This window comes from Amphritea sp. (assembly GCF_048266285.1).
GTDB lineage: Bacteria > Pseudomonadota > Gammaproteobacteria > Pseudomonadales > Balneatricaceae > Amphritea.
Genome location: NZ_JBLWZV010000001.1, coordinates 1 through 230686 on the forward strand (window position 1 = coordinate 1; position 230686 = coordinate 230686).

A 230686-nucleotide genomic window follows, 5' to 3' on the forward strand; every position below is an offset into this window, starting at 1 on the left:
TGATGATGCGGTGTTCGGCGTTGACGTGACCGGCGCGGCGGCCGGATCGACCCTGACCCTGAGTCTGACGGACGGCACGGCGATGGATGCGGATTACTTCAGCGATCCAGCGGCGGGTAACTTCCAGTACAGCACCGACGGCGGCACCACCTGGACCGATGTGAACGGCCCGATCAGCCTGAGCGAAGGCGATAGCAGCCTGCAGGTACGGACCGATACCATTGATGACCTGTTCGACGAAGTGGATGAGACCTTCAATCTGAACGGCACGTTGACCAGTAACGGGCAGGGTTACAGCGCTAGCGCGGTGGCCACCATTGAAGATAATGATGAAACCCCTGTAATAACGTTACCCGCTGCGGTTTCTGTATCGGAGGAAGGGTTATCGGGTGGCTTAGCCGATAATACTGGCGACCCAGTAGATACAACAGATGCGACATTTGACAGTGGTACGTTACGCTTTAGTGACACTGATAGTACGGTGTTTGATATCTCACTGACAGGACCATTAACCGCGCTTAAGAGTGGTGGTGCCGATGTCGATAACTGGGATTGGGATGCGGCTAGTAGCACCTTGACGGGTAGCACATCGACCGGTGTAGATGTTATGACTATTTCGCTGAGCAGTGTGACGACTGATACAACAGGACATAGTGTTGATTACAGCGTGAACTTACTGGCACCACTTGATCATCCCGTCAACAGTACTGAAGATATTATGGATCTTCAGTTTGGCGTCTCTATTTCAGATGGCGTTAACAGTGACGATAGTATCCTAACTGTCAGCGTTGAGGATGATAGCCCGGTTAATGGAGATTTGAGTAATTCCCTTGAAGTACCGTTGGCTTTATCTAATGTCATGCTGATATTGGATTTCTCCGGCAGTATGGATGGCAATAATCTTATCGAAATGAAAGCTGCTGTTATCAGTATGCTGGATTCTTATGATAATACCGGTTATACCGCGGTTCAGATCGTTAATTTCAGCAGCAGTGCTAGCGTGCCAGGTGACGGCGGTTGGATTAGCGTGGCGGATGCGAAAGCTTATGTTAATGCCTTAACCGATGCTGATATGAACGGTAGTACAAACTATGATGCCGCATTAGCTGCAGCTCAAACGGCATTCGTAGAAACCAATGGTTATATTAGCGGTGGCAAAAATATTTCATATTTCTTATCTGATGGTCAGCCAACGACGGGTGATGGTACGACCGGTATCGATGCGACGGAAGAAACTGAATGGGAAACTTTTGTCACGGCTAATCAGATCGATTCCTTTGCGGTTGGTTTTGGTGCGCCATCGATCACAGCCCTTGAGCCGATTGCTTTCAATGGTGCTAGTGGTGTCGAACGTGATGCCATCGACTCAACTCTTGCGGGTACCTCATTGGTTGATGAGCTATTAGCGACAGTGCCTGTTTCAACGCAGGGTAATCTATTTGGCTCACTGTCTAGCGGTGGGTTTGGTGCTGATGGTAACGGGCATATACGTACGGTAAGTATTGACTCGGTCACCTATAGTTACGATGCTGATACAAACAGGATTACTAATACCGCTAATGGTACTGTGGTAAATGGTAACGCCATTACGATTAACACGGCGCAAGAAGGTGTTCTGACTCTCAATATGTCCACGGGCGTATATGAATATGTCACCGACGCAGGTTTTGTGACTGATTATGACGAAGTGATTGGTTTTACCATTCAAGATGCTGACGGCGATGTTAGCTCTGGTACGGTAACCCTCGATGTCAGCCGAGAAGCTCGGCCTGTGCCTACGCTGAATGCCAATGCCGATGACGTGTTCGAAGCCGATATGGCGAGTGGTACGAACAGTATCGGTACGGGTGAAACTGCTACCGGGAATATTCTCTCAGACGATACCATTCCGACAGGCATCTCTCTCAGTAATGTGACAATTGCTGGCGGTACCACAGTGGTTAATGGCAATTTGGTGACCGTTACCACGGCTGAAGGTAATACGCTCGTGGTTGATAGCGCTACCGGGGATTACACTTATACCCTCAATAATGCGATTGATCATGTTCAATACACAGCAACCGGCGCCACTGTTACTTTGGCTAGTGATACATTCACTAATTCTGTCGATGGTTGGGGTGGTAGTAACGCGGTTGAAAGCGGCGATAGACTACTCATTGATGGTAATAATGATACAGCCACTAAGCTGTTTGATTTTGGTAATGCCTATGCCAATCAAACAGTCACAGTTTCTTTCGATTTTGAAGCGACGAGTGATTGGGATGGTGGCAATGATAATTTTGTTGTGACAGTTAATGGTACTGAAGTCGTGAATGACTCCCATTCAGGAGGCTCTCAGTCTTACTCCTTTGATATCACGCTGGATGATCAGGGCCAGGCTGACTTTGAACTGTTGGCAAGTAGTAGTCGGGGTGATGAAGACGCCTATATCGATAACTTTACGATCACTGGACCTGAGATGTCGGCAACACTGACGGATACCGTTGTTGATAGCTTTATCTATGAAACAACAGATCTTGGTGGAGCAGCATTTACTTCAACATTGGATATCACTATTCATGATGATGTGCCAGCCGTGAGTAATAATACGATTGATATTTCCGTGAATGTACCTGAATCGGTGAAAACTAATGTTCTCTTAGTTTTAGATTTCTCTGGAAGTATGAGAGGTAGTAACCTCACCAATATGAAGGCTGCAGTACTCACCATGCTCGATGCTTATGATAATGCTGGCGATACCGCAGTGCAGATTGTTAGCTTTAGTTCTAGTGCAAGCACTTATGCAGATGGAGGTTGGGTGAGTGTGGCGGATGCTAAGGCATACGTTAATGGCTTAACCGATTCCAATATGAATGGTAATACCAATTATGATGCTGGACTCGCGGCGGCACAAACCGCGTTTGCTGAAACAAGTGGTTATATCGCTGGTGCTAATAATGTCTCTTACTTCTTGTCGGATGGTGAGCCTAATACGGGTGGCGGGATCGATGCTGCTGAAGAAGCTGACTGGGAAAATTTTGTCACTGATAATGACATAGATTCTTATGCCGTTGGTTTTGGTGGAGCCGCAGTTACTCAGCTTGAGCCGATTGCTTTTAACGGTCGAGATGGGGTTGAGCGAGATGCGATTGATGCGACCGTTGCGGGTACCTCGCTGGCCGATGAGTTATTGGCTACAGTCGACTCGGTTCAAGGAACCCTGTTTGCGAGTGATGGTAGTTCTGGTGTGGTGTTTGGTGCTGATGGCGGTCATATTTTAGAGCTCACCTATGATGGTGTGACTTATAGCTATGATGCTGCTAACCCAATCAAAACGATAAGTTTGACCGAAGGTGAGATGGATCTGGACTTTACCACCGGAAACTTTACCTATGTCTCTACTGTCCATAATGACGCTGATGTGACGGAAAACTTCATTATTAGTGTTATGGATAATGATGGTGATAAGTCGTTAGATCAGCCGCTTACGCTGTTGATAGAAAAGTATCAAACCACGGCAACTTCAGGTGATGATCGTTTACTTGGCACTGATGGCAATGACATTATTGATGGCCTAGGTGGCAATGATATTCTGATCGGTGGTGAGGGCGATGATCTGCTGATGGGCGGTGTTGGTGCTGATACATTCAAGTGGAACAGTGGTGATCAGGGCAGTGCAACAACTCCTGCAAGTGATCATATTCAAGACTTTAGCGTTGCTGAGGATAAGCTTGACCTGTCTGATCTGCTTGACTCTTTGGGCCTAGCAACTTCGGGTGGTGTGATTGAATCCTACCTGAGCTTGACAGAAAACAGTGGTGACACTGTGTTGAATGTCAAAGACAGCGCCGCTGGCGATGTTGTGCAGGAAATTGTTCTCGATAATGTGAGTCTTGATAGCCTGAGAAGTGATTTGAGTTTGGATTCATCGGCGACTAATAATGATCTTCTGACGCAATTGATTGATCAATCTAAACTGATCGTTTGACCGTTAATGGGTGGCTCTTGGGAGCTGCCCATTTTTTTGTTTATCAATCAATATCGAACAACTGTTTGGTATTTTGTTTGGTGGGAATGTCTTCATCTGCTAATTGCAAACCAATGGGCATGTGAGGTCGTTAGTTTTCCAAAGAGGCAATAAAAAATAGTGGAAGAATCACAGTCAGATTGGGTATTTGGCACTAGCCGAGAGCAGTTTGTTGATCCTTTGCTGGATGCATTGGTTCTCTTGAGTAAATACTACGGGACGCCTGCATCAGAAGACTCTCTGAGTAGTGGGCTACCGCTCGTTGATAACCGATTAACTTTGGAGTTATTTCCCCGTGCAGCGGAACGTGCGGGGTTGTCAGCTCGGTTAGCAGACCAATCGTTGTCAGAGATACATGAGTTACTGCTGCCCTGTGTATTGTTATTACAGAATCATAACAGCTGCATCTTAATGTCTATCGATCAAGATGCGGGCACGGCGCGGATTTTACAATCAGAGAGCGGTGATGGTGAGGTTGAACTGTCACTTGAAGCGCTGCAAGAAATCTATTCCGGCCACCTTTTTTATATACGTAAAAAATATCGTTTTGATCAGCGTAGTCCAGATGTATTAGATACACAGGAAGGACACTGGTTTTGGGCGACATTTCGCAGTGCTGCACCGATCTATCGTGATGTCATGATCGCTTCGTTGTTGATTAACTTATTTGCCATTGCTTCACCTTTATTTGTCATGAATGTGTACGACAGGATTGTACCGAACCTTGCGTTTGACTCACTCTGGGTTTTAGCTATTGGTGTGGCTATCGTGTTTGTTTTTGATCTCATTTTGAAACATCTGCGATCCTATTTTATTGATGTCGCAGGTAAAAAACTCGATCTACAGTTGTCAGCCAAAATATTTGCCAGAGTGATGGGCATCCGTTTGGAAGCACGACCTTTATCCGTCGGTGCCTTTGCAAACAATTTGCAATCGTTTGAAATGATTCGTGAATTCATTACCTCGGCAACTCTAGGGGCACTAATTGATCTACCGTTTGCGCTGTTGTTCCTCTTGGTGATATGGGCCGTCGGTGGACCTTTGGTGCTTGTGCCACTGGTGGTGATGATCATCTTAATCGGCTATAGCCTATATATTCAAAAACCATTAGCGAAGCAGATAGAGTTAACGTCAAAAATTGCATCGCAGAAACAGGCCACGCTGGTTGAAGGTTTAACCGGCATAGAGGCTGTTAAAATCAATGGTGCCCAAAGTCAGTATCAAGTTGTTTGGGAACAGGCTGTTAGTAAAATGGGACAGCACGATATTCAAACTCGTAAATTGGCTAATGGTGCATCTACTTTATCCGGCTTTCTGCAACAGATGATGACCGTGGGAACGGTTGTTATGGGGGTCTACTTAGTTGCTGCGGGTGATTTGAGTATGGGGGGGATTATTGCTGCTGTGATGCTCGGAGGACGTGCTGTTCAGCCGTTGGCACAACTGTCTTTATTGGCGACGCGCTATAATCAAGCCAAGGCTTCCATGAGCCTAATTAATCAGGTGATGGAGATGCCTGTCGAAGAGGAAGAGGGTAAAAGTTATGTGAGTCGCCCTACGCTAAAAGGAAAAATAGAGTTTGATAAAGTTTGTTTTTCCTACCCAGGGCAGCAAAATTACGCCCTGCATGAAGTTAGTTTTACGATTCAACCGGGAGAGCGTGTCGCTTTAATTGGCGGCATTGGTGCTGGTAAAAGTTCATTAGAGAAGTTGATTCTCGGATTATATCAATGCACTAAGGGTGATGTACGTATTGATGGTGTCAATATTGGCCAGTTACACCCGGCAGATCTGCGGCGTAATATTGGTGCGATTATGCAGGAAAACCATCTGTTCTTTGGCAGTATTAGGGACAATATTGTGATGGGAGCCCCTTTTACCAGTGATGAGAACCTGTTACGCGCTGCGCAGTGGGGCGGCGTAACGGCTTTCACTGATCAAGACCCAGAGGGTTTGGAGCGTCAAGTGGGGGAAGGTGGTCGGCAGTTGTCAGGTGGCCAACGTCAATCCGTCGCTGCGGCAAGGGCAATTGTTATGGATCCGCCTATTATGCTTCTGGATGAACCGAGCAGTCATCTTGATCGTAAATCAGAAGTTAGGCTGATGAATCAACTTAAAGCATTGGATCGAAGTAAAACGGTGATTCTGAGTACCCATAAATCAAGTTTGTTAGATGTTGTCGATCGTATTATCGTGCTTGAAAATGGTCGTTTGATTGCAGACGGACCTAAAGCTGAAGTGGTCAATTGGTTGCGTGAAGGGGTCAATCAACAAAAGGCCAAACAAGGGGCGAAATCCTGATGGGTGATTTCAAAACCGATAACGTACCGGCGGCTGTCGAAAAAGAACCATCAAAGGTAAAACGCGCTCTTGGGTTGATGACTCAATCGAAACAGGATAAACATGCGGTCGATGATGGCTTGCATGATTTTATTGATAATGCGGCAGCCAGTGTATTGCTTGATACGCCACGAAGTTCCCAGATTTTGCTATGGGGTGTTGTTTGTTTTGTCTTTGTGGCGATTACTTGGGCTTATTTTGCTGAGTTAGATGAAATTACCCGAGGCGAAGGCAGTGTAATTCCATCGCAACAGATACAGGTTGTGCAATATCTGGAAGGCGGCATACTCAAAGAGTTATATGTTAAAGAGGGCGATAAGGTTGAAGCTGGAGAGCCTTTACTCCGGTTAGATGAAACACGGTTTTTATCCGACTTTAGAGGCCAGGCACAGGAGAAAGCCTATCTTGAGGTTTCGATTGCTCGGCATCGGGCTGAACTCGAAAGCATTATTATCAATGATGTAGAGCCTAAGAGTGGCTGGAAGGAGCAGGTAAAGATTGACCCGCAGCCTATTGCACTCGATGCTGACTGGCAGGCAAAGAACCCCGATTTACTCGACCGAGAGCAATCCCAGTTGAGTGAATATCTGAGAAACCTAAATAATCAGCTAGATATTATTGGCCGTCAGATTGAGCAGGGTGATCAGGAAGCAAAAGAGCTGGAGTCTAAAATTAGCCATCTTTACCGTTCTTATAAACTTGGCCTGCGTGAACTGGATATGACTAAACCGTTAGCAGATGATGGCGTGATTCCAGAAATTGAGCTAATTAAGTTACAACGGGAGCTCAATCGCTATAAGCAGGATCTTGAAGGGGCGAAGCTGCTGTTGCCGAAAGTCCGGCTAAGTATCGAGGAATCGGTTGCGAAACGTCGGGAAATCGCGTTAAATGCCCGAAGTGAAAGTCAGCAAAAGTTGAACGAAAGTCTGGCTCAGTTGAAACAAAAAACTGAAGCGCAGGTTAACTTACGTGATCGGGTTGATCGAACCACCGTTGTATCACCAGTACATGGGACGATTAAAACCATCTCTGTTAATACGATCGGCGGTGTTATACAGCCGGGTATGGATTTGATTGAGATTGTACCGACAGAAGATCATTTGCTCATCGAAGCGAAGATTTCACCTAAGGATATTGCTTTTCTGCGACCTGGGTTAAATGCGGTAGTTCGGCTTACAGCGTATGATTTCTCCATCTATGGTGGATTGAAGGGTACACTAGAGCATATTAGTGCGGATACGATTGAAGATGAAAAGGGTAATCTTTATTACTTGATTCGTGTACGTACAGAGAATACAGATCTTGGGCGGGGGGTTACATCTCTACCCATTATACCTGGCATGACGGCGACAGTTGATATCATGACAGGTAAGAAAAGTGTACTTGATTATCTGCTTAAGCCTATATTTAAGGCACAGCAGCAAGCATTAAGAGAACGATAACGTTTAAATGGACTTTATCCGGGGGGAACGGTTCAATGGGTCATAAAAATAAATTGAGTGCTGGCGCACTGGCACTAATGATGTGGTCGGGTACCGTCTCGTCACAAACATTGGTGGAAGCAACGTCTTTTGCCATTGGAAACTCACCTGATGTGGCAATTGTCAAAAATCAGTATCTGAGTCGTGTCGAGCAGGTTGGCGCATCCAAAGCGGGTTATAAGCCAAAAGTGGATGTGGCATTTGGTTGGGGTGGAGAGTGGACCAATAGCCCAACAACGCGTGCAGCGACTGGCAGTTCTAACTATGTTGATCTCGAACGTGGTGAAGCATCGCTGACCGTGAGTCAGTTATTGTACGATGGCCGACGCACTCGAAATGATAATGATCGGACGACTGCTGAAGCTGAAGCGCATCGCTACCAACTTTGGAATGTGGCAGAAAATACCACCCTTGAAGTGGCCGATGCATACATGTCGGTGATTCATGCGCAAGAAGAGTCCGTATTGGCGGCGGCTAACCTCGAAGCTCATATCGAAATTCTGAATGGTATTCGTAAGCGTTCAGAGCATGGTCTGGGGTCAGCGTCAGATCTTTCTCAGGTTAAAGGTCGACTGAGTCGTGCCCATACTAATTATCTGGCAACTGATAATAATGTGCTTGATGCGAAAGCCCGCTATTACAAAATTGTTGGTCAGGAAGCCGTTGGTTTGGTTAAGCCTGAAGCGGTGGATGAGCATATGCCGGTTGCTTATGAGCAGGCTTTAGAGCGAGCTGGTCGGATTCACCCAACGTTATTGTCGGCTCAGTTAGATGTGGATGCCGCAGTTGCGCAGTTGAAAACCCGTGATTCTGATTTCCATCCTGATGTGCGTTTAGAGCTTGGCGGAACATGGAATAATAATCTAGATGGTACCGAGGGTTATAATAATGACCTTACGGCCATGATTCGGATGCGTTATAACCTATTCAATGGTAATGGCGACGCTTATCGTAAGAAAGCGGCTTACTATCAATTGATGGAAGCGAGTGCTATTCGTGATCGTGCACAACGTGAAGTCGCTGAGGGTATGAGTCTGTCATGGAATGCCTATCAGTTGCTGGAACGTCAGATGGAGTTTCTTGAAGCGCATGTGATCGAATCTGAGAAAACGTTAGACGCTTATCAGCAGCAGTTTAGTTTGGGTCGTCGTACATTGGTCGATTTGCTTGATGCCGAAAATGAGCTCTTTGAAGCGCGTCGTGAACTGCTTAAAGCAGATAAAGATCGTGTCTTGACTCAATTCCGGGTACTTAATGCGATGGGTGAGCTGTTAACAGTTCTTAATCTTGATCGGGAGTCGGTACTGACCGTAGCTGATCAGGCTGAAGTTTCCGCCCAGCGTGACTAAACATCTTTAATCTCTGTGACTTAGTGGTAGCCTGCCCGGGGTGCCACTGATTTGCAGGCTGATTCTTCTATTACAATCCGCTATAATCCCCGCCTTTTTTAACAGCCTGAATGTGTATATGAGCGAAGAACTGGCAAAACAACAGAAAACTCGACTGAATAAATTGCAGAAACGTCTGCGTCGAGAAACTGGCCGCGCGATCGAAGACTTTAATATGATCGAAGATGGCGACAAAATAATGGTGTGCTTATCCGGTGGCAAAGATTCATTTGCTATGTTGGATATTCTGATGAATTTACAGAAGAGTGCGCCAATCCGTTTTGATATCATTGCCGTCAATTTAGACCAAAAGCAGCCAGGCTTTCCTGAGCATGTCTTGCCTGAGTACTTAGCTAAAATTGATGTGCGGTTTCACATTATTGAAAGAGACACTTATTCGGTTGTGAAAGAGTTGGTGCCGGAGGGCAAAACGACCTGTTCGCTCTGCTCTCGTTTACGACGTGGTACCTTGTATGGTTTTGCTGAAGAGATCGGTGCCAATAAGATTGCACTAGGGCATCACCGTGATGATATCCTTGAAACCTTTTTCTTGAATATGTTTTATGGTGGCAAGCTTAAATCGATGCCTCCTAAGCTCGTGAGTGACGATGGCAAAAACATGGTGATCCGACCGCTAGCCTATGCGCGGGAAAAAGATATTGCTGCCTATGCGGAGTTGCGGGCGTTTCCGATAATCCCTTGTAACCTGTGTGGGTCGCAGGATGGATTACAGCGTCAGGTTGTTAAAGAGATGCTGCAGGATTGGGATAAGCATCATCCTGGCCGTATTGAAATTATGTTCCGCTCGTTACGCAACGTCGTACCCTCTCATTTGGCCGATACTGAGCTATTTGACTTTAAAGGATTGCAACGGGGTTATTCCCAAGGTGTTGTCGAGCCTAGCGGGTCGGCTCGTTCGAATTCGGGGCCACTTCCTGAAATGATAGATATCCTTTCACTCTGATTAGCTGGAGTCTACGTTATGAATATCTGGGTTGATGCTGATGCCTGTCCTAACGTGGTTAAAGAGATTCTTTTTCGGGCTGCGCAGCGCACCAAAGTAAATACGGTACTGGTTGCTAATCAGTTTTTGCAGATACCGCCATCCGCTTTTATTAGTGCGGTGCAGGTGCCTGCTGGCTTTGATGTGGCGGATAACTATATCGTGCAGAAGAGCGCTGTTGAGGATTTAGTGATTACTGCGGATATTCCGCTGGCATCTGAGGTGCTTGAAAAGGGGGCTCATGCGCTCAATCCTAGAGGAGAGTTTTATACCCCTGAAAATATTCGGCAACGACTGAATATGCGTGATTTTATGGATCAGTTGCGCGGTTCTGGTATTGATACCGGTGGTCCTGCCAAGCTGAATCAGCAGGATCGACAACAGTTTGCCAATCAATTAGATCGTTTTTTAGTTAAACACCTTTCTGCTTAATGCCATCAATTTAGTCTACTAAATAAGGGTAAACCTTTATTTTTGGATTGTTTTGCTTTAGTTTTTCAATAATTAAAAATAACAATTGAGGTTTCTATGAGCGATGCACTATTGATGCGTGAGGATAATGATGGCATTTGTAAGCTAACATTAAGCCGTCCCGGTGCTTACAACTCCCTATCAATGGAGCTGATGCAAGCGCTGATCGCTGCGTTTGATGCCATTGCTGATGATCACAGTGTTCGGGTGGTTGTGTTAAGCGGCAGTGGTCGAGGTTTTTGTTCTGGCCATGATCTAAAGCAGATGCTGGGTGAAGGTGCAGAGGATTACTATCAATGCACTTTTGATACCTGTTCAGAGCTTATGCAGCGAGTTGTTAACTTACCGATGCCCGTGATTGCGCAGGTACATGGTGTTGCAACGGCAGCAGGGTGTCAGTTAGTGGCGAGCTGTGATCTGGCGGTTGCTGCCGCATCATCATGTTTCGCCACCCCCGGCGTGAATATTGGTCTTTTTTGTTCCACGCCAATGGTTGCCCTGAGTAGGTCTGTGAGTAAAAAACATGCGATGGAGATGTTGTTGCTTGGCGATATGATCAGTGCCGAGAAAGCGGCAGAGATTGGTTTGGTCAACTGGGTCGTAGACGATGATTTGGTCGCACAAAAAGCCTTAGAGGTAGCGGGCAAAATTGCTGCTAGCTCGCGTAAAGCGATTTCGATTGGTAAACAAGCCTATGTCCGTCAGATTGATAAACCGCTTAATGAGGCTTATGCGGAGTGCAGTCGGGTGATGACTGAAAATATGCTCACCCATGATGCAGGCGAAGGTATTGATGCCTTTATTCAGAAGCGAAAACCACTTTGGCAGCATCGTTAAAATAGCATCAAGCCCTTAAAGCCGCAGCCTTGGCTGCGGCTTTTTGCTGCTCCGCTGATGAAGCGATAGACAGGGCCTGCGAGTAGGGTAATATTCGTCTATTGCAAAGGCGAGTCGTATTTGATGGTTAAGGCCGCGATGCTAGAGAATTAAGGATATAAAATGATGAATCGTCGAGCAGTGATGAAAGCGATGATCAGTTGTGGGGCATTGGTTAGTGTTGGCGGGTTACTGCCTCGACAGGTTATGGCGGGATGGAATGCAGCCGCATTTTCGGCAGCGACTCAGGAAAACGCGATACAGATGATGTTTGCGGCAGAGCCTGTGGTTAGTGATGATATCCATCTGCAAGTGCCCCGTGTTGCTGTTGACGGCTCAGTGGTACCGGTATCCGTTACCGTGTCGTTGGCAAATGTTGAGTCTATTAGTTTATTTCTTGAGGGCAGCCCCAACCCTTTGGTTGCTGAGTTTATGCTCCCGGAGGGGACTCAGGCAGAGGTGCTCACTCGTATTCGTATGGCAAAAACTACGGTGGTTACCGCCGTGGTTAAAGCGGATGGTCAACTGCTTAGTGCATCTCAGGAGGTTGAGGTTAAATCGATAGCTAAGCTGGCCCCTTTGCCTACAGAAGCTAATATGACGGATATTATGGCCGTTAGGGCTAAGATGAAAGGGGAAGCGACTCAGGTTAAATTGGCGATAAATCACCCAATGCAAGATGGCTTGAGTTCAGATGAGGCGACTGGTGAGTTGACTTCAGCAGCGTTTCTTCAGGAGATAACAGTACTGCATGGTGAAAAAACAGTTTTCGAGGCCAATCTCGGAATCAATATCGCCGCAAACCCTTTTATTGGGTTTAGCTTTATCGGGGCAGTGAGCGATGATGAGTTGATCATTAACTGGGTTGAAAATACCGGTAAAACGGGTAGCCAAACGGCTGTTATTAAATAATTGGATCTATTTTGCGACCTGCGTTATAAGCGGTACTACTCAGTCTTGCCATCCGTTAGAATAAGCGCAGCCAAACATAGGAGAACATTGTGAATCGAGTCGCTGCATTAACCTTTCTTAGCCTGTTTACACTGGCGGGTTGTAACGCTGCTAATGTGCAGCCAGACAATGCGTCAATGGCTGAGTCACCGGTTGCCCCAGCAGCTGTTGCGGTGGACCAGGGGGCGCAGTTTGATCAACTTAATAGCCGTATTACCCTGTTGCAGGAACAGTTTCTTGAACTTAAAGTGCAAAATAGTGCGGTTGCTGAGCGGGTGCAATTGTTGTTGACTCAATTTCAAGTACTAGCGCAAGAGGTGAAGCGATCCTCCGGTGCAACTCCCGCTGCCGCGCCTCCTAATAATGAAATGCAAGAGATGATGGCGCGCTTAGACCAGCAACTGATTGAGCTGCAACAACTAGCACCGGAACTTGGCGGAGGTGACCCCTTTAAATTGGCTAGTTGCTATACCGCTAAAGGTCAGTGGGTGATGATCCGTTATAATCGTTTTTCTGGTGAGAGTTGGATTTCCGCAGCGAATAGCTGGCAGCCTTTGGAAGAGGCAGACGCTCCTGCGATTTCGTCCTACGATGTTCAGTTGTTACGTGCTAACGGTGATGTAAAAGGCTATGTAGCAGCCCGTATCGATCACAATACTGGTGAAAGTTGGTGGCTGAATCAAACTACCTGGGTTAAGTATCAGCCATAAACGCGACCGACCTTATATGAACCCACGCACACCTGATAGTTTGATTCATCTATTCAACGGGCTTTTTAGTGACAGCTTGAATACCGTGTTAGAGCGGGGCGATGATGAACCTATCTATCTGCCTGCCGATGATCAAAACCCTCATCATCGCATCATTTTTGCCCATGGTTTTTTTGCCAGTGCATTACACGAGATTAGCCATTGGTGTGTCGCTGGAGAGCAGCGCCGCTTATTGGTTGATTTTGGCTATTGGTATAAACCGGATGGCCGAACGGCTGCAGAGCAGGCTGAATTTGAAAAAGTCGAGGTTAAGCCGCAAGCATTGGAATGGCTGTTGTCAGAAGCCGCAGGGCATAAATTTCACTTCAGCGCGGATAACCTTGGGGCCAATATGGGCGCAAGCGACACCTTTAAAAGCGCCGTTCAGCAGCAGGTTATAAATTATCTTGTTAGCGGGCTTCCCTCGCGTGCAGCGAAGTTGCTTGCTGCTTTGCAGCAGTATTACGGCACTGAACCTCTATGCCCCAAGCGATTTTCATTACAAGGTAAATAAACCGACGAATCGCCGGTTATGTTTGGCTTTTAATTAGTCTAGTTATTCAGCTGACATGCTCTTTTTCATATCATGATGCATCTTCATATTGCCCATTCCTGCCATCACATCCATGACTTGAATATCGAACTTTTCAGTGCTGCCATCACTGAAATTGAGGGTCAGGTCGATCATTTCATCCTTAGCCAGATTACGCTTAAGCCCGATCAACATGATATGTAAGCCGCCGGGTTTTAGCTCTACTTCGCTATTGGCTTGCAGAGTGATTTGAGGAATCTGACGCATCTTCATGACCCCGTCAGCATGGGTGTGGGTATGCAGTTCGGCGACTTGGGCGATAGAGGTTGATGCGGACACCAGTGATACCTCTTCATTACTGTTGTTTTTTAAGCTCATGAAAGCGGCGCTATTGGGCTGTCCTGGTGGCACAGCACGAGCATAGGGGTGATCTACAACCACTTCAGCGAAAGCCGAAGCAGACAGTGTCAGTGCGGCAACCAGCGTAATTAGCTTTTTCATAACAGTCCTATTGTCATCACGGTTTATGTGGAACCGTATTTATCGGTCAAGGTTTAAGGTAAATAAAATTATCATCAACGCCTTTGTGAGGGGTCATAGCAGGTTTTTTATTTCGCTGACGACTTGATCAGGTGTTGTACCGTGTAGGAGTGCTTTTGCCAGCTCTCCCTGTTTGTTAATCATATAGATGCGCGATGAGTGATCGACGGCATAGCCCATCGCTGAATCTTTCATCTCAACGATACGGTAGAAGGCGCCATACTGAGCGACAATATTGTCAATGCTCTCACGACTACCGGTAACGCCGATGATAGAGGGGTGGAAAAAGTGGCTATATTCGGCTAAACGTGCCGGAGTATCGCGTTCAGGGTCTACGCTGATAAAGATCGGTTGAACCTGCTTTTGTTGCTCACTGCTAAGATTTTTTAAGGCTTGTGAGATAACAGCGAGTGAGGTGGGACACACGTCAGGGCAATGGGTATAGCCGATATAGAGCATCACGACTTTTCCCTGAAAGTCATGCAGTGAAACATCACCATCGACTCCCTGGAGGGTAAAGTCGCCCCCGAGCTTTTTTAACATCGAGCCGCTATTGGCGTTGTTTGGCTGTGGCGCTAGTAGATAGGCGGTGACAATACCTGCCAGCAGAGCCAGTGTTAGCAGTAACAGATTACGCAGTGTCGTTAGGTTGTTTGCCATTATTTTGCTCTAAATTCAAACCATGTTGATAGTGGTCCCGCAGCCGTGTCTGCTGAGACGGTTAAGTGCCATAACATCTCTCCGGTGGTGCAGACAGCGAGCTGTCCAACACCATGGAAAACGCCAGGCTTGCCCTCAACAGCGGTCAATGCTGTTTGGTTGATACCCATGAACATCTCACTACCCTGTAGATTCACCATTACCTCGCTGACATCAGCCCCTTCGATGGTTACCTGATAGTCGAAAGGTGTCATCGAACGAATGGGCCGAGGCTGGATATCCAGTGTCAAACGGGCTTCGCCGATGTTGACCGTACAGGCCTGGTGATTAATATCGCAGCGACTCTCAACCCCTACCGCTTCGTTGGTTGGCAAACTGAATATCGAAGATCCTAACCAGACGGCCAAAATAAAGCCTCCGAGTAGAATGAGGTAAAGATAGTTAGCACTGCTTTTATTGGCTTTAGGTTGCGCCATTGATAGGTATTTCCTTTAGCTGAATTGTCACCGATTCGGGCGTGGATCTGAATGTGGCAAATTGTCGCATTATCAATGAGGATAGTGAAATGAAGCGCGGTTTTATTTCGCTATGTCTTCAGGCCGAAAGCCGATCACTTAGGGCCTGTCACCGATGGATGTCAGTGGCTGGAAGTGAGGTCTCTTAGCGTTAGCCTAACGGTTTCTGCCGCGAGACTGAGCGGTCACGACAGGCCTGAAGCTCGACCTCAAGGTCGCTAAGCCGTTGCGGCTCATGTCGCAGTGCGATCCTGATCGTCTGTGTGCCTACATACACCGCCAATGGAGCTGTTTGAAATGACAATGATTGTTGTTGTGCTTCTGGGTAGCGGATTTGCGCAAACATGATATGGATATCGTGATCACAGGGTATAACCGAAAGGGGTAAAGACATATTCCGCTCCAGTGGCGTAAATCGCTGCGAGCAGACCGCTCAAAACGGTGTGTTTGACCTCGGTATCGATTGATTTGCGTGGTTTGATATCGCACACTGGAGGTAACAATCGTTGACGGACCTGTATCATGGAGTGGGATAAACTACTGACAACCAAGCGTTATGGCCATGAATATCTAACCCCGAAAGAGGTTGGGCGGAGCCATTTTCACAAGGACCATGACCGCATTATATTTTCCAGTGCTTTTCGGCGACTGGGGCGTAAAACTCAGGTGCATCCTTTATCGCTTAATGATCATATTCATACCCGTCTGACCCACAGTATCGAAGTGGGAAGCCTTGGGCGTAGCTTAGGGATTCGGGTGGGTGAGCTGCTGGCTGATCAGTTGCCCGAATGGATAAGTCCCCATGATCTGGGCACCATTGTACAGTCGGCCTGTTTAGCACACGATATTGGTAATCCTCCTTTTGGTCATGCGGGTGAATATGCGATTCGCGATTGGTTTAAGCATAAGGCACCGAAACATTACCTCGACGAGTTATCGGCTGCCGAGTTATTAGACTTGCAGACCTTTGAAGGTAACGCGCAGGGCTTTAGAGTGGTGACACGAATTGAAAATCACCTCTTTGATGGCGGTCTTCGATTGACTTACCCGACCCTCGGGACGCTGCTGAAATACCCCTGGACTGTCGATCGAGCTGGTAAAAAAGGCAAGTTCAGTTGCTTTGGCACCGAGCGCGAAATTCTTAATGCCTTAGGACGAGAATTGGGCTTGGTTAAGCTCGGTGAGGACTACTGGTGTCGTCACCCGTTAGCTTTCTTGGTGGAGGCGGCGGATGACATCTGTTATGCGATTTTAGATCTTGAAGATGCAATCGAGTTAAATATTCTTGGTTTTGACGATATTAAGCCGATTATGCTGCAAATTTGCGGTGACCTTAACTACCAAGATCAGATCTTTTTCACACAGGCCTCTGCGCGGCGTAAAATCTCGGCCCTGCGCGGTATGGCAATGGAAAATATGGTCGAATCAACGGTTTCGGCTTTTATGGCTAACCTTGAGGGGATCATGGCCGGTGAATATACAGGAGAGTTGCTGGCCGACGGTGACCCTGGGGTACGAGAAGGGCTTGAGAAAGCCAAAAATTTAGCTCGTGATCGCGTGTTTCCCGATAACCGTAAAGCAGAACTTGAGGTGGGCGCTTATAGTACCTTAGGTAGTCTGTTAGATGCTTTTTGTGCGGCGGCCTATGAACTGCATACTCAAAACAGCGATCAGCTGAGTTATCGCAGCCAAAAGATTATTAGTTTGATGGGCATTCATAGTCCAGAACCCCAGTGGCCATTGTACCCCTCTTATATGCGGGTACTCGATTTTATTGGCGGAATGACCGACAATTACGCCGCCTATCTGGCGCGTCAGATCGGTGGTATGTCTGTCAACTAAGCTTTATTTAATTCACTCTATTCTGTCAATGAAGAAGGTATAACGTAGTGTCAATGCGTGATCAGTTAAGTGGCCTGGTATTCTCTACTGAAAAAGGTCAAGTGTGTCCGGGCTGCCAAGAGGCGGTCGATCAATGTATCTGCGATCAACTGGCCGATCAGCAGCGTTTGGAAAACCTCGACGGTGTGATCCGTATTCGCCGTGAAACCTCGGGTCGCAAAGGGAAAGGCGTCACCACGATTGCCGGAGTTCCATTGGCGGATAAAGCACTTAAAGAGCTAGCTAAAAAGCTTAAGCAACAGTGTGGTACCGGGGGCTCATTGAAAGATGGCATTATCGAGATACAGGGTGATCATCGAGAGAAGCTAAAGCAGCTACTCGAAAAGCAGGGCTATCGTGTGAAATTGGCGGGTGGTTAATATGACTGTGCCAAAGAGGAAAAGAAAAAGAGTCTGTAAGTTCTGTTTGATGATGCGCTTCATGTTGCTGTTTCTAGCGATCGTTGCGGTTTTCCTATTAAATGGTGTTTATCAGTTTTGGAATTGAGTCATCACATAGCGGCAAGGAGCCGGTGATGCAATAACAGGGAGCCGGTACGATGTGTCGATCTATCTATGTGATATCTTTTTTACTTTGCGTGAGCGTATCGTTTTCGCCTACTGTCACTGCACAAATCTTTCATTATACCGATGGCAATGGACGCAAAGTCTATGTTGATAGTGAACATAAAATTCCGCCCCAGTACCGTCAAAAAAGTCAGTCGATCGATACTGAGCGTCAAACTGATGAGGAAAAACAAGCCAGTGAAGTGAGTCGGCAGCAGCTCAGTAATGAGTTTCAACGCAAGCAGCAGATTCGTAAGTTAGAAAGCACCATCGCTAAAATGACAACCCCCGTGAAAATTATTGGTAACCAAGTATTGGTGCCGGTGGATGTTGTTTGGCGGGGGCGTAAAGCCAGTCTACACCTGTTGCTCGATACCGGCGCGAGTATGACCGTACTTCATCGTGACGGGGTTAGCTCACTGAATATCGCCAGCCGTAATTCCAGTTATGCACAGGTGGCTGGTGGCGGCATTATCAAAACCGAACGGGTGGTGTTTGATCGAGTTGAACTCGGGCCCTATCGGATTGAAAATAAATCCACCGCGGTAATTGAAACAACCGGCCAGCAAGCCTTTGATGGGCTTTTAGGCATGGATATCCTCGGTGGTGGTCAATATAAAATCGACTTTCAGCAACGTAAGATTATCTGGTCGCCGGAGAAATACCAGCAATTCACGGATGCGCTTGTGCAGCTAAAGGCTATTAGCGCTGAACCTGATAACTTGGCGGGCTCAATTGATGGCCGCAACGAATGAAACAAAGAGGGTAATGAAAAAGCGGTAAAGTAAGTTTACAGCCTCTCTGGGGAGAGGAATATAGGTTAGGTGATGAATGGAGTTAGGGGAGTGTCATGATTTGACCGACTCTCGTAGTTAATGACGTTATACCATCCACAGGAATGAATGCAGGTAAGCAATGGATATGACAAGGATCAGTTATCAGGAAGCTGAACATTATCGGATAATCGAAACCTTCGCCCAATGGGAAGGCCGAATCAATACCACCTATCTACAAAAGATTCTGCAGATTAGTCGGCAGAAAGCCTCAGAAATTGTAGGTTGTTATCAAAATTATGCGCCCGATAATTTAAGATATGATGCCTCGGCAAAGGGCTATATACCGACTGCGGATTTTCAGCCGCGTTTTACTCAGGGGCATATTGATGAGTATGGTCAACTTCTTGCCCGAAGCGGTTGTATCGACTACCTGTCAATTTTTGAGACAGGTTTTTGTTACTTGGACGCGCCTTTGCGAAACATCTCACCCTCTTTGGTTCAACCTATCATGCGGGCGATTCGCGACAAGCTCAGAATCGACATAGGTTATACCTCACTCAGCAGTCCCGAATATGAATCACGCATCATCTCACCCCATTGCTTAGTTTTCGATGGCATCCGCTGGCACGTTCGTGCCCACTGTGGAAAAAATAATGATTTTCGCGATTTCGTACTCTCCCGTTTTAATGGCGAAGCTGAATTTGAAGGCCCTGCATCATGCACAGCCGAGCAAGACGAGCGGTGGAATACGTGGCTAGACCTAATTATCCAACCAGATCCAAGGCTTGCCCCTCAAAAGCGTCGGTTGTTAGAACTGGATTACCAAATGGAAAATGGTCAGCGTGTCATCTCCGTACGTGCTGCATTAGTTATGTATCTCACTCAGCGCCTACGGCTTGATCACTATGATCAAAACCCTGAAGCCCAACAAATCATTATTGAACCTGAATGTCTCAAGCGTATTTCACAATACCTGCCTTAAAAAACGACATGTGTTTTTAACCAGCATTGCTGAGCTTCTTTAAACGCGTTTGAATAAGCCCAGTCAGGATGACAGCTGGACGTTGGAATAAGGTAAAGGATATCAAGGAAACGGAAAGGCCAAGGATGGCTGCTTTTAAAGGGGAATACTCGATGACATCTATTCCACCCTATATGCAATATTGGGGTAAAGCTAAAAAAGACCCTGATAGTGAAGGGGCTGATTATCATTTGTTACCGTATCACTGCTTGGATGTGGCAGCTGTAGCGGAAATATGGTTAAAAACATCGCCTACGCTATTGTTACAAATTGCGAAACAACTGAATACTGAACCTGAAAAAGCTCAACGTATCATTCTTTTTTATATTCTTCTGCATGATTTGGGTAAGTTTGATGCTAGATTTCAAAATTTCAGGGAAGATATTAGAAAGTCATTACAAGGCGACGACTGGGAGGTCGAACCTGACTCTACCTATTACTCTCACGGTTCTTGTGGCTATCAGCAGTTTTGCCAAGTTTTCGGGGTGAACCAAGCAATGAAAGCGGTTGCAGGTCATCATGGCTTTTGTGATGTATCTTTCGATTACTTTGAACCGGATGCAGATGAAGCGTTAATTGAGCTAGATATGCACGCTAGGCAGGACTGGATTCATTTCTGTTTGCAATTTTGCCAGTTGGATACGATCCCTGAGGTAAGAGAAATATCGCTGTTAGCTGGGTTGTGTAGTGTCGCAGATTGGATTGGTTCTTCGATTACTGACTTTACGACTGAGGTTGATTTGAATTTAGCTCAGTACTATCAAAATACCTTACCGCGAGCAGAAGCAGCTTTAAAACAAACGGGGATGATTGAACAAATTCTGGGGGCAGGATTTCGCTTTCTCTTTCCCAGCTACGCTCCCAGGGGTGTTCAATGTTTATTAGATAATTTACCCCTTAAACCAGGTCTAACTATCGTAGAAGCTGATACGGGGTCAGGAAAAACGGAATTTGCACTGGCATATGCGTCTACCTTAATTAAATCCGGCTTTGCTGATGGCGTGGTATTTGGGTTGCCTACACAGGCTACGGCAAATGGTTTGTTCAGTCGTATTGGTAAAGCTGCAAATATATTGTTTCCTGATGCGCTTCCGACATTAGCTCACGGGAAGTCCAGATATTTATTATCAGATATGTCAGATGAAAGTGGGTTCTTACATCAGTCCAATAAACGGGCATTTCTAGGGGCTGTTTCTGTAGCGACGATTGATCAGATATTGATGGGCGTTTTAAGTGTACGTCACCAGTTTGTAAGATCTTTTGGCACCCGAAAGTCAGTATTGGTTCTGGATGAAATTCATAGCTTTGACCCCTACATGATGGGGTTAATTGAACAGGTGCTGAAAGGTCAGCATCAGGCGTATGGCAGCGTGATTTTATTATCAGCAACCTTGCCAGAGCATACTAAAGAGAAGTTATTGTCTTGCTATAAAGGCAAATTTAGCTCTGACGAATATCCCCTTGTTACTCACACAGATTTGTTAGGTAATACAAAGGAATATCCATTACCTGAAGGTATGAAAGTAAATAAAAAAAGAGTTGTCAAAACACATATCTGGCAAGCAGAAAACTGCCTTCCCAGCAGTGATCAGATAGTCCAAATACACCGTTGGGTCGTACAGGGGGCCATGGTGGCTGCTATCTGTAATACGGTGGCTGATGCACAGAAATTATATCTTAAAATCATTGCTGAAAACCCTGAATATCCAGTGGATTTATTTCATGCCCGCTATGCTTTTGCTGATCGTGAACGCATCGAAAAACAAGTGTTGTCTGATTACGGTAAAGAGGCTAAACGTTCGGGCCGGCTATTAATCTCAACTCAGGTAATCGAACAATCACTAGATCTCGACTTCGATATTATGATCAGTCAGATAGCGCCTATTGAATATCTGATGCAGCGTATGGGGCGTTTATGGCGACATGATAGGCTCAATTCAAGCTTGCAGCAGCGAACGAATAGTATACGCGAGCCATTATTTATCACATTAGTGCCGGAATCAGAGCTGGAAACCGAAACTGATCTCAAGCAGGCGCAACAGCATTATTCGGGAAGCGGCTATGTTTATCAGAATGTACGCTGGCTTTACCGTACCCAGAAGTTCCTTCAACAGCATTCAGAGTTGATTTTTCCTGACTGTTACCGAAGCGCTATCAAGTTTGTTCATACTCTTAATGCTTACCATTCTGAACCAGAAGTATTAGGAGCAATAGCCGATGCCTTTGAATTAAAAGGGGAGGGGAGTAATTATACTGCAAGGCAGATCAGTTCTATGCAATCGAGACCACTTAATGATGTCGATCCGCGTTGTGCATTGTTAACCCGAGACGGGGAAATGAGCGTATCGGTCGTACTCTTTAATGAGCAAGGTGAGTTATTACATGGTGGAGATTTTAATGAACAGCAAGACCGAGAAAGGAGTTTAATTTCTTTGGCCCCGAAATACGCACGAGGGCAAAAATGTTCAGAATATTTTTGTTATAAAGCGATTGTTGGAAGAGATATCCACTACAACGAATTAGGGTTCATTCGTGATGAGGTGGCCGAAGAACTCAATCTAGGAAGGTAATATATGTATCTATCAAGAATTGTAATTAACAGCCATGACACATATGAGCAACATCAGGCTGTTTGGAAATTGTTTCCTAATACACCCGAGCGTAAGCGGGATCATTTGTTTCGGGTGGAAGAACGAAGAGGTAACACTTGTATTGTGTTGTTGCAGTCTTCGACAGCACCTAAATCATGTGACTCTGTAAAGGTGACGGCCAGCAAACAGTTTTCAACCAAGTTATCGGAAGGGAGTTATTACAAGTTCAAGTTAGTGGCTTATCCAACCAAATGCCTCAGTCAAGGAAAAAAGGTGATTGAGATTCATGATATATCAGCACAAATCGAGTGGCTGCAGCGTAAATTGGTTGGGGCAAATGTTCAGGTGACGGCAACGGATGATTTTCTAGTTAGCAGTAAAAATTCATATAGCAGCCGTTTTGTTTGTTTCGAAGGAATACTACAGGTATTAAATCCGCATTCTGTCGAGCAGGCCTTGGTCATGGGTATCGGTCGTAAGAAGCATGCAGGCGCTGGCTTGTTATCACTTGCTCGTATATAGCTGAAAGGAGAGTTTATGTATCAGGACATTTATAAAGCTATGCAAACGCTATCCAAAGGGGATTTGGCTGAGTTGAAACGTTGTAACTTAGGTTCTTTAGCAAACACACCAGCATATTTTCGGATATTGGCCCTCGCTAAGGTGGCAGATAACAAACAAACGCAACGTATTCTGTATTTATTGCTGCACTGTAAGGTTGAGCCTTCCGGCGAAGGCTTATCTGTAGCACGCGCCTTGATTCAGGCCGGAGTTAAAGAAGGGCAGGTGATACAAATCACCCGAAGTGGCGATAATGGCATTGATTATCTGAAGCGACAACTGGTGCGTTGTAAGGGCGTTAACCTTGAGAGTCTGGGTAAGCTAGCCCAGTACTGGGGTGATAATGCGAGAAGACAACTTCTTAAAGAATTTATCTTTGCGAATACTGAAAAATTTGAAGCTAACTGATTATCTAAAAGGAATTATTGATGACAACTTTTATAAATATCCATACCTTGATTTCTCATCCTTCTTCTATGATGAATCGTGATGATTCTGGTCTGCAAAAAACAGCGGTTTTTGGCGGTAGTGTTCGCAGCCGCATATCAAGTCAGTGTTTGAAACGTTCAATTCGTCAGAGTGACCTTTATGTTAATGCAGTAGAAGAAAAATCTATTCGTACCAATAAGTTTGATGAGTTATTGCAGCTTTGTATCGAGCAGATGCCGGATATTGATAAGAAATTAATTGAAGATGTATTGCTGAATATGGGGTCTAAAGTAAAAAAAGAGAAAGATAAAGAAACGGCTGAGATACACCGTTATTTCGATGCTGTACAGCCTTACGCATTAGGCGCGATTCGAGAAGCAGTAAATATGGTTCAAGCTGGAATAGACCTAAAAGAGTTGAAGAAAACGGTTCATATTCCAACCTTTGATGTCGCGCTCTCAGGACGCATGGACGCCAGTTGCCCTGATCGTAATGTCGAGGCTGCTATGAGTGTCGCTCATAGTATAACAACGCATAGCGCAGATATTGAGGTGGATTGGTTTACTGCATGTGATGATCTAGCAGAACAGGGCTCTGGTCATATAGGCACTACAGAATTCAGCTCAGGTGTTTTTTATCGCTACGCCTCTATTAATCTTGATCTGTTAGCTGAAAATGTAAAAGCAACCATTGCAGATGTAGCGCCCATCGTTAAAACAATAGTGCGGTGTTTCGCACAAGTGACTCCCTCAGCAAAACAAAAGGTATTTGCCGCTCATAACCAAGCGGATTTTGTTTTGGTCACTCAGTCGGATCAGCCACTGTCACTTGCCAACGCATTTCGTAAACCGATTGACAATAGCGGTGAAGTAATGGAACGGTCGATTGAAGAGTTAATTAAACACTATGAAAAGTTAATAAATGCTTATGATATTGATTCCAAAGCAATGGGTTTAGACCTGACTGAAACAGCAAAAAGTGATCAAATAATCTGGGTTAGTAAAATTAGCGATATTCAGTTTTAAGGAGGTTTTCATGAAAACCAGAACCCTAATTCTGAAAACAGAAGGTATGTCAGCCTACGGCTTGCAGACCTTTGATATCCATCGCCGAGTTAACCATTTTCCGACGCGGTCTGCTGTATTGGGTTTATTGGGGGCCGCTTTGGGAATTACCCGTGACCGACACCGAGAGCTGTTTGAATTGTCTGAGCAGTTGGACATTGCCGTTCAGGTTAATCAGTGTGGCGAAAAAATGGTGGATTATCACACTGTTCAGAATTTTCGCAGCCCACAGGGGAAGATTCAAAACGGTACTAAACCAACGTATCGGGAGTATTGGTGTGATTCGGCGCATACCTTCGCTATCAGTGGCGATGACAAGCTGGTTAAGCATCTTGCTGCAAAAGTAAAACAACCGGTTTTTTCGGTCTTTCAGGGACGTAAGTCTTGCCCGTTAACTCGTCCTTTGTTTGAACTCATATTGGAAGAAGCTAACCCCGCGAATGCGTTAAAAAATCTTGGCTTAGGTGGGCAGATTTTTAGTGATATTGCTGGTGTGAATAAGGTGGCTACGCTACAGGTACGAGATAAAACTACTAGCGAACCAAGAAAATATGCCATGCGTACCGTGCATGTTTGTGCCTCACCCAGGGGGCAGATTGAGAAGGAAAACAATGATGAATCTACTTAAGGATGATTTTGTCTCAACCAATCATGGCAAAGTATCGCTGAAAACAATTCTAACCACTGATAAAGACTATCAACTTCAGTATTACTTTGATGAAATCCAGCTGGCTATGCTGCAACTTTTAAGTTCTTTAGCGACAGCCGTTTTACAGCCTGATACAAAACAGTTGCAGCACTACCTTATCAATGGGATTACGTGTGAGGAGTACGATCGAAAATTATCTGAGATGCATTCGGAGTGGTTTGAAGGTGATTGTTTTATGCGTTCCTCGCCTCCTGTTAATGCCAAAAATCCAAGTGCGCCTATTACAAAAATGCTGTCAGGTATTGAGTGTGGTACTTCTCCAAATGCAATAGGGTTATTTTCTGAAGTAAAGGATGCTGAGACAATCTGTCCAGACTGCTCACATGTCCTTAACTATAACTTGCATATGAATATCAAAGGAGAATGTTTTGGACCTACTGGCGCAACAGGAATTCGGGGAGGTGGAGCTATTTCTACCCTGATTGCAGGTGATGGTTTAAAGCAAACAGTCTTCAGTAACATAGTTGCGACAGATTTATTTGATAAGTATGCGGAATTGGATTCGGAAGCAGATAATAAGCCAATGTGGATTTCTCCATTACTAGGGGGGCTTTATCAGGCACAAAAAATTGGCTTAATTCGGGGGCTGTTTGCACTGGCTTACCATATTAATTTTATTGTTGAAGATAAAATATGTCACTGCGATGTCTGCGGCTGTGAATCAGAACAGTCTGTCACAACATTTATGAGGGAAAAGTATAAGGGTAGCTATGGTTCTACTAAAGCGGGCAGAGATGCCGGCGCTGGTTGGTGGCCTCATCCCTATACTCCTAGATCAGTGAGAGAAGATGGCGTTTATGCCGTGTGTGCTAGGGATCAGAATTGGCAATCTTGGCAGGAGCTAACCAGCTATATAGTTGGTAAAGAAACGGATAAGGCAATGTTTGAACCGGCCTATATCGTTCGTCAATATCAGGAAATTTCTGGTCAAAGCAGAACGAGCCTTTTGGTTGGAGGAAATATAGCGGATCAGGGATCTATCCTTGGACGCGTTTACGATTTGTATTCCATGCCCTCTTCATTAAGCAATCACCTGAGTAGAATAACTCAGGTGGTCGATGCGGGACTAAGTCAAAAAGATAAATTGTCACAGGCACTGAACAAGATGTTTGGTATTGGGTACGATAAAAACTTTGTAGCGGGCATTAAAGATCAAGCAATGCATAGGTTTGTATCGAATACCCAGCAGATAATTCAAAACATTCTTTTAGATGTAGATCGTAAAGAAGCTGGCGAACTAAGACGGTCAGCAATCGAGGAACTAGATGCAGAGGCTAAATTGATATACTCAAGCATTCAAAGAAAATATCAGCATGATTTGCCTTTGTTCAAAGCATTGGTGAAAGGTGAATATCTGTTGAACAAAAATTGATGCAGAAACAGACAAGGATGAGCCATGAAATCAAAACTGCAGGTATTAGACCAAACTATTTCAACAAACACCAAGGATGGTATTGAGTATATCTGCATTACCGATATCGCCAAATATAAGGGCAGTGATCGAGCTGCTCATATCATTGGCAATTGGATACGAAATAGAAATACGATTGAGTTCTTGGGTATTTGGGAACAGCTTAATAACCCGAGTTTTAAAGTCCTCGAATTCGAGGACTTTAAAAAAGAGGCGGGTCTTAACAGCTTTACCTTAACCCCGAAACAATGGATACAAACCACAGCGGCCATTGGCATTATATCTAAAGCGGGTCGCTATGGTGGTACCTACGCTCAAAAGGATATCGCTTTTGAATTTGCCAGCTGGATCTCAGTTGAATTCAAACTCTACCTCATCAAAGAGTTCCAGCGTCTCAAGGAGCAAGAATTCGAGCAGCTTGGTTGGGACATTAAACGCAACTTGGCCAAAGTTAATTATCAAATTCATACCGATGCGATTCAGCAACACTTAATTCCTGATCTGCTTAGCCAACAACAAGTATCAGCGGTCTATGCCAGCGAAGCTGACCTGCTTAATGTGGCTTTGTTTGGTCTCACCGCAAAGCAATGGCGTGAAGAAAATTCGAGTGAAAAAGGCAATATGCGTGATCATGCCAATGTTCATCAATTAGTTTGCCTCGCTAATTTGGAATCTATGAATGCTTATCTTATTCGACAAGGATTAAGTCAACCAGAGCGCATTGTTCAGCTTAATGATTTAGCTATCCAGCAAATGAAGGTGTTAGTTAAATCCAGCTCTCATCTGCTGCCTGAGCAAAAAGGATAAATATGGCCTTTGTTCCGTTAAAACCGATTCCAATCAAGGATCGTAACTCCATGATTTTTGTGGGTATGGGGCGTATCGATGTTCGTGATGGCGCGTTTGTTGTTATTGATGAAGTGAATGGTGAGCGGATGCATATTCCCGTAGGCTCTATTGTCTGCCTGATGTTGGAGCCTGGCACACGAATAAGCCATGCAGCAGTCAAGTTGGCGGCGACAACCGGCACTTTATTAATTTGGGTCGGTGAGGCCGGAGTGCGTTTATATTCAGCCGGGCAACCAGGAGGTGCCCGTGCTGATCGTCTACTTTATCAGGCAAAATTGGCATTGGATGAGTCGTTACGCCTCAGAGTCGTCAGAAAAATGTTTGAGCTTCGTTTTGGTGAATCACCACCAGAAAGAAGAAGCGTTGAGCAGCTGAGGGGGATCGAGGGCGCAAGAGTCAGGAAAACCTATGCAATGCTAGCAAAGCAATACAATGTTACTTGGCACGGTCGCCGATACGACCCTAAAAATTGGGATAAAGGCGACACCGTTAATCAATGTTTAAGTGCGGCAACGGCGTGTTTGTATGGTGTCACCGAAGCGGCGGTATTGGCCGCTGGCTATGCCCCCGCGATAGGCTTCGTTCATACCGGTAAACCACTTTCTTTTATCTACGATATTGCTGATTTGGTGAAGTTTGAAACTGTTGTTCCTGTTGCTTTTAAAATAGCAGCCACCAAAACACGACAGCCTGATCGTGAAGTAAGGATCGCCTGTCGTGAGATTTTCCGCACGAGTAAGTTGCTAAAACGCTTAATTCCATTAATTGAAGAGGTTCTAGCTGCTGGTGAGATTGCGCTTCCCGTAGCCCCAGCAGATGCTCAGCCGCCAGCTATCCCCGAACCGGAAACGATCGGTGATGCAGGGCATCGGAGTAAATAACCATGAGTATGCTGACGGTGGTGACAGAAGCGGTACCACCCAGATTAAGAGGACGTCTAGCCGTTTGGTTATTGGAAGTTCGGGCGGGCGTTTATGTGGGTGACGTCTCTCGTCGAATACGTGAAATGATCTGGGCTCAGGTTATTGAACTTGCTGAGGAGGGCAACGTGGTAATGGTCTGGGCCACCAATACAGAATCAGGTTTTGATTTTATCACTTACGGAAAAAACCGGCGGGTGCCTATAGATTTCGATGGTTTGAGGCTTGTTCGATTTCTTCCTCAAGACGAATAAGATATTCATCTTCGCTCTTTAACAATTTGGTAGATTTCTTAAGGAATGATTTATCCTTTAAATACAATCATGTACATTTAGAGTGTTCCCCGTAAGCACGGGGATGAACCGCTAATATCGATATGATCAATGCTGATCTAGCAGTGTTCCCCGTAAGCACGGGGATGAACCGTAGCTGTTGCCGGTTCTGCCGCTGCCGCTGCGAGTGTTCCCCGTAAGCACGGGGATGAACCTGCGTATCGTTGGTTTTTATATTCAGAATTTGAGTGTTCCCCGTAAGCACGGGGATGAACCGCAGTTCGGCTTGCTGTGACATGTCACGATTTAGTGTTCCCCGTAAGCACGGGGATGAACCGAGACAGCAGAGGATGGGGTACTAACTTACGCTGTGTTCCCCGTAAGCACGGGGATGAACCGATCTAAAAAAATCAAAATCGCGTGATTATCCAGTGTTCCCCGTAAGCACGGGGATGAACCGCGACCCAGTTCACCCTCTTCACCTGTCACCATGTGTTCCCCGTAAGCACGGGGATGAACCGTGCTGAGTGTTAACCCATTTCTGATAGCGCTCGTGTTCCCCGTAAGCACGGGGATGAACCGAGACATTGAGAAGACTGCAGTTGTGATCGCTAGTGTTCCCCGTAAGCACGGGGATGAACCGCCAGACGGAAAGCCGTTCGCCTTCTCTTGCTCGTGTTCCCCGTAAGCACGGGGATGAACCGTATTTGTTGTTGTTTTTTTCATTGAAATACTAGTGTTCCCCGTAAGCACGGGGATGAACCGACCCTGCGTTATAATGTCGTGCTACGCACTAGGTGTTCCCCGTAAGCACGGGGATGAACCGGTTGCTTTCACCCAGCGAACACCCATAGCGACGTGTTCCCCGTAAGCACGGGGATGAACCGTCTAGCGAGTTTTGAAGGTCCCACTTTCTATAGTGTTCCCCGTAAGCACGGGGATGAACCGCCCTGAACTACCGCCAGAAGATCCAAGAGCGCGTGTTCCCCGTAAGCACGGGGATGAACCGATACTCTGGCTGACCTTGAGAGTGTGCAGTTAGTGTTCCCCGTAAGCACGGGGATGAACCGGAGCGATAGACAATGAAAAAGCCAACAGTATTGTGTTCCCCGTAAGCACGGGGATGAACCGTAAACGCGCTAGACGTGGCGGTTACATCTGCGGTGTTCCCCGTAAGCACGGGGATGAACCGGGCTTACAAGTCGTCGAGGCTCAACTCTTCCCGTGTTCCCCGTAAGCACGGGGATGAACCGAACCTGATGGTATTTGTGTTCAACACACAGTAGTGTTCCCCGTAAGCACGGGGATGAACCGCATGCCAATCATGACGCGGTTGAATTTGATCTGTGTTCCCCGTAAGCACGGGGATGAACCGCAGTTTGAGAAACTCACCGTCGATGAACTTGGGTGTTCCCCGTAAGCACGGGGATGAACCGTATGCTTCTAAACTGATTGCTTATGGATATCAGTGTTCCCCGTAAGCACGGGGATGAACCGCCCGTTAAGCGGCTGGCCGTTGAAATAGATCCGTGTTCCCCGTAAGCACGGGGATGAACCGTCATCAAACTCATGACCATATTCAGATTTGAAGTGTTCCCCGTAAGCACGGGGATGAACCGCGGTCTGGATGATGTCGCGAGCTACTTGCAGGGTGTTCCCCGTAAGCACGGGGATGAACCGTTTTATTAAAAAAATGGAGTTTAGCGATAATCGTGTTCCCCGTAAGCACGGGGATGAACCGACCCCCCGGAGAACTTCCCGTTAGGTTAAACGGTGTTCCCCGTAAGCACGGGGATGAACCCAGATGCTCGAAAGCTCGCAGGCCGATGAGCTAGTGTTCCCCGTAAGCACGGGGATGAACCGCTGGTTGGTGCCGTTAAAGAAAAGGGCGATGCCGTGTTCCCCGTAAGCACGGGGATGAACCGTACATTTTTATTAACTTTACGCATTGTTTTTACGTGTTCCCCGTAAGCACGGGGATGAACCGCGATCAGTGCGTTGCGCAATTTCCGCCAAGTAGTGTTCCCCGTAAGCACGGGGATGAACCGGGTTTTGCCGAGTACGTAGGCACAAAAGCTCAGTGTTCCCCGTAAGCACGGGGATGAACCGCTCATTCTCAGCGTCCAGTCGTCGTGTCTCAGGTGTTCCCCGTAAGCACGGGGATGAACCGACACTACTATCGTTACTCTAAATAAAGATCAGGTGTTCCCCGTAAGCACGGGGATGAACCGTCACCAATGCAACAGACTGTTGAAACATTTATGTGTTCCCCGTAAGCACGGGGATGAACCGATTTAACAGGGCAGCAGTTCGGCTACCTGAAGGTGTTCCCCGTAAGCACGGGGATGAACCGCGGGATCAGCGGCCGGCGCCGTTGGCTGAGATGTGTTCCCCGTAAGCACGGGGATGAACCGCTGCTGGCCAAACTCGGCATTGAGCTGAAAGAGTGTTCCCCGTAAGCACGGGGGTTAAGGCATATGTTGATTGTTTACATGGGGCTCTTTCTGGTTCAATGATTTGACAGAAGAGAGAGTGAATTGTTTTGAGATTATAGTTCTAGTTCGGCGAGTTTCAAATCCAGTGTGGCTTTGAGAAGTTTATACAGGCGAATCGCCGCGTCTATCTCTTCTTTTCGGTTGGTTAAGCTTTCGATGTTCAGTCCCAACGGAATACCTAGGCCGCCACAGGCCTCAAGAATCTGATCAAGATTATTGCGACAGATACGGATCGATTCGCCCAGCGGGTTATGCGCATCAAGGATTCGGTGGCAGGTCGCTTGAGGGACTGAGATGCCGAGCCATTCCATAAATTCGAGTGTCTTTGCGCTACCGCAAGGGGTGAAGGTGAGAATAATCCGCTTGGGTGCTAAACCACGTTCTTTACATTCACGGGCATAGGAACTCAGCAGGTCAATAGTGGCTTGAGGGTTATACACTGCTTGTGAGATAAAAAATTCACAGCCTTGGGCGCTTTTTTCTAGCAACCGTAGGTGCTCGTTGCCTTTGCTGGCATGACGCTCTGCAATGGTGACGCCACCGAGGTTGAAGTTGAGGCTGTGTTCCTGCATTGAGGCATACGCCTGTGGCAGGGTCAGCTTGATATCCCCGTCAGAGGAGGGGCTACCAACTAACACCAGATCACGAACACCATGGGGACACCAAGCACGGTCTAGCCACTGATCAAAGTCATCTCGGCTGCGCTGAGAAACGCTCTTATAGGTGATCACCGGGCGGCCAGATTTTTCTCGCAGAATGGCAGAGTAATCTCGTGGGTCGTGGGTGTTCATGAAAGGAAACGGACGAGGCTTATCGGTTCGGCTGCTTTCGTCCTGAATGTCATAGACGATCACGCCATCGTAATCGATCTGCTCGAGACGTTCGAGCAGCTTGGTGCCTATCTCGGATACCTGTGCCATAGAAACAGAAGACTTCGGCGGGGTGGTGCCAATAAAATAGACGCCGCGTTTTGGGTCGGCGAATTTCTGTTTCAATTGTGAGTCGCTCATCAGGGTATCCGTATATGCTTAATCAGGTGCTAAATCAAATATGTTTCTCGCGAATCGATCGCTTGTGCTGGCTAAATCGTATTCGCTACTGTGCGTCGATGCTTTGACGGCTGTGTTTTACTTTTTAAGTACGATCTATTCTAACAATGAATGTCTTTCATGTGTTTAAGTTATAAGGTGAAATTTTTTGCAGTCAATATGAGCCGATTTAATGACAACTGAAATACAATACCCATAAACCCGTTTTAGATAGCCAAGGATACGTCGTGAACGAGAGCAAACCGGACCTGAGTTCTATACAGCAACAGTTGGAAGGTGATCATAAAAAGCGCCGTGCATTGCCGCCGGTGCATCTTTGGAAACCTGATTTCAGTGGTGATCTAGATATACAGATTACGCGCGATGGACGTTGGATTCATGAGGGTGGGCAGATCAAGCGCCCCGCGATGGTGACGTTGTTCTCGACTATTTTATGGCGTGAAGGGGAGCGTTACTTTTTGGTCACGCCGGTCGAAAAAGTAGGCATACAGGTTGAAGATGTACCGTTCTTCTTTGTTGGCCTAGATGTGCGTCAAGGGTCGCAGGGGCAGGAGCTCGTGTTTACCTCATCCACCGATGATGTGGTGGTGGCATCGGCGGAGCATCCGTTACGTGTCGAAACGGCCCAGGATAGTGATGAACCTTCACCCTATCTGATGGTGCGCTATGGCATGGAGGGACTCTTGAATCGAGCTGTTTTCTATCAACTGGCTGACTTAGCAGAAGAACGGGATGGGGAGTTTGGAGTGGAAAGCTGTGGTCAGTGGTTTGTGTTGGGTAAAAGTTAACCGCTTTAATCCTTAGTAGGCCGAACGCCCTTAAATGCAGGGCTTGTTCGGGGTTTAATATTTAATAAAGGCTGTTTTGGGCGGGCGTTAATTATACAGCTGTAATGGCGGCTCTTGCAGGGCAAACAGTTGCTCTCTCAATTCGAGAATATGTTCGCTCCAGTAGCGCACGGTATTAAACCAAGGGAAATTGTGTGGGAACGCGGGATCTTCCCAGCGTCTAGCGACCCAGGCGGCATAATTCATAATACGCAGAGTACGTAGGGTTTCGGTTAATCGTAGTTGCGCTGGGTTAAAGTCGCAGAATTCACGATAACCTTCAATAATCTCCAATAGTTGGGCTTGCTGACTGTCCCGCTCACCGGAGAGTAGCATCCAGATATCCTGAATCGCTGGTGCCATTCTGGCATCATCAAAATCAACGAAATGTGGTGCATTATCCCGCCAGAGCATATTGCCGATATGGCAGTCGCCGTGGACTCGGATGTGGTTGATGGGCTGGCAAACTTGCCAGTGTTGCTCCATCAGCTTGAGTAGGTCTGCGGTGAGAGTGTCGTAGGAGGTTTTCAGTTCAGCGGGAATAAACTGTTCGCTGATTAGTTTAGCGCTTTCATGGCCATAGCTAGCGATATCGATGGCTGGCCGGTGGATAAAGGGGCGACTGGCGCCGATGGTGTGTATGCGACCGAGCATTCGTCCTAAGGTGAAGAGGTTATCCATATTGTCCAGTTCGGGTGCATGACCGCCCTTGCGAGGGAACAGGGCAAACATAAAGTCGCCATAACAAAATAGGCTTTCCCCATCACGGATTAACGGTGCAACCACGGGCAGCTCTTGCGCCAGTAGCTCAAAGCAAAACTGATGCTCCTCGAGAATCTGTTCTTTGCTCCAGCGGGCAGGGCGATAAAACTTTGCAATCAACGGCTCGCTTTCTTCAATGCCAATCTGATAGACGCGATTTTCATAACTATTTAAGCCAAATACCCGCCCATCACAAAGATAGCCGAGGCTTTCAATGGCATCCTGAATAAAACTTGGGGTGAGATGTTCGAACGGGTGTACTGTGCTCATCGGGTTACCAGTTTTTGAAAGGGTGGGTCAGCAGGTTCGAATTGTAATAGCGCTTGTCGCCGGTCACTTCTTGGGTTATCCAGTCGGGCAGTACCGGTTGTTCTGTTTCGCTGCTCAGTTCTACTTCGGCGACGATCAGCCCTTGGTTGTCGCCGGCAAAGATATCCAGCTCCCAAAGATGTTGTTGATGCTGAATCAGGTAGCGGGTTTTATCGACCACGGGGCCTTTGCAGAGCTCATCGAGCATCTGGCGGGCATCGCTGACGGGGATTTCATATTCAAACTCACTGCGCGAGAAGCCGTGGGTTTCCCCTTTGAGGGTTAGAAACGCTTTATCGCCCATGATGCGGATGCGCACGGTGGTTTTATCGGCCGTTTGAATATAACCCTGACAGATGGTTAGACCCTGCTTTGGTAGATCGACTTTATCTATATCCACGAGGAACTTGCGTTCAATTTCCTGTGCCATATCGACTCCTCAATAAAAAAGGCACTCTACAGTGCCTTTAATCATAATGGTATAACGGTGATAAAGACCGTTTACATAATCCGCATGCCCGGCTGTGCGCCTTCGTGGGGTTCGAGTATCCAGAGGTCTTTACCACCGGGGCCTGCTGCCAACACCATGCCTTCAGACATGCCAAACTTCATTTTCCGCGGTGCCAAGTTGGCTACCATGACGGTCAGTTTGCCTTGCAAGTCTTCGGGGTTGTAAGCAGATTTGATACCGGCAAAGACGTTGCGGTTTTCGCCACCGATATCCAGCGTTAGCTGCAGTAGTTTATCGGCACCTTTCACATGTTCCGCTTTGACGATCAGCGCAACTCGGAGATCGACCTTAGCAAACTCATCAAAAGTGATTTCATCGGCCACTGGGTCTTTCTCTAACTCAGTTTTAACTGCCGTTGGCGCCGCAGGGGTAGTCGCTGCGATAGCGGCTAGTGTTGCTTTGCTATCTTCGATCATTGCTTCAATGCTGCTTTCTTCAACCCGTTGCATTAGCGGCTTAAATTTGTTGATCTGATGATCTAGCAGCGGTGTTTTAATCGCATCCCACGCAAAACCATTGATGTTCAGGAAGGCGGCGGTATCGTCTGCGACCTGAGGCAGTACGGGTGCCAGATAGGAGATAATCACCCGGAACAGGTTAATGCCCATGGTGCAGCAGTCTTGAACTTGCTGCTGTTTATCGTCCTGTTTCGCCAGCACCCAAGGTTCAGCCGCATCAATATACTGGTTGGCTTTATCGGCGAGATGCATGATCTCACGCATCGCTTTACCGTATTCGCGCGCTTCATAGGCATTGGCAATCAATTCGCCAGAGGCGATCGCTTCATCATACAGCGACGGTTCGGCTAATGTGCTACCGAGTTGGCCATCAAATTTCTTGTAGATAAAGCCAGCGCAACGGGAGGCGATATTGACGACTTTGTTAACCAGGTCGGCATTCACCCGCATACGGAAATCGTCTAGGCTCAAATCGATATCATCGATACCGGAACCCAGCTTCGCGGCGAAGTAATAACGCAGGTATTCTGGGCGCAGATGTTTAAGATAGGTCTCCGCCATAATAAAGGTGCCGCGAGACTTGGACATCTTCTGACCGTTAACCGTCAGGAAGCCATGGCAAAATACTTTGGTGGGAATACGGAAACCCGCACCTTCAAGCATGGCTGGCCAGAACAGGGTATGGAAGTAAGCGATATCTTTACCGATGAAGTGATACAGCTCGGTGTCGGAATCTTTATTCCAATACTCGTCAAAGTCGACATCGTTTTTATCGCACCAGTTTTTAAAGCTGGCGATATAGCCGATGGGGGCATCTAGCCAAACATAGAAGTATTTACCCGGCGCATCGGGGATTTCAAAGCCCCAATAAGGCGCATCGCGGGAGATATCCCAGTTTTGTAAACCGGATTCAAACCACTCGTTGAGCTTGTGAATCATCTGCTCTTGGACGCAAGTATCGACCCAGTTGCGCAGGAACTTTTCGAAATCACCCAGTTTGAAAAAGTAGTGTTCAGATTCTTTTTCAATCGGTTTAGCACCCGAGACCGCGGAATAAGCGTTCTTCATGTCGACCGGGCTGTAAGTTGCGCCACAGACTTCACAGGAATCGCCGTATTGATCCTGCGCGCCGCATTTCGGGCAGTCACCCTTGACGAAACGGTCTGGCAAGAACATCTCTTTTTCGGGGTCGTAGGCTTGCGTGATGGTTTTACGATCGATATGACCGGCATCACGTAGGCGACTATAAATCAATGATGAGAAGTGCTTGTTCTCTTCGGAATGGGTGGAGTAGTAGTTATCAAAACCCACCATAAACCCTGCGAAATCACGCTGATGTTCTTGGCTTACCTGATTAATCAGCGCTTCTGGCGTGGTACCCATTTGATCAGCTTTAAGCATAATGGGGGTGCCATGGGCATCATCGGCGCACACGTAGGTGCAATGATTGCCGCGCTGGTTTTGGAAGCGTGTCCAGATGTCAGTCTGGATATACTCTACCAAGTGTCCCAGATGGATAGGGCCGTTGGCATAAGGCAGAGCGCTGGTAACAAGAATCTTACGTTGTTTGTCAGTCATGATTCAGAGCAGGTCTAGGTTCAGAGATAAGCGCGCAATTTTACTCTTAAATGATTGAGAATACAGCCATAAAGGGGATCTTTTTTGTTCGCCAGAGGAATCCAGGTGCAGCGAATATTCTCACTATAGTGGGCAGTCATCATTGGCAAGTTGGGTAAATAAGACTACAACTTAATGAGCGTCTGAATAATACGTCTGGATCATGAGTGGCAACCTCAATACCGTTTTGCGGCTGTGTTATGCGTCGATAAGTATGATCGTTGGGCATGGAGCTGAATAAAGAGAGGGTTCTATGAGCCGATGGAGAGGACTATGTTCGAGTACATTCTAAAAGAAGATCAGGTTGCCGTGCTCTGGCTCGGTAAGCCGTTAGTTGATCTGAATGCGATTCCGGCCACATTAGAAGGTAAGGTCACTATCGATTTAGCACAACAGCCTGAACAAGCTGAACAGATGCTTGATAGCGGTGATTATCGAGTGATTGTGGTGCAGTTATCGGTGGAAAATTTTGATTTTCGTTACCACTGGTTGCGTAAGGTGGTCGAACATCATCCTGGGGTGGTCCGGGTTATGTTGAATGATGGTCTACATCCACCGCAAGTGGCTAAAGCGTCGGAGCTTTGTCACCGTTCGCTCCTGTTTACCTCTGCCGTTGGTGAACTCTTCAAAGAGGTTGGAGAAAGCTTTCATCTATTGCAGGCATCGAAGAAACCGGCGATCCGCGAATATGTTGGTGCGATTGAACGTTTACCATCATTACCCGGGGTCTATATTGCCTTGAATGATGCGCTGGCATCGGATGTAACCCGGGCTGAAGATATTGCTGCGATCATCGAAAGAGATCCGGCCATGTGTGCGAAGATTTTACAGCTGGTTAATTCGGCATTTTTTGCGCTCAGCAATAAAGTATTCAAAATTAAAGATGCGGTGGTGATTCTTGGGGTGCGCCAGGTGCGAGATCTGTTCCTTGTGTCGCGTTTGTTTGAACATTTTCCCCAGAGTAAAAGTTGGTCTGGATTTTCTTTTGAAAACCTCTTCGACCGCTCAATGGTGGTAGGGCGTTTTGCTCAAGCCATTTGCCGTGAACAGCGGGTTAGCCCGGATATCGCCGATAAAGCATTTTTGGGCGCACTGTTACAAGATATCGGTATGCTAGTGATCGCTACCCGTGAAGCTGAGCACTATAGTGCCGTACTGCAAGAAGCGGCGGCGCTGAATCAGCCTCTCTATGCAATTGAAAAACTTCGCCTTGGTGTGAACCATATGGAAGTGGGGGCTTATATGTTGGGGCTGTGGAATTTATCCCCAGAGGTGGTTGAGGCGGTGTTGTATCACTCTAACCCGAACGCCACCACCAGTGAAAAATTCACGCCATTAACAGCGGTGCATCTGGCGGACTCTATTTTACCCGATGTGGTAAATATCAATGAATGTCGTATCTGTAGTCGCATCAGTCAGAAGTATCTTACTCGTTTGGGGTTACAGAATAATCTATCGCGTTGGCAGCAGATGTCTGAAGAGTTTGCCTCACAGTTGTATTCCGGCGTAGGCCAGGGTTTTTAAACCCTATTGAACGCTTGGAGTGATGGGGGCGTACTGGTAGAATGCGCGGCCTATTTCCCCTTACATTCTATCGAGGTTTAGATGGCGCTGCCTGTTGTTGATCCGTCCCGCTATGATGCTCAGCTGAGCGAAAAGAAAGCTGAAATCGAACAGCAGTTTAGCGATTTTTGTCCGCCTGATATCGAACTGTTTGAATCCGAGAAAACCGCTTATCGTTTGCGCGCCGAATTTCGTGTTTGGCATGAGGGTGATGATCTTTACTACGTGATGTTCCAACCCGGCGATAAGCATCAGCACAGCCGCTTAGAAAGTTGTCCGATGGTGTCTGAACCGATCCAGCAGGTGATGTTTAAGCTGTTGGACTATCTGCGACCGAATGAACTGTTACGCCGTCGTCTGTTTCAGGTGGATTTCCTCAGCACTCTGTCCGGTGAAGTGATTATCAGCTTGCTCTATCACAAACCATTGGATGAGGCCTGGACCGAAGAAGCGAAAAAGTTGAAACAGCATTTTGGCATCCACTTTATTGGTCGTAGCCGTAAAACCAAAATTATATTGGATCAAGATTACGCCATTGAAAAGATGCCCGTGGGTGGTCGTGAGCTGATTTACAAACAGGTTGAAAACAGCTTCACTCAACCGAATGGTGGTGTCTGCATTCAGATGTTGGAGTGGGCGCAGGATGTGACGCGAAACGCGGGTGGTGATCTGGTTGAGTTGTATTGTGGTAATGGCAATTTCACCATGGCGCTAGCGCAAAACTTTGATCAGGTGATCGCCACCGAGATAGCCAAAGTGTCGGTTGAAGCGGCGCAATATAATATCGCCGCCAATCAGGTGGATAACGTTAAGATTCTGCGGATGTCCAGCGAGGAGTTTTCCCAAGCCCTGCAAGGGGTACGTGAATTCCGTCGCCTGAAACAGAGTAAGGTTGACCTGAGTACCTATAATTTTAGTACGGTGTTAGTCGATCCACCGCGCAGCGGGCTGGATGATGAGACCGTTAAACAGGTGGCCGAGTATGACAATATTGTTTATGTTTCCTGTAATCCGGAAACGCTGCATAATAATTTGCAACAATTGACCCAGACCCATGAGTTGCAACGTTTTGCGATCTTCGATCAGTTTCCCTATACCCACCACCTCGAGTGCGGTGTTTATCTGACCCGGAAATAATGGTCTGATCCTGCTTAAATACTCCTTGGGTGCTCTGAACTCACCCAAGGGTATTATATTTCAATACTCCTTCTGCATAGATAGCGTTATTAGCGTGATAAAAAGATACTTCCGGAATCATTTTAACGGGAGGTAGTGTTATGCTCAGTTTAACTTCAGCGCCGGTTGTCATCGCATCGGTATGGTCCGTCACTGCTTCGTTCTGTCAAGGAGAGTAGGATGTCAGCACTTCTTCGTATCAATGGTTTTCTGGCATTTATTGCCATTGCCTTTATCAATGCGTTTGTCGATCTTGGGCATAAAATCATTATTCAAAATACGTTGTTTAAAGCGTATGACGGTGATCTACAGATTGTCTTGACCGCTGTGGTTAATGGTTTGATTTTGCTCCCCTTTATTATGCTGTTCACCCCGGCGGGGTTTTTGGCCGATAAATACCCTAAAAATCGGGTGATGAGATTTTCCGCTTGGGCGGCGGTCGGTGCCACGCTGCTAATAACGCTCTGTTATTTTCAAGGTTGGTTTTTATCCGCCTTTGCGTTGACCTTTGTGTTGGCGCTGCAAAGCGCTTTTTACTCCCCGGCTAAATATGGTTTTATCCGCGAACTGGTGGGCGAAGAAAATATTACCGAAGGGAATGGTTGGGTTCAGGCGGTCACCATGGTGGCTATCCTTTCCGGCATTGCCGTGTTTTCGTTGCTGTTTGAGATACGGGTTGAGGGGGCTTTTCAGCTATCGCCTGAAGAGAGTTTACGTAAGATCGCCCCGTTAGGATGGTTGTTGGTGCTGGGCGCTATCGGTGAGTTGCTCTTAGCGTATCGTTTGCCTAAAACCCGGGAGACCGATGATCAGTTAAATTATGATTGGCAGGCTTACCGTACTGGTAAGACGTTGCGCCAGAATGTCTCAGGTATCTATCATAATCGCACTATCTGGTTGTCTATTGTTGGTGTCTCGTTGTTTTGGTCGGTCAGCCAAGTGATGTTGGCGGTGTTTCCTGCGGTGGCGGAAGCTCATCATGGGATTCATAACACCTTTGTGATTCAGGGCACGATGGCGCTAGCGGGCGTTGGTATTATGGCTGGCTCCGTGCTGGCGGGTCGTTGGTCACCTCACTATATCAATATTGGTCTGATCCCTTTGGGCGCGGTAGGTATTGCCACCGGCTTGGTGTTGTTACCGCAAGCGGCATCGGTCTATTCTCAGGGCGGTATTTTTTTCCTGATCGGCCTGAGCGGCGCGCTGCTGAATGTCCCGCTGCAATCACTGATTCAATTTAATGCGGGTCAAAAAGAAACCGGTAAAGTATTAGCGGGCAGTAACTTTATTCAAAATATCGCCATGCTCGGTTTTCTCGGTTTAACCGTGTTATTTGCCTGGGCGGGCATCGATGGTTTGTGGCTGCTTTGGTTGCTGGCCTTTATTGCTGTGATCGGTGCGCTCTGCGCGATTCGGATGCTACCGCAAGCATTGGTGCGAGTGCTGGTGGCCGGGTTGATTAAGCGTAAATATAACCTGCAGGTATTAGGGTTTGAGAACCTGCCCCGTTCTGGACAAGGGGTACTCTTATTGGGCAATCACATTAGTTGGTTGGATTGGGCGATGATTCAGATGGCTTGCCCACGCCATATTCATTTTGTGATGGAGCGTTCAATCTATGAGCGCTGGTATCTGAAATGGTTTTTATCGATGTATAAAGTGGTGCCTATCTCTAAGGGCAAAAGCCGCGAAGCATTGAACAGTGTCAGAGACCTGATTAGTGCGGGGCATGTGGTCTGCCTCTTCCCTGAGGGGGCGATCAGTTATACCGGTCAGATCGGTGAGTTTAAGCGGGGTTTTGAGCACGCTTGTGAAGGGGCGAACGGGGTCATTGTACCGTTTTATCTTCGGGGCTTATGGGGCAGTCGCTTTTCTCGCTCTACCGATAAGATGAAAACCATTCGCCGTGGTGGATTGAAGCGTGATGTGATCGTTGCTTACGGTCAGCCGATGCCGGTTAGCAGTAATGCTTCAGAGGTTAAAAAGAAAGTCACAGAACTATCGATTCATACATGGGAGCGTTATACCCAGACCCTGAAACCGATACCCCAGAGCTTTATTCAGACGGCTAAGTCGCAGTTGTCTGATATGGCCATTACCGATGTGCAGGGTGAACCACTTAGCTATCGACGTTTGTTAACCGCCGTGGTGTTGTTTAGTCGACGTCTCAAAAAGACACCGGGGCAGCGGTTGGGATTATTACTGCCGACCTCGAGTGCCGGTGCCATTGCTAACCTCGCCGGGTTATTTGCCGGACGGACACTGGTTAACCTGAACTTTACCGCCAGTGAGGCGGCTCAACTGGCTGCCTTGGAGCAGGCTGAGGTTAGTACTATTCTGACGGCACATAAGTTTGTGGCTAAGCTGAAGGCCCGTGGTATCGATCCTGAACCGCTGTTTGCTGGGCGTCGGGTAATCTACATGGAAGAGGTTAAAGAGGCGATTGGCAAAACTGAAGCACTGCTAACCATGGGGTTGCTGAGCTTTCTTCCTACCTCTTTTCTACAGGGTTGGTTAGGTGCCGGGCGTCGAGTTGAAGATACCGCCGCGATTATGTTTTCGTCCGGCAGTGAGGGCGCGCCGAAGGGTGTTATGCTGAGTCATCGGAATATTTTGGCTAATCTGCGTCAGATTGCCGATGTGCTGAATGTGCGTGATGATGACTGCATTATGGCGACATTGCCGCTGTTCCACGCATTTGGTCTGACAGTCACTACCTTTATGCCATTGATTGAAGGGATACCGGTGGTGTGTCACCCGGATCCAACCGATGGTTACAATATCGGTAAAGGGGTGGCTAAATACCGGGCGACGATGATCTGTGCTACTTCGACGTTTTTACGGCTCTATACCCGTACTAAAAAGCTTCATCCGTTGATGTTCCAGTCTATTCGCGTGGCGGTTGCTGGTGCGGAGCGGCTTGATCCTGCGGTGCAGCAAGCCTTTGAAACACGTTTTCGGGTGCCGGTGGTTGAGGGCTATGGTTCGACGGAGACAACCCCGGTGGCCAGTGTTAATTTGCCGGATCACCTTTCTGTCGATGGCTGGTTTTTACAGGTGGGTACCCGTCCCGGGACGGTAGGCTTGGCGTTACCGGGGTCGACTTTTAGGATTGTTGATCCCGAGACGTTGGCGGAGTTACCGACCGGTGAGGATGGTCTGATTCTGATCGGTGGCACTCAGATTATGCAGGGCTACCTTAATAACCCAACCAAAACCGCAGAGGTTATTGTCGAGTTGGACGGGCTGCGTTGGTATAAGAGCGGAGATAAGGGTCACCTCGATGAGGATGGTTTTTTGACCATTGTTGATCGCTATTCTCGCTTTGCCAAACTCGGTGGCGAGATGGTCAGCCTGGGGGCGGTCGAACTTGAGATTCGCAAGCACCTTGAGCAAGATGATGCGGGGCTGGTGGCGATTAATATGCCGGATGAGCGTAAAGGCGAGCAGGTGGTGTTGTTAGTGGATGCGGATATCGAGGTTGACACTTTCCGCCGAGTCTTGGTTAGTCAGGTTGCACCGTTGATGCTGCCGACCAAGGTCTTTCGGGTTGATCAGGTGCCGCTGTTGGGCAGCGGTAAAACGGATTATCCCGCTGCACGTCTAATGGCCGAGCAACTGATGCAAGCTTGATGGTTTATCGCGCCTCCGAAAAGAGTTCTTTTTAGAGGCGCTGTCATCTTTCTTGGCTTTGGTCAGGTTAAATTGCTTTATGCCAGCATAAATTCAGCAAAAAATGCACTCAACTCTTCAGTCGCATTGAGGGGTAATATCGTCGCAATATGCTGGTCGGGTCGCACTACAACCATGCAACCACTGGTGCGGTCGATACCTCGTTGAGAAAAAATATCGCTGTCTTGTTTGGCATGAAAGACCTTTTCATAATCTCTGAGTCCGTATTTTCCTTTGGTAGGCCAGAGATAATCTGGTAGGTCTTCAATTGACAGGTCTTGTTGTTGAAACACGCCATAGACATCAATGACTGCGTCGATATCGGCATTATCTTGGGTGTATTTTTTAACCGGCGAGGTGACCGAAGACTCGAGGAACTGTACCAACTGATAGACGTCTGATGCTCTATCGGTAGGGTTTTGTTGATTGCCAAAGATAAAGATACGCCAGCGACCATCGGCTTTATTGAGATGACCTAAGTGCTGTGGGCGACCGTCGGTTAGTCGTATAGCTTCGGCGGAATGGAAGCGCTGACCAATCGTAAATCCTGTTGCGAGGTGTTGATGTTCAGTGCCGCTGCAGATAAATGAAGGATTATATTGGATTGAGGTGCCGGCAATAAAACCATTCTGGCGGGCTATAAATTTCTCGATATCAGCTGTATTGGTTTTCACTTGGGTATCTTTCTGCGCGCTTGGGCGGGTTGCTACCAGCGCTGACATCTGCCGATCTGCTTCAATCAGATGTTGAGCGATTTTCCGGCGCTCTGATGAATAAGTCTGCAGTAGTTTTGCATCACTTTGGCCACGCAATACCGCTGCCAGTTTCCAGCCAAGATTAAAGGTGTCGGGCAGGGAGGTATTTAAACCCCATCCCCCTTTTGGACTGTGGGTATGACAGGCATCACCGGCAACAAAGGCACGGGGAATCAGTCCTTCTGGGTTACCTGCCGGGGTATTATCAAACCGGTCCGCGACCCGTTGGCCAACCTCGTAGATCGACCACCAAGCAACCTCTTTCACATCCACTTTATAAGGGCTCATGATCAGTTGCGCCTTGGCGATAATATCATCAACGTTGAGTTCTAGATTGGAGGCTCTTTGATCTTTGTCCAATAGGTCGAGCTCGACATAGAGTCTGACGAGATAACCCCCTTCTCGGGGGATCAGCATCACCGCGCCATTGTCTTTCGATTGTATAAAGCTCTTCACCCGGATGTCGGGGAAGTCGGTGACTAATAAAACATCCATCACTCCCCATGCCTTATTGGCGGAATCACCTTCCAATACAATCGACAGATTTTTGCGCACAGCGCTTCTTGCACCATCACAGCCGACTACATAGCGTGCCCTGATGGTTTCGACCTTGGCAGGCTGGGCGTCAACGCGTTCAAAGCTGGCCGTAATCGGATAAGCATTAAGGTCTTGGGTTAGCTCAGAATCGACTTCGAGCGTTAATAGTTGGCGGTTGTAGTGGGGCACGAGATGAGTTACTGATTGCGCCATACCTTCCAGTAAGATGTCATGAAGCCGAGCCTGGTTAACAACGCTATGGGTGAACTCAGAGAGCCCAAGTCGGGCATCGGCGACTTTGTGGGTACGCTTTATGTGGTTGGGTTGTTCGTTGTCGGGTTCCCAGAAGGCATTTTGATGGAGTTGGTAAGCTTCTTTAACCAGCATCTCGCTGCTATTAAAGGCTTCCATAATCTCCATCGTTCGGCAGGATATTCCATCGGCTTGGCCAAAGAGCATTGGGCCCGGTTTCTGTTCAACGATGCAGGTTTTGATATCACCGAAAGCGGCCAGCTGCCGTGCTAACGCTAACCCTGCGGGGCCACAGCCGACAATTAATACATCCACCTCGCTAGGTAGATCGACTATCGGTGCTAGGCTGGCGGGTTCTCGTGCGGCATCGGGAATTTGGTGGTTGCCGGGTTTAAAACCATTGAGATGATACTGCATCACTTAATCCTCTTCGCATGTTTGCGGGGTCTTATTGTCGTTATCAACCTGTGCTTGACACGAATAGACTACGTGGATTGAGGTCGTGAGTTTGTCCCCTAAAAATGGGGACTCTAGCATGAAGGGCGGTAAAGGGTTTTGGTGAATGGTATGCTATTAAAGTGACAGGGGATCTTCAGTGGCGATTGTTGGTCATCATTAGCGCATAAGATTGTCACCCCCCTGTCTATGGTTTGATAGCGTCTGTTATCGACGTGGCCTATCAGGTTCAATTGATGGGCCTGAACAGATTTCACTTATCCTGAAGCTGCTCTTTCATGGCCGCTTGCATCTCTTTTTCGAGTGAGATAAACAGTTCGATATAGTTATTAACCAGATGGCTTTCTTTCTTGGCATCAATGGACGCTTTTAGTAGGTCTTTATGATGTTGTTGCTCGGTCTGGTAATACACGGATTTCGCTTTTTCGGCGGTACTCTGTGAAAAGCCTAATACCTGTAATGATGTTTTGCTCATTTCTAAGGCTGTAAAATAGGATTCAATAAAGACATGATCTGCGCCGGCCTCTTCGAGGGCATAGGCATGACCACGATCGTAAGCGCGTGCAATGATCGGTAGGTTTGGGTGAAACTGTTTCACATGTTTAACCAATGGTAAAACACGCTCTTTGTCATCGATGGCTATGACGAACAGCGACGCTTCATCGAGCCCTGCGGTGTATAGCAGTGCAGAGTCGGTGGCATCACCATAGTAGGCATGCATGCCGATTTTTTTCACTCGATCAATAACCGTGGTCGATTGGTCAATAACCGTGGTTTCAAAGCCGTTGGCCGTTAATAAACGATTGATTACCTGACCGAAGCGGCCAATGCCTGCAATGATGACTTGGCCTTTTTTATCGATACTATCGGCTTCTTTCGATTGCTGACTGATTAGATACTTAGGAGTAATAACCCTGTCATATAAGATGAATAGTAGCGGGGTTAAAAACATAGAAAGGGTGATCACCGGCGATAGAATGGCGATCCATTCGTTAGGGAGTGCCTGACTCTGTGATGACACACTGAGTACGACAAAGCCAAATTCACCCGCTTGTGCCAAGCTTAACGTTAGTAACCAACCATCTGCTTTTCTAATACTGAAAATAATCGCTAAGCACAATAATACCGCGGCTTTTATGATGATAACGCCAAGGGTTAAGCTGCTGATAAGCCAAAAGTTCTCCGCAATAACGGCGAAGCTAATACCCGCCCCCACGGTGATGAAAAACAACCCCAGCAATAAACCTTTAAAGGGTTGGATATTACTCTCCAGCTCGTGGCGAAACTCGCTATTAGCTAACACGACCCCGGCTAAAAATGTCCCTAGGGCAGGTGACAGACCAACCAAACTCATTAAAGCGGCAATGGCGATAACCAGTAATAATGCGGTGGCGGTATATATTTCACGTAGCCCGGTATTGGCGACCCAGGTAAATAAGGGCTTCGAAATATAATGGCCGAGGACAATAATTAGGGTAATTGCAAAGGCGATAACGCCGGCATATTGCCAACCGGATAGCTGCTCAACCAATGAAATACTGCTGTGCTCTGAGGCTGATGAGGCAACCTCTGGCATACCAAAATAGGCCGGGATCGCTAAGAGAGGAATGACCGCTAGCATCGGGATAACGGCGATATCTTGAGATAGCAGGATAGAGAATGCGGCCCGGCCACCATCTGTCTTGTTGAGTGATTTCTCCGCAAAGCTCTGCATTACAATGGCGGTTGATGACAACGAGAATATCAGCCCAACCACTAGTGAGGGTTGCCATGGAAACTCTAACGCCATCCCCAATAGAGTGATCGCGAGGGTGGTTAAACTAATTTGTAAACCGCCCAAACTAATGAGCCGATTTTTCATATTCCATAATGCTTTCGGTGAAAGCTCTAGGCCCACAACAAAGAGCATCATTACGACACCAAACTCAGCGAAATGCTGAATAGTGGTTGTTTCGTCGCCGACTAATCCGGTAATGGGGCCGATGATGACACCAGCGATGAGGTAACCGAGCACCGAACCTAACCCCAGTCTTTTGGCGAGTGGCACACAGATGACTGCAACTAAGAGATAGATAGCGGCTTGGATAAAGTAGGTCGTCATAATGAATTCTTTTTGGTTCAAAAGTCTTATTGTTAGCGATAGTGCTGCTAGTACAGCAAGTCTGGATGCGTTAATAAGCTAAATATTGGCTGATGTGGGCACGGATTAGTATGCCATTTTTCGAGTGGTGTTATCGAGAAAATAGTAGCGATGCACAGCTGTTATTTCAGTGGTTGGGGCTAGGGTTCAATGGTTAGCATCAAGCAAGCGAATCGTTCACCGCTACTAGTACTTCACCGTTCACATGAATTACTTTTTCAATACACGGGAGAGTGCCACGTTAGGTAGGCGGTCAGGTTGTCTACAGATCAGCGTTATCGTGATATAGGGTGAGGTTTATAGCGCTAGCGGTATGTCAAAATACAGCTGTATAACGGCGGGTGAATATTAGATCCTTTATCTAATCGCGTTGGGGGTTAAACACTATTTTCTGGTGATAAATTGACAGTCATTATTGAAGCAAAGCGGCAGCGATGAACTGAGTCAGCGTTATCGCTGCCGCTGTTGTCGTAAGGATGTTTGGATTAGGGATTAGTTGTAGGCACCTGAGGCATAGTGCAGTTCGTAACTATGGCTGTAAATTTCTAGAATATTGCCGAACGGGTCTTCCATATAGATCATCCGGTAAGGCTTTTCACCGGGGTAGTAATAACGTGGTTTTGCCATGCGTTTTTTGCCACCGGCGGCGACAATTTTGTCTGCTAGGCCTTCAACGTCAGGGTCTTGCACGCAGAAGTGAAATACGCCGGTTTTCCAGTATTCAAAATTATCTTCAGGGTTTTGCTGGTTTTTAAATTGGAACAGCTCAACCCCGATGCGATCACCGGTTGATAGGTGGGCAATTCTGAATGATTCCCAGTTGGCTCCAAAGACATCGGTGCACATCTCACCAATGGGACTGTCATCTTCGACGATCAGTGTCGGTTCCATAATGAGATACCAGCCGAGTACCTCGGTATAGAATTTGACAGCCGCCTCTAGGTCAGGGACTGAAATACCTATATGGGAAAAAGTACGCGGGTAGGCGTTAGGTGTGTTAGTGGGTGAATCTTGCATGGTATTCGCTCCAACGCGGTTGATGTGGCTTGGGGGGAGAGTGGGTATAGAAAGAGTGTATAAAACCATGCGATTAATATAAAATTATCATTTATGATTATTTTAATAACTTTATATTATGATTAATCCCGTTTTTCTACGTACCTTCATGAGTCTGGTTCAAACTAAGCATTTCACCCGCACCGCACAAATGTTGCATATGACTCAACCAGGGGTGAGCCAGCATATTAAAAAACTTGAAACCGCGCTGGATAAGCCATTGTTGAATCGTTATGGCAAAACATTTGAGCTAACGCCGGCGGGGGAGCGCTTGTATCAGTTTGGCTTACAGCAGGCGGATGCCGAGGCTGAATTAGTGAGTGCACTGGCTAATGATGACCAGTATCGAGGGGCGTGCAAGGTCGCTTGTTCGGGTTCTATGGCCATGCAGCTTTACCCTCAGTTACTTGAGTTACAAAAGCAATATCCGGCCATTACTGTGAATATTGAGGCGGCACCTAATACGGCCATTATTGAACGTATTCAAAAAAATCGTTCAGATATTGGCATTGTGACGCAATTAATTGCTGAACCCACATTAGAGCAGCAGGTGCTGGGTGAGGACTCGCTTTGCTTAGTGCTGCCTGTAGGGGTTGATGCTAATTGGGAGACATTGCTGCAGTTGGGGTTTATTGATCATCCCGACGGGCAGCATTACGCCACACAAGTGTTGCAGGCGAACTTTCCTGAGTTATATCAAGGCATCGAAAAGATCGCGACATCGGGCTATATTAATCAGCTCAGTCAGATTTTGCTGCCGGTGTCGCAGGGGTTAGGTTTTTCGGTTTTGCCTCGGTCTTCGGTAAAGGCTTTTCCTTATCCCGAGCAAATTCAATTGGCAGCGCTGGCATCACCCGTCAATGAAACGGTGTATCTTATCTATAAAAAACACCGGCCTTTAGCGGCGCGCTATGGGTTAATAAAAAACCTTCTGCTGAGGCTTTGGGCCTAGTTAAGTTTGGCGGCGGCAGGCGTTATTAGCGAGTAGGCAAGGGCTAACTATCAGCTGATTATCTTGTTCCGACCACTATTTTTGGCTTGATAGAGTTTTCTGTCGGCTTGTTCAATCAGATCATCTGCAGACAACGATGAACCTGCATCTACATGTACTACGCCAAAGCTCATAGTGATGTGCTGGTTCTTAATTACTGGGTGGGTCTTGAAGTTCTCTTGGATACTGTTGAGCCGGCTCATGACCTGAGTAACATCGGTATTAATGAATACCATGATGAACTCTTCACCGCCGTAGCGGGCAACAATATCGACAGATGCTCGTGTGTTATTTCTTAGGTTTGTGGCAACGGCCACTAAGGCAATATCACCGGCGGTGTGGCCAAACTCATCGTTAATGCGCTTAAAGTGGTCAATATCACATAAGACAAAGGTGATTTGCTGGTGGGATTGTTGAGCTTTGTTCAAGGCGAGTTCCAATATCTGGTTAAACCCTCGTCTGTTGTATAGCTGTGTTAATTCATCGGTTAGCGAGTTCTCGAGTAGAGAATCATTTTCGTCCTGTAAAACAGATGTTCTTTCCGCCACTTTTTTCTCTAGGTTTTGCATGATGTCGGAAAGGGTATCGGCCATTGAACTGAGTCCTTGGCTGAGGGAGTTGATCTCACTCACGTGACTCAGAGGATGAGGTAACAGCTGAATACTTTTTATATTCTTGCTGTTAGCGGCTTGATTGAGCACCTGTATCGGTTTGCCGATATACCAAGCGATCAGTGAGCCGAGTAAGCCTATGCAGATAAACAGTGCCAAGGTAATGATAATCGTACTTTGAGTGTAGTCCGTTAATAAACTCTTATGATAAGCGCTAGGGATGAGAATCCCGATGAGCCAGTTTTTACCATACTTGAGCGAAATCGAGCGGACGAAATATAAATATTCCTGTCCGTTATCGCTGAATTTGTGAGTGCCTGGGGTTAAGGTTTGGCTCGCCAACTGTAAGGTTGTGTTCGGATGATTGTTGAGGTTAACACGGTGGGTAACTCCATCTGCTTTGCGATACAACTCGCCCTGTTCTGAGGTGGCGATTAACGCACCATCCTCTTCGGCTAAAAAGAGGTAAGCCCCTTCGACTAGTTCGAGCGATTCAAGGTATTTATCGAGTTCAATTAACGCGATGCTTGTCGCTGTTACCCCTAAAAGGGTGCCCTGCTGATCATATATGGGCGCAGATAAGCCGATGCCGAGGGTTGGATAACCATAATAAGGATGAATATCACTCCAGGTCATTTTATTTTCTTTTATGGCGTCCTTATAAAAAGGTCTTCCCCGTGGGTCGTAACTAAAGGTAGCATCGGACAGTATCTTCGGGCCAATAAAGTTGACTGGATCGTACTCAAAACCTTCCATTGTCAGTGGTTTGTTAATGAAGTTGGCGGCGATATTGTGCTTGCCGCTGATGGTCGGGTCTTGTGCCGAGGCCAGGTAGCGGCCATCGGCGGTTGCCGTGGAGATAAAGGTCATCTGATTGTAAGGCGTGGCTTGTTCGTAAAACCGATCGGCAATCTGGGTTAGGTCATCAAGCAGTTCTGGGCGGTGAGAAAAGGCGTTGAGGTTAAGCTCGACAATACCGCTTAACGGTGCCATGAAGTCTTGAACGCGATCATAAATTCGGTTTTCGACCTCTTTGATATATTGGGCGCCGACACTGGTGGCAATATTTGAAATAGTGACGGTGGATACAAAGTACATCGTTATACCCGATATCAATGCAAGCACGACGAACGGGGTGACGATCAACCAGCGTAATGGAACAGACTTCATCTACGGTTTTCTCATTTTATAGGTGTCGCCTCAACACATGCCCGACCAACAATTGGTTGGTGATGGCTTTAACTATAGTCATTAATCAATGACAAATCTGTTGCTGATGGCTAAATTCATGATAAATCAGCTGTTTACTACCCATAATGACAGCGTGGTTTAATGTGAATCGTTTTGGCTGTGCTACAGCGCCCTCGCTGGCTTTCCCCGGAAGCTATCGGCATCGTAATGGTGATAAAACCCCGCTTCGATGTTATGAGTAATTGTCTGCATCCACATGGTGTGACCTTCATCATTGCAAGGGATAAAATCGCTTTCTACCATCAACGAGAACTTCTAGCATCATTGGAGTTATGGGCTACTTTAAGGCATAATTCCTACTAAATTGGTTGGTTATTATTGAGCGGTAATCGGTACGACCGCTGTTTGGGGTATTTCTAATGCAGAATGTAAAAAATATAGTGGCGGTTGCATCAGGTAAAGGCGGTGTTGGTAAGTCGACTACAACGGTTAATTTGGCGCTGGCGATGGCGGCTGAAGGTTATCGTGTCGGTGTGCTGGATGCGGATATTTACGGTCCGAGTATGGGGACGATGTTAGGTGTACCGCCGGGCACACGGCCTGAACCGGTCGGTGAAAAAGCGATGAAACCGTTGATCGCACACGGTGTGGAAGTGATGTCTATTGCGTTTCTGATTGATGAGACACAGCCGATGGTTTGGCGTGGGCCGATGGCCAGCGGTGCCTTGCAACAGTTGCTAACGCAGACCGAGTGGAGTGATCTGGATTATCTGTTTGTTGATATGCCACCGGGTACGGGTGATATTCAACTGACTCTGTCACAGAAAGTGCCGGTGAGCGGAGCAGTGATCGTCACGACACCACAAGATATTGCGTTGTTGGATGCTCGTAAAGGGATCGAAATGTTCCGTAAGGTTGATATCCCAGTATTGGGTATTGTTGAAAATATGAGTGTGCATATCTGTAGCCAGTGTGGCCATACCGAAGCTATTTTTGGCAGCGGCGGCGGTGAAGAGTTGTCGCGAACTTATGATGCACCCTTGTTGGGACAGTTACCGCTTAAAATGTCGATTCGCGAAGCAGTTGATGGTGGTGTTCCTACGTTGGTGGCAGACCCTCAGGGCGCTGAGTCTCAGATTTATCGTGCGACGGCGCGTCAGGTTGTTGAGGCGTTGAAGGCACGCAGTGGTGCACAACAGGCGATGCCGAATATCTCGATCAATCAGGACTAATATATAGCCAGCTGACGCCGTCGTATTGGATGGCGTGTAGGCTACCGGCCAACCGCATTTTTTTTGTAAAAGTGCGGTTTTTTTTGAGCAAAAACGATATTATGTGCGGCCGCACAATTAACATACAACTGGAACTGAAAAGATGGGTATCAAATCTGACAGCTGGATTCGTCGTAGGTCTTTGGAACAGCGCATGATCGAGCCTTTTGAGCCGGGTCAGGTACGTCGCCGCGGTGATGAACGACTGATCTCTTATGGCACGTCTAGTTATGGTTATGATGTTCGTTGTGCCGATGAATTTAAGATTTTCACTAATATCAACTCCTCTATTGTCGATCCGAAAAATTTCGATGATGGGAGCTTTGTTGATGTCCAATCAGATGTTTGTATTATCCCGCCGAACTCCTTTGCGTTAGCGCGCACGGTTGAGTATTTTCGGATTCCTCGGGATGTATTGACTATTTGTCTGGGTAAAAGCACCTATGCCCGCTGCGGTATTATTGTCAATGTCACGCCGTTAGAGCCTGAGTGGGAAGGTCATGTGACCCTTGAATTCTCTAATACCACGCCTCTGCCGGCTAGGATCTATGCCAACGAAGGCGTGGCTCAGATGTTGTTCTTAGGGGCGGATGAAGTGTGTGAAACCTCATATAAAGATCGTGATGGTAAGTATCAGGGTCAAACCGGAGTGGTTGTACCGCGTACATGATTGAAGCAAGTAAAAAAATTCAGAGTTTCTGGCAGCAGGTAGAGCAGACAATCGAACGGCTGTTAATCAGTGAATCGGAAAGTCAGTTTGAAAATGAATCCTTGTTGCTGGAATACAGTAAAAGCCTCAGAAACATCGATGCGAATCTAACCTTTCATTTTGAGCGTGAAGAGGGGGAAGGTAATGTTGAGATGGTGTTCGGCTGTGATGGCTATCCTGAATCAATCAGCTCGGTGCTGACCTTGGTGGGGGCGGCGCCGGATATCGGTGGTGTCAGTTTTGTAGCGTTTAATAATCGCTATGATCCCGTGCCTGCGACGGTTAATTTTGGCGATGAGCAGTTTCAATTAGATGAATTCTGGTTTGGCTTTCGGGTTGAATCCGGGCGTTATCATCTGGATATTTATATGCAGGACCTGCCAGTCACGTTGGATATGGAGCCGCGTATTGAAGCGGTGATGATCTATCTGGATGCTTTGATCGGCGAATACGATCTTATGACCCGGGTTTCAACCCTGGACTGGTATGATTTGCCTGTTGACCCGATTGATTATGCGCTGCAGCCTTTATCGGCATTGCGCAGCTGTTTTGATCAGCGGCGTCATCAGATTAGCCCTATCGGGCTAATCTATCATTGAATCGGTGGTGTTAGTTATCCGATAGTATGTAGATGCTCCCTTCTTCGTCATCTTCATCCGCCGCGTTGTTCCAGAGTATCCAGCTAGACATAATGCATCCTCTTCTTATTTTTATCCGTAGAGGTATGGAGTCCGGGCCTGTTGTAAGGAGTCCTGCCTCTTTTTATAGCTTCGGCTGACAAGCGTTAAACATTAGGCTGATATAAATCGCTCCCGTTATTATTGGGCTAGGTTAGGGTATATATCCTATATATCAAGATATGGGGCGCTTTAATAGAGTGTTTACTGGCCTGTTTGCGGGCAGCCAATTCAGTATAGATGAAGGATTAGCTTCTTTGCGAGTTGATCGACTAATATTAAATGATGCTGTGGGCTGCGGCATTATGGAGATAAATATGAGCCAGTTATTAACAACGCTGATATCACAGGTAAGAGCTGACTATCTTGATTTGATGGAGACAGGGGGTGGGCGTTACCCCTATACCACGGCGGAAAAAATCTGTCATGAGCGGCTCTATCTTAATGCTGATGAATTGGCGCGTGTCGTAGCTGAAGATCCAACGCTGCTGGCAGCCCGTCGAGGGGTGTTGGTGGTCAGTGAGAGTGAGCGTGAAAATCCCAGTGTTGGCATGATAATCAGCGCCAATATCGCGGCGGCGATGATGGAAGGGTTGATTGATATAGCGCTAGAGAATGGTTGGCTAGGGTTAGGTGATGATGGGCGACTACAGCTTGATGCTGAAGAGTTATCGTTGCCAGAGCCAGAGGTAACGGAAGTGGATTACAGTACTTCAGATACTGCCCGTGAAAATTTGGTTAAACCGGGTGAGAGTCTATTGACCGGTGTGATGACTCGTGCCGAATCGGCCTATGCCCAGTTGTTGAGTAGTGCTCCACATAATGCGTATAACTTGGCGCTGCAGGTGGCTTCGGAATACTCGCTGTTTGCCCCAGATGATATTGCTCCATTAATACAAGAGAACCCTCTGTTGCTGGGGTTGCGTGGTGATGGCATGGTCGATGAGGTCTTGTTTGAGGGCGATCCACCGGCGGGTATGATTATCAGTGCGCATATCACTCAGATGGTGGTTTCTCAGCTGCTTGAGTTGGCGGTAGAGCAGGGGGCGTTAGGCACCGATAGCAGTGGTCATCCATTGTTGCCGGGGAATGATGCTGGCGAGCCGATTATTCACTGATTTTATAGGACGACGCCGACCGGGTGTCGTCATTTTTTGGCATATTCCTGCTGGGTACGGTCAAGCTCGCCGATATCCAGTAGCGGCGCGGCATCTAGGTGTTGTGCGTTGAGCATAAAGGCGATCCGCTCGAGGCTTGCCACCACCATCGATTGTTCCCAGTTCTGCATATCCTCGAAATTTCTGACAAAAATATCCTGCTGCGTGGTCGGCGCACCTTTCATGAGTTCAGTGCCTTTATCGGTTAGGCTAACCCATACTTTACGTTTGTCATCTTTGCCTCGTTCGCGGGCAACCAATTCTTTTTTTTCCAAACGATCAAGAATGCTGGTGATGGTGGCCTGAGTTAACACCATCTCTTTGGCGAGTTCGCCGCTGGTGAGCTGGGTGTTCTCACGGAGTGTTTGCATGACCATCAACTGTGGTGGTGTCACCCCGGTGCCGCGGCTGATCTCTTTATCTTGCATGTCGGTCGAGCGGATAATCTGACGCAGCAATACCAGTGCCTTCTGGCTGTTTTCCATGGCTTATCTCATGTCAATTTTGGTTGGCTATTCTACGGATATCCACTCCTATAATCTATGGGTTTAGGCGGATTATGAGTGTGAAAGTAAATATAATTAGCATATCTAATTAATGTTTTTGTTTTGTTTGTGTTATATTGGCGCAAATATTACGAAATCAGTGTGTTTTTTGGCTTCTTATGGTGCGTTTTTCATAAAAATAGCGTTGTTTATCTGTTTTCAGTATGTTTTATAATGTAAAAGTAAATTGTAAAGCTAAATAAAAGTAATTCTAAATATTTGAGGATCAATGGATATTGCAAGCGTAATCTTACGCAAACCTGGGGCTGCCGACGGCGACTCCGTTAATACTCTCATTAGTCATATACCCGAATTAGATAGCAACTCCTGTTACTGTAACCTGCTGCAATGTAGCCATTTTTCAGACACCTCTGTGTTGGCTGAAAGTAAGGGTGAAGTCGTCGGTTTCGTGAGTGGATATCAGCAACCGAAAGACCCTTCAGTGCTCTTTATCTGGCAGGTTGCTATCGCACCAAAAGCCCGTGGAATAGGCCTTGCAAGTAATATGCTTCAGGCGCTGCTGGCACGTAAAACCTCTGTCTCTGTCACCCACCTAGAGACTACCATTACGGCTGATAATAGTGCTTCTTGGGCGCTCTTTAACCGACTAGCAGATGATTGTGGCGCGCCACTTGAGCGTTCTCTGATGTTTGATCGCAGCGATCATTTCAACGATAAGCACGATTCCGAGTTCTTGGCACGTATCGGCCCTCTACCGCGCTAATCCTTCGTATAGCGATATAAATTCCTTTTTTGACTAATTAAGTTTTAAATAACTAAGAGTACTGTTATGAAAATTTTTGAACAGATTGAATCTGAAGTTCAGTCCTATGCTCGTTCGTTCCCGCGTATTTTTAACAAGGCGCAAGCCGAATTCCTCTATGATGAAGATGGCAATCGCTATCTCGATTTTCTCGCCGGTGCCGGTACGCTGAACTACGGTCACAACAACCCGCTGTTTAAAGAAAAGTTGCTGGAATATATCCATAGCGATGGTATCACCCATGGTTTAGACCTGCATACCAAAGCAAAAGGCGAATTTCTCGAAGCGTTTAACGAGAAAATTCTGAAGCCGCGCAACTTAGATTATGTCATGCAGTTTACCGGGCCAACCGGAACGAATGCGGTAGAGGCGGCACTGAAATTGGCACGTAACCTGACTGGCCGTGAAAACATTATCAGCTTCACCAATGGTTTCCATGGCGTGACGATGGGTGCGCTGGCCGCAACCGGCAACTCTCATCACCGGGGCGCCGCAGGCGTCAGCTTAAGTGGTGTGAGCCGGATGCCCTATGACGGCTATCTTGGCGATGATATCGATACCACCGTATATCTAGATAAAGTATTGAGCGATTCCAGTAGCGGTATCGATAAGCCGGCGGCGGTTATTGTCGAAACGGTGCAGGGTGAAGGTGGTATTAACGCTGCTAGTTTTGAATGGTTAAGAAACCTAGACCAAGTTTGTAAAAAACATGATGTGCTGCTGATTGTTGATGATATTCAGGCGGGCTGTGGTCGCACCGGTACTTACTTCAGTTTTGAAGAGGCCGGTATTAAACCGGATATCGTCACGCTGTCGAAATCGTTGGGCGGCTATGGTTTACCGTTCGCTGTCGTTTTGTTCCGCCCAGAGCTGGATTTGTGGAAGCCGGGTGAGCACAACGGCACATTCCGAGGTAACAACTTTGCCTTCATCACGGCGACGGCGGCGATCAACAGTTATTGGTCCGATGATACTTTCTCAAAAGAGGTGAAGGAGAAAGGCCGTTATATTTCACAGCGGCTGGAGAGCATTGTTGAAGCCTATGGTAATGGCAACTTTACCACCCGTGGCCGCGGTATGTTTCAGGGCATTAGCTGTGTGAACGGTGAACTGGCAGACAAAATTACCACCATCGCGTTCAAGAATGGTTTGATGATTGAAACCAGCGGTGCCGATGATCAGGTTGTTAAATTGCTCTGCCCGTTGATTATCACCATGGAAAACCTGGCAACGGGTATTGATATTCTTGAGAGCGCGATTCGTGAAGTATGCGCCACAGAAGACCGTATACCGAAGCAAAAAAAGTATTTCGATCCTATCGTGCTGGCAAGCTAAGTCGGGTTTGATGGATTGATGCACTCGGCGTGGATTAGACGCGCCATTGGTTGCTGGCGAAAAGCACTGTGTGAGGGCGCGAGTTGCGCCCGGTCTTGAAGCCTGCAACACACTTACCATAATTGAATAAAAAGGGAATAATATGATCGTTCGTGATTTAGCTGCAGCAGAACAGAGCAATCGCCGCATAGTATCGCCGGATGGCAATTGGGAAAGTACGCGGATGCTGCTGAAAGACGACAATATGGGGTTTTCATTTCATATTACCACCATCTACAAAGGGGCTGATTTTGGTATGCATTATCAGAACCATCTGGAATCGGTGTATTGCGTCTCAGGAGAAGGGGAGATTGAAACTCTAGCCGATGGCAAAGTCTATCCGATTAAAGCGGGCACACTGTATGTGCTGGATAAACATGATAAGCATATTTTACGTGCTTTCGAAGAGATGAAAATGGCCTGTGTGTTTAATCCGCCGCTCAACGGTAAAGAAGTGCATAACGCAGAAGGAGCCTACGAACTGGATGCTGACACTGTTACAGCATGAAAACTGGAGGAGAGAGTATGTTAGCCTCGCAGTCGTTCGAGGACCTTTACCCGTCTCGCCAAGGAGTGCATCAGTTTACCCCACGGCATGAGCCTACGGTGTATGCTCCAAATGACCGCCCGGCGCCAATCGATCGAGAACAGATAGACGCCTATGCTAAGGATGGCTTCGTGGTGCTTGATGATCTATTCTCGGATGTTGAAATACGGATGTTTCAGCAGGAGATGGAGCGCTTAACCACCGGTGCTAAAGCCTCAGGGGAAACCATCACTGAGCCCGGAAGCGGTGAAGTACGCTCGATCTTTCGGATACATGCGCGCAGCGCCTTGTTTAAAAAGTTGGCGGCTGACCCTCGTTTGGCTGAACTAGCCCGTTATATTCTTAACGATGAGGTGTATATCCATCAGTCTCGATTGAACTACAAGCCGGGATTTCGCGGTAAAGAGTTTTATTGGCACTCTGATTTTGAAACCTGGCATGTTGAGGATGGGATGCCTCGGATGCGGGCGCTGAGTATGTCGATCACGCTGACCGAGAACTTTGATTTCAATGGTCCGCTGATGTTGGTGCCGGGATCCCATCGCCAGTTTGCCGCCTGCGCCGGTGAAACACCTGATGATCATTTCAAAGCCTCGTTGAAAAAGCAGGAGTATGGCGTGCCCTCGGATGATCAGCTAAAGCAGTTGATCGGCCGCGGCTCCATCGTTACTGCGAAATGTAAGCCGGGCAGTGTGATTGTGTTTGATTGTAATGTGCTGCACGGTTCCAATGGCAATATTACGCCAGCACCCCGTTCTAATGTGTTTTTTGTATATAACGCGTTGACTAACCGGGTGGGCGAACCATTTTGCCATCAGCCGGCTCGGCCGGAATATATTTGTAGCCGTCAGCATATTGTGCCATTGGCTAACTAGCCGGTCTCTGCAACTTGCGTTACCCGTTTAAGGTGACGTGAGGTGCAGGCTAGGGTGACCTTCTATTTATCTAAAATTCTGAGAGTTATGCATACTATAGAAAAAATCGGCGGCACATCGATGTCAGATTATGTGTCGGTACGCGATAATATTATTTTTAAACCTTCTAATCCCGACAGTCTCTATCAGCGAGTGTTTGTTGTCTCCGCTTACGGTGGTATCACCGACAAATTGCTGGAACATAAGCGCAGTGGTCAGCCAGGTGTCTACGGCTTGTTTGCCAGTAGCATCGAAGATCGCAGTTGGTTACTGGCATTAGAGCAATTGAAATGTGAAATGTATGACCACAACCTGCAGCTGTTTGGTAAAGGTGATGCGCTGATTCGCGCCAATAACTTTATTGATGAGCGATTACAGGATGCGCAAAAGTGTCTGACGGATCTGCACAGCCTGTGTATGCATGGCCATTTCGCACTGGATGCTCACCTGACTACTGTGCGGGAGATGCTTGCCAGTATTGGTGAAGCTCACAGCGCTTGGAATATGGTTGAGCTGTTAAAGCGAGATGGTGTTAATGCCTGCTATATCGATTTGACCGGCTGGGATACTGATCGTCATATGTCCCTCGATGATCGAATCTGTTCTGCTTTTAAGCATATCGATCTGCAGACGCAATTACCGGTCGTCACCGGTTATGCCCATAGTCAGGATGGTCTGATGTCCTCCTTTGACCGGGGCTACAGTGAGATGATCTTTAGTCGTCTGGCAGTGCTGACAGAGGCACGGGAAGCCGTTATTCATAAAGAGTTCCATCTGAGCAGCGCTGATCCGCGTCTCGTGGGTGAAGATAACGCCGTGCCTATTGGTCGCACCAACTATGATGTGGCTGATCAGTTAGCCAACCTGGGTATGGAAGCGATCCACCCGAAAGCGGCGAAAGGGTTGCGTCAGCACAATGTGCCGTTACGCGTGAAAAATACCTTCGAGCCAGAGCATACGGGCACCCTAATTACCGGTGACTATGTCAGTGATACGCCTCGGGTCGAGATTATTGCCGGTTGTCGTGGTGTGTACGCACTGGAGCTGTTTGATCAAGATATGGCGGGCAGTCTTGAAGATTATGATCGTGAGATCTTGGCGTTGATTAAGCGTTTTCGGGCGCAGATTGTCTCGAAAGATGTGAATGCTAACACCATTACGCACTACTTGGCGACTAACTTGAAGACGGTTAAGCGTATTCGTGCCGCCCTAGCTGAGCGTTTCTCCGATGCAGAGTTAGATCACAAAAAGGTCGCTATCGTGTCGGCGATTGGCAGTGATATGGAAGTGCCGGGCATTTTGGCGAAAGCGGTGTCGGCCATCGCTGAGGGTGATATCAGTGTATTGGCGATTCATCAGTCGATGCGTCAGGTGGATATGCAGTTTGTGATTCAAGAAAGTGATTATGATGCGGCGGTTAAGAGTCTGCATAAAGCGCTGGTGGAAGTACATGATCACGGTCGGGCGATCTGCTTGTCGAGCTACTCGGCACAACGGCTGAACTAATACTATGTTCGATGGTGCCAGAAACTGATAAGTTAGCAGCCTGAACGTTATACCGTTGTTAGCGGTGTCGATAGCGGAACTATCGAGCAGTCATGACGTTCAGTTCGTTTAATATCAGGAGTGCTATGCATGTCTCAGACAAGTCTACGTATTGATCAGATTCACACAGCGATCGAGCGAGAGGATGAGGTTACACTCAATAATCTGCTGGCCGAGGTGAGCGCTAGTGAAACGGCCCGATTGATAGAGGGGTCCGCCCCTGAAAGACGTAGTGTGATTTGGGATGTGCTGGATGTCCAAAAGCGCGCCGGTGTGCTCAAGAGTGTTAACGGCGATATCCGTCAGTATCTGATCGATAATACTTCCCACGATGAGCTATTAGAAAGCTTGTTTCTACTGCAGCCTGATGAATTGGCTGATATTGATGAGGATCTGCCCGGTACGGTGATCAACGCTATGATCGCCGCGATGGATGAGCTGCGTAAGCGACGTTATAACAGCGTTAAGCATTACCCTGATAATACGGCAGGTGGTTTGATGGATACCGATACCACCGCTGTTAGGGCCGATGTGTCGATTCTTTCGGTGTTACGTTATTTGCGCCTGCTACGAAATAAAGAAGGCGAGATGCCGGAGCAGCTTGATAGCTTAATGGTGGTTGACCGAAACAATAAGCTATTAGGTGTATTGCCCCTCAGTGATATTGTTTCGCTGCCCACGGACACTTTGGTCGCGGATATTCTCGATGATAGTTTTCAGGCGATTCAGGTTGATGCTAGCCAAGAGAAGGTCGCGCGTATATTCCAGGATTGCGACCTGCTATCTGCCCCCGTCGTCGATGGTAATTACCGTTTGCTCGGGCGTATCACCATCGATGATGTGGTCGATGTGATTCAGGCGCAGGCCGATGCTAAAGTGCTGAGTTCTGCCGGTTTGAAAAATCACACCGATATGTTTTCGCCGATTTTAAGTAGCGCGTATAAGCGTGGCTATTGGTTGGGGATCAATCTGATAACCGCCTTTGTCGCGGCTTGGGTGATTGGCTTATTTGAAGCGGTCATCGAGCAGCTCATCGCCTTAGCGGTGTTGATGCCGGTGGTGGCGAGTATGGGCGGCGTGGCGGGCTCGCAAACATTGACGATCGTTACCCGAGGTTTGGCCTTAAATCAGATTGGCCGTACCAATATTGCCCAGTTAATTATCCATGAAGCCTCGGTGGTGTTCCTTAATGGTATTGTCTGGGCGCTGGCGGTGGCGGCGATTGCGTTGTATTGGTTTGGCGATCCGATGCTTGGCGCGGTGTTTGGTATAGCGCTGATGATTGTGTTGATTACCGGTGTTATCGGGGGGATTTTTATTCCGCTGATTCTTCAGCGGTTGGCTATTGATCCTGCGGTGGCTGGCAGCGTGGTGTTGACCACCTTTACCGATGCCATTGGCTTTTTCTCGTTCCTCGGATTAGCCAAGGTGTTGATCTGATTCTTCCCCCGCAGTGAGTTTTTAAGCTGACGTTTATAGCCTGAATGCAGATTTATAGGCCCCGTTATGCGGGGCCTTTTGCACGGTCTTCCAACAAGTTCATCAACTGCTCTTCACCCATCGGTTTTGCCAGTAGGTAGCCCTGTATCATCGGCGAGCCATACTGCCTTAAGATATCGAGTTGAGCCTGGGTTTCAACACCTTCAACAATGGTTTTTAATGACAGCGAGCTGGCGAGAGAGAGTATCCCTGATACCAGTGCCTGATCATCTTTATCGGTTTCGAGGTCATCAATAAAGGACTTATCGATTTTTAACCGTTTGACGGGGTATTTTTTCAGATAGCTGAGGGATGAATAGCCGGTGCCAAAGTCATCGATGGCGATATCGATACCTTGGGAGACGATACTGTTGAGTTGACTATGGATTCTAGCTTGATCCATCATCAATGCGCTTTCGGTGATTTCCACCACAATGTCCGAGCCGTCGAGCTCAAAGTTTGCTAGCTCGCGGGTGAGAATGTCGGCGACATTGCCTCTCATGAACTGAGCGCTGGAAATATTAATACTGACTTTCGGGATTTTTATGGGGGGAGCACCGAAGACAATGCGCAGCTGTTTAGTAAACTGGCATGCCTCTCGGATAATCCACTCACCTAGGCTGTGGATCAGCGCGGACTCTTCCGCTAATGGGATAAATTCCAGCGGATAGACGGTACCTCTTTCGGGGTGGAGCCAGCGTACCAAAGCTTCTACCGATTCAATATGCTGCCCGTCGGTGGACCAGATGGGTTGGTAGACGAGGAAGAACTCGTTTCGTTCCAGTGCTTTATAAATATTCTGCTCAAGAGTACTACGTTTGAGCGAGTCTTCATTCATCTCCTGATTGAAATACTCACGGGTGTTACGGCCCGCCTCTTTCGCTTTATACATGGCGTTATCGGCATTGATGACCAGTTTTTCACTGATTTCGCCATTGTCAGGGTAGATGGCGATACCGATACTGCAGGATATGTAGGCTTCATTGCCATCCAAAATGTAGGGATGGCCAAGGGTGCTTAACACCTTATCGGCGATCTTCTCGATAGTGGATACTTTTTCCAGCTCGGGCACAATGATGGCGAACTCATCACCACCGAGTCGGGCAACGGTATCGCTTTTACGGATGCAGGCTTGTAGCCGTTCCGAGACCTGCTGTAGCAACAGATCTCCAATATAGTGGCCGAAGGTATCGTTAACATATTTAAAGCGGTCGAGATCGATATAGAGCAGTGCCGCCTTGGCTTGGGCGCGCTCGGTAAAGGCGATTGCCTGATTGAGCCGGTCTTCAAACAGGTTTCTGTTGGGCAACCCGGTTAGCGCATCATAGTTTGCCTGATGAATAATAATGGCTTCGTTATGTTTACGTTTAGTGATATCGCTGAAGAGGGCGACATAGCCCTCCAGCTTACCTTCTGGATCGAAGCGGGATGAGATCACAACCCATTGAGGGTAAAGCTCGCCGTTTTTGCGCCGATTCCAAATTTCGCCTTCCCAGAAATGCTGCTCTTCGAGTTCTTCGTAAACGGTCTTATAAAAGTTATCGGTGTGTTTGCCTGATTTAAGCATTGCCGGGGTTTTGCCAATCACTTCTGACTGTTGATAACCGGTAATATGTTCAAATGATGGGTTAACCATCTGAATACGGGTGTCCTGATCGGTGACCATAATGGCTTCAGCGGCAGCGCTAAAGACATCGGAGGCTAATCGAAGCTTTTCTTGGGCTTCTTTTTCTTCAGTGATCGGCCGTTTGAGAGCAATAAAATGGGTGATGATACCGTCATCATTAATCAGTGGGCTGATTGATGCATCTTCCCAATAGAGGGTGCCATCTTTGCTCTTATTGTGGAACTCACCTCTCCAGGTTTCACCGTTTACCAGCGTCTGCCACATCGCTTCATACTCATGGTCGGCCATATCACCGGATTTGAGAATGCGAGGGTTTTGGCCAATGACATCTTTACGGTTATAGCCGGTAATGGTTTCGAAGCTTTCGTTTACATATTCAATTAGCCCATCAGGATCGGTAATCGCAATAATGGTTGGGTTATGTTCGACGACTTCAGACAGCAGGTGAACTTCATCTTTCATCTTGAGCGCTTTTTTACTCAGGCGTACAACAAAGAATGTGCCAAAAATGAGCAGAGTGGTGGCGATCAACAGGATGAGTATCAGGCCATTTTTCTGTTTTAACCACAGTGTCATCGAGCGGTTATGATTGGTAATGACGGTGACTGCAAGTGGGTACTTGGATAACAGCTCCATGGTGACGGTTGAAAAAGGCACGCCTATCAGTGAATCACGCACCTCGGCTGCATCACGGTTTTCCTCTAAGGCAGCCTTGAGGTGGCTGAGAACGCTTTTTCGGTTGGGACCGTATAAGCCTTTCTGTAACAGTGCGTTGCCGTCAAAATCGGTGAGATAAACGCTGTCAGATTGTTCTAGATGGAGATCGTTAATATAGCGTTTGAAATAGCTAGGGTTAAAGGTGGCGACAATCAGTAATCGTTCGCCATCGGCGGTACGGGTTTCATAGCCGATGGGGATTAAACTGCGTCGATTGCCCTCTTCCGGAAAGTAACCCTCGAGTGGTAGGAAGCGCCCTTTGAGTGGTGTGCCGACCACCATTCCTAAGGAAAAGGGGCTACGGTTGGGGTTATTTAACCCGAGAATATTCAGGTTGATATTATTGTTTGCGCTATTGTGTGTATCGATGATGGTATCGCGGCCTTTGACCACCGTAATCTGCCGCAGTTGTGGGGCAAATTTCAGGGTTTTCAGTGCCCGGTTGCGCATGCTACTGATATGCTCAGGGCTGAGGTCACCGTCGCGTAGATCATCCGAGAGTGAGATCAGAGTGATTTCCAGCGCTTCAAATGTTCGGGTGATGGTGCTTTCAATCATCCGGGCATAAAGGGCTGATCTTTCGTTTCTTTCATCGATGCTTTGTAGAAAACTAAGCCAAAGGGTTGTGCAGATGAGGCTCAGCGCACAAATAAGTCCTCCGTAGAGCCATTTTGAAAAGGATGGCGGTCTTTTTACATCATTTTTGTGCATAGATTTACAACTTAAATCAAAGAAGCGCTATAAAGAAGGACCTAGCTCACATAAGATATTGTACATTAGAACGCAATTGATAGTAGAAAGTCACGCAGGAAGTAACGTATATGACTAACAAGCATCGCATCTCTATGTTTCTTATGGCCTGTTTAATGATGATGTCATCTACGGCTAGCATTGCCAGTGAACGGGCTCAGCGGATCATGGCTTCGGGTGAGATTAAAGTGTGTATCTGGCCGGACTATTTTGCCATTAGTTATCGTAACCCTCGCACCTTAAAGTTGGAGGGCATCGATATTGATATGGCGCATGCATTGGCCGATCGATTGGGGGTTAAGTTAACCTTTGTTGAAAGTTCTTTTTCTAAATTGGTTGAGAACATGGAAAACAATGCCTGCGATATTAGTATGCATGCGATTGGTGTTCGAGACGATCGTAAACCTCATATGGAATTTTCGAAGCCTTACCTAGCCAGTGGTATCTATGCCGTGGGTACTAAAGATAATCCTGATCTCAATAGCTGGGACAGCATTGATCAAGAGGGGGTTGTGGTTGTGGTGCAAAAGGGCACCTTTATGGAGCCGGTGGTTAAAGCGCGTTTTAAGCATGCAGAGGTGGCGGTTGTTGATAGTTTCAAGGCCCGCGAACAGGAAGTGTTGAGTGGTCGCGCCGATGTCTTTATGGGCGACTACCCCTACGGTAAGCGGATGGTGTCGCTGACAAAGTGGGCGGTATTGCTGTCACCGGATGAGCCGTTTGCTAAAACCGATTATGCGTATGCGGTTCCGAAGGGTGAGTTAGAATGGTTAAAAGAGATTGATGGGTTTCTCCTAGAGATGAAAAAATCGGGTAAGTTAAGTGAATACGCGGAAAAAAATGGACTGAGTGAAATCGTTGTTATGGATTAGATGGCGCCATCGATTGAGGCAAAGGAAACGGCTGTTTGGCCTTAAAGCCTTGAGCTGATGACGGATGATCATGAAAAAGGCGGATATCGATGATATCCGCCTTTTTTGTATGCCTAAGGTTCAGGTCTGTATGAGGCTTACTCTGTTTTAGCTTTCATCCACTGGTCTAGACCGATCACATCATCCGGGCTGAGAGTGCCAATCTGTTGCTTAAAGCTGAACAGGTTTTGGATATAGTCAAACCGGGCATTGGCATAATCGCGCTGAGCAGAATAAAGCTGTTGCTCGGCTTGCAGCACATCGACCACGTTCCGGGTGCCCACATTGAAGCCCTCTTCAGTGGCTTTCAAGGCAGTCTCACTCGACAGAATGCTCTGCTTACGGGCGGCAACGCTTAAGACATTGGTTTGTAAGTTGCGCAACAGGTTGCGTGTTTCAAGGATCACACCTCGTAGGGTGTCGTCTTGATTAAAACGTGTCTGCGTGAGTCCATATTCCGCCTGACGACTCTTGGAGCTAGTAGCGCCCCCAGAGAAGATTGGCATCGACAGCGTTAACCCAATTTGATTGGTTTCCCAGTCATCATCGGGGTAGGTTGCAGAGCCATTGTCTTTATCATGGCTGGCGGTCAGCGACAGGGTTGGTAAGTGACCGCTGGAGGCGGCTTGGGATTGACGTCGCGCCGCTTCGGTATTGGCTTGGGCGACTTTGAGTGCCAAATTACCCGCTTGGGCTTTTTCAATCCAAGCTTGTGGGTCTATTGGGCTGATGTTTTCAACCGGATAGTCTTTGGCGAGTGGGTCGATCGTACCGACCGGTTGCCCGGTAAGTCGCTCAAGTGATTGGAAACTATTATCGAGATCACCCTCGGCGAGGATGCGAGATACCTTCGCGTTGTCATAAGATGCCTGAGCTTCTTGAACATCGGTAATGGCAATGAGGCCTACTTCAAACTGTGCATTTACTTGATCAAGACGACGTTTAATCGCGCGCTCTTGTGCTTGAGATGTTTCCAGCGCGGTCTGTGCCCGCAATACGCTTAGGTAGCTGTTAACTACTCTGAGAATCAGGCTTTGTTGCGCCTGATCGAACTGCAAAGACGCGGCTTCTGATTGGGCAATGCCTTGCTTGTAGGTAAACCATGCCGCCGCTGAAAACAACGGCTGGCTCAGGCTGACGGTATAGCCGTGGTTATTGTAATCGGTCGAGTCGTAGTTCACCCAGGTGGTGTTACCCGTTAACGCAACCGTTGGCAGTAATCCTGCTCGCCCTTGGGGCAGGGCTTCTTCACCGGCTTTAGCCGCTGCTTCAGCCGCTTTGAGTTGCGGATCCTGAGCGAGCGCTTGTTGATAGATATCGGTCAGTGCACCAGCGCTGACGTATGGCGTCATCAGGGCGCAGCTGATCGCTGTCGCCAGAATCGTATGTTGAATGGCTTTCACTGCTCTGATCCTTGTTCCATAAGTTTAATGTCCGGCTCTACTTGCTTGAAGAGACGCCGTCCTAAATAACTGTAAACCGTCGGTACTATAAATAAGGTTAACAGGGTACCAAAGGTCAAACCACCCACAATTACCCAGCCAATTTGTTGTCGGCTTTCGGCGCCGGCACCAAAGGCGATTGCCAGCGGTATAGTACCCAGCACCATGGCACCGGTGGTCATGAGAATAGGGCGCAAACGCATGGTGGCTGATTCGATAATCGCCTCCTGGAGGTCGCGTCCCTGATCCTGTAGTTGGTTAGCAAATTCGACGATCAAAATACCATGCTTGGTGATAAGGCCAATCAGGGTAATCAAACCGATCTGGCTGTAGATGTTTAGACTACCGCCGGTGATGTATAGCGCTGATAGGCCACCAAACAGGGCGGGTGGTACGGACAGCATAATAATCATCGGATTTCGGAAGCTTTCAAACTGCGCCGCCAATACCAGGAAGGTAAATACCAACGCTAAGGCTGCCGTTAGCATCAGACCGCTACCCGATTTCTTGAATTCGCGGGATTGTCCGCCGAAGTCATAAAGGGTTTCTGGACTAATTTCGGCCATTTGCTGTTCAATAAAGTCGAGTGCTTCACCGACGCTGTAACCCGGTGCCAGAATTGCCTGGAATTTAACCGCTTTCATCTTATCAAAGTGGTTAAGTTCGGTTGGCGCAACGCTCTCTTTAATATCAACCACGGAGCTTAGCTGGACCATATCATTGTCATTAGTACGCAGATATAGGTTGCTCAGGTCGCTTGGACTGCGTCGCAGAGAGGGCTCTACTTGAAGGATAACATCGTATTGATCACCATCCTTTTTAAAGCGGGTGACATTACGGCTAGCCATATAGGTTTCGATACTGCGACCGATCAGGTTGATATCCAAGCCCATTTCAGAGGCTTTATCCCGGTTGACGTTGAGTGTCAGCTCCGGTTTATTCAGCTTAAGGTCAATATCCGGTTGGATGAATCCAGGATTCTTAAGGATACGCGCCATCAACTGATCGGAGATGGTTTTCAACTCAGCAAAGTCGGTATTCGATTTGATAATGAATTCCACCGGGCGGGAGATAAAGCTCTGTCCCAGCGAGGGTGGGTTCATGGCAAATGACATGGTGCCGGTGATGCCGCCAAAGAGTTGCGGTGTTAGCTCGGCGACGATGCTTTGTTGTTTCTCCGCCCTCTCGCTCCAAGGTTTAAGACCGAGGAATGACATTGAGTTGGTATCTGTTGGGAAGCCTACAATGGTGAAGTAGCGGTCAGCGGAGGTTTGTTTTGCCAATACACCTTCAACCTGTTTCGCATAACGGTCAACATAGTCAACAGATGCGCCGTCTGGTGAGATCGACATGGCCAGAATTGTACCCCGGTCTTCGACGGGAGCCAGCTCTTGCGGTAGCTGAGTGAACAGGAAGCCTGCACCGGCTAAGCTGCCGACCATGATAACCACCGCTAACAGACGAGAGCGTAGGACTTTTTTCAGCAGTGACTGATAACCGTTGGTTAAGCTGATGATCCAGCCCTCAATCATGTTGAATACTGCACTATGGCGCTTTTCATGATGCAATAAGCGAGAACACATCATCGGTGATAGTGTTAAGGCGATAAAGCCTGATACCAATACCGCGCCGGCTAGTGTAAGTGCAAACTCAGTGAATAGCTTACCGGTGCGGCCCGGTGTAAAGGCGACGGGGGCAAATACCGCTACCAGTGTGAGAGTCGTCGCGATAATCGCAAAGCCAATCTCTTTACTACCTTTGAAGGCCGCTTGAATGGGGGATAAGCCCTCTTCAACGTGACGGTAGATATTTTCCAGCATGACGATGGCGTCATCCACTACCAAGCCGATCGCCAATACCATCGCGAGCAGGGTGAGGGTGTTAATACTGAAACCCATCATCAGCATCAGGGCAAAGCCACCAATCAATGACAATGGAATAGTTACGACCGGAATCAGCGTGGCCCGCAGGTTTCGCAGGAAGAAGAAGATCACCGCGATAACCAAGATACTGGCTTCAAAAATGGTTTGGAATACCGACTTAATCGACTCTGAAATAAAGATGGAAGAGTCGTAAGCGATCTCAACATTCACACCTTCAGGTAGTGCAGCCTTAATTTGTGGTAGACGTTCCTGAATACCATTGGACACATCCAGCGGGTTCGAGGTGGATTGTTTAACAACCCCTAGCGCCACCGCTGACTTACCTTTGAAACGTGATTTTTTACGTTCATCTTCCGGTGCGATCTCTACCCGGGCGACATCTTTAATGCGTACAGGGTAGCTGTTCTCATTACGAATAATGATGTTTTCAAACTGCTCGACAGAGTTCAGGTCTGTCTGTGACAGCACGCTGAATTCACGCTGATTACTTTCGATACGTCCAGCTGGAATCTCAACGTTCTGACTGCTCAGCGCAGCTTCGATATCCTGTGGAATAATCTGGTAAGCGGCCATACGAGAAGGGTCGAGCCAGATACGCATGGCAAAACGACGATCGCCAAACAGCATCACGTTAGCCACACCATCGACCGTTTGTAGCGGATCTTTCACCATCCGGTCGGCGATCTCTGAGATCTCCATCATCGAATGATTATCTGAGGAGAGTGCCAGCCAGAATACCGGCTGAGCATCCGCTTCGGTTTTAGCGGTGATGGGTTCTTCTACATCATCGGGTAAGTTACCGCGGACACGGCCGACACGGTCACGCACATCACTGGCCGCATCATCCGGATCCCGGGTGAGCTTAAAGGTAACGGTAATCTGGCTCTTTTCCGAACGGCTGACCGAGCTGATATAGTCGATGCCTTCAATACCGGAAAGTGAGTCCTCGATGATCTGGGTGACTTGGGTCTCAATAATCGAGGCACTGGCACCGGGATAACTGGTTTCAACGGTGACCACCGGAACATCGATCTTCGGATATTCCCGCACCGTGAGGCGGTCGTAAGACACTGCCCCGATGAGTAATATCAGCAGGCTCATGACTGTTGCCAGTACCGGCCGTTTGATACTAATTTCAGTAAGTATCATGCTTAGGCTCCTGGTTGTTCAGCAGCAGGCTGGCTAGGTTGTTCCCCAGTGCCGTCTACAAAGATAGGTGTTACCGGTGAGCCCGGGAAGAGTTTGAGCTGACCGGCGGTAACGATGACCTGATCAACGCTAAGCCCAGAGATAATGTTCACCGCACCGTTACGACGAATACCCAGTTTTACCTGTGCCATGTCGATCTTGTCATCGGTGACGGTCATGACAAAAAAGTCATTGTTCTTCGGGATGATCGCCTCTTCAGGCACCATGATCGCATTCGCATCGGTATGGGTAATAATCTGAATGCGGGCAAAGAGACCGGGGCGCAGCAGGTTATCGCGGTTTTCAACTTTCGCCCGAATGGCAATATTGTGGTTACGATCATTGATGCTAGGTGAGATCGCATAGATGACACCATCGAAGCTTTCGCCTGGCAGAGCATCAACGAGCACTCTTATCGCTTGCCCGGATTTGATTTTAGAGAGCTGATTTTCTGGCACATTAAAATCGACTTTCATGATTTTCATGTCGGTCAGTTCAACGAGGTCTTGGCCAATATTGACGTAATCGCCAGGGCTAAATTTACGCAGACCGATAACGCCATCAAAGGGGGCATTGATGGTCATTTTATTCAGTTTGGTTTGTGCCACCGCTTGTTGGGCTTGATCAACCTGTAGCTGAGCCAGCGAAGAGTCTTTATCTTGCTGGGAGCCAACCCGTTTTTTGACTAGGCTATCGGCACGTTGATAATCGATACGGCTCAGATTAACCCGGGCTTTACTCTCTTGTAGCTGAGCTTTATAGAGGGACGATTCGAGCACGATGAGTTTATCACCCGCTTTGACCTCACTGCCTTCGGTGAACAGTACCTTTTCGACGGCACCGCTTTGTTCTGGGCGCAGTATTATGGACTCGTTAGCGTTGAGTGTACCCACCGCTTCAATCATATGAACCAGCGGTTCACTTTTAACATGGACAACTTCTGCCGGTAAGCCAGCGGCTTGGGCTAAGGATGTCATATTGAGCGCCACACCTAAGAGTAAGGGGGCGAAAAGGCGATTAATTTTCATTATGTGGTTTATCCTTAGTCGTCGGATTAAGTGGTGCAAAGAGTGTGCAGAGCATATCAGCGGCGTCGCTTAAGGGTTGGGTCGATGCTTCTACTTTTGTGCGAAGTAAGGCCCCTTGCCAGCAGTCCCAAAACAGTTGCGCGAGTGCTCGGGCGGGCATATCGTCACGGAAACTACCTTCGAGTTGGGCTTCTCGACAATCTTTTTCAATACAGTCGATCACCCGTGTACAGGAAGAGTCGATAATTTGCCGGAATGACTCACTGGCATTGCCAACTTCGCCCATTAGATTAGTGAGCAGGCTACCGCAGCGGTCCGGGTCTTGTTCATACTCTTCGATAAAGACCTGCAGGGCAGCACGAAACCGTGCCCGTATATCACCGGTGGCCATTGCGCCCCGGCGTTCCCATTTAGCATCGTCCTGCTGGTGTTGGTATTCCAATACCGCGACGGCAAATTGCTCTTTACTTTCAAAGTAATTATAGAAAGAGCCTTTAGGTACTTGGCAGGCATTTAAAATCTCTTTCAGTCCAGTGCCGTGGTAGCCCTTGCGGCTAAAGAGTTCCATCCCGGTTTGTAAAATCTTTTCCCGATTGTGCTCATTTTTTTTGGGTCGATTCATGTTGATTAGACCGGTCGTCTTAAAAGGTAAAAAAGGATTATAAGTCCCGCTCTCATAAAAGCAAATGAAGATTTTAAGAAAAGTTGTCAGGGTATGTAAATCATCAATAATGGTGCACAGTAATCACGAGTTTTCAAATGATTTCAGTACGTCTTGACGTGAAAAAGCCGGGACTCGCCCGGCTTTTTATCAAGGGCTAGAATTATTTTTCTAGCGCTGTTTTGATGCGGTTAAGTGCGTCTTCGAGAACATCCAATGAGGTTGCAAAGGATAAGCGCATATTGCCCGGAGCACCAAAGGCCGAGCCCGGTACTAAGGCGACGCCGGCTTCGAGTAGCAGGAATTCAGCTAGATCGATATCGTTTTTGAACTGCTCATTGTTGTCGATCACCTGCTGAAAGCTAGGGAACGCATAAAAGGTTCCATCGGCCGGGATGCAGTCAACGCCTTCAATTTCATTCAGTTTCTTGATAACGAAATCATGACGCTGTTTAAATGCCTTAACCATCTCTTTTACGCAGTCTTGATCGCCATCGAGTGCTGCTTGCGCAGCGACCTGAGAAATCGAGGTTGGGTTAGAGGTGCTTTGCGACTGAATCTTCTTCATCGCACCGATTAGTTTCGCCGGGCCGGCGGCATAGCCGATGCGCCATCCGGTCATGGAGTAGGCTTTAGACACACCGTTCAATACGATGGTACGGTCATACAGCTCAGGCGCGACATTGAGGATGTTGATGAAAGGCGTCTCTGTGAACAGAATATGCTCATACATATCATCGGTAGCGACCAGTACCTCAGGGTACTTAGCCAATACATCGGCCAATGCTTTTAGTTCTGCTTCGGTATAAGCAACACCGGTTGGGTTGGATGGACTGTTCAATACCAGCAAGCGGGTTTTGTCAGTGATTGCCGCTTCCAGTTGTGCCGGGGTGATTTTGAAGCGGGCTTCCTGGGTTGTTGTGACAATAACCGGCACGCCTTCAGCCATTAACACCATATCGGGATAGGAAACCCAATAGGGGGCAGGAATGATCACTTCATCGCCTGGGTTGAGCAGTGCTAACGATAGGTTAAAGAAGCTCTGCTTACCGCCACATGACACCAAAATTTGATTGGCTTCATAGTCAAAGCCGTTATCCCGCTTGAACTTTGCAATAATCGCTTTTTTCAGTCCTGGCGTGCCATCAACCGCTGTGTATTTGGTGAAGCCGTTGTTTAGCGCCTCAATCGCAGCGTTCTTAATATGATCTGGGGTGTCGAAATCAGGTTCGCCGGCGCCCAGGCCAATAATGTTTTTACCTGCTGCACGTAGTTCAGCAGCACGGTTTGTCACTGCCAGTGTCGGAGAAGGTTTGATGCTGTTAACGCGATTGGAAAGTTGCATTGTCCTAGCCATATCCTCTGAAAAAAAGTGGTCGTGTGCCACGGTGTAGCCAACCGATAAATAATACCGGAATCCGCTGGGCGGAAAAATCATTTTCGTCGCGGAAAAGGGTTAAAAGTAAACTTTATGTCAATAAAGTGTCATAGCGGTTGTATTTCAGCTGTTTTTTCTTTCATTGCACGATCAGGCAGCAGAAAATTTTCCATAAGCGTATAATGTCCCGCTCAGTTTTTCCCGCTATCTATGAAGACAACCGATATGAAACAGCGCTTCCAGTTACAATCCAAGTTTCAGCCCGCCGGTGATCAGCCTGCTGCGATCAAAGGCTTAGTTGATGGGATTCATGCCGGTCTTGCCGCGCAGACGTTGCTGGGGGTCACCGGTTCCGGTAAGACTTTTACCATTGCCAATGTGATTGCCGAGCTGCAGCGCCCGACAATTATTATGGCGCACAACAAGACCTTGGCGGCGCAGCTGTATGGTGAATTTCGCGAGTTCTTCCCGAATAATGCGGTCGAGTATTTTGTCTCGTATTACGATTATTATCAGCCTGAGGCGTATGTGCCCTCATCGGACACCTTTATTGAGAAGGATGCCTCAATCAATGAGCATATCGAACAGATGCGTTTGTCGGCTACTAAAGCTTTATTAGAGCGGGATGACGCTATTATTGTCGCCACGGTTTCGGCGATCTATGGTTTGGGTGATCCGAAATCCTATTTAGGCATGATGTTGCATCTGGACCGAGGCGATCAGGCGGATCAGCGCACTATTTTGCGGCGCTTGGCTGAGCTGCAATACACCCGCAACGATATCGAGCTACACCGAGGTACCTATCGGGTGCGCGGCGATGTGATTGATGTCTTTCCGGCGGAGTCGGAAAAAGAAGCGGTCCGGATTGAACTGTTTGATGATGAAGTAGAAAACCTTAGCTATTTTGATCCTCTTACTGGCGCGGTGTTGCGTCGTGTGCCACGGGCGACCATCTATCCCAAATCCCACTATGTCACCCCAAGGGAAACCCTGTTAGCCGCGGTGGACAAAATACTTGCCGAATTGCATCCGCGTTTAGAGCAGCTGCGTGAAAACGATAAGTTGGTCGAGCTACAGCGTCTTGAGCAGCGGGTGATGTATGACGTGGAGATGATCAAAGAACTGGGGTATTGCTCGGGTATTGAAAACTATTCTCGTTATCTCTCAGGACGAGATCCCGGCGATGCACCGCCGACCCTGTTTGACTACCTACCCGATGATGCCCTATTGGTGATGGATGAGTCTCATGTCACCATTCCGCAGTTAGGTGCAATGTATAAGGGTGACCGTTCCCGTAAAGAAACCTTGGTGGAGTATGGCTTCCGGTTACCGTCGGCATTGGATAACCGGCCAATGAAGTTTGATGAATGGGAACGTCAGGCACCGCAGATGATTATGGTGTCGGCTACACCCAGTAAATATGAAGCGGCCAACGCCGGCCAGGTGGTTGAGCAGGTGGTGCGTCCCACCGGCTTGCTTGACCCTATCGTTGAGATTCGTCCAGCGCTGACTCAGGTCGATGACCTCTTGGGTGAGATCAATAAGGTGGCGGCTTTGGATCAGCGTATTGTGGTCACCGTGTTAACAAAGCGGATGGCTGAAGATCTCACTGAATATCTGGACGAACATGGGGTGCGGGTGCGTTATCTGCACTCGGATATCGATACGGTGGAACGGGTTGAGATTATCCGTGATCTCCGGATCGGTGAGTTTGATGTGTTGGTGGGGATTAACTTGCTGCGTGAAGGTATCGATATGCCTGAAGTGTCACTGGTGGCGATTCTGGATGCGGATAAAGAGGGCTTTCTGCGGTCTGAAACCTCAATGATTCAGACCATTGGTCGGGCGGCGCGAAATATCAATGGCCGGGCGATTCTCTATGCTGATCGGGTAACCGGTTCAATGCAGCGGGCGATGGATGAAACCGAGCGCCGTCGTAACAAACAGATTGCCTATAATAAAGAGCATGGTATTACCCCCGTAGGCATTCAAAAATCCGTAGCCGATATTATGGAAGGGGCTTCGGCGATTCCCGGCCGTAAAACGCAAACCGGTCGTAAAGCCGCCGAGCCGGTGGCAGAATATCAGATTGATCCTAAGAAACTGAGCACCAAAGAGTTGGCCAAGGCGATGGGTCGGTTGGAAGATCAGATGTATGAAGCGGCTAAAAATCTGGAGTTTGAAAAAGCGGCACAATACCGTGATCAGTTGGAGAAACTCAAGCATAGTGGATTGTGAGTCTATTCCTACGCTACTCATTCGGTGAGCGTGTTTGGGGTTTAGATCCGAGTTGAACACTGAGGTTAAATGAAGGCCGTCCAGATTGGGCGGCCTTTTTTTGTATCGCAGGTTAACGGATTGCGTCCGTCGGAGTTAGATAGTCATAATCGAGTGCTTGAGCAACGGCTTTGCAGGTGATTTTGCCACAGTGCACATTCAGCCCATTCATGAGATGGGGATCATCCTGCAGCGCCTGTTGATAACCCTTGTTAGCGAGTGCGAGGGCAAAGGGCAGGGTGGCGTTAGTCAGGGCAAAGGTTGAGGTGCGAGCGACACCCCCGGGCATATTGGCGACGCAATAATGGATCACGCCGTCGATTTCATAGGTCGGCTCCTCATGGGTAGTGGCATGGGATGTTTCAAAGCAACCGCCCTGATCAATCGCTACATCCACCAGAACTGAACCGTTCTTCATGGTTTTTAGCATCTCCCGAGTGACTAGTTTGGGGGCTGCTGCGCCGGGTATCAAGACTGCCCCAATCACCAGATCAGCATGGCTGACTTCAGCGTCGATGGTTTCAACGCTGGAATAGAGGGTTTTTAGCTGTGGGCCGTACTGCTCATCGAGGGTTTTTAAACGGGGGATCGATCGGTCGAGAATGGTCACGTCTGCTCCCAGTCCCATCGCCATGCGGGCGGCGTTAATACCGACAACGCCACCACCAATAACGGTGACTTTCGCGGGTGCTACACCGGGTACGCCACCGAGCAAAATACCCATGCCGCCCTGCGCTTTTTCTAACGCATGGGCGCCGGCTTGAATCGACATGCGCCCAGCCACTTCACTCATGGGGGCTAGCAGCGGCAGGCCGCCTTGTGAGTCGGTGACGGTTTCATAGGCGATGGCGATAGCATCGGAGGCTATCAGTAAGCGGGTTTGTTCTGGATCGGGTGCTAGGTGAAGATAGGTAAATAACAGTTGACCCGGCCGCAACATTTTACATTCGTCCGGTTGTGGCTCTTTTACCTTAATGATCATCTCGGCGCTTTTGAATATCTCAGCGGCGGTATCAACCAAGGTGGCTCCCGCTGCCGTATATTGTTCATTCAATAAACCGATAGCCGTGCCGCCATCACGCTGCACCACCACTTGATGACCGTGGCTGACGAGCTCGCGCACGCCGGCGGGTGTCATACCTATCCGATACTCGTTATTTTTAATCTCTTTGGGGATACCGATCAGCATACAGAACACTCCTCTTAGGGGATGTAACATCTTTATTATGATTATTTTTTATGTAGTTGCTTTTAACTTAGCACTGCTTTAAGAGATTTATATTCTGTAAATGACTCATTAGAAGAAATATAGCGGCAGTCATGACCGAAATACAGTAATAACCTAGGGTGAAATTTTAGCAATGGCTGCTACGGCGAGCCGTCAAATGTCACTACGGGTGTCATCTATTTAGCGATGGCTTAAGCTTCAACGGGGAGGTGAATTTCAAAACAGCTGCCTTGGCCCTCGGTGCTGGTCACATTAATACTGCCCTTGTGATCTTGAATAATGCCATAGGCGATGGATAAGCCCATACCGGTGCCTTGGCCGACCGGTTTAGTGGTAAAAAACGGATCGAAAATAGATTTTAAGACCGTTTCGGGTATACCACTGCCATTATCTTTTATGTGAATCACAATGCAATCGTCTTTAGTGTCCGTGGTGATATCTATCTGTGCATCCTGGGTTTCGGATAGTGCATGGCAGGCATTCATAATCAGGTTTAGAAAGACCTGGTTGAGCTCTCCGGGATTGCACTTAGTGGCAGGAATGTCGGCTAGCTGGCAATTAACCTTAATATTATTTTTCAGCTCGCTTTGCAGTATTTTCAGAGTGCTGTCGAGACCTTCATTAAGGTTGTACTGAGTGCGTTCCGTGTTGCCGCCATGGGAAAAGTTACGTAATCCTTGGACGATATCTCGTAGGCGAATTAGACCTTGATCGGTATCGCTGAGCAGTTCGGCGACATCTTCACAGATAAAGTCGAGATCCTGTTGCGTGATGAGTGTTTGTAATTGTATCGCCTGTTGCTCTGTCAGTTGTTGCTCGGTCAGCCAATTTCGGCCCAGTTGTAGCAATGCGTTATAGGCTTCGACATAGCGCTTTAGGCTGTCCATATTACTGAGCACAAAGGCCAGTGGGTTGTTGATCTCATGGGCAACGCCGGCTGCAAGGGTGCCTAAAGTTGCCAGTTTTTCGGTACGGATAAGCAGCGCTTGTTGATTTTTCAGCAGGGTATTTTGGTCTCGCAACTGCTGATTGGCAAGAAATAGGTTGCGGGTTTTTACCTCAAGTAGTTGTTCTGCTTCCAATCGGGCTTGCTTCTCGCGTTGATAAGCGGCTTTGTAAGCTTCGGCTTCACTCATGCTATGTCCTTCGATTACAAAAACTCGATGATTAAGTCGCAATGGTCTGCATGTTGATGCATACACACCGGATGAGTCATGCGAATCTCTGTGTTGTAGTGTTGCGCGGCTCCGCGGGTTAGACCTTCCGCGAGAATGCATAATTTTCGCGGCGAACGATATTGCATCACTAAGATGTTGTCGGCCGGTTGGCGATAACTAAAGGTTGGCAAACTTGGATTTTCATAAAGCTTATCCACCTCGACATGAATCACGTCATGTACGCTCAGCAGAAACCGTTTTAGGTCCGGTTGTTGCGCCGTAAATTCTGGATAGCGCTGATTCAATTGACGAAATAGATATTCGCCAAAGTGGCCAATGACCTTTGGGATCGATAGGGCAAGGCGAATAGAAATCTCTTGTACCAGTGCCATCAGTTCTTCATCGGGATAGCTGTGGCCGGCAGTATAAATACCTTTCAGCTGTAGCGACGCCAGAATGGCATTCCACGTCGGCATACCGGCTTCTTCAATGACCAGCTCTTCCAGAATATTAAAAATAACCCCTTTCATTTTAGCGACCTCTCGGTGGTGTGCCGGTTTAAATCATTTTGCTTTATAGAGCAGTAAGAAGCTATTGCTAGCGATATTGACTCAGTGAGCGCAGCGATGCGATAGGAATACTCATATTAATACCTAGACTAATGTACAAACAGCGCAAATGTCACAAATGTCGCTTTTGTATTAAAAGTATACTATGCTATAAATGTCATCAAGTTAAAAGGACCTAAATTGTAAGAGCATTGGTGTCAGAAAATGAAAACATTAAGTACTGGAGATATAGCCCAATGGTGCGATGTAAACCTACGCACCGTAATTCGTTGGATCGAGAAAGGCGATTTAAAAGGGTTTAAATTGCCGGGGCGTGGCAACAATCGGGTACTGGTTGAGGATTTTATTGCTTTTCTCGACCGTCATGGGATGCCGGTGCCAGAAGAGTTACAGAGCTTTGTTAATAGTCGTGTATTGATTGTCGATGATGAAGAGGCCATTACTCGGGCTATCCGGCGGGCGTTAAGACCGGCGGGTTTTGAAACGCTTATTGCACATGATGGTTTTCAAGCAGGGAGCTTATTGATGCAGGAGAAGCCGGCATTGATGACCTTGGATTTGAGTATGCCAGGGCTTGATGGTTTTGCGGTGCTTGAGTTTGTCCGACAACAGCCAAATTTGAGTGGACTTAAAATTTTAGTGGTCTCAGCACTCGACCAGCACAACCTCGATCGAGCGCTGCAGTTAGGGGCCGATCAAGTACTGAGCAAACCCTTTACTGAGAAAGAGCTATTGGATGCTGTTGAAGGGCTGTTGGGCTCAGTAACACAAACGTGAAACACAATTGATTATAGCGAAGCTGCACATAATGTTTCATATGTGGATGTCTGTCGACGCTATTCAGGTAAATACGATACCTGAGCATTAGGGGGAAACATGAAAAGAAGAATCCTGCTCGTCGACGATGAATCCGCTATTCTCAATGCGTTAACACGGCTGTTAATCCGTAACGGTTATGAGGTATTAACGGCAAATAATGGTGTCGAAGCTTTAGCGTTGATGGAGACAGCGTCGATCTCAGTGGTTCTCTCCGATTATAAAATGCCGACGATGAGTGGCACACAATTATTAACCATCATTCATCAACAGTACCCCGAAACCGTTGGTTTAATTATGAGTGGCTACGCCGATTTCAACGCCGTTGTTGAAGCGTTGAACAGCGGGGCGGTGTATCGCTTCGTGGAGAAACCTTGGCAGGATCAGCAGTTACTGATGGTTCTTGATGGAGCCTTTGCGGCGCTACGTGCGCGGCAGCGCAAAGCCAGTTATCAACGTTTGTTAATCGAAAGTGAAGAAGCGCTATTTGAAATTGATGCCCATGGTGCTATCCATCTGATTAATCCCGCTGCAGTGGTTCTGTGTGACGCTGAACAGGAATCCGTTGTGGGTCGGCGGATCGATCTGGTGTGCCCTTTATTGGGGTATCAACAGCTAATGGATCTTTGTACCGAACAACAAGAGGTGCTGGAGCTTGCCGACATCGAGAATAGCCGGTCATTACGCTTGGTGGTTAAGCCGGTAGCGACAGATCGCTGGGTGATCTCGGCACAATACCGCGCCACTACTGCTTTAGGGGTGAGTGAGCTATTAACCCGTGAACAGCTTATGAGTTATCTGCAGCATCAGTTGGCGGAGACCGATAATCCAATCACGGTGATCTATCTGGATGTGAACGGTTTTAAACGCTTTAACGACAGTTTAGGGTTTAAGGATGCCGACTGTTTGCTGGCGCAGATTGCCGCCATGTTGTTAGAAGATAAGCCCGCCGACAGCCAGTGGGGGCGCATGAGCGGTGACGAGTTTGCCATGGTTCTGAATGGTCATTATTCAGCGGAGCAAATCGAGGCTTTAGCGACTCAATTGCTAGTACCCTTTGAAGGCGTGATTGCCTTTAATGATCAGGAGATCCATGTGTCGTTTCGGGTGGGCTATGCATCCTCTCCCGAGGATGGTGATAGCGCCATTGAGTTAATTCGTAATGCGCAAGCATCGGCGAACCACTGTAAAAGAGGAGGCCGGCTTCGCGCGCAACGATATCAGGTGGATAAAAATGGGCCTGATGTTGATTCGATCGGCTTACACAGTGACCTTTATCGGGCATTAGAGCGCAAAGAGCTGTTTGTTGTTTACCAACCCAAAGTGTCATTGATATCCGGATGTGTGGAGGGGGCTGAAGCCCTACTGCGTTGGCAGCATGGCACTCAGGGGTTAATCTCGCCAACACAGTTTATTCCCATCGCCGAAGAAACCGGTTTAATCGAACCGATTGGTGAGTGGGTTATGGCCACGGCGAGTTCGCAAGGGCGCATCTGGCAGGCTGAAGGTTTACCGCCGTTTGTCATGTCGATCAACCTATCTGGCCGACAGTTCCAGGATGTATCGTTGATTTCTCAGGTTGAAAACATTCTCAAGCAGTCAGGTTTAGCTCCAGATCAGATCGAGCTAGAAATCACAGAAACTTTTTTGATGCAGGATATCGGCCACAGTATAGGATTGTTACAAGAACTCAAGAAGCTGGGGGTTCGGCTGGCGATTGATGATTTTGGCATCGGCTACTCGTCACTAAAATATTTGCATCGTATCCCATTCGACACTCTGAAAATTGATCGCTCCTTTGTGAGCGGTCTCGGGACACAAAAAGAGAGTCTCGAACTGATTAAACATATTATCGTGATGTCCCGTGACCTCGGAAAGAAAGTGGTGGCTGAAGGGGTTGAATCTGAGTTGCAGATGGAACTGCTTCGAGGGCTAGGATGTGACGAAATTCAAGGTTTCTTTTATAGCCCGGCGGTCTCTGCTGAGCGGTTTCGCGAATTATTAGAGTGTCAGCCACTGGTCGGCGTTGAATACCGTGCGGATGCATCCAAGCGCGCTGCTGCGGGGCTACGATTATGAGATGGCGATGGGATAGGTAACTTAGGCGAGTCATCATCAACGGGTCACGCGGCTGTTAAGGTGTGACATAAAGGAGCCCGAGGAGGGATAAGCATGGACTGTTCAGAATTTACAATACTGCTGGTGGACGATGAAGCAGCAGTGCTCAGCTCGCTCAAACGGCTGATGCGACCGTTAAAGTGTACGCTGTACACGGCTGAATCGGCGGCGTTGGGGATTGAGGTGCTGGAACAGCACCCGATTGATTTAGTGATCAGTGATATGCGCATGCCGGAAACCAGTGGCGATCAGTTTTTGGCCGACGTCGCTGAGCGGTGGCCCGCTACCGAGCGGGTGGTAATGACCGGTTATGCCGATACGCAGGCGGCGATCGATGCGATTAATAATGGCCGTATTAGCCGTTTTATGTCCAAGCCTTGGGATGATGCTGATGTTATCAACGTGGTTCAAAAAAGCTTTGAGCTGACTAACCTGCGGCGGATGAACGAACGTTTAGTGCGTGACAATGCGGATAAGCAGGCGCGGCTTGAACAACTTAATCAGTCATTAGAAAAAACCATTGAACAGCGTACTCTGCAGTTACAGAAAAATCATGAACAACTGATCAATAGCTATCGCTCGACCGTGAGAATGTTTTCCGCCTTGATTGCACGCCGTTTAGGACAGAATGCAGAGCAGGGGGTGTCGCTGAATAAGCTGTTTTTAGCCGTGGTCAATCAAGCCCAGATAGACAGGAAAGACCTCAAGCAGCTGTATTATGCCTGGCAGTTGCGAAACCTCGGTAAGCTGAGTTTTGATGATGAGCTGTTAAAGCCGGCCTATACCGACATGACACCGATACAGCAACGGCGCTTTCATCAGCACCCGCTGTTAGCCCATGCATCGATCAGCCTTGTGAGACCTCTTTATGGTGCCGGGGAAATTATTCGTCAGCATAAAGAGTATTTAGATGGCAGTGGTTATCCCAATGGTTTAAGTGAAGATGATATTACCCCGGCCGCTCAGTTGTTATGTGTTGTTAATGATTTTGTTGAGCTGACTAATGGGCGCTATCAGGCGCAAGCGATGAGTACTGCGGCGGCGCTGGATTATATGCGAGGTTATGCCCATGAGCGCTATAACGCTGAAGATGTTGAACGGCTTAATGTGGCGCTGGAAACGCTGAGCCAAGAGGGGGAAGCCCTACATGATCGGGTTATTCGTAGCTCTGACATGGCGGTGGGTATGACGCTGAGTCGGGATCTACTTTCGGCTCAGGGCGTGCTGTTGTTGAGTGCTGGTCAGGTGTTAGATGATTTAACCATACAGCGGGTTATTGATATGGAAATAAACCTAGCTGAAATTCTAAAAATTTATATCGACCAATAAAGGCAGAAACACACCTTTAGGGTATCGGGAGAGCGTAATGCGATTTTCAACATTGATGGCGATATGTGTTTTTTGTACAACTAGCGTGAGCGCAGCGGCTGAAACCTTGAGTTTTGGTATTGTCCCTCAGCAATCAGCACAAAAACTGGCCCATTTGTGGACACCTATAACCGATTACTTAAGTGCCAAAACAGGTTATCAGATTCGCTTTACCACCGCGAAAGATATCCCCACCTTTGAGCGACGCCTCCATGCAGGTTTATACGATATCGCCTACATGAACCCTTACCATTTTACGGTGTTTAATCAGAAGCCCGGTTATCGGGCGATAGCACGGCAGAAAGATAAGCGGATTAAAGGCATTGTGGTGGTGCGTAAAGATAGCTTGATTAACAGCCTTATGGATTTAAACGGTACAAAAATGGCGTTTCCATCACCCGCTGCTTTTGCGGCCAGTGTGATCCCCCAGAGCCGACTAAAGCAGGACCATATTGAGTTTTCACCCAGCTATGTATCATCCCATGATTCGGTCTACCTCGGGGTGGCGCGGGGTTTTTTTCAAGCCGGCGGCGGGGTACTGCGTACTTTTAATAACACCACCCCTGCTATCCGGGAACAGCTGAGAATACTTTGGACCAGTGAGGGGTATACACCCCATGCGGTTGCCGTCGCGCCGAGTATCAGCACCAAGCAGCAACAGCGTATTCGCGAGGCTTTGTTGGGTATGGTGGATGATCCGCAGGGGATTAAATTGCTAAACAGCATTCGTTTTAATGAATTTACGGCTGCAGAAAATGCCGATTGGGATGATGTTCGCTCACTCAATATTACCTTGCTAGACCATCTACTGGCTGACTAAGCCGAGGCTAACTGATATGTCTATCCGCTTAAAAACCATTATTGGCGTGGCATTGATTGAAGGGGTTTTATTGTTGGTTTTGCTGCTGACCATTATGGAATTTATCCGTGAATCCAGCTATGAGGCTCTGAATAAACGGGCGACGACCACCGCGACTTTATTCGCCACCACGACGAAAGATGCGGTGCTGTCGTTTGACCTTGCTTCGTTGGAGTCGTTTGTCCACGTAGTGATGCAAAACCCTGATCTGATTTATGCCCGTGTTTTAGCTGCTGATGGCACTTTGTTTGCGCAGGCCGGTGATACATCGCACCAGTTAAACGACCTGTTTGTTATCGATCATGGCGCCGGAGAGATTGCTGATGGTGTCTTTGATGCCACCGCGCAGATTGTCGAAGGTGGGCATGTGTATGGCACGGTTGAGTTGGGTATTGGTATCGGCTCGATTAATGAATCCATTGATCAAGTTTATACCTGGGGCTTGGTATTAGCGTCCGGTGAAATGCTGCTGGTGGCACTGTTCTCGTTTTTACTCGGTGGGTATTTGACCGGCCAGTTACAAAAATTAAGAGAAGCTGCCACAGCTGTCGCCCAAGGTGTTTTTGATATTGAAGTGCCGGTGAGTGGGCGTGATGAGGTTGCGGTGGTGGGACGATCGTTTAACCTGATGGCCAGCAATCTTAAAAAAGCCAGTGAATCAGAGCAATGCTATAAAGCGGAATTACAGGCCTTGAACCAGTCGTTGGAGCAACGGGTTGCCAAACGGACAGAGCAGCTACAAGCGCAAAATAGGCAATTAGAAGAGACGCTGGAAACCCTCAAGAGCACCCAGCAAAAATTGATTCAGGCGGAAAAAATGGCGGGCTTAGGCACCATGGCTGCAGGCGTCGCTCATGAAATAAACAACCCGGTGAGCTATATAAAAAGCAATCTTGGTTCGTTACAACGATATACAGATGACCTGCTGCGCTATGCTGAATCCATTGAACTACTGATTGAATCCGAGGATGGATACACAACGCCACTTAGGCTCGCCGCGCTGAAAGAGGAGCAAGATATCGCTTATCTTATTGAGGACTTGCCCATGCTGTTGAATGAATCTCTCGAAGGCATTACCCGCGTTGAAGAGATCGTAGCGGGTTTAAAAAGCTTTTCACGGTTAGACAGTGATGAGGTAAAACCGGCGGATATTAATCAAGGGATTTCCAGCACGCTTAAGCTGGTGAGTAATCAGTTGAAATATCATTGCAGCGTTCATGAAGACTATGGCGAGCTGCCCCTCGTTAACTGTAATTTGGCGCAGATAAATCAAGTGGTGATGAATTTGCTGGTCAACGCATCCCACGCAATTGAGGGGCAGGGGGATATCTATATTAAAACCCGCTGTGTTGAGGAGCAGGTGCAGATTGAGATACGTGATACAGGCTGTGGTATGCCGGCCGAGGTCGTTAGTCAGCTGTTTGATCCGTTCTTTACTACTAAAAGTGTTGATCAAGGTACGGGGCTAGGGTTGTCCATTAGTCACGGTATTGTGCAGAAGCATGGCGGTGATATTCAGGTGGTGAGTGAGCTAGGACAGGGCAGCTGTTTTACTGTGATTCTGCCCCTTTGATGGGCGTCATGAATGCTGGCTAGTCCTCATGGGTAGTGACTTGATGATGGGATTGGACGGTGCTGATAGAGTCGCCCTAAAGCGAGCCACTGTTGGCTTGCTTTAGGGGCGTTAGAGCGTCGATTTATGCCGCTGTTCTTTTGACGTGGCCACCGGTGATATGTTGCACTTCATGGCCGGTTAGCCCATTGCCTGCCAGAGTGTAGGCTCTGCCAAAACCTTTGACATAACGGCCACCGGTTGGTTTCAGTTTAAACAGCTTAAAGTCGGACAGTTGGCTTAACTTATCGATTCTGTCGCCATGCCGATCGGCTAGCGCATTAATGCCTCGTGCCCATTGCTCATCGGCATAATCGAGCCATTCAGCGTCTATCGAATAGTTGACGCGCACCCGAGCAAATAACTCTTTTGAACTGTCTTCATCTTGAATGATCATCACTGCCGCCTTCGGATTGGTTCGTAGGTTGCTGGCATGTACCGCCATTTCGCTGAGCAAGACATACAGGCAGTCATCCCCAATGGCGAAGGGTGAATATGACGCATACGGTTGGTTATCGTCGCCAATGGTTGCCAGCTGTAAACTTTGGCGGCTGTTGATAAAGGTTAAAACCTCGGCTTGTACACGGGCTTGTAGTGATTCTTTGCTCATGGGGTTTCCTAATCTTTGTTTAAATTAAGCTGTTGTTTAATCGCTTTAAAGCGAGTGACTTGCTCGGCGATCAGTTCGCCATCTGCCTGTCGTCCTAAAAAAACTTTGAAGATATTGTGGTTGTCTTTGTCTTGAAAATTAAAGGCGTAACTGGTTCGGCTTCGATGGGGTTTATCTTGGAAATCAATATGATCGATGGCGCTTAGGTTGATGTGCCCATGCAGGCCCGGCACCGGACCGGTCAGGTTGTAGTAACCATGGCCATTACTGCCTTCGGGAAAGCAGCCTTTAAACTCAAATACACAACCGCCATGCAAAATAATGGTGGTGGTATGCCCCCAGTTGGCGAGTTCTCGAAGCAGCGCTTCGGCCTTATCCCCAGGAAGGCACTCTCTGATGCTGTTTTCAGTTTTCATTAATGACATTGCTCCAACAGACATTAACAAGGCTACTTGAAGGGTAGGTAGCCCGTTAATGCGGTGTAATTATTAGAACTTATAGGTGGCGGCTAGAGACACTTCTCGTCCGGCTTCATAGAGCTCAGCCCATGCCCGGCGGTAGTATTCATCAGTCACATTGTTGACCGTTAGGTTGAGTGTTAAGTGCTTAATCGCTGCAGGCTCCCATGCCGCATATAGATCGGTGAGGGTGTAATCATCGTAGCTATCACCGGTAGATAAGGTCTGTTCTTCTGCATGTAGCAGACGGATACCGGCTTTAAACTGTTGATTAAAGAAGGCGCGGTTTAGATCTGCAGTCCAAGTATCGGCGGGGATATTATTGAGCGGATCGCCAGTTGATTCATCTTTGCCTCGGGTCTGACCATAACCAAGGGCTAAGTTCAGGTTGTCTTGGCTATAGTGGGCGCTGATTTCAAAGCCATAGAGTTTGGCATCATCGACGTTTTCCCAATAGGTATTACCCGGGAAAGGCGAGAAGGAAACGGTTTGTTCTATAAAGTTATCGACATGGTTTTCAAATAATGCTGTGGTGATCGACCATGCGGGGCTAACGTTCCATTTAGCAATTAACTCGGTGTTTTCTGCTTTTTCTGCGTCTAAATCAGGATTGGGCAGAAAGGTGTTACACATTCCCGGTCCCATGCAGAAGTGGGTGCCGGTACTGTAGAGTTCTTCCGCCGTTGGGGCTCTAAAGGCTCGGTCATGGCGCAGGGTCAGTTGTAAATTGTCAGTGGTTTGCCAGATTAGCGCAGCAGAAGGCGATAAAGCACTGTCCGAACGACTTTCATCTAAATTTTTCGCATTGACAGCGAAGTCATCATAACGAGCTCCCAGTTCTACCGACCAAGTGGATGATAGGGGGATATTCGCTTGGGTAAACGCGCCCCACATATCAATATCGGCTTTAGGTGGTGTGGGGCGGTCAGTTCCGCCACGCTCAGTCGAAAAAGTACTATGAGAACCATCAACCCCATAGAGCAGCGTGATCTTGTCAAGCTGTGACAGGTTATTGATGTTTAGGCCGTAAGTGGTTTTCTCTGTGCTGTCTGCACGATCATCACTGACTCGGGTTTCATCAATGCCCACCTTGTCCCAATAGGCCATGATCTGTGCATTAACCAGTGGAGACTGGGTGTTAATTTTATAGTCGATAGAGGCGCCATCATTGACTTGATCTTTGTCTAACAGAAAAACACTGCTGCCATTGACTTGAGAGGTGCCATTCGAGGGGACTCCTCCTTCAGCGGCTGCGTGGCGAAGGTTAAAGGCAACCGATTGGTCTTCATCGATCTGCCAGTCGAGCTTTGCTAAAGCACCTTGATCCTGAGATGCTGAGTTTTCCAGCGCATCCCCATTACCCATTTCAATATCATCAGAATCACGATAGTAACCACTCAACAGCCAATCAACGGTCTCGGTACGGCCAGCGATCACCGCCGTGGTGGTGCTCTGGTTGTTATTAAAATTAAAGCCGTTTTTAATTAGCCCTCCGAAATCATCCCCCGGCGCTAAAATATCCGCCGCATCAATGGTGGATTGCGCCACAACACCACCCAAAGCACCTGAACCCCAGAGGTTACTCGCAGGCCCTTTAATTACTTCCACTGATTTCAGTAGTACAGGATCTAAAAAGTAGCTTGGGCGGTGGCCAGATTCAAAATCTTGGCGTACGCCATCGACCGTTTGTAATACCTGATTACCACCGAGGCCGCGAATGTTGACGCTTTGATAACCTGGACGGGAACCACCTTCAATTAGAATATTGGGTTCATTGGCTAATACTTCAGCGACCGATTGCGGCTGAATAGAGTCGATACTCTCTTTATCAATAACGATGACTTGGCGTGAAACGTCGTCAGCGTCTTGCTCCATCCGTGTTGCATTAACAACGACTTTGCCCACATTAAAGACCGGGTTTTCAGCTGTTGATGCTGCGACCGCTGGCATCGCAATGATACTGCTAATCAGCACCGCTAAAGGATTAGGTTTCATGAATCATCCTGTTGAGTTGATGTGAATTGAGTTAATAAAAAAACCAGCGATTTAATCGAAAGATTCAGGTGAAAAGGTCATACCAAGCCTTGTTATTGCTGCTAACGGAGAACCCTTGTACGGACTTAATCCCGTGTTTTTTCATCGTTCGCTGATCGAGATTGACAGCATGGTACTCGACGTGAAAACGAATGTAAATGATAACGATTTGTATTTACATCTATGCGGGAAGTGTTCTAAGATGATTATGCTTTGCTGCTCGAAGGACTGATTTTGAAAGGCAAATTTAGAATTTTATTAGGCAAACGCTAGGGCGAAGGTTTGAATTGATGGCTCAGTTCGTTATAAAAAAAGGCTTACTCAGTTGGCGTATATTATTTCTTGGGGGGCTGTTTTTATTACAAAACTGGGCGGTAGCGGCACTCGGTAAACCTCATGTTATGGCGGGGCATACCGCTGAGAGCAGTAACCTAGCCGTGGCGATTTCATTTGCCACATCGCTGAAGGTTAACAGCACTCCGGCAAAGACGGTGATTGATGGTAGTACCGAGACGCTTGAGTCCGTTCAGAAACCTACTGCGAAAGTGGTTCCAGCGAAGACATCGCAGCGCTCTGTGTCCGAATCGGCAGCAGCATTCACCCAGCCCGAGGCGAAGGTTGTAGCGTCAACGAAGGCAACGCTGGCGGTCACTAAAGCTTCTCCACCATCCGCAAAGGCAGCACAAGCTAAACCGGTCGAGCTATCGTCTAAGCAGCCTGTTGTCTTAGCTGTTAGCGGTGAGCCTCGGCCCAAAACCGCGCCGGTGAATAACCGACCCGCAGTGTCATCGGCGGATTCAAATACCGAAGCCAATCCTAATTTCAATCTCAGCCCCACAGAACATAACGCAGGGCAAGCCGGTAACCATGAAACGATTATTACCGAACCGGTTTTTGCTGCACAGCCTAAGCCTCCACGTTATCCCACGGTTGCCCGCAAACGGGGCCAAGAAGGCACTGTTTGGCTTGATATTTGGCTGGATGAGAAAGGTCAAAAATCGAAGTTGGAAGTAACCCAGAGCTCTGGCTTAGCTCTGTTAGATGCCTCTGCGTTAAAAGCGGTTTCTGGTTGGCAATTTAAACCCTATGAAGAAAACGGCATTCGCACTGCTTCACGGGTACGTATTCCGGTTATTTTTTCACTTAATTGATCTTTGTTGAAGGTTATAAACGGACATTATGAATATCTTTATCTTATCCCTGCAGTATCTCGGGCCGTTAGGTGTGCCCTTGTTAATCTGTTTTGTGCTGACGCTGTTGATTCTACTCGAACGGGTTGCGGTGCTCTGTTATCACAGTATCAAGCGTAGTTTACCTTCTGCGGGCATGTTACTGCTTGATCAACACGCTGATCAGCCACGCAGCATGCGGTCAGAAATCGCGGCGATCTGGTTACAGAGTCGTCAACGGACACTCAATCATGGTGTTCGTTTGTTACATATTATTGCTTTAATTGCGCCATTGCTGGGATTGTTGGGGACGGTGATCGGCTTGATTCAAGTGTTTGATTCCTTAGGTGGGCATCAAGGTCCGATCGACCCTTCAATGATGGCCGAGGGGTTGGGTATCGCGATGAAAACCACGGCGGCAGGTTTAATTATCGCCATACCGGCAGTGTTGGGTGCGCATGGCTTTCAGCTATGGGTGGATAAACTGATTAGCATGACCGAACAGGGTTTGAATGTCGCCAACCTTCGCCTTGAAGGCGTCAAGATGACGGGCGATGGTCGCGGTGGATTGAAATGATCCGCGTGCAACATAAAACGCAGCTTCACAGTAGCTTAGAACTCACATCGCTGATCGATATCATTTTTATTGTGGTGGTGTTTTTGCTGCTCACCACCAATGCGCGGCTGCTTTCCTTGCCGGTGGATATACCCAGTAGTGATAGCGAGATCAGCCAACAAGAAACGACAACCAAGCCCATCGTCGTGAGTTTATTCAATGAATCGCCAGCTTATGCCATCGGTGAGGAACGTTTCGATACCTGGCCAGAGTTTAAGGCGTCGTTGCTGCTCAATATCGCCGCAGCCCCAACACCGGAGTTATCGATAGCGGCCGCCCGCGATGTGGAGGTTGAGCCGTTATTAAAACTTCTGGCGCTGCTGAATGAGCAGCAGGTAACCAATACCCACATTTTAATGGAAGATGCACAGCCATGAGTTCAGTACTGTTTCGATCGTTTAGACGTAAGCCTTTAAAACTGGCCGCTATTATCTGTATGCAATTGATGTTGTTAATGGCCGTCCCCTTATCGGTTTATGCCGAGCAGCCGGTGCGGGTGATTAGTACGGATGCTGGCGTGACCGAATTGATGTTCGCCCTCGGGCTCGATAAACAGTTGGTAGCCGTCGATGTCACCAGTCAATTACCGCCTGATTATCCCAAGCTAGCTAATATTGGCTATCACCGTACCTTATCTGCTGAAGGTTTATTGAGTTTGAATCCAACGGTTGTCATCGGTAGTGAACATACGGGCCCAGAGAATGTGTTGATGGCACTCAAGCAGGCCAACGTTAAATTTGTGCCATTGAAGAGTGCTAACACGGGCCAGCAGTTAGAGGACAATATTCTGCAATTGTCGACGGCATTGAATCAAGTAGATAAGGGGCAGGCCTTACTCGTCAGCGTTAACGATAAATTGGCGAAGATCGAGCAGCAACATTTAGCCGGGGAGCGGGTCGCTTTTCTGCTGGCGATGGATGAAACCAAGTTGCGTTTGGCGGGAAGAGGCACCAGTGGTGATGCGTTTATTCACCTAATGAAAGCCGAGAATGTCGCTGGATTTGATAACTATCGAAATATATCCGTTGAGTCTTTGTTAGAGATGCAGCCGACCATCATTATTGTCGCGGGGCGTACCGCTGACATGGCGGTGCCTAACCTACTTGCGGCTAATGCCGTATTGGCGCATACCCCCGCCGGAAAACAGCAGCGTATTGTGGCCGTTGATGGCGCCTCCTTGGTGGTTGGCTTGAGTGTATCAGCGATCGATGAAGCGATCCGCTTAACGCAGCAGTTATCCACTACCCGCACGCTTGCTGTACAGGGTGATCATTGATGCCGCGGTCTGTCCCACTTTACGCTTTCGCATTGACGGGGCTGTTGCTGGTTTGTGGATTATTATCGCTGGTGGTCGGTGCTATGAGTCTGCCGGTACTTGATAGCTTACTCATTGTTGTCGACAAAGCTTTTGATGCAAATTTCAGCCAGTTACACGATTATCAAGAAGTGGTGGTGTTAGAACTGCGACTACCGCGTTTGTTATTGGCTATTTTTGTGGGCGCTATCTTGGCGCAGTGCGGCGCCGTTGTGCAGGGTTTATTCCGTAACCCCTTGGCCGATCCAGGCATCATCGGAGTATCGTCTGGGGCGGCGGTGGGAGCGATTGTTGCCATTGTTTTATTTCCGTCTGCTTGGGGCAGCTGGACGATACCGGTGAGTGCTTTTTTAGGGGGCTTACTCACAACGCTGCTTGTCTATGGTTTTGCGCAATCAAAAAATGGCACCTCGGTATTGGTATTACTATTAGCCGGTGTGGCGATATCGGCGTTTGCTGGGGCGGCCATTGGTTTTTTAAGTTACTTCGCTGATGACAGCAGTTTACGGGAATTGAGCGTTTGGCAGATGGGGTCATTAACCTCTGCGAGTAGCGCAAATTTATGGTTGGCCTTCACCACGATGGTGGTCTTAATGATCGCATTTCAGCGTCGTGCACAAGCCTTAAATGCTGTATTGCTGGGTGAGTCGGAAGCGCGTCATCTCGGCATCAATGTCGAACAACTCAAGCTGCAAATGATTATTCTGACTGCCGTAGGTGTCGGTGTGGCGGTGTCGTGTGCCGGCATTATTGGTTTTATCGGTTTGGTTGTTCCCCACTTAGTCCGTTTGGCTACCGGATCAAATCATCACTATCTACTGCCGCTGTCTGCATTACTAGGAGCAGTACTGTTGATGTGTTCCGATCTCTTGGCACGTGTGGTTGTACAACCTGCCGAGTTGCCCGTGGGGTTAGTTACGGTATTACTTGGCGCGCCGTTCTTTTTGGTTTTATTAGTTCAGCAGCGAAAAAATTGGAGTTGAGCATGTTACAACTTGATAACGTGACTTTCGCCCCTCAAGGTAAACGGCTGCTAGATGATGTCTCTATAGAGGTCGTGGCGGGGGAGGTGTACGGCTTGCTTGGGCCTAACGGTGCAGGTAAAACCACCTTATTGAAAGCCATCAGCGGTGATATTAAGACCCTGGGTTCTATTCGGTTGTACGATAAAACATTAAACGACTGGAACCGGCGAGACTTAGCTCAGCATTTAGCGGTGCTTCCTCAAGCGAGTCAGCTGGCGTTTCCCTTCAGTGCTAGAGAAGTTGTTGCGTTAGGTTTAACCCCGTTATCACTCTCACGAGGGCAAGCGAGCCGATTGATCGATGAGAAAATGCAACTCACTGACTGCACTCGTTTTGCCGATCGGCCCTATCCTTCATTGTCTGGCGGAGAGCGACAGCGGGTGCAGCTAGCCCGAGTATTGTTACAGCTAAGTCAGGCTAGCCGGGCACCATTGTTATTGCTTGATGAACCAACGTCAGCACAGGATTTAGGCCAACAACATAATCTACTCGGATTGGTTCAGCAGCTGGCTAGGGCGGACGGTTTTGGCGTGATCGCCATCCTTCACGATCTTAATCAAGTACTGCGTTATTGCGATAATTGCTGTTTATTGGATAAAGGACAGGTTAGCGTAATTGATAGTCCCGCTGAGGTGTTATCCGATGCGCGGATTCAGCAGCATTGGCAGTATCAATCCCAGCGAGTAGTGCTTGGTAATGGCCAGGTTGTTTTGGTCTAATATCGGCTCCTTTGCTGATCCATTGCCTGTTTTTCGGTGGGTTGTTTAAAATCGTCATAAAAATGCAAATTAAGGCTTGAACCCGTTTAATCGCTGCGTATAATAGCCAGCGTTGTTTCCCAACAGGGATCAAACACTTTAGGACTATAGCTCAGTTGGTTAGAGCGCTACCTTGACATGGTAGAGGTCGGCAGTTCGAATCTGCCTAGTCCTACCAAACATAGAAAACCTCGCAATTGCGAGGTTTTTTGCTATCTGGACTATGCAGATGAAGAACGGTTAGTTCGAGCCGAGCGTAGCGAGACCACATCGGAGCCTGCGACGATAGCCCGCAGGGGAATAATCTGCCTAGTCCTACCAAACATAGAAAACCTCGCAATTGCGAGGTTTTTTGCTATCTGGATCAAGTTAATAAAGAGCTGCTCAGCTCGAGCCTAGCGTTTAATTCAGCGTTTTCTTTATAGGTTTCATCGCGGCTTCGTGGGATTGTGGACGGGCACCCGTGATGTGCTTTTTCAATGATGGAGCACAGAATATTTGACGCTCTCCGGTTTGTAATCCATTACCTTCGAACTGGTTGTTAATCTGTACTTTCAGGCTTTTAGGCGAGCGCTGCTTGATGATGTGATAGCAAACCAGATGACGCTCTTTATTTTGTATGCGGTAGCTTTTTTTACCGTGAATTTTAGCTGACGGGTTACACAGCATAACGGGTTGTCCTAATACCACTTTATCGCGACCAAACTGGTCCTGAATGGTAATTTCAACCGGCTTCGATTTTTCTGCAGGTTTCACGTCGTAACATTGGAAATGCTCACCTTTTACATCGACCGGGCCACCGTAGGGGTTAGGATCAGGGCAGGTAACCGTGGTGCGTAACGTTACGCTATTCACGGCAGTATCATCTTGTAGGTATATGCTGAAGGTGCCGTCATTGAGTGTATTCAAAATAGAGCCCACGCCCGGCACGGAGGCTAAGTTGTAGGATAGATTTTTTGATGTACCGGGGGCTTCATTTTGATTCCAGATGGAAGTGCTAAAAATACCTTGGGCATTATTCAAAAAACCTAATTTATCATTAACCGGTACCTCCGATTTTCCCAGTGCTGTCACTTTCATGTTTAAGGATGCTGCCGATACGCTGCATCCTTTGCCGACCTTAATATTAAAGGTGTGCATAAACATTCTATCAGTGCTGGTCTCGTTAAACGTGGCAGGCCAGCGATCACTTATCTGAGTTGGATAATCATAAACACCGGGAGGGAACTCGCTATTCGTAATGCTGAGTGGGCCTGAGTTCTGCGTTGAAGTATAGGAGACGCTTTGAGCATTCACTAATGTAGGGCTGGCAATCCCCATTGCTGTGATGCCTAGGAAAAGTAGATACTTTTTCATGATTAAATTCCATTTTGTCGGTTTATTAACGTTATGGTTTCTAATCTATATAAGTTATTGCTTAGGGGTAACTGTCGTGGACGACAGGTAGGAGCCGATAGGTCAGCCTGTTGATTATAAAGAAAAAATGACGTGCTACTGTGAAGTCGTTGGCTTTATAGGGTAAATTAGATGACCGGCTGACAACCTCACCTTCAACGGTGAATGTCGATTTAATAACCTATCCAACCCGAAGGCGCTAGTATGTTTTCAGTGATTTTTTCTATTTTGATGCCCATTTTTGTCTGTGTTGGGATTGGTTACGGTTGGTCTAAAAGCGGAAAAGATTTTGATACCTCGCTGGTGACCGCGATCGTCACCTATTTTGCGACTCCCTGTTTAGTTTTTTATGCCTTGGCGAAGGTGGAGTTAGCGCCATCGTATCTATGGAATATGGGGCTGGCGGCTTTGGTTGCTATTCTGGCGTTTGCGCTGATTGGTGGCGCAGTTCTCGCTATTTTTAAACTACCGCAACGGGCATTTCTGCAGGCGTTAACCTGGCCGAATGTGGGGAATATCGGTTTGCCACTGTGTATGTTAGCTTTTGGTGAGGAAGGGCTAGCCTTAGCGGTCGCTTTTTTTACTGTTTATGTGGTGGTGCAGATGACCTTAGGGGTCGCATTTGTCTCCGGTAGTTTTTCACTTAAATCTCTGTTGAAGATGCCTATTATTCCGGCGACAGCGCTGGCTGCGGTATTTTTATTGAGTGATCTGACGGTGCCAGATTGGTTGTTTAACACCACAAAACTGATTGGAGATCTGACGGTGCCCTTGATGCTGTTTACCTTGGGGGTATCGTTAGCGAGTTTAAAAATAGGGCGTTTAAAGGTGGCTTTTGGTTTGTCGGCTCTGCGGTTGGTGATGGGGTTTTGTGTTGGATTGGCGATAGTTTGGGGGTTGGATCTTTCAGGTCCTGCCGCTGGCGTTATTATTCTCCAATGTGCCATGCCCGCCGCGGTGTTCTGTTATCTGTTCGCACAGCTATATGATCAGCGCCCAGAAGAGGTTGCCGGATTGGTTATTGTGTCAACTTTTATGGGGTTTGTTTCGCTACCGGCACTGCTTTGGTATGTGCTTTAGATTTAGTAAAAGACTTGGGGAAAATCGACTATTATTTAAGGCTGTTAAGTAATGGTCAATTGATCGGAATTGCCCCTTTAATCGTGTGCGGAGGTTGTGTTAATCGTTAGATCGGCAAACTAAACAGGTAATAAACCCAACCGGCACTAAGACCTAGGCAGAGTACTAATGCAATCGGATTGATTGGTTCTCTTGGTGTCGCACCACCTAGATCCTTCTTCGAGCCTGTCACCATTGAGGCAACCAGTTTTTCTTTAAACAGAACACTGTGGGCGAGTACGCCAAGAATATGAAAGCCAATGAGGTACTGCAGTATTAATTGAACCGTATGATGAATTTCGGCCCCTAAGCTGGCGAGCTCATCACTCACGCTGGCGTAAAATGGTCCTTCCCATAGGATTTCATCCGAAGTCACCAAGCCTGACGCGACTTGTAATATCAATAGTAGAATCAACATCACGACCATAATGCCCCCGGCGGGGTTATGTCCGTAAAAGTGTTCAGGGTCACCTTTGATCATCGCTTTTAAGTAGCTTAAGCCCTTCACTGGCGAGGTAATGAACGAGCAGAAACGAGCATAGCGGGTCCCGACCAGTCCCCAAAAAACACGAAACATAATCAAGCCAGAAAGAAGGTAGCCACTATAAAAGTGCCACTCCATCAGGCTGTCATCCCAACTGCCGCTGTAAATCATAAACAGGAAAAGCGCAACAAGTACCCAGTGAAAAATTCGAGTTGGAATGTCCCAAATTTTAACCATCAATTCGATACTCCTTATGCTGTTGAAGAGGGGGTAGGGGCAGCTTTATAACAGGAGTATAAAGCTGCCGTTGGTGTTTTATTTAGCGCGGTAGTCTGTGTGGCAAGACTTGCATGATTTGCCTAAAGGACCGATAGCACTGCGAAGCGCGTCAAGGCCTTGTCCAGCATTGGCTGCCATGGTTTCAGTTGCGTCGGCAAAATTCTTAAATTTAGCACCGATTTCGGAGTCTGCTTGCCAAATGGCGGCTTTCGCTTTGGTTTTGTCGGACAGTCCTTCCGCATCCATATCAGAACCCTGTGGCCACATCATTTGGTTATCCATTGATGCTGCACTTTTCAGGTTGTTTGCGATTGCTTGAGCTAGGTCGGCATCGTAATCGCGTTTGCCTTTAGCCATTTCGCCGAGCACACCCATATTGAATTTAACCATTTGGAAGTAGCCTTGACGGGCTTCAATTTGGTCTTTAAACGCGAAATCTTCTGCTACCGCCGGTGTAGCTGCTGTCGCTAATACGCTTGCGCACAGTACTGCTTTAACAAACATCTTCATTGCTCGACACTCCTAGTCGTATTTATAAATCTGCATAATGGTATCACTCTCAGCTATATGAGGAGAGACTAATGTTATTGGCGCATATGTAAAGTTATGTAAAGTAATGTAACAAAGTCTCGATTTTTTATGGGGCGTTATTGCGGCAAAATCAAACGCTTGTTTTATAGGCGTTTCTAAGCGGTCATTGAATGCGTTTGAGAACGGTCATGACTTGTTTTATGGAGCATAATTCCTGTTGCTCGAGGCGGCTAAATGGTTACGGCGCTTTGATTCAAGGCTTGTTCTAGCTTACTCACCACTACTTTTAGCTTGGCGGATGTTTCTAGTCTTGAGGGGTAGAGTGCGTAAACATCGGCGGGCTGTGCGTATTGGGGGAGAACCCTGACCAGTTGTCCGGCATTAATCTCCTGTTGCACATTCCAAATCGATCGCAACATGATGCCCTGTCCATCAAGGCACCACTGCTTTGCTACGCTGCCGTTATTGGTGGTGAGTGGTGCAGTTAATTGAATACTTGTTTGTTTCGTCCCGCTATTTAGGTGCCACAGACCATCGGTTTGATCGCGTTCGCGGATGCCGATGCAGCGGTGATGATTGAGTTCAGCGAGTTGTGTAGGTGTGCCCTGTGATTGCAGATAGGCCGGGGAGGCGCAGAGGATCCGTTGGTTAGTGGCAAGCCGTTTGGCAATCATCTGTTGCGGCAGCTCGCCTCCTACCCGTAATTCAATATCGAAGCCCTCTGAAATCAAATCAACAGGGCGATCTAGGAGTTCTAAATCGATACTCAACTTTGGATACTGATGGCTGATCTGCGAGATTATGGGGGCAATAAAGTGGCTGCCAAAGCCAGTGCTGGTGACGATTCTCAGTTTCCCCTTGGGGATCAACTGTTCATTATTGATCTCCGCCTGCATCCGCTCCATGGTTTCCAATAGTTGTTCTGACCACAGTAAGGCCACCTTACCCTCTGGGCTGAGCGTGACTTGCCGTGCGGCACGGATAAACAAACGGACGCTGAGGTGTTTTTCTAGCAGGCCGATGCGTTTACTGATATAGGCTGGGGAAACATTCAAGCGGTCTGCCGCAAGGCTAAAACTCTGTTGTCGGGCTGCCATTACGAACGCTTGTATATCATTAAGGGGAGGAAAATGGTTCACGGTTTGTGTTCCTTATCTTTACGCTGAGGCTTTTAAGTTCACATAGTATATCGGATATGATGCTGGCAGTTTAAAGACAATGCTTGGCAGAAACAGTTGAATGTGACGTATGGAGGTGCAGATGATGAGCAAGGTCAGAATAGCGGTTATTCCCGGTGATGGCATTGGTAAAGAGGTGATCCCTGTGGGGATGAAAATGTTGGAAGCTGCCGGACGTCTACAGGGGGTCGAGTTTAGTTGGACCGAGTTTGACTGGTCCTGTGAAACCTATCATAAAACTGGCCGGATGATGCCGGAGGATGGCCTTGATCAGTTGAAAGACTTTGATGCGATCTACCTAGGCGCCGTGGGCTTCCCAGGGGTACCCGATCATATTTCGCTGTGGGGGTTATTACTGCCGATTCGGCGGGCCTTTGATCAGTATGTTAATTTACGTCCAGTGCGGTTATTTGACGGGATTCCCTGTCCACTGGCGGGTAAGAAACCCGGTGATATCGATTTTTATGTGGTCCGGGAAAATGTTGAAGGGGAATACTCCTCGGTGGGCGGTATTCAGTATGAAGGTACGGAATATGAGGTGGTATCGCAACAGAGTATCTTTACCCGTCGAGGCACCGACCGCATTCTGCGCTATGCCTTTGATCTGGCGCAAAGTCGACCAGCCAAACATCTGAGTTCTGCCACTAAGTCGAACGGTATCTATCACTCCATGCCCTATTGGGATAGCCGGGTAGAAGCGATGGCCGCGTCATATCCTGAAGTGAAGGTTGATCAATATCATATCGATATTCTCACGGCGAACTTTGTGCGGATGCCGGAACATTTTGATGTAGTCGTGGGCTCTAACCTGTTTGGTGATATTTTGTCGGATCTTGGGCCTGCCTGTACCGGCACGATTGCTATAGCGCCCTCAGCCAATATCAATCCAGAAAAAAACTTCCCATCAATGTTTGAACCGGTACATGGTTCGGCACCGGATATTGCCGGACAGGGGATTGCTAATCCACTGGGCACGATCTGGGCCGGTGCGATGATGATGCAACATCTGGGTTTTGACGCGGTGCACGATACGCTCATGGCAGCGATGGCACAGGTGTTAAAAGAGGGGAAAGCGCTGACTCGCGATATGGGTGGCAAGGCTAGTATGTTGACCTTAGCGGCGGCCGTTGAAGCCGCTATACAGGCGTAACTCTTAGGCCGCTAGTGGCTTATGAGTTGTCGCATAAAGCGAAACCGCCGACGGGCGGTTTCGTGGCTAATTTATCTATTCAGGTACTGGAATTGATGCAAAGACCTCATCCAGAATTGTTAAGATATGCTCAAGTTGTGCCTCAGTGATACACAGAGCCGGACTCATATTGAGTATGTTGTTGTATTGCTCGAAGCTACGGTTGGTACGACCAATCAGCAATCCTGCTTGTTTACAGGCGTTGGCAATTTGAATTGCCACGGACTCGTCGACCGGTTCTTTTGTTTCCCGATTTTTAACCAGCTCGATACCGCAGAACAAACCGAGACAGCGGACATCACCGATAATAGGGTATTTAGCTTGCAGGGCTTTTAAGCCAGTCAGCAAAATTTTACCCAATTCGGTGCAGTTTTCGAGTAGATTTTCATCTTCGAGAATCTTCATATTAGCGGCCGCAGCGGCAGGGCCTGCAAGGCAGCCGCCATAGGTCGAAATATCTCTGAAATAGCCCATTTTATCCTCTGCCGAATCCTCCTGTAGACTCTGATAAACGGCTTCGGTGGTGACAGTACAGGAGATTGCTGCATAGCCGGATGCGACACCTTTTGCCATGGTGACGATATCGGGCTGAATATCGTAATGCTGATAACCAAACCACTTGCCTGTCCGGCCCAGTCCACAAACCACTTCATCGATGATGAGTAGAACACTGTGTTTTTTACAGATCTGTTCAACCGCTTTTAAGTAACCTTCGGGAGGGAGAATGACGCCACCGCCCGCAGTGATAGGCTCGATAATAATTGCACCAACGGTTTCGGGGCCTTCTCGCAGAATAACATCTTCTAACAGTTGAGCCGCTTTTAGACCGTAATCTTCGGTTTCGCCAAACTGGCTGCGATATTCGAAACAGTGTGGAAATTCGACAAAATCGGGCACAAAGGGGCCAAACTGTTCCTTACGTTGTGACTGGCCGGTGGCGCTCAAGGCCGCAATTGTGGTGCCGTGATAATCCCGTTCACGGTAGAGAATTTTGTTCTTTTTACCGGCGTATTTTTTGTGTGAGATCTGCCGCACCATTTTAAAGGCTTTTTCGTTGGCCTCAGAACCTGAGCTAGAGTAGAAAACCCGCTGCATACCGGGCATTTTTTCGATCAGTTTTTTGGCAAAGATAGCGGCGGGTTTACTTGCCATTGAACTGGCAAAGAAGTTGAGTTGCATCAACTGCTCGCTGATCGCATCGACAATCTCTTTTCGGCCGTAGCCTACATTGGTGACCCAAACTCCGCCTGCGGAGGCATCGAGGTATTGGTTGCCTTCGATATCCCATAGGTTTAAACCTTCTCCTTTAACAAACAGTGGCATACCTTTCTGGGCTGCAGCATTCGGTGTGAGGTGATGCCAAACATACTCTTTGTCTAGGGATCTAATTTGGTCGGTGTTGTATTGTGACATGTGGTTACTCCTGCTGTTCGTGTTATGAGGCGTCACGGGTAATTGAAAAAGGTGCCCAGCTTTGGCGCACAGGCATGATTTCTAAGGTGTTAACGTTGAGGTGTGCCGGGAGCTGCGCAATCCACAGTAATGTGTCGGCGATATCGTCCGGTTGAATGGCTTCAGCACCGCTATAAAGGGCATCGTATGCTTGTTGATCACCGCCGGTTCTGACCAGTGTGAACTCACTCTCGGATAATCCTGGCGCTAGGCAGCTGACCCGCACGCCCGTGCCAGCTAGGTCACAGCGTAGGGCTAGGGAAAACTGCTCAACAAAGGCTTTGGTACCGCAATAAACATTACCGCCTGGGTAGGGCCAATTTGCAGCAATGGAGCCAATATTGATAATGCTGCTGCCTTTTCCTTGGGCAATGAGTTTGGGGAGTAGGGCATGGGTGACAGTGGTTAATCCCTTTATGTTGGTCTCAATCATGGTATGCCAATCGTTGAGTTCTGAGTGCTGTGCCCGCTTAGTACCCAGTGCTAACCCTGCGTTGTTAATCAGTAGATCAATACGGTCAAACGGGCTCGGAAGGTTAGCAAACGCCTGTTGCACTGCATCGGTATCGCAGACATCCAGTACCAGAGTCATGATGCGACTCTTTGCTGATAGTTCTGCCGCAATTTTGGCAAGGCGCTCCTCTCGGCGGCCAGTGATGATGAGGTTCCAACCGGCATCGGCAAAGCGGTGAGCGGCGGCTAAACCAAAGCCAGATGTTGCACCGGTAATAACGGCTGTTTTGTTCATATAAACTCCTTAGCTTAATATTTGCAGGCCGCTGTAGTAGATACTGATACTCGACAGCAGCATGAGAACGGGGAGGGCAATTGGGCGAAAAGATTGCGGTGGTTTACGATGGAAAAACCACTGGCCACACTGCACCCCTACTAGCGTTGGAATTAACAGTAGTAGGGTGGGCTGTAGCAGTGCGCTGGAAATCACGCCGCTGGTGGCAATTAAGCCAACAGAGATAAGATCGGTGGCGCTAAGAAAAATAACCATTGTTGCTCTTTGTACCTGCGCGACATGAGCGGTCATTAAGAGAAAGCAAACAATGGGGAGTCCGCCAACGGAAGCCGCAGCAGAAAAAGCTCCTGATACACCGCCAACAATACGGGTGTGCCATGGGGCGATCGATAATGAGATATTTCGGGCGAATAGAATCCAGAGAGTCATCGCTAAAATAGCGCTACCGATGGCGAATTTGAGTATCGAGTCAGGCACCTGAATCAGAATGGTCAGCCCTATCGGAAGACCGATAATGGCTCCGATACTGAGGTTTTTAAGCAGAGCACGATCGGCGAATTGCCAGGCGCTGGCTAACATGCCGACTGAGCCGAGCAGATCGATAATAAGGATAACGGGCACGCTAACCTGTGCCGGCCAGATAAGGCTCAGACCGGATATTGCGATCGCGGCGAAACCAAAGCCGGTATAGCCGCGGACGAGTGCGGCTATAAAAACTAATAGCATGGCCAGTTCCAGATGGGGCATAAATGATCTCCGATCTCAATGGCCCGAAATTAAAAAAGAGGGGCGGGCCGAGGGAGATACGGTAGATGGGAAGTGAGAATTTGCTATAGGTCCAGCAGGCAGGGATTTTGGTACCAGGGTTCTAAAATTGGGCAAAAACCTCTTTTAGAGCGGCGATCCCCGGTTCGATTTTATGATTGGCGATGGCTGAAAACCCTAGTCGGAAGTAGTTTTCAGGCGGATTGTCACAGGCAAAATGGATTGCACCGGATTCGATCAGAATACTTTTTCGGGCGGCGGCCCAAGAGACCTCTTCGGTATTGACCCCTGCAGGGGCTTTAAGCCAAACGGAGGTCACGCCTTGGCCAATTTCGTCAGCGGTGCGCATGTGCGGAAGGTGACGGTCGACCGATTCAATAACGCGCTGAAGTTTAGCAGCATTGATCTCACGGATTTTACGTAGATAAGTATCGTAGTATCCGAGTGACAAGAAAAGCGCCAGTTGCCGCTGGTTATTTACCGGAGGATGGCGATACATCAGCCGTCGTAATGCTCGAATTTCAGAGATCAGTTCTTCATCGGCCACCATATAGCCGATTCTAAGTCCCGGAGAGATCGATTTTGACATGCTACCGATATAGATGACTCGGTTGTGTTCATCGTTGGCTTTCAGAGCGGGCTTCGGGTTGTACTTCATGTTTATTTCCGCATCGTAGTCATCCTCAATAATGATGAGGTCTTGCTCACGGGATAGCGCCATCAGTTGCTGCCGGCGTGCATCGCTGAGTTCTGCCCCGGTCGGTACCTGATTACTAGGGGTGATGTAGAGATAATCACAATCGTTTAAGCGTTCATCGATAAGCATGCCGTTTTGATCGACCGGTTGCTGATGTATCTGGCTGTTAAATAGCGAGAAGATATTGAAGGCATCGCGAAAGCCCGGAGTCTCAACCGCCATCCGAGTGTTGCTGTTACACAGTAGGTTGGCCAATAAGTAGAGCGAGTTTTGCGTACCAATGGTAATAATGATCTCGTTAGGTTCAACATAGATGCCCCGTCGTGGTAGCAGGCGGGTGCGAATCTGTTCAATCAAAATAGGGTCATCGGTATCTACCATGTCATTGACCCAGTATTTGTTCCAATGCCCACTCATGCTTTTGCGGGCGACATCGCGCCATTGCTCTAAGGGAAAAAATTCATGCTGAATCTGGCCATAGATGAACGGGTATTCAAAGCTCTGCCAGTTATTCGGTTTGACGATATTGCGCTCCGTACTGGGTTTTTTCTTAAAGCGTTGCAGCCAATCAGGTGAGCCAGCATCGTCGTTTTGCACAACATTGGTGCTGATGACCTCGGGAGTGCTGAAATTGTGAGTGACAAAGAAGCCTTTTCTGGGCCGCGATTCGATATAACCGCTATCGACCAAACTCTCATAGATGAGCACGATGGTATTGCGTGAAACCCCCAGCATCTGGGCAAGGTTTCGAGAGGACGGCAGGGCTTCGTTGACGGGTAAACGGCCCGAGAGGATAAGGTTGACCAAATGCTCACGGGTTTGCTCTTGTAGTGTTCGTTCGGGGTCAAATTCGATTTGAAAATGTTGTTCGAGCATGTTCTGTCAATACCTTGGCAAAGTTATGCGCCAATCTGATGCAAATTTTAGTCCAGCTATCATCTCTGGCTCCATTATTTCAAGTTGCTGGATCTATCGCTTGTGCCGCGTCTGCTCCTAATCTGAATACCGATCAACCGACTTCACACCTCTAGGAGTATTAAGATGAGAGCAAGAAAGATTACCTCGTTTGTTAAAAAAGCAGTCACGCTATCGGTTCTTGCAAGCGGTTTCGTTTTTTCGAATATCGCCAGTGCGGATACGGTGACAATCGGCTATCAAGGCATGATGAACCCTTGGAAAGCGGTGATAGCGGAGAAGCAATTAGAACAAGCGACGGGGATGGACATTGAATGGCGGCGCTTTGATTCCGGTGCGAAAGTCATTACGGCGATGGCATCCGGTGATATTGATATGGCATCAGCCGGTTCGAGTCCAATAGCGGCAGCGGTTAATCGCGGTTTGGATATTGAGCTGGTCTGGGTGTTAGAAAACATTAATAACGCCGAGGCGTTGGTGGTTCGTGATGGCTCAGGTATTGCGGCGCCACAAGACCTAAAAGGTAAATCAATCGGTGTACCGTTCGTGTCCACCACCCACTTCCATATGCTGTTTGCGTTAGAGCAGTTTGGCTTAACCGATAAGGACCTGAAACTGATTAATATGCAGCCTAATGCCATTGCGGCGGCTTGGGAGCGGGGCGATATTGATGGGGCTTTTATTTGGGATCCAGCGCTTGGACGTATTAAACAGTCAGGTCATGTCATGATCAGCTCCGGCGAGTTGAGCCGTTGGGGTAAAGCCACTTTCGATGGTTTGGTGATTAATAAGTCATTAGGTGAAGAGAAGCCTGAATTTGTTGCCCAAGTGATTAAATTGATTGCCGATGCTGACAACCAATATCGTGCTGAAAAAGACAGCCTGACGGTTGATTCCCCGATGATTAAAGGGATTGCGGCGATGACCGGTGGCGCGCCTGAAAACGTTGCAGGAGTCTTGGCTCTGTATGACTTTCCTGATTTGCAAACACAGACCGGCTGCACTTGGTTGGGTTGTGGGGCTGAAGGTGGCGCGGCAAAAGCGCTGCAGTTTACCTCTGAGTTCTTAAAACAGCAGGGTAAAGTGCGCACCTTAGCGGATGATTACAGTGTGTTTGTTAACCCCTCTTTTGCCGAAGCTGCTGCCAAGCTTTGATTCAATAGCCGCTTCGCTCAGATGGCTGATGCTGTCTGAGTGAAGCGATTTGAGCTGCCACGGCTATTTATAGGAGATTAGCTATGAGCCGATTACAAATTCATGATGTATCCGTTCTTTATCCCGGAATGAACGGTGGTGAAACAGTCACTGCTCTGTCCGGTATTAATTTTAATATTGAGCCTGGAGAGTTTGTGGTCGCACTAGGCGCTTCCGGGTGCGGAAAGACAACGTTGCTAAACCTGATGGCAGGTTTTATCCAACCGAGTGAAGGCTATCTAACGCTGGGTGATAGTAGTATTGCCGGTTTACCTCGGGTGGCCTGCGGTCTGGATTTAAAGGATCAGATTTCTGGGCCAGGGAAAGACCGTGGCGTCGTGTTTCAAAAACATGCCTTATTACCTTGGCTCGACGTGTTGGAAAATGCGGCCTTTGGTTTAAAGCTACAGGGGGTGGGTGAGCAAGAGCGAAATGCTCGAGCGGCAGATTTTTTACAGCTGGTTGGACTGGAGGATTTTCATCATCATCCGGTGTATCAGTTGTCCGGCGGGATGCAGCAGCGGGTCGGTATTGCCCGTGCGTTGACCAATGACCCACAGATGTTACTACTTGATGAGCCGTTAGGCGCATTGGATGCTCTCACGCGAGAAGTGCTGCAGGAGTTACTGTTGGATGTCTGGCTAGAGACGAAGAAAATGATGTTCTTTATCACTCACAGTGTCGAGGAAGCCCTATTTATGGCTTCGCGCTTGATTATTATGTCGCCACGGCCCGGCCGCATTACCCATGAGTTTTCGTTAGATTTTAATAAGATTTTCTTGGAAAACCGGGATGCGCGAAAAGTTAAATCGATGCCTGAATTTATCGCGATGCGAGAGAAAGTATTAGGCATTATTCACGGCGATGAAGTGGCTGGTGGAGGACTACACTGATGAATGATTCGACCATAATCACAACGCCGGTTAATACGTTAATTAATCGCCCTATGTCACGTCCGAGTCTGCTAAAACGCTGTCTATCCGTATTTGCAGCTGGGCCTGTCAAACCGGGTGAGTCCTACGGTGCGCCGGGACAGGGTAAAAGCTTGGCGATCAGTTTATTCACGACGGCATTACTGATTGGCTTATGGTATGTCGCCACCTATTTTGAATGGGTTAAACCGCTGTTTCTGCCTTCGCCAGGTGCGGTTGTGATGCGCTTTTGGGAGGTGGCGACCGAAGGTTTTGCCAATGCCACACTATTAGAACATACCGGTTGGAGTATGATGCGCGTCTTTTCCGCCTTTTTGCTAGCGTTAGTGACTGCGGTGCCGATTGGTATTTTTATGGGCGTTAACCGTATTGCTCGTGGGATCTTTGATCCGATTATTGAGTTCTATCGTCCACTGCCGCCCTTGGCTTACTTGCCCTTGGTCATTATTTGGTTGGGTATTGGTGAGGTGTCCAAAATTGTACTGATCTATCTGGCGATTTTCGCACCAATGGCTCTCAGTGCCCGTGCCGGTGTTAAGTCGGTTGCGATGGAGCAGATTCATGCGGCTTTTTCGATGGGCGGCAGTCGCTGGCAAGTGATTCGGCATATCATTTTGATCAATGCGCTGCCCGAGATCCTTACCGGTATGCGTATTGGTATTGGCTTTGGTTGGACAACCCTTGTGGCGGCGGAAATGGTGGCTGCACAGGCGGGGTTAGGCTTTATGGTGCTCAATGCCGCTGAGTTTTTAGTCACAGATATTGTCATCATGGGGATTATTGTCATTGGTATTATCGCTTACCTTTTCGATATGTTGATGCGTTATCTGGAGAAAAAATTGGTGCCTTGGAAGGGGCATTGATCTAGCGGTGGTTGATTTCGGCCGGGATTAAACCCGGCCAGTACAGATAAATCTGAGCATGGGTTTATCTGTTTTATTTTGTTTCCGCTTTGGTTTGAGTCAGCTTTTGGTTGCATAAAACCCCTTCCTATTTAGCTTAAAAATGTCGGTTATCCGCGTCCTGATTAAAGAGATTCATTAACGCATCTTCCCTAAAAGCTAACGGCTCATTTTGATCACCTACGCAGAGCTATGACTCTTTTATGGCTCGGTCTAGAGGGTGAATTGTTGCTAGGAATCGTCTGGTGATAGACTGGCGTGAGAGCTGTCGGTGTATTCGCAGGGATGGTTGAAAATAATAATAGGGATTTTGCATGGTACTTGAGCCGGGCGCTGCCGTTGTTATATCTGTTTTGATGCACGTCACCTGGAACCTTATCGCCCGCTATCAACCCTCCAATGCCTTTCCGTTGTGGTGGGTACTGCTGGCACATCTGATTATTTTTGCCCCTTGGGGCTGGTGGTCTCTGATCACACAAGTTAACTGGAATCTCTCGTTTGCGTTGCTGCTACTCATTTCTACAGCCGCTAATGTGGTCTATTTTATGGGCTTACGGCAGGCTTATTGCCATGCGCCAGTGCCGCTGGTATATCCTCTGGTTAGAAGCTCGCCGTTATTGATCGCGCTATGGAGTGTGCTGTTATTAGGTGAGGAGTTAGGCAGTTGGGCGTGGTTGGGGATCATTGTTAATGTGATCGGTTTGCTTATCCTCGCGTCAAGTTCCGGTTCGGCCACGGATAAGCGGGCACTACCTTGGGCGATGGTCGCGATGCTTGGAACCAGTGCGTATTCCCTGAGTGATAAAGCGGCGGTTGCCAATCTCGATAGCTTTGGCGCTATTGTGGGCTTTATCTCAGTTGGGTATTGCTGTACTTGGTTGGCCATGACGCTGACACTGTATCGTCAGACCGGTGGTTGGCGACCGGCGCAATGTATCTCGCCTTTAGCGCTGTTGCTTGGCGGGCTCTGTATCGGCTTGGCCTATGCTCTGGTGGTGTTTGCGATGAAGCAGATGCCTTCAGCGGTCGTGGTGGCATATTCTAACGGCGGTATTATTATCGCCTCGTTAGTTTCCATTATCTTTTTTCGCGAGTATGTTGCGTGGCGCCAGCGAATACTGGCGGCCTTTATTATCCTAATCGGTATTGTGATGATCTATCAGGGTTAGTGAGTCGATGCTGGTCGCGAGCTTTTGGGGCGCGCGATCTAGGCAGGCGAGGCTGTTTTATCGTTATGCCCCACTAGGCTGCGTATGGCGCTTGGCAGTTAAACGCATCCTTTAAGACTGTTTAAACACCAAGCGATTATTCACATCGCGACTCTGTTTGATTCGCTCGCTATGATCTATTAATTGGCCCTGTTTCGCCATGCGGTCATAGAGCAAGACATTGACGGTGGCCGCGAGATTCATACAGCCGATTGTGGGAACATAAACCACCGCATCAGCGGCATCCACCGTGGCTTGATCAATCGAGCCATCTTCTGGACCAAAGATATACAGGGCATGTTCTGGATGTTTGAAGTCGGGCAGGGGAGTTGCACCTTCAGCGAGTTCGATACAGATCAGCTTTTGTTGATCGTTCGCTAGGCCGATAAAGGAGTCTACCGCTGTTAAGGGAATAGTCTGATTAGCATTACGGGTATCGGTGTGATACTTGGCGGCACGTTCAAAACGGCTACCGCTATAGTATATCGCCGAGGCACCGTAGCAGCCCGCCGCCCGCATGACGGCGCCAACATTGGAGGGGCTTTTGGGGTTACACAATGCGATCGCTGCTGTACCTGGGTTGTCCACTCTTTTCTCCATTATCTTGTTTATTCTGGCTGCTTACCAATACCGGTTTTTAATCAGTATTTAGGTAAACGCTCAGTGCTGTTTTAAACCATTGTGCCGATGTTAGGGCCACGTTGTACGCTAACCGAAGATTGACCAGCCGGTGTGTTGTACCAGTTTTTCCAGTGCTTCGGTGCCGAGTTTACTGTTGCCGACTTCATCCAAACCGGGTGACCAGACGGCGATGGAAGCCTTACCCGGCGCAACGGCCAAGATACCGCCACCGACACCGCTTTTGCCGGGCAGACCGACCCGGAAGGCGAACTCCCCGGAACCATCGTAGTGACCACACATCAGCATCAGCGAGTTGATGCGTCTGGCGCGTTCAGTTGAGACTACGCGAATACCGGTGACTGGATTGCGGCCATTATCGACTAGAAATAAGCCGGCTTTGGCCAGTTGATGGGTATTCATGGCGATTGAACAGTGATGGAAGTAGGTGCCTAAGACACAGTCAACAGGGTTTTCCATCCGTCCAAACGAGGCCATAAAGTGAGCCAAGGAAGCATTGCGATCGCCAGTGCTCAGTTCAGACAGGGCGACTTTTTCATCGATACTGATACTGTCATCGTCGGCGATAAAGCGCACAAACTGGAGTATTTCCCCGAGGGTTTCTTTCGGCTGGTGGCCCATCAGAATAGCATCAACGATAGCGATTGCGCCGGCATTGATAAAGGGGTTTCTTGGTTTACCCTGTTCATGTTCCAGTTGGACGATGGAGTTAAACGGATCCCCTGAGGGTTCGCGTCCTACCCGTGACCAGACGGCGCCACCGAGTTTGCCGAGGGCGATTGTCAGGGTAAAGACTTTAGAAATACTCTGAATCGAGAACAGTTGATCGCTGTGACCGGCGCTAAAGACTCGGCCATCGGCCATCGCAACGGTGATGGCAAACTGTTTTGGATCAACACAGGCCAATTGTGGAATATAATCCGCCACGTGGCCCCGTTCGTCGCTCGCGCCAATCGTGGCGACGATCTCATCGAGAATCGCTTGCATCAGTTTGCCTCCTATCGTCTACGTGAACGACCTCTGGGTTTCGCCGAATTACCTCGACCACGGCCCTTTTTAGGGGTGTGGGAAAAATCCTGCTCTAGGCTCGGCTCATAACCCGGTAACCATTGCTGCATCAGATGGGTATCGAGAATTTTATGTACCTCATCAAGCAGCCATTTTTCATCGGCGCTTAACAGTGTTATCGCGGTGCCGGTTTCGCCCGCCCGGCCAGTGCGGCCAATACGGTGGATATAATCTTCCGCATTGTGGGGCAGTTCATAGTTGATCACATACTTGAGTTGTGGAATATCTAAACCACGGGACGCGACATCGGTGGCAACCAAGACACGAATCGAACCCTCTTTAAATCCTTCCAGTGCTCGTTCACGGGCACCTTGGGATTTGTCGCCATGTATCGCCGCGGTTTTTAAGCCATCTTTACACATCTCTTTGGCGAGATCGTCGGCGCCCTGTTTAGTGCGGGTAAACACCAACACCTGCTGCCAGTTCTTAGAGCCAATCAGATAGGAGGTGATCTCACGCTTACGGTGTTTGTCTACTTCATAGGCGATCTGTTCGACTTGGCTGGCGGCGGCATTACGCTGATCCACCTCGATAAGTTCAGGGTTATTAAGCAGTTGTTGGCTGAGTTTAAAGATCGCATCATCAAAGGTGGCTGAAAACAGCAGGGTTTGCCGCTCTTTCTGCATAGTCCGAAGAATGCGTTTGATATCATCGATAAAGCCCATGTCAAGCATACGATCGGCTTCATCTAAAACGAAATAGGTCAGCGCGCTTAAATCAATTGCTTGGCGAGAGAGTAGGTCAATCAATCGGCCCGGTGTCGCCACGAGAATATCCACGCCCTGTTCTATCGCACTGAGCTGAGGGTTAATACTAACGCCCCCGTAGGCGATGACGGTATGCAGTGGTAGATATTGGCCGTAGTCTTTAAAACTTTGGCCAACTTGCTGGGCGAGTTCCCGGGTGGGCGTCAATACCAGCGCTTTAACCGTAGAGGCCGCGCTGGTGACATCGGCGAGGGCATGCAGAATCGGCAGCGCGAAGGCGGCGGTTTTGCCGGTCCCGGTTTGGGCACCCGCCATAACATCCTGTTGATTTAAAATAGCGGGAATGGCGGCTTGTTGAATCGGCGTCGGCTGCTGATAGCCCAGCTCTTCAACCGCTTTTAACAGTGATGGGTGTAACCCAAATGATGCGAAACTCATAACCTAGCCTTAACGTTGGAATAGGCGCGAGTTTAGCAGATAAGTGGGCTTTTTGCGGCGTTAAAACATTGAGCAACGTGGCTTTAATTTACCGGACTTGAGTGAATATCAAGCCCGGCACATTAGCCATATGATTGGTTAACGAGTTATTACCCTTGGCTGATTAAGTTATCGAGGGTTTGTTGGATTTTATTCACCCACACACGGCTGCGTTGTCTTTCCATCAGTCCAAGGTGTGGTTGTTCATTGTCTTTTAAATTGGCGGCCGCCCAAAAACTCAGCCCCAGCTTTTCAATCTTTTGCATGGTCGGTGTATGCAGGGCCGGGATATAAAACTGTTGGATCGGTTGGCTCTGAACGCCGTTGTCAAAATCAGTGCTGTTAGTCGGGCTGAGATACGACTGTTGCAGCTGACTTAATGCTTCAATATTTGAAAAATCAGTGCCTCGCCCTTGGTTCTTCGCCACAATAACATCGAGTTGATGGCTGTATTTGTTGAGGAAGTTTTCCAGTAGATTTACTGAATCGGGGCCGCTATCGACGGCATACCAGTAGACTAGTTTAATGCCCATCTCTTGGCACATGTCGATAACGCCATTTTCTTCAATCCAGCGATCGAGAAAGCGTTCGCTTTGTGCTGGAAGGTCGATTAGGACATTACAATCATCCTCTAATGCCAGTTCCATAATCTGATCGATACTTTCAAAGTGATCAAGATTAATTGTTCGGGTGTAATCGAGGTAATAGCGACTAAGTGTCGGGTGTGACTGATCGGCATCCAAGCCGACATAGGGTTGTGACTTATCCAAGAAATATTGTGATAGCAGACGGGATAATACCGATTTGCCTACTCCGCCTTTTTCACCACCGACAAAATGAATCGTACTCATGTATTTAATACCCGTAATAATCGTTAAGTGTAATACTGAGGTATAAAATGCGCTAATGAATAAGGGATTTCAAGCCTATTACGTTAATCATTGGTCTGAGGCGGTAAATCCGTCTAAATGCACTCTGCATTAGGGCCTAAGTGATGAAGAACTACAGCTTAGGATCTCATTCAACCAGATCTTGCTGCTTGTCATATATGATCAACTTAACGAGTGCAGGCTTTTATTATTTCGGCCTTGCACCCGTGAAGGGAATGCTTTGAATGTTTAGATTAAAGGGTTCTGACCCATTTAATAGGCTCGGGTATTGATTAGCTGACAGGCAACTCTTAAGCGCGAAGATAAGACCAACCAGCGGCTTGCTGATGAGCAAGGTACTGCACAGCGGCGTCCACCAGCTTAATGTCTGCCTGAGCCGTCAGGGATTGCGCTTGTAGGCTATTACGACACATCACCAGTCGACTTAAAATATCTGAGTCTGTCAAGGTGACCGCCGCTGCCATTGCGGGGCCATTGACGACGATTTCCACCTGGGCATCGGGTTCTAATTTGAGTAAATTACGAGCGTTATTTTGTGCTCGCTTTAATGCATCCACTGTTGGTGCATGGATCAACAATTGAGTAACGGGCATGAGACTGTCCTTCTAAAAATTAAAGTGCGTTTGCGATCTCTTGAGCCATTTTTTGCAATCTGTCTGTGCCGCGATCTCTTGGACGGGGCAGATCAATGGGTTTATCTAACACGACGTTCGCCGGTGAACCCGATAGTACAATGACTCGATCGGCTAAATACACCGCTTCTTCAATATCGTGGGTGATAAACATCACGGCTTTACGCGTCTGTTCCCAGATCGCCAGTAACTGATCTTGTAAATGCTGACGGGTGATGGCATCCACCGCACTAAAGGGCTCATCCATCAACAACAAATGAGGCTTTACCGCTAATGCTCGGGCAATGCCGCCCCGTTGTACTTGTCCACCTGACAACTGGTGTGGCCAACGCTCTGCTAGCTCGTCCAGGCGAGTCAGTTTTAATACTTCGTCTATACGATTGTGTTTTTCTTCGGCGGTCAGTTTGAGCCCTGTCAGCCCGTAAGCCACATTACTGCGCAATCGACGCCAAGGCATAAGGCGGCCATCTTGAAACACTACGCTGCGAGAGCGTCGGGTTTCGTCTTCTTCCACGTTTAGCGAAATAGTGCCATGACTCGCTGAGGTAAGGTCAGCGACACAACGTAACAGGGTTGATTTACCCACACCCGAGCCACCAATGACCGCTATAAACTCGCCGTCTTCTATTTGAAGATTCAAATGAGCAAACACAGGGTCAGGATTGTTGCCGTAGTGATAACTCAGATCTTCGATCTTTAGGATGGGCGCCATGTTAACACTCGCTTTTCAATCAAACCAAATAGGGTATCGCTCAAGGTATACACCAGAGAGATAATCAGCATGTAAACCACAACCACTTCGTAAGCGCCTACGCCGGCGGCTGAATTCATCTCTTGTCCCATACCCGGAACGCCCAACAATTCGGCGGCGATTAAGGTCATCCACGCTTGTCCGATACCGGTACGAATGCCTGAAAAAATACCGGTGGCAGCACCCGGTAGGGTTACTTGAAAGGTTTGGCGTAAATGGCCATTTTGACCAAAAGCACGGGCCAGTTCATAAAAACGAGAGTCCACATTACGTACGGCAGAGTAGGTTGCAAAGTAGTTGACCCAGAATACACCTATGGCAATCACGAAGGCGGCGCCCGCATGACTTACTTTAAACCAAGCGATGGCAAAGACCACCCACGCCAATGGCGGAATGGGGCGTAGAATCCGTGCGAGCAAGGCATGTAATGCGTCTAACAGTGATGAAGACGCCGCTAATGTGCCCACTAAGAAACCAAGAAACGTACCAATCGCCAAGCCCCACGCGTAATGCACTAAACTTGAGAGGACGGCTGGCATTAAACGCTCGGATGTCCATTCATCAACCAGTGCTTGTGGCAGTTTAAAGGGGTCTGGAATGGTGCCAGCCGCCGCCCAACCTGCCGCTTGCGCGTATTTCCATAACAGTACAAATGCTGCTACACCTATTATTCCCAGTAAAGCACGCCCCCATTGTGAGCGTGTCAAAGGGTGAGTGTGTGATTCCATAAGGTGGAATTACTCCCTAATGAGTTCGTTATAAAAACGAACATCAAACAGTGCGTTTAGGTCAACGCTTGCTTTAAGCGTGCCTTGACTGGCTTGAAAATCACGCATGGTACGGGTGCCATCTATGATGGCGTTCGGATCTGCTTCGAACTGATCGTGTGAGTTGTGCAACGCATTCAAAACAATCTTGCTAGGTAAACGACCACCACCGACGTATTTGCCAACCGCTTTGACCGCCTTTTCTGGTGCATCACGCAGTTCATGGGTGGCGGCGATATGTGCTTTCACGAGCGCTTTCACCAATTCAGGATGCTCATTGATCAACGATTCACGCACGGCTAATACCGCGCCTGGTTGATGAGGGAACATACCCGAGCCTGAGGCTACGACTTTTGCATCGGATTTTTTATCACGAATAATACTAACAACTGGCTCTAAAATAGCTGCGCCATCGACCGCTTCGGTCATGAGTGCTTGCTGTACCTGAGCTGCGCCTTGGTAAATGAGGTCGATGTTTTGCTTAATCTCATCACGGCTCATACCTAACTGGTTCTGCAACCAATACTGCAAGACTGTTTCTGGTACTGAACCCCTAGGGAAGGTGGATATAACAGCTTTGCGGCCTTTATCCGCTTGAAAGCGGGCAAACGCTGTTTTTGCATCACTATTCTCAAAGTAAGGAGACAGTTCGCCTAGGGCGACCATGCTGATTTGTTCAACAATGTTAGAGGCAACCACTTTAATGTCTGCCCCTTTGGCACGCGCAACCATGGCAGGTCCAATACCAAGGTAGGCAACATCTAATTGACCGGCTAGCAGCGCTTGCACAATAGCGGGGCCATTTTGAAATTGGAACAACTTAGGATCGCTCACGCCGGCGTTTTTCAAGGTGTCGCCTTCCAAAACAATAAAAGCTTGGGAAATAGGGATAATGGGCATATAGCCAATTTCAAGGTTTTTGTCGGCCGCAGTCACTAAACTACTCCAGCCACACAAGAACAAGGTCATCAGGGCCACGAATCGGGACATTAGAGTACTCCAGAGAATTAAAATTTGGCTATGAATTATATATAAACTAAAAGAATATCAAAGTATATTTTAAGATCGTTTTGAACTAAACAAATAAGCTATTTTATCGGGGAGCAATAGATAGACCTTTTTACAAGAAACATAAAAGTAAAAGGGGCAGGTCGTGTTTTTGAACGAATCTAAGGCTCTGTTGGAGCGCTTTGTTGGAACAGATTATTTTTCATTTTCAGAAAGCGTTTATTAAACCCTTCATAAATCATCTGCTGGCCATGATCTATAAGGGCGATAGTGGTTTACATGCGAGTCAGGTCGAAGCGCAACCTTAATTAGGCTTGTATATCGACCTGTAACGATATATATTTCGTTATATCGTGTTTTTACGATATTTGGCATTTTGATTCATTTATGTCCATGGCGCTCGATAGTGCAAGGTGATGAATTTGTCATGCAGAACTGAAAACCAGTATTCAGCGTTAAATTGATTTTATGTGATGAAGCAGAATTGTAAAAATGACAGTCCGCGTATACCAAAAGGAAGGCTATGAGCGCTGCTGAACTCGATGAGATGATCAAAGCACTGTCACATCCCGTGCGCCGAGATATCTTACACTGGCTAAAACAACCTGAGCTGTTTTTTGCTGATCAGGAACACCCACTGAGTTTTGGTGTGTGTGCCGGGATGATTGATCGACAAGCCGGTTTATCCCAGTCAACGGTGTCGGCGCATCTGGCAACGTTACAGCGGGCCGGATTTATCAGTAGCAAAAAACTGGGGCAGTGGAATTTCTTTATGCGTAATGAGGCTGTGATTCAGCAGTTTATTGCGCGTCTAAACGAACAGCTTTAATAAACGTACCGATAGGAAACGTGAATGCCTACTCTTTTTGATCCGATCACCTTGGGTGATTTGACCCTTAAAAACCGTATTGTTATGTCACCATTAACCCGTTGCCGCGCCGATGAAGGTCGAGTGCCAAACGCGTTGATGGCTGAATATTACCGCCAACGCAGTAGTGCTGGTTTGATTTTGTCTGAAGCGACGTCAGTAACGCCGATGGGGGTGGGTTACCCCGATACTCCGGGCATCTGGTCCGCTGAGCAGGTAGCGGGTTGGCAGCTCGTCACCGATGCGGTTCATCAGGCTGGTGGGCGTATCTTCCTGCAGTTGTGGCATGTGGGGCGTATCTCCGATCCGCTGTATCTTGATGGTGAGTTGCCGGTTGCCCCGAGTGCTGTTAAACCTGCGGGCCATGTTAGCCTCGTGCGGCCGGTGAAAGATTATGTTGAGCCCCGGGCGATGACATTGGCAGAGATTGAAGCGGTTATCGGCGATTTCCGTCAGGGCGCGGAGAATGCTAAAGCGGCTGGTTTTGATGGTGTGCATATCCATGGGGCTAACGGTTATCTGCTGGACGAATTTTTGCAAGACAGTACTAACCAGCGTGATGACCAGTATGGCGGTTCATTAGAAAACCGTGCCCGCTTAATGCTGGAGGTCACCGATGCCTGTATCGAGGTTTGGGGTAAAGATCGCGTGGCGATGCACTTAGCACCGCGAACGGATGCCCATGATATGGGGGATTCAAACCCGAAAGCGACCTTTAGCTATGTGGCTACAGAACTAGGTAAGCGAGGAATTGCCTTTATTTCAACGCGAGAACATGCCGCCGATGACAGTCTAACGCCGTTGTTAAAAGAGCACTTTGGTGGCCCGGTAATCGCCAATGAGAAGTTCACTAAAGCGCTGGCTAATCAGTGGTTAGCCGATGGTAAAGCCGACGCGATTGCCTTTGGTGTACCTTTTATTGCCAACCCAGATCTGCCGAAACGGTTAGAACTCGATGCAGAGCTCAATCCACCCCGTTCGAACCTGTTTTATGCTCAAGGGGCTGAGGGGTACACCGATTACCCAACGCTGACTTAATAACGTTAATGAATCGCCCACTGCTGCGTGAATAACGAGTGATTGGGCGTTACGAATGACAACAGAAGCCTGTATTATGCAGGCTTTTTTTGTTGTTAGCGTTCATGCCTAAGTTACGCCGCCTTTGCGGGTTTTGTCCCTAGGCGCAGAGTGTCAGGTTAGTGATAAAGGATGCGTCTAGCGGTGGAGTGGTTTATGGCTGCGTCATTGAGTCTTGGCTGTTAAGAAGAACGGTCAAGCAGAATCGTTAAGTTGAGTAAGCAGTAGAGCTAGATAGAGTTATGATGGAAACTAATCTTTTAGCCACGATTGAGTGGTTGCAGTTATTTGGCAGTACTCCACTGGAAATACTGGCGACAAGCAGTGCTATCGTGGCTGTGATTTTGATTGCCCGGCAGCATATGCTGGGGTGGCCGCTGGGCATCCTTTGGGCATCTCTTTCGGCTTGGCTGGCAATTACCGAATGGCAATTGGTGTCCGATGGTATTCTCTATCTCTTCTATATACCGATTCAACTGTATTGCTGGCGGGCTTGGGTTATCGGTGGCGCAGTTCAGACAGCACCTTTTATACCCAGATGGTTAACCGGGCAGCGGCAATTAGCCTTGCTGGTAGCCGCCATCATCTGCATTGTCGTATGGGGACAAGGGATTTTGGTCTTGGCAGAGCAGGTCAGCTGGATTCCTCAGCCATCGTTATTATGGTTGGATGCGACTACCACCGTGTTAAGCTTTTTTGCTCAGTTTTTACAAGCGCGTAAGCGGATGGAAAACTGGGTTATCTGGACCATCGTTAATATGCTGGGTATCTATATCTATTGGCTAAAAGGTTCGCCTATTTATTCAATTCAGTATGGTATTTTCCTCGTGCTTGGCATCTATGGTTGGATTCAGTGGCATCGGTCATGTCAATCGTGCCCGCAATCGTCAGCGGTAAATCCCTGATGCGGATCGTGATCACCGGGGCGGAGTCTTGCGGCAAAAGCACCTTAACCGAGCAGCTGAGTCAGCGGTTAAACCTTCCTTTTGCCGCGGAATATGCTCGTGTTTACTTAGAGCAGAATGGACCTGATTATGACCTTGATCAACTGGTACACCTGAGTCAGCTCCATCGGCACTATCAGCAAGCCGAGGTAGGGGATTCCCCGTTAGGCATTTTTGATACGGATCTGATCAATTATAAAATCTGGGCTGAGGTGGTATTTGGCCACTGTCCGGCGATGATCAGTGATGCAATGGCGGAAGAGTCATCCCACCGCTATTTGCTCTGTAAGCCTGATATTCCTTGGCAGCCCGATCCATTGCGGCATAACCCCAATGATCGGGAGATGCTTTATCAGCGCCATTTGAGTGAAATACAGCGATTAAATCGGCGTTATGAAATTGTTGAAGGGGTGGGAGAGCAACGTTTGACCAATGCATTGGCGGCGTCAGAACGGCTGCTTTTAGGTTAGGCAGGGTATTTGGCATTCCGTTAGCCCTATAAAAATAGTTTGCTGAGTATTGAAATCCTTGTGTTGTACTCTTTCGGCCACGAATCGGTTAGGATGAAGAATATGCTCTGGAAGTACTCACTTGTGACCGCGTTAATAGAAGGCAATTAATGATCTGCACCCGCCCCCGTGCCGTTTTTTCATTCCTGTTGATTTTGTGTATTTTCCTCTTTTCTGGTGCGTCATTCGCCACGACTCAAACTCAGATCCCAACTCAGGTTATTGGCAGCGATACGATAAAGCTCGAGACGTTCAGGATGGGCTATTTTGTTGATAAAACAGAAGCGATGACGTTTGCGGATGTGCAACCGCAAACCTTTGTACCCTCGGCCAATGGATTATCGTTGGGCACCACCTCGAAGGCTACCTGGGTAAAGATCGAACTAGAGAATGCTAACTCTTCGCCGATTAAGGTTTATCTTCACCATCCGTATGCTTATCACAACAGTAAGGTTGAGCTGTATGAGGTGGTCGATGGCCAGCTAACCCGCTCCCGCGTGCTGGATATGGACGATAAAACGACGTTGCAATGGATGTATCGTGGTAGCGCGGTGTTTGATATTGAGCTGCAGGCGTCGCAACATAAGACGCTGTTTGTCAAAAGCCAAGCGTTTTCTCATCAATGGTTCGTGCTGAATCTTTACGATGAAAATCAATCTAAACGGGCACTGCTTGGTCAGTACACCGATATCGCGCTCTTGGTCGGGATGATATTGGCGCTGATTATCTATAACTTTTTGCTGTTCTTCTCTTCGCGGTTAAGAGAGCACTTTTTCTACGCCTGTTATCTGGTTTCGGGTGGCTTTTGGATAGCCCTCTCCTATGGCTTGTTGGCTGATCTGTTCGATGTTTATGGCAGTATTACGCTGAAGTGGCATCTATCGTTAGTGTCTATGCCGATTTTTATCTTGCTGTTTATGATCAATATTTTTGAAACCAAGAAAAAATATCCCGTTGAACATTGGGCGTTGCTGTCCATTCTGACACTGTTAACCGGTGAGTTTATCTATGGCTTATTTGATATTGTTACCGCACTAAAGTATTCCAGTACATTGGCCGCGATCATGATGCTCGTTACACTCTGTGTGACCTTGTCTATGTTGATACGTAAGCATCCTATCGCCTTTTTCTTTTTGTTGGGGCATGGCTTATTTATTGCTTTTAGCGTGTTAGCGGTTTTATTTTATAAGGGAAAAATCGCTTTTAATTATGTTAACAGTCATGGCGTCGGTATTGGCATCGTGCTTGAAGCATTGGTGTTGGCACTGATCATCGCCTACCGTATTCGCTCCCTAGAAAGTTTAAAAGCGAACCAGGCTGACCTTCAGCTATTAGCCTCAACAGACCCCTTAACACAGTTGTTTAACCGTCGTCATTTTAGTCTTGCTGCGAACCAGTTATTAGAGCTAGCGGCACAAGCACAACAACCAGTCTCTATTGCGATTATCGATATCGATCACTTTAAAGTCATTAATGATACCTATGGGCATGCACTAGGTGATAAATCCATTAAACAGGTTGCCGATGTCATTCGATCTCAGTGTCGTCACGAAGATCTACTGGCGCGTTATGGCGGTGAAGAGTTCGTGATTATGATGCCTGATACTTTTGGTCAAGAGGGTTTCTCGTTGTCTGAACGGATTCGCCAGACAATCGAGACCATGACTTTGAAAATGGATCGCGAACAGTCGGTCAGCTTTACCATCAGTGTCGGTATTGCCGAAGTGGACGCTACAGCACCGGATCTGCAAGACACCATCAACCGGGCTGATAAAGCACTGTATCAAGCGAAAAATAGCGGCAGAAACCAGTCGCAGTTATACCGGGTTTAAGCCTAGTTAAAAGGCGAGTTCGCTGCATTAGCTTATATACTATCGGGTAGCTGAAAGGGTGCTGGGTGAACATTGCCCATCTATTAAATAGCAGGGTCGCTGAAAGTGCTTCGGCTAACCTGCTTGACCATCTTAATATTTGCCCATCTCCAGCAGCGTCGAGGCACTGACTTTATCATCGGTAAGCGTTTTGATCGTCACATAGTAGGCATGACCTTTACCGCCAGAGCATGGCGGCATATAAGCACCGGCTTTATCCCAACCAGGGCTGCGGTGTGCTTCAATCATTTTGAATTCAGCAGGGAGGTCAAAACTATGCCCAGTAACCGAAGGTATGGTTACTTGATGTGCCGATGAATTGAGCGTGAATTGCATGATGCCATGTCCGCCGTTATTCATCTTTGCAGAATCACGGTCGCTGTATGCCAGTACGATTGCGTTAGTGCCCGCTGGAATGTCACTGACAATCAGTGCTGGTGTGGATGGGTTTTGTCCTGCAAATTTTTGGCATTGTTGGCCAGCAGGTATTTGCTCGCCGTCCCAAGCCGTATCTGCAAATTTAGCCTCTAGAGCGAATACGTTAGCACTCATCATTGAGATTACGGCTAATGGCAAAAGTAATTTGGAGTGGTTCATAACGGCTCCTATTGCGGTGGATTTTGTTCTGCATATCGGCAACGCATGACGTCAGTATAGGCAGGGTTTGTTATATAGCTCTCCCAGTATAGTGATAATAACCTGAGCCGTGATTAAGTTGTGTCGATGGTGGTTAGATTATTGTCGCTATTGTGACTCAGTGCGTAATTCCGTTAGCGCATGTTTCATTACTTCTAGGGCCGCGCTTAGGCTCAGCGCTGCGATGAGGGCTGCAACGGCAAGGTCGGGCCAGCCGGTGTCGGTTGCAATGACGCCGCCTGCGGCGAGCATGACGGCGATATTACCGAATGCATCATTGCGGCTACATAACCAAATCGAGCGCATATTGCTGTCGCCGCTGCGGTAGCGAAACAGCAGTAAGGCAACCACAACGTTAACGGCCAGTGCCGACAGGCCGATGGTGCCCATCACAATAGGGTCGGGGACGCTGCCGGTATAGGCGCGGTAGATAGCGCTGCCAATGACCCAAAGGCCGAAAATAGCCATCGTAGCGCTCTTAAACAGGGCTGCTTTTGCGCGGACATGCAGTGCCATTGCGATGACGAATAAGGTAATCCCGTAGTTCACAGCGTCGCCGAAGAAGTCCAGAGCATCGGCTTGTAATGATATTGAGCCGCTGGCAATACTGCCTGCGATCTCGACAAAAAACATCGCAGCGTTACTTAAGAGCGCGATCCATAAGATACGCCGGAACAGTGGATTATTGCGTTCAGCATCCGTTGTATTGTCACTAGCACAGCTATTACACCCCGCCATGATTGATACTCCCATTTATTTATTAGGCTAAAAAACATAGTCTACAACCTACAGTCGCTGTAGGTTCAAGAGGAACTTTGAAAATGGCACAGCAGTTTTCGATTGGTGAAATGGCTAAGGTTGGCAATTGTAAGGTGCAGACTATCCGCTATTACGAAGAGATCGGCTTATTACTGAAGCCGGGTCGCACGGCGGGTAATCAGCGTATCTATTTGCAGGCACATCGTGATCGCCTGAATTTTATCCGTCATAGCCGTGAACTGGGTTTTTCACTGGAGCAGATTCGAACAATATTGGCGTTAAATGATGATCCGAGCCATTGTTGCGCTGAGGTGGATAAGATCGCCCACGCGCACCTAAGTGAAGTTGAATCAAAAATTGCTCGGCTAGAGGATATGCGCACAGAACTGAAGCGAATGATCGGCGCGTGTGCAGGAGGGCAGGTATCTGATTGCCGTATCATCGAAGCCCTCTCTGATCATCGCTTGTGTCTATCGGAGGCACATCAGAAATGACCTAGGTTACTGTTATCTTGAGGGTTTAATCAGCAGCGCTTTTTGCTTGCATTGAGTTCGCTAGCCTTATAGTGGGCAAGTAAAAAAAATAGCTCAAGGGTTATTCTGCAGGAGAAATAAGCGTTATAGTGTCAGCTTAGGTCTTGGTTCGCTTTGCGCAATGGCGTCATTGGCGGTAAAGCAACTTGCAGTGACTTGATGAGATTGTCCTGGTAACACGAGGGTGTCTCTCTATGTAGATCGCATGTTAGGTCAAACAGACTGATCCGTTTCAGTCGGACAAGCAAAACATATTTACCTGCTTGTTAATGTGACCGCCTGATAGGCATAATGTTTTTTTGACTGCGAGAGTTTTATGATCAATCAGCTACAGGAAAAATATCAACAGTCGTTATTGTTGTTACTCAGTTCTGTTGCTTCAATGGGTATCTTCCCCTTTGTGGTCATGCGTTATCTTCGAGGCGATGTGTCCGGTGCGATTATTGATGTGCTGTTGATTTTAGGTATCACATCGTTAGTCGCTTATGGCTATTTCTGCAAGAAGGTCCGGTTGGTCAGCGCTATCATCGCCATATTTATCAATATCGGGGTTGTCGTGGTGGTTGTCGCGAACGGTGTCGATAGTTTTTTGTGGATCTATCCGGTTTTAGCCAGCACCTTTGTTCTGATCAAGCCACTAGAAGCCTTATTTATCAATGTTGTGGTCGGTACTTCGCTGCTGTTCTTGGCGGATATTTTTGATACGGTCTCGGTGCTTTCCTATGTGGTGACTATCTTGATGCTTTCGATAAGCACTTTTGTGTATGCCAGCCATAGTGCAAAACAGTTTGATTTGCTTGAAAAGCTCAATACGGTTGATCCGTTAACGGGGGCTTTAAATCGCCGAGCGATGAATAGCGATATGAATGCTGCTCTAGCCAACGCCGAGCGCAACGGTATAGAGCAGCTATTGGCCATTCTTGATTTAGATTACTTCAAAGCGGTAAATGATAAGTATGGTCATGCTGTTGGCGACCAAGTACTGCAGGATTTTGTCGCCATTATCACCTCGCATATTCGACAATATGATCGGCTCTATCGCTTTGGTGGCGAGGAGTTTGTGTTATTGATTTCGGGGGGGAGTGAGCAACAACAGGCGTTTATTCACAACCTTAAAGCCGCCATTAAAAACACCTTAAAAACCCCCGATGGTGATGAAATAACAGTGTCATTTGGTGTTGCTGCTTGGGTGCCGGGCACCACCGCAGATACTTGGTTGCAACGCGCAGATGACGCACTATACCTTGCTAAGGCAAACGGTCGAGACTGTGCCGTGTTCAATAATGATTAGCTAACTTGGTTTGCTTACATTCTCCATTTTATACCTCAAAGACGTTTCTATCTTGTTGCAACGCTTTCTCATCTATCCTGATTAGCTTCGCTGAGCCAATCCCTCGGGGGTATCGTTTGCTATCCCGATGGTTATGCGAGAGGAGATCGTATTCTGAATATAAAAACTCAGGTTGGTAGCTGGCGGGTTGATGATATGAGGCCTGCTTTATGCAGGTCGGTGTTAGCAAGCAACAAAAAGGCCCGATAACGGCTTATCGTTATCAGGCCTTTTGGCAGCGTCTCATCAATGCTGAGATGCGTTAAGCGCTTACAAAACTAGTAGGGCTTAGTAGTCGAATTTTGCCGCTGTGTAGATGTTGAAGGCTTTTTCCCAGATTTCGCCGACTTCACCATTACCGACAGGCTTGCCGTCTAGTTTAGTGACCGGAGCGATCTCTTTAGATGAGCTGGTTACCCAAACTTCGTCAGCATTACGGACTTCATCCATTGTAACGGTGCGTTCTTCCAGTTTCAGAGAGCCGTCAGCTTTGATGCTGTCGATGATGATGCGACGGGTAATACCCGGCAGGATCTGGTTGTCTTGAATTGGGGTGATAATCACGCCATCTTTAACGATGAAAGCGTTACAAGAACTACCTTCAGTCAGCTCACCTTTGGCATTGTAAAGCAGTGCTTCGTCGTTGCCGCTCGAGTGGCCTTCCTGATAGTGGATAACGTTACCGAGCAGTGCAGTCGACTTAATATGGCAACGCTGCCAGCGTAAATCTTCAGTGCTGATCAAGCTGTACTGATGTACTTTAGCACGGTCAGCTGGCTCAGGAGATTTGATGCCGAAAGCAAAGCAGAAGATGGTTGGTTCAACGTTTTCTGGGTAAGCGTGGTTACGCTTAGTGTCAGTACCACGGGAAACGTGTACGTATACGCCCAAGTTTTCGCCGAGGCCGCTGTTTTTGGCAATCAGATCATCAAGCAGCGTTTTCCACTCGTCAGCAGTGTGGCTATTTTTGATCTCGATGATGGATAAGCCGTTGATCATACGGTTGATATGAGGCATCAGGCCTACAGATTTACCGTTGTAGTATGGAATTACTTCATAGATACCATCACCAAATAAGAAACCACGGTCGAGTGGAGAGATGCGGGCTTCTTCTAGTGGTAAGTATTCGCCATTCAGGTAAGCAATGCTCATATTAACCTTCCTTAAACTGTTAGGGACAATGCGGGATCGGCAGCCTGAGAAAATAGACAGGGCTGTATCGCCTTACTAGCAATGTCCGGAATTATTTGACACTGAGTCGCTGAGTAACATTTGATCGGGAATCGATCGGAGGACAGCTTCCGGGTCTCGTGATCGTGCAGCAAACCGAGCCGTGCTTGTGGCGGGAAGCTATAGGTTTACTGCAATATGACTTTTTGGGTTGCGTCCAGTTTCTAAGAAAAGTGGAATAGTTGCAATAGCTGGAAAAAGATAAGAAAAATAATCTGTATCTTCGGCTTATTTAGGAAGATCTGTTGAAAAAAAAGATGATGCAGTTATAACGCCTATCCATTATAAGGTTATGACTAAACTTCATAGCAGCGCTTAGGCGGTTTTGACGATGATATCTCGGCCGCTTTTAACTAATAGCTGCGGTAAAATCCGATCATCGTCCAAACGCCAGCAGGCGCAAAAAGCCAGTTCGGGTGGTGTGGGGCCGGGATTAAACTGGATCAATCGTCCCTGTTCGAGATGGGGGCGAATCACCGCTTCAGGCAACAGTGCCATCCCCGCACCTTCGAGGGTGAGGGTGAGTAAGTTGGCTACCGAGCTGCAGGTATGAAATATCGGTGTTTCTTCAAGCGGTCGAAACAACTGTTGTAGGTAATCCCAGGGGCGAGTATCTCGAGGAAAACTCAGAATAGGGGATTGGCACAGTTCTTCGACACTGTTCACGGGGTTCTGTGCTAAGCGCAGCGGCGTCGTGCACCAATACTGAGGAAAACTGCAGAGCGGCTCTGTCACCAGTCCAGACTGATCATTATCCCCTGCCACCATAAAGGCGAGATCCAACTGATTATCCCGTAACTGGCGGGTGAGGGTTGGCGTGACATCACTGATCAATTCAAACGACATGAGTGGATGTTGTTGCTGCCATTGTTGTAGTAGTGGTGACAGATAGAGGTGCGCCAGAGTATCGGTAATGCCGATTCTGAGGGTGCCCTTTTGTGGGTTTTGATCGGTGATCTGCTGTTTCATCTCCTGACTGATGGCCAGCAGTTTTTCCGCGTAGGGTAATAGTTGTAGGCCACGTGAGGAGATGCGTGTGCCGCTTTTATCGCGGATAAATAATTGCGCGCCGAGTTCTTCTTCCAGTGCGTGGATTCTGGCCGATATCGCCGGTTGTGTGGCATGTAGTTGTTGAGCGGCGGCATGAAAACTACCCAGACGGGCAACATTAACAAAAGTGTTTAGGTTTCTCAGTCGCATGGATATAAGGCTCAGCAGATAGTAGTGCCACTATATACAAGCAGATCAATGCTTGGAAGCGGTGCACAGATGAAGTTTTAACAGTTTGTCAGTGGCAGTCGGGTAGAGAACTTAATCTCCTCCATGGCAAAACTGGATGTGACATCGGTTAAGCCTGGCACCTCACTAATTAGCTTTTTATAGAAACGGTCAAACGAGTGGATATCTTGGGTAGCTACCCGAATAAGATAATCCCATTCCCCTGCCATCCGGTAGCATTCCATCACCTCATCAAAACGTAATATTGATGCAGCAAAGTTTGTCAGCCATTGTTCTTCATGTTGCTGTGTTTTGATATGTACAAACACCGAAACACCGGCACCCACTTTGGCGCTATCGAGCAGGGCGACACGGGCTTTGATCACGCCACTGTCTTCTAGCCGTTTAATGCGTTTCCAGCAGGGGGTTGTCGATAGGTTAACCTGTTCGGCAATGTCGGCAACCGACAGGGTTATATCCTGTTGCAGTATGGTGAGAATTTTTTTGTCGATACTGTCCATAAGAAATAATCCCCCAGTTTGTTAAGAATAAGAAAAATTATTCTATATATTGGGCTTTTTTGCCAGTAAAAGGCAAAAAATATCTCTATCGACAGCTCTATACTGTAGACCTAAATAACGTATAAGGAGTGGGTCATGAGTGCTTGGATACAAGAGGCGGTGGCGCTGATTAAAGCGGATGCACAGCGCTCAGCAGATACTCATTTGATTAAACTTGAGCTGCCGATCTTGGCGGGGGTTGATCTCTACCTAAAAGATGAGAGTAGTCATCCGACGGGAAGTCTAAAGCATCGCTTGGCTCGTTCACTGTTTTTATATGCTTTATGTAATGGTCAGATCCGCCAGGATACTACCGTCATCGAAGCATCATCTGGTAGTACTGCAGTATCAGAAGCCTATTTTGCGCGGATGATTGGTGTGCCTTTTGTTGCTGTGATGCCGCGTAAAACCGCTAAAGCTAAAATTAAACAGGTCGAATTTTATGGCGGACGTTGTCACTTTGTTGAATGTGCCACCGAAATGCATGATGCGGCCGCAGCTTTAGCCCAAGAGTGTAACGGTCACTTTATGGATCAGTTTCGTTATGCCGAGCGGGCAACCGACTGGCGGGGTAACAGCAATATTGCCGAAAGTATCTTTAGGCAGATGAAGCTTGAGAGCCACCCGGTACCCAGTGCGATTGTGATGAGTGCAGGCACCGGAGGCACTACTGCAACATTGGGCCGGTATATCCGTTATAAGGGGTTTAATACTCTGCTATTAGCGGTCGATCCTGAGAATTCGGTGTTTTATGACGTGTGGCAAACCGGTGATCGCTCTATTGAAATTCATCAGGGTGGGCGGATCGAAGGCATCGGACGGCCTAAAGCGGAAGAATCTTTTCAGCCCAGTGTCATTGATCGGATGATCAAAGTACCGGATGGCGCGTCTGTCGCCGCCATGGAGTGGCTGGAGCAGTTAACCGGCCGGAGAGTCGGTGCATCAACAGGCACTAATCTTTGGGGGATGTTAACTTTGGCGGTGGAAATGTATCAGCGCGGTGAGACAGGCTCTTTGGTAACGCTGATCTGCGATAGTGGTGAACGTTATCTCGATAGTTATTACGACCGCGACTGGGTGATGCAGAATATCGGTGATATTACTGTCTATCAACAGCAGCTAGCAGCAATGTTAGATGGCTGTTGTCGGTCATAGCCATAAGGCAAAAAAAGCTGCAGTGTTTGTTGGGTTATTGCGCTAAAGCAAAGGAACTACAGCAAAGCACAGCGGCGTGGATCGCGCGCCTCCGTGCCTATCATAAAGCGACGGTGCGAGGTTTCTGGTGGGCCTACTCTACTAGTACGCTTACTTATTAGGCTGTCTGCTGTTTGTTTTTCCTGTTACAAACGAGGGCTTAAAGCGTTTTTTTTGCTGCTTCCATGATTCAATAAAAAAGGCCGATGTTAGTTACATCAGCCTTTTTAGATTAGCGAGAAAACCACCATAGAACAGCGTAATAGCCAGTCTTGAATGGTGGTTTTGCACTTTGAATATTAGTCGGTATAGCCGATCAAAGCACGTAATCCGGCAATCACGCTGTCGCCTTCTTCCAACGGCAGGCCATCTTCGGTGAGCTGATTGATGCGGGTAACCCCATCGACACTGCCTAGTTTAGATAGATATTCGATAATGGCGAGCGGGTCGGTTTCACCCAATAGATCACGGCCGCTCCAGAGGCTGAAGAAGGTGATCAGGCCATAAGCACCCCAGTTGGATACATCGGCGATCAGCAATTCATCCACACAGGTGGCGGCAGGGGTGATATCTAAACCTTTGATTGCTTCGGTGATGTTACCCATGCCGATTTCGTTACCACCATCACCAATACCAATCGTTGGGCATTTCGCATTGTTGACAAAGGTGTCAAAACAGGCGGTACGTGCGCTAATGCTTTCGCCACGCATGTTGTAGTAGTCGCCGTCAGCTGCTTGTCCTGGGCGTTCAATTGATAGCACCGCATCGGGGTTGTAGTTGTAAAGTGCTTGGAAGGCTTCAAGGGTGCGCTCTTGGTGTTCACCAACACGGATCTCATGAACGCGGTACTTGTCCATCAGTGCTTGAGACACCGGTGGGCCGCAGACTAAAACGGGGGTAGCACCGAGTTTTTCGAGGGCATCGTAAAGTGCAATAGCACCCAATGGTCCGTCGGTTTCAAAGGTGTCGACAACGGGAAAACCGGTGCCGATCAGAACGTGGCCTCGGCACTTATACAGCGTGCGGGCGGCGCGCAGATAATAGCCGGTGGATAGGGCGGGCTGAACTGTTTTCATGCCGCGCAGGTTACGTGCAACTAACAGGTCTTCAACCTGCTTGCTCAGCACTGTTTCGTTGATCTGATTCTGTGACATAGAGAGTTCGCTCTTTAGTAATTTTGCAAAGGGCCGGCGTTGTACATAGGGCCGGCCATGTGATGTTTGGTTACTGTGTTAACAAGACTGTTTAGTCGACTGGTTCTGGCTCGGTATTGTTAAACCGTACATGCGCTAAGCAGTGCAGGTTGTGGGCATCATCGATGGTGATTTCATCGAAGGATATCCGTGAACCGGGCAGTAGCTGTGCCATACGGGCGGTATCCATTGCAATCATGGAGCCTATTTTGGGATAGCCGCCAATGGTTTGCCGATCATTCAGCAACACAATGGGTTGGCCATCGGCTGGAATCTGAATCGCACCATGACAAATACCTTCTGACAAAATGCCATCAATGGTGGGTTTTACTTCCGGGCCTTCTAGGCGATAACCCATACGGTCGGCGCGATCTGTAACTTTATACTCGCTGCTAAAGAACAGCCGTTTTTGATAGTCGCTGAAGGCATTTTGCTGATAACCCGTAATCACCCGCAGGCTAATATTATCGGCATAATCAGGCCGGTGGGTTTCGGCTAAACGGAAACCACGGTGCGTCGTTGATGCGCTGCAATTGAGAAAGTCGCCTTGCTGTAGTTTTTCACCGGTAAAGCCGCCGATGCCTTCACGGGTGACGGTGGCGCTACTAGAAAAACTATGTTCAACCTGAAAACCGCCGCTGACGGCTAGGTAGGCACGGGCTCCCTGAGCTGAAAAGCCGACTTCAATTTTGTCGCCGGCTTTGACCTTATGAGCATGCCAGCGATCTTGTTCAACGCCATTAATCTTTAATGGCATTTCGGCGCCGGTCAGCACGATCTGTGCATCGGTATCCGCTAGCAGTACCAACCCGCCAAAGCTAATTTCTAGGGCGGTGGTATTGAGTGGGTTGTCGACCAGTCGGTTGGCCCATTTGAAGGCTTGCGAATCGAGCGGGCCGCCGGTGGTTAAACCGATCCGGTGATGGCCAAAACGGCCGGCATCCTGAATCAGTGTTAACAGCCCTGGTTGGATCACTTTAAAACCGCTCATTTGATCTCTCCCAATTCGCCACCGAGGGCAAAAAATTCGTCTCGGCTGATAGGGTTAAATTTGATACGGTCGCCAACCTGCACCGGCATGGTGGGGGTGGCTTTAGGATCAAACATATGCGTCGGACACAGACCGATAAGGTTCCAGCCACCGGGGGATACCGCCGGATAAACGGCGGTTTGGCGGTCAGCGATAGCGATAGCGCCTCGGGGAACCTTCATTCTTGGGGTCGATAGGCGTGGCGCAGCAATGCGCTCGTCGACTTCGCCAAGGTAGGCAAAGCCAGGAGCAAAGCCGATAGCGTAGACGCGGTATTCCATCTCGCTATGTAGCTTAATAACATCATCAATACTTAAGTCGGCGCGTTGAGCCAACGCTTCCAAGTCAGGGCCAGATTCGGTGCTGTAATAGGCGGGGAGGACGACTAGGTTGCCCTCACTGTTGTCACTGTCACCTAATTGGCTTAATACTTGGCGAATGCAGCGGCGCACTTCCAGGTGATCGGTTGCCAATTGGTCATAAATCACCAAAAGGGAGGCATAGGAGGGCACCATGTCAATCAGCTTGCCGCTCAATTCAGATTCAAGAATTGTCACGGCCTGTTGTACCTGCGCCGACACCCGAGGGTCGGTTTTTTCACCAAAATAGATAATCAGGGCATTCTCACCCGCGACATCAATACGCATATTGGCCACCTCGGTTATCATTGACTGATCAATTCGCGAATTTCTTGGATCGCATTGACGCCATCCATATTATCGCCATGCACACAGAGCGTATCGGCCCGCAGTGTTAGAGTTTCACCACTAACGGTGGTGACGGTGCCCAGCTCTTTGAGTTGCTTAACCTGCGCGAGCATCTTTTCTTTGTTATGCACTGCACCGGGTTTGGTGCGTGACAGTAGCTTGCCATCATCGTCATAACAACGGTCGGCGAAGACTTCAAACCATAGTTCTAGGCCGATGCTATTCGCTTCTTGCTGATGCAGTTCTGCTTGGGGTGTGCTTTGTAGCATTAATACTAATGGACGGTGATATTCCGACACCGCTTGCATGATGGTGGCGCGAATCGCGCTATCGGCCATCATGTCGTTGTACATAGCACCGTGGGGTTTAACGTAGGTTAGCGTTTGTCCCTGTGTGGTGGCCATGCCATCGATGGCGGCAATCTGATAGAGCACCATCGCCTTCAGTTCGGCGGCGCTGGCGCTAATGCTACGACGACCAAAGCCGACGAGATCAGGGTAGCCGGGATGAGCGCCGATGGTGACATTGTTTTGTTTCGCCAGAGCTAAGGTTTTTTGCAGCACCAGTGGGTCACCCGCGTGAAAACCGCAGGCGATGTTCGCTTGATCAATAAAGGGCATTACGGCTTCATCGAGGCCCATTTTCCAAGAACCGAAACTTTCACCCAGATCGCAATTGAGACGTAAAGACATCGTTGTTACTCCTCTTACAAAATGGCCAGACGGCTGTTGGGTAAATCCGTAATGAGCATGTGACCTGGACTATGAGTGATGCAGAAATCGGGTTTGGCTTGTTCAATGGCGACCTGAGGTGTCACACCACAGGCCCAAAACACCGGCAGCTCACCCTCTTTAATGGTGACCGCATCGCCAAAGTCTGGAGTGTTAATATCGTGGATACCGATTTGCGCTGGATCGCCTAGGTGTAAGGGGGCACCGTGTACTGATGGGAAACGGGTACAGATCTGCACCGCACGGATGGCATCGGCAGCTTTCATCGGGCGCATGCTGACCACCGTGGTGCCACTGAAACGGCCGGCACTTTTACATTCAATATTGGTGCGGTACATTGGCACGTTAACCCCTTCAGTGATATTACGTACTTCAAGGCCGTCGGCGATCAGGGCTTCTTCGAAAGAGAATGAACAGCCCAGGACAAAGGTGACAAGATCATCACGCCAGAATGATTTAAGATCCGCGACTTCCTGCGTTAGCACGCCATGTTCGTAGATGCGGTATTTAGGGACATCGCTACGGATATCGATATCTTGGCCAAGATCGCCAAGCATAAATTCACCGGGTTGGCTGGACATGCCAACAATCGGGCAGGGCTTGGGATTCTTTTGGCAGAACTGCAGAAAATCGTTTGCCCAGTCTTGCGGCATAATGGCGAGGTTGCCTTGTACAAACCCCTGGCCGAAACCCGAGGTATTGCCGGTAAACTCACCACGACGAATCTGTTGGCGGATTTCAAAAGGTGTCATCTCTTTGTTCATCAGTAAAGCCTTATTCTGCGGGCCGCATAGCGCGGCGATTCTTGAATTGTCGTTACCTTTCAGTGCTATCGCTTCATGGAGGAAACGCTGTTGGAGCATTCACCGGCACAGGGTGTCAGGTGATAATATCTATGTTGCAAGGCTATAGCTTAACCCTTGCGGTGATAAAAAGATGCAGGACGCGGGCGAGAGTGCCTGAGGAGTGTGCGCTAGACCGTATAATGCCAAGACGGCATAGAGCTTGCGCTATTCCTGAATGGCAAGGGGATGACTGACCAGGATCGCTGGCCAGTCGGTTAACTGAGTATCTACTGGTGCAGAGATATCAGTTTAAAAACCTATTGGCGCTTACTGCGCGGCCATCCACTGATCAACCTGCTCCTTGGTGCGACCGAAAAACACCACCCGGGCAGTTGTATTCAGGCTACCGTTGTGCCCGATAGTACGGCGATAAACCCACCAGCTGTTTTCGGCTTTCGCAATGATTTCGTCAACGTGACGCAGTTGCTGAAATTGGTTCAGCGCTATCATTGTGCTCATGGTGTTTGTCGCTCTCCTATTAGAATCATCATTATCAATAAGACATTATTGTGGCGGTGCTATGGTGGGCTGTCTAATGAATAATCGCTTACAGATCTGATAACTTTTTTTTATCAGTCAGTGCGGTGTTGATGATCGCGATTAAGGCTGGGGCTAGTGACTTTATAGTGCTATTCGTTCTCATAGAGGAAAGGTAGGGCTGACGCGATAGCGTCCGTATAGGGGGTGAGCTAGGCTGCGCGTGTTGGTGAGCGCAGCACTCTGAAACGATAAGCTTATGAGGTGATTTTTTCCATGGTTTCACGTACCCAGCCAAGACTGTCTTGGTAGGCTTGGTTGAGCTGAGCCGGGTCATAACTCGTAGTTAATGAGGCCCACTCGCCTAGAATAAAGCTATCAACGTTGGTTAATAACTCGCCGTAGGGGCCTGCGCCTTCTCGAATGGCGAGTTCAATGTCTTCGCTCAGGAATACTTGTTCTAAAATCTCATTTTTAGGCGTATCGAGTAAGGCTTCGAGGCCCGCAAAAATACCGATCATAAACGCGCTAGAGCCAGACAAACTGGAGCTAGATTCCGCCAGAAGTTCACACATTCTGGCGCGGATTAGGGTGTGTCGAGTTAATTCATCGGGCTTGCCTTTATCGCCGGAAAAAGCAATCAGAGCGCACCAGCGTTTTATTTCGGCGGTGCCTAGCATGGTGACTGCTTCTTCGATGCTGTCTATTTTTCTTATCAGATTAAACAGTGGCGAATTCACGATACGAATTATTTGCAGCGTCAGTTGAGGGTCTTTTTTGACAATCTGGCCAACGGCGGCGGTGGTTGCTGTTGGGTCGGTTAACAGTGCCAGCAGTTCTAGCATGACAAATTCGTTTGAGCTTAATTTACGGCCTTCGACGAGTTGCGGACGGCAAAGGAAATACCCTTGAAATAACTTAAAGCCGAGCGCTTTACAGCGGGTGAACTCTTCGAGGGTTTCGATTTTTTCAGCCAGCAGGGTGACGTTGAATTGACTGAGCAGTTCGGTATGTTGTGCCAGCTCTTCATCGCTCATGGCAAGCAGGTCGAGTTTAACGATATGCACCATCTTGAGGATGGGGTCGTATTCTGGGCTATAGATAAAATCATCTAATGCCATCCGGTAGCCTGCATCAATATATCGCTGTATGGCGGCGATTAGGCTGTCGTCGACCTCCATACCTTCGAGGATTTCGAGGACAATATGTTTGCGGGATATTTCTGGAATATGTTCTGACTGCAACATCTCTTTGGTGAGATTGATAAATGCAGGCAGGGTCGTCATTTTGCGGGACTGGCAGATACTAGTGTAGTTGTTAAGTAACACTTGGGATGTCGCGCTGTTACCATCAGTGATTAAACAGGGCGCCTTATTGTTGATATCCCGATAGAGTAGCTCATAGGCAACAACATTCAGATTTGCATCATAGATTGGCTGGCGGGCCATTAAGATATCCTGCGCCATGGACGACTCCTCGAAGTGGCCGAATCGATCTTTCACTCAACACCGTAGGAAGGTGTTATCTAACTGTTATCAGTATAGCGCTTTTTCACCTGACTGAACCATCATCAATAGGACTAAATAGACTGTTTTCGGGTGGATATTTAGTCACGTTAGGTTACTACCGTAGATACACTTGCTATGATTGAATCTGTTGTAGTTGATTTCGAAGGATTGAATGACGTGAAAGTCTCTCTTTTAAATTCTGTGATGCTGATGCTCTTAAGCCTTTTTTCGGTGGCTGCTCAGGCATTTGATTATTTTGTGGTTAATCATGATTCGACGGTTTATTCCGCACCGGATAATGGCCAAGCTTTAACTCATTTGAGCAAGGGTAATGTATTGCTGCAAATCGATAAGAAAGGTGCTTGGTCGAAGGTTTTTTTTCTGTCACAGAATCGGCAGCCCCTGAAAGGCTGGATGCTCAGTGAAAAGCTGACTGCGCAACAGAATGGGCAGCAACGTCCTTCGTTGGGTGATGGAAATAGATTAACCGTGACCGCCAATAGTCTGCGTTTACGCCAAGGACCGGGGACTGATTTTCCGGTGGTGGGTAGCATAAAACTTAACCAACAAGTGGTAGAGCGTCAGCGCCAGGGTGATTGGGTCAAAGTTGCTTATCACGGGACATCAGGGCAAGCCGCAGAAGCTTGGACTGCCGGTCGTTTCTTACGTTCGACTCAGCAGGCGGGTGTTAAACAAGTCGCTACGACGAAATCGAGTGGAGAAAAAGCTTCGGGTCACTATCAAGTTAAAGGTAGTCATGTGAATTTCCGCTCTGGCCCTGGGACTCAATTTTCGGCAGTGGGCAAACTGAGTAATCCCCAGCGGGTGACGGCGATCGAGCGTCAGAATGGTTGGCTGAAAATAAGCGCTGATCTTAATGGTCGAGCGACGACGGGTTGGATGCTTGAGCGTCTACTTAAACCGGTCAAATAAGCTCGGTTCAGTGCTGTTTCTGGTTACGCTGCTAATTGGTTTTGCATGTAATTTACGTGGTTTAGACATAATGAATAGATATAAAAAAGGCTGAACACTGTTCAGCCTTTTTTGGTTCTGACGGAAGGTTATTCCTCTTCGTCTAGAATGTCGTCGGCTTCGGCCATCACAGGGACGCTGGCACCTTTTTTGTTGGTTTGAATATCGCGTATCTTAGCCAACTGTTTGTCGATTTTTTGAGCCATAGAATCCAGCGCGGCAAACAGGTTTTCTTCACTGGCTTTTGCAAACAGATCTTTACCGGTGGCGTGGACTGTCGCTTCTACCACTTCTACTTTACCATTGCTCTTTTCAATAGTGACCTGGGCGCTGGTGATAACGTTATAGCGTCTTTGACTCTCCTCTAACCAGGCTTCAATTTTTTCTCGTAATGCAGGAGAAACTTTGTCATTGCGGTTGGTAATATTGATATTCATGATGTAACCCTTACTGCAAACTATGCTTGATGTCACATCTACAGAATGCCCTTTTCAGAATATTTTGCAAGCGAATATGTCATAAAAAAATAACCATTCTGTGTTAATTGATTTGGCGTGGTTTTAGTTGCTTAAATTGCCATTCGTAAGGGTTGAAATCGCGCGACTAGTCCCCATTTCGGGGCCTGAAATAGAGGGGTTTGTTGGTGTCGGTTGAGGGTAAAAGAATCGTTAAGGTCATTGCCGTTAGCGGCTAGTTCGATCATTACGGGAGATACTGCCGCCTTTGATTTGGGCAAATAGTTGCTCGCCGAGCTGTATGCCTAGCTCTTCGGCGGCCCAGCGGGTGATCGAAGCCTTCAGTCTATGTTCTCCGGCCTGCAGTGTAACTAAGCACGCAGAGCGGTCCTGTGGTGTCATGCTGATGATCGTCACCGGCAAGATATTACGGATGCTACTCTGTTCGGGCGGCTTGCGAACCAGTGATATGTCTCGGGCATGGATGCGCATGCGTACCCGGCTGGACTCGGGGGCGTCGATAAAGGGGGTCCACAGGGCTTGATGATTACCGAGATCAAGGCAGCTCATCGAATAACGACTGCTATGTTCCTGTATGCGGGCTTCCAGAATGACGCTGATATCTTGGTCCGGTTGCCAAGGCAGCATCGCATCGGAGTTCCAGATATCGGCAACCGCACCGCAATGAACAACTTTTCCTTGATCGAGCAAGACCATCTGATCGGCTAGTCGTAGCAGTTCATCCAGGTTATGGCTGACATAGATGATCGGAATATTGACCTCTTTGACGAGCTGTTCGATATAGGGCAACAACTCCTTTTTGCGGGGCTCGTCTAATGAGGCTAGGGGCTCATCCATCAATAACATCGCGGGATTGCTCAGTAATGCCCGACCAATGGCTACGCGCTGTTGCTCGCCGCCGGATAGTGCTGCGGGATAACGGTGTAACAGGTGTTCGATGCCCAGCAGCTCGGCGATGAGCGTTAGCTGTTGAGAGGCTTTGCTCCGTTGCCCATAGCGCAAGTTGCCGCTGACCGTATAGTGGGGAAAGAGCCGTGAGCCTTGAAAAACATAGCCGATCTGGCGTTTTTCCGGTGCTAGGTTGATGTTTTGTTCGGCATCAAACACGACCCGCTCGCCAATTACTATTTTCCCTGTATCCGGTGTTTGCAGCCCTGCGATTAGATTGATAATCGAGGTTTTACCCGCGCCCGAGCGGCCAAACAGTGCGGTAATGCCGCTTTCCTGCAGATTAAGATCGGTGTCGATGCACAGGTTGCCTAATTGCTTTTTGAGCCTGATTTGCAAGGTCATAATGCCAACCTCTTTTGTGCTAAGCGGGTTAGCCACTCGGAGACCAGTAGTGCAAGAAGGGCGACGATAACTGAAATGAGGCAGAGACGGGCAGCTTCCGCTTCCGCACCGGGGGTTTCAATAAAACTAAACATTGCCAGCGGCAAGGTGCGGGTTTCCCCTGGAATATTCGACACAAAGGTGATGGTTGCGCCAAACTCCCCCAAACTTCTGGCAAATGCCAATAGCGTGCCTGCTAGTAGACCGGGGATCGTTAGGGGCAGGGTGATCGTCATAAATACTTTAAGCGGCGAGGCGCCTAGGGTGCGGGCGGCCTGTTCAAGTTTAATATCGACGGATTGCAGTGACAGACGGATGGCTCTGACCATCAACGGAAAAGCCACAATTGCCGCCGCCAGCGCTGCACCTTGCCAACTGAAACTGAATGAAACCCCAAACCAGTCATATAAGCGACTGCCAATGACTCCTTGCCGACCCATGCTGATCAGCAATAAATAACCGATGACGACGGGGGGTAACACTAGAGGTAGATGTACTAAGCTATCGAGTAGTTGTTTACCGGGGAAGTGCTTACGGGCCAATACCCAGGCCACCAATATTGCCAGTGGTAGGCTGAATGCGACGGCACTGAGAGAGACCTTGAGACTGAGCAGTAGTGCGCTGACCTCATACTCACTGAGCATCACTTGGCTCCGATGTTAAAGGTTGAAACCCGTAGCGGTTGAAGATGTCGCGAGCCTCCCTCGAAAAGAGCAATTGATAGAGTTGCTTGGCTTCAGTCAAGTGCTGTGAGGTCAGTGCGGCAGGGTAAATAATAGCATCATACAAATTGTCAGGGATCTGTTCGATAATGCTGACTTTGTCACTTTGCTGTGCGTCGGTGTTGTAAACAATACCGTAGGGGGCTTCCCCTCGTTCCACCAATAACAGCGTGGAGCGAACATTCTGTCCTAGCGCTAAGCGTGATACGAGTGATGGCCATTGGCCGGTATGCTGCAAGGCTTGACGGGCATAGATACCCGCGGGCACATGATCAGGGTTCGCGATCGCCAGTCGTTCGGTGCCTAGCTGTTCGGCAAGCGTTGCTAGACTGACGTGCTGTTCCTTTGTGTAGTGGCTACGAATTAATACTAACTGGTTTTTTAAAAGGGGCTTTAACGTTGTCGCTTGAATGGCGTCTTGTTCGGCCAAAAAATTCATCCAGCGAGTGTTTGCCGATATGAAAATATCGGCTGGAGCACCAGCGGCGATCTGTCGGGCGAGTGAGGATGATGAGGCAAAGGATCTGACTACCGGTTGCTGATAGCGGGCTTGGTAGAGGCTGCAAATCTCATCAATAGCATTGGTCATTGATGACGCGGCAAACAGTGTTAGAGGGCGTGCTTGTAACGATAATGGGGCAGTGAAAATACAGAGCAGCAGTAAAAATCGGTACATGGTGTGTCCAGCAGGTGGTCAAAGGCTTGAGGCGATAATACAGTGAAGGGTCGTTAGACGGACTGATCTGTATTTCGTTATATACTCAACTGTATAGCGATACGTTATATAATAATTTATATAGCGTCAATTTATACTGATATCGGAGTGGCTATTGATGGATTTAACCGCACAACTGACTCTCTCCTTGGCAGAGCATCCGTATGCTAACCCACGGCGGATGCATTTGTTGGCCTGTATTGTTGAATCGGGCTCTTTGAGTGGTGGCGCAAAGCGAGCTGAGATGAGCTATAAAGCCGCTTGGGATGCGGTGAACGATATGAATACTCGAGCGGCACAACCGGTATTAACCCTAGCAGTTGGCGGCAAAGGGGGCGGCGGAGCAAAGCTAACTCCCTTTGGCGAACGGTTAGTTAAGTTGTATCAGATGCTCAGTGATATTCAGAACCGTGCCTTGCAGGCTCTGCAGGATGAGACGGTCCCGTTAGATAGCCTGCTAGGGGCCGTTTCCCTGTTTTCGGCCCAGAACAGCGCTCGCAACCAACTGTTGGGGCGAGTCTCACGGATTGTTTCGGATCAGGTTAATGATCGGGTCTCTATTGATGTGCAGGCCGGTGAAGCGAGTGTGACGTTAGTCGCCGAAGTAACCCATCGCAGCCGGCTACGTTTAGATCTACACCCCTTTGGCGAGGTACTGGTGCTGATTAAAGCGCCGGCTATTTGTCTTCAACGGCCATCGGTGAGTGCAGCGGCTAATCATTTATCCGCCACCATTGTCCGGGTTTCGGGTAGTGACCACGAAGCGGAAGTTATCCTCGCCATAGGGAGCATCGAGTTGTGTGCAGTGGTCAACGTTGAGTCGGCTAATGAGTGGCAGGTGGGACAAAAAGTAACCGTGGTGATCGATGCGAAACAAATTGTGTTGGCGGCATTGAGGCAGTGATTGACCTTGGGGTTTATAGTGTGGGATTTTAAGAGCCACAGGTTAAACGTCGGCCTATATCAGCGGAACTGAGTCTATGACCAACGAGCATCAGAAAATATCAACTACAGCACTGGCTAAGGCGCTGACTAAACAGAGTCGACAAATGTTTGCCGAGCTGGAAGCGCTGGGCTGGATCAAGCGGGTAGACAATCAATGGCAACTGACGGCCAAAGGTGAATTTGAACAGGGCAGCTATCGCGATAGTGAACGCTATGGTCGTTATATTGTGTGGCCAGAGAGTGTCATTGGCCATCGGGCATTGGTTAACCCTGAAGATCAATTCACCAGTGCGAAGGGCTTAGGTTTAAAAACCGGTTTGGCGGCAGCAAAAATTAACCAGTTACTGGCAGAACTTGGCTGGATAAAACCCTGGTTGAAAGGCTGGCAAATAACTGATTTCGGTACAGCCCAAGGTGGGGTGCAGAAAGAGGATGCTAATACCGCAATCCCCTATGTCAGTTGGCCGAAAAAACTTACGGATAACCCGTTATTTAAACGTTCACTCGACCAATTTAAGCAGGCTCCAGCACAGCAAAAGGTTGCCGGCTGTTACGCTATGGACGGCCATCTGTTGCGTTCAGAGGCGGAAGTGAAGATCGACAACTGGTTGTATCTATCTGGTATTCCCCATGCTTGCTATAAGCTGTTGCCGGTTGCAGAGGAGGCGCGAGCGGATTTTTATTTACCGCAGATTCATTTGTATATCGAATTTTGGGGCAGTGAACATGATCCGGCTTATCTCGCTGAGAAAATGCGTAAGAAGACGCTCTATGAGGCTCATGATTTGGACGTTATCGAATTTCAGGCCAGTGACTTAACCTTGTTAGATGAACTGCTTCCTCGACAACTGCGCAGATTTGGGTTGGCGTGTTAAGTGCTTATCTTAGTGTTTGCTTATCTATAACGCCCACTTGAATAGGCGTTATAGGGACCTTATGCTGAAACCGCCGGATGGCTTAAGGAATTGCCATGCCGCGCTGTACGAATTCGATATTGCCCATCCGTTCCATCCAGGCTTTCACATTGGGGAAGTCATCTAAAGAGACTTCTTGCCATTCATAGCGACAGGCCCAAGGGTAGATTGCGAAGTCGGCGATACTGAGGTCTTGATCGAGGATAAAGGTGCGGCCCGTTAACTGCTTATCCAGCACACCCCAAAGTCGTAGAGTTTCATCTTTATAGCGTTTTTTAGCGTAGGGCACAGATTCTTTCGCAAAACGGTTAAAGTGGTGAGATTGGCCTAAAATCGGGCCGAATCCGCCCATTTGCCACATCAGCCATTGCAGGCATTCGATCCGCTTCATTGGATCGCTGGGGATGAAATTACCGGTTTTTTCCGCCAAATAGATCAGAATGGCGCCACTCTCAAAGAGTTGTACCCGTTGCCCACTGGGACCTTCTTCGTCGGTGATTGCCGGTATTTTATTATTTGGGCTGATACTAAGGAATTCCGGTTTAAACTGATCATCCGCGAGAATATTGATGGGATGAACCATGTAGGGTAGTCCGGTGGCTTCCAGCATAATGGACACTTTGCGGCCATTGGGCGTGCCCCACGTATAGAGGTCAATCATATATATTTCCTGTCACTGTTGCTGGCTAAAGTGCTGGTAGATTTCAATCAGTTCATCCTGACTGAAGGTGACGATAATCAGTTCTTGCCCCGGGGTAATTAGATCGGGGTTTTGGCCGAGCACGCCTTTATGATAATTGTAGACATAGGTGTCTTTGACCTTGCCATCGAGGATGGTGCCGAGAAATGAACTGTTACGGTTGGCCAGTCGTTCATCGGCTTCTAGGGGAATCTCCGCACTAATTTTTTGTTTTTCTAACTGAATGCCACTGCTGAAAGTGTCAATCAACCCTTGCTGTATAATGCCCCACAATCCCTGTTTATCGGCCGCATTGACGCCGTGAATATAAAACAGTGTGTCGGCGGTATTATCGGGGTTATTCAGCAGTTCTTTGAGCCTGATCTGGTCGGCCATCGGTAATTGACTGGCTAATATAATGGCGTTTTGATGCTGTGGGGTGTTACCGATGGTGTCGAGTTGTACCCCGAAGGTGATGGCATTGCCGTCGCCGACCGCTTGTGTACCGGCCGTTGCCGTTTGTGTGGTCGGTAGTTTCAGCAGCTGATCTTGGGTGACAAAATTATTGGCTTTACCAATTTCGATAACCTGATCAGGTTTGGCGGTCAGACTCTCTATATGGCGTTGAGCGGCCATTTTGGATAGCTCATCCTGTTGTATCTTTGGTTGCACTATCGGGCTTTGTTGCGATTGGTTGAGGAACAGATAACCGGCAAACCCTGCCACGGCCAATATGACTAAAATCAGTAAGTTCCGCATCTTTCCCCCGTTAGATATTATGACTCGACCGTACTCACATTATAAAGAGTGATTTATGTTATTAAGGTTCAGACTAAAACAGATTTCCACTAGATAAAAGTTAAATTACCAAACGGGCCAATCGCTGTCGTGATGATGACTCTCACAGAGTTTACGCATCTCTTCTATACTGGTTAAGATATAACGTGGTGTGCTGGCTATCAATGATGGCATACGAGGGGCTCTTTCGGGATGTTTAAATGGGTGTGGGTATAAGGAAATATCGCCTTCAATCATGGGTCACACATTAGAGGTATCGTCTTTAGCTGAGTAGTAACAAGCGGATAGTGAGATGACAGAGCAGATCGAAGAAATTTTACAATTCTGGTTTGGTGAATTGCGACAGGGGTTTCCTGTCACGAATCGAAAGTCGTTGTGGTGGTTTGGTGATGAGGCCGTGGACCGACAACTGGAAGAGTTGTTTGGTCATCAGGTTCGTCAGGCTCTTTGGGGGCAGCTAGATGATTGGGCTGGACAGCCTCGAGGACGTTTAGCGTTGATTATTTTACTCGATCAGTTTACCCGCAGTATCTATCGTGGCTCTGCCGATGCGTTTTCCGGCGATAGTCGCGCTGAACAACTGTGCCGTGAGGGCTTAGCGAAGGGGCACGATGCCGCCTTGGAAGGCAGTGAAAAACTGTTCTTTCTGATGCCGTTGGAGCATGCAGAAGATATTAGCGCCCAGAACCTCTGTGTTGCTCAGTTAGAAGGGTTGCTTTGCACGACCCCTCGTGAATATCGGCACCATATTGATAATGCCCTTGATTTTGCCCATGAACATCGTGATCTGATTGTACGTTTTGGTCGCTTCCCTTATCGCAATAAAATCCTTGAGCGTTCATCAACACCGGAAGAGTTAGCTTACTTGAATCAGCCCCATAAACGTTATGGGCAGTAGGTATTTGCATCGCTCTATAAAAAAGTATCTACTAAACATCAACATGGGTGTGATTTAAGGAAATAAACGGTGATAGATACCAGGCAGACTGAACGCCGTGATCGGCTTCAGACCATTGTCATTCTGGTGGTTTCAATAATAGTGTTTGCTGTGCTGTATCTCGGCGTGCGCGCCTATGAAAAACGGGTGTCTGTGCAAGCGGTTCGGCTTGCGATTGAACACCGGGTTGATGAGGTCGATAGCGTCCGGGCCAGTGAAGCAACGGACATTGATGCGTTGTGGTCTGTTTATGGGCCACAAGTGGAGTTAACTGAGGGTGAGTTTTATCAGTTGGCTGAACCCATTATCGACAGCCATCAAACCTTTTTGCCACTGTTCATTGCATTGATGGCCGCCGGACTTACCTTTATCACGCTCGGCATGTTGCTAAATATGAAGGCGCGGACGCGGCGTTACGATAAAATTATTGCCGATAAAGAGAGTGCTTTAAAACAAAGTCATGAAAAACTGGCGGCAGTCATGATTATTGATGAGCTAACCGGTTTGATCAATGGTCGTCATTTTAGTGAAGTTTTGTCGACTGAGTGCCGTCGCGCAGTGCGTGACTTTAATCCGTTGACGCTGATGCTGGTGGCTATTGATAAGCCAGAGAGGGGGGATATCGATGACCAGCAGGTGGGCTGCGTTGCCGATGTACTTAAAGAGGCAATTGCGCGTCCGGGGGATCAAGTTGCCCGAATCGATCCCTATCGCTTTGCACTATTACTTCCCTCAACAAATGAACAGTCTCCACTACTGGCTGAACGGCTTTGTCAGAATGTTCAGAATAGTGCGTTGGCAGGGCAGCGGCTAAGCATCAGTATTGGTAGTAGTACCTTACAGCCTTCGGCGCTGTTGACTGCGGAGACTATTTTGGCACATACGGAGTCGGCCTTAGCCGAGGCGATTCAATGCGGTGGCGGACAGGTGCGTGCCCATACGGATGATTCGACAGAGGTGCCCGTTATCTTTACCTAGGGTGTGATTAGGTGATCTCAATGTGTTGAAAAGCCTGCATCATGCAGGCTTTTTTGTATCACTAATGTTGTGCTATTTGAGGCCGCAGAGAAATTGACTGGTTAATCTTCTTGTTCATTAAACGTCTTTAGGTAGTCATTAAAGGTGTTCAGCCAAACAAGGTAACGCTGTTCAAGAACGGGGTTTTCTTGCGGCTCAAAAGTACTATCCGCTTCGATCTGTCTGACGCTATTGGGCAGTGTCTGCCAAGCAGCCCCTAAGGCGGTAATATCATGTTGATCGTAGCGTAATACGGTTAAGCCACTGAGGTCAGCCACCCGTTGGCAGAGTGAGTTAAATTGGCTGGCTTGGCCATCGATGATGATCTGCTTGGCTGGAGGCAGCGCAGACATCGCTTTGAGGTTACGATAGACTAGGAAAGCAATGCTCTCCATCACCGCGACCATCTGTGCTTTCGGATCGTCTGATTCATTGATCCAGCATGAACGTTCTAAAGGTTGCCAATAGGGTGAGCCAACTCCACCAACCATATTCATAAACAAAGGCGGATCGGTGTAATCGGCCGCCCATTCATCAATATTTTGTGATTCGGGGCGACAGTGATTGAAAGCCCAATCGAGCGCATTGGCTGCTCCGTTGATAGTGGCTTCGGCGCTATAGAGTGGCTGTTTAGCTGCGAGAATTAGGTGGTGAAGCACTCGTTCTTGAGGGTGAAGCCCGCGTTCCGTCAAGGCTCTATTCATAAAGCCGCCGTTGCCTAGATGAATATAGAGGTTGTCCTGTGAGGGCTCGCCAAAGGCAAATAGTGCGGCGGCCTGATCGCTGCCAACAAAGTCCAGCGGTAGGTTTAAACCGGGTATCTTTAGGGTGCCGAAATGAGATTGGCTGTATTGTACTTTTGGCAAGAGTGAGCTTGGTAGCTCGAATAGCTCGACCAGTTCAGGATGCCAATTACGATCTTTGAGCGAATACAGCATGGTTCTAGCTGCGGTTACACCATCGATCAGATCTGGTTGTTCATGTAATAGCTGCTTAATCAGCCAGCCGGAGAGAGGCCCTCCTCGGATGCGGTGCTTGGGGTTATTGGCGGTCATATGCTCCATACACCAGCGTAGCTTTGCGGCGGGTAGGTGGGCATTGGGATAAAGCCCTGTGAGTTGCCGAATCATGCTTGCCAGCGGCATCAACGCTTCGATGTAGGGGCGACCACGTTGATCCTGCCAACTGATAATGGGCGTGAGCGGCTTACCGTTATCCGCATCCCAGCAGAGCATGCTAGCCCGTTGGGATATTAGGGCTGCGCTTCTTAGATGGCGGCGTTGATCGCGGGTGAGTTTGCTGACCGCTTCGAGGGAGGCCTGCTTCAGGGATATAAGAACCGCCTCGGGTTGTTGTTCTGCTCGATTTGGCGGTGTGAGTTGGGTTTTAACCGTTACCTTGCCAAAGCTTAGACGGATTCCCTGACGGTCATAAACCATCGCCCGGCAGTAGTGGCTGCCTTGGTCTATCACTAGGCACAAATCAGCGCGCATCGCTTAGCTCCCGAGCAGATTTGCTGAGTGCGGATAAGATTCTCGTGTTAATAGCCATGATCGCTGATGTCATCTCCCTAACGTTTTATTCCCTATAACTTATACCCTGACAGCAAGGAGCGTGTAAAATTCAATAATTGACGCAGTTAAAGGTAGTAGTGTGGGCGCTCAGGGATCAATTTTGAATGACCTTAAAGGGGTACTGGCGAGTGCGGGTCGCCGATCGCACCGGCAGTTGGTGGTGTTAAGTGGTACACAAGCTTGGTGTCAGGCGCAGATGGATGGTTTTTCGTATCCGCCCCTGCAGCAAACTGAATCCGACGATCAGGCACCGGGCTGGCTGTGGGTGGGCGAGCCGGAAGGTTTAAAACCACCGGCCATGCTGCAACTCGTGAGTGCTAAACAGGCGCATCAACTGCTAGGGCGAGAGTGCCAAGGCATTGTGTTTGATAGTTGGAGTGGCTTTAATCCGAATGGTTTTGGTCAGGTGGTAGGGACTTTAGTCGCTGGCGGAGTGTTTATTTTGATCACCCCTCCCACTGACCAGTGGTTGCGTTTTGATGATCCCGAATATCGCCATATTGCCGTGCCACCTTTTACGGCGGCGGATGTGGGGCGGCGTTTTATTCTACATCTGCAAAATACTATCGCTGCCGATAGCGAGCTACTTCATTTTGAGCAGGGTAAGCCCGATCCTCGGCGGCTGTTACCGGGAGATTCGCATCGGTTGTTACCGGTACCTGCGATCGCTTTAGAAGCAGAGCTTGCACCCTTTAAAACCCTCGATCAGCAAGCCGCGGTTGAACACGGTGAAGATATTCTCAATCAATCACGTGCGGTCACGGTTATCACCGCTGATCGGGGGCGGGGAAAGAGTGCTGCATTGGGGCTTCTTGCCGCCCGCTTGATGCAACAGCGTTATCGCCAAGCAGTGACTGATACCGGGTCAGTGTTAGACATCTTGTTAACGGCGCCTTCCCGAAGCGCGATACAGGCGGTTGTGCTACAGCTACAGCGGTCTTTTACCGAGGGATCGTTGCAGTGCGAAAGGGACTGTTGGCGAGTGGGGCAAAGTCGGTTGCGTTTTTTCCTACCGGATCAATTATTACAGTGCCGCCCAGAAGCTGACCTGTTGCTGGTGGATGAGGCGGCTGCGATACCTGCGCCGGTATTACTCAGTTTATTAGCCTATCCCCGGGTTGTGTTTGCATCGACCCTGCATGGCTATGAGGGCACCGGGCAGGGGTTTGCCGTGCGCTTTATGCCCTACCTTGATCGCCAAGTACCCCAGCGGCAGCTGTTATGTTTGCGTCAGCCGGTACGTTGGGCTGAGGGCGATCCGCTGGAGCGATTTAGTTATCAAGCATTGATGCTGGATGCAGAACCCGCTGATATGACGGCGGCTAAGCATTTAGCGCTGTGTTTTAGAAAACTCGATCGGGATGTGTTAGTGGCTGATACTCGCCAACTAAAACAGCTATTTGGCTTGTTGATTTTGGCGCACTACCGAACCACACCTGGCGATCTGAGGATCTTATTAGATAGTCCTAATATTGAAATCTGGGCCGGCTTTATTGAGCAGGCGGGTGAAGAGCAGTTGGTTGCGGCGGTGTTGCTGGCCTATGAAGGCCCGATCGAGACTGAATTGGCTAATGCGATTATTAACGGCACTCGCCGGCCTAAGGGGCAGTTGATTCCTCAGACCTTGCTCGCTCATTGTCAAATCCCCGCAGCGGCCGATTGTCGAGGACTTCGCGTCATGCGCATCGCGGTGCACCCTCAGCTGCAGCGGCGAGGCATCGGCAGCCAGCTGTTGCATGTTGTCGAGCAAGGGGTTGTTGATATCGATTGGTTGGGGGCTAGCTTTGGAGCCACCCCGGCACTGTGTTGTTTCTGGCAGCGTTTTGGGTTGCAGTTACAGCGGCTAGGCCACCATCGGGATAAAGTCAGTGGCACCTATGCGGCGGTGATGTTGCGAGGCGTCTCTGATGCGGGTATGGCATTGCAGCAGCAGGGCGCAGAGAAGGCCGCGCAACAGCTACAACAATTAGCACTTACCGGCACCATGATTGATGCTGATCTGTTAGCTGCGTTGGATGGTCAATCCTTTAACGGCTCGCTTGGATAGTGTTCCGGTTCTCCTGTTTCGAGTATCTCTACAGGGTCATTTAAGTTAACGATACCACTGTTGAGGGCGATTAGGTTTTGACCGAAGTGAGCCTCACCATCGCTTCCTTTACGGTATTTCTTTAATACACTAAGGGGCTCCCGTTCTGGATTGCGAGTCAATGTGGTTGGGTCTGTGGTGGTGAGGATGCAGCGCCCACAAGGTTTCACAACGGCAAATTCAACGCTACCAATACGGATCCGTTTCCAACGATCTTCCGCATAAGCTACGCAGTTGTCGACCACTAAGTTGGGGCGCATCTGTTCTATCAATATGGCGTTTTGGCAGCGTTGGTTTAGATCACTCAGGGACGCTTTCGAGATGAGTAACAGCGGGTAACCGTCGGCAAAGGCAACTTGATGCTCTGAATGGTCACTCACGGGGCGGTCAGATTGCGGGCCAAAGCGATACAACTTACAAGGTTGTTGTAGATAGCTTTCAAACCATTGTTGAGCGGCCAAGCCGCAATATTGGGCATGGATAGTATCCTTCCAAACGGCGATCTCATCGTATTGTTGCCCTAGGGCGCTGAACTCAAGATGCAGTGGCGCCATGTCTGGTGCCGTGATAAGCAATCCTTCTTGTAGCAAGGCTGTTTTAATTGCCAAGAGTTGCGGATGGCTGCGGGCGGTGAGGAACTTGCCCTGCTCATTACACAGGACAAATTGTCGGTCGAAGGCCAGTCCCGTTACGGTTACTGCGCTGCGGCTTAGGCTAATCGGCGCGGTGGATTTGATTGGGTAAACCGTGATAGCGGAAAGGCTTGGTGACATCTCAGGTTCTCTCGTGATTCGGTGGCGGTGATGGCAATATTGGCTGCCGTTGATGATGCTTGCTATCCTCGCTTCGATCGGCTGAAAAAGCAATTTTTCTAGGCATGGGCCTATCGTGCCAGTAAGGTCGTTTTGCCATTAATAGCACTGCGTTTTGATGTATAGTGCATGGCTTGAGCCGTGTAAACGGTCCATCGATTCAATATGAGGCCACTATGGAGATTACCCCCGAAAGGTTACAAAAATTGGCGAATATGCCGATGCCATTTGGTAAATACAAAGGCCGACTCTTGCTAGAACTGCCGGAGCCTTATCTCGTGTGGTTTGCCGGTAAGGGCTTTCCTGAGGGCGAGATTGGTATTTTGTTGCAGATCCTCTATGAGGTGAAGCTCAATGGGCTGGAAGATGTTTTACGGCCACTCACACAGCGATATTGATCGGCGATTTTATTAATCGCCGCAGCACTATTGTCTTCGTATTACTAGGGTAAGGTGTGGTTAGGCTGGGTTAGGTTGCTGCTACGGGGTTTGTCACTCATACTTTCAGTAGGCATTTTATCGTCATAGGGTTATGTGTACCTTGTGTGATAGTCCGAATGGATAGCCTAAATAGACAGTCACATTGGAGAACCACGATGAAATCTGTAATCGCTTTTCTGACCGCTTCCTTGCTGTTATTGATGCCACTGAATGCCAACGCCGCATCAGCTCAAGAGATTGATGCTAAGGTTGATCAGGCACTGCAGGCGCTTTATCAGCATAGCGCTGCAGGTAAAGCGTTGAGCCGTAAGGCGGTGGGAGTATTAGTCTTTCCTGATGTTATCAAGGCGGGTATTGGTATTGGTGGTGAGTATGGTGAAGGGGCTTTGCGCATCGGCGGTAAAACCGCGGGATATTACAATGTAGCTGCGGCGTCTATCGGTTTTCAGTTAGGTGCACAGATAAAATCACAGGTGTTGCTTTTTATGACTCAAGCAGCGCTGACTAAATTTCGCAACAGTGATGGTTGGGAAGCCGGGGTCGATGGTAGTGTCGCCTTGGCAACACTCGGTGCGGGCGGCACCATCGACTCGAATACCGTACAGCAGCCGATTATTGGTTTTATATTTTCTAATAAAGGGCTGATGTATAACTTGAGTATTGAAGGCTCAAAAATAACGCGGATTAACCGGTAACGGGTGAGTTAATGTGGCATCGAATTAGGCAAAATAAAATGCGAAATCAAATGATAACTTTATGGTTGGCGAGTGCATTGTTGTTAGCCCCGCTATCGGTGCTGGCTAAAAAACCGGAATGGGCTGGCAACGGCGCTGAGCAATCCGCTGCAGATAATCATCAAGGATACAAAGAGTCCGATCAACAGGGTAAAGCGTCTCACCGTTTTGATGATAATGAGCAGCGTAATATTCGCCAGTATTATCTTGGTGATGACTATTCATATGAGACTAAAGGAAAGGGCAAGCATAAGCCGAAGTCACTGCCGCCGGGGTTGCAGAAAAAACTTGCTAGAGGAGGAAAACTGCCTCCCGGTTGGCAGGAAAAAGTTATTGCAGGCGAAGTTCTAGATCAAGATCTGTATCGCCGTTCAGAGGCCTTACCCTATGAGCTGGAGCGACGGTTAGACCACATCGCGGGAGAGGAGCATCGTCGAATAGGCCATAAGATTATTCGAGTGCTTGAGGGGAATGGCACCATTATTGATGTGATTGATATACTGGATGGTACAGGCCTGTTGGAGTAAACCTCTGGAGAAATATTTGGAGTGAAGCTATAGATGACCCCTGCGATTAAGTTAGCAAAACGAGCAAAAATAAGTTTTACGCTGCATGAATATGCCCATGATCCTGACTGTGATTCCTATGGCGATGAAGCGGCTAAGGCATTGAATATTTTACCCCAGCAAGTGTACAAAACACTGATGGTGGCGCTTAACGGTGATAATCGTCAGTTGGCGGTGGCGGTTGTGCCTGTTGCCGGACAACTAAATCTTAAGGCGGCGGCGAGTGCTTTAAAAGCGAAAAAAGTGACCATGGCTGAACCGCAGCAGGCGCAGCGTAGTAGTGGTTATTTGGTCGGTGGTATCAGCCCGCTGGGACAAAAAAAACGCTTACCAACATTGCTAGATGATTCTGCCAGTGAGTTTGAAACAATCTTTGTCAGTGCGGGCAAGCGAGGTTTGGAAGTTGAATTAAGTCCGGCTGATTTATTGCAGTTAACGAATGGTGTTATGGCGAGTATTGGCCGTTAGCGATCATATGGGCGTGTAGACTAAAAGGGTATCAATGAACAACAACCAAGAGATTATCGTGCGATTGCGTGAGCGTATCCCCTCATTTGAGTGCACGCCGGGTTGTCACGATTGCTGTGGTCCTGTAACAGCCTCATCGGAGGAGATGTCGCGGTTACCGGTAAAGTCTGATGCAGAGCATGAGGCGGCATTAAATGAATTTAGCTGCGTTCATCTCGGGCCAAAGGGCTGTACGGTTTATGCAGAGCGGCCATTGATTTGCCGTTTATTTGGTACGACACCACGTTTAGCCTGTCCAAACGGTTGCCGGCCGGAAGAGATGATCGAGCCTGCCATTGAAGACCAAGTGCATCAACTTATCGCAAATACTCGGCAAGTGTTGGTATAAACTGATTGGCTTACTGAGTGTCTAGTCGATGGGGTAAAAAGGAAAACCGCTTACAACGAAAAAGGCTGATGTGTTTGCATCAGCCTTTTTTGTCGCTGGGTTTTATCCCGCTTTTTTCTGTTCGAGATACTCATTACTTTTGCGGCTTAGCTTGAACTGCGAGGCTTCTAAATCATGCTTGTTAAGCAGTTTATAGAAGTCGGTGCGGTTGCGCTGGGCAATCTTGGCCGCTTGGGTCACATTGCCTGCGGTGATATGCATCACTTTGGTGAGATAGCTGCGTTCAAAGCTGGATCGGGCTTCGTTAAAGGAGGGGATAACCCGGTCCTGATTAGCGATTGCCTGATTGACCAAGCCTTCGCTGATAATCGGTGCGCTGGATAGCGCAACGGTCTGCTCGACGACGTTTTCTAGTTGACGCACATTTCCCGGCCAAGCGGCTTGAGCAAGAATATGCAACGCCCCCGGTGAGATGCCTTTGACCTTAGGGTTATGTCGCTTAGCCGATTGCTCGACAAAAAAGCGCGCCAATAGTGGGATATCTTCAGGGCGATCCCGTAGAGGTGGAAGGTCTAGATTAACCACATTGAGACGGTAATACAGGTCTTCACGGAACTCACCATCTTCCATGGCGAGTTCAAGGTTGCGATGAGTGGCCGATATTACCCGTACATCGATATCGAGGGAACGGGTCGAGCCGACAGGGCGAATGGTGCGTTCTTGAATCGCCCGCAGCAGTTTAACCTGCAGCGTGGTTGGCATATCACCGATCTCATCCAGAAACAGAGTGCCACCTTGGGCTGATTGAAATAGGCCTTCATGCTGGGTGACTGCGCCGGTGAATGCGCCTTTGGCATGACCAAATAGCTCTGATTCCAGCAGCTGTTCGGGTAGAGCACCACAGTTGATAGCGACAAAAGGTTTACTGTGACGGTCGCTGGCATTATGAATAGCTTTGGCCATCAGCTCTTTGCCGGTACCGCTCGGGCCGGTAATCAGTACGCTAACATTAGATTTAGCAACCCGTTCAGCTTGGCTGAGTCGTTCATTCATCAATGGGCTTTGGGTGACGATAGCACTGCGCCAACTATCATCCTGCGCATGAGCAGAATCCAGTGCAGAATTGATGGTGCTGAGTAGCTGGTCTTTATCGATCGGTTTTGTCAGGAAGCCGAAAATGCCTTTTTGGGTTGCATCAACGGCATCAGGAATAGAGCCGTGGGCCGTGATAATGACCACTGGCAATGCAGGGTGATCCTCTTGAATGGCGGAAAATAACGCCATGCCATCCATACCATCCATGCGCAAATCGCTCAGAACAAGGTCGGGAGTTTCATGCTTGATACGTTGTAGTGCTTCAACGCCTGAGTTGGCGGTATCTATGCGAAAGCCAGAAGCACTTAAGCGCAGGCTCAGAACTTTTAGGATACCCGGATCATCATCAACGATCAGGATGAGTTGCTGAGTCGATTTCATATTTTTCTCCTCTCTGTCTTTCTAGCGAGACAGGTCATTCTCAATGCGAGTTAAGGCTTCTATTTGCTGCTTGAGCTTATCCCGTTCGGTGGATAGCGCTTTGCGTTCAAGGTCAGCGGTGTTCAGAGCACGTTGTAATGTCATGACCGCCAGTGTGTATTGGTAGCGCACTAGCAGGTATTGCTCCGCATCTGATTGGGGGGGATTATTTAAATCGAGCTGTTCAAATAGCGCGATGGATTTTTTTAATTGGGCCGTGGTGTTATCCGGCTGACTGAGCAAAATAGCCAGCGTGATCGTTTTCTTATCGGCAGTCGCTTTTTTGAGTAGTAAGGACCTAACATTGGATGAGGCCTGTTGGTACTGTTGTTCCTGTGCCATCCATTCGGTCATATCGCCTAATACACATGAGGCTTCTAAGTGTTTCTCAGGTGTGGGCATGAGTTGCCTTGCCTGACAGCCGCTGATGATGACCGCGGCCAATACGATTAGCAGTGCTTTACGCATGGGTAGCCTGTTTTTGGTTTGGAATACTGATCATAAAACTTACAAAACCATCCTTATTGCTATGTAGTTCTAAATTGCCGCCCATGGCTTTGATTGATTCACGGGCAATACTTAAACCGATGCCGGAGCCTTTGACTGATCCTTGACGTTTATTGACCCCCTGATAGAAGGGATCAAACAGCTGTGCTAAGTCGCTATCGGGGATCTCTGGGCCAGTATTTCCGATCTCTATTTTGAGACCGTCATTTTGGGTTGTTAATCCTATTTTGAGTAGCCCCTTTTCACAACCGTAAACCGATGCATTGGAAATAAGATTGCTTAACGCACGTTGTAATAACGCTTTGTTGACGCACCAAGGGCAATCTTGTTTCGGTAATGTTACCTGAATCTGCTTCTGTTTGAGCAATAGTTTATGGGATGCCAGAGATTCTTTGATGATGGGCAAAACCGACTGACTGTTTAGCTCATGCTCTCCGCCGTGTTGTAAGCGGTTGTAATCTAATAATTGCTCAATAAGCGACTGTAGCGAGAGGCTGTTTTCCTGCATCAGCGCGATAATTTCTTTCTGGTTCTGGGTCAGCGGACCGGCCAGCTCTTCGGCGAGTAAATCGGTCCCTTCTCTCAGTGTTGTTAGGGGTGTCTTTAACTCATGAGACATATGCCTTAAAAAAGCCTGTTTTTCCTGTTCGAGCAACTGCAAATGGGTTTCAAGCCATTCGAGTTGATCATTCAGAGCAAGAAACTCTTTTGGTCCCTTAAAGGGTTCAGACATATCCAGCTGACCATGACCTAAGGCCTTGATCCGTAACATCAGTTGTTTGACCGGCCGGGTGATTCGGATGCTGAAAAAGAGAATCAGAATGGTCGATAGGGTTATCAGTAACCCTGCCTGCAGCCAGAGCAGATTTTGCTGTTCTTCTGCTTTCGCATTGAGAAATTCTAAGCGTTGGTCAAGTTTCTTGCGGGTGTCATCATACAATGTCTGGGTTAGAGGCACCAGTCTACTGACTTTTTCGGCGGTCTCTTTATCCAGTGGTAAGGTTTCAAGTTCGGCGATCAGCGAAAAAATAGTGGCGATATTACCGGAATCAATCAGAAAGCTGTGTAGCTGTAGGAGTTCTTTATATTCAGCGAGTTGCGACCGAAAACGATCTTCTATTTCGGTCTTTTTAAGCACTTCGTATTGTCGTGCTGAGCGAACTAGATCGCCGGAGAGCTCTCGGAGGTGTTGGCTGCGACTGAAAAAATCAAGCGCTTCTTTGGCGTGCTCGCGTCCCTGGCGAGACAAAGTCACCATCGAGTCCGTTGCTTGGTAGATAAGTACACCCAAGGGGGCGACAACTAGAAAAAAAGCCAACACCACCAGTTGCATTAATGATCGTGTTTGCAGCGAAGAACGCTTCACAGTATTTAAGTTATTTATAGTATGACGTTTCCTAAACAATGCATCGTTAGATAATTCTCAGTGCTGAAAGGTTGAGTATGCTTCGAAACCCTTTCACTTCTGCTTGGAGTGGTGCGACCTCTTGCTGGTTAAGCACGCCATCATTGTTGATATCCAGTTTATGAAAACTGCTTGCCAGTGTTGGATGCTGCCGCATCTCAGTTAATGATACTTCATTGTCATGATTTCTATCGAGTGATTCAAACATTGTTAATGAACGTGTTCTGTTCACAAGCTTTGCCTCTTTAGGCAGCTCAGAACGAATATGTTCAATGACTTTGACATTCGATAGCCGTTTTAATCGGTATTCAGGTTCCGCCTGTGCCATTGTTGCTGTCAATGTCAGTGCTAATAGTATGGTTGCCCTATGCATACCCGATCTCCTAATAATTGCCTGTTATTCACTGATTAGCAATTGTTAGGCCGTATTTATAAAATAACCTATTAAACAATAAGATAGCTTTTGTTTAATGGGTGTTCATGTAGGCTAGTATGAACTAACTTCTTAATATTGTCTCTAAAAGCAGACGCGTATTTAGTCGGTGTTTACTGTTCTTTTATAAAACAATAACTTAAAGGGTTATTGTTTTAAGACACTGGCCGTTGACTGATGAAGCTATTGTTCTCTGACTCTTGCAAAATAGGGTTGCTCAAGCGGCCAATATTTTCGATTTCGATCGTTACGACATCACCCGGTTTCATATAACCTCGGGGTTTCATTTTCACACCCACGCCGCTGCAGGTGCCGGTGGCGATGACATCTCCGGGTTTGAGCGTGCATACCGACGAGAGTGTAGCGACTAACTGATAGCAGTCGAAGATCAGGTGGCAGGTGTTGGAGTGCTGGCGTAACTCGCCATTTAGCCAAGTCTTGAGGTCTAGATTGTGTGGCTCAATACTGTCGGATGTAACAATCCAAGGCCCCATGGGACCGTGACTATCAAACGATTTCCCCAGAGTCCAAGTGGGGGATTTAATTTGCCAGTCTCTCACCGATACATCATTAACGATGGTATATCCAGCAATGGCTTGAGGTGCCTGCGCCGCACTAATGTTGCGGCAATATTGCCCAATCACCAGTGCCAGTTCGCCTTCATAATCGAGCTTGTCAGAGATATGAGGACGGTAAATAGGCGCCTCTGGGTCAGTGACGCAACTTGATTGTTTATTAAACAGAGTTGGGAATTCCGGGATGGCTAAGCCGGTTTCCGCGATATGGTCGGCATAATTCAGCCCGACGCCGATAAATTTTTCCGGCTGAGGAATCGGTGCCAATAGTTGTACTTGATGCAAATCAAGAGGGCTGTTAGCGGTGGATATCAGCTGTTCCAGTTGTGGCTTAAATACTTCAAACTGGTTCAGCAACGCTGGCATTGTGCCCGAAAAAAGCGTTTCAGGAATGGCTATGATCTGCTGAGCAACAACACACCCTAGCTGTTCTTTTTCTGCATGCTTAAATCGCGCTAGCTTCATTGCCTAGGGTCCCTAATTATTTGAAAGTGAGAGTGATTTTAGCAGAGTATAAACTGATAATTCGTCCCCGTGCACTACTTTAAGTGGTCTGTATTGCAGGGTATGCTAGAAGGAATTTAATGAGTTAGACATGACAAAACTGATGATTCGAACGGTTGTTCATATTTCGCCTTTGTTAATGACGCTGATGTTAGCAGGATGTGCGGTAGAAAAGCCGAAGCCTTTTCCTTCTCAAGCGCCGCTACAGTCGCTGTCCGGTGTGGTGGTTGAAAGCCAGGATCAGCTCTGGTTTCAACCTTGCCATGAAAAGCGTTGGTGGCCACTGCAGGATTTTACCGAACAGCAAGCGTTGACAGAGTATTACCAGCGGTTCACTGAATTTAGCAAAAAAGAGCTATATATGGAGTTACAGGGGGCGGTGGAGCCTGCACTGGATAATCGATTATTGGTTAAACAGATCGATACGGTGGGTGGTACGGCCGCCACCTGTAACTTTCGCCTTGATGGTATAGTGTATCGGGCGGCGAGTAGCGATCCTTATTGGGTTGCCGATATAAGAACTGACCATGTTGTGGTTAAAAGTATCAAGCCGCTGGGACGTTACCGTTTTAAAACGCTGGGGGAGTCCGAAGCCAAGGACTCCAAAGATGATGACACCGAGGTTGAGACGCCATTTCCTGTGATAGCCCGTTATCAGGAGGTAAAGCCAAGTAAAAAGCCATTTCAGATAACCATAATGCAGCAGCGTTGCATCGATAGCGCCAGTGGCACCCTGTTGCCGTTGACGGCGCAGATGACTTTTTTCGGCCAGCAGTATTCCGGGTGTGCCCGTCAAGGTCATACGGCGATCGAAGCGGTGACAGGACTATACTGGTATCAGCCGCCAGAGGGACATCAGGTGATGTTTAAGTTATCTGACGATAATCAAGTTCAGTTGGTCAGCCGTGATGCCGCTGGCAAGGTTGTGACTGAAAAGGGGCGTTGGCAATACCTACAGTCAGGCAAGCTAATTTTTAGTATGTTGGATGCCAATCAACACGAGTATCTGATGTTATTTCGTCGTACCACCGCTGGGCCGTTGGTGTTACAAACCGGTTCCGAGCGTTTGGCGGCCTTAGGCGCCACGTTTCAGCTTTGGCAGCCTTCAGGGTTGGAGGGGGGGCAGTTATTGCCGTCTGACCAAGAACGGCAGATAAGCGATGATCATGACACTATCATGAATGTATTGTTAGCGAGTGATAACCCAGTACCCTCTGCGACCGCGTCTGAGATTGACGATTCATCGACGCCTGCCGCCTCTCCACTGACGGGTGCCGTGTTGCATGACTCGCCCGTGCAGGCGGCGGATATCGATGATGAACTGTTAAACGAGATCATTGTGGATGATGCTAAGCAAAAGTAGCTACGGTGTTTGCTTAGCTAAATTGTTTTAATAAAAGATCCTTGGCTTGATTAATCTCCGCCGCTAAGTAATCGCTACCGCCTCGGTCCGGGTGCAGTTTCTGCATCAGCCGGCGGTGGGCTTCAATAATGTCATCTTTTGATGCCCCAGACTCAAGGCCGAGTATTTGATAGGCCTTGTCTATTTCGCTGGGTGCGCTGGCGTGATCGTGATCATCGGTATGCCAGCTGTCACCAAAACGTTTATCTAGATAGGTTTCTAGCAGTCGGGCGGATTGGACATCGTGTTGGCGGCAGTAACTCAGTAGATCAATAAACTCCGCTTCACTTAGGCTCGCCAGTTGACGCCCCAGTAATGGACCCTCCAGCACCTCTCCCTCGAGTGAGCCACTGTCGTGATCTAGTTGCATCTTGAGAATCCGGCTTTTGACCTCTGAGGTGTTGCCGGCGCTGCTTTGCTTGCTTTGATAGTGTTTAAAGAGCTTGCCAACGATAGGGAGCATCGGAATCAATCGCCGCGCGAAGGGCAGTAGGATAGCAAATACGGCACCTAGCCAATGGAGCTTGCCGGTAAAGGTGAGATAGAAGAGGGCGGCGGCGAGTACACCGAGCAGTAGCATAATATTGGCTTTGCGTTGATCTGCAGGTGATTTGCGGCGCAGCCAAAAGAACCAACACAATAACAGTAAGCCGAGCAGTATAAGAACAATGGGGTTCAAGATGAGAATCCTTAGGATTTGAGCTGATGAGTAAGTTGAAGAACATCCGGATGGCCTTGCTTAGCATACTCGAGCAGCGCCCGTCGACCACCTGTCGCATAGACCGCTACGGCACTTAATAACGCTTTTAAGGTGGCAGCACTGCTGTTGTCAAAGCGACAGTAAGCTCCGCCTGAGAGTTTAGCCATCTGTTTAAAGGCGTTAGCTGCGGTGATGTCGCGGCCCTCCTGAAAGATAAATAATGGCGTGGAGTGAATACCGAGCTGTCCGGCAAGTTGGCAGAGAAAATCGACCGGCTCCTCGACGCTGTCGCCAATAAAGATAATCGCTTGGATGGCCTGTTGGCGGGTTTGTTTGAGGCTGTGTTGTAGCAAACGAGCAATCTGGGTATGACCCCCGAGGCACTGTACTTGATTCATTCGGTTGAGCAAGCTGTGGGTGTCCTGTAGCCATTCACTGGCGCGGAATTGCTGCATGCCACCGTAGTGACACAGCTGCACTGCTAGCTTGCCGAGTTCTTGAGTTTCGAGAAACATCTCACTTTGTAGATGGCAAGCATGATCCCAGGTTTTCTCGCGGCTCGCGGTGGCATCGAGGGCAAAGATTAACCGGCCGTTACCTTGGGGGACTGTCAACTGTCGTGCTTGTTGCAGAAACGCTTCAATTTCTTGCTCGCTGGAGCGTGGGCTGAGAGCGTGTTTATCTTTCATAGGGTTCAGACCTGACGAGTATTGACTGAAAATAAGTGTCTGTCGGAAAGTCTGGCAGAAAAAAAGAGGCCTTGCAGCCTCTTTATGATCTAAAACTAAATGGGTTAATTCAATGAGCCGATATAGCGGCTGCGTTTTTTGGCTTTTAGGTGGTTCATATCGACCAATACCAACCCATCCACACAGAAATTGAAGTCGGCATCGACACCAAAATCAAGAAAGCGCACGCCCCCGGCTTCGCAGACATCCGCATATTGTTTGTACAGGGTTGGCACCGTGCAGTTAAGGAAATCCATCTGCTGTTTGAGTATCTTGAAATCTTCTTTATAGTCGTTGCCGCAGAATAGCGTTTGTAGGTCGCTAATGGTGTCCGGTTTAATGCTATAAGGGGTCAATGACTTGCCTAGGCTATCGTTGTCGGGGAAATACAAACGATAAAAATATACCAGTAGATCTTTAGCATGTTGCGGATAGCTATTACTCAGACTTACCGGGCCAAACATATAGCGTACTTCTGGGTGCCGTTTAAGGTAGGCGCCGATTCCATACCAGAGATAATCTAGGCTGCGCTTCCCCCAATATTTAGGTTGCACAAAGCTTCGGCCCAACTCAATACCCTGTTCAAAATATTGCTGCATTGCAGGAGTATAGTTGAACAGTGTTGAGCTATAGAGCTGATCATCTTCACTGTTATTCATGCGCCAAGCTTCAGCAAGACGGTAGGCTCCAACGATCTCTAGCTCTTCCTCATCCCATAGAATGAGGTGGCGATAGTGGGCATCATAACGATCGATATCGAGTTTTTCGCCGGTACCTTCACCAACACAGCGGAACGATACTTCCCGCAGGCGGCCCACCTCCCGCATAACAGCCGAGTCGGCATGGTAGTCGAATAGGTAGATGCGTTTACCGTCGGCGGTCTCTCCTAGACGCTCAGATTGCTTGAGTTCTTTTTTTAACGCTTGTCGGTTTTGCGGGTGAGCGATGGTTTTTTCGGTTTTAAAGATTGGCTTTCGACCTTTTGCCAGCCGGTAGAGATGCTTACGCACCATTTTGCTTTTTTCTTGGCCGGGTAGTGGCAGCTTATCTAATTGGCTGTAGGGAATGGGTTCGCCGATTTTGAACTGCAGGTTCATGGCGCGTTTATTAAACATTTCCCGCGGAAGCAGCAGTGCGGCAAGCGCTTTATTGAAACCGGATACGGTGTAAAACAGTGAGGAGTTTTTACCGCCAATGAAAATGGGTAGGATCGGGCTATTGGTTTTGCGCGCAAAGTGAAGAAAGCCCTGATTCCAGTGGCTATCTTTAATACCGGTAGGGCCGGCTCTGGAGACCTCGCCGGCAGGGAAAATAATCACCGCTTCTTCGTTATGGAGAGCGTTGTTGATATTGGCGATATCCTGTTTGCGGGTCGCCTTATTGAGATTGTCGACGGGCAGTAATAGCGGGCTCAGCTGAGTAAATGATGACAGCATGTCATTAGCGACAATACGTACATCCTTACGTATTTCACCAATCATTTTTAACAGAGCCAGTCCATCGAGCGCCCCTAGGGGGTGATTCGCAATGATCAGCACTCGCCCGCTGGAGGGGATATTCATTACATCTTTATGGCTCAGCGAGTAGGTGAAATTAAAGTAATCGAGTACGCGGTCAATAAAATCAAACCCTTGATAGGTGTGGTTTTCCTCAAGAAAGCGGTTGACCTCCTGTTCATGAAAAATACGTCGCATAGCAAATAACGCAGTATTTCGAATAACGGAGGGTCTGGACGCAAAAGAGGGGTATTTATGGGTGATGACCTGTTCAACGTTGATCACGATCGCTAACCTTTCTGATGACTATTCAGCTGTCGAATTTATGTGATTTGCGTGACAGTAGGTTGTCAGAAAGGTGACAGTGTAGTTACAGCGCCGGCAGTAACCGGCGAGTGCTGTTAAGAGGAGGGCCATTAATCAAACTCGAGGGCATCCTTCCAAGGGTCTTTATCTTCGATACGACGTCCGTGGTTTTTACGCCGATTCTCTTGGAAGCGTATCTCATCACGGCGGTCTTTGTATTCACGTCGGTCATGACCTGAACGCTTGTCGTTAAAGGGCGTTTCATGACCGGTTGTTTTGTTGGTTTTATCGCTTGTCATCATTTATGTCCTATTTCTTATAGCTAAAGTTTAGAAGACTTTTGATTTATTTCGAGGCTGAAAAATGCTTCATGGGGCTATATACGATCAAGGTCGAGTTTTGATCCGATTGTTTGGACGTTATCATGCTTAGGCCTTATAATAAGGTTTTCTAATTTAGCAATTGTGAATCTTAGTCTTTTGGCTTTGAGTTCGTCTAAGGAATCTGAAGTATCATGAACAATCTCAACAGGACGTTTGCGCGTCGGTTGTTTATCTCATATTTGATAGCAACAACCGAACGCCCAAGTGTACCGGTCCTGATGGAGCAAACTGGTTGGCCACGGCGTACCATTCAGGATGTGATTAAAGCAATTCCCGGTATGGGGGTTAATGTCTATTTTAAGCAGGATGGGCGGCGTAATAACGATGGTTACTATGTGGTCGATAATTGGGGGGCTATTAATCCTGACTGGTTACGCGAAAATATTAATCGTGTAAAGCAAGCGTTAGAAATCAAGTAACTGTTTTTTTGTACAGTATTTCGTAGTAGGCTTGGGTAAATACAAAACCAGTTTGTGTTGATCCGGGCCATGAAGTGACTGATACACCTTTACGTAAAATTATTCATTGTGATTGTGACTGCTTCTTTGCTGCCGTTGAGATGCGGGATAATCCATCCTTGAGTGATATCCCCTTAGCCATTGGTGGTTCATCTGATCGTCGTGGAGTGATCTCCACCTGCAATTATCCCGCTAGACAATTTGGTATTCACTCGGCAATGGCAACCGCCCATGCCATGAAGTTATGCCCCAATCTGACCGTCATTCCCGGTAACATGGAAAAATACCGACAGGCATCCGCCGCGATCATGTCGATCTATGCTGACTATACTGATCAGATTGAACCGCTATCCCTCGATGAAGCTTATCTTGATGTGACCGGTTCGACGATTAAGGGCGGTAGTGCAACCTTAATTGCACAGGAGATACGGCAGCGGGTGAGGGACAATGTTGGGATTACTATTTCCGCCGGCGTCGCGCCTAATAAGTTTATCGCTAAAATAGCCAGCGATTGGTATAAGCCGGATGGGCTTTGCGTCATAACCCCGGAAAAGTTAGAAGCCTTTGTGCTTGAGTTGCCGGTTCAAAAGATTTTTGGTGTAGGCAAGGTGACTGGCGCTAAGTTACAACAGATGGGCATAGAAACCTGTGCTGATCTAAGAACATTGAGCATGGCTCAGTTGGTCGATCGCTTTGGTCGCTTCGGTAAACGCTTATATGAACTAAGCCGAGGTGTTGATGACCGCCCGGTGAAAACGAGCCGAGAACGTAAATCGATCAGTGTGGAGCATACCTTTGCTGCTGATTTACCTGATCTCGATAGCTGTATTGAAAAGTTGCCGGCCATGTTGAGCGAACTGGCACTACGCTTTCAGAAACATGCGCAGCAGCGTGAGATAGCCGGTGCAGTGATGAAGTTAAAGTTTTCGGATTTTACCCAGACCACCGTTGAGCAAAGTGCTGCGGAATGTCCGTTGGTGCTGTATCAGCATCTCTGTCATGAAGCTTGGTTTCGAGGCAAAAAAAAAGTGCGTTTAATTGGGGTAGGCTACCGTTTGCAAGCAAAGAACCAACAACAAGCGGTGCAGTTAAAATTACTGGAATAATTGCTTAAACGAATAATTAAGTATGCTAACTAAACACCTAGTGATGGGGTTAATAGTCGCTTCTTTAATGGGGGCGCCGAAGAGGTAGACCGATGGTTAGAGTTGATCAGGAAAGCGTTCAAGATAGTGCGCAAATAAGCACACTGATCAATCGCTTAAATCGGCTTCAGCCTGACCCGGCGTATCGTGACGATCTGTATGGCATAGATGCTTGCCGCCTAGCGCTTGATGCGCTGGAACAGGGGAATTATGGTGTCGCGGCGCTACTCATTGATCCCCAAGGGCAGGTGGTGGCGCAATCGGAAAATCGGGTTTTCAGTCAGGCAGTGGCCTCTAAAGACAGTGCGAACGCGGCCTTTGCTGATTACCACAGCAGCGCTCATGCGGAGATGTTGCTTATTGATCAGTTGGAAGCTGGGCTGGTGCCACACCCTGCGGAGCAGTTAACGCTGTTGGTGACATTGGAACCTTGCCCAATGTGTCTTACACGCTTACTGGTTTCAGGCATTGGCTCTGTCCGTTATATCGCCCGAGACCCTGACGGCGGAATGCTAACCCAAGCCGATAAACTCCCCCCTGCATGGCGTAATTTGATGCAACTGCAAAGTCATTATAAAGCCCATGTATCTACCGCGGTGAGAGCGCTAGCCTCGGATATTGCCGCGACTAACCTTGTTACCCTTCGTGGTAAACTGTTCAAGCATATCCGTTCCTGACTCTATTTTGTGCAGTTGCACAGTGCTATAATCGCGCTTTTTTTGCCGCCAGAGCTCGATTTGAAAGCTCAATTTAGGAAAAGTATTCTATTATGCTGCAGTTGATTTATAAACGTTCTCAAAGCATGAAATCCGATGTGCTATCCGGCCTTACGGTTGCATTAGCGCTGGTTCCGGAAGCCGTGGCATTCGCGTTTGTTGCTGGGGTGGATCCATTAGTCGGCCTTTATGCGGCCTTTATGGTCGGTTTGATTACCGCGACAATCGGTGGTCGTCCAGGCATGATTTCCGGTGCTACCGGTGCCTTGGCCGTAGTGATGGTTAGTCTTGTGGCTGAACATGGAGTTGAATATCTGTTTGCCACCGTGGTGTTAATGGGGATTCTGCAAATACTGGCCGGGGCTTTCCGGCTGGGCAAGTTTATCCGCATGGTGCCTCATCCTGTCATGTTGGGTTTTGTTAATGGTTTAGCGATCGTTATCTTTCTGGCGCAGATGAAGCAGTTTCAAGTGTCAGATGCCGATGGCGTGTTGGGCTGGATGCAAGGCTCACAACTGGGGGTGATGTTAGGGTTGGTGGTCTTGACGATGGCAATTATCCACTTCCTACCTAAATTGACGAAAGCCGTACCATCGACGCTGGTGGCCATTCTGGTCGTGACCGGTTTAGTGATTGGCCTTGATATTGATGCGGCACGCAGTGTACAGGATGTGCTGGTTGATATGACCGGTGATCCTGCTGCGAGCATTGCGGGTGGGCTGCCACAGTTCCATATTCCAATGGTCGATCTTAACTTTGAAACCCTGCGTATTATCTTGCCATATGCGCTTATTCTTGCGGCCATCGGTTTGATCGAGTCGTTGCTGACACTAACCTTAATCGATGAGATTACTGAGACCCGTGGTCGAGGCAACCGGGAATGTGTAGGCCAGGGCGTAGCCAATGTTGCTACCGGTTTCTTCGGTGGTATGGGGGGTTGTGCAATGATTGGTCAGAGCATGATTAATATTGGCTCGGGTGGTACGGGGCGTGCTTCCGGTATTTCTGCAGCGCTGTTTTTGCTGCTCTTCATTCTGGTGGGTTCTAGCTGGATCGAGATGATTCCAGTGGCAGCGCTCGTTGGGGTGATGTTTATCGTCGTGATCGGCACCTTTGAGTGGGCTAGCCTTAATTTGATGCGTAAAATCCCACCCTCGGATGCTATCGTGGTTGTGGTCGTCACCGTCGTTACTGTATTGACTGATCTGGCAATTGCGGTGATTGTTGGTGTGATCGTGTCGGCACTGGTGTTTGCCTGGAAGCATGCTAAGCATATGCGTATCGATACCAGCATCGAAAATAACGGTTTTTTGAAGGTTTATAAGCCCCATGGCCCACTGTTTTTTGGTTCGGTCCAAGCCTTCCGTGATAACTTCACGCCTAAGTTTGACCCACAGGAAGTGATTATCGATTTCGCTAACTGTCGTGTGATGGATCATTCCGGTGTAGAGGTGATTGATTCCCTGGTCGAACGGTATGAGAAAGCGAATATCGATATTCATATTCGCCACCTTAGCGATGAGTGTATTCATCTGTTGGAAAAAGCGGGTACGGCTGTTGAAATCAATCGGGATGAAGATCCAGACTATAAGGTTGCGGCCGATAAGTTGGGTTGATTAGATTTTGTTAACGATGAAAAACCGCGACAACCATCGCGGTTTTTATTTATAGCGGATGTAGAGAATGGATATTGAATTAATTATTGCGTTTATCGTGCTGGGCACGGTGGTCGGTTTCTTAGCGGGTTTGCTGGGTATTGGTGGCGGCCTCGTGATGGTGCCGGTGCTAACGTCGTTATTTATCTGGCAGGGGATTCCTGTCGATCAGGTGGTTCACTTAGCACTGGGAACATCAATGGCATCGATTGTGGTTACATCGATTTCCAGTATGCGAGCGCATCATAAGAAAGGCGGTGTAATTTGGTCGGTGGTTCAGCGACTGGCACCGGGTATCGTTGTCGGGGCTTTTCTGGCAACCTTTTTGGCCTCAGTGCTTAGCTCCGCTTTTCTGGGGATCTTTTTTTCCTGCTTTCTGGTGTATGCATCAACGCAGATGTTTCTTAATATTAAGCCTAAACCGAGCCGAAATTTGCCGGGTACGCCGGCGCTGTTTGCCGCTGGTAGTGTGATTGGCAGCATCTCAGCATTAGTGTCCATTGGTGGCGGAACTCTGACGGTGCCCTACCTTAGCTGGCACAATATCGATGTGAAGAAAGCGATCGGCACCTCAGCGGCCATTGGTTTGCCTATTTCAGTTGCTGGTACCATCGGTTATATCGTTAACGGTTTATCGGCAGATTTGCAGATCGATTATGTGGTTGGTTTTATCTACCTTCCCGGCGTGATACTGGTTTCATTGATGAGTTCGATGATGGCGCCTGTCGGCGCACATGTGGCGCACCTGTTGCCGGTGCCTATATTGAAGAAAGTATTCGCGCTGCTGCTGTTAGGGCTGGCAATTAAGATGATCAGCTCGGTTATGTAAATCTTGCTGTAGGTGGATAGCCTTACCTAGACGTATTGAGCGGATTGGCGTTCTGGGTTTGTGGTGGGCTTTGCCTGTGATATCGCGAATGTTAGTGCTGATTAGTGGAAATAAAAAAAAGAGCTACAGTCGCCTGTAGCTCTTTTTTCTATAATCCATCCTGCTGTGGTTGCAGATCCATACTGCAGCCTCTTCAAGATCCCAGAAGAGGCCTCCCGTCCATGGAAATTATTATGCGAAATCCCCGCTAGCGTCCTGCCAATAGGACATATCCATATCGCTTTACTACGTCCTTGTTCCCCCAGCTTGTTCCTCATCCCTAAAGAGTGTCGATCCAACGGAAGTAATTATGGCTATATCGTTATAACCTGGCTATAGGAAAAAGTCTTAAAATTGTCTGGATTAGGCGACTTTAGCGTCTGCTTTTGGTGACAGTAATCGCTAGGCCTAGCTATAGAAACTTTTTCCTCAGGTATGCGGCTGTTGGTGTAAGGTTATTTCGGCACTAATGCAGCTTGATCAAAAGACACACCCGACCATCCGTGGGTGATAAAATTACGGATATTGCCATGATCATTACCATTTGGATGTTGCAATACATCTTGATGATAGAAGCGGCCAAAGCAGTTCAGTGTTTGCTGCTCTGACAGACCGTTTAGCTGTGCAAAGGCGAAGATTTTACAAGAGCCTTCATTGGTGCCGGCTTCATTGATTAGTTCGCCATTGAAGAAGCGGGTCGGTGAATAATCGTAGTTCGCTTCGATAACAGCCATGCTATCTTCAAAGTCGATGTTACCGGGTTGGTCTAGTTGTTGGATAAACTGCTGCAGATCCATTCGGAACTCCTGTCTTGCTCAATTAAAAGGCTTATTCCTGCTGTAATAGCAGGGCATGAATTAATTCGGTATTGGGCACCTCAATATTGAGTTTAATTGCCCGGCTAATTACTGCGCCGCTAATGCCACCCAACTCAAGGGGGCGGCCCTTCTCTTTGTCGACCAACATCGAGGTTTTAATCGCATCAAAATGACAAATCAACTGATACATCTCATCCACATCTGTCTGACTGAGGATAACATCATCCGCTGGCGCGACGGCGGCCACTTCCTGCATCATTCGGTAGACGGTTTTACCGAAGGCGGGGTGGGAGGTCAGTGTTCGGGTATCCAGTCGGGTCAGTGCTGAAAGCGGGTTAACGCCATTATTAATAATGAGCTTACGCCATAGTTCATGACGGATGTCATGGCTGAGTTGGGTGGGAATGCCGGCGTCATTAAAGGCAGTGGCAAAGGTGTCTAGTGTTGCTGCAGGAAAAATATCTTCACTTTGATGGTTTGGCCAGCTGCCCATAACGACTTGGGCAGGGCCGGTAGCCTCAATCTTGCCGGGTGCGATGATATGGCCGCCAATGCGGACTGCCAGCCCGCCGAGGGTCCTGTGACGGCCAAGGGCCTGTGCAATCAGTGGTTCGTTATCAACGCCGTTTTGTAATGACAGAACGGGTGTTTCTGCGGTATTGAGCCAGTCGGCCATCTGATCTAGTACGCTGGCAGTGGCGCCAGCTTTGAGGGTCATCAGAATGAGGTCGAAATTGTCACAGTGATAGCGGCGTTGCAGGCTTTTATCGTCCAGAGCCTCAACCGGTTGGTTGAAGCTAAGCTCGGGGTGATTGATACTCAGGCCGTTGTCCTGCAGTGCTCGTAGGTGTTCACCTCGAGCTAGATACACAACCTGGTGTCCCTGTTGCTGAAGTCTAGCGCCGTAGTAACAGCCGATACCGCCGGCGCCGATAAAAAGAAAACGCATTGTGTTACCTACTCATATTGTTTTCTGAATGAGAGTAGCACTTTACCTTAAGCGGTGATGATTTCCACCCGTAATAGCCGACCATCCGGCACGATTAACCGCGACTAGGGCCGGGGTTACTGCGGGCTGGACGACGGTTGCCCGGTTTTGCCGGAACATTGCCGTTATTAGAGCGGCCGCGGTTAGCGGGCTGTTGTGCTGTGCCGCTGGCTTTACCTTGGGCGGCTTTAGCCGGCGCTTTACGTTGAGCAGGTTTACCTGCTGCGTTTGGCTGCTCCTGACGGTTACCGGTGCTGCTACGATGACGTTTGTTTTTGCCCGCTGGTTTGTGACCCCGAGCGACATCGCCTGAGCGCTGCCCATCTTGATGACCACCTTGTGGTTTAGCGCGTTTCGGTTTGTTGGGTTTGCGCTTACGGTTGCTGAGGCTCGATTCTGGTAAATTGTGCAGTGGCTGAAAGCCGAGTACTTCTTCACGCTCGAGTATTCGACCAATCAGGTGTTCTATATCGGACAGTTGATCAAACTCATCGGCACTGACTAATGAGATAGCCTGTCCGCTTGCACCCGCACGGCCAGTACGACCGATCCGGTGAACATAATCTTCAGCGACATTCGGTAGATCAAAATTGACCACCTGAGGCAGTTGGTCGATATCCAGACCGCGGGCCGCGATATCGGTGGCAACTAAGACCTGTATCTTACCCTGTTTGAACTCAAGCAGTGCTTTGGTCCGGGCTGATTGGCTCTTGTTGCCATGAATAGCCGCCGCTTTAACGCCCTCTGAGTCGAGGTGTTTGCAGAGTTGGTTTGCGCCACGCTTGGTACGGGTGAAAACCAATACCTGATGCCATTGATGCTCGGCCAGCAAATGACTGAACAGGCCTGATTTCTGTTTTTTATCGACCGGACAGATCCACTGCTTGACGTTGCTCGCCGTGGTGTTGCGAGGGGCGACGGAAATCTCAACTGGGTTGTTGACCAGGCCTTTTGCCAGATTGCGGATTGAATCTGAAAAGGTCGCAGAGAACATTAGGTTTTGCCGTTGCTTAGGCAACAGGTTTATGATTTTTTTGATATCGGTAATAAAGCCCATATCCAGCATCCGGTCGGCTTCATCCAGCACCAGTACTTCGACTTTATTGAATTTAACAGCATTCTGGTTATACAGATCCATCAAGCGGCCCGGGGTGGCGATCAGAATGTCGACCCCTTTACGTAGCTGCATCATTTGTGGGTTGATGCTGACACCACCAAATACCACAGCGGAGCGTAACGGCAGATGTTTACCGTAGTCACCGACACTTTCGGCAACCTGTGCCGCCAGTTCTCGGGTGGGGGTCAGAATCAGGGCACGAATCTGTGTGCCTTGGGCGCGTTCACCACGACTTAATAGCTCAAGTAGTGGCAGGGTAAAGCCTGCGGTCTTGCCGGTGCCAGTCTGGGCCGCAGCCATCAGGTCTTTGCCTTCCAGCACCGCCGGAATTGCTTGCGCCTGAATGGGCGAAGGGGTCTCGTAACCTTTATCGGTAACGGCATCAAGTATCGGTGCCGATAGGCCCAGATCAGTAAATTTCATGCACTCTCTCTATAACTACATTGTCGAAATGACAGGAGCGCGAAGGATACAGGAAAGGCGTCCGAAATGGCAGTGATTATGCCTTTTGACCTCGACAACTGAGTTGCCACACCTCAACTGCACCGGCATTTAGATTGGCCATCACATTCGGCCCCATCTGGCTGAATGTTTCACCCAGAATCTTTGACGGTGACAGGGGCGCAGGACTTTTAACTGAATCTTCTTTTTTGGCCTGTCGTTGGCGCCATTGTAACGCGTCACTAGACCAATTTTCAGCCCTTTCGAGGCTAAAATTATGCTGTTGTAACAAACCATTGATCGCTTCAAATGTTAGCAGGTGAGATTGTTCAGCACAGCTCGCCCACGGGACAGGATAACGCATGTTATGAGGGTTAGGTCCCTGGAGTACCTCATGTAACAATAATGAGCCGTTGGTAGTAAGCACTCGACGACACTCTTGCAAGCAAAGATCGGTTTGGGGAATATTTAATAAGCTGTGTTGAAATATAATGCAGTCAAAGTAATGGTTGGCGAAAGGTAGTTGGCGAGCATCACAGGTGATCACTGAGGGTGATGTTACGGGGACTGTTAGGTTGCTAATGGCACGATTAAGGCGGTTAAAACGGTGGGTGATATCAATACCAATCACCTCGGTCTCTGTGGCCGCCAGCATACGCATCAGTCCTCCGATGCCGGAGCCAATTTCAAGAATGCGCTTTGGTTGGTCTTGTTTCAGTTGGTGTAACAGCTTTTCAGAGGCTTTGATGCCACCAATGTGTAGTTGATCCAACGGGGCGAGTTGATAAACCGAGGGGCCCTCAGGGTAACGTTCACGTAACTGCTGCAGTAGAAAGGTTTCATCTGTGTGATGGCTGTAATGTTGATCAATATCCATCGGTGTGTCCTTACTCTTAAGCGTTGGTCTGTTGTTTAGATGATTTAATGGGCTGTTTAGCGGGGTTAAGCGCCAAAAAAAACGGGGTCATAAGACCCCGTATAGTATCACCCTGAGGCTTTAGATATCATCGAGTCCTAGTTCTTTAATGGAGATCTCGCGCATTTTAAATTTCTGGATCTTACCGGTCACCGTCATCGGAAATTCATCGACAAATTTAAAGTATCGAGGGATTTTAAAGTGGGTGATCTGGCCTTTGCAGAACTCCCGCAGTTGATGTTCGGTAACGCTTTCAGAATCGACACTCAGTTTCACCCAAGCGATCAGCTCTTCACCATATTTTTTATCCGGTACGCCTGTCACCTGAACATCGGTGATATTAGGATGGGTGTAGAGAAACTCTTCGATCTCTTTAGGGTAAACATTCTCACCGCCGCGGATAACCATATCTTTGATACGGCCCACGATCTGAATGTAGCCTTCTTCATCCATGGTGGCGAGATCTTCGGTATGCATCCAGCCATTTTCATCAATGGCTTTTTTCGTACCCTCTTCATTGTTCCAGTATTTGACCATCACACTGTAACCTCGAGTGCAAAGCTCTCCGATTTCGCCGCGGGGCACAATGCGTCCGGTTAGCGGATCAGTAATTTTACTTTCCAGGTGAGGCTGAGTCCGGCCAACGGTGGTAACCTGCTTATCAAACGGGTCGTCAGCGGCGGTTTGCGTCGATACCGGGCTGGTTTCGGTCATACCGTAGGCGATCTGCACCTCTTTCATATTCATCTTAGCGTTAACCGCTTTCATGACTTCTGCGGGGCAGATTGAACCCGCCATAATACCGGTGCGCAGGGAGGAGAGGTCATAACTATCGAAGTCAGGATCTTCCAGTTCGGCGATGAACATAGTTGGCACGCCATACAGTGCAGTGGCCTTTTCTTTTTGTACGGCTTCCAATACCGCTTTAGGTTCGAAACCTTCAGTGGGGTAGATCATGGTAGCACCATGGGTGACGCAACCTAAGTTACCCATCACCATGCCAAAGCAGTGGTAGAGCGGCACAGGAATAATCAGCCGGTCTTTGTGGGTAAAGTTCTGGCTTTCGGCAACAAAAAAACCGTTATTAAGAATATTATGGTGGCTCAGCGTAGCGCCTTTGGGGAAGCCTGTGGTGCCCGAGGTGTACTGGATATTGATGGGGTCATCGAACTGTAGGGTTGCCTGAATATCTTTCACCCGTTGCAGCTCAACTTTATCCGCCTGTTCGACAAAATCATCCCAACGCCACATACCGGGATGTTGCTCATCCGAGAGATTGATAATGCATTCAAGTTGCTTCAGCTTGGCAGATTTGAGCTGGCCTGGTTCGCACTGGTTTAGCTCGGGCGCAAGCTCTAGCAGCATTTGGGTGTAGTTAGAGCTTTTAAAGGTGTCCGCTGTTACTAAGAACCGGGCGCCGGACTGGTTCAGGGCGTATTCCAGTTCGTGCAGGCGATAAGCTGGGTTGATGTTCACCAGTATGGCGCCGACTTTGGCGCTGGCAAATTGGGTGATGGTCCACTGTGCCGTATTCGGCGACCACATACCAATTCGGTCACCGGGTTCGATACCGACGGCCAGCAGGGCGCGAGCGCACTGTTCTACTTTTGCTTGTAATTCTGCGTAGCTCCAATGAATATTCTGATAATGCACGATTAACGCATCGTTATCAGGATAGGTCGCGCAGGTTTCATCAAATTTATCGCCAATGGTCATGCCCAGCAAGGGAGTGTTGCTGGTGCCGCTGGTATAGCTGGGTTGTGTGTTGCTCATTGCTTGTTTCCCACCGTTATTTTTATAAATCGAGGATTAGTTCTTCGTCCTGTCAATCTGGCAGGGCGGTCCTTTGCTGTGTTGTCTTTATCGTGCTTGGGCGTGATATTCAGGATTAGGCTGCATATCAACGGCGCCGGCGACCCGGTTGGTCATATTGTAGAACCCGGCCACGTTAGCAATATCCCAGATATCTTGGTCACTGAATTCAGCGTCTCTTAGGGCCTGACGATCACTCTCGATAATGCAATCAGGTGAAATCGTCATTTTGACGACGAAATCAAGCATGGCGCGATGGCGCAGTGATAGATCAGCGGCCCGATAGTTAATTGCGATCAGTTCACCTAAAGCGGGATCGCCGGAATAGTTTCGTAGTGCTGCGCCATGAGCGGCGATGCAATAGAAACAATGGTTCTGAGAGGAAACCGCCACGGCGATCATCTCGCGTTCGAGGGGGGTTATATTGCTTTCGCCGAACATGAGTTCGTTATAAAACTTAGAGAAAACCTCTAATTGCGCCAGATTTTGACTGTAGGCTTTCAGGACATTCGGAATCATGCCCAGTTTTTCATTGCAGACATCAAAGTATTTTTTAACATCGTCAGGTAATTCGTCCCGTGACGGATAGTTAAGGTCTAGTGCGGTAACATGATCAGGTTGTGACATTGTCGTACTCCGTATTATTTTTGTCCTTCAGAGCCAATAAGCAGTGGCTTATCCTGAGTCTTATAGAGTGTCTATACTAGGGTAAACCCTTATGTTCTTTCAAGGCGTTCTTTTAAGGCCAAGATGGCAGGGCGCTTAGAAAGCGCCCGCATCATTATTTAACCGCTTGGCAGCCCAGTGCTAAGGCCACTTTAGAGCCGCTCGGGCGACCTAATTGGGCACTGATCCAGTGGCCCGTTTGTGCCAACTTATCAAGCTCGACCCCGGTCTCGATACCTAGGCCATTTAGCATGTACAGCACGTCTTCTGTGGCGACATTGCCAGATGCGCCTTTGGCATAGGGGCAACCCCCTAAACCTGCAACAGACGCATCAATGACGGCAACGCCTTCTTCGATAACCGCATAGAGGTTGGCTAAGGCTTGGCCGTAGGTATCATGAAAATGAGCCGCGAGTTTGTCTATGGGCACCTGTTGGCTTACGGCTTCGAGCATCCGTTTAGCCTTTAACGGTGTACCAACACCGATGGTGTCGCCTAAGGAAATTTCATAGCAGCCCATATCCAGTAGATCACGGCTAACGCTGGCAACCTGTGCTGGGTCAATCTCACCTTCGTAAGGACAACCCATCACGGTGGAAACATAGCCACGGACGCGGATGTTGTTGGCCCGCGCCAGCTCAATCACCGGTGCGAAGCGCGCTAAGCTCTCTTTTATTGAGCAGTTAATATTTTTTTGGGTAAACGCCTCAGAGGCCGCGCCAAACACGGCAACTTCATCGACGCCAGCGGCGATAGCGCTCTCTAATCCTTTCAAATTGGGGGTTAAAGCAGAGTAAGTGATACCCGGTTTGCGCTGAATAGCGGCCATGACGGCTGCCGCATCGCCCATTTGAGGCACCCATTTTGGCGACACAAAACTCGCCGCCTCAATGTGGCTCAGGCCGGTTTCGCTGAGCCGATTAATCAGCTCAACTTTAATGGCCGTTTCAATGATGGGCCCCGACTCGTTTTGCAATCCATCTCTGGCGCCCATCTCGAATAGGCGCACCGTTTTTGGCAATGCCATTGTTACGCCTCCATGATATCAAGGGAGATCAGTTCGGCTCCGTCGGCCACGAGATCGCCTTCTGCGAAATAGATCTCTGCTACCGTGCCATCATGGGGCGCCTTAAGACTATGTTCCATCTTCATTGCTTCCATAATGACCAAGGTGTCGCCGGCTTTTACCTGCTGACCCGAAGTCACTAGCACCGCGACGACAGCACCATTCATCGGTGCGGTAAGGCTGTTATCAGCGGCGTGATCATCACTACCGAACGTCTCCCGGTGCTGTTCACAGATAAACTGCTCGCCTTCGTGGAACAGGGTGAGGTGGTCGCCATCGTTATACAGATGCACACTCAGTTGATGGCCGTTAATAACTACTTTGAGCTGATCGTCAGTGAGCACAGCGCTGACCTGATAGCTGGCATCATCAATCTGTACCTGATAATGACCTGAGTCTTCAGCGCTTTGCTCCAGAATATTAAGCTGATACTCGGTTTCGGCATGGATCAGTGTTAACGGGCGGGCATACTCTGAGTTAAGCCGCCAGTTGTTCTGGTAGCCAAATGGGGAGTAGGGGTCATCTGGATTATTCGCCTGTTGCTTGGTTTTCTCGCTAAAGAAACATGCCGCCATGACTAAACAAAACGCGGTGTTAAGATTGCTGGCAGGGAACAGCAACTGCTCATGCTTATCGATAAAGCCGGTGTCTAAATCTAGCGCTTTAAACGGCGCACTACCGGCTAGATTACGTAAGAAACGCAGGTTAGTGGTTAAACCGCTAATGCGGTACTCCTCAAGAGCTTGTTCCATACGGGCAATCGCGCGGTCGCGGTCATCATCCCAAACGATCAGTTTGGCGATCATCGGATCGTAAAATACACTGACTTCATCGCCTTCGACGACTCCGGTATCAACCCGTACATGCCGGTTTTCTTCAGGGGTGCGCAGATAGCGCAGGGTACCGGTGGCTGGCAAGAAATCATTATCAGGGTCTTCGGCATAGACACGGGCTTCCAGTGCATGGCCGTTAATACGAATCTCATCTTGCTGTAACGGTAGCGGTTCACCGCTGGCGATTCTGAGCTGCCATTCGACTAAGTCCTGGCCGGTAATCATCTCAGTGACCGGGTGCTCAACCTGCAAGCGGGTGTTCATCTCCATAAAGTAGAATGAACCATCGACATCATAGAGGAACTCGACGGTACCGGCGCCGACATAATCGATCGCTTGTGCGGCGCGGACCGCGGCTTCACCCATTGCTTTGCGGGTGGCATCAGGCAAGTTGGGTGCCGGTGCTTCCTCAATAACTTTTTGATGGCGGCGTTGTACTGAACAGTCCCGTTCTGCTAGATAAACCCCATTGCCCTGTTTATCACAGAAAACTTGGATTTCAACATGGCGGGGTTGGGTCAGATAGCGTTCGATCAGCATATCCGGGTTGCCGAAGGCATTTTTCGCTTCGCGGCACGCCGATACCAGTGCTTCATCGAACTCTTCAATCGATTCCACTACCCGCATCCCTTTACCACCACCACCGGCGACGGCTTTCAGCAGTTGAGGGAAACCACAGCGAACGGATTCGGCTTTTAACACTTCAGATGATTGATCTTCGCCATGATAGCCCGGCACCAGAGGCACTGAAGCATGAGACATAATCTCTTTAGCGGCAGACTTTGAGCCCATCGCCTCGATAGCACCGGTTGGTGGCCCGATAAACTCGATACCATTATCGAAGCAGGATTTGGCGAAGGCGGCATTTTCCGACAGGAAACCGTATCCAGGGTGCACCGCTTGGGCACCGGACTGTATCGCTATCTCAAGAATTTTATCGCCGCGCAGGTAGCTTTCACTGCTCGGCGCAGGACCTAGCAGAAAGGCTTCATCGGCCATGGCGACGTGACGGGCGTTTTTGTCGGCTTCAGAGTAGACGGCGACACAACGGATACCCATGCGGTGAGCGGTTTGGATAACCCTGCAAGCGATCTCCCCACGGTTAGCAATTAAAATTTTATTAAACATGCCGTTTACTCCTGAATCCAGTTCGGTTTACGCTTTTGCAGAAAGGAGCTAAGCCCTTCCTGGCCTTCGTCGCTGACACGGATATCGGCAATGCGACGGGCGGTGTCATCAATCACTTCAGCAGTGATCTCTTTTTGACTGACGGCATAGATAAGCTGTTTAGCGGCTAGCATCCCCTGCGGGCTGTTTTTTTGCAGCGTGGCGGTCATGCGGTCGCAGGCTTCGTCCAGTTGTTCAACGTTCTCGACCACTTCATGTACCAAGCCAAACTGCTGAGCCGTGTGGGCTGAGAAGGGTTCGGCGGTGAGGAAATAGCGGCGTGATTGACGCTCACCAATGGCCCGTACGACATAGGGGCTGATGACGGCGGGGATCAAGCCAATTTTAACTTCCGACAGGCAGAAAGCACTGCTTTGGGCGGCGATGACAATGTCGCAACAGGCCGCGAGACCGACGGCGCCCCCGTAGGCGGCACCTTGGATCAGGGCGATGGTCGGTTTGCTATGGTTATTCAGCAATTCCATCAGTTTGGCTAGACGACCCGCATCCACCCGATTTTCTGCATGGGTGTTGTTAGCCATGCGTTTCATCCAGGCCAAGTCGGCACCGGCGGAAAAATTCTTGCCGCGAGAACGTAGCACTAACACCCGAACGTCGGGATCTATGTGGGTTGCTTCTAGCTGCTCAATAAGCTGTTCGATAACCGCATCATCGAAAGCATTGTGCACTTCAGGACGGTTGATAATCAGCTCAGCAACACCGTTACTGCTTTTTTCTAGCAGCACAAATTGTTTTTGTTTGATCGACATCTGCAGGCTCTCCATTACATCCGGAATACGCCGAAGTGGGTATCGCCCACCGGCTTATTGAGTGCGGCCGATAAACTCATGCCGATCACATCGCGGGTTTGTTTTGGATCGATGACGCCATCATCCCAAAGGCGAGCAGAGGCATAATAGGGGTGCCCTTGGTGCTCATAGGTATCGATGATCGGCTGCTTAAAATCGGCCTCTTCAGTCGCTGACCACTGCTCACCGGTACGGTCCATGTTATCGCGTTTAACGGTTGCCAGTACGCCGGCGGCCTGTTCGCCACCCATTACCGAGATGCGGGCATTGGGCCACATAAACATCAGGTTAGGACTATAGGCTCGGCCACACATGCCGTAGTTACCGGCCCCAAAGCTACCACCGATCAGAACGGTAAATTTAGGTACATCGGCACAGGCCACGGCGGTAACCATTTTGGCACCATGCTTAGCGATCCCTTCGGATTCATATTTTTGCCCAACCATAAAGCCAGTAATGTTTTGCAGAAACAGTAGCGGTATTTTTCGTTGGCAGCACAGTTCAATAAAGTGCGCACCTTTCTGAGCCGATTCACCAAACAGAATGCCGTTATTAGCGACAATACCGACTGGATAGCCATGAATATGGGCAAAACCGGTAACGAGGGTGGTGCCATAGAGTTTTTTGAATTCGTCAAACTCAGAACCATCGACAATCCGGGCAATCACTTCACGGACATCGTAAGGTTTTCTCAAATCAGTACCGACAATGCCGTACAGTTCATCAGCCGGGTAGAGTGGTGCTTTGCTGGCCTGGGTCTTGATATTGATCTCTTTACGGCGATTCAAATTAGCGATGCAGGTGCGGGCAATTTCCAGTGCATGGGCATCGTTTTCGGCATAATGATCGGCTACCCCGGAGACTTTACAGTGCACATCGGCACCGCCTAGATCTTCAGCACTGACCACTTCACCCGTGGCGGCTTTTACCAATGGCGGACCGGCTAGGAAAATAGTGCCTTGATCGCGGACGATAATGGATTCGTCAGCCATCGCGGGGACATAAGCACCGCCTGCGGTACACAAACCCATGACGACGGCAATTTGCGGAATCCCTTTGGCAGACATGCGTGCCTGATTGTAAAAGATGCGGCCAAAATGGTCGCGGTCGGGGAACACATCATCTTGTTGCGGCAGGTTGGCGCCGCCGGAATCGACTAGGTAGATGCAGGGCAGGTGATTTTGTTCGGCAATCTCTTGAGCGCGAAGGTGTTTTTTCACGGTCAGTGGAAAATAAGTGCCGCCTTTTACGGTGGCATCGTTGGCGATAATCATGCATTCGATACCGCTAACCCGGCCTATGCCAGTGATGATACCCGCAGCGGGTACATCGTCATCGTAGACTTTATAGGCGGCTAGTTGAGAGAGTTCCAACAGCGGGGAACCGTCATCTAGCAGAGTATTAATACGTTCCCGTGGCAGTAGTTTTCCGCGGGACAGATGGCGTTCTTGGTATTTAGCGCCGCCACCTTGGTGAATCCTAGCTGCTTTCTCGCGCAGGTCGTTTACCTCGGCGGTCATCGCGTCGTAATTAGCGCGAAACTCTTCCGCTCGGGGATTTATTTTTGTTGTAATTGTAGCCATTGCTCTTCCTCTGATATCACGCCCGCTGGACGTACCATCGGTATCTGACATCGTTTATCTATGTGAAAACGAGGGGTGGATTGCGCCACCCCCAAACCTTCTTACGAAGGATCCACTGATGAAACGGATCTATTTATTCAGGAACAATTCGCGGCCGATCAGCATCCGGCGGATCTCAGAGGTGCCGGCACCGATTTCATAAAGCTTGGCATCGCGCAGCAGTCGTCCGGTTGGGAACTCATTGATATAACCGTTGCCGCCCAGTAACTGAATAGCGTCGAGGGCAATCTTGGTAGCCATCTCCGCGGTATAGAGAATGACCGCAGCACAGTCTTTACGTGATGTTTCGCCGCGCATTGCAGATTGTGCAACGGTGTAAGCGTAGGATTTAGAGGCGTTCATCAGGGTGTACATATCGGCTACTTTGCCCTGTACCATTTCAAACTCACCGATCGCTTTACCAAATTGTACCCGGTCGCGGGTGTAAGGAATGGTGATATCCATCGCCGCTTGCATAATGCCCAGTGGGCCGCCTGCTAGTACCAGTCGTTCGTAGTCTAGGCCAGACATCAATACGCGAACACCACCATTCAGCTCACCGAGAATATTTTCTTTTGGTACTGGGCAGTCTTGGAAAACGAGCTCACAGGTGTTGGATCCACGCATCCCCAGTTTGTCGAGTTTCTGGTGACGAGAAAAGCCCGGGTAATCACGTTCAACGATAAAGGCGGTGATCCCTTTAGCACCTGCAGCAACATCGGTTTTAGCATAAATAACGTACGTGTTGGCATCTGGACCATTGGTGATCCACATCTTGTTGCCGTTCAGCAAGTAATGATCGCCGTTATCGCGGGCGGTGAGTTTCATGGAAACGACATCGGAGCCCGCATTCGGTTCGGACATTGCCAGTGCGCCGATGTGTTCGCCGCTGATCAGCTTCGGTAGGTAAGTTAACTTTTGTTCATGAGTACCATTGCGGTGGATCTGGTTGATACACAGGTTTGAATGGGCACCGTAGGACAGACCAACAGAAGCAGACGCTCGGCTAATCTCTTCCATCGCGATCATATGGGCAAGGTAACCCATCTCAACGCCGCCGTACTCTTCTTTAACGGTAATCCCGAGCAAACCCATATCACCAAATTTGCGCCATAGATCATTGGGGAACTCGTTATCGCGGTCGATCTGGTCGGCGCGAGGGGCGATTTCCTGTGCAGCAAAACTGTTGACCTGCTCTCGCAGCATGTCCAGTGTTTCGCCGAGTCCAAAATTAAGTGAGCTATACTGTGCAATCATTTTCTGTCCACCTGGCTTTAGGAGTTGGCTGGGCAAGTTGTTAAGGTTGCCTTGGCCGTTTCCGGTTTACGTTTATTGTTGTTGGTTTGTCGCCAACCTATCGTTATCTGGCATGGGCTGCATTAATGCAGTGACCTAAACCGACTTCTCAGTTGCTGTTTTTGCATTTAATTCTGTCATCGCCTCACGGCAGCGGCTTTCTGCACTGTCCAGCTCCAACTGCAGCATGGCGATATCGTTAAGCTGTTGCTCAAGAGCAGCCTTCTTCTCTTCGATCTTGGCCATCAGTAACTGTAGCTGCTTTATGCTGCCGGTGGGCGTTTCATCCCAAAGGGCGAACAATTCGCGCGTTTCTGCAAGAGAGAAGCCTAAGCGTTTGCCTCGTAAAATCAGCTTTAACCGTACTCTGTCCTGCGCGCTGTAGATACGGGTTTGCCCGCGGCGGGTAGGGAAGAGTAGCTGCTGATCTTCATAAAAACGGATGCTACGCGTCGTTACATCAAACTCGCTGGCCAGTTCGCTAATTGAAAAAGTACCTGTATTGTTAATCTGCATACTGACCTCGCTGATTGACTCATTGAGGGATAATGTAGCGGAAGTTTACGTAAACGTAAAGCATATAAGTGAAATCCCCTAAACTGTTACATTTTGTATGAATTGACTTAACTTATTGATAAATAACGATTCTAGTTGTGGTAGCTAATCACATAGTTGTAGTGTTAGACTAAAGTAGTACTTGTTATCCAGTAGGGGAAATTGCTAACTTGGTTGCAAGGCTGATATGGGCAGTAGATATTTCTGTCCATTTGATAATAAAAACAAATATAAACAAAATAAGTGGGGCTGGTTCTTCATGAGTGCCGACTATGTTCTCGAAACCAGGAATCTGGTTAAGGAATTCAAGGGCTTTACCGCCGTTGATGATGTAAATCTCAAAGTTGAGCGGGGAACAATACATGCGCTGATCGGGCCTAATGGTGCCGGTAAGACAACTGTATTTAACCTGCTAACAAAATTTCTCACGCCCACTCGGGGCACTATTCTTTATAACGGTGAAGATATCACCTCAATGAAGTCTGCGGCGATTGCTCGAAAAGGCATTGTTCGTTCATTTCAAATTTCCGCCGTATTCCCACATCTATCCGTTATTGAAAATGTACGTATTGCTCTGCAACGTAATGAGGGTAATAGTTTCCATTTTTGGAAGTCAGTTAAGGTGTTGGATAAACTCAATGACCGGGCGCTGGAACTGTTAGATGAAGTCGGTCTGAAAGAGTATGCCGATGCGTTGACCGTGGATCTGCCCTATGGCCGTAAACGAGCTCTTGAAATCGCTACTACTTTGGCACTCGATCCTGAAATGTTATTGCTGGATGAGCCAACTCAAGGCATGGGACATGAAGATGTCAGCGTGGTTGCCGATCTGATTAAAAAGGTTTCGGCGAATCGCACTATCTTGATGGTTGAGCATAACTTACATGTAGTGGCTCAACTGGCGGATACTATCACTGTATTACAGCGTGGTGCCATCCTAACTGAAGGTGACTACGAAACGGTGTCACAAGATCCACAGGTACGCGAGGCGTATATGGGGGTTGAAGCCGATGATGAAGTCGCTCAGGCGATTGCCGCCGCCAATGTCGCTGGAAAAGCGAGCGCAGCCAAAGGGGAGGAGGTATGAGCACAACAGGTGAAAAGATCCGCATAAATGATCTGCATGCTTATTACGGTGAATCCCATATCCTGCATGGTATCGATATGACCATTATGCAGGGTGAGTTGGTCACGCTGCTCGGACGTAACGGTGCGGGTCGTTCGACAACACTGAAAGCCATCATGAATATGGTCGGTCGGCGTACCGGTTCAATTAATATCAACGGTAATGAAGCTATCGGCATGCCGGCACATAAAATTGCCCATCTCGGTGTTGGTTACTGTCCAGAAGAGCGCGGTATTTTTTCAAGCTTGAATGTTGAAGAAAACTTGATGCTACCGCCGAACGTTCGTTCCGACGGCATGAGTGTTGATGAAATTTATGAGATCTTCCCTAACTTAGCTGAACGCCGCTATAGTCAAGGGACCCGTTTATCCGGTGGTGAACAACAGATGCTAGCGATGGCGCGTATTTTACGTACCGGCGCTAATATTCTGCTGCTAGATGAAATTACCGAGGGTTTAGCTCCGGTAATTGTGCAAAAGCTCGCAGAAGTTCTCTTAATGCTTAAAGAACGGGGGTTGACCATTTTATTGGTCGAACAAAACTTCCGTTTCGCCGCACCGATTGCGGATCGGCACTATGTGATGGAGCACGGGCATATTGTTGAGCAAGTTCAGAAAGATGAGCTGGCGGCAAAAACAGAACTATTGAATACCTATCTAGGTGTTTAAACCAAGATTATCCAGCAAGAAAAAGCTCTAAAAATGAAGTTCGATAAAAATAAAAAGTTCTCAATCAGGAGTGACAACATGAAAGCAATGAAGAAGACCCTTTTGGCTGTAGCAATGACTGTGGCTGCAACCACCGGTGTTCAGGCTGCAGGTATCTCTAATGATGTGGTTAAAATCGGTGTTTTGGTCGATATGGGCGGTGTTTATGCCGATATCTGTGGTCAAGGTTGTGTAACTGCGGTAGAAATGGCCGTTGAAGATTTTGGCGGTACTGTTCTGGGTAAGCCCATTGAAATAGTGAGTGCCGATGATCAAAACAAGCCTGACGTGGGTTCCGCTAAAGTTCGCCAGTGGATTGAAAGTGATAATGTTGATGTGGTAACCGGCTTGGTGGCTTCATCAGTGACCGGTGCGGCGACTAAAGTGCTGACCGATGCGAAGAAAATTGCCCTGATCTCGACCTCTGCAAGTAATGCGTTCACGACGAAATCATGCTCACCTTATAATGTTCATTGGACCTATAACGTTGCCGCACTGGCTAACGGTACCGTTAAGCCGATGGTGGCTGCGGGTAAGAAAAAATGGTTCTTTATCACGGCTGATTACGCCTTTGGTCATGCGCTAGAAGGTATTGCGACTAAGGTTATCGAATCCAGTGGTGGTGAAGTGGTCGGTGCGGTGCGTGCACCTTTCGGTACTACCGATTTCTCTTCTTACGTACTTCAGGCTCAAGCATCCGGTGCTGACGTAGTTGGTTTGGCTAATGCCGGCGGTGACTTTGTTAACTCATTGAAAACATCTGCTGAATTTGGTTTGACTGAAACAACAGAAGTTGCTGGTTTGTTGGTATTTACCAATGATGCCTTGGCACTTGATCCCGCTATTGCCGCGGGTATGAAAGCGACTTCCGGTTTCTATTGGGATATGGATGATCAAACACGTGAGTGGTCTGCTCGCTTTAAGGCACGTCATGGTGTTATTCCATCAATGGGTCAGGCAGGTCAGTATTCAATGGTCATGCATTACCTGAATGCGATTAAAGCGGCCGGCACTGATGAGTCTGATGCGGTTATGAAGCAGATGAAGCAAACTAAGCCTGATGACTTCTTTGCCCGTAATGCGACCCTGCGTAACGATGGCCGGATGGTTCACGATATGTTATTGGTTAGCATCAAAGATGCAGCAAGCCGTTCATCTTCAGATGATATTTATAACATCGAAGCGGTGATTCCAGGTGACGTGGCATTTAACCCTATGTTACCTGAGTGTGACTTCAAATAAGGCTGAGTAACAACTCTTATCGGTTTTACTTGAAATTAGGGGGTGGCGTAGCGCTGTTACCTACCCCCGGTCTTATCTGAAAAGATAGTTTGAAAGGCGTATGTGAGGTTGGCCGAAGGGGACAATTTTACATCGCGCCTTGCTTCTGGGTGATGTTATGGCGACGATATTTGGTATTAATCTGTTTGCGCTGTCGGGACAATTGTTAGTGGGACTGATCAATGGATCTTTCTATGCACTACTAAGTCTTGGCCTCGCGATTATTTTTGGTTTGTTAAAAATTATAAACTTCGCGCAGGGCGCGATGTATATGCTCGGCGCTTTCTTTGCTTGGATGGCCCTTAATTACATGGGCATCAATTATTGGTGGGCGCTGATTCTGGTGCCGATAGCGATTGGCTTGTTAGCCATTCTGATGGAGCGCTTTTTAGTGCGTCCGATTGCTAACGAGGACCACCTTTACAGTCTGCTGCTAACCTTTGGTATTGCCTTGGTGCTGCAGGGGGCGTTTACCCATATTTATGGTTCTTCCGGTTTGCCTTATCAGATTCCTGATGAGCTGAAAGGTGGGACTAAATTACCCTTTATGTATCTGCCTAACTACCGTGCATGGATTATCGTCAGCTCGTTGGTGGTCTGTTTTAGCACCTGGTGGGTGATAGAAAAAACCAAGCTTGGAGCTTATTTGCGGGCAGGCACGGAAAATCCTCAGTTAATGCAAGGGTTCGGTATTAATGTACCGTTGATTACTACCTTAACCTTCGGTTTTGGTGTGGCATTAGCCGGATTCGCGGGTGTGCTGGCGGCGCCTGTTTATTCCGTCAGTCCTGATATGGGGTCGAATCTTCTCATTGTGGTGTTTGCCATCGTGGTTATTGGTGGGATGGGGTCCATTGGCGGCGCGATTCTCACCGGCCTGATGATGGGGGTGGTTGAAGGACTAACTAAGTTTTTCTACCCAGAGGCATCCACGACTGTGATTTTCCTCTTTATGGTGATCGTACTGCTGGTTAAGCCAGCCGGTCTGTTTGGTAAAGAGGCGTAGGAGTTAGACATGAAAATAAATAAACTCTACCTGTTTCTGATCGTTGTTGCTTTGGTTGCACCGAGTCTTGTGTATCCAGTCTTTTTGATGAAACTACTGTGCTTTGCACTGTTTGCTTGCGCCTTTAACCTGTTGTTGGGGTATGTTGGTTTACTTTCATTTGGTCATGCCGCGTTTCTCGGAACCGGGGGCTATATCACCGGTTATCTAATGTTGGAAACCGGAATTACGCCTGAGCTGGGTATTTTGGCCGGGACGGTTGGTGCCGGATTGCTAGGAGCTGTTTACGGTAAGTTGGCGGTTAAACGTGAGGGTATCTACTTTGCGATGGTGACACTGGCATTGGCTCAGTTAGCTTTCTTCTTCTATCTGCAAGCGCCATTTACCGGTGGTGAAGATGGGGTGCAAGGGGTGCCGCGTGGTTCGCTGTTCGGTTTGATCGATCTATCTGACAACTTCGCCATGTACTATTTTGTCTTAGCGATCTTTGTCTTCGGGTTCTGGTTAATTCATCGGACGGTGCACTCTCCATTTGGGCAAATCTTGAAAGCGATTCGTGAAAATGAACCGCGTGCCGTGTCTCTGGGTTACAACGTTAATGATTACAAATGGGTCGCCTTTATTATTTCGTCAGCCTTGGCCGGTTTGGCTGGCTCAACCAAAACATTGGTATTCCAGTTGGCGTCATTGACCGATGTTCATTGGCACATGTCCGGTGAAGTGGTGTTGATGACCTTGCTCGGTGGTATGGGCACTATTTTCGGACCCTTGGTGGGGGCCGGTGTGGTGGTCTCAATTCAGAACCTACTGTCTGGGGGCGAATTGGGTAACTATATCAATATTGTGATGGGCGTTATCTTTATTATCTGTGTCTTGGCATTCCGCAGCGGTTTAGTGGGTGAGTTCCAAAAGATGATGAAGAAAAACTTCAACTAAGGCAGTCATGCTAATTATCTGAATGCGCTGTTTTTAAACGCATAGATACTATAAAAGGGACGCAAGCCTGCGTCCCTTTTTACCGTCAAGTTTACCGTTAAGGTTTAATCTATCTGGTCAGGAGTGGAGAAAGATGAGTCAGGATTCAATTGTAATTGTCAGTGCAGCCCGTACACCTATGGGCGGAATGATGGGCGCGTTGAGTGATGTGCGCTCTCCTGATCTGTGTGCCACGGCGATTAAAGCGGCGCTGGAGCGCGCAGGTGTCCAGGGTAACGAAGTTGATGAAGTTATCATGGGTTGTGTGCTGCCAGCTGGTTTGGGGCAAGCGCCCGCGCGTCAAGCGGCTCGTGGTGCAGGCATTCATGATGCTGCTGGAGCAACCACCGTCAATAAGATGTGTGGTTCTGGTATGAAAGCCGTGATGCTGGCGCATGATCAGCTCAAAGCGGGGCAGGTTGATATTATGGTTGCTGGTGGCATGGAAAATATGAGTCAGGCACCGTATTTGTTACCTAAGGCGCGGGCAGGTATGCGTATGGGGCATCAACAAGCGATAGACCATATGTTTTTTGATGGCCTTGAAGATGCTTACGAAGGTGGTTTGATGGGTAGTTTTGCTCAGCAAAGCGCTGATGATTTTAATGTGACCCGCGAAGCGATGGATGATTTCGCCATTGGCTCACTGGAAAAGGCATTGAAAGCGATCGAAACCGGCCGTTTCAAAGATGAGATCGCCGCGGTAACGGTTAAGTCCCGTAAAGGGGATACGGTGATTGATACCGATGAGCAGCCTGGTAATGCCCAGGTTGAAAAAATTCGTAAGCTGAACCCCGCCTTTAAAAAGGATGGCACTATCACTGCGGCGAATTCAAGTTCAATCTCTGATGGTGGTTCTGCATTGGTGTTGATGCGCGAATCTGAAGCACAAAAACGGGGTCTTAAACCGATGGCCCGTATCGTTGCACATTCGACTCATGCACAGTTACCGGCCGAGTTTTCTATCGCCCCAATTGGTGCCATCAGTAAAGTGCTGGCGCGTGCGGGTTGGAGCAAAGATGATGTTGATCTGTATGAGATCAATGAAGCCTTTGCGGTGGTGTCTATGTTGGCGATTAGTGAGCTGGATCTGGACGCCAGTAAAGTGAATGTTAACGGTGGTGCTTGTGCCTTGGGTCATCCGATCGGTTCATCCGGTTCACGCATTCTGGTGACACTGCTTTATGCACTGAAAAACCTAGGTAAGAAAACGGGTGTTGCGACGCTCTGTATCGGCGGCGGAGAAGCGACAGCCGTTGCGGTTGAAATGCTTTAAGAGCTGTTAATGTCGAGTATGTAAAAAGGCCGATACCGCGATGTATCGGCCTTTTTGGTTTATTAAAGCGTACTTGTTTTCATTTGTGTCTCAGTGTCGTCTTCAGGCAAGTACTCTGAGCAAGCGTTAATGATTGGCAGTGTTAGTGGCCGGTAAGGCCACCATAGGCGGATGCTAAGGGTGTATGGTTTATGAAGCTAAAGCAGCGGACCCGTTGATATTTTATGGCTTAAGTGAGTGTCTATCTTGGTGGAGAGTCTTGTTGAATTCTCATCAATAAGGCGTCGTTAACGGGCATTGACCTTCTTGTGCAGACTATTAAGAATGATCGTTCTTGATAGAATCGTGGGTTCTGTTTTGTGCCCTGCAGCGTTAAAAAGGAATAGCCGACGTTATGATTGATACTCACCTTAAGCTTATTTTCAGTGGATTGGCCATCCTGTTAACCTTCGTGGCGTTTGTTCCCTATATTCGTTCAATCTTACGAGGTAACACGCGGCCGCATGTTTTTTCTTGGTTTATCTGGGGCATCACCACGGTTATTGTTTTCTTTGCTCAGCTTGAAGCCCAAGGCGGCATCGGGGCTTGGCCTATCGGTTTATCCGGCGTTGTTACCGTGGGGGTTGCTGTATTAGCCTTCCTTAAGCGAGCCGATATCAGTATTACGCGTACAGATTGGGTGTTCTTTACGATTGCATTGGCGTCGTTGCCGTTCTGGTATTTAACCTCAGATCCGTTATGGACGGTGGTTGTTTTGACCCTAGTTGATCTGCTGGGTTTTGGGCCGACAATGCGTAAAGCCTATGGTTTTCCACATCAAGAGAATCAGCTGTTTTTTCTCTCGTTTATGCTGCGTAATGTGTTTGTTATTCTTGCGTTGGAACATTACTCCATTACAACGGTGCTGTTTCCGTTGTCTATTGCTGTTGCCTGTAGCTGTTTACTGATGATCGTGGCGTATCGGCGTAGAGTTATTGCGGTTTGAGGGTGGGATAGCTGAATATTAATGCGTCCGGGCGTTCTAATAGAAATGCTGAGACCGAAGCTTTGCTGAATAGGTTATATTGCCGTTATGAATTCTAAATATTTTGTAGGTCTCTTTTGTGGTTTGTTATTGCTGCCGGGTGTTTCGCTGGGCGGTGCGGCGGATGTTATTGCGGTTAAGATGATTCCGCAGGGAGCACATCGTTATGATGTGAGTGTCACTGTTCGACATGCAGACAGTGGTTGGGATCACTATGCCAATCAGTGGGACCTAATTGATGTTGAAGGTAACATTATTGCGAGTCGAGTCTTACTGCATCCCCATGTAGATGAGCAGCCTTTTACCCGTGGTTTGACCGGCGTGGTGATTCCTGCCCATATTACGCGAGTGATAGTGCGTGCACATGATCTTGTGCATGGCTATGGTGGTGAGGAAGTGTCGGTTGATCTGGCTCGCTAATGGGTTATTGAGGCGTGTTTGCCAGCTCGGTGTGAACAGCTTTGTCGTTGAGTTTAACGGCAGTAAGCTACTAATTTTACGTGTTTTTCAGTCCTATTTCTAAGTGTTTACTCTTGTGAATAATCTGGTTGGCGTTAGAATGAAAACCATTCAAACTGGGCGCAACAGGGATATTTGCAAATGTCAGATCAATTTAAAGTAGTCTTTACTGGAACGCTGGCCAACGAGCATGAGCCAGAAGACGTCATAGCGGCATTTGCTGAAAAATTCAGATGTAGTGAAACCAAGGCGCGGGCGTTGGTGATGTCGGGTAAAGAAACCGTCATCAAAAGTGATCTCGATAAACTGCAGGCTGAAAAATATCAGGCGGTATTAACGGCGATAGGACTTGAGACTGAGGTTGTCGCCCTAGTCGTTAAGCCAAGCATTAGCTTTGAACTCGAAGGTGATGAACCCGACAATGAGACGGTGGATCCCGCTTCTGGAGAAACCATTAAATCCTGCCCTAAATGTGGTTCGGTGGAAATGGCGGATGACCGCTGCTTAAGCTGTAAGATTATTATCTCTAAATATTTGGCACTACAGTCCGGTGGTCTTGCACCGGCCGCGTCAGGTGTGGTTGATTATTCTGTTTCTAATGCCTCATCTAGTGCCTCGTCCAGCTCTTCAGATGATCAAGCCACCGCGGATACCGGCTATTCAAACCCTTATCAGGCACCCGAAGCTGATTTGACTCAGGCGTATGAAGATGACGATTTAACCGGACCTGTTTCTGTACCTGCAGGTCATGGTTGGCGCTGGTTGGCGGATGGGTTTAACCATTTCAAACAAAATCCCGTTGCTTGGCTTGTCGCATTGCTAATCTGGGTCGTGCTGTCTACCGTCTTGAGTATTATTCCGGTGGTTGGCTCCATTTTAGTGACGTTGCTATCGCCGGTGATTACCGCTGGCTTTATGTTGGGCTGCCAGGCTCAAGAGGAGGGCGATGATTTCCGTATCGGTCATCTCTTTAGTGGCTTTAGTCATAATGTGGGGCAGCTGATCTTGGTGGGTCTGCTCTATCTCGTGTTTATTTTTGTGGCGATGTTGCTCATTATCGGTGGCTTCTTTTTGGTAGCGGGCAATAGCTTTGAAAGTTTAGGACAGGATATGTCAGCGATGATGTTGCCTGTTTTGATCGGTACGCTATTGATTATCCCTATTGTGATGGCGTATTGGTTTGCACCGGCGTTGGTCGCGCTGAATGATATGTCCGCCGTTGCGGCGATGAAGCTAAGCTTCAGTGCTTGTCTGAAAAACATGCTGCCCGGTTTGGTCTTTTCGCTTATCGCAATGGTTCTGTTTATCGTGGGTGCTATTCCGTTTGGCTTAGGGCTGCTGGTGGTGGTGCCGATGATTGCTGCATCAATGTATACCGCCTATCGTGATATTTTTTACGGTTAATGCGTGAAATTGACGCTTGTGCGTAACCCAGTGCCCCTGACTGATACCGTCAGAGAACATGAAACGCCGGAAGGCATCTTACTCGAGCTACGCTTAGCGGGGCCTGTAGTAAGAGCCTGTGCCTGGAGTATCGATATGCTAATCCGGGTCATTCTGTATGGCTTGGTAGCGGGCGTTTTCGCCTTTTTCGGTGGTGTGGGTACTTCGCTGATGTTGATATTGTTCTTCCTGATCGAGTGGTTCTACCCGGTGTTGTTTGAGTTATATAACGGTGCTTCGCCGGGTAAAAAAGCCATGGGGCTGGTGGTGATTCAGGATAATGGCACCCCGGTAACATTCTCCTCTTCTCTGATTCGCAATCTTTTACGCGCAGCGGACTTCTTACCCTTTCTCTATGCCGCAGGTCTATTGTCAATGTTGCTGAATCGTCAATTTCAGCGTCTTGGTGATTTGGCTGCCGGCACCTTAGTTATCTATCGTGAGACCGCCTCGCCGCGGGTTCAGTTACCAGAAACGGAGCGGCGCCGTCCGCCGGTAGATTTGAGTGTCGATGAACAACGCGAGCTTATTCGTTTTGCCGAGCGTTGCCCGCAATTGAGTCGGGAACGGCAGATTGAGTTAGCGAGTTTACTTTTCCCGGTGACCGGTAAGCGATGCGCGGGTGCTGTGCAAGAGATTTTAGCTTATGCAGCTTGGCTAACTCGGGGCAGTCGATGAAGCAGGAGCAGTTCGAAGCGCGTTATCAGCCGCTTTGGCAACGGCTAGATGAGCAACTGAATCAGCTGGAATCCTTTCGTTTACGCCGCAAGGCTGAGTTGCCCGCTGACCTGCCCCAACTGTATCGCCAACTGTGTAATCATTATGCGTTATCTAAGACGCGTCGTTATAGCCCTCAGTTAGTCGAGTTTTTACACCGCCTTGTGCTGCGTGGACATCAACAACTCTATACCCGCCGAGGGGCTTGGTTATGGCGTTTGCTGACCTTTCTGGGGCGTGACTTCCCCGTGAGCCTGAGATTGAATCGTGGATACTTCTGGGTGGCGTTATCACTGTTTTTGCTGCCGGGGATGTTGGTGGGGGGATATTGCATCTATGACGATAGCTTTATCTACAGCCTGATGAGTGAGGCTGAAGTGAGCAAAATGGAAGAGATGTATCGGCCCGACAATGCTCATCTAGGTCGAACTTTTGAGCGCAGCGCAGAATCTGATTTCGCTATGTTTGGTTTTTACATTTATAACAATATCGGTATCGGCTTTCGTACCTTTGCCATGGGCATTTTGGCCGGTATTGGTACGGTGTTTACATTGTTTTATAACGGTCTGGTGATCGGTGGTGTGGCGGGCTATCTCACTGGTCTTGGGTATACCGAGACATTTTGGCCCTTTGTCAGCGGGCATTCGGCATTGGAGCTGACGGCGATTGTTATCAGTGGAGCGGCGGGTTTGATGGTCGGTCGAGGGGTGATCTGCCCCGGTCGTTATCGTCGCCTCGATGCTATTCGGTTGCAGGCGGGCCGCGCCATACCCTTGGTGATGGGGGCGGGGCTGATGTTGTTGGCAGCGGCTTTTATTGAGGCGTTCTGGTCGGCGAGTAGCCTGCCTAATGGGATTAAGTATGTAGCTTCGCTGATTCTCTGGATAACCATGATTGTTTATTTTGTCTATGCAGGCCGGGGGGCGAGTGGAGCTCGATAAACTCGAAATATCCCTGCGTCGGCGAACTCCTTGGGAGGCGATCGATCTTGGCTTTGCGCTAGCCCGTCGATGGTTTATGCCGCTTTGGTTACTTTGGATCAGTACCGCCGTGCCGGTAGGGCTCTGCCTGTTTTTCTTTTTATATGACCAGTTCTGGTTACTGATGTTATTGATCTGGTGGTTTAAACCATTATACGAACCGCCACTCATGTTTTGGTTGAGTCGCGCAGTATTTGGTGAATCGCTACCGGTTAAAGTTGTATTACGACAGTGGTGGGCGGTTGTTCGGCCGCAACTGCTGCTTAATCTTACTTTGCGTCGTCTTAATCCTTCCCGTTCATTTACGCTGCCGGTTGCGTTACTTGAAGGGTTGCAGGGAAAAGCTCGGCGTCAGCGGATACGGGTCTTGTCCCGGAATCAGCATGCGGCAACTTGGTTGACGGTGGTGGGTATTCATCTTGAGACGGTATTGGAGGTCGCCTTTATGACTGGGGTCTACTTGCTGATACCGGAGGATTTACGCTGGGCTAGTTTTAGCGATTTGCTATTGGCCCCAGGTAGTGTTGGCGACTGGTTGCAGTGGTTCGGTGGTTTGCTCTGTATGTCGATTATTGCCCCCTTTTATGTAGCGGCAGGGTTTGCCCTCTATCTTAACCGTCGCAGTGAGTTAGAAGCTTGGGATATTGAGATCAGCTTTCGCCGTACCGGTGAGCGTATTAAAGCGGCGTCAGTAGGTTTGCGTCGCGGTAAAACCCTGTTACTAATCGCAGTCTTCGTGTGCCTGTCGCCACTCACCAGTTCGCCTGCCGATGCAGCCCAATCAGTAAATGCCGCCGATGCTAAACCGTTAATTGAGCAAGTGCTGCAGGATGAGGCCTTTGGCCGGATAGAAGAAACCCAATACTGGCAGTATATTGGTCAACCCAACGAAGCTGAAGAAAGCTCAGACCCTAATGCTTTTATTGAGTGGCTGGCGGGTTTTTTTAACGGTGCAGAGGATTCCTATGATGCTATTGCGGCAGTGGGCAAAATTCTTATCTGGATTGCGGGGATTTTACTGAGTGTTTTTCTACTCTATAAAGTGGTTAATAATCGCCAATGGTTACGAGCATTTCAGCGCCAGTCCTCAGGTGCCGATAAAACCTTACCGGTAGAACTGTTTGGTTTAGATCTGCGACCGGAGGCGTTGCCGTCAGATCCTGCCGTTGATGCCCATCGACTGATAACGCAAGGGGAATACCGTGAAGCGTTGAGCTTACTATATCGCGGTGCGTTGGTGTATCTAGTGACTCGAGCGCATATCGATATACCGGATAGTGCCACTGAGGGTGAGTGTGAAATATTGGTTCGAACTTATCGCAGTGAGTTAGAAGCGGAATACTTTAATCAGTTGACCGAGCATTGGTTGCGCATGGCTTATGGGCATATAGCCCCCGCTGAAGCGCCTGTGTTAGCGCTTTGTGAACATTGGCAGGAGGTCTACGGCCGTGTCGAAGACTAATCGCCTTGTGTTGTGGGGCTTAGGCGTCGTGTTGCTACTGTGCCTCGCGTGGTATGGCCAATGGTTTTTTAACAACTACCAGCGGCAGACCCAGTCACAGCGGGTGGACGTATCGCCGGCGGCGCAGCGCAACCCTTTTTTGGCGGCGGAACGATTTCTACAAACGCTGGGGTATCAGGCAGAGAGTTTTCGCGCCCGGGATTTAATCTCGAACTTACCGCCACCTAGTGATGCACTGTTGGTGCGGCGGATGCAAACGGATCTTTCGGATGAGCAGCGGGAGCGGTTAAATACATGGTTAGAGGCCGGTGGTGTACTGATTGTAACCCCTCCTTATTTTACTGGTGACGGCTCTAACCGTGATGACTTTCTGTCGGATCTTGGTGTGGTGATGGTGTCCGGCAGTATCGATGAGCCTGTGGACGAGATCGAGACAGAAATGGACATCTTACACGCTGGCCAACCGGGTAGCGAAAGCGAAGCAGCCAGTGATGGTGGTTATCAAACCATTCGGTTGTTGTTCACTGGTGAAGCTGAACCGATAGAGGCGAGTTTTCGACGTAATCGATACCTTCAGGATCGTGACCACTGGGCATCTCAGCAGTTTGGTGTCGACGGCACTCAGTATCTACTGTTTGAAACCGGTCTGGGGCGCGTCATTGTACTCAGTGATCTTGATCTATTTACCAACGAACGCATCGGGTTATTCGATCATGCCTATTTACTCGGTCAACTGGTCGGCGGGCGTCATAAGGTGTGGTTGCAATATGGTAATGATACACCGGCGTTGCCCCAGCTGTTATGGCAGAAAATACCCTTTGTAATCATGACATTGGCTGTGCTGTTGCTGTGCATGGGCTGGCGTTTGTTTTTATATACCGGTCCACCGCTTAATTTACATAAAGAGCAGCGGCGCAACCTATTGGAGCACATCGATGCTACGGCTGATTATGCTTGGCGTATCGATAAGGCTGACAGTCTGTTTGAACATAATCGTAACGCAATTGAGCAGGCTTGGCGTAAGCGCCATCCAAGCTTGAATAGCATGGATAACCAGCAGCGGGCACAGTGGATTGGCGAGAAAACCGGTATGGCCGGCGCAGCGGTCGAGCGTAGCCTCTATCAGGATATTGTCAAAGATCAGGATTTTATTAAAGCGACACTGGTATTGCAGCAACTGGCCAGTGGTTTAAAACAGCGGGAGTTAAGATGAGCGATTTGCAGGGGCAGGAGCAACTGTCAGACAAGGTGCTGCGCAAGCTCGGGCAGTTGGAGCAGGAGATCGGTAAAGCGGTCATCGGGCAGCGTCAGGTGATTCGTGATACCACGGTTGCGCTATTGGCCGGTGGTCATGTGCTGGTGGAGGGTGTGCCTGGCTTAGGTAAAACGTTGTTGGTGCGCAGTTTAGCTGCGGCAGTGGGCGGAGTATTCAATCGGGTACAGTTTACGCCGGATTTGATGCCCAGCGATATCAGTGGTCATATTATGTTTGATCGCAAAAGTGATTCCTTCCGAGTACGCAAAGGGCCTGTATTCTGTAACTTCTTACTGGCTGATGAGATCAACCGGGCACCGGCAAAAACGCAATCTTCATTGTTAGAAGTGATGCAAGAACAGCAGGTTACGATCGAAGGGCAGACCTATGGCTTGCAGTTGCCCTTTTTGGTGTTGGCGACGCAAAACCCGATTGAGCAGGAAGGCACCTACCCGTTGCCCCAGGCTCAGCTCGATCGGTTTCTACTCAAGGTATTTATCGATTTCCCCGATAGGTTGGAAGAGCTGGAGATGGTGAAGCAGATTACCGCCGGTTCAGTCGCCGATAAGCTCGATGTGTCACAGATTGAAGAGGTGTTAACCCCTGCGGAGATTCTTAATCTTCAACGCTATACCTCCACATTAGCGGTGGATGAGCAGATTTTGGGTTATGCGGTGAATATTGTTCGTGCCACCCGAGACTGGAGTGGTATTGAATCTGGTAGCGGCCCTCGTGGCAGCATTGCATTATTGCGGGCGGGTCGAGCGAATGCGGTGTTATCCGGGCGAAGCTTCGTTACGCCCGACGATATCAAGGCGGTTGCGCCGGCGGTATTGCGTCATCGCATTAAGCTCAGTGCCGATTTGGAGATTGAGGGCTATAAGGTCGATGATGTGTTAAACGACATCCTCAGTAATGTGCAGGCTCCACGAGTATGATCCCATCCCGCCGGACGGTGATGCTGGCCGCACTGCTATTGGTCGTAGCGGTCTGTGCTGCATTCTGGCCTGCGTTGGCAGGGCTGCGTAATGTGATCGTGGCGGCGGCGAGCACCTTATTGTTACTGGATTTGTTGTTACATCGACGAGAGCCGACTGCGCAGGTCACGCGAGAGTTAAAGGGCAGTATTCCGGTAGGCGTATGGAGTAAGGTCACGCTGCGATTAACTAATCTCACTCAGCGAGCGCAGCAGCTAACATTGCATGACCATCACCCGGCTGATTATGGTGTCGAGGGCTTGCCGCTAACACTCACACTGCCGGCGCAACGGGGCGCTAAAGCGGTTTACCGTATTAAACCAGATCGACGCGGGGATGGTGACTTTAGCGGTATCGATCTGGTTACCGTATCACCGCTGGGATTGTGGCAGCGTAAGCAGCATGTGGCACTGCCGGATAGCGTTAAGGTTTATCCTAATTTTAGAGCCGTTAGCCAATACACCTTATTGGCGACCGATCATCAACTGAGCCAGTTGGGTATAAAGCATCGATTACGCCGTGGTGAAGGTAACGACTTTCATCAGTTACGGGAATATCGCGCCGGGGATGCACTGCGTCAAATCGATTGGAAGGCGACCTCCCGCTATCACAAGCTAATCTCCCGTGAATACCAGGATGAGCGGGATCAGCAGATTGTTTTTATGTTGGATTGTGGTCGGCGTATGCGTCACCGTGAAGAGGAGAGTGGACATCTCGATGAAGCTTTGAATGCGATGTTGCTGCTGGCCTATGTGGCGGCCCAGCAGGGCGATGCGGTGGGTTTTCATACCTTTGGTGGTGTCAAGCGGTGGTTTCCGCCGGTCAAAGGTAGCGCCGTTGTTCGCCAAATGATTGCCGGTAGCTATGATCTTGAAGCGACGATGGAAGCGGCTGACTATCTTGAAGCGGCGCGGGAACTGATGCCGCTACAGCGTCGACGAGCGTTGATCGTATTGGTCACCAATACCCGTGATGAAGACAGTGATGATCTTGCGACGGCGGTGCGCTTACTGTCTCGCCGCCACCTAGTGGTGGTGGCTGATCTGCGTGAACAGGTGCTCGATAAGGCACAAGCTACGCGAGTTTCTGATCTCGATTCAGCGCTGCGTTTTCATGGAGTGCAGCAGTACCTTGACAGCCGACAGCAGCACCATGAGACCTTACGGCATCAAGGTGCAATGCCTCTCGATCTGCTGGCTAAGCAGCTGCCGGTGGCTTTAATCAATCAGTACTTAACGGTGAAGGCATCGGGCCGGTTGTGATCGTCGTTGACTAGCGCCTCGCTCGGTGGCGTATTAGCTCGCTTCGCTATGAGCCACCGGGCTACGATGTCGGAACAGGTTGAGCTGAGAGATGATCATCCCCAATAACATCAAACCGCAGCCGATCATGGCTCGCTGACTAAAGGCTTCATTCAATAACCACCAACCGCCGATTATCGCAAACACCGCTTCTAAGCTCATAATAATTGCCGCGTGGGACGCCGGAGCATGGCGTTGTGCTACTACCTGCAAGGTGTAGGCAACACCAACGGATAATAGTCCTGCATAAGCGATCGGCTGCCATGCTAGTAACAGGTTGGTGAGGTTGAGACTATCCATCTCGAAGATAAGGGCGATCAAAAAGCTCAGCAGTGCACAGATAAAAAATTGGATGATGGCGAGTCGCAGGTTGTCGAGCTGACTGGCTAACTTGCCAATTACCACCACATGCGCAGCCCAGAAGAAGGCACTACCCAAGACTAACAGGTCGCCGGTGTTGATATCGAGGCTGTCGCCACCGGTTTGCGTTACGGTGAGAAAATAGAGCCCCATCACCGCTAATAACCCACCGAGCCAGGTATTAATGCGGGTAACATGACCGAGAAAGAGACCAATGATGGGGACGATAATGATGTAGAGCCCGGTGATAAAACCGGCATTCCCAGCGGATGTCCAGAGTAGTCCAACTTGCTGTAATGAGGCCCCGAGAAACAGAAAAAGACCCGCGGTAATACTGCCTTTGAGCATCGCCCGGGGGGCGGTTGGTGCCGCACTCGGGCGAAATATCAGCAGTAATGGTAGTAATGATATGGCGCCTAGCAGAAAGCGAGCACCGTTAAAGCTAAAGGGGCCGAGATGGTCCATGCCCATCCGTTGTGCAACAAAAGCGAGTCCCCAGATAGCAGCGACGAGCAGTAGCGTTAGATCAGCACGGATATTGCGGGTTTCCATCAATGAAGCCTCTGAGTACAGAAATAAAGCGGCTATTGTAGATCGCTGTTTAGCTAACGCAATGGGTAAGGCTATTTTATCTTCTGAGAGGCTAACGTTGTATTCATATCGAGTCGCATGTGGTTCGCGTCTATTGGTTAGACGATTGCATATAGCGCTCAACCGTATCAACCACGGCTTGCGTTTGACTGTCCACTTCTAAATTGATGGGGTCGCCTACCGCGGCTTGGCCAAACAGCGTCACTGAGAGTGTTTCGGGAATCAGAAAGACGTTGAAACGGTTTGCCTCGACTTCGCCGATGGTAAGGCTGCAGCCATTCAGGGCGACAAAGCCTTTGGGTAAAATGTATTTGATGATTTCGGCGGGGGCTTCAAACCAAACGATGCGATTATCCGCCGGTTGCTCAATGTCGACAATGGTCGCTTGCCCATGGACATGACCCGATAGCTGGTGTCCGCCGATTTCATCGCCGATACGGGCGGCTCGCTCAAAATTCACCCGGTCGCCAGCTTTGAGTTTGCCTAGGTTGGTGACTCTTAAGGTCTCCATAATAAGGTCGAATTGGATCTGATTATCGTTAAACGCCGTAATGGTTAAGCAGGTGCCATTAATGGCGATGCTGGCGCCGGTTTGTAGGTTGTCGCAATGAGAGTGGGGAAAGGTCAGTGTGAGCTGCATAAACTGGTCTTTAATGATTGCCGTAACAACTGTAGCCGTGCCCTGAACGATACCGGTGAACATAATTTTTCCTGTTGATTATCACTGGACTATGGTTATAAAGACAGACTGCATTGATTGCAATGCCTTAAAGGAGATCTGCATGAAGGTTCTTATCAGTGGCGCTACCGGTTTTATCGGTAGCCATCTCGTACCGCGTTTGCTTGAGGATGGACATGCGTTGATCATTTTGACCCGTGATGCAGCAAAAGCACGTGGGCTGTTCGGTGATCGGGTACAGGTCATTACTCACCTTGATCAGTTGTTATGTGACGAGAGGCTTGATGGCATTATTAACCTTGCCGGTGCGGGAATTGCCGATAAGCGCTGGAGCGAAGCACATAAAAAGACTCTCGTCGATAGTCGTGTTGATCTGACCGCTCAAATAAACGGCTTGATTAGCCGGCTGGAACATAAACCTGATGTGATGATCAGTGGCTCTGCTATTGGTTACTATGGGTGCCGCAGTGACGGACTGCAACTGGATGAACAGGGAGAGGTGGTTGATGATTTCACCCATCAATTATGTCAACGCTGGGAAGCGGAAGCGCTTAAGGCCCAGACGCAGGGCGTTCGAGTGTGTTTACTGAGAACCGGAATTGTATTGGGAGACGGTGGCGCATTAGCGAAAATGTTACCGGCGTTTAAGCTTGGGCTAGGAGGGCCTGTCGCGCAGGGCAGTCAGTGGATGTCTTGGATCCATATGGATGATCAAATAGAGAGCATCTGTCTGTTGTTAACCCATGATCAGTTTAACGGGGCCTTCAACCTTACCTCACCAGAGGCGGTGACGAATGCCGTCTTTAGTGATCAACTGGCGGCAGCACTATCTCGCCCCGCTTGGTTTAGAGTGCCTGCTTTTGTGATTCAGTTATTGCTGGGTCAGGGCAGTGATCTATTGGTTAAGGGGCAGCGGGTTTACCCCCAGCGTCTGCTCGACGCGGGTTATCAATTTGCCTACCCTAAACTGTCCGCCGCTTTGAAGCAGATTATTGATAAACCACATTAAGGGGCATTAAATACAGCGAATAGCGTCGGATTTTGTTTAGTTGTTATGAGCGGATATGCTCGAGGGCTTTGGCTAATAGGTCGCCGGACCACTGGCCGGACTCAGAGCCGCTAATATAACTTTCCATATCGATTAATAAGAGCTCGAGTGTTTTACTCTTTTTTAGATCACTTAAATCGAGACTGTCATTAAAGCGGTTGTGGGGCCAGAACAGTCTAGCCCACTCGAGAATTAATAGCCGAGCTTCCAGCGGTTGATCGTTGTAGCAGGCCTCAATGGCGAGGTTAAATGCTTTTTGCTCGGCCTGTAGCATTTTATTCAATTTGTCCCGATTAGTTTCCTGCTTCCCGCGGGATTTTTGTGCCTGCGGCGATGGCGGCACTTGCGGTTTCTGTGCTGTTGATCCTTTGTCTTGCTCACCGATATCAAACTTCTTACGGCGTTGAGAGGCATAGCTATATAACCAGCCAAGGGAGGAAATGATTGCGATTGCCGCCAATAACCATACCAACAACTGTGCATTTTTTTCTGTCTCTGGATCGAGACTTGGTTCGGGGGGATCGGCGGGCTTGTCATTGCTGTTTAAGACAACGGCCTGAGAGGCTGGCGTCGCTGGCGTAACGTTTAAAATTCGCAGGGGTAAGCGGGCGGTTGCACTACTATCTTGATTGATATTCCACCAAGGAATTGCAATCTCGGGGAGGGTGACTTCGCCACGCTCGGTTGGGGTGATGTGTACGGTTTCGGTTCGACTACTGATAATGCCACTCGGCGTGACTTTTTGTTCTAGGCTAACATCCTCGACACGAATTTGTGCCAGTTCATTACGCAGCGGCATAATGGCCGGCAGTTGATCGGCCAGTAAGCCCTCGGCACTGATTCTAAATGTACGCACCTGGCTTTCACCCAGCGTCAGGGTGTTTACAGCACCGCTGGTCAGTTCTTCAAGGTCTAATCTGGTGGTTGGCAGCCAATAGCCACGTTTTTGCTGCGCTACAGGGGGAAAGACATCGATCGCCATCGGTTCGGTATTGAGTTCGGGTGCCCCAGGGCCGGCACTGAAAATTGCACCGGGAATCGTCAGTTGGCCGGTTTTTTCCGGGAATAAGGCATAACTTTGCTCCGTCACCTGATAGGTCTGGCCCTTCATTTGGCGACTGTAGTGTTGTTGGTCGCCGAGTGGAATGATCTTAGTGCCCGGCACCACGGGGGCTGACAGTGTGGACATTGGTGGAAGATCATTAAGGTGAAACAATCGGGTGCTGTAGAGCAGTTGACTGTTTTGGTAGACCTCATGACTGTTAACGGAGCTTTCGAGATAATCATCATGGCTAACCAGTGCCGCGGCCCCGCTAGAACCCTCAACACTGATCAGTTGCGGTTCGCTATATTGGTTGTTCATGTGTAGCGCGGGAATTTGTATATCCCCAGCCCGGCGAGGACGTAGTAGGATTTTCCAGCGTGTGGTGTTTTGGTTTGCACCATTGGCGTAGCTAGACACTGTCATCTGCTTGCTGCCGAGAAAATGAAAATCTTGTGTGAGTGGCGAAAAGTCAGGCCGGCTAGCGGTGCGTTGGTCGACTTCAACCGTCAGCAGAATGGTTTCCCCTTCCGCAATGGCGAAGCGATCAGGATAAACATTCAGTTGGGCATATGCCGGAAAAGATAAGCAGGCGATGAGTCCGGCAAAGAGTAAACGGGTATGGTGAAGCAAGTGTGACATAAGTGGCTTTATCTCCGGTTGACTATCCGGCTCCAAGAGTCATGTGACGGGCTACAGCGGCCTATAGACGGTCTCGCGACCGCTATTACAACGCATCGTAGCATAACTGAAAAATAGCTCTAAAAGATATCTTTTGGGGTTTTATAAGCCATTGTTTTTGCTATATTCAGAATCCTGAATGGTCTAGCTGCAGGCTAAATCACCGAGTGCCTTCATTGTCCTGTGACTGGGTTATGGTGGATCTCGGTGTAAAACCGATCGCCGATGCAGGCTAACCGTAAATAGCTATCAAACCATAACGAGGCCGCAGAGCTGGTCTTAAGCGCTGAGTATATGCAATCTATCATCGTCGATATCAGTTTAACTGCCGAACAATACCTCGCCCACTATCGGCAAGAGGTAAAGGATGTGGTGGCCAGAAGCCGTGATGGCCGACGGGTGCGGTTTCCATCATCATTGTTGCAGCCTTATCTGCTTCATAATGGCATTCAGGGGAGTTTTCGCATCTCTTTTAGTGATTCTGGTAAATTCAGTGCCATAGAAAAGCTCTGATTTTTTTACAGTGCCGGCGACTTTGCATATAATGCCCGCACTTTAAATTGACTTGTGGAATTCCATGCTCTATCAAGCTGCCCGATCTCTGTTGTTTAAGCTCGACCCTGAAACGGCCCATGACCTGTCTCTGAACAGTCTCAACCTGATGGCCAGTGTCGGATTAAATTCACTTTTTCGTGTTAAAACACTCAGTCAACCGGTTGAAGTGATGGGAATTCAATTCCCAAATCCGGTGGGACTGGCGGCAGGGCTGGATAAAAACGGCATTGCGATTGACGGTATGGCGTCATTGGGGTTTGGTTTTGTTGAGGTGGGCACTGTTACGCCACGGCCTCAGCCGGGTAATCCTCAACCAAGACTGTTCCGTATCCCTGAGCACCAAGCGATCATAAACCGGATGGGGTTTAATAATCAGGGTGTTGATACGCTGCTGAAAAATATTGAGAAGAGCCGTTATAACGGTATTCTCGGGATTAATATCGGTAAAAATTTCGATACCCCGGTGGAAAATGCCATCGATGATTATCTGATCTGTATGCGTAAAGTGTACGATAAAGCAACCTATATTACAGTTAATGTCTCCTCGCCAAATACGCCGGGGCTGCGCTCCCTTCAGTTTGGTGATTCGCTTAATGAGTTGTTGGCAGCGCTTAAAACCGAGCAAGCCCGGCTTGCCTTATTGCATGGGAAGTATGTTCCGGTTGCGGTTAAGATTGCACCTGATATGAGTGAAGAAGAGTTCGTGCTGGTGGCTGCAGCGCTTAAATCTTATGAAATGGATGGAGTGATTGCGACCAATACGACGCTTTCGCGAGCCGGTGTTGAAGACTCTGCGGTGGCACAAGAAGCGGGAGGTTTAAGTGGCGTGCCGGTGCGTAATGCGGCGACCAAAGCGATCCGTATACTGTCTCGTGAACTGGGTGGCGCATTGCCGATTATCGGTGTTGGTGGTATTACCAATGGTTTTGATGCGGCGGAGAAGATTGAAGCGGGTGCTTCATTGGTGCAGGTGTATACCGGTTTTATTTATCGCGGCCCTGAATTGATTGCGGAATCGGTTAAAGCGATCGCCGAGCTTGATGCTGTGACGCTATAAAAGAGCTATCTGAACTAGGGTTCTAGATCTCAGTTAGGTTATTTTGAGTGAGATGATGCATAGCTTTTTCTTAAGTGGTCAATCGCCTGTGGTGTAAACAAAAAGAAAGGCTCCTAGCGAGCCTTTCTCAGTTTATATGCCTTAGCATTAATATGGTGGCTTAATGTAAAGATGGATTTATATGTATAGCCGAGACACCCGACTGACCATCCCAATGTGCTTCACGGCCCTCGCGCCAACCACTTAACCAGTGGTTACGGAGCTCACCCAGAGTGACTGGGCACTCGTCTTTAGATTTACCCACGAGTCCGGCTGTAAAGCCACGGTTGAAAAGTACTGAAGAACGATCACGTTTTTGTCTCTTCATGTAAAGATGCCTCTATATAGTGCTTAATATTTTCGGGTGGGTTACTGATGTGGCAACCAAGCGCATTGGCTCTTTGTTAAGCGTGGCGCCGGTTACATTTCAGTAATCCCAGTTACAGTGACATATAGCTCCTGTTGTTGGTGTTAAATACTATGATTCACAATGGCTGAAATGGTTTCCTGTGTGTAATTAAAAAAAAGTATCAAGAATCGAATTTTAATTGAATTGTCATAAATGTATTGGCAAAAGAGCATGACTTCAACGGCTTGCGTGGGGGTTGTCAAACAACAATGGTTGATTGAAAAAAATTCACTTTATTAGAGTTTTCTTTGAATTCGCATCTTAGTCATTGGTCTTAAAAGCGTTTGCCGTTAATATGCCTGTTCTTAAAAGAGGTATCCCCTGAGTATGAAATTCTTTGCTACCTGCCCGAAAGGGCTGGAGCCTGTTCTGTTTGATGAACTTCAGGCCCTGAATGTTGAAACGCCAAAACAAACCTTGGCCGGTGTATATTTTTCTGGCGGTTTAGAAGCCGCTTATCGCGCCTGCTTATGGTCGCGGGTGGCTAACCGTGTGTTGCTTGAGTTGCACCGTTGCCCAGCGGAAACAGCTGAAGCGCTTTACCGTGGTGTTCAGGAAATCAAGTGGCTCGAGCATATGCGGCCTGAAGGCACTTTAATTATTGACTTTACCGGCCAGTCCGAGGGGATTAACCATAGTCGGTTCGGTGCGCAAAAGGTTAAGGATGCGATTGTCGATCAGATTCGTGATGAAACCGGTCGTCGACCCTCGGTGGATCGGCAGAAGCCTGATCTACGGGTAAATGTTCACCTGCAACGGGGTGAGGCGACCATTGCCGTGGATATTTCCGGAGATAGTTTGCATCGCCGTGGTTATCGCTTGCAGTCGGGGGCTGCGCCAATGAAGGAAAACCTGGCTGCTGCGCTGCTATATCGCTGTGGTTGGCCTGAGAAGGCGCGTGAAGGCCAAGCGTTGCTCGACCCCATGTGTGGCTCAGGCACTCTGTTAATTGAAGGTGTGTTGATGGCGGCTGATATTGCCCCAGGTTTGTTGCGGCGTGATTACGGCTTCACTTACTGGACACAGCATAACAACGTCCTTTGGCAAACCTTGCTGGAGGAGGCGCGGGAACGCCGTGACGTTGGTCTCAAACAGGTGACAAGTCGTTTTGAGGGCTTTGATGCGGATGCGAAGGTGTTGGGGATTGCGCGGGATAATGCGCGCCGTGCCGGTGTCGAAAATCTGATTCATCTTGAGCGCCGCGAATTATCTCGATTATCGCATCCCGCCATTGATACCGCAGGCTTGGTATTAACGAACCCGCCTTATGGTGAGCGTTTAGGGGATGAGCCGACCCTGTTTTTTCTTTATCAGCACCTTGGCGAGCGCTTGAAAGCAGAGTTTACCGGTTGGCAGGCGGCGGTTTTTACCGGCAACCCTGAACTTTGCAAGATGATGAAACTGGCGTCGGATAAAACCTATAAGTTGTATAACGGTGCGATCCCTAGTCAGCTACAAATCTTTAATATTCGCGCCCGTAGTGAGAAAGAGGTCGCGGCGGCCAATAAGCCTGTGCTGGCCGCGAAAGCTATGCCTGAGGTGGTAACGGAATCCGTTGATGATGCGGTGGCAGACGCTGCGCCTGTTGTATTAAGCGATGGCGCGCAGATGTTAGCTAATCGATTGAGCAAAAATCTGAAGCAGTTGAGTAAGTGGGCTAAACGTCAGAATATCACTTGTTATCGATTATACGATGCTGATTTGCCGGAATATTCCGCCGCCATCGATATCTATAATGATTGGGTGCATGTGCAGGAATATCAGGCGCCTAAAAGTGTCGATGTGGTTAAAGCCTTTGCGCGTTTGCAAGAAATTGTCGCGGTGTTGCCGGCGGTGCTGAATATCCCGGCGGAGAATATTATTCTCAAGCAACGGCGCAAGCAGCAGGGGACTAATCAATATGAGAAGCAGGATCAAACCGAACGCTTTATTGATATTACTGAAGGGGGTTGTCGGATTCTGGTTAACCTAGATGATTATCTTGATACCGGTTTGTTTTTGGATCATCGTCCGATTCGCTTGCAGATTCAGCAAGAGGCGAAAGGCAAAGATTTTCTTAATCTATTCAGTTATACCGGCACAGCCTCTCTGCACGCTGCCAAAGGTGGTGCACGGTCGACCACTAGTATTGATATGTCCGCCACCTATATGAACTGGGCTAAGAAAAATTTTGCCCTGAATGGCTTTGCCGAAGCGCGTAACCACTTTCTGCAGGAAGATTGTGTAAAATGGCTGCGGGCGCAGAAGGGTGAGGGCTATGACCTGATCTTTATGGACCCGCCTACATTCTCCAATTCAAAGCGGATGCATGATGTCTTTGATGTGCAGCGTGATCATGGGGAGCTAATCAGTCTAGCGATGGGTCTGCTGCGTCCCGACGGTAAGTTGATTTTCTCCAATAACTACCGACGCTTTAAAATTGATGCGGTATTGTCTGAGCGCTTTAAGGTGGTCGATATTACCCGTAAAACGATCGACCTGGATTTCAAGCGTAACAGTAAGATTCACCAGTGCTTTGAAATATCCGCTAAACCTGAGATTGATGGCGATTAATGCTTAGATGACGCTGCATGTTAAAAAAACCACCTCGCGGTGGTTTTTTTTGGCGCGTCTAGGCTGCGTTGAACTGGTGCGTTGATTAAATTGGCATGGTCTATGCTTTATATATTGCGCCTTTTTGGAGCGATTTTGGCTATTGTCGATAAACCCTCGCTAACAGGTTGATATAGAGGGTTGCTGCCAGCATCCAAACTATTCTAATAAAATTTAAATGCACTATTTAGGTGCTGATGATAGAGGTCAGCCTTAAATGAGTGCGTTATTCAGCAGGAGATCTCCGTGGAAAGCGTTAATAGTGCTGTAGAAACACTCGTCCAGAGTTCAAATACGTTATTTATTCTGATGGGGGCGATCATGGTGTTTGCCATGCATGCTGGGTTTGCCTTTCTTGAGGTAGGCACAGTACGGCAGAAGAACCAGGTGAATGCGTTGGTGAAAATAATGACGGATTTCGGATTTTCCGCAGTGGCTTATTTTTTTATCGGCTATTGGGTGGCGTACGATGTGACGTTTTTTCAGGATGCGGAAACGTTATCTCAAGGTAATGGCTATGAGTTGGTTAAATTCTTCTTTCTGCTGACCTTTGCGGCAGCAATTCCCGCTATTGTCTCGGGTGGTATTGCTGAGCGGGCGCGGTTTTGGCCCTTCTTGATTGCCTCGTCGTTGATTGTTGGTTTTGTTTATCCATTTTTTGAAGGCATTATCTGGAACGGTAACTATGGTATTCAGGATTGGCTTGAGGCGTCTTTTGGTGCTGCATTTCATGACTTTGCTGGATCGGTTGTGGTACATGGCGTCGGTGGTTGGTTAGGTCTTGTGGCGGTGATTATGTTGGGTATCCGTAAGGGGCGTTATCGCGGTGGCAAGTTGGTGGCGTTTCCGCCATCGAATATTCCGTTTTTGGCGCTCGGTGCGTGGATTCTATGTATCGGTTGGTTCGGTTTTAATGTGATGTCTGCGCAGACGCTGGAAGGTATTTCGGGCTTAGTGGCGGTGAACAGTTTGATGGCGATGGTTGGTGGTATTATCGTGTCATTGCTGTTGGGTAAAAATGACCCGGGTTTCATTCATAATGGGCCTTTGGCTGGGCTGGTGGCGATCTGTGCGGGTTCCGATATTGTCCATCCTATCGGTGCGCTGATGATTGGTGGTGTAGCTGGAGCATTATTTGTCTGGATGTTTACCGTCGTGCAAAACCGTTGGAAGATTGATGATGTTCTCGGTGTGTGGCCATTACACGGTCTCTGTGGTGCTTGGGGCGGGATTGCGGCCGGTATCTTTGGCTCAACCGCGCTAGGTGGTTTAGGCGGTGTCAGTCTGCTGACGCAGTTGGTCGGTACTGGGATGGGTATTGCTATCGCGGTGGTCGGTGGTGTTATCGTTTATGGTGGATTGAAGGTCGTTATGGGGCTGCGGCTTGATGAAGAAGAGGAGTTCAACGGTGCGGACCTCTCTATTCATAATATTGAGTCGGTATCGGCTGACTGAGCTTGCATAAACACTATGCTTAAGCCTGCGTCAGCGGGCCGATTAAAAAACCAGGCTTGCCTGGTTTTTTTGTGTTTATGGCATAGGTGTTGAAAGCGGTTAAGTTTTTGTTGCTTGAGTGGTGAGGTTGTTGAAAAGGCCTTAGGATTGATCTTTAGGGTTTTGTTGGGTTGTTCTTCGTTTTGCCGGTATCTGGGGCTCATGACGGGCTTGGGCTGTGCTGCGAACTGTGCGGATTAATGATCGTGCTGTGGCTGTGGTCATCGTGTGAAGGAGTGGTTGGTGTGGATCTGTGCGTGCATTATTGAAGAGACAAAAAAAAGCCGCTAGTAGCGGCTTTTTTGTCTTTGGCGTATTACTTCTTAGGGTAATCGCGTTGTACAGGTCCTGTGTACAGCTGACGTGGACGACCGATTTTGTTCGGGCTGCTGTGGAATTCACTCCAATGGGAGATCCAGCCGATAGTACGTGACAGCGCGAAGATAACGGTGAACATGTTAGTCGGAATGCCGACCGCTTTAAGGATGATGCCTGAGTAGAAGTCTACGTTTGGATAGAGTTTGCGATCCACGAAATATTGATCTTCTAGGGCGATCTGCTCGAGGCGTTTAGCGATCTTCAGCAGAGGGTCATTTTCGATGCCTAGCTCAGCCAGTACTTCGTCGCAGGTTTGCTTCATCACTTTGGCGCGAGGGTCAAAGTTACGGTAAACCCGGTGACCGAAGCCCATTAGGCGGAAAGAATCGTCAGGATCTTTAGCGCGCTGGATGAACTCTTCGATATTGGATTCATCACCAATTTCGTTCAGCATGGTCAGCACGGCTTCGTTTGCGCCGCCGTGGGCAGGGCCCCAAAGTGCAGCAATACCGGAAGCGATACAGGCGAATGGGTTAGCGCCAGAAGAGCCAGCCAGACGCACGGTAGATGTAGAGGCGTTTTGTTCATGATCTGCATGCAATAGGAAGATCTTGTCCATCGCTTTGGCGAGCACAGGATTAGTGACATAGTCAGAACATGGGTTGCCAAACATCATTTGTAGGAAGTTGTCAGCATAGTCCAGATCGTTACGTGGATACTGGAATGGCTGGCCGATGCTGTACTTGTAACACATGGCCGCAATCGTCGGCATTTTAGCAATCAGACGGTAAGCGCAGACTTCCCGATGATGCGCATCATCGATATCCAAGGAGTCGTGGTAGAAGGCCGACAGTGCGCCCACAACGCCGACCATGATAGCCATTGGGTGTGCGTCACGGCGGAAGCCGTTAAAGAAGTGGAGCATCTGTTCGTGAACCATAGTGTGGTTCTTAACAGTATCGACGAAGGTTTGCTTTTGCTCGGGAGTTGGTAGTTCTCCATTCAGCAGCAAGTAACATACTTCGAGGTAATCAGAATTTTCTGCCAGCTGCTCAATCGGATAGCCACCGTGCAATAGAACGCCTTTGCCACCATCGATGTAGGTAATAGCGGAATCACAAGCCGCAGTAGAAACAAAGCCAGGATCGTAAGTGAACAGGCCTTTACCAGTCAGGGCGCGTACATCAATAACATCAGGTCCCATAGTACCAGTGTAAACCGGTAATTCGAATACCTCGTCGATGCCGTCGACTGTTAAGCGTGCTTTTTTGTCAGCCATTATAGGCTCCTATCATTTCTGTTTAATCTGAATGACTTTATAAATTGTAGTAGGGTAATTTTGTCGCCACAGCAGGGTTTGCAGTTAATCCTGTGGGCGCACGGCCCTTAATTATCAGTCACAGTCTAAAGGGTTTAGCTCGTAACAGGACCCTGACACTATAGTGAGTTGAATGCGTTTGTCAATTCAATTACACCTCCTTTTATTGCAATGCAGCAATGCGCTAAGCCTTTGTATTAGCGCTCTAACAGGAAAATTAAATTAGCTGAATAATCATTTGGTTGTAGGCGATTAGAAGGCTGTGTGCAGTATAAAAAACACTAGACAATAGACGTAGAAACAGTGTTGGTTAATTGTATTGCGACAATTTGCTGGTATACTCCGTTTCCAGCTTGCATTGCTCATTTCGGGATGGGATGCAGGCGCTGGACCGAGGTACTTATCTTTGTCTTTGTACACTACCTTTAACAACCTGGCCCTGCAATTGGGCTTAACATAAGTGTGAACAAGAGCCGTGAACGAGAAAAGACCCGTAAACTTAGATCTACGAACTATTAAACAGCCACTTCCGGCTATCACTTCCATACTGCACCGTGCAACGGGGCTAGCGTTGTTCTTTGGCGCTTTCTTTATGCTGTATGCACTTGGAATGTCTCTTGAGTCCGAGCAAGGCTTTAATGCTGCTGCTCAGATGTTGACTGAGAGCTTCTTCGCGAAGCTGATTGCGTGGGGACTGGTTTCAGCGTTGCTGTATCACTTCTTTGCCGGTATCAAACATCTAGTAATGGATTTTGGTCATTGTGAAGAGTTAGAGAGCGGTAAGATGGCTGCCAAGGTTACTTTGGTGGTATCTGCTGTTGCTATTCTGCTGGCAGGAGTATGGATATGGTAACTTCAATTACAAGTTTTGGCCGGAGTGGGCTATACGACTGGATGATTCAGCGTGTAACTGCTGTTGTGCTGCTTGCTTTTACAGTTTTTATGATGGGCTACATGCTGTTCAATCCAGATTTGGATTATCAGCAGTGGAGTGAATTGTTCAGTTGTACCGCTATGCGCATTTTTGCATTGCTGGCGATACTGTCTATGGCGGCTCACGCCTGGATCGGTATGTGGTCAATTTCAACTGACTACATCAAGCCAACTGGCATTCGCTTCTTGTTCCAGTCCGCTTGTGGTCTCTTGACGTTTATATACGTCGCTTGGGGCGTTCAGATTCTGTGGGGAGTGTAAGATGAGCAGCAAGTTACGTACGCTGACTTTTGACGGTATTGTCATCGGTGGTGGTGGCGCAGGAATGCGTGCCGCACTGCAATTGGCCCAGGGTGGCCTCAATACCGCGTGTATTACTAAAGTATTTCCAACCCGTTCGCACACCGTATCAGCCCAGGGTGGTATTACCTGTGCGATTGCGAGTGTTGATCCGAACGATGATTGGCGCTGGCACATGTACGATACCGTTAAAGGTTCCGATTATATCGGTGACCAAGACGCTATCGAATACATGTGTTCTGTTGGCCCTCAAGCGGTATTTGAGCTAGACCATATGGGTCTGCCGTTCTCCCGTACTGAAGAAGGCCGTATCTACCAACGTCCGTTTGGTGGTCAGTCTAAAAACTTCGGTGAGGGCGGTCAGGCTGCTCGTACCTGTGCTGCCGCTGACCGTACGGGTCACGCACTGTTGCACACGCTGTATCAGGCGAATATTAAAGCCGGTACGACCTTCATGAATGAATGGTATGCGGTTGATCTGGTCAAAAATAAAGACGGTGCAGTTGTTGGTGTTATCGCTATCTGTATTGAAACCGGTGAAACGGTTTACGTTAAAGCGAAAGCTACGGTGCTGGCTACTGGCGGCGCTGGACGTATCTTCCAGTCTACTACCAATGCTCTGATCAATACCGGTGACGGTATGGGTATGTCTTTGCGTGCGGGTGTGCCTGCGCAGGATATGGAGATGTGGCAGTTCCACCCAACCGGTATTGCGGGTGCGGGTGTACTGGTGACTGAAGGTTGTCGTGGTGAAGGTGGTTACCTGGTCAATAAAGACGGTGAGCGCTTCATGGAACGTTATGCGCCAAACGCCAAAGATCTTGCAGGTCGTGACGTTGTTGCACGTTCAATGGTACTTGAGATCCTCGCGGGTCGTGGTTGCGGTGAAAACGGCGATCATGTATTCCTGAAACTCGATCACCTCGGTGAAGAAGTTTTGCAGTCTCGTCTACCAGGTATTTGTGAGTTGTCTAAGACATTCGCTCATGCTGATCCCGTTAAAGAGCCTGTGCCGGTTGTGCCGACCTGTCACTACCAGATGGGTGGCGTTGCCACTAACGTTGGTGGCCAAGCGATTGGTCGCGATACGGACGGCAATGATTATATCATTGATGGTCTGTTTGCTTGTGGTGAAGTGGCTTGTGTATCAGTACACGGTGCTAACCGCTTAGGTGGTAACTCACTGCTTGACTTGGTTGTCTTTGGTCGTGCTGCGGGTATACAAATCGAGAAGCAGATGGCTGAAGGCTACGCTGTTGATGATGCAACTGAAGCTGACATTGAGCAAGCGATGGCACGCCTGAATCGTCTGAACAATTCTACCGGTGGTGAGCGTGTTTCTGAGGTTCGTGCTGATCTTCAGAAAACCATGCAGTTGTATTTCGGTGTATTCCGTGAAGGCGAAAGCATGGAGAAAGGCCTTGAGATGTTGAAGGAGATTCGTACACGTGTCTCTAATCTGCACCTTGAAGATAAGTCTAAGTCTTTCAACACTGCACGCATCGAAGCCCTTGAGTTGGAAAACCTGATGGAAGTTGCTGAGGCAACGGCTATCGCAGCACTGACACGGACGGAAAGTCGCGGCGCTCACGCCCGTAATGATTACACTGAACGTGATGATGTTAACTGGTTGTGCCACTCAATGTTTGATCCGAAGACCAAAGAGATCACTAAGCGTGATGTAAACTTTGCTCCGAAGACCATGGATGCATTCCCACCAAAAGTTCGAACTTACTAAGGGGTTGTTACGATGCTGGTAAGTGTATATCGCTATAATCCTGAGATCGATGATGCGCCTTACATGCAGGATATCCATATTGATATCCCGGGTGGTAAGGACATCATGGTATTGGATCTGCTGCAACTACTGAAAGACAAGGATCCGACGTTAGGATATCGTCGTTCATGTCGTGAAGGTGTATGTGGCTCAGATGGTATGAACATGAACGGCCTGAATGGTCTGGCATGTATCACACCATTATCTGAAGTTGTTGAAAGTGACAAGCTTGTATTGCGTCCGTTGCCGGGTCTGCCGGTTATTCGTGACCTAGTTGTCGATATGACTCAGTTCTATACGCAGTACGAAAAGATCAAGCCGTTCTTGATCAACGATACGCCGCCACCGGCGATCGAACGTCTGCAGTCACCAGAAGAGCGCGCTGAGCTGGATGGTTTGTACGAGTGTATTCTCTGTGCATGCTGTTCTACTGCCTGCCCATCTTTCTGGTGGAACCCTGATAAGTTTGTTGGACCGTCTGGTCTGCTACAGGCTTATCGCTTCTTGGCTGACAGTCGTGATACGGCTACTTCGGAGCGACTGGCCGAGTTGGATGATCCTTTCAGCGTTTTCCGCTGCCACGGGATCATGAACTGTGTCGCGGTTTGTCCTAAAGGGCTTAACCCGACTAAGGCAATCGGTAAGATCCGCAACATGTTGCTTTCACAAGCGACCTGATTGCAAAAATAAGGCGGCTCCTGTTGGAGCCGCTTTTTTTTAAGTAATTTTTGGATACTAGTCAAAAGACTTATATCCGTTTGTATGGAAAGTTTTTAGAATTCCCTCTGCATTGATATATGAACCAAGCGTTAAAAAGCGTAGAATCACGTCCCGTATGCTCTGTACCTCTAACAGGGCATAGACGTGAGAAATAATAACGGTAACTAAACAGGGGACGGCCCAAAAGGCCAGTTGGACAGGACGTGGTGCATCCTGTACTTCCAAAGTACCCCTGAGCCAGGGTGATCAAGAATGCAAGAAGGCATAATGGAGCTGATGTGGAAGAATGCCCATCTATACGGTGGCAACCTGTCTTACATTGAGCAGCTATATGAATCCTATCTGATGGACCCCAACGCGATTCCTCAGGAATGGCGTGAAGAATTTGACCGACTACCCAAAGTCGGCGACAACCTGACCCAGGATGTTCCACATTCTACGGTTCGGGATCATTTCCTCTATTTGGCTAAGAATCAGCGCCATGCTGCGCCTGTGGGCGGTAACAGCAGTAGCTCTGAACATGAGAAAAAGCAGATCCGTGTATTGCGGATGATTAATGCTTATCGTGTCCGTGGTCATCAGGCAGCCGATATCGATCCGCTGAACCTGAGTCAGCGTGAACCGGTGCCGGATCTCGATCCGCGTTTTCATGAATTATCTGCAGCCGATTTCGATACTACATTCCAAACAGGTTCCCTGTTCTTTGGTAGTGAAGAGGCCACGCTTAAAGAGATTCTCGACGATCTAAACAAAACCTACTGCACAACAGTGGGCGCTGAATATATGCATATCGTCGATACTCAAGAAAAACGCTGGATTCAATCTCGACTGGAACCCGTTCGCTCTCATCCCGTTGTCGATGCCGACAAGAAGATGATGGTGCTTGAACGTCTGACAGCGGCAGAAGGTCTGGAAAAATATCTGGGTTCCCGCTTTGCTGGTGCTAAACGTTTTGGTCTTGAGGGCGGTGAAACACTGATTGTTTCATTGAATACCTTGATCCAGCGTGCTGGTAAGCAAGGTGCTCGTGAGGTGGTTATCGGTATGGCTCACCGGGGGCGTTTGAACACCCTAGTGAATATCTTCGGTAAAAACCCGACCGAACTGTTTGGTGAGTTTGAAGGTAAGAAAACGCTGGAAACTTCGGGTGATGTGAAATACCACCAGGGCTTTTCATCCAACGTAATGACCGGTGGTGGTGAAGTTCACCTCGCGATGGCGTTTAACCCATCCCACCTTGAGATTTCGTCACCCGTTGTTGAAGGCTCCGTACGTGCTCGTCAAGATCGTCGTGAAGATTCGGTTGGTACGACGGTTGTGCCGGTCAATATTCACGGTGACCAAGCATTTGCGGGTCAGGGTGTGGTGATGGAGACATTCCAGATGTCCCAGACCCGTGCTTACAAGACCGGTGGTACGATTCATATTGTGGTGAATAACCAAGTTGGTTTTACCACTAACAAGCAGGAAGACTCCCGCTCGACTGAATACTGTACTGATATCGCTAAGATGGTTCAGGCGCCTATTTTCCATGTGAATGGTGATGACCCTGAAGCGGTGCGCTTTGTTACTCAGTTGGCGGTTGATTACCGTACTGAATTTAAGAAAGATGTGGTCATTGACCTGGTTTGTTATCGTCGTCGTGGTCATAACGAAGCGGATGAGCCATCAGGCACGCAGCCATTGATGTACAAACAGATCAAAGTGCAGAAGTCGACCCGCGAGCTCTATGCGCAGCAGTTGATCTCTGAGGGGCTTCTTACTGCTGAACAAAGTAAGCAGCTAGAGCTGGATTACCGTAAGGATCTGGAAGAGGGTAAGCATGTCACCCATTCCTTGGTATTGCAGCCTAACCAAGAGTTGTTTGTTGATTGGACGCCTTACTTAGGGCATCAGTGGTCATTTGATTGCGATACCCGTGTCGATAACAAGTTGCTGCAAGAGCTAGGCACTAAAATCTGTGAAGTGCCGGAAGGCTTCCAGGTTCAGCGTCAGGTTCAGAAAATCTACGACGACCGTAAGCGTATGGCGGTCGGTGCTATGCAATTGAACTGGGGTATGGCTGAATCGTTGGCTTATGCCACTATTCTGGCGGAAGGTTTCCCGGTTCGCTTGACCGGTCAGGACGTCGGCCGTGGTACATTCTCGCATCGTCACGCTGTGCTGCATGATCAGCGCAATGGTGAAGTCTATGAGCCACTGAAAAACATCGATGCGGATCAGCCTGTGCTAACCTTGCATGACTCCTTCTTGTCAGAAGAAGCGGTGTTAGCATTTGAATATGGTTATTCAACCACGATGCCGAACGCGCTCGTGATCTGGGAAGCTCAGTTTGGTGATTTCGCCAACGGCGCTCAGGTTGTTATCGACCAGTTTATTACCAGTGGTGAGCATAAGTGGGCTCGACTGTGTGGTTTGACCATGCTGTTGCCACATGGCTTTGAAGGACAGGGACCAGAGCACTCCTCCGCACGTCTAGAGCGCTACCTACAATTGTGTGCTGAACACAATATTCAGGTGTGTGTACCGACTACGCCGGCGCAGATGTTCCACCTGTTACGTCGTCAGATTGTTCGCCCACTGCGTAAGCCGTTAGTCGTCATGACACCGAAGAGCTTGTTGCGTCATAAGCAGGCGGTTTCTTCGCTGGATGAATTGTCCGATGGTGCTTTCTATCCCGTTATCGCTGAAACCGATACGCTGGAGCCGAAGAAGGTTAAACGCCTTGTGCTGTGTAGCGGTAAGGTTTATTACGATCTGTATAACCGTCGCGCCGAATTAGAGAAGGATGACGTTGCGATTATTCGTATTGAGCAACTGTATCCGTTCCCTGAAGATCAAATGTTTGATGCGATCAAAGATTACACTAACCTTGAATCTGTTGTTTGGTGTCAAGAAGAGCCAATGAACCAAGGTGCTTGGTATTGTTCGCAGCATCATATGCGCCATGCACTGGCTCGTCACAATGACAAGATTCATATGGAAGGTGTGGGTCGTCCACATGCCGCAGCTCCTGCCGTAGGTTACATTTCTGTACACCTTGAACAGCAGGAAAAACTGGTTAATGAAGCAATCAATGGCTAACAGGCCAGACAAAAAAGCCTGTTATGTAGCACTGAGAAAGGAAAAGACATGTCAATCGAAATCAAAACGCCGACCTTCCCTGAATCCGTAGCCGACGGTACTGTAGCGACCTGGCACAAACAGCCAGGTGAAGCTTGTGCTACCGATGAGCTGATCGTTGATATTGAAACTGATAAAGTTGTTTTGGAAGTTGTAGCGCCGTCTGATGGTGTGATCAAAGAGATCATCAAAGGTGAAGGCGATACTGTACTGAGTGAAGAAGTACTGGCTATTTTTGAAGCGGGTGCTGCGGCGTCTGCTGCACCGGCGGCCGCTGAAGCGCCTGCAGCATCTACGGATGCTTCTGCTTCAACGGATGCTGAAAAAGTCGGTCCAGCAGCACGAAAGCTGATTGAAGAAAATGGTTTGGATGCAAACCAGATCCCTGGTACTGGCAAGAATGGCGGTATCACTAAGGAAGATGTGGTTAACTTCCTGAAAACTAAACCTGCAGCAGCACCTGCCGCGCCGGTTAAGGTTGATAATGCAGCAGCACTGAATATCGTTAGCGGTGAGCGAGTCGAGAAGCGTGTACCAATGACGCGTCTGCGTGCCACTATCGCTAAGCGTTTGGTTGAAGCACAGCAAAGCGCTGCCATGCTGACAACCTATAACGAAGTCAATATGAAGCCGATCATGGAACTGCGTAAGCAGTACAAAGATCTGTTCGAGAAGACCCATAACGGTACTCGTTTAGGCTTTATGTCTTTCTTCGTTAAAGCCGCGACTGAAGCGTTGAAGCGTTTCCCAGCGGTGAATGCCTCTATCGATGGTAACGACATGGTTTATCATGGTTATCAAGATATTGGTGTTGCTGTATCCACTGAACGTGGCCTGATGGTGCCTGTTCTGCGTGACACGGATGCAATGACATTGGCTGATGTTGAATCTACGATTGCCGATTTCGGTAAACGTGGCCGTGACGGTAAGCTGGGTCTGGATGATATGCAAGGCGGTACATTCACAATCACCAACGGTGGTGTGTTTGGTTCGTTGATGTCCACACCTATTCTGAATCCGCCACAAACCGCTATCATGGGTATGCACAAAATCCAGGACCGCCCTATGGCTGTGAATGGACAGGTTGAAATTCTGCCTATGATGTATCTAGCGTTGTCCTACGACCATCGTATGATTGATGGTAAGGAAGCGGTACAATTCCTCGTGACTATTAAAGACCTTCTGGAAGATCCTGCACGTATGCTGCTGGAAGTTTAATTCAGTCCATTAATAGAACGAATCGATAGGTAGGAAAGAGATGTCTGATAAATTTGACGTAATTGTAATTGGTGCAGGCCCTGGCGGTTATGTAGCCGCTATTCGCGCAGCACAGTTGGGTCTGAAAACTGCGTGTGTAGAAAAATGGGTTGATGGCAAAGGGGCTCCTGTATTGGGAGGTACTTGTCTAAACGTGGGTTGTATCCCTTCTAAAGCATTGCTTGAGTCAACACATCAGTTCCATAAGACACAGCACGCTGACGTACATGGCATCCAGACGGGTGATATCTCCATGGATGTTAAAAAAATGGTTGCCCGCAAGAATAAAATCGTTAGCAACCTGACCATGGGTGTTGCCGGTCTATTTAAGGCCAATGGCGTTACGGTTATCCAAGGTATGGGTAAATTGCTGGCGAATAAGCAGGTTCAAGTGACTGCTGCTGATGGCACGGCAACTGTTTATGCTGCTGACAATGTGATTCTCGCTTCAGGTTCTGTGCCGGTAGAAATTCCGCCAGCTCCGCTGACTGAAGGTTTGATTCTGGACAACGAAGGCGCATTGAATATCGATGAAACACCGAAGCGTTTGGGTGTTATCGGTGCCGGTGTTATCGGGCTTGAAATGGGCTCTGTCTGGGCGCGTTTGGGTACTGAAGTCACCGTATTGGAAGCGATGGATGAGTTCTTGGGCATGGCCGATAAGGACGTTGCTAAAGAAGCGGCTAAAGTCTTTAAGAAGCAGAACCTTGATATCAAACTGGGTGCACGTTGCACCGGTACAGAAATCAATGGTCAAGAAGTCACCCTGAAGTATACCGATGCTGAAGGCGATAAAGAGCTGGTTGTCGATAAGTTGATCGTTGCTGTTGGTCGTCGTCCATTGACTAAAGGTCTGTTGGCGGATGATTCTGGCGTTAAACTGGATGAGCGCGGCTTTATCTTTGTTGATGGTCAGTGTCGTACTGAAGCGCCGGGCGTGTATGCGGTTGGTGACTCTGTACGTGGCCCTATGTTGGCTCACAAGGCATCTGAAGAAGGCATCATGGTGGCTGATATTATCGCCGGACATCATGCACAGATGAATTATGATGTTATTCCTAGCATTATCTACACTCATCCTGAATTGGCCTGGGTTGGTAAGACTGAGCAAGAGCTTAAAGCGGCTGGCGTTGCCATTAAAGTGGGTAAATTCCCATTCGCTGCTTCGGGTCGTGCGATGGCTGCCGATGATACGGACGGTTTCGTTAAAATGATTGCCGATGAAGCAACCGATCGTATTTTGGGTGTTCATATGGTGGGTGGTATGGCTTCTGAGTTGATTGCTCAGGCGGCGATTGCGATGGAATTTGGTTCAACTGCAGAAGACTTGCAGTTAACTGTATTTGCGCACCCAACTGTATCGGAAGTAATCCATGAAGCAGCTTTGGCTGTTGATGGTCATGCTATCCATATGGCTAATCGTAAAAAGCGTTAATCGCTGTACAATAAGATTTTAAATTTCGGCCGGGTATTTCCCGGCCGATTATTGTAGAAGGTGGATCTGTTATCACCGGACGCAATTGGGCTGCGAAAAGGTACACTCTCCTATCTTTTCGCAGGTTCCTAGATAAGTGTGAAATAGACGACGGATTAGAGCATGAATCTTCATGAGTACCAAGGTAAACAGCTGTTTGCCGAATATGGTCTGCCGGTTTCAAAAGGAATCGCGGTAGATACTCCAGAAGCTGCTGCGGCGGCTGCTGAGAAAATTGGCGGTGATAAGTGGGTAGTTAAAACGCAGGTTCACGCAGGTGGCCGCGGTAAGGCTGGCGGCGTAAAGCTGATCAACTCTCCTGCTGAAGCAAAGGAATTTGCTGCCAACTGGCTGGGTAAAAACCTGGTAACTTACCAAACTGACGCTAATGGTCAGCCTGTTTCCAAAATTCTGGTTGAAGACTGCACTGATATTGCTAATGAGCTATATCTGGGTGCGGTTGTTGATCGTTCATCTCGTCGTATCGTCTTCATGGCCTCTACTGAAGGTGGTGTTGAGATCGAGAAGGTTGCGGAAGAAACACCAGAGAAAATTCTTAAAGCGACAATTGATCCTGTCACCGGTGCACAGCCATATCAGGCGCGTGAACTGGCATTCAAACTGGGTCTTGAAGGCGTTCAGATTAAGCAGTTTACTCAGATTTTCCTGGGTCTGGCTAAGATGTTCAAAGAGAAAGATCTGGCTCTGCTTGAAATTAACCCGCTGGTTATTACTACCGAAGGCAACCTGCACTGCTTGGATGCTAAAGTAGCGATCGATGGTAACTCTGTTTACCGTCATAAAGATCTGCAAGCGATGCAAGATCCTTCACAAGAAGACGAGCGTGAAGCACGCGCGGCTCAGTGGGAACTTAACTATGTAGCGCTGGATGGTACCATCGGTTGTATGGTTAACGGTGCTGGCTTGGCAATGGGTACGATGGATATCGTTTCTTTGTTCGGCGGATTTCCGGCTAACTTCCTGGATGTTGGTGGCGGCGCAACTAAAGAGCGTGTTACCGAAGCTTTCAAGATTATTCTTGAAGATTCTAAGGTTAAAGCCGTTCTGGTTAACATCTTTGGCGGTATCGTACGTTGCGATCTGATTGCTGAAGGTATTATCGGTGCAGTGAAGGAAGTAGGCGTAAAAGTACCAGTAGTTGTACGTCTGGAAGGTAACAATGCAGAGCTTGGTTCTAAGCTGTTGTCTGAGTCTGGTCTGGCTATCATTGCCGCGACTAGCCTGACAGATGCCGCTGAGCAAGCCGTTAAAGCAGCGGAGGGTAAATAACAATGTCCGTTCTGATTAATAAAGACACCAAAGTAATCTGTCAAGGTTTCACTGGTGGTCAGGGTACCTTCCACTCTGAACAAGCGATTGCTTACGGTACTAAAATGGTCGGTGGTGTTACACCGGGTAAAGGCGGTACTGAGCATTTAGGTCTGCCTGTATTTAATACGGTTGCCGAAGCGGTTGAAGTAACGGGTGCTGAAGCATCTGTTATCTATGTACCGGCTGCTTTCTGTAAGGATTCTATCCTTGAAGCGGCTAACAGTGGTATCAAACTGATCGTTTGTATCACTGAGCACATCCCAGTTCTTGATATGCTGGAATGTAAAGTGGTATGTGACAATCTAGGTGTTCGTCTGATCGGACCAAACTGCCCGGGTGTTATCACGCCGGGAGAGTGTAAGATTGGTATCATGCCAGGCCACATTCATCTGCCAGGTAAGGTCGGAATCGTTTCACGTTCCGGTACCCTGACTTATGAAGCGGTTAAGCAGACTACAGATGCTGGCTTCGGTCAGTCTACCTGTGTCGGTATTGGTGGTGACCCAATCCCAGGTTCTAACTTCATCGATATTCTGGAACTGTTCCAGAACGATCCACAGACTGAAGCGATTGTTATGATCGGTGAGATCGGTGGTTCTGCTGAAGAAGAAGCAGCAGCTTACATCAAAGCTAACGTAACTAAGCCTGTTGTCTCTTACATCGCTGGTGTTACTGCACCTGCGGGTAAGCGTATGGGTCATGCGGGCGCGATCATCTCTGGTGGTAAAGGTACAGCAGACGAGAAGTTTGCTGCTCTGGAAGCTGCTGGTGTTAAAACTGTTCGTTCCCTTGCTCAGATCGCTGACGGTCTGCGTGAAGTAACTGGCTGGAAATAAACGCACTGCGTTGTTCGAGTCGTTATGAGTGCTTAGCTACTTGTTAACGACTCGATGTTAGAAAAACCGCCTATCGGCGGTTTTTTTGTGCCTGTTGATTGCGTTTGATTCTTATCTGCAGGTATTCTGGTTTGATCTATTAAAGGAGTTGTTATGAGTCTGTTTTCTACTATCAAATCACTTTTCAGTTCGGCGGATAAAAAGCCGGAAGCGCCACAAGAATTACCCTCAGAAGAGTATCACGGCTTTACGATTACGCCGGCACCGGTGCATGAAGATGGCGGCTATCGTGTCAATGCGTTAATCACCAAGGGCGAGCAGAGCCATCAGTTTATACGGGCTGACATGCTGCCCTCCAGTGAAAGTTGTGCAACTGAGACGATACGTAAAGCTAAGCAGATGATTGATCAGCAGGGTGATGGGATCTTCTAGTTACTATGACTCAAAAACAGCTATTTGCCCGCTATGGCAAAGACCTTAAGTCCGGCCGGCTCGAGTGGATCGGCTTACGGCCCGGGCGTAAGCAGGCAATGTTAGTGGTTGATCAGGCGCAAGCGCTTACGGGGTTAGGTCTTGAAGGTGATCATCGGTGTGCTAAAACACCGGGTTCTGCACGGCAGGTCACACTGATCTCCAGTGAGTTCATCGGTTTGATTGAAACTTATACGGGCATCGCGCAGATAGATCCAAGTTTGCTGCGACGTAATTTAGTGGTTAGCGGTATCAATCTTAATGCCTTGCGGCATCAAACCTTTAGTATTGGTGGTGCGATCTTCGAAGCAACGGCATTATGTCATCCCTGTGTGCGTATGAATCAAGCGCTAGGGCAGGGCGGTGCAGCGGCGATGTTAGGCTATGGCGGGCTGTGTGCGCGGATTCTTGAGTCGGGGCTTGTGCGCCTCGGTGATCAGTTGAAGCCTTTAGAAGCTAGTTGAGTGAGTATGACGAGGTTGCGGCACAAGCGTCATCGGTAAGCAATCATAGATTAGGCTAGCTTAGCGTGGAGTGGGTAATTGATGGCCTTTACGGAAGGGGTGGAGAAAAGAGAGCCTTAGACTCTCTTTTCTCTGGAGGGTTATGCTTCGTTTTTGCTGGTTTTAAAGTACAGCCAAGCAAAGCCGATGAGGCCTGAGATTAAAGAGGCAAACAGAATGCCGGTTTTAGCCATCAGTAGGTCTGATGGGTATTGGGCAAAGCCTAATTCAGCGATGAAAATCGACATGGTGAAACCGATGCCGCCCATGAAGGCTACCCCGATGATATGATCGAAATTCAGGCCTTTCGGCAGTGAGCTAACTTTCAGTTTGACAGCCAGCCATGTAAATCCAGCGATACCAATTAACTTACCAAAAATCAGACCTGCACCTATACCCAGCGTGACCTGGTGTGAAAGTACTTCGGCATATTCAGACCAGTTAATAGGCACGCCGGCATTGGCAAGAGCGAAGATTGGAATGATCAGATAAGCCGATGGTAGGTGCAGTTTATGTTCGAGTACTTGAGCCGGTGCTTGAACTTTATAAACCCCTTCTCCAAGTGCCCGCACACGGGACCTTAATGCATCGTTTAATATAATATTCTCGTTTTGACCGAATACGCTTTTAATATGATCGGCGCTGTCGCGGACTAGAGCCAGAAAGCGCTTGGGGTCATATTTAGGTTTCATCGGAATAGTGAAGGCGAGTAAAACCCCTGCTAGGGTGGCATGTACGCCACTTTTTAGCATCGCGATCCAGAGAATAACGCCAATCAGGGAATAGGGTAGGATACGTCGTACACCACCAAGGTTGAGGCAGATGAGGACGAAGACCATTGCCCCTGCGGTCAATAGGGCAGGGATATTGATCGTTTCGGTATAAAATACCGCAATAACGACCACTGCGCCTAAGTCATCGACAATTGCTAGTGCCACCAGAAACATCAGTAGATTCTGTGGTACCCGGTTGCCTAGCAGCGCCAACGCGCCAAGGGCAAATGCGATGTCGGTGGCCATAGGGATACCCCAGCCGTTCAGGGTATGGCCTTCTGGGTTGATAGCTGCATAAATCAGCGCGGGCATCAGCATGCCGCCCACAGCGGCAATAATGGGTAATGATGCTTGCTTTATATTGGCCAGTTCGCCGACCAGCAGCTCGCGTTTCAATTCGAGGCCGACGACCAAGAAGAACAGCGCCATCAGACCGTCATTAATCCAATGGTGTAGCGTTTTGGATAATTGGAAGCCTTCGAAACCGATGACGAAGTGTGTTTGCAGTATGTGGTGATAGCCTTCATTTAGCTGGGTGTTAGCGACAACCAGTGCGACCACTGCAAACAGCATCAGTAAGATACCACTGGTGGTCTGGCGATGGATAAACTCCTCTAAAGGGGTCAGAACAGTCGCGAAAGCTTTTTCCCAGGGTGCGGTATACACTTTACCTACAGCCTTACTTTTACGTCTCATTGGTGACTCCTAAACTCTGTAATCGGCTAATTAATCTAAATTGTGTCGCTATCATAAATATTAGTCGCATCTGTTTTCTACGGTGTTCTCTGTCGTGTGTGGGTTGGATTAAGGGGTTTACTCTCGGCAAGGGTAGAGTGATTTGATGGTGTTATAAACGATGACATCCCGTTGAGTATTTTCGGGGTATGTGGTGCTTTTTAGTTTTTCGGTGACTTTATGGATCACTGTTTTGTCATCTATTCCCTCGGGTAGGCAGAAGCCTGCTAGATAGGTCGCTTGTGCATTAGGATGTTTTTTACCGAGTCGAGTGCGGTAGGCTCGCTGTAAAAAATCGCTTTCATTGCCTGTGTTGATGTTCTGAATAATAGCGCCATCGGTCAAGTTAGCACCAGCCAAAAAACCGGCAATATATTCAGAGCTGATATCCATATGGGCGTGTTCGTGGGCCATCGCGGGCGGCACAGAAAGAAAGGTCATTGCGAAAACTAAAGTAATGGCTTTTTTCATGGTGGGTTTCCTTTGATGTCAATTATCTGCTCAGGTGTGCGTTCAAGGTCAAGGCTGACAATGTCAACGTTGATCCTGTACGGCATTGGGGTGCAGATCAGCGAGAGGATTAATACGGCTGCCTTGGTTGTTCTGCTGTTTGATACTGATGGTTAATATCCTGTATTGAGACCGAATTGCTGGTGATAGGCCAGCTAGATTGTTTTTAATGAAAGCGGTTTAAGATGCATTCAATGCCTATGTTGGGTGCTTTAAAGGCACCCTGCTGTGAGGCTTAATGATCGATCTTTAGTTAGAGGTTAGCAGAGGGTGATGCGCTGTTGCAACTGAATCCTTAGTTAGATTTTTGTTGCTTTTGGATTGCTTTCAAGTAGTTATGCTGCAGTGCCTTGTAGGGCTTATTAGCATTTCATTGGCGGTTAACATTGGCTAATGTGGACGCAAAAAAAAGAGAGCCAATAGGCTCTCTTTTAATTAGTTTTTTAACACATAGGAGTGCTTAGCCTTCTCGTTTTGGCCGTGGCTTGCGAGGTGCACTACGATCGTTAGGGCCGCGACCTTTGCCTTTAAACTCTCCGCGTGGTTTGCGAGGAGCAGGGCGAGCAATTTCACCTTCCATCAGACTGATATCGATCTTCTTGCGACAGATAAACACGCCTTTGAGTTGCTGCAATACTTCGGTCGGCATGCCTTTAGGTAGCTGAACGGTGCTGTAATCATCAAATAGCCGGATATCACCGATATGGCGGCTGTTAATGTCAGCTTCGTTAGCAATTGCGCCGACGATGTTTTTAACCTGTATGCCGTCGTTACGGCCGACTTCAAGGCGGTATACATCGAGATCCGCATAGTTAATGCGTTCGCGCTTGGCACCACGATCGCTATCACGGTCGTTGTCTCGTTCGCGGCGAGCACGTGGCTCAGGCTCAGGCGGTAGAATCAGTGGTTTCTCTTTCTGTGCCATAAACAGCAAGGCAGAGGCTAGATCCAATGTTTCCAGCTTGGTTTCAGAAGCCAGTTGATCGATCAGCTCGCGGTAGGTTCCCATGTCTTCATCATTGAAGATAGTGGTAATCTGTTCGCGGAAAGATTCAAGGCGTTTGCTCTGCACCATATCCCGTGAAGGAAGGTCCATCTGCTTGATTGGCTGACGTGTCGCTTGTTCGATCTGTTTCAGCAGGCGACGTTCGCGTGGTGCAACAAAGAGAATCGCCTTACCGTCACGTCCAGCACGACCGGTACGACCGATACGGTGAACATAGGCTTCGGTGTCATAAGGGATATCATAGTTGATAACCATGCCGACACGCTCAACATCAAGACCCCGTGCGGCAACATCGGTTGCAACAACAATATCGAGTTTGGCGTCTTTCAGGCGCTGTACGGTGCGTTCACGTAGCTGCTGGTTCATGTCACCGTTAAGTGCTGCTGCAGAATAGCCACGAGCTTCAAGTTTTTCAGCAATTTCGGTGGTGGCTGTTTTCGTGCGGGCAAAAATAATGATACCGCCACAGTCTTCTGTTTCCAGAATACGAACCAGTGCATCAAGCTTGTTGACACCAGAAACGATCCAGCAGCGCTGATCGATGTTTTCCATGGTGGATGTTTTTGATGCAATTTTGATCTCTTGCGGATCGCGCATATAACGCTTAGTAATCCGACGGATCTGTTCCGGCATGGTGGCCGAAAATAGTGCAGTCTGACGTTCTGACGGCGTTTTAGCCATAATGGTTTCAACGTCATCGATAAAGCCCATGCGCAGCATTTCGTCGGCTTCGTCAAGCACCATTGCTTTGAGTTCGTCAAGCTTGAGTGTGCCGCGATCCAAGTGATCCATTACGCGACCAGGTGTACCCACGACAACATGTGGGCCACGACGCAGTTGTTTCAGCTGCAGGGCATAGCTTTGACCACCGTAGATCGGCAGTACATGGAAACCAGGAACGTGACGTGCATACGCTTGGAACGCTTCAGCCACCTGAACCGCGAGTTCGCGTGTTGGTGCTAGCACCAAAACCTGAGGTTTGTTGAGTTTCAGGTCAATACGGCTCAGTAAAGGTAAAGCAAAAGCAGCGGTTTTACCGGTACCTGTTTGTGCCATCCCCAGAACATCCTGCCCGTTCAGTAATAGCGGGATACAAGCGGCTTGAATTGGTGATGGTGTTTCATAGCCAAGCTCTGTGATGGATTTAAGAACGGAAGAGGGGAGATCAAGGTCGCTGAACGCGACTTGTGTGTCTGACATATTTGAAGGTACCGGAAGGAATGGAATTGTAAAACGCGGTATTATACGCCCATTATTAAATAAATGCCCGTTTTTTCTTGTTGCGATCACAGAGGGCGGATATTGTTCAGTTTAGTTCGATGTTGTCATACCAGCTGAGGAAGCTTGAGCCACCATTATCGCTGTCGGTCATGATGGCAATGGCCTCGATTTCGGTGTAAATGGTGTCAAAGGCTGTCTTGAGGTCGGCTTGTAAAGGGCGGTGGTGTTCGGTCCATTGCCCGGCCAGTTCTGTACCGCTATCAACTGCCCACATCTGCGCCTTGCTGGTGAACGGGTTATCCCAGCGGCTGTTGATCGGTTTGTTGTTAGACCAGACATAGACGAGGGTGCGTTTTTGCCAAAAAAACGGGCCGTCTGAAACTACGATGTAAACGCGTACCGGAAAGTCATCACCGGTTTTGCTGGTTTCGACCGCGTCAGGCCAGGTGTTGTTGATTTTCCAGCGCCAACTGAGTCGGGTGTCTGCGGTAATGGGTAAGGCCTGTTTATAAAAGAGGCCGGATGCTGATTGGTTAGAGCGGGCTTCCAATATCTCATTATCGCCTTCGGTTGTAAGGCTGTAGCGGGTTTCACCAACAAAGTTTTCGCTTTCCCATTGTGTTAGCCCTTGTTGATCAAAATCAGGAATGGCCGAGGCGAAGGCGCTTGCTGGACTCAGTGTTAGCAGTAGAAGCAAGTAGTGAGTTTGTATGAGTGCTTTTATACGGGGCATTATTTTCTTCATCATGGTGGCTTTGGGTTGCACTGCCGCTGAACTTTAGACCAATGTATCAGAGTTTGGTGTCTAATTCTCGTGGTGGTTGTTCTCTGGGGCGTTGTTATCAATAGTATTGTTTATCGCATGGTGTTGGTCTGTTAGAGTGCGCGCGAATGGGGGGGATTCCTCTAAATGTAATTGTTGTCGCCGTTTTTTCGCTCAGAAGGCGCTTGAGTGATTTCAAACTTTCTTTTTATGATGTTTTATTTGGTTCGGTTGGTCGCAATGGGCGTTTTGTTTAGGTTCAGTGTTTAGGCGTCGAATATCTAATGTTTGGTTTGCTTGAGGAGTGGTATGGCGCAGAATCCGGCGTATGAGATGATATGGCATGCGGTGGCGGCGATTCCTGAGGGGAGGGTTGCTACCTATGGTCAGGTGGCCCAGATGGCGGGTGTGCCCGGTGCGGCTAGAATGGTGGGGCGTTGTTTGAGTCAGTTGCCTAAGGATACTCAACTGCCTTGGTTTCGTGTGATTAATGCCAGTGGTCGAATATCTATGCCGGTTGGCAGTGAGGGGTATTTGAGGCAGGTGGAGTTGTTGCAAGAGGAGGGGGTTGCGGTGCTGAATGGGCGAATCAGCCTGGCTAAGTTTCGCTTTTAAGCCGTTTCGTTTTGAATAGGCTTTGTGTGGAAATGGGCTTGGTTTGTAGGTGAGTTTTGTTTTGCGTGAGGCGCTAGCGGCGAAGCAGGCCCTCACTTTGCTGGCAAAGGGTGCTGCTATTCTAAGTTGCCTGCGTCCATGTCGTATGGGAAGCAGCCAACAAAGTGCACGTATTCGTCTTCGAAGATATGAGTTTTCTTGGCGCGGTATTCAAAATCAAACAGCAGAATTATCCAGCTAACCTGTTTGTCACCCAGCTTTTCGATCTTTTTAATGATGGCATCACCATAGGAATATGACCAAGAGCATGGGGCGATAATCTCACGGATGGGAGCAATGCCTTTCTCACAGCCGTTAGTTTCCATGTTTTCAGGATCATATTCAGTAATTTCAAAGTTTTTAGCCCAGCGATCTAGGCCCTGTTCATCTTCTTCAAAATAACTATCGGGAATGGTTGCGAAGTCGGTGGTCGAATACCAGACTGAGACGATACCCTCTTTGTCAAAATTCATGCATTTGTCTCGCTGAGCTGTTGCCAGAGGGCGCGAATATCATTGATATCTTGCTCGCTTAGCTGGTCAATTTTAAAGGCGTTTTCTAAGCTTTGTTCTAGTTTTTGTCTAAACTGTTGAGCGGTATCGCCTTGCTCCGCGCTGACCAAGCTTATGTGACCGAGAAGGTAGCTGCACAGAAACAGTTGATTGGGTTCGGCGCCGTTCTCCATCTCGATCAGCTGGTTATACATTGAGTCGGCCTGTTGTTCGTATGGGGTCATCAGGGTTCCATAAATTCCAGTTTGTCGATTAGCAAGCTGTACTCCTTGCCGCTTTTTTCGACCTGTTGCAGTTTTACAACCATATAGTCGAGTTCTGGGGCGCACCACAGGAAGGTTTCGCGTTTACTGTCAGCCCCGCGATCGCGTTGAATCTTAACGGCTTCAAAAGTGCCTATAGCCGTTTCGACTGTTTCCGTGCCGACAATAATAAAGGGATAGATTTTGATCTTGTTGCCATCGGCCACTTGATAAGACAGCTGCTGTTTTCCGGCGGCTAAGTCGAGGCGCAGCTGCATTTGATAGCTGATTTTATCCTGAGTGCCGGTGGGGATTGTCATTGTTTTAGGCTGCTTTTTGCTAGCCTTTAAGACGCTGCTGTTGTTCCAGTCAAACTGCAACACGGTGTCCTTGTTGTTGCCAATGACTTTGCGATGATATTCGTAATGCTGTGGTACGACGTTATCGTCTTCTAGGGTGAATTCGGAATATTCGTCGACTTTGGCAATTAATGCCTCGGCACTGAGAGAGGCTTTCCACTGGTTACCGTTGCGTGTTAGTTCGCCAATAGCGTCGCCTCCGAAGGCGATGCCTATATCCCATTGGGCTTTATAAACAGCCTTGTAGGGTTTGAATAGTTCGGCGGCCTGTGCCGTGAGTGAGCAAGAAAGTAGTAAGGCCGGGATAAGTAGTTTACTGAATCGCATCAGTTACTCCTGAATGAATTGGTATCCTTCAGGTGGCAGATTAGTGCCATCGAGCTGAACAGCGCCTGAAACGGATAGCGTCAGACGGTCGGCACAGAACCACTCAACCGCTAGCGGATAAATTGTATGTTCCGTGCTGTGGACACGCTGCTGTAAGCTTTCGGCTGTATCGGTTGACTCAATGCTCAGGGGTGCTTGGATGGCGAGCGGGCCACCATCGAGTTCTTCTGTAACAAAGTGAACTGTGCAACCATGCTGTGCATCACCGGCATCCAAAGCGCGTTGGTGAGTATGCAGGCCTTTATATTTAGGTAGCAGGGATGGATGGATGTTAAGCATGCGTCCCTGATAGTGCCGCACAAACGCGGGCGTGAGGATGCGCATAAAGCCCGCCAGCACAATGAGATCTGGCGTATATGCATCAATGGCATCGATCATCGCTTTATCGAAATTTTCGCGGCTGTCATAATCGTTATGATTGATCATGATTTGAGGAATGCCGGCTGTTTTAGCCCGCTCAAGGCCGAACGCTTCTGCTTTATTACTCAGTACCGCAGCGATGCGGCCATCAATCTGGCCGCTCGCGATAGCATCGATGATCGCTTGCAGGTTTGAGCCGCTGCCGGAGATCAGAACAACAATGCTTTTGTCTGCCATTCTTAGGCCTCCAGGCCCAGTAGATCGACCTGTTCTTCGCCCTCGGCGGCGGTTGCAATTTCGCCAACAATAAAGGGAGCTTCACCGGCATCTTTAAGGATTTGCAGGGCAGTGTTTGCGGTTTCCGCGGGTACGCAGATCACCATGCCGATACCGCAGTTGAGGGTGCGGTACATTTCACGGGCATCAACGTTACCCAGCTTTTGAATCCAACGGAACACTTCCGGCATCTGCCAGCTATTAATATCAATAACAGCTTTAGCATTTTGTGGCAGTACGCGGGGAATGTTTTCCAGCAAGCCGCCACCAGTAATGTGGGATAGCGCATTAACCTGGCTGTTTTTGATTAATTGCAGCACTGGCTTAACGTAGATACGGGTTGGCTCAAGCAGCGCTTCAGTCAGTGGCTTACCATCGACGGTGCCGCTTAGGTCGGCGTCACGGACTTCGATGATCTTGCGGATCAGAGAATAACCGTTGGAGTGTGGGCCGGATGAAGGAAGGGCAATAATTTTATCGCCGACGCTGACTTTAGAGCCATCGATGATGTCATCTTTCTCAACAACACCAACACAGAAACCCGCGAGATCATAATCTTCGCCTTCATACATGCCGGGCATTTCCGCGGTTTCACCACCGACAAGTGCTGCGCCGGCGAGTTCACAGCCCGCACCAATACCGGTCACAACGTCGGCGGCGATATCGATATTTAGTTTGCCCGTCGCATAATAGTCGAGGAAGAACAGGGGTTCGGCACCCGCAACAATAAGGTCGTTAACACACATGGCGACTAGGTCGATGCCGATGGTATCGTGCTTTTTCAGGTCCATTGCTAGACGCAACTTAGTACCTACACCGTCGGTACCGGATACCAGTACAGGCTTTTTATAGCCTTCTGGGATTTCGCATAGAGCGCCAAAGCCACCTAGGCCACCCATAACTTCGGGACGGGCGGTGCGTTTTGCAACGCCTTTAATGCGATCTACCAGTGCGTTTCCGGCATCGATATCGACACCAGCGTCTTTGTAGCTGATAGGAGTGTTATGGTCAGTTGCAGACATAGTTTGTATGAACCTGTTCGGGCTGATTACTGATTGAAAAAATTTGACGCGTATTCTATCAGGTTGATGGTGAGGGGGCTATTGTGTGTTAAAGTTTATGCCGCTTAAAAAGACACTTTTTTCAGACTGTCTGAATTGATTATCAAACAGTCAAATGGGGCTAATGAACAATCATGATACGTAAGCTTTGTAATGGTCTGCTGCTAGTGATGCTGCTAGGCCTGTGTACCTTAACCCAGGCGGGTATGGTGAAGGGTTTATATAGCGCTGAAATGCTGGTGCCGGAACAATTGGCTCAACCTTCCGATGAGCAGCTGCAGCAGGGGTTGAAAGCCGTCCTTATTAAAGTGTCTGGGCGAAGTAATGTGATGAATAAACCCGCGGTGGTGAGTGCCTTGCAGCAGCCCTCGGCGTGGTTAAATCAATTTAGTTATCAGGCGACACAGACGCCTATCTCGGCGGGCGATGGGCGCGAGGTGCTAGGTCAGCGTTTATTACTGGAGTTCGATCAGGTGCTGGTTGAGCGGTTGTTGCAGCAGGCCAATCTCAACCCGGTTGGGTCTGCCCGCCCAGTTGTCTTGGTTTGGTTGGCCGAACAGCGTGGTGCAGCCCCGCGTGATTATGTGGCGCCTGAAAGTGAAATTTACACTCAGTTGACTCAGCAGGCTCAAGCGCGGGGAGTTCCCTTAGATATACCGCTATTCGATCTGAATGATCAGACGGCACTGGATGTGAGTGACTTATGGGGCTTTTTTCGCGAGCCTATTGAGCAAGCATCGCAACGTTACCAGCCCGATGC

Annotated in this window: 212 protein-coding genes, 1 tRNA gene and 1 CRISPR repeat array (1 of these 214 cut by a window edge); of the genes, 117 read left to right on the forward strand and 96 right to left on the reverse strand. The window is 48.4% G+C overall.

Going from position 1 to position 230686, the window contains the following annotated elements; all coding sequences use genetic code 11:
* The 10 genes from ACN0T0_RS00005 to ACN0T0_RS00050 form a co-directional block, all read left to right on the forward strand.
* Positions 1 to 3967, forward strand: a 3967-nt coding sequence (locus ACN0T0_RS00005) for a VWA domain-containing protein (protein ID WP_417221822.1), incomplete at its 5' end; no start/stop codon positions are given.
* Positions 3968 to 4126: 159 nt separating this feature from the next.
* Positions 4127 to 6307, forward strand: a complete 2181-nt coding sequence (locus ACN0T0_RS00010; protein ID WP_417221824.1) for a type I secretion system permease/ATPase — start codon at positions 4127 to 4129, stop codon at positions 6305 to 6307.
* Complete coding sequence (locus ACN0T0_RS00015) at positions 6307 to 7788, forward strand: HlyD family type I secretion periplasmic adaptor subunit (protein ID WP_417221826.1); 1482 nt, start codon at positions 6307 to 6309, stop codon at positions 7786 to 7788. The genes ACN0T0_RS00010 and ACN0T0_RS00015 overlap by 1 nt, the downstream gene beginning before the upstream one ends.
* A gap of 35 nt (positions 7789 to 7823) precedes the next feature.
* Entirely contained in the window at positions 7824 to 9176 is a 1353-nt protein-coding gene (locus ACN0T0_RS00020; RefSeq protein WP_417221828.1) for a TolC family outer membrane protein, read from the forward strand.
* A 118-nt stretch (positions 9177 to 9294) separates the two neighbouring features.
* Entirely contained in the window at positions 9295 to 10179 is an 885-nt protein-coding gene (ttcA, locus tag ACN0T0_RS00025; RefSeq protein ID WP_417221829.1) for a tRNA 2-thiocytidine(32) synthetase TtcA, read from the forward strand.
* An 18-nt stretch (positions 10180 to 10197) separates the two neighbouring features.
* Positions 10198 to 10650 carry a YaiI/YqxD family protein gene (locus ACN0T0_RS00030; RefSeq protein ID WP_417221830.1) on the forward strand — a complete coding sequence of 151 codons (453 nt, stop codon included), beginning with the start codon at positions 10198 to 10200 and terminating at the stop codon, positions 10648 to 10650.
* Between the two features lie 96 nt (positions 10651 to 10746).
* Positions 10747 to 11526 (forward strand): enoyl-CoA hydratase, encoded by a 780-nt coding sequence (locus tag ACN0T0_RS00035; RefSeq protein ID WP_417221832.1) that lies wholly within the window; start codon positions 10747 to 10749, stop codon positions 11524 to 11526.
* 165 nt (positions 11527 to 11691) lie between these two features.
* Positions 11692 to 12477 (forward strand): thiosulfate oxidation carrier complex protein SoxZ, encoded by a 786-nt coding sequence (soxZ, locus tag ACN0T0_RS00040; protein WP_417221834.1) that lies wholly within the window; start codon positions 11692 to 11694, stop codon positions 12475 to 12477.
* A gap of 89 nt (positions 12478 to 12566) precedes the next feature.
* Positions 12567 to 13226 (forward strand): hypothetical protein, encoded by a 660-nt coding sequence (locus tag ACN0T0_RS00045; protein WP_417221836.1) that lies wholly within the window; start codon positions 12567 to 12569, stop codon positions 13224 to 13226.
* 16 nt (positions 13227 to 13242) lie between these two features.
* Entirely contained in the window at positions 13243 to 13779 is a 537-nt protein-coding gene (locus ACN0T0_RS00050) for an elongation factor P hydroxylase (protein WP_417221837.1), read from the forward strand.
* Positions 13780 to 13821: 42 nt separating this feature from the next.
* Here ACN0T0_RS00050 and ACN0T0_RS00055 read toward each other — a convergent pair whose 3' ends face one another.
* The 4 genes from ACN0T0_RS00055 to ACN0T0_RS00070 form a co-directional block, all read right to left on the reverse strand.
* A complete protein-coding gene (locus tag ACN0T0_RS00055) occupies positions 13822 to 14298 on the reverse strand; it encodes a copper chaperone PCu(A)C (protein WP_417221839.1) in 477 nt (158 codons plus the stop codon).
* Positions 14299 to 14391: 93 nt separating this feature from the next.
* Positions 14392 to 14997: an SCO family protein gene (locus ACN0T0_RS00060; RefSeq protein ID WP_417221841.1), complete on the reverse strand. Its 606-nt coding sequence runs from the start codon at positions 14995 to 14997 to the stop codon at positions 14392 to 14394.
* Entirely contained in the window at positions 14997 to 15473 is a 477-nt protein-coding gene (locus ACN0T0_RS00065) for a hypothetical protein (RefSeq protein WP_417221842.1), read from the reverse strand. The genes ACN0T0_RS00060 and ACN0T0_RS00065 overlap by 1 nt, the downstream gene beginning before the upstream one ends.
* 190 nt (positions 15474 to 15663) lie before the next feature.
* Entirely contained in the window at positions 15664 to 15906 is a 243-nt protein-coding gene (locus ACN0T0_RS00070; RefSeq protein WP_417221844.1) for a hypothetical protein, read from the reverse strand.
* 128 nt (positions 15907 to 16034) lie between these two features.
* On the opposite strand from ACN0T0_RS00070, the gene ACN0T0_RS00075 reads away from it, so the two are divergent.
* From ACN0T0_RS00075 to cas2e, 13 genes are all read left to right on the forward strand, one after another.
* Positions 16035 to 17354 (forward strand): deoxyguanosinetriphosphate triphosphohydrolase, encoded by a 1320-nt coding sequence (locus tag ACN0T0_RS00075; protein ID WP_417221846.1) that lies wholly within the window; start codon positions 16035 to 16037, stop codon positions 17352 to 17354.
* A 53-nt stretch (positions 17355 to 17407) separates the two neighbouring features.
* Positions 17408 to 17773 carry a translation initiation factor Sui1 gene (locus ACN0T0_RS00080; RefSeq protein ID WP_417223369.1) on the forward strand — a complete coding sequence of 122 codons (366 nt, stop codon included), beginning with the start codon at positions 17408 to 17410 and terminating at the stop codon, positions 17771 to 17773.
* 179 nt (positions 17774 to 17952) lie between these two features.
* Positions 17953 to 18714 carry a retropepsin-like aspartic protease gene (locus tag ACN0T0_RS00085; protein WP_417221848.1) on the forward strand — a complete coding sequence of 254 codons (762 nt, stop codon included), beginning with the start codon at positions 17953 to 17955 and terminating at the stop codon, positions 18712 to 18714.
* A 166-nt stretch (positions 18715 to 18880) separates the two neighbouring features.
* Positions 18881 to 19717 carry a WYL domain-containing protein gene (locus ACN0T0_RS00090; RefSeq protein ID WP_417221850.1) on the forward strand — a complete coding sequence of 279 codons (837 nt, stop codon included), beginning with the start codon at positions 18881 to 18883 and terminating at the stop codon, positions 19715 to 19717.
* A gap of 125 nt (positions 19718 to 19842) precedes the next feature.
* A complete protein-coding gene (gene cas3, locus ACN0T0_RS00095) occupies positions 19843 to 22326 on the forward strand; it encodes a CRISPR-associated helicase/endonuclease Cas3 (protein ID WP_417221852.1) in 2484 nt (827 codons plus the stop codon).
* Positions 22327 to 22329: 3 nt separating this feature from the next.
* A complete protein-coding gene (gene cas6e / locus ACN0T0_RS00100) occupies positions 22330 to 22869 on the forward strand; it encodes a type I-E CRISPR-associated protein Cas6/Cse3/CasE (RefSeq protein ID WP_417221853.1) in 540 nt (179 codons plus the stop codon).
* Between the two features lie 15 nt (positions 22870 to 22884).
* Positions 22885 to 23316 carry a hypothetical protein gene (locus tag ACN0T0_RS00105; RefSeq protein ID WP_417221854.1) on the forward strand — a complete coding sequence of 144 codons (432 nt, stop codon included), beginning with the start codon at positions 22885 to 22887 and terminating at the stop codon, positions 23314 to 23316.
* 20 nt (positions 23317 to 23336) lie between these two features.
* Positions 23337 to 24362 carry a type I-E CRISPR-associated protein Cas7/Cse4/CasC gene (gene cas7e, locus ACN0T0_RS00110; RefSeq protein ID WP_417221856.1) on the forward strand — a complete coding sequence of 342 codons (1026 nt, stop codon included), beginning with the start codon at positions 23337 to 23339 and terminating at the stop codon, positions 24360 to 24362.
* Between the two features lie 10 nt (positions 24363 to 24372).
* Entirely contained in the window at positions 24373 to 25029 is a 657-nt protein-coding gene (gene cas5e, locus ACN0T0_RS00115; protein WP_417221858.1) for a type I-E CRISPR-associated protein Cas5/CasD, read from the forward strand.
* The gene (locus ACN0T0_RS00120; RefSeq protein WP_417221860.1) at positions 25016 to 26482 is read left to right on the forward strand and encodes a type I-E CRISPR-associated protein Cse1/CasA; all 1467 of its coding nucleotides are present in this window, start codon (positions 25016 to 25018) and stop codon (positions 26480 to 26482) included. The genes cas5e and ACN0T0_RS00120 overlap by 14 nt, the downstream gene beginning before the upstream one ends.
* 24 nt (positions 26483 to 26506) lie before the next feature.
* The gene (locus ACN0T0_RS00125) at positions 26507 to 27328 is read left to right on the forward strand and encodes a KilA-N domain-containing protein (RefSeq protein ID WP_417221862.1); all 822 of its coding nucleotides are present in this window, start codon (positions 26507 to 26509) and stop codon (positions 27326 to 27328) included.
* Between the two features lie 2 nt (positions 27329 to 27330).
* Complete coding sequence (gene cas1e / locus ACN0T0_RS00130) at positions 27331 to 28251, forward strand: type I-E CRISPR-associated endonuclease Cas1e (RefSeq protein WP_417221864.1); 921 nt, start codon at positions 27331 to 27333, stop codon at positions 28249 to 28251.
* Positions 28252 to 28253: 2 nt separating this feature from the next.
* Positions 28254 to 28544 carry a type I-E CRISPR-associated endoribonuclease Cas2e gene (gene cas2e / locus ACN0T0_RS00135; protein WP_417221866.1) on the forward strand — a complete coding sequence of 97 codons (291 nt, stop codon included), beginning with the start codon at positions 28254 to 28256 and terminating at the stop codon, positions 28542 to 28544.
* Between the two features lie 82 nt (positions 28545 to 28626).
* Positions 28627 to 31037: direct repeats of the CRISPR family, unit length 29 nt; unit sequence GTGTTCCCCGTAAGCACGGGGATGAACCG.
* 73 nt (positions 31038 to 31110) lie between these two features.
* Here the strand turns inward: cas2e and ACN0T0_RS00140 are convergent.
* A complete protein-coding gene (locus ACN0T0_RS00140) occupies positions 31111 to 32067 on the reverse strand; it encodes a hypothetical protein (RefSeq protein ID WP_417221867.1) in 957 nt (318 codons plus the stop codon).
* Positions 32068 to 32333: 266 nt separating this feature from the next.
* Here ACN0T0_RS00140 and ACN0T0_RS00145 point away from each other — a divergent pair, with 266 nt between their 5' ends.
* Positions 32334 to 32894, forward strand: a complete 561-nt coding sequence (locus ACN0T0_RS00145; RefSeq protein WP_417221869.1) for a DUF1285 domain-containing protein — start codon at positions 32334 to 32336, stop codon at positions 32892 to 32894.
* Positions 32895 to 32981: 87 nt separating this feature from the next.
* Here the strand turns inward: ACN0T0_RS00145 and ACN0T0_RS00150 are convergent, their stop codons facing one another.
* The 3 genes from ACN0T0_RS00150 to metG all read right to left on the reverse strand — a co-directional run bounded on the left by ACN0T0_RS00150 (position 32982) and on the right by metG (position 36551).
* On the reverse strand, positions 32982 to 33965 hold the full coding sequence (locus ACN0T0_RS00150) for a serine/threonine protein kinase (RefSeq protein ID WP_417221871.1): 984 nt from the start codon (positions 33963 to 33965) through the stop codon (positions 32982 to 32984).
* Between the two features lie 4 nt (positions 33966 to 33969).
* Positions 33970 to 34434 (reverse strand): CYTH domain-containing protein, encoded by a 465-nt coding sequence (locus tag ACN0T0_RS00155; protein WP_417221872.1) that lies wholly within the window; start codon positions 34432 to 34434, stop codon positions 33970 to 33972.
* 71 nt (positions 34435 to 34505) lie between these two features.
* Entirely contained in the window at positions 34506 to 36551 is a 2046-nt protein-coding gene (gene metG / locus ACN0T0_RS00160) for a methionine--tRNA ligase (protein WP_417221874.1), read from the reverse strand.
* A gap of 312 nt (positions 36552 to 36863) precedes the next feature.
* Here metG and ACN0T0_RS00165 point away from each other — a divergent pair, with 312 nt between their 5' ends.
* From ACN0T0_RS00165 to ACN0T0_RS00175, 3 genes are all read left to right on the forward strand, one after another.
* Positions 36864 to 38114 carry an HDOD domain-containing protein gene (locus ACN0T0_RS00165; RefSeq protein WP_417221875.1) on the forward strand — a complete coding sequence of 417 codons (1251 nt, stop codon included), beginning with the start codon at positions 36864 to 36866 and terminating at the stop codon, positions 38112 to 38114.
* Positions 38115 to 38195: 81 nt separating this feature from the next.
* Positions 38196 to 39290 (forward strand): tRNA (uridine(54)-C5)-methyltransferase TrmA, encoded by a 1095-nt coding sequence (trmA, locus tag ACN0T0_RS00170; RefSeq protein WP_417221876.1) that lies wholly within the window; start codon positions 38196 to 38198, stop codon positions 39288 to 39290.
* 219 nt (positions 39291 to 39509) lie between these two features.
* Positions 39510 to 42962, forward strand: a complete 3453-nt coding sequence (locus ACN0T0_RS00175) for an acyl-[ACP]--phospholipid O-acyltransferase (protein ID WP_417221877.1) — start codon at positions 39510 to 39512, stop codon at positions 42960 to 42962.
* A gap of 77 nt (positions 42963 to 43039) precedes the next feature.
* On the opposite strand, the gene ACN0T0_RS00180 is transcribed toward ACN0T0_RS00175, so the two are convergent.
* The 3 genes from ACN0T0_RS00180 to ACN0T0_RS00190 all read right to left on the reverse strand — a co-directional run bounded on the left by ACN0T0_RS00180 (position 43040) and on the right by ACN0T0_RS00190 (position 48158).
* Entirely contained in the window at positions 43040 to 44962 is a 1923-nt protein-coding gene (locus tag ACN0T0_RS00180) for an FAD-dependent monooxygenase (RefSeq protein ID WP_417221878.1), read from the reverse strand.
* A gap of 292 nt (positions 44963 to 45254) precedes the next feature.
* Entirely contained in the window at positions 45255 to 47102 is a 1848-nt protein-coding gene (locus ACN0T0_RS00185; protein WP_417221879.1) for a monovalent cation:proton antiporter-2 (CPA2) family protein, read from the reverse strand.
* Positions 47103 to 47633: 531 nt separating this feature from the next.
* On the reverse strand, positions 47634 to 48158 hold the full coding sequence (locus tag ACN0T0_RS00190; RefSeq protein ID WP_417221880.1) for a lactoylglutathione lyase family protein: 525 nt from the start codon (positions 48156 to 48158) through the stop codon (positions 47634 to 47636).
* A gap of 148 nt (positions 48159 to 48306) precedes the next feature.
* On the opposite strand from ACN0T0_RS00190, the gene ACN0T0_RS00195 reads away from it, so the two are divergent.
* Positions 48307 to 49149 (forward strand): LysR family transcriptional regulator, encoded by an 843-nt coding sequence (locus ACN0T0_RS00195; protein ID WP_417221881.1) that lies wholly within the window; start codon positions 48307 to 48309, stop codon positions 49147 to 49149.
* A 50-nt stretch (positions 49150 to 49199) separates the two neighbouring features.
* Here the strand turns inward: ACN0T0_RS00195 and ACN0T0_RS00200 are convergent, their stop codons facing one another.
* Positions 49200 to 50969 carry a diguanylate cyclase gene (locus ACN0T0_RS00200; RefSeq protein WP_417221882.1) on the reverse strand — a complete coding sequence of 590 codons (1770 nt, stop codon included), beginning with the start codon at positions 50967 to 50969 and terminating at the stop codon, positions 49200 to 49202.
* Between the two features lie 440 nt (positions 50970 to 51409).
* On the opposite strand from ACN0T0_RS00200, the gene apbC reads away from it, so the two are divergent.
* The 4 genes from apbC to ACN0T0_RS00220 all read left to right on the forward strand — a co-directional run bounded on the left by apbC (position 51410) and on the right by ACN0T0_RS00220 (position 54765).
* On the forward strand, positions 51410 to 52222 hold the full coding sequence (gene apbC, locus ACN0T0_RS00205) for an iron-sulfur cluster carrier protein ApbC (RefSeq protein ID WP_417221883.1): 813 nt from the start codon (positions 51410 to 51412) through the stop codon (positions 52220 to 52222).
* A 142-nt stretch (positions 52223 to 52364) separates the two neighbouring features.
* Positions 52365 to 52931: a dCTP deaminase gene (gene dcd, locus ACN0T0_RS00210; protein ID WP_417221884.1), complete on the forward strand. Its 567-nt coding sequence runs from the start codon at positions 52365 to 52367 to the stop codon at positions 52929 to 52931.
* Positions 52928 to 53569 (forward strand): hypothetical protein, encoded by a 642-nt coding sequence (locus ACN0T0_RS00215; RefSeq protein ID WP_417221885.1) that lies wholly within the window; start codon positions 52928 to 52930, stop codon positions 53567 to 53569. Before dcd ends, ACN0T0_RS00215 begins: the two co-directional genes overlap by 4 nt.
* Before the next feature lie 395 nt (positions 53570 to 53964).
* Positions 53965 to 54765 carry a hypothetical protein gene (locus ACN0T0_RS00220; protein WP_417221887.1) on the forward strand — a complete coding sequence of 267 codons (801 nt, stop codon included), beginning with the start codon at positions 53965 to 53967 and terminating at the stop codon, positions 54763 to 54765.
* Positions 54766 to 54794: 29 nt separating this feature from the next.
* On the opposite strand, the gene ACN0T0_RS00225 is transcribed toward ACN0T0_RS00220, so the two are convergent.
* Positions 54795 to 55289, reverse strand: a complete 495-nt coding sequence (locus ACN0T0_RS00225; protein WP_417221889.1) for a MarR family winged helix-turn-helix transcriptional regulator — start codon at positions 55287 to 55289, stop codon at positions 54795 to 54797.
* 289 nt (positions 55290 to 55578) lie between these two features.
* Between ACN0T0_RS00225 and ectA the strand changes: the two genes are divergently transcribed.
* The 6 genes from ectA (at position 55579) to mgtE (ending at position 61932) form a co-directional block, all read left to right on the forward strand.
* Positions 55579 to 56073, forward strand: coding sequence for a diaminobutyrate acetyltransferase (gene ectA / locus ACN0T0_RS00230; RefSeq protein WP_417221890.1), 495 nt, complete (start codon positions 55579 to 55581; stop codon positions 56071 to 56073).
* A 66-nt stretch (positions 56074 to 56139) separates the two neighbouring features.
* Positions 56140 to 57447 carry a diaminobutyrate--2-oxoglutarate transaminase gene (gene ectB, locus ACN0T0_RS00235; RefSeq protein ID WP_417221891.1) on the forward strand — a complete coding sequence of 436 codons (1308 nt, stop codon included), beginning with the start codon at positions 56140 to 56142 and terminating at the stop codon, positions 57445 to 57447.
* Between the two features lie 142 nt (positions 57448 to 57589).
* On the forward strand, positions 57590 to 57994 hold the full coding sequence (locus ACN0T0_RS00240; RefSeq protein WP_417221892.1) for an ectoine synthase: 405 nt from the start codon (positions 57590 to 57592) through the stop codon (positions 57992 to 57994).
* 17 nt (positions 57995 to 58011) lie between these two features.
* Positions 58012 to 58908 carry an ectoine hydroxylase gene (gene thpD, locus ACN0T0_RS00245; RefSeq protein WP_417221893.1) on the forward strand — a complete coding sequence of 299 codons (897 nt, stop codon included), beginning with the start codon at positions 58012 to 58014 and terminating at the stop codon, positions 58906 to 58908.
* A gap of 87 nt (positions 58909 to 58995) precedes the next feature.
* A complete protein-coding gene (locus ACN0T0_RS00250; protein ID WP_417221894.1) occupies positions 58996 to 60453 on the forward strand; it encodes an aspartate kinase in 1458 nt (485 codons plus the stop codon).
* Between the two features lie 129 nt (positions 60454 to 60582).
* A complete protein-coding gene (mgtE, locus tag ACN0T0_RS00255; protein ID WP_417221896.1) occupies positions 60583 to 61932 on the forward strand; it encodes a magnesium transporter in 1350 nt (449 codons plus the stop codon).
* A 64-nt stretch (positions 61933 to 61996) separates the two neighbouring features.
* On the opposite strand, the gene ACN0T0_RS00260 is transcribed toward mgtE, so the two are convergent.
* Positions 61997 to 65026: an EAL domain-containing protein gene (locus tag ACN0T0_RS00260; RefSeq protein ID WP_417221898.1), complete on the reverse strand. Its 3030-nt coding sequence runs from the start codon at positions 65024 to 65026 to the stop codon at positions 61997 to 61999.
* Between the two features lie 110 nt (positions 65027 to 65136).
* Between ACN0T0_RS00260 and ACN0T0_RS00265 the strand changes: the two genes are divergently transcribed.
* Complete coding sequence (locus ACN0T0_RS00265) at positions 65137 to 65937, forward strand: substrate-binding periplasmic protein (RefSeq protein ID WP_417221899.1); 801 nt, start codon at positions 65137 to 65139, stop codon at positions 65935 to 65937.
* Between the two features lie 137 nt (positions 65938 to 66074).
* Here the strand turns inward: ACN0T0_RS00265 and ACN0T0_RS00270 are convergent, their stop codons facing one another.
* The 5 genes from ACN0T0_RS00270 to ACN0T0_RS00290 form a co-directional block, all read right to left on the reverse strand.
* On the reverse strand, positions 66075 to 67379 hold the full coding sequence (locus ACN0T0_RS00270; RefSeq protein ID WP_417221901.1) for a TolC family outer membrane protein: 1305 nt from the start codon (positions 67377 to 67379) through the stop codon (positions 66075 to 66077).
* Positions 67376 to 70450, reverse strand: coding sequence for an efflux RND transporter permease subunit (locus tag ACN0T0_RS00275; RefSeq protein ID WP_417221903.1), 3075 nt, complete (start codon positions 70448 to 70450; stop codon positions 67376 to 67378). Before ACN0T0_RS00275 ends, ACN0T0_RS00270 begins: the two co-directional genes overlap by 4 nt.
* Positions 70451 to 70452: 2 nt before the next feature.
* The gene (locus ACN0T0_RS00280) at positions 70453 to 71517 is read right to left on the reverse strand and encodes an efflux RND transporter periplasmic adaptor subunit (protein WP_417221905.1); all 1065 of its coding nucleotides are present in this window, start codon (positions 71515 to 71517) and stop codon (positions 70453 to 70455) included.
* A complete protein-coding gene (locus ACN0T0_RS00285) occupies positions 71507 to 72139 on the reverse strand; it encodes a TetR/AcrR family transcriptional regulator (RefSeq protein ID WP_417221907.1) in 633 nt (210 codons plus the stop codon). Before ACN0T0_RS00285 ends, ACN0T0_RS00280 begins: the two co-directional genes overlap by 11 nt.
* A gap of 202 nt (positions 72140 to 72341) precedes the next feature.
* On the reverse strand, positions 72342 to 73523 hold the full coding sequence (locus tag ACN0T0_RS00290) for a pyridoxal phosphate-dependent aminotransferase (protein WP_417221909.1): 1182 nt from the start codon (positions 73521 to 73523) through the stop codon (positions 72342 to 72344).
* A 258-nt stretch (positions 73524 to 73781) separates the two neighbouring features.
* Between ACN0T0_RS00290 and uvrB the strand changes: the two genes are divergently transcribed.
* The gene (gene uvrB, locus ACN0T0_RS00295; protein WP_417221911.1) at positions 73782 to 75794 is read left to right on the forward strand and encodes an excinuclease ABC subunit UvrB; all 2013 of its coding nucleotides are present in this window, start codon (positions 73782 to 73784) and stop codon (positions 75792 to 75794) included.
* Between the two features lie 112 nt (positions 75795 to 75906).
* Here uvrB and ald read toward each other — a convergent pair whose 3' ends face one another.
* From ald to ACN0T0_RS00310, 3 genes are all read right to left on the reverse strand, one after another.
* Positions 75907 to 77022: an alanine dehydrogenase gene (gene ald, locus ACN0T0_RS00300; protein WP_417221912.1), complete on the reverse strand. Its 1116-nt coding sequence runs from the start codon at positions 77020 to 77022 to the stop codon at positions 75907 to 75909.
* 230 nt (positions 77023 to 77252) lie between these two features.
* Positions 77253 to 78197: a sensor histidine kinase gene (locus tag ACN0T0_RS00305; RefSeq protein WP_417221914.1), complete on the reverse strand. Its 945-nt coding sequence runs from the start codon at positions 78195 to 78197 to the stop codon at positions 77253 to 77255.
* A 14-nt stretch (positions 78198 to 78211) separates the two neighbouring features.
* Complete coding sequence (locus ACN0T0_RS00310; RefSeq protein ID WP_417221916.1) at positions 78212 to 78748, reverse strand: heme NO-binding domain-containing protein; 537 nt, start codon at positions 78746 to 78748, stop codon at positions 78212 to 78214.
* 243 nt (positions 78749 to 78991) lie between these two features.
* Between ACN0T0_RS00310 and ACN0T0_RS00315 the strand changes: the two genes are divergently transcribed.
* The 5 genes from ACN0T0_RS00315 to ACN0T0_RS00335 all read left to right on the forward strand — a co-directional run bounded on the left by ACN0T0_RS00315 (position 78992) and on the right by ACN0T0_RS00335 (position 85521).
* Positions 78992 to 79564 carry a response regulator gene (locus tag ACN0T0_RS00315; protein ID WP_417221918.1) on the forward strand — a complete coding sequence of 191 codons (573 nt, stop codon included), beginning with the start codon at positions 78992 to 78994 and terminating at the stop codon, positions 79562 to 79564.
* Between the two features lie 99 nt (positions 79565 to 79663).
* Positions 79664 to 81682, forward strand: coding sequence for an EAL domain-containing protein (locus ACN0T0_RS00320; protein ID WP_417221920.1), 2019 nt, complete (start codon positions 79664 to 79666; stop codon positions 81680 to 81682).
* Positions 81683 to 81775: 93 nt separating this feature from the next.
* Entirely contained in the window at positions 81776 to 83050 is a 1275-nt protein-coding gene (locus ACN0T0_RS00325) for an HD domain-containing phosphohydrolase (RefSeq protein ID WP_417221922.1), read from the forward strand.
* 37 nt (positions 83051 to 83087) lie between these two features.
* On the forward strand, positions 83088 to 83909 hold the full coding sequence (locus ACN0T0_RS00330; RefSeq protein WP_417221924.1) for a phosphate/phosphite/phosphonate ABC transporter substrate-binding protein: 822 nt from the start codon (positions 83088 to 83090) through the stop codon (positions 83907 to 83909).
* Between the two features lie 16 nt (positions 83910 to 83925).
* Positions 83926 to 85521 carry a sensor histidine kinase gene (locus ACN0T0_RS00335; protein ID WP_417221925.1) on the forward strand — a complete coding sequence of 532 codons (1596 nt, stop codon included), beginning with the start codon at positions 83926 to 83928 and terminating at the stop codon, positions 85519 to 85521.
* 124 nt (positions 85522 to 85645) lie between these two features.
* On the opposite strand, the gene ACN0T0_RS00340 is transcribed toward ACN0T0_RS00335, so the two are convergent.
* From ACN0T0_RS00340 to ACN0T0_RS00350, 3 genes are all read right to left on the reverse strand, one after another.
* Positions 85646 to 86170, reverse strand: a complete 525-nt coding sequence (locus tag ACN0T0_RS00340; protein WP_417221926.1) for a HugZ family protein — start codon at positions 86168 to 86170, stop codon at positions 85646 to 85648.
* An 8-nt stretch (positions 86171 to 86178) separates the two neighbouring features.
* On the reverse strand, positions 86179 to 86586 hold the full coding sequence (hutX, locus tag ACN0T0_RS00345; RefSeq protein ID WP_417221928.1) for a heme utilization cystosolic carrier protein HutX: 408 nt from the start codon (positions 86584 to 86586) through the stop codon (positions 86179 to 86181).
* A 72-nt stretch (positions 86587 to 86658) separates the two neighbouring features.
* Entirely contained in the window at positions 86659 to 88623 is a 1965-nt protein-coding gene (locus ACN0T0_RS00350; protein ID WP_417221929.1) for a TonB-dependent hemoglobin/transferrin/lactoferrin family receptor, read from the reverse strand.
* A 329-nt stretch (positions 88624 to 88952) separates the two neighbouring features.
* Here ACN0T0_RS00350 and ACN0T0_RS00355 point away from each other — a divergent pair, with 329 nt between their 5' ends.
* The 7 genes from ACN0T0_RS00355 (at position 88953) to ACN0T0_RS00385 (ending at position 93723) form a co-directional block, all read left to right on the forward strand.
* A complete protein-coding gene (locus ACN0T0_RS00355) occupies positions 88953 to 89813 on the forward strand; it encodes an energy transducer TonB (protein ID WP_417221930.1) in 861 nt (286 codons plus the stop codon).
* Between the two features lie 28 nt (positions 89814 to 89841).
* Positions 89842 to 90408, forward strand: a complete 567-nt coding sequence (locus tag ACN0T0_RS00360) for a MotA/TolQ/ExbB proton channel family protein (RefSeq protein ID WP_417221932.1) — start codon at positions 89842 to 89844, stop codon at positions 90406 to 90408.
* Complete coding sequence (locus tag ACN0T0_RS00365) at positions 90405 to 90824, forward strand: ExbD/TolR family protein (RefSeq protein ID WP_417221933.1); 420 nt, start codon at positions 90405 to 90407, stop codon at positions 90822 to 90824. The genes ACN0T0_RS00360 and ACN0T0_RS00365 overlap by 4 nt, the downstream gene beginning before the upstream one ends.
* Positions 90821 to 91723 (forward strand): heme/hemin ABC transporter substrate-binding protein, encoded by a 903-nt coding sequence (locus ACN0T0_RS00370; protein ID WP_417221935.1) that lies wholly within the window; start codon positions 90821 to 90823, stop codon positions 91721 to 91723. The genes ACN0T0_RS00365 and ACN0T0_RS00370 overlap by 4 nt, the downstream gene beginning before the upstream one ends.
* On the forward strand, positions 91723 to 92745 hold the full coding sequence (locus ACN0T0_RS00375; protein WP_417221937.1) for a FecCD family ABC transporter permease: 1023 nt from the start codon (positions 91723 to 91725) through the stop codon (positions 92743 to 92745). Before ACN0T0_RS00370 ends, ACN0T0_RS00375 begins: the two co-directional genes overlap by 1 nt.
* A gap of 2 nt (positions 92746 to 92747) precedes the next feature.
* A complete protein-coding gene (locus ACN0T0_RS00380; protein WP_417221939.1) occupies positions 92748 to 93506 on the forward strand; it encodes a heme ABC transporter ATP-binding protein in 759 nt (252 codons plus the stop codon).
* Between the two features lie 140 nt (positions 93507 to 93646).
* A tRNA-Val gene (locus ACN0T0_RS00385) sits at positions 93647 to 93723 on the forward strand.
* 224 nt (positions 93724 to 93947) lie between these two features.
* On the opposite strand, the gene ACN0T0_RS00390 is transcribed toward ACN0T0_RS00385, so the two are convergent.
* Positions 93948 to 94901, reverse strand: a complete 954-nt coding sequence (locus ACN0T0_RS00390) for a hypothetical protein (protein WP_417221940.1) — start codon at positions 94899 to 94901, stop codon at positions 93948 to 93950.
* Positions 94902 to 95144: 243 nt separating this feature from the next.
* Between ACN0T0_RS00390 and ACN0T0_RS00395 the strand changes: the two genes are divergently transcribed.
* Positions 95145 to 96020 carry an AEC family transporter gene (locus ACN0T0_RS00395; protein WP_417221942.1) on the forward strand — a complete coding sequence of 292 codons (876 nt, stop codon included), beginning with the start codon at positions 95145 to 95147 and terminating at the stop codon, positions 96018 to 96020.
* A gap of 106 nt (positions 96021 to 96126) precedes the next feature.
* On the opposite strand, the gene ACN0T0_RS00400 is transcribed toward ACN0T0_RS00395, so the two are convergent.
* The 3 genes from ACN0T0_RS00400 to ACN0T0_RS00410 all read right to left on the reverse strand — a co-directional run bounded on the left by ACN0T0_RS00400 (position 96127) and on the right by ACN0T0_RS00410 (position 98492).
* Positions 96127 to 96780 carry a cytochrome b/b6 domain-containing protein gene (locus ACN0T0_RS00400; protein ID WP_417221943.1) on the reverse strand — a complete coding sequence of 218 codons (654 nt, stop codon included), beginning with the start codon at positions 96778 to 96780 and terminating at the stop codon, positions 96127 to 96129.
* Positions 96781 to 96858: 78 nt separating this feature from the next.
* Positions 96859 to 97332, reverse strand: coding sequence for a c-type cytochrome (locus ACN0T0_RS00405; protein ID WP_417221944.1), 474 nt, complete (start codon positions 97330 to 97332; stop codon positions 96859 to 96861).
* A 251-nt stretch (positions 97333 to 97583) separates the two neighbouring features.
* On the reverse strand, positions 97584 to 98492 hold the full coding sequence (locus tag ACN0T0_RS00410) for a LysR substrate-binding domain-containing protein (RefSeq protein ID WP_417221946.1): 909 nt from the start codon (positions 98490 to 98492) through the stop codon (positions 97584 to 97586).
* 124 nt (positions 98493 to 98616) lie between these two features.
* Between ACN0T0_RS00410 and ACN0T0_RS00415 the strand changes: the two genes are divergently transcribed.
* A complete protein-coding gene (locus ACN0T0_RS00415) occupies positions 98617 to 99681 on the forward strand; it encodes a tartrate dehydrogenase (RefSeq protein ID WP_417221947.1) in 1065 nt (354 codons plus the stop codon).
* Positions 99682 to 99756: 75 nt separating this feature from the next.
* Here ACN0T0_RS00415 and ACN0T0_RS00420 read toward each other — a convergent pair whose 3' ends face one another.
* The 4 genes from ACN0T0_RS00420 to ACN0T0_RS00435 all read right to left on the reverse strand — a co-directional run bounded on the left by ACN0T0_RS00420 (position 99757) and on the right by ACN0T0_RS00435 (position 104258).
* Positions 99757 to 101133, reverse strand: a complete 1377-nt coding sequence (locus tag ACN0T0_RS00420) for an aspartate aminotransferase family protein (protein WP_417221948.1) — start codon at positions 101131 to 101133, stop codon at positions 99757 to 99759.
* A gap of 22 nt (positions 101134 to 101155) precedes the next feature.
* Positions 101156 to 101920 carry an SDR family NAD(P)-dependent oxidoreductase gene (locus ACN0T0_RS00425; RefSeq protein WP_417221950.1) on the reverse strand — a complete coding sequence of 255 codons (765 nt, stop codon included), beginning with the start codon at positions 101918 to 101920 and terminating at the stop codon, positions 101156 to 101158.
* Positions 101921 to 101929: 9 nt separating this feature from the next.
* On the reverse strand, positions 101930 to 102667 hold the full coding sequence (locus ACN0T0_RS00430; protein WP_417221951.1) for a sulfite exporter TauE/SafE family protein: 738 nt from the start codon (positions 102665 to 102667) through the stop codon (positions 101930 to 101932).
* A gap of 121 nt (positions 102668 to 102788) precedes the next feature.
* Positions 102789 to 104258, reverse strand: coding sequence for a PLP-dependent aminotransferase family protein (locus ACN0T0_RS00435; RefSeq protein WP_417221953.1), 1470 nt, complete (start codon positions 104256 to 104258; stop codon positions 102789 to 102791).
* A 165-nt stretch (positions 104259 to 104423) separates the two neighbouring features.
* Between ACN0T0_RS00435 and tauA the strand changes: the two genes are divergently transcribed.
* The 4 genes from tauA (at position 104424) to ACN0T0_RS00455 (ending at position 108494) form a co-directional block, all read left to right on the forward strand.
* Entirely contained in the window at positions 104424 to 105452 is a 1029-nt protein-coding gene (gene tauA, locus ACN0T0_RS00440) for a taurine ABC transporter substrate-binding protein (protein WP_417221955.1), read from the forward strand.
* An 83-nt stretch (positions 105453 to 105535) separates the two neighbouring features.
* The gene (locus ACN0T0_RS00445; protein WP_417221956.1) at positions 105536 to 106384 is read left to right on the forward strand and encodes a taurine ABC transporter ATP-binding protein; all 849 of its coding nucleotides are present in this window, start codon (positions 105536 to 105538) and stop codon (positions 106382 to 106384) included.
* Positions 106384 to 107286, forward strand: a complete 903-nt coding sequence (locus ACN0T0_RS00450; protein ID WP_417221958.1) for an ABC transporter permease subunit — start codon at positions 106384 to 106386, stop codon at positions 107284 to 107286. The genes ACN0T0_RS00445 and ACN0T0_RS00450 overlap by 1 nt, the downstream gene beginning before the upstream one ends.
* Before the next feature lie 353 nt (positions 107287 to 107639).
* A complete protein-coding gene (locus ACN0T0_RS00455) occupies positions 107640 to 108494 on the forward strand; it encodes an EamA family transporter (protein ID WP_417221959.1) in 855 nt (284 codons plus the stop codon).
* Between the two features lie 111 nt (positions 108495 to 108605).
* On the opposite strand, the gene ACN0T0_RS00460 is transcribed toward ACN0T0_RS00455, so the two are convergent.
* The 8 genes from ACN0T0_RS00460 to ACN0T0_RS00495 all read right to left on the reverse strand — a co-directional run bounded on the left by ACN0T0_RS00460 (position 108606) and on the right by ACN0T0_RS00495 (position 115454).
* The gene (locus ACN0T0_RS00460; protein ID WP_417221961.1) at positions 108606 to 109121 is read right to left on the reverse strand and encodes an RNA methyltransferase; all 516 of its coding nucleotides are present in this window, start codon (positions 109119 to 109121) and stop codon (positions 108606 to 108608) included.
* Positions 109122 to 109241: 120 nt separating this feature from the next.
* Positions 109242 to 110159, reverse strand: a complete 918-nt coding sequence (locus tag ACN0T0_RS00465) for a glutaminase (RefSeq protein WP_417221963.1) — start codon at positions 110157 to 110159, stop codon at positions 109242 to 109244.
* A gap of 11 nt (positions 110160 to 110170) precedes the next feature.
* Entirely contained in the window at positions 110171 to 111385 is a 1215-nt protein-coding gene (locus ACN0T0_RS00470; protein ID WP_417221964.1) for a DEAD/DEAH box helicase, read from the reverse strand.
* Positions 111386 to 111534: 149 nt separating this feature from the next.
* A complete protein-coding gene (locus ACN0T0_RS00475; RefSeq protein ID WP_417221966.1) occupies positions 111535 to 112275 on the reverse strand; it encodes a mobilization protein MobD in 741 nt (246 codons plus the stop codon).
* 329 nt (positions 112276 to 112604) lie between these two features.
* On the reverse strand, positions 112605 to 112907 hold the full coding sequence (locus ACN0T0_RS00480) for a hypothetical protein (RefSeq protein WP_417221968.1): 303 nt from the start codon (positions 112905 to 112907) through the stop codon (positions 112605 to 112607).
* Between the two features lie 19 nt (positions 112908 to 112926).
* Complete coding sequence (locus ACN0T0_RS00485) at positions 112927 to 113658, reverse strand: ABC transporter ATP-binding protein (protein WP_417221970.1); 732 nt, start codon at positions 113656 to 113658, stop codon at positions 112927 to 112929.
* Positions 113643 to 114425 (reverse strand): ABC transporter permease, encoded by a 783-nt coding sequence (locus tag ACN0T0_RS00490; protein WP_417221972.1) that lies wholly within the window; start codon positions 114423 to 114425, stop codon positions 113643 to 113645. Before ACN0T0_RS00490 ends, ACN0T0_RS00485 begins: the two co-directional genes overlap by 16 nt.
* Positions 114426 to 114434: 9 nt before the next feature.
* Entirely contained in the window at positions 114435 to 115454 is a 1020-nt protein-coding gene (locus tag ACN0T0_RS00495) for an ABC transporter substrate-binding protein (RefSeq protein WP_417221974.1), read from the reverse strand.
* Positions 115455 to 115657: 203 nt separating this feature from the next.
* Here ACN0T0_RS00495 and ACN0T0_RS00500 point away from each other — a divergent pair, with 203 nt between their 5' ends.
* The 6 genes from ACN0T0_RS00500 (at position 115658) to ACN0T0_RS00525 (ending at position 120702) form a co-directional block, all read left to right on the forward strand.
* Positions 115658 to 115780, forward strand: a complete 123-nt coding sequence (locus ACN0T0_RS00500) for a hypothetical protein (protein WP_417221976.1) — start codon at positions 115658 to 115660, stop codon at positions 115778 to 115780.
* 215 nt (positions 115781 to 115995) lie between these two features.
* Positions 115996 to 116301, forward strand: coding sequence for an ArsR/SmtB family transcription factor (locus tag ACN0T0_RS00505; protein WP_417221977.1), 306 nt, complete (start codon positions 115996 to 115998; stop codon positions 116299 to 116301).
* Between the two features lie 24 nt (positions 116302 to 116325).
* Positions 116326 to 117378 carry an alkene reductase gene (locus tag ACN0T0_RS00510; protein WP_417221979.1) on the forward strand — a complete coding sequence of 351 codons (1053 nt, stop codon included), beginning with the start codon at positions 116326 to 116328 and terminating at the stop codon, positions 117376 to 117378.
* Positions 117379 to 117662: 284 nt separating this feature from the next.
* Positions 117663 to 118322, forward strand: coding sequence for a nicotinamide riboside transporter PnuC (gene pnuC / locus ACN0T0_RS00515; protein ID WP_417221981.1), 660 nt, complete (start codon positions 117663 to 117665; stop codon positions 118320 to 118322).
* Positions 118283 to 118831 (forward strand): AAA family ATPase, encoded by a 549-nt coding sequence (locus ACN0T0_RS00520; protein ID WP_417221983.1) that lies wholly within the window; start codon positions 118283 to 118285, stop codon positions 118829 to 118831. Before pnuC ends, ACN0T0_RS00520 begins: the two co-directional genes overlap by 40 nt.
* A 149-nt stretch (positions 118832 to 118980) precedes the next feature.
* Positions 118981 to 120702, forward strand: a complete 1722-nt coding sequence (locus ACN0T0_RS00525) for a diguanylate cyclase (protein ID WP_417221985.1) — start codon at positions 118981 to 118983, stop codon at positions 120700 to 120702.
* A 132-nt stretch (positions 120703 to 120834) separates the two neighbouring features.
* Here ACN0T0_RS00525 and ACN0T0_RS00530 read toward each other — a convergent pair whose 3' ends face one another.
* Positions 120835 to 121338 carry a hypothetical protein gene (locus ACN0T0_RS00530; protein WP_417221986.1) on the reverse strand — a complete coding sequence of 168 codons (504 nt, stop codon included), beginning with the start codon at positions 121336 to 121338 and terminating at the stop codon, positions 120835 to 120837.
* A 147-nt stretch (positions 121339 to 121485) separates the two neighbouring features.
* Positions 121486 to 122115, reverse strand: a complete 630-nt coding sequence (locus ACN0T0_RS00535) for a cation transporter (RefSeq protein ID WP_417221989.1) — start codon at positions 122113 to 122115, stop codon at positions 121486 to 121488.
* An 83-nt stretch (positions 122116 to 122198) separates the two neighbouring features.
* On the opposite strand from ACN0T0_RS00535, the gene ACN0T0_RS00540 reads away from it, so the two are divergent.
* Entirely contained in the window at positions 122199 to 122630 is a 432-nt protein-coding gene (locus tag ACN0T0_RS00540) for a MerR family transcriptional regulator (RefSeq protein WP_417221992.1), read from the forward strand.
* A 355-nt stretch (positions 122631 to 122985) separates the two neighbouring features.
* On the forward strand, positions 122986 to 123960 hold the full coding sequence (locus ACN0T0_RS00545) for a GGDEF domain-containing protein (protein WP_417221995.1): 975 nt from the start codon (positions 122986 to 122988) through the stop codon (positions 123958 to 123960).
* A 327-nt stretch (positions 123961 to 124287) separates the two neighbouring features.
* Here ACN0T0_RS00545 and ACN0T0_RS00550 read toward each other — a convergent pair whose 3' ends face one another.
* From ACN0T0_RS00550 to ACN0T0_RS00560, 3 genes are all read right to left on the reverse strand, one after another.
* Positions 124288 to 125151: an aminotransferase class IV gene (locus tag ACN0T0_RS00550; RefSeq protein WP_417221998.1), complete on the reverse strand. Its 864-nt coding sequence runs from the start codon at positions 125149 to 125151 to the stop codon at positions 124288 to 124290.
* A 393-nt stretch (positions 125152 to 125544) separates the two neighbouring features.
* Positions 125545 to 126429, reverse strand: coding sequence for a LysR family transcriptional regulator (locus ACN0T0_RS00555; RefSeq protein ID WP_417222000.1), 885 nt, complete (start codon positions 126427 to 126429; stop codon positions 125545 to 125547).
* Between the two features lie 77 nt (positions 126430 to 126506).
* The gene (locus ACN0T0_RS00560) at positions 126507 to 126968 is read right to left on the reverse strand and encodes an Lrp/AsnC family transcriptional regulator (RefSeq protein WP_417222003.1); all 462 of its coding nucleotides are present in this window, start codon (positions 126966 to 126968) and stop codon (positions 126507 to 126509) included.
* A gap of 135 nt (positions 126969 to 127103) precedes the next feature.
* On the opposite strand from ACN0T0_RS00560, the gene ACN0T0_RS00565 reads away from it, so the two are divergent.
* On the forward strand, positions 127104 to 128162 hold the full coding sequence (locus tag ACN0T0_RS00565; RefSeq protein WP_417222006.1) for a PLP-dependent cysteine synthase family protein: 1059 nt from the start codon (positions 127104 to 127106) through the stop codon (positions 128160 to 128162).
* Positions 128163 to 128500: 338 nt separating this feature from the next.
* On the opposite strand, the gene ACN0T0_RS00570 is transcribed toward ACN0T0_RS00565, so the two are convergent.
* The 7 genes from ACN0T0_RS00570 to ACN0T0_RS00600 form a co-directional block, all read right to left on the reverse strand.
* The gene (locus ACN0T0_RS00570; protein ID WP_417222009.1) at positions 128501 to 129355 is read right to left on the reverse strand and encodes a DUF4392 domain-containing protein; all 855 of its coding nucleotides are present in this window, start codon (positions 129353 to 129355) and stop codon (positions 128501 to 128503) included.
* 91 nt (positions 129356 to 129446) lie between these two features.
* The gene (locus tag ACN0T0_RS00575) at positions 129447 to 130385 is read right to left on the reverse strand and encodes a biotin-dependent carboxyltransferase family protein (RefSeq protein ID WP_417222011.1); all 939 of its coding nucleotides are present in this window, start codon (positions 130383 to 130385) and stop codon (positions 129447 to 129449) included.
* On the reverse strand, positions 130382 to 131071 hold the full coding sequence (gene pxpB / locus ACN0T0_RS00580) for a 5-oxoprolinase subunit PxpB (protein ID WP_417222014.1): 690 nt from the start codon (positions 131069 to 131071) through the stop codon (positions 130382 to 130384). Before pxpB ends, ACN0T0_RS00575 begins: the two co-directional genes overlap by 4 nt.
* 17 nt (positions 131072 to 131088) lie before the next feature.
* Complete coding sequence (locus tag ACN0T0_RS00585; RefSeq protein ID WP_417222017.1) at positions 131089 to 131823, reverse strand: 5-oxoprolinase subunit PxpA; 735 nt, start codon at positions 131821 to 131823, stop codon at positions 131089 to 131091.
* Between the two features lie 14 nt (positions 131824 to 131837).
* Positions 131838 to 132626 (reverse strand): putative hydro-lyase, encoded by a 789-nt coding sequence (locus ACN0T0_RS00590; RefSeq protein ID WP_417223372.1) that lies wholly within the window; start codon positions 132624 to 132626, stop codon positions 131838 to 131840.
* 348 nt (positions 132627 to 132974) lie between these two features.
* Complete coding sequence (locus ACN0T0_RS00595) at positions 132975 to 133166, reverse strand: hypothetical protein (protein ID WP_417222018.1); 192 nt, start codon at positions 133164 to 133166, stop codon at positions 132975 to 132977.
* A gap of 275 nt (positions 133167 to 133441) precedes the next feature.
* Positions 133442 to 134650 (reverse strand): EAL and HDOD domain-containing protein, encoded by a 1209-nt coding sequence (locus ACN0T0_RS00600; RefSeq protein ID WP_417222021.1) that lies wholly within the window; start codon positions 134648 to 134650, stop codon positions 133442 to 133444.
* 177 nt (positions 134651 to 134827) lie between these two features.
* Between ACN0T0_RS00600 and ACN0T0_RS00605 the strand changes: the two genes are divergently transcribed.
* Positions 134828 to 135625 carry an SH3 domain-containing protein gene (locus ACN0T0_RS00605; protein WP_417222023.1) on the forward strand — a complete coding sequence of 266 codons (798 nt, stop codon included), beginning with the start codon at positions 134828 to 134830 and terminating at the stop codon, positions 135623 to 135625.
* Positions 135626 to 135753: 128 nt separating this feature from the next.
* Here the strand turns inward: ACN0T0_RS00605 and hpf are convergent, their stop codons facing one another.
* The 4 genes from hpf to modA form a co-directional block, all read right to left on the reverse strand.
* On the reverse strand, positions 135754 to 136101 hold the full coding sequence (gene hpf, locus ACN0T0_RS00610) for a ribosome hibernation-promoting factor, HPF/YfiA family (protein ID WP_417222026.1): 348 nt from the start codon (positions 136099 to 136101) through the stop codon (positions 135754 to 135756).
* A 246-nt stretch (positions 136102 to 136347) separates the two neighbouring features.
* On the reverse strand, positions 136348 to 137433 hold the full coding sequence (gene modC / locus ACN0T0_RS00615) for a molybdenum ABC transporter ATP-binding protein ModC (RefSeq protein ID WP_417222027.1): 1086 nt from the start codon (positions 137431 to 137433) through the stop codon (positions 136348 to 136350).
* Positions 137430 to 138116: a molybdate ABC transporter permease subunit gene (modB, locus tag ACN0T0_RS00620; RefSeq protein ID WP_417222030.1), complete on the reverse strand. Its 687-nt coding sequence runs from the start codon at positions 138114 to 138116 to the stop codon at positions 137430 to 137432. Before modB ends, modC begins: the two co-directional genes overlap by 4 nt.
* Positions 138106 to 138870, reverse strand: coding sequence for a molybdate ABC transporter substrate-binding protein (gene modA / locus ACN0T0_RS00625; RefSeq protein ID WP_417222032.1), 765 nt, complete (start codon positions 138868 to 138870; stop codon positions 138106 to 138108). Before modA ends, modB begins: the two co-directional genes overlap by 11 nt.
* 157 nt (positions 138871 to 139027) lie before the next feature.
* Here modA and ACN0T0_RS00630 point away from each other — a divergent pair, with 157 nt between their 5' ends.
* Positions 139028 to 139813 carry a TOBE domain-containing protein gene (locus ACN0T0_RS00630; RefSeq protein WP_417222034.1) on the forward strand — a complete coding sequence of 262 codons (786 nt, stop codon included), beginning with the start codon at positions 139028 to 139030 and terminating at the stop codon, positions 139811 to 139813.
* A 76-nt stretch (positions 139814 to 139889) separates the two neighbouring features.
* Complete coding sequence (locus ACN0T0_RS00635; protein ID WP_417222037.1) at positions 139890 to 140729, forward strand: hypothetical protein; 840 nt, start codon at positions 139890 to 139892, stop codon at positions 140727 to 140729.
* A gap of 82 nt (positions 140730 to 140811) precedes the next feature.
* Here ACN0T0_RS00635 and ACN0T0_RS00640 read toward each other — a convergent pair whose 3' ends face one another.
* Together ACN0T0_RS00640 and ACN0T0_RS00645 are read right to left on the reverse strand one after the other, a co-directional pair.
* Entirely contained in the window at positions 140812 to 141429 is a 618-nt protein-coding gene (locus ACN0T0_RS00640) for a glutathione S-transferase family protein (protein ID WP_417222039.1), read from the reverse strand.
* 12 nt (positions 141430 to 141441) lie between these two features.
* The gene (locus ACN0T0_RS00645; protein WP_417222041.1) at positions 141442 to 142206 is read right to left on the reverse strand and encodes a hypothetical protein; all 765 of its coding nucleotides are present in this window, start codon (positions 142204 to 142206) and stop codon (positions 141442 to 141444) included.
* 331 nt (positions 142207 to 142537) lie between these two features.
* Here ACN0T0_RS00645 and ACN0T0_RS00650 point away from each other — a divergent pair, with 331 nt between their 5' ends.
* Both ACN0T0_RS00650 and ACN0T0_RS00655 read left to right on the forward strand, forming a co-directional pair.
* A complete protein-coding gene (locus ACN0T0_RS00650) occupies positions 142538 to 143143 on the forward strand; it encodes a DUF924 family protein (RefSeq protein ID WP_417222044.1) in 606 nt (201 codons plus the stop codon).
* Positions 143144 to 143212: 69 nt separating this feature from the next.
* Complete coding sequence (locus ACN0T0_RS00655) at positions 143213 to 144160, forward strand: GGDEF domain-containing protein (protein WP_417222046.1); 948 nt, start codon at positions 143213 to 143215, stop codon at positions 144158 to 144160.
* Positions 144161 to 144261: 101 nt separating this feature from the next.
* Here ACN0T0_RS00655 and ACN0T0_RS00660 read toward each other — a convergent pair whose 3' ends face one another.
* A complete protein-coding gene (locus ACN0T0_RS00660; protein ID WP_417222048.1) occupies positions 144262 to 145692 on the reverse strand; it encodes an FGGY family carbohydrate kinase in 1431 nt (476 codons plus the stop codon).
* A 181-nt stretch (positions 145693 to 145873) separates the two neighbouring features.
* Here ACN0T0_RS00660 and ACN0T0_RS00665 point away from each other — a divergent pair, with 181 nt between their 5' ends.
* The gene (locus ACN0T0_RS00665) at positions 145874 to 147820 is read left to right on the forward strand and encodes a tRNA(Met) cytidine acetyltransferase TmcA (protein ID WP_417222051.1); all 1947 of its coding nucleotides are present in this window, start codon (positions 145874 to 145876) and stop codon (positions 147818 to 147820) included.
* On the opposite strand, the gene ACN0T0_RS00670 is transcribed toward ACN0T0_RS00665, so the two are convergent.
* The gene (locus tag ACN0T0_RS00670; RefSeq protein ID WP_417222053.1) at positions 147793 to 148632 is read right to left on the reverse strand and encodes an MOSC domain-containing protein; all 840 of its coding nucleotides are present in this window, start codon (positions 148630 to 148632) and stop codon (positions 147793 to 147795) included. The genes ACN0T0_RS00665 and ACN0T0_RS00670 overlap by 28 nt on opposite strands.
* Positions 148633 to 148847: 215 nt before the next feature.
* On the opposite strand from ACN0T0_RS00670, the gene ACN0T0_RS00675 reads away from it, so the two are divergent.
* From ACN0T0_RS00675 to ACN0T0_RS00695, 5 genes are all read left to right on the forward strand, one after another.
* Entirely contained in the window at positions 148848 to 149069 is a 222-nt protein-coding gene (locus tag ACN0T0_RS00675; protein ID WP_126157980.1) for a DUF3820 family protein, read from the forward strand.
* Positions 149070 to 149266: 197 nt separating this feature from the next.
* Positions 149267 to 149806 (forward strand): YSC84-related protein, encoded by a 540-nt coding sequence (locus tag ACN0T0_RS00680; protein WP_417222056.1) that lies wholly within the window; start codon positions 149267 to 149269, stop codon positions 149804 to 149806.
* 38 nt (positions 149807 to 149844) lie between these two features.
* A complete protein-coding gene (locus tag ACN0T0_RS00685) occupies positions 149845 to 150372 on the forward strand; it encodes a hypothetical protein (RefSeq protein WP_417222058.1) in 528 nt (175 codons plus the stop codon).
* Between the two features lie 33 nt (positions 150373 to 150405).
* Positions 150406 to 150879 (forward strand): Cys-tRNA(Pro) deacylase, encoded by a 474-nt coding sequence (ybaK, locus tag ACN0T0_RS00690; protein WP_417222061.1) that lies wholly within the window; start codon positions 150406 to 150408, stop codon positions 150877 to 150879.
* 34 nt (positions 150880 to 150913) lie between these two features.
* Positions 150914 to 151267: a YkgJ family cysteine cluster protein gene (locus tag ACN0T0_RS00695; protein ID WP_417222062.1), complete on the forward strand. Its 354-nt coding sequence runs from the start codon at positions 150914 to 150916 to the stop codon at positions 151265 to 151267.
* Positions 151268 to 151369: 102 nt separating this feature from the next.
* On the opposite strand, the gene ACN0T0_RS00700 is transcribed toward ACN0T0_RS00695, so the two are convergent.
* The 5 genes from ACN0T0_RS00700 to ACN0T0_RS00720 form a co-directional block, all read right to left on the reverse strand.
* The gene (locus tag ACN0T0_RS00700) at positions 151370 to 152743 is read right to left on the reverse strand and encodes a sigma 54-interacting transcriptional regulator (RefSeq protein ID WP_417222064.1); all 1374 of its coding nucleotides are present in this window, start codon (positions 152741 to 152743) and stop codon (positions 151370 to 151372) included.
* A gap of 21 nt (positions 152744 to 152764) precedes the next feature.
* On the reverse strand, positions 152765 to 153250 hold the full coding sequence (locus ACN0T0_RS00705; RefSeq protein ID WP_417222066.1) for a hypothetical protein: 486 nt from the start codon (positions 153248 to 153250) through the stop codon (positions 152765 to 152767).
* On the reverse strand, positions 153243 to 154622 hold the full coding sequence (locus ACN0T0_RS00710) for a sensor histidine kinase (protein WP_417222069.1): 1380 nt from the start codon (positions 154620 to 154622) through the stop codon (positions 153243 to 153245). Before ACN0T0_RS00710 ends, ACN0T0_RS00705 begins: the two co-directional genes overlap by 8 nt.
* Before the next feature lie 79 nt (positions 154623 to 154701).
* Positions 154702 to 155067 carry a hypothetical protein gene (locus ACN0T0_RS00715; RefSeq protein WP_417222071.1) on the reverse strand — a complete coding sequence of 122 codons (366 nt, stop codon included), beginning with the start codon at positions 155065 to 155067 and terminating at the stop codon, positions 154702 to 154704.
* 215 nt (positions 155068 to 155282) lie between these two features.
* On the reverse strand, positions 155283 to 156167 hold the full coding sequence (locus ACN0T0_RS00720; protein WP_417222073.1) for a fumarylacetoacetate hydrolase family protein: 885 nt from the start codon (positions 156165 to 156167) through the stop codon (positions 155283 to 155285).
* 130 nt (positions 156168 to 156297) lie between these two features.
* Here ACN0T0_RS00720 and ACN0T0_RS00725 point away from each other — a divergent pair, with 130 nt between their 5' ends.
* The gene (locus ACN0T0_RS00725; RefSeq protein WP_417222076.1) at positions 156298 to 157569 is read left to right on the forward strand and encodes a hypothetical protein; all 1272 of its coding nucleotides are present in this window, start codon (positions 156298 to 156300) and stop codon (positions 157567 to 157569) included.
* A gap of 13 nt (positions 157570 to 157582) precedes the next feature.
* Here ACN0T0_RS00725 and ACN0T0_RS00730 read toward each other — a convergent pair whose 3' ends face one another.
* The 4 genes from ACN0T0_RS00730 to ACN0T0_RS00745 all read right to left on the reverse strand — a co-directional run bounded on the left by ACN0T0_RS00730 (position 157583) and on the right by ACN0T0_RS00745 (position 161137).
* Positions 157583 to 158287: a DnaJ domain-containing protein gene (locus ACN0T0_RS00730; RefSeq protein ID WP_417222079.1), complete on the reverse strand. Its 705-nt coding sequence runs from the start codon at positions 158285 to 158287 to the stop codon at positions 157583 to 157585.
* Between the two features lie 11 nt (positions 158288 to 158298).
* The gene (locus ACN0T0_RS00735; protein ID WP_417222081.1) at positions 158299 to 158997 is read right to left on the reverse strand and encodes a VWA domain-containing protein; all 699 of its coding nucleotides are present in this window, start codon (positions 158995 to 158997) and stop codon (positions 158299 to 158301) included.
* A gap of 104 nt (positions 158998 to 159101) precedes the next feature.
* Entirely contained in the window at positions 159102 to 160817 is a 1716-nt protein-coding gene (locus ACN0T0_RS00740) for a GNAT family N-acyltransferase (RefSeq protein ID WP_417222082.1), read from the reverse strand.
* Between the two features lie 131 nt (positions 160818 to 160948).
* Entirely contained in the window at positions 160949 to 161137 is a 189-nt protein-coding gene (locus ACN0T0_RS00745) for a hypothetical protein (protein ID WP_417222085.1), read from the reverse strand.
* A 215-nt stretch (positions 161138 to 161352) separates the two neighbouring features.
* On the opposite strand from ACN0T0_RS00745, the gene ACN0T0_RS00750 reads away from it, so the two are divergent.
* From ACN0T0_RS00750 to ACN0T0_RS00770, 5 genes are all read left to right on the forward strand, one after another.
* Positions 161353 to 161640 (forward strand): helix-turn-helix domain-containing protein, encoded by a 288-nt coding sequence (locus tag ACN0T0_RS00750; protein WP_417222088.1) that lies wholly within the window; start codon positions 161353 to 161355, stop codon positions 161638 to 161640.
* A gap of 74 nt (positions 161641 to 161714) precedes the next feature.
* On the forward strand, positions 161715 to 162785 hold the full coding sequence (dinB, locus tag ACN0T0_RS00755; protein WP_417222090.1) for a DNA polymerase IV: 1071 nt from the start codon (positions 161715 to 161717) through the stop codon (positions 162783 to 162785).
* Between the two features lie 92 nt (positions 162786 to 162877).
* On the forward strand, positions 162878 to 163501 hold the full coding sequence (locus tag ACN0T0_RS00760) for a nucleoside deaminase (protein WP_417222093.1): 624 nt from the start codon (positions 162878 to 162880) through the stop codon (positions 163499 to 163501).
* Positions 163502 to 163593: 92 nt separating this feature from the next.
* Positions 163594 to 165156: a SulP family inorganic anion transporter gene (locus tag ACN0T0_RS00765; RefSeq protein ID WP_417222096.1), complete on the forward strand. Its 1563-nt coding sequence runs from the start codon at positions 163594 to 163596 to the stop codon at positions 165154 to 165156.
* 67 nt (positions 165157 to 165223) lie between these two features.
* Positions 165224 to 166024, forward strand: coding sequence for a sulfite exporter TauE/SafE family protein (locus ACN0T0_RS00770; RefSeq protein WP_417222099.1), 801 nt, complete (start codon positions 165224 to 165226; stop codon positions 166022 to 166024).
* Positions 166025 to 166518: 494 nt separating this feature from the next.
* On the opposite strand, the gene ACN0T0_RS00775 is transcribed toward ACN0T0_RS00770, so the two are convergent.
* From ACN0T0_RS00775 to ACN0T0_RS00830, 12 genes are all read right to left on the reverse strand, one after another.
* A complete protein-coding gene (locus ACN0T0_RS00775) occupies positions 166519 to 166860 on the reverse strand; it encodes a HopJ type III effector protein (RefSeq protein ID WP_417222101.1) in 342 nt (113 codons plus the stop codon).
* Positions 166861 to 166891: 31 nt separating this feature from the next.
* Positions 166892 to 167830 carry a ketopantoate reductase family protein gene (locus tag ACN0T0_RS00780; protein WP_417222104.1) on the reverse strand — a complete coding sequence of 313 codons (939 nt, stop codon included), beginning with the start codon at positions 167828 to 167830 and terminating at the stop codon, positions 166892 to 166894.
* A 94-nt stretch (positions 167831 to 167924) separates the two neighbouring features.
* Positions 167925 to 169409 carry a DEAD/DEAH box helicase gene (locus ACN0T0_RS00785; protein WP_417222107.1) on the reverse strand — a complete coding sequence of 495 codons (1485 nt, stop codon included), beginning with the start codon at positions 169407 to 169409 and terminating at the stop codon, positions 167925 to 167927.
* A gap of 76 nt (positions 169410 to 169485) precedes the next feature.
* Positions 169486 to 170304 (reverse strand): class I SAM-dependent methyltransferase, encoded by an 819-nt coding sequence (locus ACN0T0_RS00790; protein WP_417222109.1) that lies wholly within the window; start codon positions 170302 to 170304, stop codon positions 169486 to 169488.
* Between the two features lie 120 nt (positions 170305 to 170424).
* The gene (locus ACN0T0_RS00795) at positions 170425 to 172116 is read right to left on the reverse strand and encodes an AMP-binding protein (protein ID WP_417222111.1); all 1692 of its coding nucleotides are present in this window, start codon (positions 172114 to 172116) and stop codon (positions 170425 to 170427) included.
* Between the two features lie 87 nt (positions 172117 to 172203).
* Positions 172204 to 172782: a peroxidase-related enzyme gene (locus ACN0T0_RS00800; RefSeq protein WP_417222114.1), complete on the reverse strand. Its 579-nt coding sequence runs from the start codon at positions 172780 to 172782 to the stop codon at positions 172204 to 172206.
* Positions 172783 to 172936: 154 nt separating this feature from the next.
* Positions 172937 to 173848, reverse strand: coding sequence for a hydroxymethylglutaryl-CoA lyase (locus ACN0T0_RS00805; RefSeq protein WP_417222117.1), 912 nt, complete (start codon positions 173846 to 173848; stop codon positions 172937 to 172939).
* Between the two features lie 2 nt (positions 173849 to 173850).
* Positions 173851 to 175848: an acetyl/propionyl/methylcrotonyl-CoA carboxylase subunit alpha gene (locus ACN0T0_RS00810; protein ID WP_417222119.1), complete on the reverse strand. Its 1998-nt coding sequence runs from the start codon at positions 175846 to 175848 to the stop codon at positions 173851 to 173853.
* A 5-nt stretch (positions 175849 to 175853) separates the two neighbouring features.
* Positions 175854 to 176657, reverse strand: a complete 804-nt coding sequence (locus ACN0T0_RS00815) for an enoyl-CoA hydratase/isomerase family protein (RefSeq protein ID WP_417222122.1) — start codon at positions 176655 to 176657, stop codon at positions 175854 to 175856.
* A 14-nt stretch (positions 176658 to 176671) separates the two neighbouring features.
* Positions 176672 to 178279, reverse strand: a complete 1608-nt coding sequence (locus ACN0T0_RS00820; protein WP_417222124.1) for a carboxyl transferase domain-containing protein — start codon at positions 178277 to 178279, stop codon at positions 176672 to 176674.
* A gap of 129 nt (positions 178280 to 178408) precedes the next feature.
* Positions 178409 to 179575: an isovaleryl-CoA dehydrogenase gene (locus ACN0T0_RS00825; RefSeq protein WP_417222127.1), complete on the reverse strand. Its 1167-nt coding sequence runs from the start codon at positions 179573 to 179575 to the stop codon at positions 178409 to 178411.
* Positions 179576 to 179710: 135 nt separating this feature from the next.
* Positions 179711 to 180130, reverse strand: a complete 420-nt coding sequence (locus ACN0T0_RS00830; protein WP_417222130.1) for a MerR family transcriptional regulator — start codon at positions 180128 to 180130, stop codon at positions 179711 to 179713.
* A 298-nt stretch (positions 180131 to 180428) separates the two neighbouring features.
* On the opposite strand from ACN0T0_RS00830, the gene ACN0T0_RS00835 reads away from it, so the two are divergent.
* The 15 genes from ACN0T0_RS00835 (at position 180429) to ACN0T0_RS00905 (ending at position 196119) form a co-directional block, all read left to right on the forward strand.
* A complete protein-coding gene (locus ACN0T0_RS00835) occupies positions 180429 to 181256 on the forward strand; it encodes an ABC transporter ATP-binding protein (RefSeq protein ID WP_417222133.1) in 828 nt (275 codons plus the stop codon).
* Positions 181253 to 181963, forward strand: a complete 711-nt coding sequence (locus tag ACN0T0_RS00840) for an ABC transporter ATP-binding protein (protein WP_417222135.1) — start codon at positions 181253 to 181255, stop codon at positions 181961 to 181963. The genes ACN0T0_RS00835 and ACN0T0_RS00840 overlap by 4 nt, the downstream gene beginning before the upstream one ends.
* 78 nt (positions 181964 to 182041) lie before the next feature.
* Entirely contained in the window at positions 182042 to 183244 is a 1203-nt protein-coding gene (locus ACN0T0_RS00845; RefSeq protein ID WP_417222137.1) for an ABC transporter substrate-binding protein, read from the forward strand.
* Between the two features lie 157 nt (positions 183245 to 183401).
* Positions 183402 to 184289, forward strand: a complete 888-nt coding sequence (locus ACN0T0_RS00850) for a branched-chain amino acid ABC transporter permease (protein WP_417222139.1) — start codon at positions 183402 to 183404, stop codon at positions 184287 to 184289.
* Positions 184290 to 184298: 9 nt separating this feature from the next.
* Positions 184299 to 185225, forward strand: a complete 927-nt coding sequence (locus ACN0T0_RS00855; protein ID WP_417222141.1) for a branched-chain amino acid ABC transporter permease — start codon at positions 184299 to 184301, stop codon at positions 185223 to 185225.
* A gap of 133 nt (positions 185226 to 185358) precedes the next feature.
* Entirely contained in the window at positions 185359 to 186540 is a 1182-nt protein-coding gene (locus ACN0T0_RS00860; RefSeq protein ID WP_417222144.1) for a thiolase family protein, read from the forward strand.
* Between the two features lie 394 nt (positions 186541 to 186934).
* Positions 186935 to 187525, forward strand: a complete 591-nt coding sequence (locus ACN0T0_RS00865; protein WP_417222146.1) for a hypothetical protein — start codon at positions 186935 to 186937, stop codon at positions 187523 to 187525.
* Positions 187526 to 187612: 87 nt separating this feature from the next.
* Positions 187613 to 187984 carry a hypothetical protein gene (locus ACN0T0_RS00870; RefSeq protein WP_417222148.1) on the forward strand — a complete coding sequence of 124 codons (372 nt, stop codon included), beginning with the start codon at positions 187613 to 187615 and terminating at the stop codon, positions 187982 to 187984.
* A 180-nt stretch (positions 187985 to 188164) separates the two neighbouring features.
* Positions 188165 to 189427: a BPSS1780 family membrane protein gene (locus tag ACN0T0_RS00875; RefSeq protein WP_417222151.1), complete on the forward strand. Its 1263-nt coding sequence runs from the start codon at positions 188165 to 188167 to the stop codon at positions 189425 to 189427.
* A gap of 3 nt (positions 189428 to 189430) precedes the next feature.
* On the forward strand, positions 189431 to 190144 hold the full coding sequence (locus ACN0T0_RS00880) for an RDD family protein (RefSeq protein WP_417222153.1): 714 nt from the start codon (positions 189431 to 189433) through the stop codon (positions 190142 to 190144).
* Positions 190141 to 191124, forward strand: coding sequence for a stage II sporulation protein M (locus ACN0T0_RS00885; protein ID WP_417222154.1), 984 nt, complete (start codon positions 190141 to 190143; stop codon positions 191122 to 191124). The genes ACN0T0_RS00880 and ACN0T0_RS00885 overlap by 4 nt, the downstream gene beginning before the upstream one ends.
* Positions 191078 to 192625, forward strand: coding sequence for a hypothetical protein (locus ACN0T0_RS00890; RefSeq protein ID WP_417222155.1), 1548 nt, complete (start codon positions 191078 to 191080; stop codon positions 192623 to 192625). Before ACN0T0_RS00885 ends, ACN0T0_RS00890 begins: the two co-directional genes overlap by 47 nt.
* Positions 192612 to 193838, forward strand: coding sequence for a DUF4350 domain-containing protein (locus tag ACN0T0_RS00895; RefSeq protein ID WP_417222156.1), 1227 nt, complete (start codon positions 192612 to 192614; stop codon positions 193836 to 193838). Before ACN0T0_RS00890 ends, ACN0T0_RS00895 begins: the two co-directional genes overlap by 14 nt.
* Positions 193835 to 194818: an AAA family ATPase gene (locus tag ACN0T0_RS00900; RefSeq protein WP_417222157.1), complete on the forward strand. Its 984-nt coding sequence runs from the start codon at positions 193835 to 193837 to the stop codon at positions 194816 to 194818. The genes ACN0T0_RS00895 and ACN0T0_RS00900 overlap by 4 nt, the downstream gene beginning before the upstream one ends.
* Positions 194815 to 196119: a DUF58 domain-containing protein gene (locus ACN0T0_RS00905; RefSeq protein ID WP_417222158.1), complete on the forward strand. Its 1305-nt coding sequence runs from the start codon at positions 194815 to 194817 to the stop codon at positions 196117 to 196119. Before ACN0T0_RS00900 ends, ACN0T0_RS00905 begins: the two co-directional genes overlap by 4 nt.
* A gap of 33 nt (positions 196120 to 196152) precedes the next feature.
* On the opposite strand, the gene ACN0T0_RS00910 is transcribed toward ACN0T0_RS00905, so the two are convergent.
* Both ACN0T0_RS00910 and ACN0T0_RS00915 read right to left on the reverse strand, forming a co-directional pair.
* On the reverse strand, positions 196153 to 197070 hold the full coding sequence (locus ACN0T0_RS00910) for a DMT family transporter (protein WP_417222160.1): 918 nt from the start codon (positions 197068 to 197070) through the stop codon (positions 196153 to 196155).
* Between the two features lie 130 nt (positions 197071 to 197200).
* Entirely contained in the window at positions 197201 to 197812 is a 612-nt protein-coding gene (locus tag ACN0T0_RS00915) for a riboflavin synthase subunit alpha (protein ID WP_417222162.1), read from the reverse strand.
* Between the two features lie 79 nt (positions 197813 to 197891).
* On the opposite strand from ACN0T0_RS00915, the gene ACN0T0_RS00920 reads away from it, so the two are divergent.
* A complete protein-coding gene (locus tag ACN0T0_RS00920; RefSeq protein WP_417222165.1) occupies positions 197892 to 198797 on the forward strand; it encodes a TIGR01777 family oxidoreductase in 906 nt (301 codons plus the stop codon).
* Between the two features lie 43 nt (positions 198798 to 198840).
* Here the strand turns inward: ACN0T0_RS00920 and ACN0T0_RS00925 are convergent, their stop codons facing one another.
* Positions 198841 to 200520: a BatD family protein gene (locus ACN0T0_RS00925; RefSeq protein WP_417222168.1), complete on the reverse strand. Its 1680-nt coding sequence runs from the start codon at positions 200518 to 200520 to the stop codon at positions 198841 to 198843.
* A gap of 333 nt (positions 200521 to 200853) precedes the next feature.
* Between ACN0T0_RS00925 and ACN0T0_RS00930 the strand changes: the two genes are divergently transcribed.
* Both ACN0T0_RS00930 and ACN0T0_RS00935 read left to right on the forward strand, forming a co-directional pair.
* The gene (locus ACN0T0_RS00930) at positions 200854 to 201072 is read left to right on the forward strand and encodes a DUF2835 domain-containing protein (RefSeq protein ID WP_417222170.1); all 219 of its coding nucleotides are present in this window, start codon (positions 200854 to 200856) and stop codon (positions 201070 to 201072) included.
* A gap of 64 nt (positions 201073 to 201136) precedes the next feature.
* Complete coding sequence (locus tag ACN0T0_RS00935; RefSeq protein ID WP_417222171.1) at positions 201137 to 202171, forward strand: quinone-dependent dihydroorotate dehydrogenase; 1035 nt, start codon at positions 201137 to 201139, stop codon at positions 202169 to 202171.
* A gap of 160 nt (positions 202172 to 202331) precedes the next feature.
* Here ACN0T0_RS00935 and rmf read toward each other — a convergent pair whose 3' ends face one another.
* Positions 202332 to 202538, reverse strand: coding sequence for a ribosome modulation factor (gene rmf, locus ACN0T0_RS00940; RefSeq protein WP_417222174.1), 207 nt, complete (start codon positions 202536 to 202538; stop codon positions 202332 to 202334).
* Positions 202539 to 202946: 408 nt separating this feature from the next.
* Here rmf and rlmKL point away from each other — a divergent pair, with 408 nt between their 5' ends.
* Together rlmKL and ACN0T0_RS00950 are read left to right on the forward strand one after the other, a co-directional pair.
* The gene (gene rlmKL / locus ACN0T0_RS00945; protein WP_417222176.1) at positions 202947 to 205172 is read left to right on the forward strand and encodes a bifunctional 23S rRNA (guanine(2069)-N(7))-methyltransferase RlmK/23S rRNA (guanine(2445)-N(2))-methyltransferase RlmL; all 2226 of its coding nucleotides are present in this window, start codon (positions 202947 to 202949) and stop codon (positions 205170 to 205172) included.
* Between the two features lie 285 nt (positions 205173 to 205457).
* Positions 205458 to 206666: an ammonium transporter gene (locus ACN0T0_RS00950; protein ID WP_417222178.1), complete on the forward strand. Its 1209-nt coding sequence runs from the start codon at positions 205458 to 205460 to the stop codon at positions 206664 to 206666.
* Positions 206667 to 207021: 355 nt separating this feature from the next.
* Here ACN0T0_RS00950 and gltA read toward each other — a convergent pair whose 3' ends face one another.
* Complete coding sequence (gene gltA / locus ACN0T0_RS00955) at positions 207022 to 208302, reverse strand: citrate synthase (RefSeq protein ID WP_417222179.1); 1281 nt, start codon at positions 208300 to 208302, stop codon at positions 207022 to 207024.
* A gap of 514 nt (positions 208303 to 208816) precedes the next feature.
* Here gltA and sdhC point away from each other — a divergent pair.
* From sdhC to ACN0T0_RS01010, 11 genes are all read left to right on the forward strand, one after another.
* Entirely contained in the window at positions 208817 to 209194 is a 378-nt protein-coding gene (sdhC, locus tag ACN0T0_RS00960; protein WP_417222182.1) for a succinate dehydrogenase, cytochrome b556 subunit, read from the forward strand.
* Entirely contained in the window at positions 209188 to 209535 is a 348-nt protein-coding gene (gene sdhD / locus ACN0T0_RS00965) for a succinate dehydrogenase, hydrophobic membrane anchor protein (protein ID WP_417222184.1), read from the forward strand. The genes sdhC and sdhD overlap by 7 nt, the downstream gene beginning before the upstream one ends.
* A gap of 1 nt (position 209536) precedes the next feature.
* Complete coding sequence (sdhA, locus tag ACN0T0_RS00970; protein ID WP_417222186.1) at positions 209537 to 211312, forward strand: succinate dehydrogenase flavoprotein subunit; 1776 nt, start codon at positions 209537 to 209539, stop codon at positions 211310 to 211312.
* Positions 211313 to 211324: 12 nt separating this feature from the next.
* Complete coding sequence (locus ACN0T0_RS00975; RefSeq protein ID WP_417222187.1) at positions 211325 to 212029, forward strand: succinate dehydrogenase iron-sulfur subunit; 705 nt, start codon at positions 211325 to 211327, stop codon at positions 212027 to 212029.
* Between the two features lie 294 nt (positions 212030 to 212323).
* Entirely contained in the window at positions 212324 to 215155 is a 2832-nt protein-coding gene (locus ACN0T0_RS00980) for a 2-oxoglutarate dehydrogenase E1 component (RefSeq protein WP_417222189.1), read from the forward strand.
* Positions 215156 to 215203: 48 nt separating this feature from the next.
* Positions 215204 to 216412: a 2-oxoglutarate dehydrogenase complex dihydrolipoyllysine-residue succinyltransferase gene (gene odhB, locus ACN0T0_RS00985; RefSeq protein WP_417222191.1), complete on the forward strand. Its 1209-nt coding sequence runs from the start codon at positions 215204 to 215206 to the stop codon at positions 216410 to 216412.
* A 40-nt stretch (positions 216413 to 216452) separates the two neighbouring features.
* Positions 216453 to 217886, forward strand: coding sequence for a dihydrolipoyl dehydrogenase (lpdA, locus tag ACN0T0_RS00990; RefSeq protein WP_417222193.1), 1434 nt, complete (start codon positions 216453 to 216455; stop codon positions 217884 to 217886).
* 162 nt (positions 217887 to 218048) lie between these two features.
* The gene (gene sucC / locus ACN0T0_RS00995) at positions 218049 to 219215 is read left to right on the forward strand and encodes an ADP-forming succinate--CoA ligase subunit beta (protein WP_417222195.1); all 1167 of its coding nucleotides are present in this window, start codon (positions 218049 to 218051) and stop codon (positions 219213 to 219215) included.
* A 2-nt stretch (positions 219216 to 219217) separates the two neighbouring features.
* On the forward strand, positions 219218 to 220093 hold the full coding sequence (gene sucD, locus ACN0T0_RS01000) for a succinate--CoA ligase subunit alpha (protein WP_126158038.1): 876 nt from the start codon (positions 219218 to 219220) through the stop codon (positions 220091 to 220093).
* Between the two features lie 153 nt (positions 220094 to 220246).
* On the forward strand, positions 220247 to 220525 hold the full coding sequence (locus tag ACN0T0_RS01005) for an HlyU family transcriptional regulator (RefSeq protein ID WP_417222198.1): 279 nt from the start codon (positions 220247 to 220249) through the stop codon (positions 220523 to 220525).
* Between the two features lie 5 nt (positions 220526 to 220530).
* Positions 220531 to 221028, forward strand: coding sequence for an MOSC domain-containing protein (locus ACN0T0_RS01010; protein ID WP_417222200.1), 498 nt, complete (start codon positions 220531 to 220533; stop codon positions 221026 to 221028).
* 140 nt (positions 221029 to 221168) lie between these two features.
* On the opposite strand, the gene nhaA is transcribed toward ACN0T0_RS01010, so the two are convergent.
* From nhaA to ACN0T0_RS01030, 4 genes are all read right to left on the reverse strand, one after another.
* Positions 221169 to 222536, reverse strand: coding sequence for a Na+/H+ antiporter NhaA (nhaA, locus tag ACN0T0_RS01015; protein ID WP_417222202.1), 1368 nt, complete (start codon positions 222534 to 222536; stop codon positions 221169 to 221171).
* 117 nt (positions 222537 to 222653) lie between these two features.
* Positions 222654 to 223046 (reverse strand): hypothetical protein, encoded by a 393-nt coding sequence (locus ACN0T0_RS01020; RefSeq protein ID WP_417222204.1) that lies wholly within the window; start codon positions 223044 to 223046, stop codon positions 222654 to 222656.
* Between the two features lie 499 nt (positions 223047 to 223545).
* A complete protein-coding gene (locus tag ACN0T0_RS01025) occupies positions 223546 to 225291 on the reverse strand; it encodes a DEAD/DEAH box helicase (protein WP_417222207.1) in 1746 nt (581 codons plus the stop codon).
* A 106-nt stretch (positions 225292 to 225397) separates the two neighbouring features.
* Positions 225398 to 226045, reverse strand: a complete 648-nt coding sequence (locus ACN0T0_RS01030; RefSeq protein WP_417222208.1) for a DUF3047 domain-containing protein — start codon at positions 226043 to 226045, stop codon at positions 225398 to 225400.
* A gap of 339 nt (positions 226046 to 226384) precedes the next feature.
* On the opposite strand from ACN0T0_RS01030, the gene ACN0T0_RS01035 reads away from it, so the two are divergent.
* Entirely contained in the window at positions 226385 to 226690 is a 306-nt protein-coding gene (locus ACN0T0_RS01035; RefSeq protein ID WP_417222209.1) for an MGMT family protein, read from the forward strand.
* Between the two features lie 116 nt (positions 226691 to 226806).
* Here the strand turns inward: ACN0T0_RS01035 and ACN0T0_RS01040 are convergent, their stop codons facing one another.
* From ACN0T0_RS01040 to purM, 5 genes are read right to left on the reverse strand one after another with little or no spacing between them, the layout of a single operon-like run.
* On the reverse strand, positions 226807 to 227202 hold the full coding sequence (locus ACN0T0_RS01040) for an immunity 22 family protein (RefSeq protein WP_417222212.1): 396 nt from the start codon (positions 227200 to 227202) through the stop codon (positions 226807 to 226809).
* Complete coding sequence (locus tag ACN0T0_RS01045) at positions 227199 to 227465, reverse strand: YfcL family protein (RefSeq protein ID WP_417222213.1); 267 nt, start codon at positions 227463 to 227465, stop codon at positions 227199 to 227201. Before ACN0T0_RS01045 ends, ACN0T0_RS01040 begins: the two co-directional genes overlap by 4 nt.
* Positions 227465 to 228169, reverse strand: coding sequence for a DUF3108 domain-containing protein (locus ACN0T0_RS01050; protein WP_417222215.1), 705 nt, complete (start codon positions 228167 to 228169; stop codon positions 227465 to 227467). The genes ACN0T0_RS01045 and ACN0T0_RS01050 overlap by 1 nt, the downstream gene beginning before the upstream one ends.
* 3 nt (positions 228170 to 228172) lie before the next feature.
* Positions 228173 to 228826, reverse strand: a complete 654-nt coding sequence (gene purN, locus ACN0T0_RS01055) for a phosphoribosylglycinamide formyltransferase (RefSeq protein WP_417222217.1) — start codon at positions 228824 to 228826, stop codon at positions 228173 to 228175.
* Between the two features lie 2 nt (positions 228827 to 228828).
* Positions 228829 to 229887 (reverse strand): phosphoribosylformylglycinamidine cyclo-ligase, encoded by a 1059-nt coding sequence (gene purM, locus ACN0T0_RS01060; RefSeq protein ID WP_417222218.1) that lies wholly within the window; start codon positions 229885 to 229887, stop codon positions 228829 to 228831.
* 173 nt (positions 229888 to 230060) lie between these two features.
* On the opposite strand from purM, the gene ACN0T0_RS01065 reads away from it, so the two are divergent.
* Positions 230061 to 230686: the 5' portion of a DUF2066 domain-containing protein gene (locus ACN0T0_RS01065; protein ID WP_417222220.1), read on the forward strand. Its footprint extends 451 nt past the window's final position; 626 of the gene's 1077 nt are visible here — the first part of the coding sequence; its start codon is at positions 230061 to 230063; its stop codon lies beyond the right edge, outside the window.

Excerpts from the sequence above, each read along its gene's own strand:
- ACN0T0_RS00015 (WP_417221826.1), top strand. The coding sequence starts at position 6,307 with ATGGGTGATTTCAAAACCGATAACGTACCGGCGGCTGTCGAAAAAGAA.
- ACN0T0_RS00020 (WP_417221828.1), top strand. The coding sequence starts at position 7,824 with ATGGGTCATAAAAATAAATTGAGTGCTGGCGCACTGGCACTAATGATG.
- ttcA (WP_417221829.1), top strand. The coding sequence starts at position 9,295 with ATGAGCGAAGAACTGGCAAAACAACAGAAAACTCGACTGAATAAATTG.
- ACN0T0_RS00030 (WP_417221830.1), top strand. The coding sequence starts at position 10,198 with ATGAATATCTGGGTTGATGCTGATGCCTGTCCTAACGTGGTTAAAGAG.
- ACN0T0_RS00035 (WP_417221832.1), top strand. The coding sequence starts at position 10,747 with ATGAGCGATGCACTATTGATGCGTGAGGATAATGATGGCATTTGTAAG.
- soxZ (WP_417221834.1), top strand. The coding sequence starts at position 11,692 with ATGAATCGTCGAGCAGTGATGAAAGCGATGATCAGTTGTGGGGCATTG.
- ACN0T0_RS00050 (WP_417221837.1), top strand. The coding sequence starts at position 13,243 with ATGAACCCACGCACACCTGATAGTTTGATTCATCTATTCAACGGGCTT.
- ACN0T0_RS00055 (WP_417221839.1), bottom strand. The coding sequence starts at position 14,298 with ATGAAAAAGCTAATTACGCTGGTTGCCGCACTGACACTGTCTGCTTCG.
- ACN0T0_RS00060 (WP_417221841.1), bottom strand. The coding sequence starts at position 14,997 with ATGGCAAACAACCTAACGACACTGCGTAATCTGTTACTGCTAACACTG.
- ACN0T0_RS00065 (WP_417221842.1), bottom strand. The coding sequence starts at position 15,473 with ATGGCGCAACCTAAAGCCAATAAAAGCAGTGCTAACTATCTTTACCTC.
- ACN0T0_RS00070 (WP_417221844.1), bottom strand. The coding sequence starts at position 15,906 with ATGTCTTTACCCCTTTCGGTTATACCCTGTGATCACGATATCCATATC.
- ACN0T0_RS00075 (WP_417221846.1), top strand. The coding sequence starts at position 16,035 with ATGGAGTGGGATAAACTACTGACAACCAAGCGTTATGGCCATGAATAT.
- ACN0T0_RS00080 (WP_417223369.1), top strand. The coding sequence starts at position 17,408 with ATGCGTGATCAGTTAAGTGGCCTGGTATTCTCTACTGAAAAAGGTCAA.
- ACN0T0_RS00085 (WP_417221848.1), top strand. The coding sequence starts at position 17,953 with ATGTGTCGATCTATCTATGTGATATCTTTTTTACTTTGCGTGAGCGTA.
- ACN0T0_RS00090 (WP_417221850.1), top strand. The coding sequence starts at position 18,881 with ATGACAAGGATCAGTTATCAGGAAGCTGAACATTATCGGATAATCGAA.
- cas3 (WP_417221852.1), top strand. The coding sequence starts at position 19,843 with ATGGCTGCTTTTAAAGGGGAATACTCGATGACATCTATTCCACCCTAT.
- cas6e (WP_417221853.1), top strand. The coding sequence starts at position 22,330 with ATGTATCTATCAAGAATTGTAATTAACAGCCATGACACATATGAGCAA.
- ACN0T0_RS00105 (WP_417221854.1), top strand. The coding sequence starts at position 22,885 with ATGTATCAGGACATTTATAAAGCTATGCAAACGCTATCCAAAGGGGAT.
- cas7e (WP_417221856.1), top strand. The coding sequence starts at position 23,337 with ATGACAACTTTTATAAATATCCATACCTTGATTTCTCATCCTTCTTCT.
- cas5e (WP_417221858.1), top strand. The coding sequence starts at position 24,373 with ATGAAAACCAGAACCCTAATTCTGAAAACAGAAGGTATGTCAGCCTAC.
- ACN0T0_RS00120 (WP_417221860.1), top strand. The coding sequence starts at position 25,016 with ATGAATCTACTTAAGGATGATTTTGTCTCAACCAATCATGGCAAAGTA.
- ACN0T0_RS00125 (WP_417221862.1), top strand. The coding sequence starts at position 26,507 with ATGAAATCAAAACTGCAGGTATTAGACCAAACTATTTCAACAAACACC.
- cas1e (WP_417221864.1), top strand. The coding sequence starts at position 27,331 with ATGGCCTTTGTTCCGTTAAAACCGATTCCAATCAAGGATCGTAACTCC.
- cas2e (WP_417221866.1), top strand. The coding sequence starts at position 28,254 with ATGAGTATGCTGACGGTGGTGACAGAAGCGGTACCACCCAGATTAAGA.
- ACN0T0_RS00140 (WP_417221867.1), bottom strand. The coding sequence starts at position 32,067 with ATGAGCGACTCACAATTGAAACAGAAATTCGCCGACCCAAAACGCGGC.
- ACN0T0_RS00150 (WP_417221871.1), bottom strand. The coding sequence starts at position 33,965 with ATGAGCACAGTACACCCGTTCGAACATCTCACCCCAAGTTTTATTCAG.
- ACN0T0_RS00155 (WP_417221872.1), bottom strand. The coding sequence starts at position 34,434 with ATGGCACAGGAAATTGAACGCAAGTTCCTCGTGGATATAGATAAAGTC.
- metG (WP_417221874.1), bottom strand. The coding sequence starts at position 36,551 with ATGACTGACAAACAACGTAAGATTCTTGTTACCAGCGCTCTGCCTTAT.
- ACN0T0_RS00165 (WP_417221875.1), top strand. The coding sequence starts at position 36,864 with ATGTTCGAGTACATTCTAAAAGAAGATCAGGTTGCCGTGCTCTGGCTC.
- trmA (WP_417221876.1), top strand. The coding sequence starts at position 38,196 with ATGGCGCTGCCTGTTGTTGATCCGTCCCGCTATGATGCTCAGCTGAGC.
- ACN0T0_RS00175 (WP_417221877.1), top strand. The coding sequence starts at position 39,510 with ATGTCAGCACTTCTTCGTATCAATGGTTTTCTGGCATTTATTGCCATT.
- ACN0T0_RS00180 (WP_417221878.1), bottom strand. The coding sequence starts at position 44,962 with ATGCAGTATCATCTCAATGGTTTTAAACCCGGCAACCACCAAATTCCC.
- ACN0T0_RS00185 (WP_417221879.1), bottom strand. The coding sequence starts at position 47,102 with ATGACGACCTACTTTATCCAAGCCGCTATCTATCTCTTAGTTGCAGTC.
- ACN0T0_RS00190 (WP_417221880.1), bottom strand. The coding sequence starts at position 48,158 with ATGCAAGATTCACCCACTAACACACCTAACGCCTACCCGCGTACTTTT.
- ACN0T0_RS00195 (WP_417221881.1), top strand. The coding sequence starts at position 48,307 with ATGAGTCTGGTTCAAACTAAGCATTTCACCCGCACCGCACAAATGTTG.
- ACN0T0_RS00200 (WP_417221882.1), bottom strand. The coding sequence starts at position 50,969 with ATGAAGTCTGTTCCATTACGCTGGTTGATCGTCACCCCGTTCGTCGTG.
- apbC (WP_417221883.1), top strand. The coding sequence starts at position 51,410 with ATGCAGAATGTAAAAAATATAGTGGCGGTTGCATCAGGTAAAGGCGGT.
- dcd (WP_417221884.1), top strand. The coding sequence starts at position 52,365 with ATGGGTATCAAATCTGACAGCTGGATTCGTCGTAGGTCTTTGGAACAG.
- ACN0T0_RS00215 (WP_417221885.1), top strand. The coding sequence starts at position 52,928 with ATGATTGAAGCAAGTAAAAAAATTCAGAGTTTCTGGCAGCAGGTAGAG.
- ACN0T0_RS00220 (WP_417221887.1), top strand. The coding sequence starts at position 53,965 with ATGAGCCAGTTATTAACAACGCTGATATCACAGGTAAGAGCTGACTAT.
- ACN0T0_RS00225 (WP_417221889.1), bottom strand. The coding sequence starts at position 55,289 with ATGGAAAACAGCCAGAAGGCACTGGTATTGCTGCGTCAGATTATCCGC.
- ectA (WP_417221890.1), top strand. The coding sequence starts at position 55,579 with ATGGATATTGCAAGCGTAATCTTACGCAAACCTGGGGCTGCCGACGGC.
- ectB (WP_417221891.1), top strand. The coding sequence starts at position 56,140 with ATGAAAATTTTTGAACAGATTGAATCTGAAGTTCAGTCCTATGCTCGT.
- ACN0T0_RS00240 (WP_417221892.1), top strand. The coding sequence starts at position 57,590 with ATGATCGTTCGTGATTTAGCTGCAGCAGAACAGAGCAATCGCCGCATA.
- thpD (WP_417221893.1), top strand. The coding sequence starts at position 58,012 with ATGTTAGCCTCGCAGTCGTTCGAGGACCTTTACCCGTCTCGCCAAGGA.
- ACN0T0_RS00250 (WP_417221894.1), top strand. The coding sequence starts at position 58,996 with ATGCATACTATAGAAAAAATCGGCGGCACATCGATGTCAGATTATGTG.
- mgtE (WP_417221896.1), top strand. The coding sequence starts at position 60,583 with ATGTCTCAGACAAGTCTACGTATTGATCAGATTCACACAGCGATCGAG.
- ACN0T0_RS00260 (WP_417221898.1), bottom strand. The coding sequence starts at position 65,026 with ATGCACAAAAATGATGTAAAAAGACCGCCATCCTTTTCAAAATGGCTC.
- ACN0T0_RS00265 (WP_417221899.1), top strand. The coding sequence starts at position 65,137 with ATGACTAACAAGCATCGCATCTCTATGTTTCTTATGGCCTGTTTAATG.
- ACN0T0_RS00275 (WP_417221903.1), bottom strand. The coding sequence starts at position 70,450 with ATGATACTTACTGAAATTAGTATCAAACGGCCGGTACTGGCAACAGTC.
- ACN0T0_RS00280 (WP_417221905.1), bottom strand. The coding sequence starts at position 71,517 with ATGAAAATTAATCGCCTTTTCGCCCCCTTACTCTTAGGTGTGGCGCTC.
- ACN0T0_RS00285 (WP_417221907.1), bottom strand. The coding sequence starts at position 72,139 with ATGAATCGACCCAAAAAAAATGAGCACAATCGGGAAAAGATTTTACAA.
- ACN0T0_RS00290 (WP_417221909.1), bottom strand. The coding sequence starts at position 73,523 with ATGCAACTTTCCAATCGCGTTAACAGCATCAAACCTTCTCCGACACTG.
- uvrB (WP_417221911.1), top strand. The coding sequence starts at position 73,782 with ATGAAACAGCGCTTCCAGTTACAATCCAAGTTTCAGCCCGCCGGTGAT.
- ald (WP_417221912.1), bottom strand. The coding sequence starts at position 77,022 with ATGCTGATCGGTATCCCCAAAGAGATTAAAAATAACGAGTATCGGATA.
- ACN0T0_RS00305 (WP_417221914.1), bottom strand. The coding sequence starts at position 78,197 with ATGAGTGAAGCCGAAGCTTACAAAGCCGCTTATCAACGCGAGAAGCAA.
- ACN0T0_RS00310 (WP_417221916.1), bottom strand. The coding sequence starts at position 78,748 with ATGAAAGGGGTTATTTTTAATATTCTGGAAGAGCTGGTCATTGAAGAA.
- ACN0T0_RS00315 (WP_417221918.1), top strand. The coding sequence starts at position 78,992 with ATGAAAACATTAAGTACTGGAGATATAGCCCAATGGTGCGATGTAAAC.
- ACN0T0_RS00320 (WP_417221920.1), top strand. The coding sequence starts at position 79,664 with ATGAAAAGAAGAATCCTGCTCGTCGACGATGAATCCGCTATTCTCAAT.
- ACN0T0_RS00325 (WP_417221922.1), top strand. The coding sequence starts at position 81,776 with ATGGACTGTTCAGAATTTACAATACTGCTGGTGGACGATGAAGCAGCA.
- ACN0T0_RS00330 (WP_417221924.1), top strand. The coding sequence starts at position 83,088 with ATGCGATTTTCAACATTGATGGCGATATGTGTTTTTTGTACAACTAGC.
- ACN0T0_RS00335 (WP_417221925.1), top strand. The coding sequence starts at position 83,926 with ATGTCTATCCGCTTAAAAACCATTATTGGCGTGGCATTGATTGAAGGG.
- ACN0T0_RS00340 (WP_417221926.1), bottom strand. The coding sequence starts at position 86,170 with ATGAGCAAAGAATCACTACAAGCCCGTGTACAAGCCGAGGTTTTAACC.
- hutX (WP_417221928.1), bottom strand. The coding sequence starts at position 86,586 with ATGAAAACTGAAAACAGCATCAGAGAGTGCCTTCCTGGGGATAAGGCC.
- ACN0T0_RS00350 (WP_417221929.1), bottom strand. The coding sequence starts at position 88,623 with ATGAAACCTAATCCTTTAGCGGTGCTGATTAGCAGTATCATTGCGATG.
- ACN0T0_RS00355 (WP_417221930.1), top strand. The coding sequence starts at position 88,953 with ATGGCTCAGTTCGTTATAAAAAAAGGCTTACTCAGTTGGCGTATATTA.
- ACN0T0_RS00360 (WP_417221932.1), top strand. The coding sequence starts at position 89,842 with ATGAATATCTTTATCTTATCCCTGCAGTATCTCGGGCCGTTAGGTGTG.
- ACN0T0_RS00365 (WP_417221933.1), top strand. The coding sequence starts at position 90,405 with ATGATCCGCGTGCAACATAAAACGCAGCTTCACAGTAGCTTAGAACTC.
- ACN0T0_RS00370 (WP_417221935.1), top strand. The coding sequence starts at position 90,821 with ATGAGTTCAGTACTGTTTCGATCGTTTAGACGTAAGCCTTTAAAACTG.
- ACN0T0_RS00375 (WP_417221937.1), top strand. The coding sequence starts at position 91,723 with ATGCCGCGGTCTGTCCCACTTTACGCTTTCGCATTGACGGGGCTGTTG.
- ACN0T0_RS00380 (WP_417221939.1), top strand. The coding sequence starts at position 92,748 with ATGTTACAACTTGATAACGTGACTTTCGCCCCTCAAGGTAAACGGCTG.
- ACN0T0_RS00390 (WP_417221940.1), bottom strand. The coding sequence starts at position 94,901 with ATGAAAAAGTATCTACTTTTCCTAGGCATCACAGCAATGGGGATTGCC.
- ACN0T0_RS00395 (WP_417221942.1), top strand. The coding sequence starts at position 95,145 with ATGTTTTCAGTGATTTTTTCTATTTTGATGCCCATTTTTGTCTGTGTT.
- ACN0T0_RS00400 (WP_417221943.1), bottom strand. The coding sequence starts at position 96,780 with ATGGTTAAAATTTGGGACATTCCAACTCGAATTTTTCACTGGGTACTT.
- ACN0T0_RS00405 (WP_417221944.1), bottom strand. The coding sequence starts at position 97,332 with ATGAAGATGTTTGTTAAAGCAGTACTGTGCGCAAGCGTATTAGCGACA.
- ACN0T0_RS00415 (WP_417221947.1), top strand. The coding sequence starts at position 98,617 with ATGAGCAAGGTCAGAATAGCGGTTATTCCCGGTGATGGCATTGGTAAA.
- ACN0T0_RS00420 (WP_417221948.1), bottom strand. The coding sequence starts at position 101,133 with ATGTCACAATACAACACCGACCAAATTAGATCCCTAGACAAAGAGTAT.
- ACN0T0_RS00425 (WP_417221950.1), bottom strand. The coding sequence starts at position 101,920 with ATGAACAAAACAGCCGTTATTACCGGTGCAACATCTGGCTTTGGTTTA.
- ACN0T0_RS00430 (WP_417221951.1), bottom strand. The coding sequence starts at position 102,667 with ATGCCCCATCTGGAACTGGCCATGCTATTAGTTTTTATAGCCGCACTC.
- ACN0T0_RS00435 (WP_417221953.1), bottom strand. The coding sequence starts at position 104,258 with ATGCTCGAACAACATTTTCAAATCGAATTTGACCCCGAACGAACACTA.
- tauA (WP_417221955.1), top strand. The coding sequence starts at position 104,424 with ATGAGAGCAAGAAAGATTACCTCGTTTGTTAAAAAAGCAGTCACGCTA.
- ACN0T0_RS00445 (WP_417221956.1), top strand. The coding sequence starts at position 105,536 with ATGAGCCGATTACAAATTCATGATGTATCCGTTCTTTATCCCGGAATG.
- ACN0T0_RS00450 (WP_417221958.1), top strand. The coding sequence starts at position 106,384 with ATGAATGATTCGACCATAATCACAACGCCGGTTAATACGTTAATTAAT.
- ACN0T0_RS00455 (WP_417221959.1), top strand. The coding sequence starts at position 107,640 with ATGGTACTTGAGCCGGGCGCTGCCGTTGTTATATCTGTTTTGATGCAC.
- ACN0T0_RS00465 (WP_417221963.1), bottom strand. The coding sequence starts at position 110,159 with ATGCAAGCGATTCTCGATGAGATCGTCGCCACGATTGGCGCGAGCGAC.
- ACN0T0_RS00470 (WP_417221964.1), bottom strand. The coding sequence starts at position 111,385 with ATGAGTTTCGCATCATTTGGGTTACACCCATCACTGTTAAAAGCGGTT.
- ACN0T0_RS00475 (WP_417221966.1), bottom strand. The coding sequence starts at position 112,275 with ATGAGTACGATTCATTTTGTCGGTGGTGAAAAAGGCGGAGTAGGCAAA.
- ACN0T0_RS00480 (WP_417221968.1), bottom strand. The coding sequence starts at position 112,907 with ATGCCCGTTACTCAATTGTTGATCCATGCACCAACAGTGGATGCATTA.
- ACN0T0_RS00485 (WP_417221970.1), bottom strand. The coding sequence starts at position 113,658 with ATGGCGCCCATCCTAAAGATCGAAGATCTGAGTTATCACTACGGCAAC.
- ACN0T0_RS00490 (WP_417221972.1), bottom strand. The coding sequence starts at position 114,425 with ATGGAATCACACACTCACCCTTTGACACGCTCACAATGGGGGCGTGCT.
- ACN0T0_RS00495 (WP_417221974.1), bottom strand. The coding sequence starts at position 115,454 with ATGTCCCGATTCGTGGCCCTGATGACCTTGTTCTTGTGTGGCTGGAGT.
- ACN0T0_RS00505 (WP_417221977.1), top strand. The coding sequence starts at position 115,996 with ATGAGCGCTGCTGAACTCGATGAGATGATCAAAGCACTGTCACATCCC.
- ACN0T0_RS00510 (WP_417221979.1), top strand. The coding sequence starts at position 116,326 with ATGCCTACTCTTTTTGATCCGATCACCTTGGGTGATTTGACCCTTAAA.
- pnuC (WP_417221981.1), top strand. The coding sequence starts at position 117,663 with ATGGAAACTAATCTTTTAGCCACGATTGAGTGGTTGCAGTTATTTGGC.
- ACN0T0_RS00520 (WP_417221983.1), top strand. The coding sequence starts at position 118,283 with ATGTCAATCGTGCCCGCAATCGTCAGCGGTAAATCCCTGATGCGGATC.
- ACN0T0_RS00525 (WP_417221985.1), top strand. The coding sequence starts at position 118,981 with ATGATCTGCACCCGCCCCCGTGCCGTTTTTTCATTCCTGTTGATTTTG.
- ACN0T0_RS00530 (WP_417221986.1), bottom strand. The coding sequence starts at position 121,338 with ATGAACCACTCCAAATTACTTTTGCCATTAGCCGTAATCTCAATGATG.
- ACN0T0_RS00535 (WP_417221989.1), bottom strand. The coding sequence starts at position 122,115 with ATGGCGGGGTGTAATAGCTGTGCTAGTGACAATACAACGGATGCTGAA.
- ACN0T0_RS00540 (WP_417221992.1), top strand. The coding sequence starts at position 122,199 with ATGGCACAGCAGTTTTCGATTGGTGAAATGGCTAAGGTTGGCAATTGT.
- ACN0T0_RS00545 (WP_417221995.1), top strand. The coding sequence starts at position 122,986 with ATGATCAATCAGCTACAGGAAAAATATCAACAGTCGTTATTGTTGTTA.
- ACN0T0_RS00550 (WP_417221998.1), bottom strand. The coding sequence starts at position 125,151 with ATGAGCATTGCTTACCTGAATGGCGAATACTTACCACTAGAAGAAGCC.
- ACN0T0_RS00555 (WP_417222000.1), bottom strand. The coding sequence starts at position 126,429 with ATGCGACTGAGAAACCTAAACACTTTTGTTAATGTTGCCCGTCTGGGT.
- ACN0T0_RS00560 (WP_417222003.1), bottom strand. The coding sequence starts at position 126,968 with ATGGACAGTATCGACAAAAAAATTCTCACCATACTGCAACAGGATATA.
- ACN0T0_RS00565 (WP_417222006.1), top strand. The coding sequence starts at position 127,104 with ATGAGTGCTTGGATACAAGAGGCGGTGGCGCTGATTAAAGCGGATGCA.
- ACN0T0_RS00570 (WP_417222009.1), bottom strand. The coding sequence starts at position 129,355 with ATGTCACAGAATCAGATCAACGAAACAGTGCTGAGCAAGCAGGTTGAA.
- ACN0T0_RS00575 (WP_417222011.1), bottom strand. The coding sequence starts at position 130,385 with ATGAGCGGTTTTAAAGTGATCCAACCAGGGCTGTTAACACTGATTCAG.
- pxpB (WP_417222014.1), bottom strand. The coding sequence starts at position 131,071 with ATGCGTATTGATGTCGCGGGTGAGAATGCCCTGATTATCTATTTTGGT.
- ACN0T0_RS00585 (WP_417222017.1), bottom strand. The coding sequence starts at position 131,823 with ATGTCTTTACGTCTCAATTGCGATCTGGGTGAAAGTTTCGGTTCTTGG.
- ACN0T0_RS00590 (WP_417223372.1), bottom strand. The coding sequence starts at position 132,626 with ATGAACAAAGAGATGACACCTTTTGAAATCCGCCAACAGATTCGTCGT.
- ACN0T0_RS00595 (WP_417222018.1), bottom strand. The coding sequence starts at position 133,166 with ATGAGCACAATGATAGCGCTGAACCAATTTCAGCAACTGCGTCACGTT.
- ACN0T0_RS00600 (WP_417222021.1), bottom strand. The coding sequence starts at position 134,650 with ATGGCGCAGGATATCTTAATGGCCCGCCAGCCAATCTATGATGCAAAT.
- ACN0T0_RS00605 (WP_417222023.1), top strand. The coding sequence starts at position 134,828 with ATGATTGAATCTGTTGTAGTTGATTTCGAAGGATTGAATGACGTGAAA.
- hpf (WP_417222026.1), bottom strand. The coding sequence starts at position 136,101 with ATGAATATCAATATTACCAACCGCAATGACAAAGTTTCTCCTGCATTA.
- modC (WP_417222027.1), bottom strand. The coding sequence starts at position 137,433 with ATGACCTTGCAAATCAGGCTCAAAAAGCAATTAGGCAACCTGTGCATC.
- modB (WP_417222030.1), bottom strand. The coding sequence starts at position 138,116 with ATGCTCAGTGAGTATGAGGTCAGCGCACTACTGCTCAGTCTCAAGGTC.
- modA (WP_417222032.1), bottom strand. The coding sequence starts at position 138,870 with ATGTACCGATTTTTACTGCTGCTCTGTATTTTCACTGCCCCATTATCG.
- ACN0T0_RS00630 (WP_417222034.1), top strand. The coding sequence starts at position 139,028 with ATGGATTTAACCGCACAACTGACTCTCTCCTTGGCAGAGCATCCGTAT.
- ACN0T0_RS00635 (WP_417222037.1), top strand. The coding sequence starts at position 139,890 with ATGACCAACGAGCATCAGAAAATATCAACTACAGCACTGGCTAAGGCG.
- ACN0T0_RS00640 (WP_417222039.1), bottom strand. The coding sequence starts at position 141,429 with ATGATTGACCTCTATACGTGGGGCACGCCCAATGGCCGCAAAGTGTCC.
- ACN0T0_RS00645 (WP_417222041.1), bottom strand. The coding sequence starts at position 142,206 with ATGCGGAACTTACTGATTTTAGTCATATTGGCCGTGGCAGGGTTTGCC.
- ACN0T0_RS00650 (WP_417222044.1), top strand. The coding sequence starts at position 142,538 with ATGACAGAGCAGATCGAAGAAATTTTACAATTCTGGTTTGGTGAATTG.
- ACN0T0_RS00660 (WP_417222048.1), bottom strand. The coding sequence starts at position 145,692 with ATGCGCGCTGATTTGTGCCTAGTGATAGACCAAGGCAGCCACTACTGC.
- ACN0T0_RS00670 (WP_417222053.1), bottom strand. The coding sequence starts at position 148,632 with ATGTCACCAAGCCTTTCCGCTATCACGGTTTACCCAATCAAATCCACC.
- ACN0T0_RS00675 (WP_126157980.1), top strand. The coding sequence starts at position 148,848 with ATGGAGATTACCCCCGAAAGGTTACAAAAATTGGCGAATATGCCGATG.
- ACN0T0_RS00680 (WP_417222056.1), top strand. The coding sequence starts at position 149,267 with ATGAAATCTGTAATCGCTTTTCTGACCGCTTCCTTGCTGTTATTGATG.
- ACN0T0_RS00685 (WP_417222058.1), top strand. The coding sequence starts at position 149,845 with ATGCGAAATCAAATGATAACTTTATGGTTGGCGAGTGCATTGTTGTTA.
- ybaK (WP_417222061.1), top strand. The coding sequence starts at position 150,406 with ATGACCCCTGCGATTAAGTTAGCAAAACGAGCAAAAATAAGTTTTACG.
- ACN0T0_RS00695 (WP_417222062.1), top strand. The coding sequence starts at position 150,914 with ATGAACAACAACCAAGAGATTATCGTGCGATTGCGTGAGCGTATCCCC.
- ACN0T0_RS00700 (WP_417222064.1), bottom strand. The coding sequence starts at position 152,743 with ATGAAATCGACTCAGCAACTCATCCTGATCGTTGATGATGATCCGGGT.
- ACN0T0_RS00705 (WP_417222066.1), bottom strand. The coding sequence starts at position 153,250 with ATGCGTAAAGCACTGCTAATCGTATTGGCCGCGGTCATCATCAGCGGC.
- ACN0T0_RS00710 (WP_417222069.1), bottom strand. The coding sequence starts at position 154,622 with ATGCAACTGGTGGTGTTGGCTTTTTTTCTAGTTGTCGCCCCCTTGGGT.
- ACN0T0_RS00715 (WP_417222071.1), bottom strand. The coding sequence starts at position 155,067 with ATGCATAGGGCAACCATACTATTAGCACTGACATTGACAGCAACAATG.
- ACN0T0_RS00720 (WP_417222073.1), bottom strand. The coding sequence starts at position 156,167 with ATGAAGCTAGCGCGATTTAAGCATGCAGAAAAAGAACAGCTAGGGTGT.
- ACN0T0_RS00725 (WP_417222076.1), top strand. The coding sequence starts at position 156,298 with ATGACAAAACTGATGATTCGAACGGTTGTTCATATTTCGCCTTTGTTA.
- ACN0T0_RS00735 (WP_417222081.1), bottom strand. The coding sequence starts at position 158,997 with ATGAAAGATAAACACGCTCTCAGCCCACGCTCCAGCGAGCAAGAAATT.
- ACN0T0_RS00745 (WP_417222085.1), bottom strand. The coding sequence starts at position 161,137 with ATGACAAGCGATAAAACCAACAAAACAACCGGTCATGAAACGCCCTTT.
- ACN0T0_RS00750 (WP_417222088.1), top strand. The coding sequence starts at position 161,353 with ATGAACAATCTCAACAGGACGTTTGCGCGTCGGTTGTTTATCTCATAT.
- ACN0T0_RS00760 (WP_417222093.1), top strand. The coding sequence starts at position 162,878 with ATGGTTAGAGTTGATCAGGAAAGCGTTCAAGATAGTGCGCAAATAAGC.
- ACN0T0_RS00765 (WP_417222096.1), top strand. The coding sequence starts at position 163,594 with ATGCTGCAGTTGATTTATAAACGTTCTCAAAGCATGAAATCCGATGTG.
- ACN0T0_RS00770 (WP_417222099.1), top strand. The coding sequence starts at position 165,224 with ATGGATATTGAATTAATTATTGCGTTTATCGTGCTGGGCACGGTGGTC.
- ACN0T0_RS00775 (WP_417222101.1), bottom strand. The coding sequence starts at position 166,860 with ATGGATCTGCAGCAGTTTATCCAACAACTAGACCAACCCGGTAACATC.
- ACN0T0_RS00780 (WP_417222104.1), bottom strand. The coding sequence starts at position 167,830 with ATGCGTTTTCTTTTTATCGGCGCCGGCGGTATCGGCTGTTACTACGGC.
- ACN0T0_RS00785 (WP_417222107.1), bottom strand. The coding sequence starts at position 169,409 with ATGAAATTTACTGATCTGGGCCTATCGGCACCGATACTTGATGCCGTT.
- ACN0T0_RS00790 (WP_417222109.1), bottom strand. The coding sequence starts at position 170,304 with ATGGATATTGATCAACATTACAGCCATCACACAGATGAAACCTTTCTA.
- ACN0T0_RS00795 (WP_417222111.1), bottom strand. The coding sequence starts at position 172,116 with ATGAGCAACACACAACCCAGCTATACCAGCGGCACCAGCAACACTCCC.
- ACN0T0_RS00800 (WP_417222114.1), bottom strand. The coding sequence starts at position 172,782 with ATGTCACAACCTGATCATGTTACCGCACTAGACCTTAACTATCCGTCA.
- ACN0T0_RS00805 (WP_417222117.1), bottom strand. The coding sequence starts at position 173,848 with ATGGCATTGCCAAAAACGGTGCGCCTATTCGAGATGGGCGCCAGAGAT.
- ACN0T0_RS00810 (WP_417222119.1), bottom strand. The coding sequence starts at position 175,848 with ATGTTTAATAAAATTTTAATTGCTAACCGTGGGGAGATCGCTTGCAGG.
- ACN0T0_RS00815 (WP_417222122.1), bottom strand. The coding sequence starts at position 176,657 with ATGTCGATCAAACAAAAACAATTTGTGCTGCTAGAAAAAAGCAGTAAC.
- ACN0T0_RS00820 (WP_417222124.1), bottom strand. The coding sequence starts at position 178,279 with ATGGCTACAATTACAACAAAAATAAATCCCCGAGCGGAAGAGTTTCGC.
- ACN0T0_RS00825 (WP_417222127.1), bottom strand. The coding sequence starts at position 179,575 with ATGATTGCACAGTATAGCTCACTTAATTTTGGACTCGGCGAAACACTG.
- ACN0T0_RS00830 (WP_417222130.1), bottom strand. The coding sequence starts at position 180,130 with ATGCAGATTAACAATACAGGTACTTTTTCAATTAGCGAACTGGCCAGC.
- ACN0T0_RS00835 (WP_417222133.1), top strand. The coding sequence starts at position 180,429 with ATGAGTGCCGACTATGTTCTCGAAACCAGGAATCTGGTTAAGGAATTC.
- ACN0T0_RS00840 (WP_417222135.1), top strand. The coding sequence starts at position 181,253 with ATGAGCACAACAGGTGAAAAGATCCGCATAAATGATCTGCATGCTTAT.
- ACN0T0_RS00845 (WP_417222137.1), top strand. The coding sequence starts at position 182,042 with ATGAAAGCAATGAAGAAGACCCTTTTGGCTGTAGCAATGACTGTGGCT.
- ACN0T0_RS00850 (WP_417222139.1), top strand. The coding sequence starts at position 183,402 with ATGGCGACGATATTTGGTATTAATCTGTTTGCGCTGTCGGGACAATTG.
- ACN0T0_RS00855 (WP_417222141.1), top strand. The coding sequence starts at position 184,299 with ATGAAAATAAATAAACTCTACCTGTTTCTGATCGTTGTTGCTTTGGTT.
- ACN0T0_RS00860 (WP_417222144.1), top strand. The coding sequence starts at position 185,359 with ATGAGTCAGGATTCAATTGTAATTGTCAGTGCAGCCCGTACACCTATG.
- ACN0T0_RS00865 (WP_417222146.1), top strand. The coding sequence starts at position 186,935 with ATGATTGATACTCACCTTAAGCTTATTTTCAGTGGATTGGCCATCCTG.
- ACN0T0_RS00870 (WP_417222148.1), top strand. The coding sequence starts at position 187,613 with ATGAATTCTAAATATTTTGTAGGTCTCTTTTGTGGTTTGTTATTGCTG.
- ACN0T0_RS00875 (WP_417222151.1), top strand. The coding sequence starts at position 188,165 with ATGTCAGATCAATTTAAAGTAGTCTTTACTGGAACGCTGGCCAACGAG.
- ACN0T0_RS00885 (WP_417222154.1), top strand. The coding sequence starts at position 190,141 with ATGAAGCAGGAGCAGTTCGAAGCGCGTTATCAGCCGCTTTGGCAACGG.
- ACN0T0_RS00900 (WP_417222157.1), top strand. The coding sequence starts at position 193,835 with ATGAGCGATTTGCAGGGGCAGGAGCAACTGTCAGACAAGGTGCTGCGC.
- ACN0T0_RS00905 (WP_417222158.1), top strand. The coding sequence starts at position 194,815 with ATGATCCCATCCCGCCGGACGGTGATGCTGGCCGCACTGCTATTGGTC.
- ACN0T0_RS00910 (WP_417222160.1), bottom strand. The coding sequence starts at position 197,070 with ATGGAAACCCGCAATATCCGTGCTGATCTAACGCTACTGCTCGTCGCT.
- ACN0T0_RS00915 (WP_417222162.1), bottom strand. The coding sequence starts at position 197,812 with ATGTTCACCGGTATCGTTCAGGGCACGGCTACAGTTGTTACGGCAATC.
- ACN0T0_RS00920 (WP_417222165.1), top strand. The coding sequence starts at position 197,892 with ATGAAGGTTCTTATCAGTGGCGCTACCGGTTTTATCGGTAGCCATCTC.
- ACN0T0_RS00925 (WP_417222168.1), bottom strand. The coding sequence starts at position 200,520 with ATGTCACACTTGCTTCACCATACCCGTTTACTCTTTGCCGGACTCATC.
- ACN0T0_RS00930 (WP_417222170.1), top strand. The coding sequence starts at position 200,854 with ATGCAATCTATCATCGTCGATATCAGTTTAACTGCCGAACAATACCTC.
- ACN0T0_RS00935 (WP_417222171.1), top strand. The coding sequence starts at position 201,137 with ATGCTCTATCAAGCTGCCCGATCTCTGTTGTTTAAGCTCGACCCTGAA.
- rmf (WP_417222174.1), bottom strand. The coding sequence starts at position 202,538 with ATGAAGAGACAAAAACGTGATCGTTCTTCAGTACTTTTCAACCGTGGC.
- rlmKL (WP_417222176.1), top strand. The coding sequence starts at position 202,947 with ATGAAATTCTTTGCTACCTGCCCGAAAGGGCTGGAGCCTGTTCTGTTT.
- gltA (WP_417222179.1), bottom strand. The coding sequence starts at position 208,302 with ATGGCTGACAAAAAAGCACGCTTAACAGTCGACGGCATCGACGAGGTA.
- sdhD (WP_417222184.1), top strand. The coding sequence starts at position 209,188 with ATGGTAACTTCAATTACAAGTTTTGGCCGGAGTGGGCTATACGACTGG.
- sdhA (WP_417222186.1), top strand. The coding sequence starts at position 209,537 with ATGAGCAGCAAGTTACGTACGCTGACTTTTGACGGTATTGTCATCGGT.
- ACN0T0_RS00975 (WP_417222187.1), top strand. The coding sequence starts at position 211,325 with ATGCTGGTAAGTGTATATCGCTATAATCCTGAGATCGATGATGCGCCT.
- ACN0T0_RS00980 (WP_417222189.1), top strand. The coding sequence starts at position 212,324 with ATGCAAGAAGGCATAATGGAGCTGATGTGGAAGAATGCCCATCTATAC.
- odhB (WP_417222191.1), top strand. The coding sequence starts at position 215,204 with ATGTCAATCGAAATCAAAACGCCGACCTTCCCTGAATCCGTAGCCGAC.
- lpdA (WP_417222193.1), top strand. The coding sequence starts at position 216,453 with ATGTCTGATAAATTTGACGTAATTGTAATTGGTGCAGGCCCTGGCGGT.
- sucC (WP_417222195.1), top strand. The coding sequence starts at position 218,049 with ATGAATCTTCATGAGTACCAAGGTAAACAGCTGTTTGCCGAATATGGT.
- sucD (WP_126158038.1), top strand. The coding sequence starts at position 219,218 with ATGTCCGTTCTGATTAATAAAGACACCAAAGTAATCTGTCAAGGTTTC.
- ACN0T0_RS01005 (WP_417222198.1), top strand. The coding sequence starts at position 220,247 with ATGAGTCTGTTTTCTACTATCAAATCACTTTTCAGTTCGGCGGATAAA.
- ACN0T0_RS01010 (WP_417222200.1), top strand. The coding sequence starts at position 220,531 with ATGACTCAAAAACAGCTATTTGCCCGCTATGGCAAAGACCTTAAGTCC.
- nhaA (WP_417222202.1), bottom strand. The coding sequence starts at position 222,536 with ATGAGACGTAAAAGTAAGGCTGTAGGTAAAGTGTATACCGCACCCTGG.
- ACN0T0_RS01020 (WP_417222204.1), bottom strand. The coding sequence starts at position 223,046 with ATGAAAAAAGCCATTACTTTAGTTTTCGCAATGACCTTTCTTTCTGTG.
- ACN0T0_RS01025 (WP_417222207.1), bottom strand. The coding sequence starts at position 225,291 with ATGTCAGACACACAAGTCGCGTTCAGCGACCTTGATCTCCCCTCTTCC.
- ACN0T0_RS01030 (WP_417222208.1), bottom strand. The coding sequence starts at position 226,045 with ATGCCCCGTATAAAAGCACTCATACAAACTCACTACTTGCTTCTACTG.
- ACN0T0_RS01035 (WP_417222209.1), top strand. The coding sequence starts at position 226,385 with ATGGCGCAGAATCCGGCGTATGAGATGATATGGCATGCGGTGGCGGCG.
- ACN0T0_RS01040 (WP_417222212.1), bottom strand. The coding sequence starts at position 227,202 with ATGAATTTTGACAAAGAGGGTATCGTCTCAGTCTGGTATTCGACCACC.
- ACN0T0_RS01045 (WP_417222213.1), bottom strand. The coding sequence starts at position 227,465 with ATGACCCCATACGAACAACAGGCCGACTCAATGTATAACCAGCTGATC.
- ACN0T0_RS01050 (WP_417222215.1), bottom strand. The coding sequence starts at position 228,169 with ATGCGATTCAGTAAACTACTTATCCCGGCCTTACTACTTTCTTGCTCA.
- purN (WP_417222217.1), bottom strand. The coding sequence starts at position 228,826 with ATGGCAGACAAAAGCATTGTTGTTCTGATCTCCGGCAGCGGCTCAAAC.
- purM (WP_417222218.1), bottom strand. The coding sequence starts at position 229,887 with ATGTCTGCAACTGACCATAACACTCCTATCAGCTACAAAGACGCTGGT.